We start from the raw sequence: 230,686 nt of genomic DNA, 5'->3' as shown, positions 1-230,686 counted from the left end.
GGGCTATAATAATTTGTGAATTTTGATAGTTTTGTTCTTTGGTAGCTTCATAACAAATTGCATTTGTGATAATTTGATTATCTAATTTATATTTGCTTTGTATAGGACCTTTAGAAAATTCTTCAATATTTTTAAGAAAATATTTTTTTGTTAAGTCTTTAAAAAATGGAATTTCTTCACCAAAGGGAACTAAAAAATGCTTATTTAAAATATAGACATTGCCTTTTTTAAAGATATAAGTGCTATTGTAAGTATGTTCTTTTTCAACATGAAATGCTCCTGTAATAATGGTGATTTTATAAGATAATTCTTTAAGCATGAGCTCATATTTGGTATTTTTTAAATCAAAAGCAAAAGCGGTTTCAGGCAAGATTACAAGTTCTTTTTTTTCATTTATAGCTTGAAGTATATCTTGAATTAAGATATCAGAATTTGATTTTAAATTTTCTTGTAAAAATTTTTGATTTTGAGAGATATTAGTATTGATGAGTTTGTAGTTTAAATTAAGAGTTTGAGCTTGTTTTTCATTATATTGAAATCCACTAAAGAATAAAATAAGAACAATCGCTATTTTATAATATCTTGATATATAACCCTCATAGATGAAATATGCTATTAAAAATATGCAAATAATACCACGATAACTTGGGTCAAAAAAACCATAAACTGTAAAAATCCCCCAATTAAGCCAATCAAATCCTAAAGGATGGATAAAACTTATGCAAAAAATTCCACAAAGCCTTAAAAAATCAAATTTTAATAAATAACATAATCTAAAAAGTAACCCATAAATAAAACCAATGATAATTGGTATAATTGGTACTAAATAGTTTAGATTAAAATAAATTGAAGATAAACCAATCCACCAAAACCAAAGAATCCCTACAAAAAAACCTATCCAAAAATATTGTTTAGAATTTTTACTTTTTAGAAGTAAAACTAACCCCCAAATAGCTAAAAATGGGCTAATAGTTTGTGTAAAAGTATTTTCAAAAAATGATAGATAAATAGAATTTGAAAGTAAAATTGCAATAAAAAAGACTTTTATTATTTTAAAAATGATAGAATTAGTGTTTAATTTTTTTGGAATAAAGGAAAAATATGGCAGAAAATTCAATTTTAACTTCATTGTTACCTCTTGTAGTGTTATTTGCAATTTTTTATTTCTTGGTGATCAGACCGCAACAAAAACAAGCAAAAGCACATAAACAAATGCTTGAGTCTTTGCAAAAAGGAGATAAAATCATCACTAATGGCGGACTTATTTGTGAAGTCGTAAAACCAGAGGAGGATTTTATCAAAGTTAAGCTTAATGAAGACAATGTTACTGCAAAAATTTCAAGAGAATTTATAGCAAAGAAAATTGATGCGTAATTCTAAAATCAATTATCGCTTGATTATTTTTATAGCGGTATTTATTTTTGGAGTGGCTTTTTCACTCCCTTCTTTTTTGCAGTCAGAACGTGGTGCGAAGATTAATTTAGGGCTTGATTTGCAAGGTGGGCTTTATATGCTCTTAGGTGTAGATAATGAAGAAGCTGTAAAATCTAAAATAAAATCAATTGCATCTTCATTGAGTTATTCTTTTAATAAAGAAAATATTTTAAATGATGGCTTAAATACCCATGATGATATTTTAGAATTTACTTTGCTTGATAATGCAGATATTGCAAAAGTTGAAAATTTGCTTAAAGAAATAAAAGGAATTAATATACAAAGTGAAAATATGCACTATAAAATTTCTTTTACCTCAGAAGAAGTAAAAAATATAGAAAATTTTGCACTTTTGCAAGCAGTTGAAACCATAAGAAATAGGCTTGATCAATTTGGTTTAGCAGAGCCAACAGTTGCTAAACAAGGTGATGATAAGATTTTGGTTGAACTTGCAGGGATTAAAACCAAAGAAGATGAACTAAGAGCAAAAAAACGCATCACAAAAGCAGCACATTTGCAACTTATGGAAGTTGATGATTCTAAAATGGGTCAAGCTTCTACAATGAGCGATGCTGAGGCTGCGAGTTATGGACTGATTTTAGTGCCTGATTCTAGAAATCCAAATTTAAAATATACCTTAAAAAGTATACCTATTTTAGATGGATCTATGCTTACTGATGCTAGAGTAGGGATTAGTGATAAGAATAATTATCCTGTGATTAATTTTACTTTAAATGCCGAGGGTTCTAAAAAATTTGCTGATTATACAGGAGCAAATGTTGGAAAGCGTCTTGCTATTGTACTTGATAATAAAGTATATTCTGCTCCATCTATCAATGAACGCATAGGTGGAGGTAGTGGGCAAATCAGTGGAGCTTTTACCCAAGAAGAAGCGCGTGATGTGGCGGTAGCTTTAAGAAGTGGAGCTTTGCTTGCGCCTGTAAAATTACTTGAACAAAGAAGCATAGGACCATCTTTAGGTGCTGATAGTATTAAAATGAGTATGATAGCCTTAATCGGTGCATCGGTTTTTATTGTAGTATTTATGATGATGTATTACGGTGTGGCAGGAATTTTTGCAAATATTGCAATGCTAGTTAATGTTTTGGTAGTAGTTGCCGTTATGGCTATGTTTGGAGCAACTTTAACTTTACCAGGGATGGCAGGACTTGTTTTAACTGTGGGTATGGCAGTAGATGCAAATGTGATTATCAATGAGCGTATACGAGAACTCTTGCGAGATGGAGTAAATATAAGAGTTAGTATAGAACAAGGTTATAAAAATGCTATGAGTGCGATTATAGATTCAAATATCACTTCTTTAGTTACTTCGGTAGCGCTTTATGCCTATGGAACAGGAGCAGTTAAAGGTTTTGCTGTGACTTTGGGAATTGGTATCGTTGTTTCTATGATTACAGCTATTTTAGGAACTCATGGAATGTTTGATTATTTTATGCAACGCATAGAAAAAAATAATAATACAAGATTTTGGTTTGGTTATAGGAGAAGATAATGCAGTTTTTTAGCGAAAAGAAAATTTATGATTTTATGAGAATGCGTTTTGCTGCTATTTCCCTTTCTTTTATTTTGTTTTTTGGTTCTATTTATTTACTTTGGGATAGGGGTTTGCAATATGGCATTGATTTTAGCGGAGGAACTTTAGTTCAGCTTAAATATGAAAATGCAGCTCCTATAACGCAAATTCGAGAAATTTTAGAAAATCAAGGAACTTTTCAAAATTTATCTGTAACTGAGTTTGGAAGCAATGAAGAAGTAACTATACGCTTTTTAGGAAGTAATGATAATGTAAGCAATGATATAGGTGAGCATATAAGCACTCTTTTAAAGGATACGGGAAAATTTGAAGTGCGTCGTGCTGATGTGGTAGGTCCAAAAGTAGGTGATGAACTTAGAAATAAAGGACTTATGGCTATAGCTGTATCTTTGATAGCAATTTTAATTTATATAGCGTTGCGTTTTGAGTGGCGTTTTGCTCTTGCGGCTATAATCAGTGAAATTCATGATGTTGTGATTACTTTAGGAGCAATTTCTTTATTTAAAATTGATGTCAATCTAGATACTTTGGCTGCTGTTTTAACTGTGCTTGGATACTCTTTGAATGATACAATTATTATTTTTGATAGAATCAGAGAAGGTATTAAAACAAGTAAAAAAACCGAACTTGCACCTATTATTAATGAAAGTGTTTCAGCAACTTTATCAAGAACGGTTTTAACTTCAGGGTTGACTTTAGCAACCGTTGTGATACTTTATTTCTTTGGCGGGGAAATGATACAAGGATTTTCTTTGGCTTTAATTGTAGGTATTATAGCGGGAACTTTAAGCTCTATTTTTGTTGCAAGTCCGACATTATTATGGTTTAAATTTAGTGTGCTTGAGTTTAGAAATAAAGAAATTGAAAAAGCAAAAAGAAAACAAGATAAAGAACGCAATCGTGCAATGTATGAAAAAGGAACTGTGTAAGGAGAATTTATGGCTTATGAAGCAAGTTTAATAGAAAAAAAATGGCAAAAAATTTGGGATGAAAATGAATATTTTGAGCCAAAAGATGACTTAAATTTGCCTAAAAAATATATTTTATCGATGTTTCCTTATCCTAGTGGACGCATTCATATGGGGCATGTAAGAAATTATACTATAGGTGATGCTTTGGCAAGATATTATCGCAAGATAGGTTTTAATGTTTTACATCCTATAGGTTTTGATAGTTTTGGCATGCCTGCTGAAAATGCAGCTATTAAACATAAAATTCATCCTAAGTCATGGACTTATGAAAATATAGCTTATATGAAAAAAGAACTTTTTTCTTTAGGTTTTTCTTTTTCTAAAAAAAGAATGCTTGCTACTTCAGATCCACTTTATACAAAATTTGAGCAAGAATTTTTTATTAAGATGTTTGAAAAAGGTTTGATTTACACTAAAGAAGCAAATGTAAATTGGTGTGAACAAGATCAAACGGTTTTGGCTAATGAGCAAGTTGAAGACGGAAAATGTTGGCGTTGTGGTCATGAAGTAGTGCAGAAAAAAATGCCAGGTTATTATGTAAAAATCACTGCTTATGCTGAGGAACTTTTAAAAGATTTAGAAGAATTAAAAGATAAATGGCCTAATCAAGTTTTAACTATGCAAGAAAATTGGATTGGTAAAAGCGAAGGTTTGGAATTTTCTTTAAATTTAGACGAAGAAAGCAAGCAAAAAACCAAAGAAAGTTCTTTAGAAGTTTTTACTACAAGAGCAGATACAATTTATGGAGTTTCGTATATCGCTTTAGCTCCAGAACATAAGATTGTTCAAAATTTGCTTTCGCAAAATTTATTAAATCAAGATGTATTAAATAAAATCAAAGTTATTCAAAATCAAAGCCCAAGAGAAAGACAAAGTTCTGAAAAAGAAGGTTATTTTTTAGGAATTTATGCCATTCATCCTTTAAGCGGAGAAAAAATTCCTTTATGGGTGGCTAATTTTGTCTTGGCTGATTATGGTAGCGGAGCGGTTATGGCTGTTCCAGCTCATGATGAAAGAGATTTTGAATTTGCAACAAAATATAATCTTGCCATCAAACAAGTTGTTCAAACTCAAGAAAATTTACCTTATATGCAAAAATTAGGAAAATTAATTAATAGTCAAGAATTTGATAATCTTGATTGTAATGAAGCAAGATTAAAAATCATTTCTCAGTTTGAAGCTAAAAATATAGGAAAAAGGGTTGTAAATTTTAAAATTCGTGATTGGGGTGTTTCGCGCCAAAGATATTGGGGTGCGCCTATTCCTATGATTAAATGTCAAATTTGTGGTATAGTGCCTCAAAAACTAGAAAATTTACCTATTACCCTACCTGAAGATGTGCAAATTACAGGTGAGGGTAATCCACTTGATAAACATCCAACTTGGAAAAATTGTATTTGTCCCAAATGTGGCAAAGAGGCTCAAAAAGAAAGTGATACTTTAGATACTTTTTTTGAAAGTTCTTGGTATTTTGCACGTTTTGCAAGTGATGAGAAAACTTGGCAGGAAAAAGCTTTAGATGAAAAAAGTGTAAAGTATTGGATGAGTGTGGATCAATATATAGGTGGTATTGAACATGCAATCTTGCATTTGCTTTATGCGAGATTTTTCCAAAAAGCTTTAAGAGACTTGGGTTATTTAACACAAAATGAACCTTTTGATAGACTTTTAACTCAGGGTATGGTGTTAAAAGATGGAGCTAAAATGTCAAAATCAAAAGGCAATGTTGTAGATCCTGATGAGATTATAGAAAAATACGGTGCTGATACCGCAAGACTTTTTATACTTTTTGCTGCGCCTCCGGCTAAAGAGCTTGAATGGAATGATGATGCGGTTGAAGGGGCTTATAGATTTATTTGTAAACTCTATGATAGGGCGCAAAATGTTAAAAAAGGTGAGCTTGTAGAATTAAAACAAGAAAATTTAAATAAAGAAGAAAAATATGCAAGATTAAAGGTATATGAAGCTTTGAAAAAATCTTTTGAAGTTTATCATCAAAGTTTTGCTTTTAATACTTTAATTGCAGCTTGCATGGAAGCTTTAAATGCTTTAGCGCTTTGTAAAAATGAAGCTTTGGAGCAAGAGGCTTTTTATATTATTTTAAATATTTTAGAGCCTATTATTCCTCATGTTTGTTTTGAGCTTAGCGAGGAGCTTTTTAAATGTAAAAATTTCAAAAAACTAGAACTTAAGGAAGAGGTTTTTGTAAAAGATACTTTAAATTTAGCTGTAAGTATTAATGGTAAAAAAAGGGCTGAATTTGAAATTTCAAGTAGTGCGAGTAAAGAAGAAATTTTAGCTTTTGCAAAAGAAAATACTGCTAAATGGCTTGAAGGTAAGAGTATAGTTAAAGAAATTTATGTGGAAGGAAAGCTAGTTAATCTAGTGATTAAATGAAAAAGATTTTAATTTTTTGTATAGGTTTATTTTTAGGTGCTTGTGGATATGTTCCTACATCAAAAATCGCTAATAATATTTTCGATGAGAAGGTTTATGTTAATGTTGAATTAAGTCAACAAGACCCAAAAAATAGTATCTATGTTGCCGATACTTTAAAAGAAATGGTAATTTCAAAACTAGGGCGTAAGCTTGCTTTAAAACATGAAGCTGATGATGTAATCAATGTTAAAATGAATAATTTAGAATTTATTCCTTTAGCTTATGATAAAAATGGCTATGTTATTAGTTATAAAGCTAAATTAAATTTAGATTTTAATGTTGTCTTTAAAGATGGTTCAAGTCAGGCTTTTAGTACAAGTGGAAGTTATAATTTTGAAATTTCTCCAAATAGTATTATTAGTGATTCTGCAAGGTATGAGGCTATTCGAGCAGCTTCAAGCGAGGCATTTGATGAGTTTATTTCCGTAATTGCTATTAAAGGGCAAAAACGTGATTCCAAATACTAATGAAATAGCAAAGCAAACTTTAATTACATTAAAAGAAAGAAAACTAAAACCAACTCCTGAAAATTATACGGAAATTTTTGAAGAATTATCTTTAAAATATGGTATTACAAGTTCAAATAAGGCTAAACTTGATAAATACAAAACCTTGCTTTTACCGATTTATCAACAAGAATTAAATTCTAAAACTATAAGAAGTTTAGAAGAACTAATTAGTTTTTTAATTTCTGTTTTAAATAGACAAAGCGGAAAACAATTTAGTGAATTTTTTGATTTTTTATATACCATATCTAAAACTTTGCAAATAAGTAAGGATAAAAAGATAAGAGATTTGGCTAAGGTGACTTCGATTAGAATTTCTAAAACTATGGATAGTGAAAGTATTTACTTGCTTACTAAAAAATGGAAAGAGCTTGAAAGAAATTACGATGAAAATGACTTAGAAGAACAAGCTCGCAAATATGGTATTAGTAAATATGATGATTATGATAGCGTGATTAAAAAACTCTTAGTTAAACTTGAAGAGCGTAGTTATGAGCACTTTAGTGAATTATTATGCTTGGGTTTAAATCCTTCATTGGTAGAAGATTTAAAAATTCAAGGTTTTATACAAAATTTAACACAAAAGCCTTTTGTAATAGGCGAAGAAAATTTTAAAAATGAACTAATGGAATTTATAAATCATCGTATAATGGTTGATAATATGTATGTCCAAAAAAATTTAAATTTTTTTAATGATAATCTAAAAAAAATCTATGAATTGCTTGTCTTACTTAATAAATCGAATGAAAAAAATATGGATTTTATCAATACTTTAAAACCAGATGAAAATGGGGAAGTAAAACTTAGTTTTGAGGATTTAAAACTAAAATTTAAACAACTTGGAGAAAAAATTACATCTTTAAATAATCAAATTGAATTCACGCAAAGCTTAGAAGAGAGAGAGGCTTGGAGTGTTCTTAAAGAGCTTGATAAAATGGATGAAAATTTTAATAAGTATAAAGTTAATTATTCTTTAGCTTTATTTTCTATAGTAAATTACCGTTTCATTATGGAAAAATACGGTATGGGAAGTTTGAATGAAATTTTTGTTCGATTTAAAAAAATTTTAAAAGATTCTTGTAGCGAATTTGATGAACTGTGGATGATAGATGAAAAGAGTTATTTGATTGTTTCGCCAGGAAAAAGCAAAGATGAAATTACACAGCTTGTAAATACAAATCTTAAAACTATAGAAAATTTTAGATTTATTTATAAGCAAGATATTATAACTCCTAAAATTCACGTGGCTTATCTTGATAAGCAAAGTAAGCCAAGTATTAATATTTTAGATGAGTTAATAAAGCAAATTGCAGCGGTTAATGAACAATATAATGAAAGTTGAGAATTTTTTAGCTCAAAAAAGTATAAATTACGATAAAATTGATCGTTTTTTGATGTTTAGAATGTATGAAAAATATAAGAAATATTTTAAAAATATTCCTATAATCCAACTTATAGGCACAAATGGTAAAGGTAGCACGGGTAGATATTTAACCCAACTTTTAGAAAATTTAAATTATAAAATAGGGCATTATACTAGCCCGCATATTTTTAGTTTTAATGAAAGATTTTATCTTGATGGTAAGATTGCAAATGATGAAGAATTAGAACAAGCTCATATAAGACTTGAAGAAATTTTTAAACAAGACTTGCAAAAATTAAGTTATTTCGAATATGCTACTTTTTTAGCTATGATTTTATTTCAAAAATGCGATTTCATTGTTTTAGAAGCAGGAGTGGGTGGAGAATATGATGCTACTTCTGTTTTTGAAAGAAGAATGAATATTTTTACAAGAATTGGATTTGACCATATTCAAATTTTGGGCAATTCTTTAGAAGATATTGCAAGAACCAAGCTTAAAGTTATGGCGCCTATAGCACTTATAAGCGATGAGCAAGAGCAAAATGTTTTAAATTTAGCAAAAAAAATTGCTTTTTTAAAAAAAGCTAATTTGCAAGTTTCTTCTTTAAATCCTTTTTTGAAAGAAACATTTGAGATTTATTGTAAAAAGTTTGTTTTACCTTGTTTTTTAAAGCATAATTTAAAGCTTGCATTAAAGGCTTGTGAAATTTTAACTTCACAAGAAAAAACCTTAGAAGCTTTAAAAAAGTTGCAAGAGTTAAATTTGCAAGGAAGATGCCAAGAAATTTCTCCAAATTTTTTTGTTGATGTGGGTCATAATCCTATGGCTGCTAAGGCTATGATTGATAAATTTCAAGGAGAAAAAATAAATCTTATTTATAATGCTTATTTGGATAAGGATATTTTTCAAATTTTAAATACATTAAAGCCTATTATTGATACAATACAAATATATAAATATAAAAGCGTAGAACGAAAGCTGGCTGATGATGAAATTTATAGTATTGCATCAAAGCTAGGCATACAATGCAAAGAATTTGTAAAATTAGAAGAGAATAAAAAAAATCTAGTTTTTGGTTCTTTTATGTTAGTAGAAAATTTTTTAAAGGAGTGGTGTGGTAAAAAATAAATTCACTATTACCATTACAGATATTAACGGTTCAAGACATTTTTATTTAAATCAAATAATCAAAAAAATAGTTTTTTATACTATTGCTTTTATTGTTTTATTTTTAGTTTTTAGTGGTTTTTATATCAAATATCTCGATAGCAAACTTAGTGATATTAGTGAAAAGCGTGAGGAGCTTTTGAAAAAAAGCAAAGAATTGGAATTATCTAATTCGCAAATGCAAAAAAGCATAGAAGAAAAAACTCAGCAGTATGCAGCTATAGAAGATAAAATAGCTTCTTTTGAAGAGGCTTTGGGCTTAGAAGCAGAAAATAATCTTACAATTAGTGCAAGACTTGATAATCTTCAGCTTACCAATGAGCAGCAACTTGGAATTTTGGGGCAAATTCCTAATGGATGGCCTATTGAAAATAAAGGCATTACAGGAAATTTTGGCTGGAGAGAGCATCCGCTTTTAAAAAGAAGAGAATTTCATCCTGGTATTGATTTAAGAGCGGAAATTGGTACTCCTATTTATGCACCAGCAAGTGGAGTAGTGGAATTTTCAGGTTATAGTGATAATGGCTATGGCTATAATGTAATTTTATTGCATAATTTTGGTTTTAAAACAGTATTTGCTCATATGATGCGCAAAGAAGTGGTCAAAGCAGGTCAATTTGTTAGCAAGGGGCAGTTGATAGGTTATAGTGGCAATACAGGTCTTTCTACGGGGCCGCATTTGCACTATGAGGTAAGGTTTATTAATAAAACTTTAGAACCTTTGTATTTTTTAAATTTGCAAAGAAAAAATATGAATGATTTTTTTAATCAAGAAAGGAGAGTTCCATGGCAATCTTTAATAAAGGCGGTATCAGCCCAACATCCAGCTCTAGCTCAGAAACAACAGTAATTTCTTCAGGTGCGAGAATTGAGGGTAAATTTTATTTTGCTTCTATGCTCCATGTTGATGGAGAGTTAAGTGGCATTATTCATTCTGAAAGCATTGTGGTTATCGGAAAAAATGGAAATTTAAAAGGTGAATTACAAGCAGATAAAATTGTAGTAAATGGGTATTTTGAAGGGCAACTTGAGGCTAATAGTTTAGAAATTTTAGCGGGCGGAGTTGTTAATGGTGATATTTCAACGCAAAAAATTTCTATAGAAAATGGCGGTCGCTTTAATGGAACTAGTAAAATTAAAGAAGATACTATCAAACTTATTGAAAATAACAACGAAGAATAATGCAAGCTTCATTTTATGAATACTTACAAAATCCAAAAATTTGTGAACTTTTTCTTTGTAAAGATGAAAAACAAGCAGATTTACTCGCTCAAGTTTCACGATTTAAGGGTTTAAAAACCTTTGTTTTACCTGATTTTAGAGCGCAGTTTGGAGATGATTTAAGGGCTTTTTCTAAAGAACTTTTTGATCTTTGTAAGATTTTAAATGCTTATCATAAAGAAGAAGAAAAAAAAATCCTTATTTCTCCTTTAAATACTGTTTTAAAAAAACTTCCTTCAAAAAAACATTTACAAAATTATCATATCGATAAAAAACAAAATTTTGATTTGAAATGTTTTGAAGATGAAATTTCAAGATTGGGATACGAATTTGTAGATATAGTTCAGGATAAAGGTGAAATTTCAATTCGTGCGGATATTATTGATATTTTTTGTATCAATGAAGAAAATCCTATTAGAATTTTGCTTTTTGGCGAAGAGATTGAAAGTATAAGATATTTTGATTTGCAAAGTCAAAAGTCTATTCCTAATGAACTGGAACATTTTGAAATTTGTCCTTTTTTAAAATATTTTGACAAAGAAAATTATGAAATTTTTAAGGATAAATTAGAAGATTTTCAAAGCGATACTTTAATACATGATATCAATTCTTTAGGGTTTTGGTGTATTGATGATTTTTTTGATTATTTGGAGCTTGATTTTTTAGCTTGTGAAAAGTTTGATATTAATGAATATGAAAAAGATATAAGTTTTGTGAATGCAAAAATTTTACCTCAAGCTAAAAAATTTAAAGAATTGCAAAGTTCTTACAATAAAGATTTTTTTGAATTTCATAAAAATAAAAAAATCACACTTTTAGCTAAAAACGAAGCTTTATTTAAAGCTTTAGAGCTTGAAGATACTCAAAATATCCATTTTATAAAAAGTGATTTAAGACTTAATCTTATTAGTCCTGAAGAGCTAATCATTTCTTTAAATCAAAAAGAAAAACAAAAAACAAGAAAAAAAGCTAGTTTGATTATAGATGAGCTTAAAAATGGGGATTATATAGTACACGAAGATTATGGGGTAGGTAAATTTTTAGGTCTTGAGATGATAGTGATAAGCGGAGCAAAAAAAGAGTTTGTTGCTATAGAGTATCAAAATTCTGACAAGCTTTTATTACCAGTGGAAAATCTTTATTTGATTGATAAATATTTGGGCGTGAGTGGATCTATTCCAAGCTTAGATAAACTAGGTAAAACAAGCTTTATTAAACTTAAAGAAAAATTAAAAACTAAACTTTTAGCCATAGCTTCTGAAATTGTTATTATGGCGGCTAAAAGATCTTTGGTGCAAGCAAAAAAAATTACAGTGGATTTAAATAGACAAGCTGATTTTATAGCTAGTGCGGGTTTTGTTTATACAAGTGATCAAGATAAAGCCTGTCATGAAATTTTGCAAGATTTTCAAAGTGGAAAAGTCATGGATAGGCTTTTAAGCGGTGATGTGGGTTTTGGAAAAACTGAAGTTGCTATGAATGCTATTTACTCAGTAGTTAAAAGTGGATTTTGCGCATTTTTATTTGCGCCTACGACTTTGCTTTCTCATCAGCATTATAAAACCTTAAAAAAGCGTTTTGATCCTTTTGATATAAAGGTTTTTAAACTGGATCGCTTTACAAGTAGTGCAGAAAAAAAACAAGTTTTACAAAATTTAAAAGAAAGTAAAGCTTGTGTAGTTGTAGGAACTCATGCACTTTTAAGTGTAGAATGTGAAAATTTAGCCCTTGTTATTATTGATGAAGAGCATAAATTTGGAGTGAAGCAAAAAGAAAAGCTTAAAGAAATCACTCAAAATTCACATATTTTATCCATGTCAGCAACCCCTATACCAAGAAGCTTAAATCAAGCTTTAAGTTCTATAAAATCTTATAGTGTTTTGCAAACTCCACCAGAAGATAGAATGGATGTAAGAACTTTTGTCAAAGAAAATGATGACGCACTTTTAAAAGAAGCTATAGCAAGAGAGTTAAGACGTGGTGGGCAAATTTTTTATATTCATAATCATATTGCAAGTATAGAGCAATGTAAAAAGCATTTATTAGAACTTTTTTCTACTTTGCGTATTTTGATTTTACATTCTAAAATCGATGCCAAGATGCAAGAAGAAGAAATGTTGAAATTTGAAAACAAAGAATATGATTTGCTTTTAAGTACCTCTATCGTAGAAAGTGGGATTGATTTACCAAATGCAAATACTATCATAGTAGAAAAAAGCGATCGTTTTGGCATGGCTGATTTGCATCAATTGCGTGGGCGTGTAGGAAGAAGTGATAAGCAAGGTTATTGTTATTTTTTAATTGAAGATAAAAATGCTATCACAAAAGATGCTTTAAAGCGTCTAGTTTCCTTAGAAAGTAATTCTTTTTTAGGCGCAGGTTCTATTTTGGCTTATCATGATCTTGAAATTCGTGGCGGTGGAAATTTATTAGGCGTAGATCAAAGTGGACATATTGAGCAAATTGGATATAGTTTATATCTTAAAATGTTAGAAGATGAACTTAATGCTTTAAGTAAAAATGAAGTGGATCAAAAAGAAAATAAACTTGATTTAAAACTCAATGTTAATGCCTTTTTAAACAGCGAACTTATCAGCGAAGATCGCTTAAGATTAGAACTTTATAGAAGACTTAGCAAGTGTGAGCAAGTTCATGAGGTTTATGAGATCGAAAGTGAAATTGAAGATCGCTTTGGAAAACTTGACATTTATACTAAGCAATTTTTATCTTTGATTACTATTAAAATTTTAGCTTTAAATAAATTTAAAAGCATTAGTAACTATGAGCAAAATATTCAATTTACTGCTTTAAATGATGAAAAAGAACTCATCAAGGCAAAAAGCAAAGATGATGATGATATTTTAGAGGCAATTTTAACGCATTTAAGAAAGGCTTAAAATGGATTGGAATAAAACTTATGCAGCAATTTATAGAGCAAGAAAAGATTATTTAAAGCCTATTTTTGAAATCGATCCTATTGCTTTAAAAGATTTAGTAGGTATGGAAAGTCAAAAAAAAGCACTTTATGAAAATACTTTAAATTTCATTCAAGATAAGGGAGCAAATCACGCACTTTTATGGGGATCTAAGGGCACTGGAAAATCAAGTTTAATTAAAGCTATATTTAATGAATTTAAAGAACAGGGCTTAAGACTTGTCGAATTAAATAAAGAAGATTTATTTGCCTTAGCAGATATCATCGATGAAATCAGATTAGAAAATTTTAAATTCATACTTTTTTGTGATGATTTTTCTTTTGAAAAGGGAGATGATAGTTATAAATTTTTAAAACCTTTACTTGAGGGAAGCATAGAAAAAGCCCCAAATAATGTAATTATTTATGCGAGTTCAAATCGTAGGCATTTATTAAGTGAAAGCATTACTGATAATCTTGATACGCAAATCACACATACAGAACTTCATTTAAGCGATGCTGCTGAAGAAAGATTAAGTTTGAGTGATAGATTTGGTTTGTGGTTAAGTTTTTATCAGGGAAATTTAGAAGAGTATTTAAAGATGATAGATTTTTATTTTAAAGATTATTCTTGTGATAAAGAGCTTTTGCACGCTAAAGCTAAAGAATTTGCTACTCTAAGAGCAAGTAGAAGTGGTCGTACCGCAAAGCAATTTTATTTAGCTTTTAAGGAGAATTTTAAATGACTGGAGCACAAATTTTTACCAAGCTTTTAAATTTGGATTTAAATTATCATGATTTTGATTGGCTTGAAAATCAAGGATTGAGTGAATTTGAGCTTTTAATTTCTGTCGTTTTAACTCAAAATACAAATTGGAAAAATGTCTTAAAAGCTTTAGAAAATTTAAAAAAAGAAAATATTGCAAGCTTAGAACAAATCAATACTTTATCCAATTTAGAACTTGCAACTTTAATTAAGCCTAGCGGATTTTATAATACCAAAACTAAGCGTTTAAAAGGTTTGGTAGAAAGTATCATAAACACTTATGAAAATTTAGAAAATTTTAAAACAAATGCAAGCAGAGAATGGCTTTTAAATATCAAAGGTTTGGGTTTTGAAAGTGTTGATGGTATTTTAAACTATCTTTGCAAAAGAGAGATTTTGGTTGTAGATAGTTATAGCTTGCGTTTGGCTTTTTGCTTGGGTTATGAGTTTGAAAATTATGAAGAATTAAGAGAATTTTTTCAAAGTGGTGTAGAGAGTGAGCAAGAAAATTTGTGTAAAATTTTAGAAAAAAAATGTGAACTTTACGAACTTTATCAAATTTTTCATGCTTTGATTGTAGCTTTTGCAAAACAGAGTTTTAAAGGACAAAAATTAAGCCCTAAGGGTGAAGAATGGATCAAAATTTTAAAGGAAGATTTATGAAAGCAAAAGGAAGCGAACTTATACCTGTTTTAACTATAGCAGGGAGTGATTGTAGTGGTGGAGCGGGGATACAAGCCGATCTTAAAACCTTTAGTGCGCACAATCTTTTTGGTATGAGTGTGGTTTTAAGTGTGGTAGCTGAAAATACTGCAAGGGTGATTTCTGTACACGATATACCTACTCAAAGCGTGGATGAACAAATGCTTGCCGTGTTTGAAGATATAGCGCCAAAGGCAACTAAAATCGGAATGATAGGTTCTTGTGAATTAATGAGCTGTGTAGCTAAAAATTTAAGCAAGTTTAAACCTCAAAATATAGTGATTGATCCTGTAATGTTTGCCAAAAATGGCTATGCTTTAATGCCTCAAGAAAATTGTGATTTTTTCAAACAAACCATAGTAAAATTTGCAGACATTCTTACGCCTAATATTCCTGAAGCAGAGTTTTTATGCGGTTTTAAGATTGCTAATGAAGAGCAGATGATAAAAGCAGCTAAGCATTTATGCAGCTTGGGGGCTAAGGCTGTTTTGCTTAAAGGTGGGCATAGTGAAGAAAATGCCAATGATGTGCTTTATAATGGAAAAGAAATTCATATTTTAAAAGGCGAACGCATAGAAACCAAAAATACTCACGGTACAGGTTGTACGCTTTCTTCGGCTATTGCTAGTAATTTAGCTAAGGGCAAGGATTTATTTCACGCCGTTAGTGAAGCTAAAGAATATGTAAGAAATGCGATTTATTATTCACTCAATCTTGGAAAAGGTTGTGGTCCTACAAATCATTTTTTCAAGTTTTTAGATGAAAAATAAATTAGATCTTAGTCTTTATCTAGTTGCTACTAAGGGAAATAAAAGCGAGGAGTGTTTTTTAAATACTTTAGAAAATGCTATAAAAGGCGGAGTAAGTATCATACAACTTCGTGAAAAAGAACTTAATGCAAGAGAATTTTATAAACTAGGCTTAAAGGTGCAAAAACTTTGCAAGTCTTATAAAATACCTTTTTTGATTAACGATAGGGTGGATATAGCTTTAGCCTTAGATGCTGATGGGGTGCATTTAGGACAGGAAGATTTAGAAGCAAAATTAGCTAGAAAGCTTTTAGGAGATGAAAAAATCATAGGCTTAAGTCTTAAAAAGTTAGAACAACTTGAGTTTATACAAGGAGTAAATTATCTAGGTTGTGGAGCTATTAAGGCAACGCCTACTAAAGAAAGTTCGCTTTTAAGCCTTGAGCTTTTAAGTCAAATTTGTGATAAAAGCCCTATAGGGGTTGTAGCCATAGGTGGGATTGACAAAGAAGCACTTGTTGAGTTAAAGGGTATAAATTTAAGCGGTGTGGCTGTGGTTAGGGCGATCATGGATGCTAAAGATGCTTTTTTGGCAGCTAAAGAGCTAAAGCGTAAAATCTATGAAAATTTATCTCTTAAATGAAACTCCTTTTGAAGGGGTGGAAAATCTTATTTTAAATGAGATTGTTTTTTATGATTTTAGTGTGGATTTGAGTTTGTATGATGCTTTAATCTGCACTTCAAAAAATGCTTTAAAAGCTTTACAACATGCAAAAATCACTTTAAATTTCAAACTCAATTTATACGCTGTGGGACAAAGTACAGCTCAATACGCTAAAAATTTAGGTTTTAAAAAGATTAAAATTCCATCAAAGGCTTATGGAAAAGATCTTTTTCTTGAATTTAAAGAGGAGTTAAAAATGCAAAAATGTTTGTATTTAAGGGCTAAAAATATTGTTTCAACTTTAAATTTGGATCTTAAAAATGTAGGTGTGGATTTAGATGAAATGATTGTTTATGAAAATGTTTTTAAAAAAGGCGACAAAAAGCTTATCTATCCTGCTATTTTTATATTCACCTCTCCTTTAAGTGTAGAAAATTTTTTAAAATTTTATAGCTTAAAAGAAGAAGATAAGGTTGTAGTTATAGGGCAAAGCACAGCAAAGAAGCTTTTAAATTTTAAAAATCTTTATATATGCGAAAATCAAAGTCTTTTAGACTGTGTTAAGCTCGCTAAGACTTTGGTTTAATTTTTTAAATTCCAAAAATTTTCTTTGGGATAAATAATAATGCTTTTTGTGAGTAAAATTTCATCATTGACGTTTTTATCACGATTTAAAGCAATACTAATGTGGGCTATAATAACACCATCTTTGCTTAAATTTGCATCGGGATTGAAGTTGGAAAATTTAAAATTAACACATTGTGCAATAGGATAAAAATATTTTATTTTAATCAAAGCTTTTGTGTAATTAAAATATATATTGTCTAAACATTCTTTATTTTCTTGCTTTGCTTGATATAAAAAATATTTAGAAAATTGTGTTGCATTGTGACTTAAAATTTGAGCTTGAAGGTAGTAATAACTATCTTGGATTATTTTTGGAGTATAGCTGGATATGTTTAAGGTCAAGCTCATCCATAGACTTATTAGTAGTATTAAAAAAATTGTCCAAATTAAAACATAAGCTTTTTTCACAGTAAAATTCTTTTTTCAAGGCAATGTTTTGTTTGTCTTTTTAGGCAAATTTTTAATTTATTGTTTTGCAGGTTAAATGAGCTTATGTTTTTAGAAATTAATCCTTGTTGGTTTAATTGTTCATTAAATTTTGGCTTTATTTCATATATAAGTTCTTCATTTTGCAATTTGATAACTAATTGAGCTTGCAAAGGAATAAAACTACCTGTAAAATTTGCAGATATACCATTTTCCAAGATAGATATTTTTTCAATCTTATTAATTTTATAAGCATAGCTAATATGTTCATTGTCGTTATATAAATCTTTTCTATTTTGGAGTTGTGTTTTAAAATCAGAATGAGGTGAATAAAGTGTATGATTATTTTCTAAAATAAGAGCAGAATTAATAAGATAAAGTTTATTATCTTTTAGGCTAATTAACTCATCTTTTAAAAGACATTTTAATGTATTCTGTGAAAATGTAATATTAATACAATTTTGTATTAATTTTTCTATTTTAAGCAAGTTTAAATGTGCTTGAGTGATAAGATTGTTTGTATGTAAAGCAGTAAAATTTAAATGATAAAAATCCATTAAAGGTTTTGAAAGTAAGCTAGTTATAAAAGTAAAAAGTATTAGTGATATTATAAGTTCAAAAAGTGTAAAAGCTTTGCTCATTCTTTAAAATAAACGCTATAATTTTGATCTTGAAAGTATAATTTTTGAAATTGAAATATACCATCATTAACAAACTGTTCTTGTAAAACTATAGGTTTTAAGGCTGAAGTTTGAAGTATGATGGTTTTAAAAATAGGCTTTTCATATAATTCTTCTTGAAGTTTATAGAGTCTTTCAAAAATATTTAAATTTTCATAGTTTTTGTAAAGTTGAATATAGTAATAAAAAATGCCAATGAAAATTAAAGATATGATCGTTATAGCACTAATGCTTTCTATAAGTATGAAAGCCTTTTTCATTTAGCGCTGCTAGCATTTATGGCTTCAAAAAAACTTCCGCGAATTCCTTTTTGTTCGAGTATTTTTATGCCTTTTACTGTAACTCCGCCAGGGGAGCAAATATTTTCTTTGATAATAGCTGGATGTTCATGTTCTAGTAAAGCACTAGAGCTTTTAAATAAAGAGCGCGTAAGATTGAGACTAAGTTCTTTTGACAAACCTTCATAAACTCCAGCATTAGCAATGCTTTCTGCTATAAGTGCTAAAAAAGCAGGAGCGCAGCCGCTAATCGCCATAGCTGCATTCATTTGTATTTCATTATCTAATTTATAAGCCGAGCCAAAAGTTTTTAAAATGTCTAAAATTTCATTTTCGAAATGAGAGTTTTTAAGTATATATGGTGTGGTTGAAGCCTTATATTTAGCTGCTGTATTGGGTATTATTCTAACATAATTTTGAGCTTTGATGGTTTGTAGTTTTTCAAAATCAACATTGGCTAAAACAGAGATTAAGATACGTGCTTGTCCTTTTAGCATTTGAGCAATATTTTCTAAAGCATAAGGTTTAAATGCTAAAATAACATCTTTACCTTCTATGTTAAAATCTTTGTAAAGTAAGGTTTTAAAGCCTTCTTTGGCGAGGGCTTGAAGTTTTTCTATACTTCTTCCTACTATACAAATTTCATAATCATCTTTTAACCCATAGGCTAAGGCTGTTGCCATAGATCCATTTGCAAGTATATAGAGCATTATTTTTTAATATAATTAGCAATTTGATCAGCTTGAAAAAAGTCGGGATAATTAACTGTATCTAGTATCACTTGTACCATAGTATTATTATCAAGATTAATGACTACTGGAGCTAGAAAATTCACTGTCGATTCTTCAATGCTTTTTGCTATGGCTACTATATTAAAAATTTTCATATTAGATTCAGGTGTTAAAGAAAGAAGCTCTTGATAATAAGTTGGTATATCAAATTCATAATCAGGTCTAATCAAATAAGGATTAATTAAAACAAAAGAAAAGTCTTTACCATCAAGACTTTTAAGTCTTACAAATACTTCATCGATAGTTGAAAATTCCATATTTTTGGTTTCTTCAAAACCTAAGATAGGGCATTTAACAGCTAGGGTCATGTTTTCTCCTCAAGTTATAATGTTTAATATTTTAACATAAAATAAGCAATAATCATTCCAAAATTTTAAATTATTTAATTAATTTTATTATAATTTTAGAAGAACATAATTATAAAATCGTTAAAATATATATTTTTGAGAATATAAATCAAGGTGAAGTATGAAAAAAGGTATTTTTTTATTGGTTTTTTTAAGTGTTTTTTTTAGTGCGTGTAGTACGAAAAATGATGAAGGTTTATACAATCTTAGTGCTAGTGAGTGGTATAAGCAAATTATTAAAGATTTGCAGGACAAGGATTTGGAAAAAGCTGATGATCATTATAATGGTATGGCAAGTGAGCATGTTGCCGATCCTTTATTGGAAACTACTTTAATTATTTTAGCACAAGCTCATATGGATGAAGAGGAATATAAGTTAGCTGAATTTTATTTAGATGAATATAATAAAAAATTTGGAAATTCACGCAATGCTGATTATATTCGTTATCTTAAAATTAAGGCAAAATTTGATGCATTTGCAGTGCCAAATCGTAATCAGGCTTTAATGCTTGAAAGCCAAAAAGAAATAGATACTTTTTTGAAAGATTATCCTTATACAGAATATGAACCTTTGGTTCAAACAATGCTTACAAAATTTAATTTAGCGGTTTTTTATCTTAATAGTACTATAGAAAATCTATACCAGCGCATAGGGCATGATGAAAGTGCACAAATTTATAAACAAAGACTTCAAGAAAGTGAATTTTATCAGCAAAGTATTATCAAACCTGAGCTTCCTTGGTATAGAAGTATATTTGAAAGATTTTAATAAACAAGGAAAATAAATGCAGATTGAAGAGATACAAAATTATCCAGCAAATTTACCAGTATTGGTTGAAGATGAATTATTTTTATATCCTTTTATGATAACTCCTATTTTTATTAACGATTCATCCAATATGAAAGCTTTAGATCTTGCGATTAAAAATGATAGCATGCTTTTTGTTGCACCTTCAAAGTTGGAAAATGGAAGAAATTTTGATGAAATTTATAATTGCGGAGTGATTGGGACTATCATGCGAAAAGTTCCTTTACCTGATGGAAGGGTGAAAATACTTTTTCAAGGATATGCTAAGGGTAAAATTATAGAGCAAATTTCTAATAAACCTTTAGAAGCCAAGATAGAACTTATAAAAGAAGACTTTTTAGAAGGAACTAAAAAAGAAGCGCTTCTTGAAGTTTTAAAAGAGAAGGTAAAAAATTTGGCAAATATTAGTCATTATTTTTCTCCGGATCTTTTAAGAACAATTGAAGAAGGTTTTGATGCATCTAGGATTTGCGATTTGATTTTAAATACTGTGCGTATTAAAAAACAAGTTGCTTATGAGTTTTTTGTTTTAACAGATCTTGAGCAAAAATTAGTAAAATTAATAGATTTAATTGCTCAAGAAATAGAAGCTAATAAAATTCAAAAAGAAATTAAAAATAAAGTACATTCTCGTATTGATAAGGTAAATAAAGAATATTTTTTAAAAGAACAATTAAGACAAATTCAAAAAGAGCTTGGTTCTGATACGCAAAAAGAAGATGAGGTTAGAGAGTATCAAAAGCGTCTGGAGTTAAAGAAGAAATTTATGCACGAAGACGCTTATAAAGAAATCAAAAAACAAATTGAAAAATTCGAACGCATTCATCAAGATAATTCCGAAGCATCGATGATTCAAACTTACATAGAAACAGCATTAGATGTTCCTTTTGAAAAAATTTCTAAGAAAAAACTTGATATTAAGGAAGTTTCAAAACAGCTCAACCATGATCATTATGCATTAAATAAACCAAAAGAACGCATAGAAGAATATTTTGCAGTTAGGGAACTTTTAGAAAAAAGAAAAATAGCAGAAAAAGATGGTGCTAAAGTTATACTTTGTCTTTATGGGCCTCCTGGCGTGGGTAAAACTTCACTGGCAAATTCTGTTTCAAAAGCTTTAAAAAGAGAGCTTATTCGTATAGCTTTAGGTGGACTTGAAGATGTTAATGAGCTACGTGGTCATCGTAGAACTTATATAGGCGCTATGCCTGGACGTATTACTCAAGGACTCATAGAGGCAAAACAAATTAATCCTGTAATTGTATTGGATGAAATTGATAAATTAAATCGCAGTTTTAGAGGCGATCCAAGTGCGGTGCTTTTAGAAATTTTAGATCCAGAGCAAAATTCTAAATTTAGGGATTATTATTTAAATTTTAATATTGATTTAAGTAAAGTCATTTTTATAGCAACGGCAAATGATATTAGCAATATTCCTGCACCTTTAAGAGATAGAATGGAATTTATAGAACTTAGCTCTTATACTCCAAGTGAAAAATTTCATATAATGAAAAAATATTTAATTCCAGATGAGCTTAAAAAACATGGCTTAAAATCCAATGAATTATTTATTGATGATGAAACTATAGAGCTAATCATTAGCGATTATACTCGTGAATCAGGAGTTAGAAATTTGCGTCGCAAAGTGGCAGAGTTGTGTCGTAAGAGTGCTAAAAAACTACTTTTAGAAAATATTAAAAAAGTCATTATTAATACAAAAAATTTGAATGAATTTTTAGATAAAAAAGTTTTTGAAATAGAAAAAAATAATGGAGAAAATCAAGTAGGTCAGGTCAATGGTTTGGCTTGGACAAGCGTAGGTGGAGATGTTTTAAAAGTAGAGGCTGTAAAAATTAAAGGTAAAGGAGAATTAACGCTCACAGGAAGTTTGGGTGATGTAATGAAAGAATCAGCTAGAATTGCTTTTAGCATGATAAAAGTTTTAATCGATGAAGGAAAAATAAAAATACCTAAAAAAATAATTATTGATCCTAAAGTTAATGTTTATGATAGTTATAATATTCATATACATGTGCCAGATGGAGCTACTCCAAAAGATGGCCCAAGTGCAGGTATTACGATAAGCACAGCTATTGCTTCTATTTTTAGTGATAAAAAGGTTAAAGCAGATGTTGCAATGACGGGTGAAATAGATTTAAAAGGAAAAGTTTTACCAATAGGCGGATTAAAAGAAAAATTAATTGCAGCTTATAAAGCAGATATAAAAACAGCTTTAATTCCAAGAAAAAATTACGAAAGAGATTTAAAAGATATTCCTAGTGAGGTTAGAGACAATATGGAAATCATTGCTGTTGATACTTTCAGTGATGTTTTAGAATATACTTTGGTTTAATTTTATTTTGAGAATAAATGTATAAGAAAGCAAACTTTTTACAAGTTTGCTTTAAAAGATTATAGTCCTTCAAAAGGATTATTGATTACTTCTTTTCTATCCACTATATAAGGGATAAGAGCTACATGTCTTGCACGTTTGATTGCAACTTCTACCATTTCTTGGTATTTTTTGCTTGTGCCTGTTAAACGGCGTGGCATGATTTTAAATCTTTCAGATAAAGCATGTTTTAACATTGCTGTATCTTTATAATCAATAAATTCAACTTTTGCTTCAGTGTATTTGCAATATTTGCGAGAGTATTTTCTTTTTTCTGCCATAGTTTATCCTTTAAAATGGTAAATTAGTATCATCGCTATCATAAGCATCGATATCAATTTCTTTTAATTTTTCTTCGTGTTGTGGGCTTTGGTTTCTCTGTGGAGCAGGGTTTGCTTTTGCTTTATTAAAATTTTGATTTTCACTCATATAAGGATCATAGCTTTGATTTTCATAGTTTCCACTATAATTGTTGTTTGAAAAGCTATTATTGCCAAAATTTCCGCCTTGTTGTGGAGCATTGGAATTGCCAAGCATTTCCATATTTTCAACTTGAATGCTATGTTTAGAGCGATTTTGTCCATTTTGATCACTCCATTGTTCAAATCTCAAACGTCCTTCTATGAGTACTTTTGAACCTTTTGTAAGGTATTGGTTTGCAACTTCTGCGGTGCGACCATAAAAGCTTATATCAATAAAGCAAGTTTCTTCTCTTTTTTCTCCATTTGCGGTAAATCTTCTTGTTACTGCTATAGCGGAAGCTCCAATAGCACTACCGCTTTGTGCATAACGCATTTCTATATCACGTGTAAGATTTCCAACCAAAACAACTTTGTTAAACATCTTTTTCCTTACTGAATTTCAGGAGCATCTAAAGGTTTAATTTCTTTTTTAGATTGCTTAATCCCGTGGCTTAGTTTTTCCCAAGCTGCAATTTCTTTTTTATTTTCATATTTTACGATTAAAAATCTTATTACTTCTTCAGTGATTCTTAACACCCTTTCAAGCTCAGCGATCAAGTTTGTAGGAGCTTTGAAATAAATCACAAAATAAGTTCCTCTTTCGTATTTTTTGATTTTATACGCTAATTTTCTAGTACCCATTGGAACAACAGTTTCAATTTCTGCACTATTTTTGGTTAGGACTTCTTTAACGAATTCCAACTTCGCATTCACTTCCTCTTCAGTAAGTGTTGGTTTTAAGATAAATAAAACCTCATAATGTTTCATCTTTTCTCCTTATGGATATTAAAGCCCATTTTTATGAGCAAGGATTTTGCATAAAGCAAGACTAGATTATATCAAAATATACTTAATTAGTCTTGAATACTTAAGGTTTTATCTAAATTTGTTTTGATTTCTTCAAGCATAGCAAAACGTTTTTTATACATGGAGCGTTTTTGCGAAGGGATTTCTTCTAGGTTTTTTTGAGAGTGGTGGAGTTTATAGTATTTGTGTTTATTGATTTTTATTAATTCTCCACCATTTTCTAGCCAAATTTTTTGATAATCTACAAAATAGCCTTTTTCTTTTCCTTTTTGAGAACGGATTTGATTTTTTTCATGTACACCTAAAGTAGCTTGAAGTTTTAAAATTTCACAAAGCATCTTAGAGCATTCTATAAGTAAAGCAACAGGGCGCAAACCATGACATTTTTTAGTTAAAATTTTATTAATTTCTAAAATATTAAAATCTTTGTATTTATGTCCTTGTATACAAGAAAGTAGAAGATTGTTTTCTAAAGTAAAGCAAAAATTACATTGTAAGATTGTGTATTTTTTAAATTTTAAAGAAAAAGCCCAAAAACCTTCTTCGCAAACATTATAGTTATATCCTAAAAAAAGCTCAAAATCTTCATCAAAAGAAAAAATTATTTGTTCCTCGGGAAGAAATTTAAAACAAGCGAGTCCCTTATCAACATCATAAATAAGTGTTTTAACACGTTCATTTGCTTTAAAACTTTTATCGCAAAATCTTCTTGTAGCATTGTAACAAGCATAGGGTCTTTGAGAGAAAAAGTCTTTTAAATGTTTATTTTTTTCTTTATTAAGCGTTTTTTCTAGAAGTCTTACTTGAGGAAAATATAAAATTTTTCTTGCTTGAAAACGCAAATAGCGCCAAAAGATTATACTTTTTCTTCTATCAGTAAAATTTGGAATAGGGTAGGAAAATTTTTTATTCACCTATAATCCTTGATATATCATTATAAGTTGCAAAGAGCATTAAACTTAAAAGTATTGCCATGCCTGTATAGCTTAAATATTCAAAAGTACGCTGTGGAACTTTGCGTCTAAAAATCATTTCATAAAGATTAAAAAGTATATGTCCTCCATCAAGCATAGGAATAGGTAAAAGATTTAAAATGCCTAAATTTATAGAAATTAAAGCAGTGATAAATAAAAGCAAAGTAAAGCTATTTTGTGCAGCCTTTGAGGTAATTTCAGTCATGGTGATAATACCGCCTAAATTTTTTGCTTCAACTTCACCACTTATGAGTTTTACAATACCCTTGATGATGAGTGTAGAAGCTTGAAAACTTTCTTGTGCGGCATATTTAAAACTTTCTAAACCTTGGTGTTTTACAAGAGTGCTTGTCCCATTTGGACTGACTCCAAGTTGAGGTTTTTCAACGATTTGTCCAAAGTCATTGTATCCTTGTCCTATTTTTGGAGTTAAAATAAATTCTAAATTTTTTCCTTCTCTATTGATTAATATTTTCAAAGGATCTAAACTTAAATGCTTTGAAATTTCATCAAAGGTTTGAATTCTTATACCGTTAATTTCTAAGATAGTATCATTTTTTTGAAGTCCTATTTCTTGTGCAGCAGAGTTTGGCGCTATGTTTCCTATTTGCGGAGCAAGTTTGTTTAGACCTAAATTTCCTATGATAATATAAAGAAAAAAAGCTAAAATTAGATTAAAAAATGGTCCAGCAAAAAGAATATAAATCTTTTTTAAAGGACTTAAAATGCTATAGCTATCTTTGTCTAGATTTTCAAAACCAGGACGCATATCATCTTGTCCTTTAAGTTTAACATATCCTCCAAGTGGTAAAGTGCTTAAGCGATAGTTTGTGCCTTTAAATTCACGCTCTATAAGACTTTTTCCAAATCCTATACTAAAAACTTCAACTTTTACACCCAAAGATCTTGCAGCCAAAAAATGTCCTAATTCGTGAAAGAAAATTAAAAATGAGATGACTAAAACAGTTGCTAAAAATTCAATAGAATAAAATTTAATTCCCAAAATCAAAATAACAATTAAAAATAATAAAGATCTCATTTTTCTCCTTTTTTTTGAGCTTTTATATAAGTATAGATGTATTCAAATCCAGAATAAAGAGTTAAAATCAAAGCTATGTAAAGTAGAATTTCACCGCCTATCCACTCCATGATTAAAAATCCTATCGCAGTCATTTGAAAAGCGGTTTTAAGTTTGCCTGCAAAAGAAGCATTGACATTTAAATTTTCGCTAATCATTACAACTCTAAAACCTGTGATAAAAAATTCCCTTACTAATATAATATAAATTACCCATTCATTAGCTTTTCCTGTAAGTAAAAGCCCTAAAAAAGCTGCTAAAACAAGCATTTTATCGGCTAATGGATCTAAGATTCCACCCAGTTTTGTAGTTTGTTTCCAAGTTCTTGCGATGTATCCATCAAAAAAATCACTTAAAGCTGCTAATGAAAAAGTTAAAGCAGCAAAATAGTTAATCCAACTTTGATGAATATTTTCAAAATGATGAATTAATAAAAAAAATAGCAAAGGCGCTAAAACCATTCTAAAAATCGCCAAGATATTGGGTAAATTCATAACAAGCCTTGTGAAATTAAATGTAAAATTATAATCAAAATTGTATAAAATTTAAGCAAAGACTTAGTAAAAATACAAAAAAGAATCAGTTTATTTTTATTTAAATTTTGCTTAAAAGCAAAATTTAAATAAATTTTACAACTTCATCAAAACTAAAACGATTTTTTTGAGGATTTTTTTCATCGTTGCAATATCCTAAAGCCACCACCAAACTTGATCTTTCTTTTTGAATATCAAGTGATAAATAAGAATTAAGCTTTTGTTTATCAAAACCACCTATAGTGCAGCTTGCTATATTTAAAGCATTAGCACTGTAAAGTATGCTAGCTAGAGCTATATGAGCTTGTTCTCTTGCATAAGATATTTTTTCTTCTTGATTTAGAGATTTTAAAAAAGGCATATAAGCATCTAAGCGTTTTTGCATTTCTGTTTCACTCATATCTCTTTTTCTAAGTTTTTCTTCAAAATAATCCAAAAAATCAAGTCTTGAAATGATGATAATTAACGCAGCGCAATCTTTTACATGTTTTTGCTGGTTGCAAATTTTAGAAAGTTCTTCTTTTCTTTTCTCATCTTGCACTACTATAAATTTCCAAGGTTCCAGTCCTAAGGAGCTTGGGCTTAATCTTGCTATTTCTAAAATAGAATTTAAATCCTCTTTTTTGAGTTTTTCATTTTTAAAATTTCTACAAGAATATCTTGTACTAAAAATTTCAAGTTCTTTTTTCATTATTTTTCCTTGTAAAATTCGACGACTTCATTAAAATTTAAGCGTTGAGTAGAATATTTTGGTTCATGGGCTTTATATCCTAAGGATAAAATTACAGCAGTTTCAAAAGGATAAGTTAAATTAAGAAAATCATCAACCTTAGCTTTTTCAAAGCCACCTATCATACAAGAATCAATACCTAAGCTCATTGCAGCTAGTGACATTTGCATCATAGCAAGATAGCATTGAAGTTGTGCATAATGATAGAGTTCATTATCATTCATTGCATTGGTTTTATGAGTATAAATTTCTAAAATTTTTTGAAAATTTTCTTTCGCTAGAACCTGAGAAACGACGCACTTGTTTTTGTGCAAATTCATCTTTGCTTTGAAGATCTTTTCTTGCTAGAAAAATAATATTATGACTCGCACTTGCTACATTTTGTTGATTGTAACATAGAGTTGAGAGCTTAAGATTATGTTCTTTTTGTTCTAATACTACAAATTTCCAAGGCTCAAATCCATGTGAGCTTGGGGCTAAGACTCCGCTTTCTAAGATAAAATGCAAATCCTTTTCATTGATTTTTTTATCATTAAAAAGTTTACAAGCTCTGCGTTTTGAAATTAGTTCTTTAAAATTCATTTTATTCCTTAAAATCAAAAATAATAATATTAATTATAAAATGCAAAGCTTAATCAAAAAATATTATAGTTTGATATTTTTCTTAAAAACAAAACCGGATTTTTCAAAACCCATTTTTTGGATATAAAATTCATGAGCTTGTGTTCTAAAAAAACTTGAACTTAGTTCTAATTCTTCATATCCTCGATCTTTTGCCCAAATTTGGATTTTTTTCAAAAAAGCTTGACCTATACCCTTTCCTCTTAAAGTTTCATCTACGACAAAATCACAAATATAAAGACAATGATTATGATAAAGTATATTAAAGGGCATGACTCCACAAGCTGCTTTGTAGCTTCCCTCATTTTCATAGGCAAAAAGTTTATAATGTTGAGTTTGTGTAGCAAGTTGGATTTTGTCTAAAAAATCTTTCAAAGATAGGTTATTTCTTAATTGTTTTATCAAGGGATAAATTTTTTCCAAGTCTTCTTTTAGCTTAATTTCTTTCATTTTTAAATCCCTTAAATTTCAAAAATTTCAGGTTTTAATTTTAGAAGTAAGCAAAAAGTTGCCAAAACAGCTTGTTCTTGCATAAATTCACGATCTCCATCTAAATAAAGCGTTTCTTGGATAAAAGTTCCATCTCTAAACATTGCACCTATATAAATAGTGCCTGATTTTATTTTTCCCTCATCTTTTTCGCCAACTACTCCGCTAATAGCTAAGGCAAAATCAGGATTAGCTGTTTTAAAAATACCTTTTAGCATAAAATAAACACAACGTTCACTGTATTCGCCATTATTTTCTAAGACGCTTTCGCTAATTCCAAGCCATTCGTGTTTGATGCGGTTGGAATAACTTACAATAGAACCTTCAAAAATTTCACTTACACCTGAAATTTTGGTTAAGGTACTTGTACAAAGTCCACCTGTGCAACTTTCAGCAAAAGAAATTTTTAATTTTTTTTCTAAAAGTTTAGAGCTTATAAAATGTATAGGATCTTTACCTAAAAACACCTTTTGTCCAAAAAGATTTTTTACGCTATTTAAAAAACCATCAAGTTTTCCAAAATTAGCGCAAGTGGCCTTAATAAGCACAAGATTATCTAAAAGCTTGGTTGATTTTATACTTATCTCATAAGATTTTGTTAGGGTTTGCAGTAGTAATATAGCGCTTTCATCATCCATGCCAAAAATGCAAAAATATGCAAAATTTAATTTTATATGCCCAAGAAGATTGGGTAATTTTTCGCTTGGATTTATTTTAACGACATTGATTTTTGAATTTGAAAAATTACACACAAAGCTATTTTTACTAAATTCTGCTTTATCTGGAACCAAGGTATCATCTTTTAAGATAAGATTATCATCATTTAAAGTTGCTAAAATTTTAGCAACAGTCGCATAATGCAAAGGGCTTGTAAATAAAGTGATAAAATCATACTGATTTAAGAGATTTTCAAGCAAAAAGGGTAAATCTTTATCGGTTTTATTTTGTATGCGAATTTCGTTAATTTCTTTAAATTTTTCTTCATAAGTTCTATAAATATAATTTTTGAATTTTTCGTTTATAGTAAGCTCATCTCCTATAAGATAAAGCAAATGTTTCATAAATTTTCCTTTTTTTCTTATAATTATAGCTAAAAACAAAGTAGAAATTAAAGCTAATTTGAGTAGAATTTAAGATTATTAAAAATTAGGTGGAAAAAATGGACTACAAAGAAACTCTACTTTTGCCCAGTACTAGTTTTGCTATGCGGGCGAATTTAGCGGAACTTGAACCGCAAAGATTTAAAAAATGGTTTGAGCAAAATTATGCTTATGAAAAAATGAAAGAAAATCGCAAAAATGCGAAAAAAAGTTTTACCTTACACGATGGCCCCCCTTATGCTAACGGACATATCCATATAGGACATGCTTTAAATAAAATTTTAAAAGAAACTATTATCAAAACGCATTATTTTAAAGGTGAGAGTGTGCGTTTTACTCCAGGGTGGGATTGTCATGGTTTACCTATAGAACAACAAGTAGAAGTAAAGCTTGGAGAAAAGAAAAAAAGCTTAAGCAAGAAAGAAATTCGTGAGTTTTGCAGACAACATGCGAGTGAATTTGTAGATATCCAAAGAGAAGAATTTAAAAATTTAGGCATTATTGCGGATTGGGATAAGCCTTATTTGACTATGAAATTTGAGTTTGAAGCAGCGATTTATAGAACTTTATGCGAGATTGCTAAAAAAGGCTTACTTTGTGAGCGTTCTAAACCTGTTTTTTGGAGTTGGGCGGCAAAGTCAGCTTTAGCGGAAGCTGAAGTAGAGTATCAAGATAAAGAAGATTATTCTATCTTTGTGGCTTTTGATTTAGATGTAAAAGCTTGCGAAAAATTAGGCGTTTCAAAAGCAAGCGCAGTGATATGGACAACTACGCCTTGGACTTTGGTGGCTAATCAAGCTATAGCTTTAAATCCTAATGAAAATTATGTGATCACCAAAGAGGGTTTGATTTTTGCAAGTGCTTTACTTAAAAGTATGGTAGAAAAAGGACTTACAAGTGGAGAAATTCAAAAAGAACTAAACGCAAAAGAATTTGAAAAACTTGAAGCTATCAATCCTTTAAATGGAAGAAAATCTGTTTTAATTATGGGCGAGCATGTATTGATGGATGGTGGAAGTGGACTTGTACATACTGCACCAGGACATGGCGAAGATGATTATTATGCTTGTTTGAAATATGGCATTGAGGTTTTAATGCCTGTTGATGATAGCGGATGTTATGATGAAACTTTAAGAGCTAAAAGGCTTTTGCCTTCTCATTTGCTTGAAGAGTTTATAGGTCTTCATATTTTTAAGGCCAATGAAAAAATTTTAGAACTTTTAGGCGAAAAACTTTTACATTCTTCTAAATTTATACACTCTTATCCATTTTGTTGGAGAACGCATAAGCCTGTGATTTATAGAGCTACTAAACAATGGTTTATTTTAATGGATGAACCAAAACTTCAAGGAAAAACTTTAAGAGAGTGTGCAAAAGAACAACTTTTAAAAACAACTTTTTATCCGCAAAGTGGGGTAAAAAGAATAGGTTCTATGGTGGAAAATCGCCCAGATTGGTGTATTTCAAGACAAAGGGACTGGGGAACGCCTATAGCCTTTTTTAGAGATAAAAACACTAAAGAAGTCATTTTTGATGATGAGCTTTTTGACTTTGTAGCGGCTATTTTTGAAAAACACGGCGCTGATGCGTGGTGGGAGTTTGAAATCAAAGATTTAATTCCTACAAATTCAAAATACAACGCTGAAAATTTAGAAAAAGTATATGATATTTTAGATGTTTGGTTTGATAGTGGAAGTACTTTTAATGCGGTTTTAAATAGCGGACTTTATGACGCAGGAGAAAAAAGAGCAAGTATGTATTTAGAAGGAAGCGATCAACATCGGGGTTGGTTTCAAAGCTCTTTGCTTGTAGGTACAGCGATCAATGAAAGTGCACCTTATGAAAGCATTTTAACTCATGGTTTTACCACCGATGAAAAAGGGCAAAAAATGTCTAAATCTAAAGGCAACGTGATCGCTCCTGAATATGTAGCAAAAACCTATGGAGTTGAAATTTTAAGACTTTGGATACTTTTAAGTGATTATTCAAGTGATTTAAAAATTTCAGACAATATCTTAAAACAAGTAGGCGAACAATACCGCAAAATAAGAAACACTATAAGATTTTTACTTGCCAATACCAATGATTTAAAAGATTTAAAAGTTAAAGAATTTAGTTTTATTGATAAATGGATATTAAGCCGTGCAACTAAAGTTTTTAAAGCAAGCAAAGAGGCATTTTTTGCTTATGAATTTGCTAAAGGTTTTAGTTTGCTTTTAAATTTCTTAAGTGCGGATTTAAGTGGGATTTATCTTGATATCAGTAAAGATAGACTTTATTGTGATAGCGAAAATGCCCAAAGAAGAAAATCTGCTCAAGTGGCTATGGCTTTGATAGCAAAAGAGCTTTTAAATTTACTTGCTCCAAATTTAAGCTATAGTGTAGATGAGGCTTTAGAACATGCTAATGTTTTAATCAAAGGCGATGCAAAAGATGTATTTGATCTAAGTTTAACTCAGGATTTTGATTATGATTTTGGTATAGATGATACATTTTTAATGAGTGCTAGAGAGAAATTTTTTGAACAGATTGATATACTTAAAAAAGATAAAATCATTAAATCTACTTTGGAATTAAATTTAAACATCAGTTTTAATAAATTCCCAAATGAGGAATTAGCCGATTGGTTTATGGTAAGTCAAATCAGCAATGAAAATGAAGAAATTTTGGCTGAATTTGAAGTAGAGAATGAGAAATTTAAAATCACCAAAGCTTCACTTTGTAAATGCCCAAGATGTTGGAAACTTCAAAGTAAAGATGAAGAAACACCTTGTTTAAGATGTGAAGAAGTTTTAAAAGGGATTCAATGCTAGAAAATCCTATTCCAAATAGCATTATCATCACAACTATAGCGGTGGTTTTGGCTTTTAGTGCTTTAGCAGTATTTTTGATCAAAAAAACAAAGGAAAATAAATGATAACTTTAAAAGAAGCTTTAAAATACTCCAAAGAAGAACTTGAAAATTTAAAAAAAGAACTCAATGAAAAAGCAAAAAAAGAAAAAAAAATAGGTGCTTATATCGAACAATTTTTAGATAAAGACTTAAGTGTTTCAGGTGAAGGTGTGCCTGTAGCTATAAAAGATAATATCAGCGTAAAGGGCTGGGAGCTTACTAGTGCGAGTAAGATTTTACAAGGTTATATCGCTCCTTATGATGCAAGTGTGATTGTTAATTTAAAAGCTAATGGTTTTTCTCCTTTTGGGCGTTGCAATATGGATGAATTTGCTATGGGAAGTTCAACAGCGAGTTCTTATTATGGCAAAACTTTAAATCCTTTAAATTTTGAGCGTGTGCCAGGTGGTTCAAGTGGTGGAAGTGCTGCTGTGGTAGCGGGTGGCTTGGCTTTGGCAAGTTTGGGTTCTGATACAGGAGGATCTGTACGTCAGCCTGCAGCTTTTTGTGGTTGCGTAGGATTTAAACCGAGTTATGGAAGAGTGAGTCGCTATGGCTTAGCTTCTTATTCTTCAAGTTTGGATCAAATTGGGGTTTTAACGCAAAATGTAGAAGATGCGGCAATTTTATATGATGCGATCGCAGGATATGATAAAATGGATAGCACGAGTGCAAATATCGAGTTTATCAAAACCGCTCCAAATTTAAATGCAAATAAAAAATTAAAAATTGCAGTGATTGAAAATTATGTCAATGATGCAGATAGTGAAGTAAAAAACGCACTTTTAAAAACCATAGATATGTTAAAAGCTAATGGACATGAGATTGTATATAAAAATTTGCTTGATTCTAAGTTTGATATCGCAGCGTATTATATCATCGCAACAGCTGAAGCAAGTGCAAATTTAAGTCGTTATGATGGGGTGCGTTATGGCAAGCGTTCTGAAAATATCCAAAATTTAAAAGAAATGTATGTAAATACACGCAGCGAAGGTTTTGGAGAAGAAGTAAAAAGAAGAATTTTGTTAGGAACTTTTGTTTTAAGCAGTGGATATTATGATGCGTATTATATTAAAGCACAAAAAGCTAGAGCTTTTATTAAGGCAAAATATGAAGAAATTTTGCAAGATTGTGATCTTATTTTTATGCCTGTAACGCCTACAACGGCTTTTAAATTTGATACTCAAAAAAGCCCTATGCAAACTTATTTAGAAGATGTTTATACTATCTCTGTAAATTTAGCAGGACTTGGAGGCATTAGTGTGCCTGTTGCAAAAGATAAAGAAGGGCTTAATATATCAGCACAACTGATTTGCAAAGCTTATGATGAACAAACCTTGTTAGATGGGGCTTTAAGTTTAGAACAAATGATTAAACATTAAGGATGAAAGATGAAAATTGTAAAAAGAGCTTTAACTTTTGAAGATGTATTATTGCGTCCTGGGTATTCTGAAGTTTTACCTAAGGAAGTAAAAATTCACACTAAATTAACAAAAAATATCACTTTAAATATGCCTTTAATCTCTGCGGCTATGGATACAGTTACTGAACACAGGGCTGCTATTATGATGGCAAGACTTGGAGGGCTTGGAGTGATTCATAAAAACATGGATATAGCCTCACAGGTTAGAGAAGTAAAAAGAGTGAAAAAAAGCGAAAGCGGGGTGATTATCGATCCTATTTTTGTAAGTCCTAAGGCAAGTGTTGCGGAAGCTTTAGAAATTATGGCAGAGTATAGAATTTCAGGTGTTCCTGTAGTAGATGAAGATAAGAAACTAATAGGCATACTTACCAATCGTGATTTAAGATTTGAGAGTGATTTTTCAAATTTGGTTGAAAATGTTATGACTAAAATGCCTTTAATCACTGCTCCAAAGGGTTGTACTTTAGATGATGCGGAAAAAATTTTCAGCACCAACAAAGTAGAAAAACTTCCTATAGTTGATGAACAAGGACGCTTGGAAGGACTTATCACTATAAAAGATCTTAAAAAACGCAAAGAATATCCTAATGCCAATAAAGATAATTTTGGAAGATTACGCGTGGGTGCGGCTATAGGAGTAGGGCAAATGGATCGTGTGGATGCTTTAGTTGAAGCTGGCGTTGATGTTGTTGTGCTTGATTCTGCGCATGGACATTCTAAGGGTATTATTGATACGATAAAAGCGATTAAAACTAAATATCCAAATTTAGATCTTATCGCAGGAAATATCGCCACTGCAGCTGCAGCAAAAGCACTTTGCGAAGCAGGGGTAGATGCGGTTAAAGTAGGTATTGGGCCAGGAAGTATTTGTACTACGCGTATTGTTTCAGGTGTGGGTGTGCCTCAAATTTCGGCCATTGATGAGTGCGTGGAAGAAGCAAATAAATTTGGCGTTCCTGTGATAGCTGATGGCGGGATTAAATATTCAGGTGATATCGCAAAAGCTTTAGCTGTAGGTGCGAGTTCTGTTATGATAGGATCGCTTTTAGCTGGAACAGATGAAAGTCCAGGAGAGCTTTTTACTTATCAAGGAAGACAATATAAGTCTTATCGTGGTATGGGCTCACTTGGGGCTATGCAAAAGGGAAGTTCGGATAGATATTTTCAGCAAGGTACTGCTCAAGATAAACTCGTTCCTGAAGGTATAGAAGGGCGTGTTCCTTATGTGGGAAGTATAAGAAGCGTGGTGCATCAACTTTTAGGAGGTTTGCGTTCTTCTATGGGTTATGTTGGGGCTAAAGATATAGAAGATTTTCAAAAAAGAGCCGAATTTGTTGAAATTACCACTGCAGGGCTTAAAGAAAGTCACGTGCATGATGTTACTATCACTCATGAAGCACCAAACTACAAGGTTAATCATCAATGAGTTTTGAAGAAAATTTAAAACACGCTAATGAATCTTTGGAAAAATTAAATAATCAAGAGCTTGCCTTAGATGAAAGTGTAAAAATTTATAAAGAAGGTTTAGAGAGTATCAAAAAAGCAAGACTTGAGCTTGAAAAAGCAAAATTAGAAGTGGAGCAAATCGATGAGTAAAATAGCAGCTTTACAGTTTCCAACTTTAGCTTTAAGTGAATCAAGGCTTGATTATTATCTTAAAGCTTCAAAAGACAATGGAGCAAATTTAGTAGTTTTGGGAGAATATGTGATCAACAGTTTTTTTACAGAACTTTTGCATATGCCAAAAAATATGATAAAAGAACAAAGCGAAGCTAAAAAAGAAAGCTTGATTAAACTTGCTAAAAAATACGAATTAGAAATCATCGCTCCTTATGTTAGTGTTGAAGCTAAAAGTTATAAAAAACTTTGCTTAAAAGTTACTCCAAATGGTGTTAAAAGTTATGAACAGCAAATTTTAATGCCTTATGAACATTGGAATGAAGAAAAATTTTTCAGCAACAAAACTCCATCAGAATTAAAAATTTTTACTTTTAATTATGAAAAATTAAAATGTGCTTTGCTTTTTGGTTTTGAGACACATTTTGATATTTTTTGGCAACAGATTATGGCGAAAAAAATTGATTTGGTTATCGTTCCTAGTGCTTGTACCTTTGAAAGCAAACAAAGATGGGAAGAACTTTTAAAAACAAGAGCTTTTTTAAATTCTACAAGCATTTTAAGAGTAAATCGCATAGGCAAAACAAAAGATGAGTGGAATTTTTACGGCGATACTTTGTTTATCAATGCTTTTGGTGAGATAGAAAGTAAATTAGGTTCTGAAGAAGAAATGCTTATTATAGAGCCTAAAAAAAGTGATGAAGCAAGAAAACTTTGGGGTTTTGATAAAATTCTTAAGAATTTTTAAAGAAGGTGAATATGAGAAAAATTTTACTTCAAATTTTTATTTTTAGTGTATTATTTATAGTAACTTTTACCATTAATCGTATTTTAATGCAAAATTCTTTTATCCCTACTGGTTTAATTAGTGATAAAAATGAAATCTTTTTAATGTATCTTTTAGGTGTTTTTCATGATATAAGATTTTTAAGCGCAGCGTTTTTACCATTCTTGCTTTGTGGTTTTTTAAGTTTAATTTTTTCTAATATAAAAATAAATAATAAATTAGTAATATATAGTAAAAATTTTTATTTCATTTTTTCAAGCATTTATATAATTGTTATTTCTTGTCTTTGTATAGGATTTTCTTATGCAAAATACTATTATTACGAAATTTACAAGACTAAATTTGATATTTTTATGTTTACTCTAAAAGATGATAACGCAAAAACTATTTTAAGTATTATTTATCACGATTATCCAATTTTAAAAATTTTAGCTTTAATGTTGATTTTTGGAGTTTTTGTATTTTTTTTAAATTTGAAAATATTAAATTTAAAGCTAAAACCTGTTAATTTAAGATTATTTCCCTTGATAGCTTTAAATTTAATATTAATTATTGTTTATGTTATAGCCTTAAGGGGTCCATTTAAGCATGTGGCTATAAATGTGCAAAATTATTCTTTTAGCGAATATAGTGTTGTAAATGATACAATGTTAAATCCAATTATGGCATTTTCTTGGGCTTTAAAACAATATAAAGAAGAAGCAGCTTTGAAGGCTATCACACCTTTAAAAGCACAAGAACTTAAAGAAAAACTTTTTGATTATTTGCATCAAAGTCCTATAAATCTAAAAGCTGAAAAGAATCATCCTAGTGTATTTGTTAACTTAATGGAAAGTTTTGGGCTTAATTTGGCTGATTTTGCAAATACAGAACATAATTTTTTGGGTTCGTTAGATAAACATTTTAAGCAAGATTTTTTATTCAAACGTTTTTTGAGTTCTAGTAATGGAACTATACCAAGTTTTGCAAACTTATTTTTTGTAAGTCCATTTTCTAATATTTCCACAAGTAAATTTCAGAAAACTTATTTAGATTTAACACCTATTGCTATTTATAAGAAAGCAGGATATAAGGTGATTTTTGTAAGTGCAGGTAATGGATCTTGGCAAAATATTAAAAATTATCTCAGTATTTTGGGGGTAGATGAGATTATAGATGAAAATATTTTAATGAAAGAGTATAATGGAGCAAAAGATAGCGAAAATGGTTATGGGGTAGCTGATGAGTTTTTATATAAAAAAGTTTATGACTTACTTCAAAAAAATCCACACAACACCCTTATAATTGCTCTTACTATTTCTAATCATCCACCTTATAAAATTCCACAAAATGATTTGCCAAAATTACAAAACATTCCGCAAACTTTGCTTAATATGCTTCCTTATGAAAAAGATAAACAAGATAACATTATCAAAGCTTATACTTATGCAAACAATGAATTTGGAAAATTTCTAGATAAAGTAAAACAAAGTCCATTTAAGAATAGTGTCATTATAGCAGCAACTGGAGATCATAGAGTACGCGAAATGAGTATAGATTTAAATTCCCAAAAAGCTTTTGCTTATAGTGTACCTTTTTATCTTTATATTCCTAAGGATTTGCAAGATAATATTTATTATGATAAAGATCGTGTAGGATCTCATAAAGATATTTTTCCAACTCTTTATGCTTTAAGTTTAAATAATGTCAAGTATTTAAGCGTAGGCGGAAGAAATATGTTAGCAAGACCAAGTGATGAGAAATTAGAATTTGGGATCAACGATGCTGTATGGATTGATAAAAAAGGTATTTATAGTGGCGGTAAAGGGTACTATTTTGAAAGTAATGATACTTTAAAAGATATGAATAAAGCTTTTAATCTTGATGTTTATACTAAAGACTTTGATAAATTTTATAGAGAGTTAAATTTATATCAATTAGCCGAGCGTTTAGGCATTTCAAAATAGGATTTATATTTTCTTTTTAGTAAAAAAGTGCTAAAATTTAGCCTTTAAAGTATAAAGGTTTAAATGATGCAAAATATCCATTTTATCGGCATAGGCGGTATAGGAATTTCCGCTTTAGCAAGATTTTTAAAAGAAAAAGGTTTTAAAATTAGCGGAAGTGATCTTAAAGAGAGTAAAATCACTAAAGAACTAGAAAAAGAAGGGGTTAAGGTCAGTATCCCTCATCATAAAGACAATATTTTAAACAAAGATTTAGTTATTTATTCTGCTGCTATCAAAGAAGAAAATCCTGAATTTAAACACGCTAAAGAATTAGGCATTAAATGCCTTTCACGCAAGGAGGCCTTACCTCTTATCTTAGAAGATAAGCGCGTTTTTGCAGTTGCAGGAGCACATGGAAAAAGCACAACTTCAAGTATTTTGGCTTCTTTGCTTGATGATGCTTCTGTGATCATCGGAGCGATTTTAAAAGAATTTGGTTCAAATATGATTTATAAAGAAAGCCAAAACCTTGTTTTTGAAGCTGATGAGAGCGATAGTTCTTTTTTAAATTCAAATCCTTATTTGGCTATAGTTACTAATGCAGAAGCAGAGCATTTAGATCATTATGGCAATGAAGTTTCAAAACTCCATCATGCTTATACGCAGTTTTTAGATACGGCTAAAATTCGCGTGATTAATGCTGAAGATGAGTTTTTGAAAAATTATAAAAATGAGTCAACCAAGCTTTATCCGAACAAAGATATCAAAAACTGCACCATGCGTATAGAAAATTTCAAACCTTTTACAAGCTTTGAGTTGAAAGATTTAGGTGAATTTAAGGTTTTTGGCATGGGATATCATTTAGCCCTTGATGCGTCTTTGGCGATTTTGGCGGCTTTAAATTTCTTAGATATAGAAACGATAAGAACTAGGCTTAAAAATTATCAAGGTATTAAAAAGCGTTTTGATATTTTACATGCTGATGAAAATTTGGTTTTAATCGATGATTATGGTCATCATCCCACCGAAATAAAAGCGACTTTAAGTGCAGCACAAGAATACGCAAAATTAGGTAGATATAAAAAAATTACAGCCATTTTTGAACCCCACCGCTACACGCGTTTGGCTACAAATTTAAAGGAATTTGCAAAGGCTTTTGAAGGTGTTGATGAGCTTGTAATTTTACCTGTTTATGCTGCAGGAGAAAAGCCTATAGAACTTGATTTAAAAGCGGTTTTTCCTAAGGCTTTATTTGTAGAAGATATCAAAAGAGAGGGTAAATTTTTAGTAGCTTCCAAGGGACAGGTTTTTGAAGAAGGGCTTATTATAGGTTTTGGTGCAGGAGATATCAGTAATAAATTAAGGCAAAAAAATGAGTAGGGTTTTTTTATATCTTTTAATCATCTTAATTTTAGCCTTAATCACTTTTGCTTTGCGTGAAAAATTAGGCAAAAAAACTAAACCTTTTTTTGGTATTTTGCTTGTGATTTTTATTGTTTTAGCAGTATTTTTTGAATTTGAAAACACACAAAAAAGTCATTTAAGAACAGATATTATCGTAGCTTTTAATCAAAATAAAAATATTTTATGTAAAGATATCAATGTTTCTAAGGCGTATTTTAATTATGAATTTGGTACAGGAAGTTTTATTTCAAAGGATAATAATCAAAATTTTAATTCTTTAATCATAGATATTAAAGATTGTAGGTTAAATGATGAATGATACAAAAGAAGAATTGATCTCAAAGCTTGATTTAAACAGCTATTTAGAAGAGTTTAAAGCCCTTTTTGCAAGAGATAAGGAGATTTTTTTGCAAGGAGATTCTAATCTTCATTTTAAACGCATACATGAGCTTTGCGAGGTGGAATTTCCTACTATACCAGAGCTTAGCAATCTTGATAAAGCCTTAGTTCATTTAAGCAAGCAAGGAATTTTACATTTAGATGAAATTTTTGAATTTGTAAAAATTTTTCGTTATTTTGAAAAGTTAAAAAAAATAAAACTAGGAACAAATTTAGACTCTTGGCTACAAAAGATAGAATTTGTTAGCGGGGCTTTGGAGCTTTGTTTGAATTTCGATGAAAAAGGGGAGTTGAAAGAAAGTTTAGATGAAAGACTTGTAAATCTTAATGCCGCTCTAAGATTAAAAAATGAAAGCATAATAGCTGAGTTTAAGAAATTTTGCTATACAAAAGCTTTGATGCCTTATCTTATCGATACACAAATCCATCTTATAAACAATCTTGAAGCCTTGCTTGTAAGAGGCGGGTTTAATCACGCTATTAAAGCAAAAATCATAGGTAGAAGTAGTGGCGGTGGCTTTTATATCGTGCCTTTAAGTGTTGAAAATTTGCAAAATGATATAGAAAAAATCAAAAATCAAAAAGAAGAAATTTATTATGAATACGCTAAAAATTTCTCAGCTTTTTTAGCAAAAAATCTACCTTTTTTAAAATTTATCAATACAGCCTTTGATCTTTTTGACCATTATAGTGCTAGAGTTTTGCTTGCTAAAAAAAGGGATTTTGAATTTATTTTGTGCGATCAAAGTACGGATTTAGTGCTTAAAAATTTCGCCCATCCTGCCTTAAAAAATCCAAAAAGCGTGAGTTTGGAATTTAAAAAACAAGTTTTAATCATCACAGGGGTAAATGCAGGCGGAAAATCCATGCTTTTAAAATCCATGCTAAGCGCAGCATTTTTAGCTAAACATCTTTTGCCTATGCATATAAAAGCAAGTGAAAGTAAAATCGGTACTTTTAAAGAATTTGATGCCATCATAGAAGATCCGCAAAATGTTAAAAACGACATTTCAACTTTTGCAGGAAGAATGTTGCATTTTTCTAGACTTTTTTCTAAGAAAAATTTGCTTTTGGGTATAGATGAAATAGAGCTTGGAACAGATTTTGAAGAAGCGGCTTGTTTGTATAGTGTGTTAATTTCAAAACTCATAGCTAATAATCTTAAAATCATCATCACCACACACCACAAACACCTTGCCATGCTTTTAGCAAAGAATGAGCAAGTTGAACTCATTGCTGCTTTATATGATGAAGAGCTTTCACGCCCAAAATATGAGTTTTTAAAAGGTACTATAGGAAAATCTTATGCCTTTGAAACCGCTTTGCGTTATCAGATTCCGCCGAATTTAGTTAGCGAGGCTAAAAAGCTTTATGGCGAGGATAAAGAAAATTTAGAAGAGCTTGTGGGTAAAAATATCAATCTTGAATTAGAACTAAAAGCTAAGCTTGAAAATGTCGAGAAAAAAGAGCAAAAAGTCGATGAAATTTTACTTTCCTTAAAAGAGCAAAAAGAAAAAAATGAACAAGAATTTCGTACGAGTTTGAGAAATTTAGAATTTAAATTTCACAAAGCCATAGAAGAAGCTAAAAAAACCATACAGCTTAAAGATATAAAAGACAAGCAAAGAAGTCTTAATAAAGCCAATGAACTTAAAAAAGAAATCATCTTGCCAAGTATGGAGCAAAACGAAGAATTGCGTGTGGGGGATTTTGTAAAATATGAAAAAATTAAGGGTAAAATCATAAGCATTTCTAAAAATGATGCTATGGTTGAAAGTGATGGGATCAAACTTCGTGTGCCTTTAAAACTGCTTAAAAAAAGTGGCGCAATGCCAAAAAAAGTAGCAAAAACAAGTATAAGCATAAGCAAACCAAGCAATCTAAGTGTAACTTTGGATTTGCATGGACTTAGGAGTGATGAGGCTATTTCAAGGCTTGATAAATTTATTTCAGATGCTTTGCTTGCAGGATTTGATGAGGTTTTGATCTATCATGGCATAGGCACAGGAAAGCTTGCCTTTGCGGTAAGAGAGTTTTTAAAAACTCACAAAAGTGTCAAAGGCTTTAATGACGCACCGATCAATCAAGGTGGTTTTGGTGCTAAGGTGGTGAGATTATAAGGAAATAAATGATTACAAAAGATAATTTAAAACAAGTTCTAGAAAACTTAGGCTTTAAAAATAAAAATGAAAATTATGTAAAAACAATCAATAATTACACACTTTTAATAGATTATAAAAACCAAAGTATTAATTACCCAAAAGAAATAAAAATTCACGATAAAACTACTTCTAATTTTTCACACCCTGAAAATTTTGTAGTTTTTGAATGTGTGCATAGACTTTTAGAAAAAGGTTATAAGGCTGAACATTTAGAGTTAGAGCCAAAATGGAATCTTGGTAGGGATAAAAAAGGTGGTAAGGCTGATATTTTAGTAAAGGATAATGAAAAAAATCCTTATTTGATTATAGAATGTAAAACCACAGATTCTAAAAATAGTGAATTTATAAAAGAATGGAATAGAATGCAAGAAGATGGCGGGCAGCTTTTTTCTTATTTTCAGCAAGAAAAAGGTGTAAAATATCTTTGTCTTTATACAAGTGATTTTAGCGATAAGTTAGAATATAAAAATTACATCATACAAGCTTACGATAACGAAGAATATCTAAAAGAAAAGGAATTACAAAATTCTTATAAAAAATCTAATAACAATATAGAACTTTTTAAAACTTGGAAAGAAAGTTATGAACTGCAATATTTTAAACAAGGTATTTTTGAAGCAAATGTCAATGCTTATAAAATTTTAGAAATTACTCCAACTTTTGATAATCTTAAGGAACTTAAAGAAGAAGGTAAATATCACGAATTTGCAAAAATTTTACGCAAGCATAATATATCAGGCAAGGAAAATGCCTTTGATAAACTTGTAAATATTTTTCTTTGCAAAATTTATGATGAAACTTTTAATAAAAACAATCTCAAATTTGGATATTTTGGCGTAATGGCAGATACTTATGCAAATATGCAAGATAGATTAATGTGGCTTTATAAAGAAGCTATGAAAGAATTTTTAGGAGAAAAAATTACCTTTGTATCTAATGAAGATATAGAAAAAGACTTTAAGCAATTAAAGATAAAAACTTTAAAAGAAGTAATGCAAAATTACATCAAAGAATTAAAATTTTATTCAAATAATGATTTTGCATTTTTAGAAGTGCATAATAAAGAATTATTCTTAAAAAATGCACTTGTATTAAAAGAAATAGTAGAGCTTTTTGCAAATTACAAGCTTACTCAAAACTCTACAAATCAATTTTTAGGCAATCTTTTTGAACTTTTTTTGCAAAAAGGTATGAAGCAAGATGAAGGGCAGTTTTTTACCCCTATTCAAATTTGTGAATTTATTATGTATTCTTTACCGCTTCAAGAAATGTTAAGCAAAAACTCTAAAGCTTTAAGGGTGATTGATTATGCTTGTGGTGCTGGACATTTTTTAAACACTTATGCCAATGAGCTTAAGCGTTATCTAACAGAAGATGAGCTTAAAGAGCATTATAAAAATATTTATGGTATTGAAAAAGAGTATCGCTTAAGTAAGGTTTCTAAGGTATCAAGTGCAATGTATGGGCAAAATGAAATCAATATTTTATACGCTGATGCACTTGCTTCTTTTGAATTAGCAAATACAAATAATTTAGAAGGAGAAAAAGCAAAACCACAAATAGAATCAAATAGTTTTGATTTGCTTATAGCAAATCCGCCTTATTCTGTAAAAGGATTTTTAGAAACTTTAAGTGATAAATCTAAGAATACCTATAAACTTTTTAACGATGATATAAACATAGAAACAAATAATTCTATCGAATGCTTTTTTTGCGAGCGAGCAAATCAAATTTTAAATGATAATGCTAAAGCTGCTATTATCTTACCAAGTTCTATTTTAAATAAAGATTCTATTTATAAAAATACAAGAGAAATATTATTTCAAAATTTTGATTTTATTGCCATTGTAGAGCTAGGTAATCAAACATTTGGAGCAACAGGGACAAATACGATTATTTTATTTTTACGCAAAAAAGAAACTTTTAAACAAGAAAATCATCTTATTTCTCAAGATTATAGTTTGATTAAAGAACGCATAGAAGCTGAAAATTTAAAAGACAATGAAAGCTTTTATCAAAATTATCTAAATACGTATTGTGATTTTAGAAAATTTGATAAAGAGCTTTATAGCAATTTTTTAAATGGAAACTTAGATTCTAAACTTGCAGAGTTAGAAGCCTTTAAAGATTATCGCAATGCATTTAGGCAAACAAGTGATTATAAAAAACTTAAAGAATCTAAAATTTATAAAGAAAGTAAAGATAAGCAAGATTTAGAAGATAAAGCCTTTTTAGCTTATGCTCAGGCAATAGAAAAGGATAAATTGCTTTATTTTAGTCTAAGTCTTAATCAAGAAGTTTTAATCATAAAATCCCCAAGTGATATAAAAGAACAAAAGAAATTTTTAGGTTATGAGTGGAGTAATAGAAAAGGTGATGAAGGTTTAAAAGAATTGCACGAGCCTTATTTGAGCCCACTTTTTGAAAGAGGCAATCCACAAAATGAGACTAAGCTTAATACTTTAATTTGTAAAGCATTTTTAAAAACTCTTAGCGATATACCAAAAGATTTGCAAGGCTATGCTAGTAAAGCGAGGCTTATTGATATGATGGATTTTGAAAAAGTGGAATTTAATAAAGCTATAAGTTTAAATCCTAGCAATTCAACGCAAAGTGAGATGTCTAATCCTTTTATAAATTCTAAATTTGAGTTAGTAAGACTTAAAGATTTTGTATTAGATATTCAAACCGCAAAGCGTCCTAGTGGTGGTGTCGGCAAATATGAAAACGGTGCACTGAGTCTTGGTGGAGAACATATAGACAATAAAAGTGGGTATATCAAATTAGATAATCCTAAGTATGTACCAATAGAATTTTATGAAAGTTTTGCGTTGCAAGATAAAGGAATTGTAAAACAATTTGATATTTTAATATGTAAAGATGGTGCATTAACTGGAAAAATTGCAATGGTGCGTAATGAATTTATTAGGAAATCTGCAATGATTAATGAGCATATTTTTTTATTGCGTTGTGATAATATAGCAAAACAAAAATATTTATTTTATATATTACATTCTTATAGTGGACAACAAGCTTTAAAATCTAAAATTACAGGTTCGGCTCAAGGCGGAATCAATAAAACAAATTTAGAATCTATTTTAATACCAAATGCAGACTTTGAGATTCAAAAGCAAATCGTGGCAGAATGTGAAAAGGTAGAAGAGCAGTATAACACAATAAGAATGAGTATAGAAGAGTATCAAAATTTAATCAAGGCAATACTTCAAAAATGCGGTATTATAGATGATGGGGGGGGTATGAGCTAAATTCTATTTTAGAAAATTTGCAAAAATTAGAATTTAAGCTTGATTTTAATCTTTTGCTTTCGCTAATTGAAGAACAAATCAGTCATTCTGAAGTATTAGTTGAAGAAACTCAAAGCAAGGAAAGAAAGCAAGATTTTAATGCTTTTAAAAACTTTTCTAAAACTATACAAGAGCTTTTACAAACTCTCTCAACTCCACCAAAAGATGGCTGGAAGAGAATTTCTTTAAAGAATGAACAATATATGGAACTTAATCCTAGCAAAAAAGAAATATCAAAACTTGATGAAAATATGCTTGTCTCATTTATAGAAATGGCTAGCGTTTCAGATAAGGGTTATATTCAAAGTAAGATAGATAGGTCATTAAACGAAGTAAGAAAAGGCTACACATATTTTATAGAAAATGATATTTTGATTGCAAAAATTACTCCTTGCATGGAAAATGGTAAATGTGCTATCGCAAAAAATCTAACAAATAACATAGGTTTTGGTAGCACAGAATTTCATATTTTTAGAGCAAAAACAGGGCTTGATAGTAGTTTCTTATTCTATAATCTAAATCAACAAAATATAAGAGAAAAAGCAGCTCTTGCTATGACTGGAGCAAGTGGACACAAAAGAGTTCCTATAAGTTTTTATGAAAATCTTACAATCCCACTCCCACCGTTAGAAATTCAAGAAAAAATTGTTCAAAACATTGAATTAGTAGAACAACAAATTGATTTTCTTAATCTTAAATTAGAATTTTTAGAAAAAGAAAAAGAAAAAATCTTGCAAAAATATTTATTTTCTTAAAGCATTTTTCGCTAAACTTTGTAAATTTTATAAGGTTTAGCGATGAAAAACATTATGATATTAAGCGGAGCGGGTTTGTCTGCTCCAAGTGGGCTTAAAACTTTTAGAGATAATGATGGACTTTGGGAAGAATACGATGTGATGGAGGTTTGCTCTGCAACAGGTTTTAGAAAAAATCCTAAAAAAGTACTTGATTTTTACGATGCAAGAAGGGCACAACTTCAAAATGTAAAGCCAAATCACGCCCATGAAAAAATCGCACAGTTAAAAGAAAAATGGGGTAAAAACCTTTTTGTCATCACGCAAAATGTAGATGATTTGCTAGAGCGTGCAGGGTGTAAAGATGTAGTACATTTGCATGGCTTTTTGCCCGAACTTCGTTGCCTAAAATGTGAAGGAATTTTTAATATAGGCTATGAAAAATTCACAGATAAACAATGCCCAAAATGCAAAAGTAAGGATTTAAGACACAATATAGTCATGTTTGAAGAGCAAGCCCCTGCTTATGCTACGCTTTATTCTTTGCTAAATCAAACTTCGCTTTTTATCAGCATAGGCACAAGTGGGGCGGTTTTGCCTGTAGGGCGTTATGCTTCAATGTGCGAAAAAAGTATTTTAAATATCTACGAAAAAGATGCGAATTTAGAGCGGTATTTTGATAAAATCTATATAGAAGATATTATAAACGCTATTGATAAAATCGCACTTGATATAGAAAATTTTATGAAAGATGGTAATGTTTGATTCTTTTTTAAGTGGAGTTTTTTTGGGCTTTGGAGTGAGTGTTCCTTTTGGACCTGTAAATATTTTGATTTTAACTTATGCACTAAAAGCTTTTAAAAATTCCATAGCTGTAGGACTTGGAGCATTTAGTATAGATATGCTTTATCTTTTTTTGCTTCAATTTGGGCTTTTAAATTTCTTAGACAATGTCATTTTTATGCGTTTTTTGGCGATTTTTGGTTTTTGTTTTTTAACTTATATGGCGTATTTGATGCTAAGAAAAAAGAAAGAAAGCTTAAATTTAGAGCATAAAGAATTTAAAGAAAGTCTTTTGAAAAGTTATATTAAAGGAGCTTTTTTAAATGGTTCAAATCCTTTTGTGATAGGATTTTGGCTTAGTGCTGCAAGTGTGGTTTTAAGCAGCGATCATGCTTATTTGATGACTTTAGGGCTTGTTGTGGCTATACTTTTTTGGGTAAGTGCTTTAGCCTTTGTGGTGGCAAGATATAGTCATGTTTTTAGTGCAAAAGTTGTTTTTATAATCAATATAATTTCAGCTATAATTATAGAGTATTTTGCTCTTAATTTATTATATAAAACTTTTTTAGGATGAAAAATGAATGCAAAAGAATTTTTAATCGAACTTTTAAAATTTAAATCTGTTACACCAAATGATGATGGAGCTTTAAATTTCATCGCTATGGAACTGAGTGATTTTGAAACTTTTTTTATAGAAAAAGAAGGCATTAAAAACCTTTTACTCACTAAAAAATTTAAAGATGAAGGCGAGCATTTAGCTTTTGGTGGGCATGTAGATGTGGTGCCTGCAGGCGAGGGTTGGAGTAATAATGCTTTTGCGCCTGTGGAAAAAGAAGGCTTTATCTATGCAAGGGGTGCTCAAGATATGAAAAGCGGAGTAGCAGCCTTTGTGGATGCGGCAAAGAATACGAATTTTAAAGGAGCAAGACTGAGTCTTATTTTAACAAGTGATGAAGAAGGCGAAGCTATATATGGAACTAAGGCTGTTTTAGAATGGATGCAAGAAAGAGATATGCTACCTGATTATGCTGTGGTTGCAGAGCCAACCTGTGTTAAAAAAATCGGCGATAGTATTAAAATAGGGCGTCGTGGTTCTATCAATGGAAAACTTTTAATCCGTGGAAAACAAGGGCATGTTGCTTATCCTGAAAAATGTATCAATCCTGTGCATGATTTTGCACCGGTTTTAAAGCTTTTAGCGGGTTTTGATCTTGATCCTGGAAGTGCTGAATTTAGTCCTTCAAAAATCGTTATAACTGATATTCGTGGAGGTATGGGGGTATGTAATGTAACGCCAAATGATTTAAAACTTATGTTTAATGTACGCAATTCCCCTGATACAAGCTTAGAAGATGTAAAAAGTTATGTAGAAAAAATTTGTCATGGTCTAAACTATGAGTTAGAGTTAAAACAATCAAGCGAAGCTTTTTTGACAAATATCGACAATAAAATCGTTCAAAAAATGAATGAAAGCGTTCAAAAAATCACTCATGAAGTGCCAGAGCTTAATACCAAAGGCGGTACAAGTGATGCAAGGTATTTTGCAAAATACGGTGTAAAGGTAGTAGAATTTGGGGTTTGTAATGATAGAATTCACGCTATTGATGAAAGGGTAAGTATAGAAGAATTTGAAAAACTTTGTCTTGTTTTTAAAGACTTGATAGAAAATTTTTAAAGGTTTAGAATGATTATCAATGGACAAAAGCTTGAGTTAAAAGAGCTTAAATTTATGGATTTTATCAAAGAAAAAGGCTTGAAAATAGAACTTATCGCCTTGGAATTAAATGGAGAGATTATACCTAAGAGTGAATTTGAAAATTTGATTTTAAAAGAAAACGATAAAGCTGAAATTGTAAGTTTTGTAGGAGGTGGATGATGAGAGTAAAATTTAATGGCAAAGAACTTGATACAGACTTTAAAACAAGTTTGGAATTTTTTGAAAATATCAGCAAAAATGAAAATGATGTATGGATTATCAATGGTTTTGCAACAAAAGAGAATATCGCTTTAAACGAAGATGATGAGCTTTTTTGTATAGAAAGAAATACTTTACCTCCAAAAGATGCGCTAGACGCTATGATGAGAGCAAGACACACTCCAAAACTTCATGATAAACTTAAAAATGGGCGCGTGGCAGTTTGTGGTTTAGGTGGGCTTGGATCGCACATTGCGATAAATTTAGCAAGAAGTGGAGTGGGGTATTTAAAGTTGATTGATTTTGATGTGATTGAGCCTAGCAATTTGAATCGTCAAGCTTACCGTGTAAGTGATTTGGGTAAATTTAAAACCGAAGCTTTAAAAGAGCAAATTAGCGAAATTAATCCTTATATCAGCATTGAAATTTGCACTTTGAAAATCAATGAGGATAATTTAAAATCTTTGTTTAAAGATATAGATATAGTTTGTGAAGCCTTTGATAGTGCTATCGCAAAAGCAATGATGGCACAAAATTTTCATAGATTTTACAAAGATAGTATTTTAATCTGCGCTTCAGGGCTTGCGGGTTATGGTGATAGCAACAGCATACAAACAAGAAAAATTGCTAAAAATTTCTATGTGTGTGGGGATTTGGTAAATGGTGCTAAGCTAGGAAATGGACTTATGGCGCCAAGGGTAAATATTTGCGCAGGACATCAAAGTAACCTTGTTTTAGAGCTTTTAGCAAATAAGGAGTAAAAATGCAAGAAAATTTAAAAAACGATAAATTAAAAATAGGCAAATACGAGTTTGATTCAAGATTTATTTTAGGTTCTGGAAAATATTCGCTAGAGCTTATAAAATCAGCTATAGAAGAAGCTAAAGCACAGATTATCACTCTAGCCTTACGCCGTGCAAATACAGGGGAAATTGCTAATATACTTGATTATATCCCTAAAAATATCACACTTTTACCCAACACTTCAGGCGCAAGAAACGCCGATGAAGCCTTACGCATTGCAAGGCTTTCAAGAGAGCTTGGTTGTGGAGAACTTATCAAAATAGAAGTGATAAGCGATAGTAGGTATTTGCTGCCTGATAATTATGAAACGATTAAAGCTTGTGAGCTTTTAGCTAAAGAGGGTTTTACGCCCCTACCTTACATGCATGCTGATCTTTACGCAGCTAGAGCTATGCGTGATGCTGGAGCTGCGGCTATCATGCCTTTAGCAGCGCCTATTGGGAGTAATAAAGGCTTATGTGCTAAGGAATTTATACAAATTTTGCTTAATGAAATTGATTTGCCTATTATTGTAGATGCGGGTATTGGAAGTCCTTCACAGGCTTGTGAAGCTATGCAAATGGGAGTAAGTGCGGTGATGGTAAATACAGCCATAGCTGAAGCAAAAGATGTTGCTTTAATGGCTAAAGCGTTTTCTTTGGCAGTAAATGCGGGAAGAGCGGCTTTTTTAGCAGGTTTGGCAAGTGTGAGTAAAGCTAAAGCAAGTTCTCCATTAACAGGCTTTTTAAGGGATTGATTATGCAAGATTATATGCAGTATTTACCTCATATGCAGGAAATAAAAAGCGAAATTTTAAACAAGGTTTTAACTCAAGTTCAAAGTTATGATGAGAGTCAATTTAGCGCTAAAGATGTTAAAAATGCTTTAAATCAAACACATTTAAGCATAGAGCATTTAAAAGCTTTGCTTTCAAGTGCAGCAGAAGATTTCATAGAAGAATTAGCCTTTAAATCCGCTAAAGTCAAGCAAAAATATTTTGGAAATTCTATCTCTCTTTTTACCCCACTTTATTTGTCAAATTATTGTAATTCTAAATGTGTTTATTGTGGTTTTCAAAAAGGTAATAAAATCGCAAGAGCCAAGCTAAGTGAAGCTGAAATTCACGAAGAAATGCAAGCCATTGCTAAAAGTGGTTTAGAAGAAATTTTAATGCTAACAGGCGAGGGTAGGGAGTTTGCAAGTGTAGAATATATAGCAAATGCTTGTAAAATAGCTAGAGAGTATTTTAAGGTTGTAGGCGTTGAAATTTATCCTATGAATGAAGATGAATATAAAATTTTGCATGAAAAGGGTTGTGATTATGTGACTGTTTTTCAAGAAACTTACAATGCTTTAAAATATTCTAAAATTCATTTAGCTGGTGAAAAACGCATTTTCCCTTATCGCTTTAATGCTCAAGAAAGAGCTTTAAAAGCGGGTATGCGTGGAGTGGCTTTTGGCGCACTTTTGGGTATAGATGATTTTAGAAAAGACGCCCTTGCTACGGCACTTCATGCGCATTTTTTACAACAAGCTTATCCTCATGCTGAAATTTCTATTTCGGTGCCTCGTTTAAGACCTATTATCAATAATGCTAAAATTCATCCTAAAGATGTGAGTGAAAAACGCCTTTTGCAAGTACTTTGTGCTTATAGACTTTTTTTACCTTTTGCAGGCATTATCATTTCAAGTCGTGAAAGAATAGGCTTTAGAGATGAGGTTATCAAGCTTGGTGCTACTAAAATGAGTGCAGGAGTGAGTGTGGGTATAGGTGAGCATAAGGGTGAGAAAAAGGGTGATGAGCAGTTTGAAATTTCAGATGATAGGAGCGTGGATGAAATTTTAGCTATGCTTAAAAGATCCAATTTACAAGCTGTGATGAGCGATAGTATCTATGTGGGATAAAAAAATCATCGCCATAAGCGATAGAAAATGTGTAGAGATAGACTTTTTAAAGCAGATTGAAAAACTTGCTAAGGCTAAGGTAGATGCTATAGTTTTAAGAGAAAAAGATTTAAGCGAATTTGAGTATTATGATTTAGCAAAAGAAGTTTTAAGCATTTGCGCAAAGCAAAAAGTGACTTGTTTTTTGCATTTTTTTGATAGGGAGTGTTTAAAATTGGGGCATCGTTATTTTCACGCACCGCTTTCTTTGCTAAGAAAAGAGCCTAAATTAATAAAATATTTTCATATACTTGGCACTTCAGTCCATAGTAAAGAAGAGCTTTTAGAGGCGATGAGTTATAAGGTAAATTATGCTTTTGTAGGGCATATTTTTGAAAGTTCTTGCAAGGTGGGTTTAGAGCCTAAAGGGATTGATTTTTTAAAATCCTTGCTTGAATTTAGTCAAATTCCACTTTATGCTATAGGCGGTATCAATGCTCAAAATATAGAAAATTTTAAAGATATAAATATAGCAGGCGTTTGTATGCGTGAAATTTTAATGAAAGAAAAAGATCTTAAAAAGTATCTTTTAGAATGTAGGCAAAATTTACGATGAATAAAATTCTTTCTTTGCCAGAAGATTTAAAGCAATTAAAAGGTGTCAATTATAAAAAAATTAAATCTTGCACTTTTGCTAAATATACACAAACGGATACTTCACATTCTACTTTTGTTAATGTAGGAAGTCATCTTTTAACTTTTGTTCGCAAAGGATATAAAATTTTACACACTGCATCAAAAGATTATAAGATTAACTCTTATGAAACTTTGTTTTTAAAAGCTGGGAGCTATACTTTAAGCAATGTAGGACTTAGTAAAGGAGTTTATGAAGCTTATTTATTTTTTTTTGACAATGCATTTTTAATTGAGCTTATTTATAAGTATAAAGATTTTTTTAAACTAGATCAAAAGTTTCAAAACTATGAAATTTTTTGGGTAAAAAATGATAAGATTTTGCAAGGAATTTTGGAAAGTTTTTCACCGCATTTTGAAGAAAATACGCAAATTTTAGATCCTATAGTGAGTTTGAAATTTGAAGAGATTTTTTTACATTTGCTTTTAAATAAGAATATTTATTTTATTAGTTTTTTATCAGGAATTTTAAAAGAATTTCGCCTTGATCTTTCCCAGCTTTTTGAGTATTGTGGTAGAGAATTTTTAAGCGTAAATGAAATGTCTAATTTTGCGAAATTAGATTTAGCAACTTTTTCTAAAGAATTTAAGAAATGTTTTGGACAAAGTCCTAAAAAATGGTTAGATGAAAAAAGGTTGCAAAAAGCAAAGATTTTACTTAAATTTTCTAAAAAAAATATCAATGAAATAGCTAATGAGTGCGCTTTTTCTTCGGTAGCTTGGTTTATTGAAAGATTTAAAGAGAAATATGAGCAAACTCCTAAGCAATATCAAAAAACAAAAAACTTGTATTTTTTATCAAAAAACTAGCACATTTTTTTTATCTAAATAAATATAATTCTAACGAAAATATTTTTAAATAAAGGAGAAAATATGAAAAAATATGTTTTAAGTTTAGCGCTTCTTGGAAGTTTGCTTGGTGCAAGTGAATTAAAATATCAAGAATTTGATGGTTTTAAAAGCCCTGAAAGTATTTTTGTAAATAAAAACTATGTTTATGTATCTAATGTGGGAGAAAAACTTGAACCTTTGGCGAAAGATAATGATGGATTTATTTCTAAGCTTGATAAAAATGGCAAAGTGCTAGAATATAAATTTTTAACCCATCTTAATGCACCAAAAGGCATGATGGAGATTGGAAAAACTCTTTATGTGGTAGATATCGATGTTTTACGCGGTTTTGATCTTAAAACTAAAAAAGAAATTTTTAATTTACCTGTTAAAGGTGCAATCTTTTTAAATGACATAGAAAAATTAGACGACAATACGCTTTTGGTTAGCGATACTGGCACAGGGCTTATTTTAAAGGTTGATTTAAAAACTAAGCAATATGATGAATTATTAAAACTTGATTTAGCAAAATTTGGCGGTCCAAATGGGTTATATCTAGATAGAAAAAAACATAAGCTTTTTATAGCTGGTTATCATCCTGATGGTGTAAGTGGCGGTGTTGTAATGGCTTATGATTTAAATACAAAAGAACTCAGTATAATTAAAAATGAAAAAGAATCTTATGATGGAATAGTTCCTTATAAAGATGGTTTATTGGTAAGTTCTTGGGGAAATAATCTAAATGGATATATTTATAATTTAGATAATGTTAAATCTGTAAAACTTGAACTTCCTTTGATGAAAGGTCCTGCAGATATATTTATTGAAGGTAATATTTTATGGATTCCTAAGATGGTAGAAGGTAAAATATTCAAAGTAGAACTTAACAAATAAGGCTTTTATGGCTTCTTTTAAAAAGATATTTTGGATTAATGTTATTATTGTAGCTTTTAATCTTAGAGCCCCAATTACTGCAGTGGGGCCTATTATTGATATTATTAAAGATAAGTATTATTTAAACTCAACCGTAGCGGGCATACTTACAAGTCTTCCTTTGATAGCTTTTGGAAGTATTTCTTTTATTGTGGGATATTTTTCTCCTATTCGTGCTATTGTTTTTGGAATTTTTTAATTTTTTTTAGGCGAAATTATTCGTTCTTATTTTGGTGTATATGGCTTATTTTTAGGAATGTTAGCAATGGGCTGTGGTATAGCAATTGCAAATGTTTTACTTCCTAGTTTTATTAAAGAAAAATTTCCAAAAAAATGGCAAGTATAATGGGAATTTATAGTCTTGTTTTGAGTATTTCTTCGATTATGGGTATTGCTTTAGCTATACCTTTGCTTAGTGTATTTGATTTAGCTGGAGCTATGTTTTTCTGGGCTATTTTTTCTTTTGTAGCTTTAGTAGTTTACTATCCTCAAGCTAAAAATGGTAGATTTTTTCGTATTAAGAAAAAAGCTCATAAAAAAATCAATCTTTTTATAAATTTAACAACTTGGAAAATTACTCTTTTTATGGGATTTCAAAGTTTTTAGCTTATTCTTTGTTTTTTTGGTATGTTCAAATTGTTGTAGAAAAAGGATTTGATAAAGAATTTTCTACAAGTATGGTTTTATTTGCTCAACTTGTTGCAGCTCCAGTGTCTCTTTTTGGCCCTTTACTTTTAGGAAAATTAAGACAAAATTTACATACTTTTTACATAGCAGGTTTGTGCAGTATGTATGTGATCGCTTTTGGTATGCTCTTTATTTTTGATAGTAAAATTTCTATTATTATCAGTGCTTTGATCATGGGTTTTCTTTTATTGCACAAAAAAGCTCTAATGCTCAAATAGCAGCGAGACTTTCTGCTTTAGCTCAGGGTTTTGGATATTTAATTGTAGCACAAGGACAATGGATTATAGGTTGTTTGCATGACAAATTTGAAAATTTTTCATTTGCTATTTTGATGTTAGTTTTTGTTGGAATTTTAGTAAATATCTTTGGATATTTATCTTATAAAAGTCAAATTATCAAATAAAGCTTTTTGGATTAGCATATCTGCGCCATTTTTTTGGGTTATATTTTGCAATCTTGTAGAAATATTTTCTAGATTTAGTTTTAATATTGACTTAAAAAATTCATCAAGATTAATAGAGTTTTGCATAAAAATTTGACATAAAGCTTGATCTTGTAAAAATTTAGCATTAAAGTATTGATGATTTTTAGCTGCATAAGGATAAGGTATAAAAATAGTGGGCAAAGTATTAGCACAAAGTTCAAAAAGAGTACTTGCACCTGCTCTTGATATAGCTAGATCTGCATTTTTCATTTTTTCTTCCAAATTTAAACTAAAATCAAAAATATCAGCTTGGATATTTAAGCTTTGATAATGTTTTTTGCACTTTTCAAAATCATTTTTTCCACATTGATGGATGATTTTGATATTTTGTTCTTGAAGTTTTGGTGCTAAATTTAAAGCTAGTTCGTTGATAAATTGAGCTCCTTGTGATCCTCCTAAGAAAATAATATTTTTTAATTCTTTGCGAATCCTAGCATTATCAAAAAATTTATCTGCTACAGGATAAGGGCTAATTTCTTTTTCAAAGGCGCTAAAAAATTTTGTAGCGAAAGGTTTTAAAAGCATATTTAAAGAGCCGCTTTTTGAATTTTGTTCATGTATAAAAAGAGGCAAATGTGAGAATAAAGCCGCAAAAGATGCAGGAGCTGCACTGTATCCACCTACACTAAAAACGGCTTGGATGTGGTATTTTTTAAAAATTTCTCTACAATCTTTGGAGAGTTTTAAGGTGTGGAGTAAAGAACTGATTTTGTCAAATTTGCTTTGATTAACCACTCCTTTAGAGCTTAAAAAAAATTTTTCCTTAAAGCGTACTTCATTTTCAAACCAAGCTTTATCTTGACCATTTTGACTGCCTATGTATACACATTCTATATTTTTTTTAATCGCACTTTCTAATAAGCAACGCACTATGGTCAAATGTCCTCCAGTTCCACCACCTGTTAAAGCTATTGTCATAATTTAACCTTTTTTGAAATCATTAATACATATCCTATGCCTATGCAAATTGCCCACATTGAACTTCCTCCATAGCTTAAAAGTGGAACCGCTACACCTTTTAGTGGAGTAAGAGAAATAATACCAAAAGCATTCATAAAGAAAGAAAAAAGTAAAAGTAAGGCTATGCCTGAACAAAAAATAAAATCTTGTTTAGCTTCACATCTTCCTGCAATTCTAAAAATTCTTAAAATCATCCAAAGATAAATATAGCAAATAACCCCAAGACCTAAAAGTCCTATTTCTTCAGTAATTCCTGAAAGAACAAAGTCAGTATGCACTTCACTTAAAAAGCCTAATTTAAAAGTTCCAAGTCCTAGGCCTTCGCCAAACATTCCTCCATGGGCTATAGCATTTAAAGAGTGTGAAATTTGATAAGGCTCGCTGTTGTTACTTACTCTTAAAGCATTTGCCAGCCAATCAGGAAGCATAGGTAAAAAAGCATCTTGTATATTCCCCCACCAAGAAGCGATTCTTTGAATTCTTCTTTGGTTACTAAAAATTACCATTATACCTATCATCATAATGATTAAAGTTCCAAAAGCAAAAAGTCTTTTACTAGCTCCTGCAAAAAAAGCTAAAGCTAGAATCAAAAAGAAAGAAATTACACTTTGTCCTAAATCGTTTTGAGTGATATAAATATATCCTATAACTATAGAAGCTAAGATACAATAAGGCAGAAGAATTAAAGCCTCGTGTCTGATAGCTTTTTTACTATCATCAATACGCCTTGTATAGCTCCATGCTAAAAAATAAATCAATCCTATTTTAAAAAATTCCACAGGAGAGATAGAGAGTGGGCCTAAGCGTATCCAGCGTTTAGCTCCTCCGCTAGCTGTTGCTAATGCAGAAGGTAAAAATGGCAAAATGATGATAAAGATAAAAGAAATAATCAAAATAGCTAAAATAATTTTTTTAGAAAGTGCTTTATCAGGATCCAATCGAGAAATAAAAAACATTATAAGTATGCCACTAATTCCAAAAAAAAGCTGACGAATAAAAAAATGAAACTCGCTATAGTCAAGAAAAAGAACAGTAAAAGCTGTAAGAGAGTATGAAAATACTATTCCTATGGTGATTAAAATACAACTTAAATAAAATAATCTTTTATCAGCAACCATTATAATTATAACTTTTCTTTATTGGAATTAAAATTTTAAAAAGTTTTATTATAACTAAAATAAATTAAATTTTTTGCTAAGTTTTTGTAAGGAAAATTTGCTAAAATTAACAATAAAAATATAACAAAAAAGGCAAATTATGAATCAAATCCATAAAATTCTCATAGCAAATAGAGCTGAAATAGCTGTTAGAGTAATCCGTGCTTGTAGAGATTTACATATTAAAAGTGTTGCAGTTTTTACAGAGCCTGATTGTGAATGTTTGCATGTAAAAATCGCAGATGAGGCTTATCGCATAGGAACGGATGCTATAAGAGGATATTTAGATGTTGCTCGTATTGTCGAGATTGCTAAGGCTTGTGGTGCTGATGCGATCCATCCTGGTTATGGATTTTTAAGTGAGAATTACGAATTTGCTAAGGCTTGTGAAGATGCTGGAATTATTTTTATAGGTCCAAAATCTGAAGTAATCCATAAGATGGGAAATAAAAATATCGCTCGTAAGTTAATGGCTAAAAATGGCATACCTATTGTTCCAGGGACTGAAAAATTAAATTCCTATAGCATGGAAGAAATTAAAATTTTTGCTGAGAAGATTGGTTATCCTGTTATTTTAAAAGCTTCAGGTGGTGGAGGTGGACGCGGAATTCGCGTTGTTCATAAAGAACAAGATCTTGAAAATGCCTTTGAATCTTGCAAAAGAGAAGCTTTAACATACTTTAATAATGATGAAGTATTTATGGAAAAATATGTAGTTAATCCCAGACATATAGAATTTCAAATTTTAGGAGATAACTACGGAAATATTATCCATCTTTGTGAAAGGGATTGTTCTATTCAAAGAAGACATCAAAAGGTAATTGAGATAGCACCTTGCCCTGGAATTTCAGATAATCTTAGAAAAACCATGGGTGTTACAGCTGTGGCAGCTGCTAAGGCTGTAGGTTATACAAATGCTGGAACTATAGAGTTTTTGCTTGATGATTATAATCGCTTTTATTTTATGGAAATGAATACAAGAATTCAAGTTGAGCATCCAATTACTGAAGAAATTACAGGTATTGATCTTATTGTAAGACAAATTCGTATTGCGGCAGGAGAAATTTTGGACTTAGAACAAAGCGATATTAAACCTAGGGGTTTTGCTATTGAAGCTAGAATTACTGCTGAAAATGTATGGAAAAATTTTATTCCAAGTCCTGGAAAAATAGGAGAATACTACCCAGCTCTTGGACCATCTGTTAGGGTTGATAGTCATATTTATAAAGACTATACTGTGCCGCCTTATTATGATTCCATGCTTGCAAAGCTTATTATTAAAGCAACAAGTTATGATTTAGCGGTTAATAAACTTGAGCGTGCTTTGAAGGAATTTGTGATTGATGATATTAGAACAACAATACCATTTTTAATTGCCATTACAAAAACAAGAGAATTTAGAAGGGGGTATTTAGACACCTCTTTCATAGAAACACATATGCAAGAATTATTAGAAAAAACAGAAGATCGTCATCAAGAAAATAAAGAAGAAGTTATAGCTGCAATAGCTGCTACGCTTAAAAAAATACGAGAAAGTAGGGAATAATAGATGGATTTTTTAGACAGTCTTAAAAGTATTAAAAAAGAAATGCAAGCTAACACCAATACTTCAAAATTAGCGAAGAAATCAAGCAAGAGTGGTGCAAGTGTAAAAAATTTAGAAAAACTAGCTAAAGATATTCGCGAAAAAAATCAAGAAACAAACATAGATAAGGAAATGCAAGAAATTTTCTTAAAGCAAGAAAAACTACAGGATGAATTTTCCGAATTTATCAAAAATACAGATATTAAGAAAATTTAATGCTTGAGATTGGTTTTTGTACTCTTGAAGATCAGTGTCCTTACTTAAAGGATAAACGTTCAAGAATAGAGTATAAATACATTGAAAATTGCCCTAAAGAAATCAATAATGAGCTAATAAAACGAGGTTGGCGTCGTTTTGGTAGGTATTTTTCACGCCCTATTTGTAAAGATTGTGATGAATGTTTAAGTCTTAGAATTTTAGTTAATGAATATAATTTTTCAAGAAGTGAAAGAAGGGTTGTAAATAAAAATATTAACACCAAAGTTATACTTAGAACACCCAATTTAAGCAATGAACATTTGTTTTTATATGATAAATACCATCGTTTTATGGAAGAAAAAAAGAACTGGAAGCGTTATGATTTAAGCTTTAAACAGTATTATAATCTTTATGTCGATGGTTTTATGAATTTTGGATATGAGCTTGCATTTTATATAGAAGATAAGCTCGTTTGTGTTGATTTGATTGATATTTTAGAGGATGGAATTTCAAGCATTTATTGTTTTTATGATCCTGATTTTTCGTATTTTTCTTTGGGTAAATTTTCTTTGCTCAATGAAATACAAATAGCTAAAAAAATGAACTTAGATTATATTTATCTTGGGTATTTTGTAAAAAAGTGTCAATCTTTATCTTATAAAGCCGATTATACACCCAATGAAATTTTAAAAGGCACTAAAGAGCTTTTTGAAAATGAGGTTTTATGGGAGAAATAGATGCAAATCGTGCAAACTTTAGAAACTATCAATGTTAATACAGATGATATTAGCGTATTTCAGTATTTTAAAGACTTGATTACCAAAAATTTCACAAAGGTCATAGGACGAAAAAATAAAATTTTTTCTTTTTTTGAAGAAAATGAAATTCCACAGCGCCGTTATTTCTTAAAAGTTTTAGATCAAAAATATCGTAAAAGCACAAATGAAGGTATAGAGAATTTACAAGATGCTCATTTTAAAACTTTTAGATTAATTTTTGAGCAAAATAATATGCTTAAGCCTATGTTGTTTATCAAGATTGATTTTGTTGCGGGTAGAATTTTGATGAAGTTAAGCTCTAATGAAAAATTATTTATTGCTTATATAAGAAATTATTTTCAAGATCATAATATAGAATATAATGAAATGACAAATATTCTAATTTTAGAATATAAAAACGAGAATACCTTTGAACTTTTTGAAGTTTTTGCAGATGAGAGCGAGCATTTAAAATATTGCGTGAATTTTGAAGTTGACCGCGAAGAGTATAAAAAATTTCGCCAAAATATTCACAATAAAGAAAATATGAAATGGAAATTTAATGCTTTAGCTAAGCTTTTTAGTAATTATTTTAATACTTTAGAATGCACTCCGCAAAATGATCTTAGTGAAATCAGACAAAAATATTTGATTTTGGTAAAACTTTATCATCCTGATTTTCATCAAGGAAAAAGTGCAATAGAAAAAGCTTACGCAAGAGAACAGTTTGAAAAAATACAAATCGCCTATGATAACTTAAAAGCACTTTATAAGAATAATACTTAAAAAAATTAAATTAATCATTTTGGTTAATTTAATTTTTCTCTCTCATAAATTTTTCTTAATTTGCTATCTAGTTTAAAACAAAATTTAAAAAGTGCAGGTACTACGAGTAAGGTAAGCAAAGTCGAACTTATAAGTCCAAAGATAATGGCTATTGCCATAGGAGAATTAGCTTCATAGCCCGCACCCCTTGAAAGAGCAAGTGGGAGCATAGCAAAAATCATAGCAAAAGTTGTCATCAATATAGCCCTTAAGCGCGATTTTCCAGCGATTAAAAGAGCTTTATCGGGATCTAAACCTTCATGGCATTTTTTATTAGCTACATCTACGAGTAAAATAGCATTTTTCCCCACCATACCAAAAAGTAAGATGATGGCAATAAGTACAAAAAGTGAAAAATTATGCCCTGTGATAAAAAGCCCTATAGAAGCTCCGCCAAAGGCTAAAGGCATGGTTATCATGATGATTAAAGGCAGAATAAAACTTTCATAAAGTGCGGCTAAAACAAGATAAATTAAAACAAAAGCAAGTGCTACTGCCATAGCAAAACCTTGCACGGTTTCACCTAAAAGATTGATAAAGCCTGAAAAAGCATAGCTAAGACTTGGATTGTTATTTAAAATTTTATCCATATTATCTAGTAAAAGTTTTTGCACCGCTCCTAAGGAAAGATCATTCACTCCAGCTGTGATTTTCACAGAGCGGTTTTTATTGTAACGATTGATAGTTTTTAAATCTTTACTGTATATAAAATCCACCACGCTTGAAAGTTCTAAATTTATACCTTGGTTGTTTTTAATGCTAATGCGCTTTAAAGCTTCTATGTCTTTTTTAAATTCTGGAGCAAAACTTAGGATAATATCATCTTTTGAATTGCCTCTATCCATGCTTCCTACGCTAAGTTGCGAGAAAGAATACCCTAAAACCCCAGCGATATATTGAGGATTGACATCTAAAAGTTTGGCTTTTTCTTTGTTGATGTGTAAGGCTACTTCATCTTTTGTAGCATTAGCATTATCACTTATATCTACAATGCGTGCATTAGTGCCTAAAATTTCTTTTGCCTGAGAAGCAGCTTCTTTTAGAGTGTTTAAATCATCTCCTAAGATTAAAAATTGCACGGGATCATCAATGCCTGCACCCTCTATCTTTGGAAGTTCTAAAATTTTGATTTTTAAACTTTCATCTTGAAATTTTTGACGATATAAACTTACTATGGCACTTTGTCTTAAATTTCTTTCGTCTAAATTTTTAAGTTTAACATAAATTTTAGCCTTTGTAGCATCTTTGGCATCATCATAGCCTACAAGTAAAAAAGCGTATTTGACATTGCTATCATTTTTGATTTTTTCAAGCAAATTTAAACTTTTTTCTTTCATGGCTTCTAAACTTAAATCCTTTTTGCTTTCAAGCAAAACTTGAATTTCACTATCATCTTCCATAGGTAAAAAATCAAGCCCTATGCGAGTGGCTAAAGCAAAAGAAAGCCCTATAAAAACAAGAGTGGCTAGGATAAATTTTACTTTATTTTGTAAAATTTTATAGAGTAAATTTTCATACTTTTGCTCTATTTTTTCAAAAAAAGCTTCTGTTTTTTCATAAAACTTGTTTTCTTTTGGATTTAAAAATCTTGCCCCAATACTAGGTATTAAAAATACAGAAACCAAAAAGCTTATAACTATCCCACTTGCAACGCTTATGCCTAAGGCATTGAAAAAAAGCCCTGATATAGAGTTCATATAAGAAATAGGGATAAAAACACAAAGTAAAACTATACTTATGCTTAAAACGCTAAAACCTATTTCATTGATACCCAAAAAAGCAGCTTGTAAAGGCGGATAAGTTTTTAGTTTTTTAGCAATATTTTCAATCACTACTATAGCATCATCGATAAAAATTCCTATGCTTAAGGTTAAAGCTATAAAAGTTAAGCGGTTTAAATCATAGCCTAAAAGATCGATAATAAAAAAAGTTGAAATGATAGAAGTAGGTATAGCTATGCAAGCAATGAGAGTTGCACTTAAATTTCTTAAAAATAAAAACACGATAACAAGGGTTAGAAAAATCCCCAAAACCATATCAAAAATCACTTGAGAAAGGTGCTTGTGGATATTTAAGCTTTTATCATAAAGCATATTAATGCTTATATCTTTTGGAATTTGTTTTTCTAAAATAGGCAAGGCATTTTTGACATTTTTAATCATTTCAAGGGTGTTATAATTTGTGATTTTTCCGAGTTCTAAAAGCACCCCTTCTTTACCTTCGTATAAAGCACTTTGTTTTTCATCTTCATAAAGGCTTGAAATATTAGCAATATCACTTAAAAATACTCCTGTTTTTATGCGAAGATTGCTAAGTTCTTCTAAATTTGTGGCTTCAAAATAGCCTTTGATGATATAGTTATCTTGATTGTTGTTAAGTTCGCCTAGGGCTTGTTTAAAATTTTGACTTTTGATGATATTTGCTACATCAAGGGCGTTAAGATTGTATTTTCTAAGTTCGTTTGGTTTTAATTCTATGCGAATTTGGGGTTCTAAAAACCCCTTAGCTTCGATTTTACCTACTCCTTCAACTCTTTGCAAAAAAGGTTTTATTTTGTCATTGATTTCACGCATGAGTTGTAATTTATCTTTAGAATATAGAAAAAGTGAAATAGCAGAACCAGAATCTGAACTGATTTTTTCAATTTCAGGCTTAGAAGGTAGGCTCAAAGTTCCTATTTTATCACGCACATCATTGGCAGCTACTTCAAGATTTTTACCCAGTTTAAACTCGACTACACTTACACTAAAATTATCATATGCAGCTGAGGTTATGGTCTTTACTCCATCGATTTCACTTAAAGCATTTTCTATTTCTTTAGTGACTTTTGATTCTACGAAATTTAAATCCCCATTTATCTTGCTTGTGATTTTTATAAGAGGTATGGAAACATTAGGAAATAAATTTACACTCATGCTAAAAGCAGAGATTAGCCCAAAAATCATAAGAGCTAAGAAAAACATTAGCACGGTAATAGGTCGGTTTATAGCTAGTTTAAACATTTTTAATCTTTAGTGATGATTCTACCTTCACCAAAAAGCCCTGGTGTTAGATTTGTGGTTTGCACTTCAGCATAAATTTTTCTTGTTTTTACTTCTATACTTGGATAAATAAGGCTGATTTTTCCTTTCAATTCTGTACCATTTTGATCGATTTTATAAAAGAAATCATCGCCTAATCTAACTTTATCTTTATATTTTTCATCAAAACTTAAAATCAGTTTGCTTTGTGGATAGGAAAAAATTTCTATTAAAGGTTGAGCTACTCCTCCTACTCCTTCGCCCACTTGTATAAATTTGTTTGCGATAATAGCATCATAAGGTGCGCGTAATTCTTTTTTTGCCATGATATTTTTATAATAAGCTATATTGATTTTTGCTTTGTTTAAATTTAAATTAGCAGCATCAAACTTAGCTTTCATATCTTCATAGCTTTGTTTGTCTATAACATTTTCTACAGCTTTGATTTTTTGCATCCTACTTTTGGTATTTTCGTATTCTACAAGGGCAAGTTGATAAGAATTTTGAGCATTTTGAAGAGCTATTTTTTCACTTTCTTGATCAAGAGCAAGTAAAAGTTCTCCTTTGCTGACTTTTTGTCCAATTTCTACAGGAATTTTTTGAACCAAACCTATGCTTTCAAGGGCAAGTTTGCTTTGTTTTGATGCTTCTACATTGAAACTTGCGTAAATTTCTTCGCCAAAGGCGCAATTAAAAATAAGAAGTAAAAATAGAATTTTTTTCATTCTTTAACCTTTGAATTAAGATCTATACCCGCATTAAAATAATAATTTGCTTTAGTAATTTCAAATTCATTTTTAGCAAGCTCTAAATCGCTTTGTGCTTTAAATTTAGCTTCTAAAGCTTGAAGATATTCTACATAAGAAACAAGTCCTGCTTGGTATTTTTTATCTACACTTTCAAAAGCTAAATTTGCAGCATTTAAGCTAAGATTAAGAGCTAAAATTTGTTCTTGTAAAACTTTTAAACTTTTGTCTAAATAATTTAATTCTTCTTTATTTTTTCTCTCGCTAAATCTTGCATTTGCATTGGCTATTTGAACATTTAAACGCTCTTTTTCAACTTCTTTAGCCCTTGCATTGAAATCAAAAATTTTCCATTCCATACCTAAAATAAATTGATTACCTTGAGAATATTTTTCTAAGAATTGATCCGCTAAATTTGCAAAAGGAGCTGGAACTTTTGGATTATAATTGTTTTTATAAAAGTTAAAATTATCTTGAATATAAAATTTTGGAAAATATTCAGCTTTTGCTAAATTTACACTTTCTTTAGCAAGATTGATTTGTTCTTTAGCTATCATTACTTCATAGTTTTGACTTTTTTCTTGTTGCGGATTTTCTAAAAAAGCATTCCCTTGCACTTTAAAATCTGTATCGCTTAAAATTTTAATCTCTTTTTGTATATTGGCAAGTTTTAATTCATTTTGACTGAGCTCTAATAAGCTTAAATGGTATTTAGCCTTAATGCTTTCAAGTTCATCTTTAGGGCTAAGTCCTGCGTCGTAAAATTTTTGCAATCTTTCAAAAGTTGATTTTAAAAAAGATACTTTTTGTTGATTGGCTAGTAAAATTTTTTCAAGACTTAAGGTGTTAAAATAAAGTGTGATTGCATTTAGGGCAAGGTAATTTTTACTTTGTTCTTTGTCTAAAAGGCTTAATTTTTCTCTGCTTTCTAAAGCTCTTAAATTAGCCTCTCTAGCACCTCCATCAAAAAGCAAAAAATTAAGAGAAACTTTAGCAAATAAACTTTCTTGTGGATCGATAATGAAGCGATCTTTATTGTTGGCTACATAAGCTGAGCTTAGACTAAGAGAGGGTAGGTAATTTCTAAAAGCTTGTTCTTTGTCTAAATTTGCTTGTTCGCTTTGCATTTTCTTAATGAGATAGGATTCATTATTTTGACTTAGTGTTATAAATTCGTGCAAATTAGAAGCTAACATTGCTAAGGGATAAAGAGCTAAAAATATAGCTGATTTTAAATATTTTTTAAACATTTTGATATTTTAATATACTTTATATAAATTTCAATTGAAGTTTTTTATATAAAATAAAATTTATTTGTTTTAAACATAAATTTTGTTAAAATCCTAGCTTTAAAATTTTATATTTAGGATGAAATTTTGTCGGTAAAAAATATTAGAAATTTTTCTATTATAGCTCATATAGATCATGGAAAATCTACTCTTGCAGATAGGATTATTAGCGAGTGTGGTGCTATTAGCGATAGGCAGATGAGTTCACAAGTTATGGATACTATGGATATAGAAAAAGAGCGTGGTATCACCATAAAAGCACAATCAGTGCGTTTAAATTATAAATTTAATAATGAAAATTTTGTTTTAAATCTTATTGATACTCCTGGCCATGTGGATTTTTCTTATGAAGTGAATCGTTCTTTGGCAAGTTGTGAAGGGGCTTTGCTTGTAGTAGATGCTTCTCAAGGTGTTGAAGCACAGACTATAGCTAATGTTTATATAGCGCTTGAAAATAATCTTGAAATCATTCCTGTGATTAATAAAATCGATTTACCTAATGCTGATGTTGAGAAAGTAAAGCATGAAATCGAGCATATTATAGGTATAGATTGCAAAGATGCAATTTGCGTGAGTGCAAAAACAGGAGTGGGTATAAAAGAGCTTATAGAAACAATTATTACTAAAATCCCTGCACCAAAAACAGATGATGAAGCTCCTACTAAGGCTTTAATTTATGATTCTTGGTTTGATAATTATTTGGGTGCTTTGGCTTTGGTTAGGATTTATGAAGGAAGTATTGCTAAAAACGATGAAGTTTTAGTCATGAGTACGGATAAAAAACATATAGTTCAAGATCTTTTTTATCCCCACCCTTTAAGTCCAATTAAAACTCAATCTTTACAATCAGGCGAAGTAGGTGTGGTGGTTTTAGGGCTTAAAACCGTAGGTGATGTACAAGTAGGCGATACCATCACTTTGGTAAAAAACAAAGCTAAAGAAGCCATAGGTGGTTTTGAAAAGGCTAAAGCTTTTGTGTTTGCGGGACTTTATCCTATAGAAACGGATAAATTTGAAGATTTAAGAGATGCTTTGGATAAATTAAAGCTTAATGATAGTTCTATTACTTATGAGCCTGAAACTTCTTTGGCCTTAGGCTTTGGTTTTAGGGTAGGATTTTTAGGGCTTTTACATATGGAAGTTATCAAAGAAAGGCTTGAGAGAGAATTTAATCTTGATTTGATTGCTACAGCTCCAACTGTGACTTATGAAATTTATCAAACCGATGGAGAGCTTATTAAAATTCAAAATCCTAGCGAGCTTCCTCCTGTTAATAAAATCGATCATATAAAAGAGCCTTATGTTAAAGCTACTATCATTACTCCAAGTGAATTTTTAGGGAATTTAATCACTCTTTTAAATCGCAAAAGAGGAGTACAGGTTAAAATGGACTATATCACACCTGAGCGTGTTTTGCTAGAATATGATGTGCCTTTAAATGAGATTGTGATGGATTTTTATGATAAATTAAAGTCCTTAACAAAAGGTTATGCGAGTTTTGATTATGAGCCTATAGAATTTAGAGTAGGGGATTTGGTAAAACTTGATATTAAGGTAGCGGGTGAAAATGTTGATGCGCTAAGCATTATCGTGCCTAATGAAAAAGCGCAAAGTAAAGGAAGAGAACTTGTTAGTGCTATGAAAGAAATAGTTCCTAGACAGCTTTTTGAAGTGGCCATTCAAGCAAGTATTGGAAATAAAATCATCGCAAGAGAAACTGTTAAATCCATGGGTAAAAATGTGACAGCAAAATGTTATGGTGGGGATATTACTAGAAAAAGAAAGCTTTTAGAAAAGCAAAAAGAAGGTAAAAAAAGAATGAAAGCTATAGGTAAGGTAAATTTACCTCAAGAGGCTTTTTTGAGTGTTTTAAAGATAGATTGATGATAAATTTAAAACTTGGCTTGAAATTTGCTTGTATTTTTAATACAATTTTAAAATAATTTTCTAAGGAGAAAAAATGTTTAAAAAATTTTTGATTTTTATAGTGCCTATTTTATTTTTGAGTGCTTGTGCAACTAAACAAGATACTTTTGCTCAAGTTAATCAAATTTCTAAAAATTCTCAATGCAGTTCTTGTGAAAGTCCTGGTGGTTTTGAAGCAAAGATTAAAGGGCTTTTATACATTAGCGATGTTGGAATTCAATGTTGTGCCAATAAACGCACTTTAGACACTGGTATTGCTTTGAAAAAGGTTTATTTACATAGATTTTATGATTTAAAAGAAGGGCAAAAGGTTTTAAATGCTAAAGGGAAAAAGTTATTTGTTGATGTGAATTTTAATGCGGTATTTTATACTTATTTAAAACAAGAACTTGAAGCTAGAGGAATAGTTGTGCTTGACAATAACGATCAAAATTCACCTTATGTGAGTAAGATTGATTTAGAATTTATATCTTATGGAGCAACTCAAGATGCTATAGGATTACATTCAAAACTAGTAGGAGTTTTACAAGTTAGTGATATAAATAAAAATAAGAAATTTACAATCCGCACCAAGCAAGATGTACAAGGTTTTGATGATTTAAAAGAAACAACTTTTTATACTCATTTGTTAATAAAACAAATGGCAAATAAAGCAGCTAGTTTAATCTCTGAACTTTGAGGTGTATAAATTGCGGAGCTTTTGCTCTGCTCTGCTTTTGTGAATTATGCGAGCTAGAGCTTTCTGAATTTTCCTTAAATGTAAGAAAGCTTGATAATAATTTCAAAGTCTATTCTTTTTATAAATACCATGAAATACAACACTTGCTTCACTCTAAACATTATTTTTATGGTTATTTTGTTTATAAAATGCTTGCTAAATTAAGTTTTGCAAAATTTAAAGATTTTTTTGATCCTAGAATGACAATTAATGTTATAGCTTTAGATGATAAGGTTGAAGATATGCTTTATTCGCATTCTGCTATTTTAGCTAGATATCTTAAAACAAAATTTGTAAAACCTGTTTTTAATGTTTTAAAAGCACAAAATCATATTAAATATTCTGGAAAAAGTTTAGAATTTCGTCAAAAACATAAAAGAAATTACAAACTCTTAAAAACCATTCACGAACCTGTAATTTTAGTAGATGATATTGTAACGACTGGTTCTAGCCTTTTGGAAGCTAAAAAAGTTTTAGAAGAAAATAAAATTTCTGTACTTTTTGCTCTTGTTTTAGCTGATGCAAAAGTTTAATATGCTATAATCAAAACTTTGAACTAATAGAAGGATTTTTATGGAGAATATTTTTAGCAAAGATTCTGATATTGAACTTGTAGATATAGAAAATTCTATAAAAAGTAGTTACTTAGACTATTCTATGAGTGTTATTATAGGTCGTGCTTTGCCTGACGCAAGAGATGGTTTAAAGCCTGTTCATAGAAGAATTTTATATGCTATGCAAAATGATGAGGCAAAAAGTAGAACAGATTTTGTCAAATCAGCCCGTATAGTGGGTGCTGTTATAGGTCGTTATCATCCACATGGAGATATAGCAGTTTATGATGCTTTGGTTAGAATGGCTCAAGATTTTTCTATGAGATATCCAAGTATTACAGGACAAGGCAACTTTGGATCTATAGATGGTGATAGCGCTGCTGCGATGCGTTATACTGAAGCAAAAATGAGTAAACTTTCTCATGAGCTTTTAAAAGATATAGATAAAGATACGGTCGATTTTGTTCCAAATTATGATGGTTCAGAAAGTGAACCTGATGTCTTACCTTCTAGGGTTCCAAATTTATTATTAAATGGTTCAAGTGGTATAGCTGTAGGTATGGCGACAAACATCCCACCTCATAGTTTAAATGAGTTGATAGATGGACTTTTATATTTGCTTGATAGTAAAGATACAAGCTTAGAAGAGATTATGCAGTTTATCAAAGGTCCAGATTTTCCAACAGGTGGAATAATTTATGGTAAAAAAGGTATTATAGAAGCTTATCGCACAGGGCGTGGTCGCGTGAAAGTGCGCGCTAAAACTCATATTGAAAAAAAGACAAATAAAGATGTTATTGTTATAGATGAGCTTCCTTATCAAACCAATAAAGCTAGGCTTATAGAGCAGATTGCAGAGCTTGTTAAAGAAAAGCAAATTGAAGGAATATCTGAAGTAAGAGATGAGAGCAATAAAGAAGGAATCCGCGTTGTTATAGAGCTTAAACGTGAGGCTATGAGTGAAATTGTTTTAAACAATCTATTTAAATCTACTACTATGGAAAGTACTTTTGGTGTGATTATGTTGGCAATTCACAATAAAGAACCTAAAATTTTCTCTTTGTTAGAACTTTTAAATCTTTTCTTAACCCATAGAAAAACAGTTATTATTAGAAGAACGATTTTTGAACTTCAAAAGGCAAGAGCAAGAGCTCATATTTTAGAAGGTCTTAAAATTGCACTTGATAATATAGATGAAGTGATTGCTTTAATTAAAAATAGTTCTGATAATAATACCGCAAGAGATTCTTTGGTAGCTAAATTTGGTCTTAGTGAGCTTCAAGCCAATGCTATTTTAGATATGAAACTTGGTCGTTTAACAGGACTTGAAAGAGAAAAAATCGAAAATGAACTTGCAGAATTAATGAAAGAAATTGCAAGACTTGAAGAAATTTTAAAAAGTGAAACCTTGCTTGAAAATTTAATTCGCGATGAATTAAAAGAAATTAGAAGTAAATTTGATGTGCCACGTATTACTCAAATTGAAGATGATTATGATGATATTGATATTGAAGATTTGATTCCTAATGAAAATATGGTTGTAACTATTACGCATCGTGGTTATATTAAGCGTGTGCCTAGTAAACAATATGAAAAGCAAAAACGAGGCGGAAAAGGAAAATTAGCCGTTACGACTTATGATGATGATTTTATAGAAAGTTTCTTTACGGCAAATACACATGATACACTTATGTTTGTAACAGATCGTGGACAGCTTTATTGGCTTAAAGTTTATAAAATTCCTGAAGGCTCAAGAACGGCTAAAGGAAAAGCAGTGGTAAATCTTATTAATTTACAAGCTGAAGAAAAAATCATGGCTATTATTCCAACCACGGATTTTGATGAGAGTAAATCTTTATGTTTCTTTACTAAAAATGGTATTGTAAAGCGTACAAATTTGAGTGAATATCAAAATATCAGAAGTGTAGGAGTTAGAGCGATCAACTTGGATGAAAATGATGAGTTGGTAACTGCTATTATTGTTCAAAGAGATGAAGATGAAATTTTTGCCACTGGTGGTGAAGAAAATTTAGAAAATCAAGAAATTGAAAATTTAGATGATGAAAATCTTGAAAATGAAGAAAGTGTAAGCACACAAGGTAAAATGCTCTTTGCAGTAACCAAAAAAGGTATGTGTATCAAATTCCCACTTGCTAAAGTGCGTGAAATCGGCCGTGTAAGTCGTGGGGTGACGGCTATTAAGTTTAAAGAGAAAAATGACGAATTAGTAGGTGCAGTTGTTATAGAAAATGATGAGCAAGAAATTTTAAGCATAAGTGCAAAAGGTATAGGAAAACGCACAAATGCTGGAGAATATAGATTGCAAAGCAGAGGTGGTAAGGGTGTAATTTGTATGAAACTTACAGAAAAAACCAAAGATCTTATTAGCGTAGTTATAGTAGATGAAACTATGGATTTGATGGCTCTTACAAGTTCAGGTAAGATGATACGTGTTGATATGCAAAGCATTAGAAAAGCAGGGCGTAATACGAGTGGTGTCATTGTAGTTAATGTGGAAAATGACGAGGTGGTTAGCATCGCTAAGTGTCCTAAAGAGGAAAATGATGAGGATGAGTTAAGCGATGAAAACTTTGGTTTAGATTTGTAATAAGTTTAAAGTTGGAACGCTTATTGCTTTTTATTTTTTACTAATTACAATATTTTGAAGGTGTAAAAATGAAAAAAAATTATTTTATGCTAGCAATAGCAGGAATTCTCGCTGGTTGTGTACCAAGTGCAAACAGTGCAACTAAAAATTCAAGTGCAAATAGCACTGCCCCATCTCAAGATGTTATCGTGCAAAAAGTCGATAAAGATGATGTGCGTGATATTATCAGAGAAGAAAAAATGTTGGCTCCAGATGCTAGCGAAACGGAACTTAGTTTTACAGCAGTTGGTGAAGGGATTGCTCCGATGAATACAGTTTCTACTGCTCAAGCCCTAGCTTTAGCAAAAAGAGCAGCGATTACAGATGCTTACAGACAGCTTGCAAGTAAGCTTTATGGTGTGAAAGTGAATGGTAAAGATACTGTAAAAGATGCAATGCTTAGAAGTTCAACTATTACTGCGCAAGTAAATGGTTTGATAAAAAATGCAAGTATTATTGATCAGAATTTTAATCAAGGGCTTTATAGGGTAAACTTAGAACTTAAAATCGATGCAGACAAGTGGAAAGAATTGTTTGCTTATTAATCTTTCTTAGCTTTAAGCTTTTTGCCCAAGATGAATTTATTTTTTGGGCAGAGCTTTCTAGTAAAAATTTCATTCTCTTTCATCAAAATCAAAATTTATCCTTAGCAATGACGCAAAGCGAAAATGTTGAAGAACAATGGGTATGTGAAATTTCTTATAGTGATCAAGATTTAAAAGTTTTACCTCGAACTTCTTTAGGATTGATTGATGATAATATGCCAAAAACAATTAAATTTAATTTTTTGAATTCTCATAAAGATGAGTTAAGCGATTGCTTTATAGGGGCTAGAATCAGTGTTAAGGATATTGTTAATACTGACTTATTACGTGCTCAAAGTGAAACTTATGTTAAAATTTTACCCTTGCGTTTTACCGTGGAATTTGGCGAACAAAGTGCGATAATTTATTATCTTAAAAAAAAGTAAATTCAAAATTAAGCGCAAATTGGATACTATAGTAGAAATTTTTTAAAAGGCTTAGGATGAATTTAGTCATAGTAGAAGATGATATTAATATGCGCAAATCCTTAGAAATTGCATTAGCAGAGTATGAAGAATTTAATATTAAATCTTATAAATCTGCTACTGAAGCTTTAAAAAAAATAGATGAGAATACAGATTTGATTATTACAGATATTAATATGCCAGGAATTGATGGTATAGAATTTGTTAAAGCCTGTGAAAATAAATATGATTTTATTATTATGACAGGAAATGCTACTTTAAGCCGTGCTATAGAAGCGGTTCGTTTGGGAGTAAAAGATTTTTTAACCAAGCCTTTTGATGTTGATACTTTAGTCGAGGCTATTAAGCGTGCTAAAATCATAAGAGAAAAAACAGCCGATAAAAAAAGCAAAAAAAATGAAAAAAAAGAAGAAAATAAAGATTTTTTTTCAACTTCTCCTAATTTAGAAAAAACATTAAATTTAAGTCAAAAAGCGGCTAAAACTGATGCCTCTGTAATGTTTTTTGGAGAGAGTGGAGTAGGAAAAGAGGTATTTTCTCGTTATATTCACACTCATTCTAAACGCTCTAATAAGCCTTTTGTTGCTATTAATATGGCAGCCATTCCTGCAAATTTAATTGAAAGTGAGCTTTTTGGTTTTGAAAAAGGTGCTTTTACTGATGCTAATGCAACTAAAATAGGGCTTTTTGAAATGGCTAATGAGGGCACTTTATTTTTAGATGAAATTGGCGAAATGCCTTATGAAATTCAAGCCAAACTTTTAAGAGCTTTGCAAGAAAAAGAAATTACGCGACTTGGAAGTACAAAAAGCATCAAAATAGATGTAAGAATTATCAGTGCAACTAATGCAAATTTGGATGAAAAAATAAAAAATGGCGAATTTCGTTCAGATTTATATTATCGTTTAAACACTGTTCCTATTAATATCCCGCCTTTAAGAGAGCGTAAAGAAGAAATTTTAGGTATAGCTCAAAAGGTTTTAGAAGATACTTGTAAAGAATATGATTTTAAGGAAAAACAGCTCAGCCAAGAAGCTAAAAATGCTTTACTTGAATATGATTTTCCTGGTAATATTAGAGAATTAATATCCGTTGTACAAAGAGCTTGTATTTTAAGTGAAAATGATGAAATTTCAAGTGAAGATTTGTTCTTAGAAGCTAGAAGTATAAAAAAAGATGTAAAGAATTTAGAAAAAGAATTGATTTGTGAAGTTCTTTTAAGTGTAGATTATGACAAGGATCAAGCTTCTCAAATTTTAGGTATGGATATAAAAATTTTAAATGAAAAAATTAAAAAATATCAAATAAAGGATAAGTAATGTCAAAAAAACAAAAAATAGCCATTGTGGGTGCTACTGGTGCGGTTGGGGAAGAGCTTTTAAATGTTTTAGATGAACTTGATTTCCCAGTGGAAAGTATTTTACCTTTAGCAAGTGCAAAAAGTGTAGGTAGTGAAGTAGAATTTAAAGGCAAAGCTTATAAAGTCAAAGAACTTACCGAAAATATATTTAAAGAAAATCCTATTGATATTGCTTTTTTTAGCGCAGGTGGAAGTGTGAGTGAAAAATATGCTAAATTTGCAGTAGAATCTGGTGCTGTTGTTATTGATAATACAAGTCATTTTAGAATGGAAAAAGATGTTCCTTTGGTGGTTCCTGAATGCAATCCTGAGGATATTAAAGATTGGAAAAAAACAGGGATTATTGCTAATCCAAATTGTTCTACTATACAAATGGTGCAAGTTTTAAAACCTTTAAATGATGCATTTAATTTAAAGCGTGTTGATGTAAGTACCTATCAGGCTGCAAGTGGAGCAGGAAAAGAAGGAATGCAAGAATTGGTTGAAGCTATGCAAAGTTTTTTTGCTTTTAAACTTGATGAATTTGAACCTCAAACTTTTCCTTATACTTTGGCACTTAATCTTATTCCACAAATTGATGTTTTTATGGATAATGATTACACTAAAGAAGAACTTAAAATGATTAATGAAACTCAAAAAATTTTACATAAAAATTTAGAAGTTTCGGCAACTTGTGTTAGAGTGCCTGTTTTAAGAAGTCATAGCGAAGCCATTACTATGCATTTTGAAAAAGAAATAGATGTAAAAAAAGCTAAAGAAATTTTAAAAAAAGCACCGAGTGTTATTGTCATAGATGATCCTAAAAATAAAAAATACCCTATGCCTTTAATGACTAGCGATACTAATGAAACTTATGTAGGAAGAATTCGTGCTGATGTGTATGATAAAAAAATACTCCATCTTTGGTGTGTGGCGGATCAAATTCGTGTAGGTGCTGCAACAAATGCTGTGCGTATTGCGCAAAAATGGTTAGAATTAAAAAATAAATAAGGAAAAAAATGTTAGAGAAAATATTTGAATCTTTACTTGTTAGAAGTCGTATTGTTACAATTTTACCCGTAATTTTTGGTTTAATTGGAGCTTTTGTATTGTTTTTTATTGCAAGTTATGATGTTTTAAAAGTTATATTTTATACTTATAATTATTTTTTTGATGCAGGTTCTAATGTGGATTTGCATGAGGATGTGGTGGCTTTAATTATAGGAGCTGTTGATCTTTATCTTATGGCTTTAGTTTTGTTTATTTTTTCTTTTGGAGTTTATGAGCTTTTTATCAGCGAAATAGAAGAATTTAAACAAACAAAACAAAGCAAGGTTTTAGAGGTGCATAGCTTAGATCAATTAAAAGACAAGCTTGCAAAAGTTATCATTATGGTCTTAGTAGTAAATTTCTTTCAAAGGGTTTTACAGATGAAATTTGCTACTCCTGTGGATATGGCTTTTCTTGCTGGATCGATTTTAGCTCTTTGTGTAGGACTTTATTTTTTACACAAAGGTGGTCATTAACAAGGATTATCTTTTTTTGATATAATCGTTTTTTTGTGTTTAAAGAATAAAAATGAAAAAAATATTTTTAATTGGTATGATTTTAAATCATTTTGTTTTTGCAGCTCCGTTAGATGAAGTCTTTAAAGATATAGAAGTTTCAGGGACTGTTCGTTATCGCTATGATATTAAAAAAGAAAAAAAATACAACAAAAAAACACATAGATATCAAAATAAAACACAAACAGAAATTACAATAAAATAAGGAAAATCATGATTGCACGCTGGTTGTTTATTAGTTCAATATTTGTTGTTGCGCTTTTTGGTATTAACTTGAAATCATTTTTTACTTATACCTTTGATGCAAATAAGCAATATGATATGGAAAAAGCGAAGGCTTTGTATTTTCAAAATAAATGCAATACTTGCCATGGAGATAATGCTGAAAAGAGTGTTATAGGATCTAGAATTTTAAAAGATATGTCTCCTGAGGATATTAAAGGAGCTTTGATAGGTTATACTCTTGATAGTAGCAGTTCTACAACAGCTTCTCAAATGGCTTTTTATGCTAGAAATTTAAGCCACGAGGATATAGATAATATTATTGCTTATATTAAAGGTGGAAATTTTGCGCTTGATTTGCAAGTAAAAGATCTTCTTGAAGAAGAACCTGCGCAAAAAACAAAACATAATATATTTCTAAAATAAAATGTAAAAACTATAATTAAAAGGAATACTATGAAAAAACTAACTTTAACTTTAAGTGTTTTAACTATGGTAAATTGCTTATATGCTAAGGATATTAATATAGGAGTAGTTTTACCTTTAACTGGAACTGTGGCAGCTTATGGGCAAGATGTTTTTAACGGAATTGAACTGGCTAATAAGCTACAGCCAAAACTTTCAAATGGAGATGTTATTAAACTTATCACAATAGATACAAAAGGAGATAAGCTTGAAACTTCAAATGGAGTTAATCGTTTAATAGCAACAGATAAAGTCCTTGGGATTATTGGTGAAGCTACAACTCCAAATACCATTCAAGCTATTTCTATAGCAGAAGAGAAAAAAATTCCCCTAATAGCTCCAGTGGCATCTGGAGATAAATTGCTAGATAAAAAGAAATATGCAAGTAGAGTTTGTTTTAAAGATAGTTTTCAAGGAGATAAATTTGCTACTTATGTATCTAAGGATTTAGGACTTAAAAATGCTGTTATCATCATAGATCAAAGCAATGTTTATTCTTTAGGTTTGGCAAGAGCTTTTGAAAATTCTTTTAAGAATAATGGTGGGAAAATTATAAAAAAACTTGTTATTAATTCAGGAGATAAAGATTTTAGAGCTGTGGTTTCTCAACTTAAGAGTTTAAATCCTGATTTTGTTTATATGCCTATTTATCATCCTGAAGCTGCTTTAATTGCGAGACAAGCAAGACAAATTGGTTTTGATAAACTTTTAGCAGCAGGAGATGGTGTTAACAATCAAACTTTTATAGATCTTGGCGGAAGTGCTGTTAATGGAGTAATTTTCACTGATAGTTTTGATTATAACAATCCATCTACACAATTAGGAAAAGATTTTGTTGTAGCTTATGAGAAAGTTAAAGGAACAAAAGAACTTCCAGCATTTTCGGCTATGGGGGCTGATGCGTATTTTGTAATGCTAAATGCTATGAATGCTTGCGTTGATAATCTTAGCAGCGAATGTATTAATAGCAAAATTCATCAAACTAAAGATTTTCAAGCTGTTGGTGGTGTGATTAGCATAGATGAAAGCGGTAATGCCATTCGTTCTGTTGTGATTAAAGAAATTCAAAATCAAAAACAAAATTATAAAACAATTATAAATCCATAATTACTAAAATAAAGGTAGAGAATGAAAAAAAGTTTAATTTTAGCAAGTATTCTAAGTTTAAGTTTAAGTGCTGCGGAAGTCAAAATAGGAGTTGTTTTACCGCTTAGCGGAGCTACTGCAGCATATGGACAAAGCGCACTAGAAGGGATTAAACTTGCAAATTCAATGCAATCAGCTTTAAGTAATGGAGATAAGGTTTCTCTTGCTATTATTGATACTAAAGGTGATAAATTAGAATCTTCGAGTGGAGCAAATCGTTTAGTTTCTCAAGATAAAGTTATAGGCCTTATAGGGGAAATGGTTACTGCTAATACATTGCAAGTTATGCGCGTAGCAGAAGATAATAAAATTCCATTGATCGCTCCTGCTGCAACTGGTGATAGATTGCTTGATAAAAAAATATATTCTTCTCGAGTATGTTTTATGGACAGTTTTCAAGGTTCATCTTTAGCAAAATATGTTTTTTCAAAACTTAATTACAAAAGTGCTGTTATTGTAGTAGATCAAAGCACTGACTATTCCTTAGGTTTAGCAAAAGCTTTTGAAAAACAGTACAAGTCTAATGGTGGTCAAATTCTTAGAATTTTAAGAGTTAATTCAGGTGATAAAGATTTTAGAGCTATTGTAGCTCAAGTTAAAAGTTTAAATCCAGAATTTATTTTTTTACCGCTTTATTATAGCGAAGCTTCTTTATTTGCAAGACAATCAAAACTCGCAGGTTTAAATATTCCTATGGGTTCTGCAGATGGAGTTGCTGATCAAACTTTTATTAGTTTAGCTGGAGATGCAAGCGAGGGTTATATTTTCACAGATAGTTTTGATGCTAATAATCCAACTACAAAATTAAGCAAAGAATTTATCAGTGTTTATGAAAAAGCTAAAGGAACAAAAGAAGTTCCAAATTTTTCGGCTATGGGTGCTGATGCGTATTTTGTAATGCTAAATGCTATGAATGCTTGCGTTGAAAATCTTACTAGTAAGTGTGTCAATGAAAAAATTCACCAAACTAAAAATTATCAAGGTGTTTCTGGTGTTATCAGTATTGATCAAACAGGAAATGCAACTCGTTCTGTAGTGGTTAAAGAAATTAAAAATCAGAAGCAAAATTATAAAGATATTATCAATCCTTAAAGGAAAAATAGAAAGATTATGGATTCTACTTTATTTTTACAACAACTTGTTAATGGACTTAGTTTGGGCAGTATGTATGCCCTTATTGCTGTTGGCTATACTATGGTTTATGGCGTGTTAAGACTTATTAATTTTGCTCACGGCGATATTATGATGGTTGGTGCTTATGCGGCTCTTTTTTGCATGACTAATCTAAATGTTCCTTTTCTAGGAGCTTTGTCTTTAGCAATGATTTTTGCTGCTTGTGTTGGAATAGCTACAGATAGAATCGCTTATAAACCTTTAAGACAGGCTCCTAGAATTTCATTGTTGATTACAGCAATCGGTATTAGTTTTTTCTTGCAAAATCTTTTTAATATGCTTTTTACTTCAACACCTAGAACTTTTACACCGCCAAGTTATTTTGAGGAAAGTGTTAATTTTGGTGGAGTGATAACAACTTATGGTTCTTTAATGGTTCCTGCTCTTACATTTGTTATTTTAATAGCAGTGTTATGGATTTTGTATAAAAGCAAATATGGTATAGCTATTCGTGCTTTGGCATTTGATATACAAACAGTAAATTTAATGGGTATAGATGCAAATCGTATTATTGCTATAGTTTTTGCCCTAGGTTCAGCTTTGGCAGCAGTTGGGGGTGTTTTTTGGGCTGCAAATTATTACTCTGTTGAACCTACTATGGGAACTTTAATAGGTTTAAAAGCTTTTGCTGCTGCAGTTTTAGGAGGTATAGGTTCTGTAGTAGGTGCAGTTTTGGGTGGACTTATTATAGGATTTACTGAAGTTGTTGTTGTGGCTTTTTTTCCAGATTTATCAGGCTTTAAAGATGCATTTGCTTTTATTTTTTTGGTGTTTATATTGTTATTTAGGCCTACGGGAATTTTAGGTATAAATTTTGAAAAGAGTAGGTTTTAATGATGGTTAGAATTAAGGTTTCACATTTAATCTTTTTAATTGCTTCAATTATTTTTATTTTCATTTCTCCTTATATTTTTGGGGATTATGGATTAAACATTGTTAATCAAATTGCTATTTTTATTATTTTGGCTGTGAGTTACAATCTTATTAATGGTGTAACTGGACAATTTTCACTAGAACCCAATGGATTTGTTGCGATTGGAGCTTATGCGGCTGCTTTAGTTCTTTTAAGTGCTGATGCAAAAAATGATCAGTTTTTTTTAGATGGTCCTAGTTCTTTTATTTTAGCTATCCATTCAAATTCCTTTATTCTAGCTTTAATTGTGGCTGGAATTTGTTCATCTTTACTTGCCCTGATTTTGGCTTTTGCTGTATTTCGCGTGAGAGGGGATTATTTGGCTATTGTAACTTTAGGCTTTGGAATAATTATTAAAATAGCTGCTATTAATTTTCCTTCTATTACTAATGGCTCAAGAGGGCTGGTAGATATTCCACAATTTTCCACGATCTATTGGACAGGTGGTATTGCTATTGTAGCGGTTATTTTAATTTTAAATATAGTTTATTCTAAATATGGTCGTGCAATGAAGGCTATAAGAGATGATGAAGATGCTGCAAGCGCTATGGGAATAAATACTTTTTGGATAAAAACTTTAGCTTTTAGCACTTCAGCATTTTTAGAAGGTGTAGGTGGCGGACTTTTAGCTTGTCTGTTGACTACCGTATCTCCAACTCAATTTGATTTTTTACTTACTTTTCAGCTTTTGATTATTATTGTTTTAGGTGGACTTGGTTCTACTACAGGTGCTATTATAGGTGCGATATTGGTTATTGGTGGAAGTGAGTGGCTTAGATTTTTAGATGAGTTAAATATAAAAATAGATTCTTTAAATCTTGATATCCAATCAACGCCAGGGCTTAGAATGGTTGTTTTTTCTATTGTTCTGATTTTAGTAATGCTTTTTGCAAGAAAAGGCATAATGGGTTATTATGAGTTGAGTGATGTGATTAGAGGGATTAAAAAGCGTTTTAAAAGGAGCAAAAAATGATTTTGGAATTAAAACAAATTTCAAAAAGTTTTGGTAGTGTTAAGGCTATTAATGAAACTTCTTTTAAAATCAATGAGGGTGAAATTTTTGCTTTAATTGGACCTAATGGGGCTGGCAAAACAACTCTTTTTAATATTATAACAGGTAACTATAAACCTAGTTCAGGTTCGGTTGAATTTCTAGGAGAAAGAATTGATCACTTAAAACCTCATAAGATTGTGCATTTAGGAATAGCTAGAACATTTCAAAATATTAGGCTTTTTTCAAGCATGAATGTGCTTGAAAATGTTCTTATTGGTTTTAATAAACAAATGAAATATAATATTTTTGAAGCCTTTTTGCATTTAGGGCGTTTTGGAAAAATAGAACAAGTATTTAAAGAGAAGGCTTATGCAATATTAGAAGAACTTGGTATTGCAGAATTTGCCTATGAAAAGGCTACTAGCTTGAGTTATGGACAACAAAGAAAAGTTGAGATTGCAAGAGCAATGGCTACTCAACCAAGATTATTATTGCTTGATGAGCCAGCCGCTGGGATGAATAGCTCTGAGAGTGATGAACTTGCTGAGCTCATTTTTAAATTACGAAAAGATTATAAAATTAGCGTTTTGCTTATAGAACATGATATGAAATTTGTAAATAAATTGTGTGATCGCGTATTGGTACTTGATTATGGAAAAACAATTTTTGAAGGTAAACTTTGCGATGCTGTAAATCATAAAGAAGTAATTGCTGCGTATTTAGGGGATTTTGATGCTAATAGTTAAAGATTTGCATGTTTATTATGGATTAATTGAAGCTGTTAAAGGGATTGATTTTAAAGTGGAAACAGGTCATATTGTTTCTCTTATAGGTTCAAATGGAGCAGGTAAAACTTCAACTTTAAATGCGCTTTTAAACTCAGTTAAAAGAACTGGTGAGGTTAATTTCTTAGGTTATGATACTAAAAGGCATTTAACTCATACTTTAGTTCAAAAAGGTATAGCTTTAGTTCCTGAAGGAAGGCGTGTTTTTATTAATTTAAGCGTAGAGGAAAATTTAAAAATAGGTGCTTTTAATAATGCTGAAAATTATGAGCATTTAAGAGAGCAAATGTATAAACTTTTTCCAAGACTTGCAAGTAAAAAGCATGCTTTAGCTGGAACATTGAGTGGAGGGGAAGCGCAAATGCTTGCGATTTCAAGGGCTTTAATGAGTGAACCAAAACTTTTGATGTTGGATGAGCCTTCTTTAGGACTTGCTCCAAAGATTGTGGGTGAAGTTTTTGATATTATTGTGCGTTTAAAAGAAGAGGGTATAACTATTCTTTTGGTAGAGCAAAATGCTTATTCTGCATTAAAAATAAGTGATTATGCTTATGTTTTGGAAAATGGTCGCATTGTAATGGAAAACGAGGCTAAAAATTTAATAGGTGATGATGAGATTAGAAAGAAATATTTAGGGCTTTAAAATTTAAAGGAAAAAGAATGAAAAATATAATAAAAAGCATAGGGGATTTAAGAGTTTCGGTTGTATTGTTTTTGCTTTTTGCGCTTTTTTGTGCTTTGGCAACTTTTATTGAAAGTGCTTATGGAACTCCTACGGCTTGGGCAATGGTTTATGATACTTTTTGGTTTGAATATATACAACTTTTACTTGGTATTAATTTACTATGCGGGATGTTTCGTTATAAAATGTTTGGGCTTAAAAAATTACCTTTAATGATTTTTCATATTTCTTTTTTATTTATTTTAGTGGGTTCTGCAATGACAAGATATGCTGGTTTTGAAGGTATTTTACCTATTAGAGAGCATACTCAAAATTCACTTATAGAAAGTTCTAAGACTTCTTTGCGTATTTCTGCTATAAAAGATGGAGAACGCTATAGTGCGGTTAATGATCGTTATATAGGAAATTTGCCTTTTGCTAATTCTTTTAAACTAAAACTTAATTTAGGTGATGATCAAGCTGTATTAAAATATAAAGATTTAATCTTAAATGCTCATTATACTTATAAAGAAAATAATAATTCTGATCCTTTATTGGTTTTGATGCTTTCTCAAAAAGGATCTCAAGGTGTTGATGTTAAATTTGAAAAAGGTGAAGTTAAGAATATAGAAGGGGTTAACTTTGCTTTTATGAATGATAATGTTAAAGCACCTTTTGTAAAAATTGATGAAAATTTAACTTTAAGTTCAAGTGAAAACTTACATTTTCTAAGTATGCTAGATGGACAAAATTTAGACCTTAAAATTGGAGAAAAGGCAAATGCTAAGGAAAGAAGACTTTATGAAATTAATGATATTAGTTTTGTAGTTAAAGCTGCTTCTTTCCATGCGCAAGAAGCTTTAGAAGGTTCCAATAGACCTCAAGATGAAAGTTTTTGGTTATGGTTTAAATCTGCTTGGTTAGAAGTGGGTAGAACTATGTTGATTTCTACTTTTGGCGAGCCTCAAAATTGGAAAAATTCTTTATTATTGCATTTTAAAGATTTTGCCTTAAGCAATGAGAATAAAAACTTAGAATTAACTGGCTCTAATGCTTTAAAATTAGAATTAAGCTATAAAAATGAAAGTAAAGAATTTTATATTTTTGAATATAATAAACCTATTATGATAGAACTTGCAGATCAAAAATTCTTTATTTCTTGGGCGCTTTCTTATGAACAATTGCCTTTTGATATTTATTTAAGAGATTTTGTATTAGATCGTTATCCAGGTTCTATGTCTCCAGCTTCTTATGCAAGTGAAATTACCGTAAAAAATAATAATGAAAATTTTGATTATAGAATTTTTATGAATAATGTTTTAGATTATGATGGCTATAGATTTTATCAAAGTTCTTATGATCAAGATGAAAAAGGGACTGTTTTATCTGTAAATAAAGATCCGGGCAAAATACCAACTTATATAGGTTATTTTCTGCTTTGTCTTGGAATGTTTATGAATTTTTTAAATCCACATTCTAGATTTAGAACTTTGGCAAGATTAATTAATAAAGACACTTTAAAACATACAAGTGTGATTATTTTTATTTTATTGTTATCTTTTGGTTCTGAAAAGACTTTTGCTCAAGATTTAAATTCGACCTTACCTGTGGTAAATACTAATCATGCTAAAGCTCTTGCCACTTTAATAGTTCAAAAATCAGCAGATGGAAGAATGGTGCCTTTTGATACGCTATCAAGAGAAATTTTAGAAAAAATTCATCAAAGTGATAGCTATAAGGGTCAAAATTCTAACGCTGTTATGCTTTCCATGCTCGTTGATGTAGATAAATGGCAAATGGAACCTTTTATTTTAATGCCACAAAATCAAGCAGTTCGTGATGCTATTGCAAATATTTTAGAAATTCCTAGTGCTAAATATATTTCTTATAAAGATTTCTTTGATGAGAATAACCGATATAAACTTCAAAAATATGTTGAAAATGCAAATCGTAAAAACCCAAATGCAAGAGGAGTTTTTGATAAGGAAATTATAAAACTAGATGAAAGAGCTAATGTTGTAAATTTAGTTTTTAGTGGTGAATTATTTAAATTTATTCCTGTTCAAAATAATCCAAATAATGTTTGGCTTGCACCTTTTTCTGCTGTAACTACTCTTAAGGGGGATGAAGGGCATATTGTTTTGGCTTTAATACAGAATTATTTTAGTGCCGTGGAAAATGCTTTTAAAGATGGTAATTGGACTAGAGCTGATGAAGGCTTGAAATTTATCAAAGAATATCAAGAAAAAATAGGATATAAAGTCATGCCTAGTAAAACCAAGGTTGAAATGGAAATTTTTTCTAATAAGGCTGAAATTTTCGTTAAACTCGCTCCTGTATATTTAATTGCGGGTTTTTTACTTTTGATTCTTGTTTTTTCTAAAATGGTCGTACCGAATTTAAAAATCTCTTTTATATTTAAAGTGGTATATGTTTTAAATGTTTTAGCTTTTGTAATTCATACAGTAGGTCTTGGACTTCGTGCTTATTTATCAGGTCATGCTCCGTGGAGTAATGGCTATGAAAGTATGGTGTATATAGCTTGGGCATTGTCTTTGTCGGGTATATTTTTCTCTAGAAAAAGTCCTATAGCCTTGTCATTAACTTCTATTTTATCCGGTGTTGTATTAATGGTTGCACATTTAAGCGAAATGAATCCGCAAATTACAAATCTTGTTCCTGTGCTCAATTCTTATTGGCTTAGTATTCATGTATCTGTTATTACTGCTAGTTATGGATTTTTAGGACTTTGTGCCTTACTTGGTATCTTTACACTGTTCTTAATGTGTTTTCTTAAGAAAGATGGAAAATATAATCTTAATATTTTGAGAAATATTACAGAGGCTACAAGAATTAATGAAATGGCAATGATTTTTGGACTTTGTTTACTTACTGTAGGAAATTTTTTAGGTGCAATTTGGGCAAATGAAAGTTGGGGGAGATATTGGAGTTGGGATTCTAAGGAAACTTGGGCTTTAGTTAGCATTTTGGTTTATGCAGCAATTTTGCATCTTAGAATGATTCCAAAATATTGTAATCAATTTGTGTTTGCTTTATGGAGTATGTTTGCTTATTGGGTTATTATTATGACTTATTTTGGAGTAAATTACTTTTTAACAGGACTTCATTCTTACGCCGCAGGCGAAGCGGCTCAAATTCCTAATTACGTTTATTGGGGATTTGCATTGATGGTGGTTTTAGCTTTTTTTGCAAGAAGGAAGCGAAATTTTGTGGGCAAACTTTAAATGAACCATATTTTTTTGGTTATTTTTTGTGCTGCTTTAGCGCTTTTATTGTTTTTAGGCGTGATTGCTTATCTTATTACAAGTGATGGCAAAAAAACAATTAAAAAGCAAAAAACTAGCCAAAAGCAGCATGTAGCTGAAAAGACTAAAAAATTTGATACAGACTTAGATAAAATGATAATTGCTGCTTCCGATGTTAAACTAACGGATATTGAATTAAAAGAACTTGCCAAACTTTATGTGCAGACACATAAACTTGGTTCAAAAACTTCTAAAGAATTAGATGAAGCAGCAAAAAAGAAACTAGAATTTGTTTCTGCTTTGGCTGCAAATATTAATGCAAGTGCACAAACAGTAAGTTACTTAAATAAAGAACTTAAGAAAATTTCTGGATCTTACAAAAAAGAAATTGATGCTTACGAGCATATGGGATTAGCTAAAAGAAAAATTAAAGAAGATAAATAATATGGTGCGCTCAAGAGGATTCGAACCTCTGGCCTTTTGAACCGCAATCAAATGCTCTATCCAGCTGAGCTATGAGCGCAAAAATAAGTTAAAATTATATATAAATATTCTTAAAATAAGCAAAATTTTGCTTATTTTGTTTGTTTTTTAGCTTTTTTACCTTCATCTAAATCAAATTCTTTAGTCTTTTTTGAATGATAAAATATAAAACCTACAATCAAAATACAGCAAATCAAAGAAAAAATATAAAGTGTACCATAAGGGCTATCTTTGAAAAAAAGATTATTAGTATTCATTCCAAAAAATCCTACGATCAAATTTAAAGGTAAGAAAATAGAAGAAAGTATGCTTAAAAGATAAATACTTTTATTCATTTTTTCATTTTTAATTGCACTTGTTAATGTATAAAGAGTATCAATTCTTGTTAGATGTTCTTTGGTATTTTTATTTAAGATGCTGATGGATAAATTTAGAATTTTTAAATGTTTTTTGTATTGTGCTTGTTCGCTAAGCAAAAGATTGAAAGCTTCACTTAGAAGATTAATTTGCTTTAGATTTTTGTTAATTTTTTGTCTTAAAACAAAGGATTTTTTGTAAAAATTTTTAACAAAACCACCTTTTAAGATAATACCTTCTTTGTGTTCTAAAAGGTTTTGAAAATGAGTATTTTGTACTTTAAAATCTTCTAAAATAGATTTAATAAAATTTGAAAATTCTTCTATGCTAGAAAGCTTAAATTCTTCATTTTGAAGTTTATAAATTTTTTCATCATTAAAAAGCCAAGTTTCTAAATTTAATCCCACGTAAACAAAAATTTTTTGTCCATAAATTTCGCTATAGAAAGTTTCTAAATTCTTTGCTTGCAGGATTTTTTTTAGATTTTCGTGTAGCTCTAGCATTTTATTTGCCTCTTAAGTGATAAAAATTTCTTTTAAATTGCGTAAAAGAATTGTTCAAAATTGCTTCACGCATCTTTCTTGCAAGTTCAAGATAATAATGTAGATTGTGCAGACTTGCCAAACGAAAAAAAGTAAGTTCTTTAGCTTTAAAAAGATGGTTTAAATAACCCCTTGAAAAATTACGACAAGTATAACATGAGCAAGTAGGATCTATAACTTCATGATCGTTGATAAATTCTGCTTTTTTAATATTAAATTTTCCAAAACTTGTAAAAAATGTTCCATTTCTTGCATTTCTAGTTGGCATCACGCAGTCAAACATATCTACCCCTCGCTCAACATTTTCTACTAAATCTTCAGGCGTTCCTACGCCCATTAAATATCTTGGACGATTTTCGTCTAGATAAGGGTTTAAGTTTTGGACTGTTTCGTACATCAAGGCGTTTTCTTCGCCCACGCTAAGCCCACCTATAGCTAAACCATCAAATGGCATTTCATTTAAACTTAAAGCGCAACGCTTTCTTTCTTCATAATCTGTACCACCTTGGATAATACCAAAAATATTTTGCCCTATACCTATACCTTTATTTTGCATATTTTTATGATAAGTAATAGCCTCTTTTGCCCAAAGTATAGTGCGATCAACAGAAATTTTAACCCTTTCTTTGGTTGCGGGTAGGGCTACTAAATCATCTAAAATCATCATAATATCAGAATTAAAATCATATTGAGTATCTAAAACACTTTTTGGAGTAAAAAGATGACGACTTCCATCAATGTGACTTTTAAATTCTATGCCTTCATTAAAATGTTTGGAATTTTTACTTAAAGAAAAAGCTTGAAAACCACCACTATCGGTTAAAAAACTTCTATCAAATTTCGTAAATCCATGTAAACCTCCAAAATCTTTTACTACTTTGGAAGTTGGACGCAAGTACATGTGATAGGTATTTGCTAAAATAATTTTTGCATCAAGCTCATTTTTCATATCATTAGCATCAAGACTTTTAACCGCTCCTACTGTGCCAACAGGCATAAAAACAGGGGTTAAAAAAGTGCTGTGTGCGGTAGTGATTTCACAAACCCTTGCCATTCCATCTTTATGCTTTAATTTAAATTCCATTTGTTATAATTTCCTTTTTGGAGTTTAAAATGAATAATATTTTAATTATAATAGATGGTATTTTAGCAAAGCATTTCTTAGAAAGGCTTTGTTTTGAAAAAGGCTTAGGTTACTTTTTTACAGTAGTGTGTCAAAATAGTGAAAAAAATAACTTAAATATTTCTAGTGAGTATATTGACTTGCATTATTTTGATCCTACAAGCACAGCGCGTCTTGAAAATATTATGAGTAAGGATTTTAAACAGGCTTTTATTTATATGCAAGATGAATTTGAAACTAAAAAAAGTTATGAGGCTTTGCGTTCTTTAAATCCAAATTTAGAAATAGAAATAATGGATTTTTGGGGATTAAGTGTTAATGATACTCATGCAAATTTAGCTGATGCTAGAATGACTTTAAGCCGTAGATTTATGGATTTTTTACCAGATATTGCTTTAACAGCTCAGTATATAGGACTTGGAGTTGGAGAGATTATGGAAGTAAAAATTCCAGCAGGGTCTATTTTTGCTTATAGGCACATAAGTTCAATACAACAAAAAAGGTGGCGCATAGTCCTTATTTATAGAAATTCTAAAATTTATTTTGTAAAACCATCTTTTGTTCTAGAGCCAAATGATAGCATTTTGATCGTTGGGGATCCTGTTGTTTTACAAAGTATTTTTCATAATATAAGAGGCAAAGCAGGGCAATTTCCTATGCCTTTTGGAAGTAATGTTTTTGCTTTAATTGATATGAAAAATATGAATCAAAATATGCAAGAAAGAGTGCTTGATACTACTTTAAAATTAACTCAAAAAAGCAATGCAAAAAGATTTTTTATACATGTTATCAATCCTAAATTAGGGGTAATGTATGAAAAATTAAAAAAACTTTCTGAGGATAAAGAAGGTGTGTTTTTTGATTATTTCAACACGGATTTTAAACAAATTTCCACATGGTTGCAAAATAATGATATAGGATTAGTTGTAACCGATATAAAAAATTTTGAGAAAGAAAAACAAGCTTTTTTTGATTTAAAAATTCCTATTATGAAGGTGGGTGAAGCTTCTTTTGATGAGCTTAAAGAAGCGATTATTTTAAGTGCCGATGAGAGTGAACTTGAAAACAATGCAAATGTCATTACTGATTTAAGTAAACAGCTTGATTTTGGAGTTATTTTATATTATTATAATCCAAATTCTCAAAATACTACAGATATGGAGGAGTATTTTAGAAGTTTATCTAAGCTTTATGATAAAAATATACAAATTATTAATAAAAATGATGAAAACCCTCTTTTAAATTTGCAATATCGCGAAGATTTGTTACAATTTGTGAGTTTTCAAAAAGAATTACTAAATAGAGATTTTGGCAGAAATTTAAGTACAAATTTAAATAGGCATTATTATAAAATGAGACAAAATTACCAACTTTTCATACCAGTAGAATAAATAATTAATTAAATGTGATAAAATAAATGCAAAAAGAGTAGTTCAATGCAAGTAGAAGTTAAGTTAAAAGAAAATGCTTATAAGGTTTATATTGATGAACTTGAAGAATTAGAATTTGATAGTAAGGTTTTTATACTTTCAAATCCTAAGATTTCAGGTCTTCATTTGAAAACATTACTTTCTAAAATTAAGGCAAAAGAAATTTTTATTGCCACTGTGAAAGATGGTGAAGAATATAAAAATTTAAGCACCATGGAAGAAATTTTAAACCAAATGTTTAATTCTAAATTGGATAGAAAAAGCGTACTTATAAGTTTTGGTGGTGGCGTGATTAGTGATATGGGCGGATTTGCTGCTAGTATTTATCAAAGAGGTATTGATTTTATAAATATTCCTACTACACTTTTAGCTTGTGTTGATGCAGCAGTAGGTGGAAAAACAGGTGTTAATAATAATTTTGGTAAAAATCTTATTGGCACTTTTTATCAACCTAAAGCTGTATATTGTGAGAGTTTTTTTTTAAAGACTTTGAGCTCTAGAGAACTTGCTGCAGGCATGGCTGAATTTATTAAAATGGCAGCAATGTTTGATGATAGTATACTTGATTTTATAGAAAAAATTGATGAAAAAAGTTTCTTAAATGCTACTTGTGAGAATGAAATTTTTACTCAGATTATAGCAAAAAGCATAGAGCTTAAATCAAGGGTTGTTGAACAAGATGAAAAAGAATCAAGGCTTAGAATGCTTTTAAATTATGGTCATACTTTTGCTCATGTTATAGAAAATTTTACAGATTATAAGCTTTATTTACACGGAGAAGCGGTGGCTATAGGTATGGTTATGGCAAATCAATTGGCTTTAAATTTAGGGCTTTTGGATAAAATGCAAAGTCAAAGAATAAAAGATATTTTACTTAAATTCGGTTTGCCAATATCATATAAAATCAACAATGTAGATGAATTTTATGAAGCTTTTTTCATGGATAAAAAAAGCTCTAATAAAAAAATCAATTTTGTTCTTGCTAGTCCTTTGGGTAAGGGTTTGATAAAAGGTGATATTTCTAAAGAAGATATAATTGCAACTTTAAGAGAATTCCAATGAAAAAAATTATTATTTTAACCTTTTTTGTTGTTTTTGCTTTTGGTGATGTAAATCGGACTATTATTAATAATATAAATGAGAAAATTAATACTTTAAATACTGTAATCAGTGCTAGTATTTGGAATATACGTTATGAAAATTTTATAAAATATCAAGATATAAATGATGAATTAATCATTTTAAATCTTAATTTAAAAAAGACTTCCGATATTCACCAACAAGAAGAACTTAAACGCAAGATAGCAAATTTAGAAGAGCAATTGAACTTGCTTAAAGAATATAAAGATTTAAATTTTGCACAAAGTCTTAGTGCCCCTGATAATATAGAAACTTTATCTAAGCTTACTAATCCTTTGGCTATTATAGGAGCTTTTTCTCATATTAAGAAATTAAAAGGAGAAAAGGAAGAGTATATATTTAAATTTAATGATTTTAAAAATTTAGTAGATAAAATCAGGGAAAAAAACTCAGAACTTAAGGAATTAGTTGAGCTTAAACCAAGTGTTGAGAATATAGAAGCTTTAAAAGCTTCGGATAAAAAGCTGGAAGAATTTGAGCAAGCTTTAAATTTTGCTAGTGTTTCTTATTCTGTTTATGAGAAAAAAATTGATGAAGAGCTTTCTCGAGTAAGTGCTGAGATTAAAGTTCAAAGCTTAAGGGCTGTAAATATACTTGTTGCTATTGTTATTGTTATAGCTATAGCTTTTATGTTGAAATTTATTGCTAAAAAGTACATTAAGGATAGTGAAAGATATTATACTGCTACGAAGATTATTAATTTTATTAATATAAATATTATTTTTCTTATTTTGCTCTTTGCTTATATAGAAAATATTACTTATCTTGTAACTATACTTGGTTTTGCCTCTGCAGGCTTAGCTATTGCTATGAAAGATATGTTTATGTCTATGCTTGGATGGTGTGTGATTATTTTTGGCGGAAGTTTTAGAGTAGGGGATCGTATAAAGGTTTTTCAAAATGATACTACCTATATAGGAGATATTATAGACATTTCTTTTTTACGCATTACTCTTTATGAAGAGCTTACGCTTGAAACTTATAATAAAAATCGTCGTAGTGGGCGTATTATATTTATTCCTAATAACTATGTTTTTACAAATTTGCTTGCTAATTATACTCATCATGGTATGAAAACCGTGCTTGATGGCATTGATATAAGTGTTACTTTTGATAGCAATCTTGACAAAGCTCAAGAAATTGTGGAAAATATTGTTACACGCCATGCCAAAGGTTATACTGAGCTTGCTAGAAAAAATATAGCTCGTTTACAACATGAATATAGTATTAAAAATCCTAAAGTGGAGCCAAGGTTTTTTATGTTTTTTGAACATTGGGGAATGAGAATTTCTGCATGGTATATGACTAATGCTTATGCGGCTTTGGTATTAAGAAGTACGATTAGCAAAGAGATTATAAAAGAATTTAATAAGCATAAAGATATAAAAATTGCTTATCCATCGCAAAATTTATATTTAGGAAATTTAAATCAAAATCATTTTGAACAACATTATGAAAATATGTATTTTCATGCAAGGAATAAGGATTGAAAGAAAAAGTTTTTTTTAAAACCTTTGGGTGTCGCACAAATATTTATGATACAGAGCTTTTAAAAAGTTATGTAAAAGATTATGAGATTATAAATGATGAGAATAAAGCACAAATTATCGTTGTAAATTCTTGCACGGTTACAAATGGAGCTGATAGCGGGATAAAGTCTTATGTAAATACCATGCAAAAAAAAGGCATTAAAGTTATACTTACAGGTTGTGGTGCTGTAAGCAAAGGTAAGGAGCTTTTAGATAAAAAGCAAGTTTTTGGAGTGCTTGGAGCGTCAAATAAAGATAAAATCAATGAATTTTTAGGAGCAAAGACAAGTTTTTATGAACTTGGAAATTTAAATTTTATTGATAAAGATATAGTTTGTGAGTATGAAAATCATACCAAAGCTTTTGTGAAAATTCAAGAAGGTTGTGATTTTGCTTGTTCTTATTGTATTATTCCTAGCGTGAGGGGAAAATCAAGAAGCGTGGATGAAAAAGCTCTTTTAAAACAGGTTGAAATTTTAGGAGCTAATGGTTATAGTGAAATTGTTTTAACAGGGACTAATATAGGTTCATATGGGCTTAAAAATGGCACAAGTTTAGGCAAGCTTTTGCAAAAAATGGGACAAATTTTAGGTATAAAACGCATAAGGCTAGGTAGTTTAGAACCTGCACAGCTTGATGAAAGTTTTTTAGAAATCTTAGATGAAGCTTGGCTTGAAAGGCATTTACATATTGCATTGCAACATACAAGTGAAAAAATGCTTCGTATAATGAGAAGAAGATCACATACGGATAATGATTTAAAGCTTTTTAATACTATAGCAAGCAAAGGATATGCTTTAGGGACGGATTTTATAGTAGCTCATCCAGGCGAGAGTGAAGAGCTATGGCAAGAAGCTTTAAGAAATTTTAAAGAATTTCCACTCACTCATATCCATGCTTTTATTTTTAGCCCTAGAAACAACACGCATTCTGCTACCATGAAAGATGTGATAAATGGAACTTTAGCTAAAGAAAGGCTAAACACTTTAAAATCCATAGTAGAAAAAAATAATTATGAATTTAGGAAAAAAAATCAAGTTTCACTTGAAGTTTTGGTAGAAAATCAAAAAGATGGTTTTTTTGAGGGTTATGATCAGTTTTTTAATAAGATTAAAATTAAAAGTGATAAAGATATAGCTAAAGAATGGATCGTTATATCTGAATATGAAGTACAAGAAAAGTCTAACTTTGCAAATTTAAAAGGCTAGATAATGAAAAATAAAAAGATAATTTTAGCATCTTTTATGGTTTTATGTATGCTTTTGGGAATTTTATATTTTAAAAATGAACCTAAATATATAGATGAAAATCTTTATCAAAGTCTATTAAGCCAAAATTTAATCCAAAAAGCTGTGATTGATAAAGACGAAATTTGGCTTAAGGCAGAAGGTGAAAATTACGTAATTATAAAAGATGGCATAGATATAAAAACACTTTTATCAAAAGTTCCCGTAGAGGTTAAAAAAGATAATACGCTTTGGGTGTTTTTTATTTTACTTGTTTTTATTATCGCACTTTTTATAAGTCTTGGCTATTTTGCTCGTAAAAAAGAGTTAACTAAATATCCAATATCAAATAAGAATCAAAATCACACTCAAGCTCAAAATTCAAATATAAATTTAGAAAGTTCTCATATAAAACCTGTGATTTCAAATATTACTTTTAATGATGTAGCAGGTGTTGATGAAGTTAAAATGGAGCTAAGCGAACTTGTGGATTTTTTACAAAATCCTAAAAAATATAAAGAATTTGGTGTAAAAATGCCAAAAGGTGTTTTAATGGTAGGCCCACCTGGTGTAGGAAAAACATTGATAGCAAAAGCAGTTGCAGGAGAAGCAGGGGTGCCATTTTTTTATCAAAGTGGTTCAAGTTTTGTTGAAATTTATGTAGGTATGGGTGCAAAAAGAGTTAGAGAGCTTTTTTCAAAAGCTAAAATGATGGCGCCTAGCATAGTTTTTATTGATGAAATAGATGCCGTAGGTAAGGCAAGAGGAGAAATGTCAAATGTTGAAAGAGATAGCACTTTAAATCAACTTTTAACTCAAATGGATGGTTTTGAGGACAATAGCGGGGTTATAGTTATAGCTGCGACAAATAAAATCGAACTTATGGATCCTGCTTTATTGCGTTCGGGGCGTTTTGATAGGAGAATTTTTTTATCTTTGCCTGATTTTAAGGATAGACTTAAAATTTTAGAAATTTATATGAAAGATAAAAACAATAATATCAATTTAAATAAAATCGCTAAAGCAAGCGTAGGTTTTAGTGGAGCAGGGCTTGAAACTTTGGTCAATGAAGCAGCAATTAATGCTTTAAGAAGAAATAGTGCTTTAGTTGAGGAAAGCGATTTTTATGCTGTATTAAATAAAGTTCTTTTAGGTAAGAAAAAGATTTTAAGTTTTAATAATGAAGAGAAGAAAATTCAAGCCACTTATCAAGCTGCAAAAGCTTTGAGTGCGTATTATTTTGACATAGGATTTGAAAAAATCACTCTCATTGAAGATCGTTTTAAAGAATATGAGCATAATATAAGATCAAAATCAGAGCTTATCAATCGTATAAAAGTTTATTTGGCTGGTTCTAGAGTCATGAGATTGATTTACAATGAAAGTTATACTAACTCGCAAGATGATTTTTTAAAGATTAAAGAATTGCTTGATTATATGTTGAGTTTTGATATGTTGAAAGAGTCAAATTTAAGTGAACAAAAAAAAGAAATGGATGAATTTTTAAATTCTATGAAGGATAAAATTTTAAAATTATCAGAGCTTTTGCTTGAAAAAGAAAAGATAGAATATGACGATGTTAAAGATATAATGCAGGTTTGATGATATGTTTAATCATCAAATTCTTTATATAAGATAGTTCCATTAAAATCTATAAGAATTTTTATATCGTTATCAAGTTTAATCTTATAATGGTTGATTTTTCTTTCAATTTCTCTAGCTTTTGTATTTGGAAATTCGTTTTTGATGATATTGGCTAAATTTTGAGGTAAAAAATCTAGATCAAAAGGAAAGGCTTTATTTTCAATTTCCTTCCAAGCTCCATCTATATCAAATTCAAGCTCTGTTCCATCGCTAAGATAGACTTCATAGGAATTTTTGTCTTTTTGCACGATCCCTATAGGCGCTTTGAAATTATGTTGTAAAAATTCTTTAGAAACATTTGGTAAATTATCAGCAGAAATTATTATATCAGCATTTAAAGATAAACTTAAAATAGTAATAATATTTAAAAATTTAATTTTCAATATTTTTCCTAAATTATTTTTTAGTAAAATTGTAAAGAATTTATGTGAATTTTATGTGAATTTTAAGACAATATTATAAAAAATAAAGGTTTTATATTTTGCTTACAATTTTTTTAATTTTTTTAAATATTTTATGTTATTTTTTGATTTCTTATGATTATTACAATATCCTTGGTTTGAATATTTTATTTTTTAATGGAGCTTATTGGCAGCTTTTAAGTTCAATGTTTTTACATGGAAATTTAACTCATCTTATATTAAATATGATAGTTTTGTTTCAATTTGGGCGTATGTTAGAAACTTATTTGGGTGCTTTGTGTTTTATTTTTATTTATTTTATTGGCGGATTGTTGTGCTCACTTTTAAGTGTTTTTTATGTGTATTTTGATTTTAAATATTTTGGAGAAAATATAAATGTCATAGGCGCTAGTGGTGCAATTTGTGTTTTAATAGGCTTTTATGCTGTTATTGATAAAAATAGCACAAAAGGACTTATAGTGGCAATTTTACTTATGAGTTTTGTGCCATTGCTTATGGGAGTAAATGTTGCTTGGTATGGTCATATTTTCGGGTTTATGTGTGGTTATATTTTAGCTAAAATAAAAGAGGTAAAATGAAAAAAATTTATATTATAAGACATGCAAAAGCAAGTAAGAGTGAAGACATCGATGATTTTGAAAGAAAACTTACTAAGAGTGGAAAGGAAGATTTAAAAAAACTTTTTAAAAATCTTGCTTCGCATGAAATTCATCCTGATTTGGTGCTATCGAGTCCTGCTGTTAGAACCGCTAAAACAGCGAAAAAAATAGCCAAATTTTATAATTTTGATAAAAATAGAATTTGTTTTGATGAAAGATTGTATCTTTGCAATGTTGAAAATTTGCTAAAAATTCTGCAAGATATTGATGATGAGTTTAATGAAGTATTTTTAGTGGGTCATAATCCTAGTTTAATGGAGCTTGGAGAGTTATTAAGTTCGCTATGTTTAGCTTCTTTTCCAACTTCTTCTATCTTGTGTTTAGAATTTGATATTAAGGAATTTAAAAATTTAAAAAAACATAGCGGAAAATTAGTTTTTTTTGAACATGTACGCAAGTTAAAAGAAGAAAAAGATCTGGGTTTTTAGTAAGGAGATTGACTCTTACTTCCAACCTTCTATATAATTTTTTAGTTTTCTTCCTACTTTAGGGTGTTTGAGTTTTTTTATAGCTGAGCTTTCTATTTGTCTCACTCTTTCTCGAGTGACATTAAGTTCCTTTCCAATTTCCTCTAAAGTTCTATCACTTTCATCATCCATTAAACCAAAACGCATACGAATTACCGCTTTTTCTCTATCGTTTAATTGATCTAAAACTTCATCAATTTGTTCTTTTAAATCATCCTTTAAGATATGATCCATTGGAGAAAGTGAATTTCTATCTTCAACAAAATCTCCAAATTTACCATCATCTTCATTTCCTATTGGAGCTTCAAGAGAAATTGGTTCTTTTGTGATTTTAATAACTTGTTTAACCTTATCTACGCTTAAACCTACTTCTTTAGCTATAACACTGACATCAGGTTCTTTTCCATCTTTTTGTAGATGTTCGCGGATAATTTTGTTAATTTGATTGATGGTTTCTATCATATGGATTGGAATTCTTATGGTTCTTGCTTGATCAGCTATAGCCCTTGAAATAGCTTGCCTGATCCACCAAGTTGCATAAGTGGAAAATTTATAACCCCTTTTGTATTCAAATTTATCCACAGCTTTCATCAAACCTATATTTCCTTCTTGGATAAGGTCTAAGAAAGGCAGACCACGATTTGTGTAGCGTTTAGCTATGCTTACAACAAGGCGCAAGTTTGATTTTGCCATTCTTCCTTTTGCTTCATCAGAGATTTTTTTACCGCGTTTAATTTGCTCCAAAATTTCTTTTAAGCGTGATTTTTCAAGATCAAAGCTTTTTTCACTGGCTTCTTTAGTTTGAAATAGTTTTTTAATTTCCATATAAGTGCTTACCATGGTTGTTTCTAAAGCTCGCTCTGTGATTTCTTCTTTGCTCAATTTTGTAATATCTTTTAAAATATCTGCATGGCGTTTTTTAAGTTCATCAGAAAACATAGGTAAGCGGTATTCTAAACGCTTAAGTTCTTTGTCAAATTCTTCATCACTTTTTAGTGCAGTTTCCATTGATTTTACGATTTCGCTAATAAGTTTTGAAGTAGGGCCTAGATCCATTAATTTTTCTTTTAAAATATTTTTTTTGAACGCAATGCTTAATTTATCTAAAAGTTCATCTCCGCTTTCTTTGTCTTTGGATGTTTTTAGCCAATCTTTTTTAGCTTTTTCTAGAGCTTTAAATTTTTCTATAACTTTTAAAGTTCTTTCATCTTCTTTTTTGCTGTTTTTTTTAGTATTTTCTTTATCTGATTCTAATTCTGTTTCGTTTTCTTCATCTTCATCTATATCAAGTTCATCAAGTTTATCATCACTTTTTTCTTCATCGTCAAAGCTTTTAAATAGTTCTTTTACCCTTCTTTCTCTGTTTATTAAAGGTTCTTTATAATCTAAAATAAAATCTATCAAATAAGGTACAGAACAAAAAGCATCAATGATAATATCTTCGCCAAGTTCTATTTTTTTGGAAATTTCAATTTCTTCATCTTTGTTTAATAAAGCAATTTGTCCCATTTCTCTTAAATACATACGAACAGGAGAGTCTGATCTGCTCCATTCTAATAAATCGTTTTCATTGGCTAAATCAAATTCGTTCTCAAGGCTTGTATCTTGGAGTTTTTGTTTTTCTTCTTGAAGTCTTTTTGCATCTTCTATGTTTTTCATTTGTGCAATTTCAGCTGCTGAAAAAAGTTGCACTTTGTGTTTTTTCATTAATGCTTGCACTTTTTTAGTGGTTGATGCACTTGGTTGTTTTGTAAGATATTTTACCAATTTTTCATATGTGATATAATCTTTTGCATTTTCTTGAAATAATTCTTCTAATTCAGCTTCTTGAGTTTTGGCGTTCATTGATTATCCTTGAAATTTATATAAGCTTTGGATTTTATCTAAAAATTGCTTAACTTTCTATATAAATCGGTTATTATGTTTATGATTTGAATATTTTTTCAAATTTTTCTAAAGCTCTGTTAAAATTATAATTTTTTCTTTTTAAGGTATAAAATTTACGCTTTAGGTCGATATTTTTTAATTTAATTTCATAAAGTGTTGAATTTTTTAATTCTTTTTCTATGCTTTTTTTGGAAAAAATAGAGATTGCTTTTTTTTGTAAAACAAGTTCTTTAATCGCAGCCATTCTATCAAGTTCAAGAAAAATATTAAGTTTTTTTGAGCTTGCACCAATTTCGTTTAAAAATTTATCCCTTAAGCCTGAGCCTACTTCTCTTAAAATCCACTTTTGTTCCAAAAGTTCATCGATATAAAATTCTTTTTCATTGAGTTTTTTATCACTTGTAGCTACTATAAGTTCATCATCTTGCCAAAAATTTATTTCTAAATTTTCATACTCCACTAAAGCTGGATCAAGTTCTGCTTCAATGATTGCAAATTCTATATTTCCGTTTTTTAGTAAATTTAAACATTCTTTTGAATTCTGCGTTTGAGAGCGAATTTCTATGTTTTTAAATTCTGCCTTAAAATCAAATAAAATAGGAGCTAAAAAATGTTCAGAAATGCTTTGAGTTGAGGCTATTTTTATTTCCCCTAAGAGCATACTTTCGTCGTTTAATTTTTCTAAGCTTTGGTAGTAGGCTTGTATAATTTTTAACCAATTTTTTCCTAGTTCTAAAGCTTTTGGTGTAGGTAAGAGTTTTTTTCCAAGTCTTTCAAATAAAATGCCATCAAATTTATTTTCTAAATTTTTAATTACTATTGAAACATTAGGTTGAGTTATGGAAAAATTGTTGGCTGTATGAGTTGGACTTTGAGTGTTTAAAAGATCTAAAAATATTTCCATATCTTTGATTTTCATGAGTGATTCCTTTATTTAATAAAAAAAATTTATTATAAAAATTAAAATAATATATTTCTATAATTTTAATAAAAAAAATATAATAACACAAAATTTACAAAAAGGAAAATAAATGAAAACAAGTTTTTTAGCACATAGCGTGGCTATAGTGCGATCAAATTTTAAGGGTTTGCTTTTTACTGCTTGTATAGTGATTTTTGCTATGTATCTTTCTAGTGTTCAAAGTATCAAAGATACCACTCATTTAGCAGCGACTGCTTTTGCTATTATCATAGGAGTGTTGCTTTCTCCTTGGTTTTTTAAATACCAACATCATTTTCAAGCCGGAGTGCATTTTAGTGCGAAAAAACTTTTAAGACTTGGCATTGTTTTATATGGTTTTAATATCACTTTAACTGAGCTTTTAAGCGTAGGATTGAAAGGATTTTTGCTTTCTGCTATAGTGATATTTTTTGTTTTTATTATTGCTTTATTTGTGGGAACGAAAATTTTTAAACTCGATAAAGAAACTTCTATGCTTGTTGGAGCTGGAAGTGCGATTTGCGGTGCGGCAGCGGTTTTAGCACTAGAGTCAAGTTTGAAAAGTGATCCTTTTAAGGGAATTTTAGCTGTAGGTACGGTGGTGATTTTTGGACTTGTATTTATGTTCTTATATCCCATAGCTTTTTCTTTAAATCTTTTTCCTTTTTTTGATCAAAATGCTATGGGTGTTTTTATGGGAGCTACTTTGCATGAGGTGGCAAATGTCGCAGGTGCTGCTGAAATGGCAAAGGATATGGCAGGATTTGAGCAAGGTGCTTCTAATGTTGCAGTGATTATAAAAATGATGAGAGTGATTTTACTTGTGCCTTTTTTGCTTATAGTGACTTATTTTTTCGCTAAAAATCAACATTCAAGCAGTGGAAAAACTGCAAAAAGTATCACTATACCTTATTTTGCTTTTGCATTTTTAGGCATGATAGTTTTAAATACTTATTTAGCAAGCAAAGAAAGTATTTTAGGTATTGCTACGAGTGATATCATCTCTTTAGGTAAAACACTTTGTACTTTATGTATCGTTTTTGCTATGGCAGCTTTAGGCTTGCAAATTGACTTTAAAAAATTTTTAAAAAGTGGCTCTAGGGTATTTGGCTTGGCTTTTGTTTTAGGGCTTGTTTTGATTTTTGGAGGATATTTTTTAACCTTAGCTTTTAAAGGTATACTTTGGTAATAAAAATTATTTTTTAGAAAATTTTTATTTTATTAATCAACTAAGAATATAATTTAATTCATTAATTAAATTTATTAAAAAGGAATAAAGATGAAAAAAATTCTTGTAAGTGTTTTAAGTTCTTGCTTGTTAGCTTCGGCTTTAAGTGCTGTATCTTTTAAAGAAGATAGTTTAAAGGTTTCTTTTGAAGGATATAAAACTAAAGATATGATAGGAACAAAAGGTGAATTTAAAAATGTAGAATATAAATTTTCTAAAAATATAAAGGATTTGGCAAGTTATCTTAAAGGCGCTAAAGCTACCATAAAGCCAAGCAATGCTTTTATGGGTGAAGGCAATGATATTATAACCAATAATATCACAAAAGTATTTTTCCCTGCTTTATTGGGAGATACGGATATTAAAGTTGTTTTTCAAGATGTGATTGCGGGTGAAAATAAAGGTGTTATTTCAGCAAAAATTACTATGGATAAAAAAAGTACTATTGTACCTTTAACTTATACCATCAAAGATAATAAATTTGAAGCTAAAGGACAATTTGATTTGCATACTTTTAAAAATGGTTCTAAAGCATTAAAAGCATTAAGCGATGTTGCTGCAGGACATGGTGGAATTTCTTGGCCTTTAGTGGATATCAGTTTTAATGCTGATTTAGCAGAATAAAAAGTAGCCTTAGGGCTACTTTAAAATACAATATCTTCTTAAATTATTTTCAAAAATTTCATAATCTTTTATATTTTCAAGTTCTTGATAAATTTCACTACCTTTCCATAAAATAAAAACTGTATTTTCATCTTTTAGATTTTTGCAAATTTCAAGCAAAGGCTTGACATCCATTAAGGCTCTTGAAGTGATGATATCAGCTTTAAAGGTATGCTTGTATTCTTGAACTTTTTCTTTGTAAATATGTAAATTTGGAAGTTCACATTCTATTTTTAATGTCCGCAAAAAGGCAGCTTTTTTGGGATTGGGTTCGAAAAGATGAAAATTGCTTTGCAGTAAAAAAGCTAAAAATACAGCTGGAAATCCTGCGCCACTTCCTATATCGGCAATATTTTTTGCTTTAGAAAAATCATAAAAATCTAAAATTTTAATACTATCAAAGATATTTTCATCTATATTTTTTAAATGAGTAAGATTGTGAATGCGGTTAAATTTAGATAATAATTCTTTATAAATTTTTACCTTTTCTTCAAAGTTTTTTAAATCGTAGTTTTGCAAAAAATCATAATCTTTAAAAATCATTTATTTAAGATGTCCCATTTGAGTTTGTTTTATGTTTAAATACTCTACATTAAAACGATTAGGTTCTATTAAAATCGGTATGCGTGTGATGATTTTTTCTTTGATAGAATCTAGCTTTTCAGGGTTATTTGTGAGTAAATTAACCTTAGAAATTTCATAGTGTTTGAGTATAAATTCTACAATTTCATAAGTTCTCTCATCGGCTTTAAAGCCAAGCTGATGATTGGCTTTAATCGTATCAAAACCTTTATCTTGTAAAGCATAAGCATTAACCTTGTTAAAAAGCCCTATACCCCTTCCTTCTTGCCTAAGATAAATCACCATTCCGCCATTCTTTTCTATATATTTTAGTGAAAATTCAAGCTGTTCCCCACAATCACACTTTAAACTTCCTAAAGCATCTCCTGTTAAGCACTCTGAATGAATTCTTAGATTGAGTGTGTCTTTTGGAGTATTTTTAAATATACATAAATGTTCTTTATCATTTTCTTTGAAACTTTGTATTTGGAAATTTCCCCATTTGCTAGGTAAATTCGCAATTTCTGAAATTTTTATTTTCATTTACTACTCTCTATAATCAAATTTATGTTAAGATTTTAGCAAAAAAAGGACAAAAAAATGTTTAAAAGATTTAGAAGATTAAGGCTTAATGAAAACTTAAGAGCCATGGTAAGAGAAAATTCTTTAAGTGTAAATGATTTGATTTATCCGCTTTTTGTGGTTAATGGAACGGGGATAAAAAAAGAAATTTCTTCTATGCCTGATGTGTTTCAAATGAGTTTAGATGAAATTTTAAAAGAGTGTCAAAATGTAGTTAATTTAGGCATTAAAGCCATTATACTTTTTGGCGTTTTGGAAAATGAGAAAAAAGACAGTTGTGGAAGCGATGCTTTAGATGATGAAGGGCTTGTTGCAAGAAGTATAAGAGAGATTAAGAAAAATTTTCCAGATCTTTTTATAATCAGCGATCTTTGTTTTTGTGAATACACAGATCACGGGCATTGTGGGATTATCGATCCAAAAACAAAAAGTGTGGATAATGATGTCACTTTAGAAATTTCAGCCAAACAAGCCTTAGTTCACGCAAGAGCAGAGGTAGATATGATAGCACCTAGTGGAATGATGGATGGTATTATCACTACTTTGCGCAAAGCTTTAGATAAGGAAGGTTTTGAAAATTTGCCTATAATGGCGTATTCTACTAAATTTGCATCAAGTTATTATGGGCCATTTCGAGATGTAGCAGAATCAGCTCCAAGTTATGGAGATAGAAAAAGCTATCAAATGGATTTTGCTAATGGTAAAGAAGCTTTAGAAGAAAGCTTAGAAGACGAAGCACAAGGAGCTGATATTTTGATGGTAAAACCCGCTCTTGCTTATCTTGATGTGGTTAAAGAAATATCCCTTCATTCTAACTTGCCTTTGTGTGTTTATAATGTAAGCGGAGAGTATGCTATGTTAAAGGCAGCTAAAAATGCAGGAGTGATTGATTATGAAAAAGTTTTGTATGAAACTATGATAGCTTTTAAAAGAGCAGGGGCAAAGCTTATCATCACTTATCATGCTAAAGAATTAGCTAAAATGTTAAAAGGAGAAAAATGAAACATTTTTTAACTTTAAGAGATTTTTCTAAGGAGGAAATTTTAAGCCTTGTAAATCATGCTAGCGAGCTTAAAAAAGAGCCTAAAAAACTTTTACAAGATAAAACTTTAGCAATGATTTTTGAGAAAAACTCTACAAGAACAAGAATGGCCTTTGAATTAGCCATAACAGAGCTTGGCGGAAAGGCTTTATTTTTAAGTAGCAATGATTTACAACTTAGTCGTGGCGAGCCTGTAAAGGATACAGCTAGGGTGGTAGGGGCGATGGTTGATTTTGTGATGATGAGGGTCAATAAACAAGAAACTTTACTCGAATTTGCAAGATATTCTAAAGCTCCTGTGATCAATGCTTTAAGCGAGCTTTATCATCCTACTCAGGTTTTAGGGGATTTGTTTACTATCAAAGAATGGAATAAAATGCAAAATGGTATAGCAAAAGTTGCTTTTATCGGAGATAGTAATAATATGTGCAATTCTTGGCTTATTGCGGCTGCGATTTTGGGCTTTGAAATTAGTATAGCTATGCCAAAAAACTATAAAATTAGCCCTGAAATTTGGGAATTTACTATGAAACAGGCTTTGATTTCAGGAGCTAAAATTTCCTTAAGCCATGATAAATTTGAAGCCTTAAAGGATAAAGATGTAGTCATCACCGATACTTGGGTTTCTATGGGTGAAGAGAATGAAAAAGAACGCAAGATTAAGGAATTTGAAGGATTTATGATCGATGAAAAGGCTATGAGCATTGCCAATAAAGACGCGATATTGCTTCATTGTTTGCCTGCTTATAGAGGTTATGAAGTGAGTGAAGAAATTTTTGAAAAACATGCAGATGTGATTTTTGAAGAAGCAAGAAATCGCCTTTATGTGGCAAAAGCCTTGCTTTGCTTTTTGGATAATCAGAGAGGAAGAGAATGAAAGAGCTAGAAAAGTATAGCACTTGCTTAAAGCGCATTGATGAATTTAGTCAAAATCTAGGAATAAAGAAAAAAGATAGAACGATTTTTAAAATGAAGCAAAGCGAGAGTGAAAACGAAAAATGTTTAGTTCTTGAAAATGGAAGTTTTGATTCTCCTGAGCCTTGGTTTGTGATAGATGAAAACGATGAAATTCACACTTTGCTTTCTTTACAAAGTCTTAAGAATATACTTGAAAGTTTAAAACAAAGTCAAAAAGAGAATTTTGAATTGCGTTTAGAAAAGGCGATTTATCAACAAATTCCTGTAGATTTTAACGATGTTTGGACGGTTGCCATGGATGAGATCAAGCAAAAGGCACAAAATGGTACTATGGAAGTTAGTATTGATCTTGAAAAATTAATTTCTAAAATCAAACAAGAGCATCCAAATTTATTTGTAGATATGCAAGCGATGATAGAAAGGGTAAACCAAAATGAGAGATTATAAAGCTTTTGTAAAATACTCTAAAGCAGGACCACGCTATACTTCTTATCCTACAGCAGTAGAGTTTAATACAAATTTCAAATACGAAGAATATATAGAAATTTTAAAAAAACAAGATAGATCTTTATCGCTTTATTTTCATTTACCATTTTGTAGGAGTGCTTGTTATTTTTGTGGTTGCAATGTCATCTATACTGCAAAAGAAGAGAGTAAAGAAAGGTATTTAACTTATATTTTTAAAGAGCTTGATATTTTAAGTACCATTTTAGATACTAAAAGAGAAGTGGTGCAAATGCACTTTGGTGGCGGAACTCCAACTTTTTTTAGCGCTAAACAACTTCAAAGTTTGATTTTAAAAATCAGATCTGTTTTTGGAAATTTTTCTAAAGATGCAGAGATTAGCTGTGAGATCGATCCGCGTTTTTTAAATGAGGAACAAGCCACAGTTTTAACGCAAAATGGCTTTAATCGTATCAGCTTTGGAGTGCAGGATTTTGATGAAAAAGTTCAAAAAGAAATTCATCGCATCCAGTCTTTTGAATTAACACAAAATGCTTTAAATCTTGTAAGAAATAAAGGCATAAAGTCTGTAAATATGGATTTAATTTATGGTTTGCCTTATCAAAATTTACAAAGCTTTACACAAACTTTAGAAAAAGTTATGCTTTTAAACCCTGATCGTTTGGCGATTTTTAATTACGCTCATGTGCCTTGGCTTAAGAAAAATATGAGAAAATTTGATGAAAATACCCTGCCAAGTCCTGATGTTAAACTTGAAATTTTAGAATTTTGTGAGAATTTTTTGAGTAAAAACGGCTATAAAATGATAGGAATGGATCATTTTGCAAAAGAAGATGATGAGCTTTTTAAAGCTTTAGAAAATGGAACTTTACATAGAAATTTCCAAGGTTATACCACCAAAGGCGGTGCTGATTTAGTCGGTGTTGGGCTTACAAGTATAGGTGAAGGACAAAGACATTATGCACAAAATTTCAAAGATATGTCAAGTTATGAAGCTGCATTAGATAAAGGAGTTTTGCCTTTTGAAAGAGGTGTAGTTTTAAGCGATGATGATGAGCTTAGAAAAGCAGTTATTATGGAGTTAATGGCAAATTTTAAGCTTGATATTAAGTCAATAGAAAAAGAATTTTGCATTGATTTTCAGGAGTATTTTAAAGAGGATTTAAAAGCTTTAGAAGAATACAAAGATTTTATTAATTTTGATGAAAATTTTATCAAAGTCAATGAAACAGGCGTTTTGCTTATAAGAAATATTGCCATGTGTTTTGATGCTTATATGAAAAACATTAGTGAAGATAAAAAAGTATTCTCAAAAACGGTGTAAGATGAAATTTAGTCAAATAAGTGATGCTTGTGTTAAATGTGGCAAATGTATACCTGTTTGTACTATACATGAAGAAAATCGCGATGAAATTACTAGTCCAAGAGGATTTTTAGATCTTTTAGCTGCTTATAAAGAGGGAAGTCTAGAGCTTGATAAAGAAGCTAAGAAAGTTTTTGAATCTTGTTTTTTATGCACCAATTGTGTTGAAGTATGTCCAAGCAAATTAAGAGTAGATAATGCCATAGAAGAAGTTCGTTATGATATAGCTAAAAAATTTGGTATAGCTTGGTATAAAAAACTTATTTTTTTCTTTTTAAGAAGACGCAAAATTTTAGATTTGGTAGCTAAGCTTGGTTATGTGTTTCAAAGTTGTGCGTTTAAAATTCAAAATGAGAATGAAAATACAGGTATGAAGGCAAGATTTTCCATGCCTTTTGTTAAAAAGGGAAGATTGCTTACAAGTTTTAATAAAAAAAGTTTCTTAAATTCTAATCCAAAATTTATCAATAATGATGGAGAAAAAACAATAGGTTTTTTTGTAGGTTGTTTGGCGAATTATTTTTACATAGATACGGCTAATGCAGTGCTTAAAATCACTAAGGAATTAAAAATCAATGTGGATTTGATGAAAGAACAAGTGTGTTGTGGAGCACCGCAATTTTTTACGGGTGATTTTAAAAGTGTTGAAGTTTTGGCTAAAAAAAATATTGAGTATTTTGAAAAAAAATTAGAAAAATTAGATGCTATTATAGTTCCTGAGGCCACTTGTTCGGCTATGTTAAAGATAGATTATGAACATTTTTTTATAATGCAAAATGATTTAGACTGGGCAAAACGCGCAAAATGTGTGTCATCTAAGATATATATGGCTAGCGAGTATTTTTATAAATTTACTTCTTTGGAAGAAATTTTAAAAACAAAAAATAAATTTAATTATAGCATTACTTATCACGATCCTTGCCATGCAAGAAAAATGCAAGGGGTTTTTAGAGAGCCAAGAGAACTTTTAAAAACAAATTATCATTTTGTAGAAATGAGTAATTCTAATACTTGTTGCGGTTTTGGCGGGGTGGGTATGCAAACGGATTATTATGATAGAGCCTTAAGTGTAGGGCTTAAAAAAGCACAAATGATCGATGAAAGTAAGGCTAGTGTGGTAAGTGCCGAGTGTTCAGCTTGCAGAATGCAAATTTCAAATGCATTAGAACAAAATTCAAGCAAGGTTGTTTTTGCTAGTCCTTTAGAACTTATAGCAAAAGCTTTGTGATGATGAAGATAGTATTTAAAGGCAAAAGTTCTGAATATGAAATTCAAAGATCGTGTTTTTGTGTTGATGCTTTTGTGATTAAAGATAAGATTGAAGAACGAGATGGTGTTGATTTTATCACTTCAAATGTAGATCTTTTGGAATTTGATGATGACAGTTTTACTTTTGAAGAAATTGTAAAACATTTTAATATTTGTGATAGTGAAGATATGATTATCGTTGAAGATTTTGACATGAAATCAAACAAAAATAATCAAAACCAAGAATATGATATAGAACATGACATCTTAAAATCCGAAAAAATAATACATGAAAACACAAAACAAACAAGTATGCAATTTAAAAATTTAAAATTTTTTTCAAGAATTTTTAAAAATGAAAATTTTCTTTCTGATTTTAAAGAAAGTAAACAAGAAGTTGTTGCTATCAAAAAACATGAAAAACTTGAAATTTTTAAAAATTTATCTCAAGAAGATCAAGAAATTAGCTTTGTTAAAATTGAAATTTTAAATTATGATAGTAATGAAGATAGTTTAAGTTTTAATCTTGATATATTTCCAAGCGGTATGAGCTATAAGTACGGAATTTTAAAAGGCTCTATGCATATTATTTTACAAGGTAAAACTTCTAGTACGATACTTTTTCCGTTTTTAAAAAGTATGATTTATAAAAATAAAAGCGAAAATTCAAGTGAAAAAATTTTTACTTTAATGATAAATCAGAAAAAACACTATAAGCTTATCGCAAATCTTTCTTAGTTTTATTTTATTATATTTTCTATATTAGAGCGATTTTTTTCAATTAAAGAGCGATTTTTTTGAGTTGTTTCTTTAAGATCGGCTATATCTTCTTTCATATTTTGTATGTTTTGGTTGAGTAATTTTATCTTTTTTTCATAGCGAGTAACGATGATAAAGACTACAAATAAAAATATAATAATCAAAAAAATAAATGCTAAAAATTCCATATTTTTCCTTTTTAAAACTAGATTTTGAAATATATCATTTAAATACTTCAAAAAACTTTTACGGGTTTTTTATTTTGTATTTTAGTTTTTTTATCTTTAAACTTATATATAAATTGTCAAAAAGTAACAAAAAAATATATAAAAAAATAATTAAATTAAAAAAATAATTAAAGATAATAAATATCTTATTTTTTTATGTTATATTTTAATAGATATCTAAAAAGGATTTTAATATGGAAAAATCACTTTTATTTCATTTTAGACGCATTGGAGTTGAATTTATCATTTTTAGTGTTTATGCTGTTTTTAGTATCTCTTGGGCAGCGACAGGGTCTTTGATGCCTTTGATTTCAAATGATCTTGCCCTAAATACTCAGCAAACTACTTTAATCACTACCATGATAGTCGCGAAAATTTTTGGTCCTTATCTTGGATTATTTTTTAAAAGAAAAAATATCTCTTTTAAAATAATGCTATTGTCTGGAGGAGCGTGTATTTTTATATGCGGATTTTGTATGTTATTTTTACAAAATTTAGTATTGATACAGATTTTTGCTGTGTTATCAGGCATTTTTTATTCTATGTGGTTTCCATTTTTCTTTAATCTACCTTCAGAACTAAAAAATTCCAATCCAAATCAAACTGCTTATATTATGAGTGCTTTTTGGAGTATTACCTTTGTTATACTATCATTTAACCTATGGGTAGTATCTTGGAGTGTTGATAAAACCCATAGTTTTACTTTGGGTTTTGTTTATATTTTTGCTTTGATTTTTATTTCAGCGATCTTAGCACAATTTGTTTCACCTAGAAGAGAAAATTTTATACAAGGAGAAAAATAGAATGAATTTAATTCCAGAAATACTAGACTTACAAGGCGAATTTGAAAAAATTCGTCATCAAATTCATGAAAATCCTGAGCTTGGTTTTGATGAATTATGTACTGCAAAATTAGTGGCACAAAAATTAAAAGAATTTGGTTATGAGGTTTATGAAGAAATAGGAAAAACAGGCGTTGTAGGGGTTTTAAAAAAGGGAAATAGCAATAAAAAAATAGGACTTCGTGCAGATATGGATGCTTTGCCTTTGCAAGAATGCACAAATTTGCCTTATAAAAGCAAAAAAGAAAATGCAATGCATGCTTGCGGTCATGATGGACATACTACTTCTTTATTGCTTGCTGCAAAGTATTTAGCAAGTCAGAATTTTAATGGCACTCTAAATCTTTATTTTCAACCTGCTGAAGAGGGTTTGGGTGGTGCTAAGGCAATGATAGAAGATGGATTGTTTGAAAAATTTGATAGTGATTATGTTTTTGGATGGCACAATATGCCTTTTGGTAGCGATAAGAAATTTTATCTTAAAAAAGGTGCGATGATGGCTTCTTCGGATAGTTATAGCATTGAAGTTATTGGAAGAGGTGGTCATGGAAGTGCTCCAGAAAAGGCAAAAGATCCTATTTATGCTGCTTCTTTGCTTGTTGTGGCTTTGCAAAGTATAGTATCTCGCAATGTTGATCCCCAAAATTCAGCAGTTGTAAGCATAGGAGCTTTTAATGCAGGACATGCTTTTAATATCATTCCAGATATTGCAACGATTAAAATGAGTGTTAGAGCATTAGATAATGAAACTAGAAAGCTAACTGAAGAAAAAATTTATAAAATTTGTAAAGGTCTTGCACAGGCTAATGATATAGAGATTAAAATCAATAAAAATGTTGTTGCACCAGTGACTATGAATAACGATGAAGCTGTGGATTTTGCTAGTGAGGTTGCAAAAGAATTATTTGGCGAAAAAAATTGTGAATTTAATCATCGTCCTTTAATGGCAAGTGAGGATTTTGGATTTTTTTGCGAAATGAAAAAATGTGCCTATGCTTTTTTAGAAAATGAAAACGACATTTATTTACATAATTCTAGTTATGTTTTTAATGATAAGCTTTTAGCTAGGGCTGCAAGTTATTATGCGAAGCTAGCTTTAAAATACTTAAAATAAAAACTAATCTAGAATTTCAAGTACAATTTCTTCCTTTAAACCTTTGATTTGAATTTCTTTGAGTTTTAGGTTTGAAGGAAGGTTTGCTAAAAGCTCTTTATTGTTTTTTACTTGGTTTTTTGCACTTATGGAGAGTAAAATTCCCCTATAAGCTTTAGCAAAATGACTGATGACTTTACCATTTTTTACAAATTTATAAGTATAAAATTTCTTTTTTGGGGTGTAGAATTTATCATAAAATCCTGCTCTAAGGTCAAGTATTTCTTTATTTTCTAAGTATTCATCTAAGGCTTTACTAAAATGTTCTTTATAAAATTTCTCTATGGCAAAATTTCCTATTTTAGCCCCTTGCTTGAATTTATAAAAGGGTAGGGTATCACTAGCTCTTACAACGCCAAAAAGATTAGAAAATATAAGAGTATTTTCTAAAATATAAGTTTGACTTTTTTTATCTAGGATTTTAAAATTAAGATATTCATAACTTACCCCAGTATAAAGCAATATAGCTTCTTGAGTGGGAGCTTGTTTTAAGTCGTGTTTAAATTTATCAATTTCATTTTCATTTTTAATGCCAAAAAGTTCTTGTAAATTCTGTAAACTTGCGTTTTTGATAAATTCTTCATAATGCTTTAAAGTTTCCATTCTATAAGGAAATAATTCTTTAAATATAAATGAGTTTTCATTGATAGGATTTTTTGTACAATTTTCATTTTTGCTTTCACTAGGGGAGAATAAAATTTTCATTTTAGCCTTTTTTGTTAATGTTATGAAAACATTAAGAGCAAAGAATTTAATCTTGCTTTTAATGTTTTTGAAGTTTTTATCATTTTAAAATTTAAAATGACGCTCCGCCCATTAACATAGAAAACATGATAAATGGAAGTATAATTTTTAACGCTTCTGTGGCATCTTGATTGTTGATGCTCAGTTTTTCTATACTGTCGATTCCCTGTGTGCTATAGTCACTAACAGGGATGTTTTTAAATTTTAAATCAAGATTGAGTTTATAATCATCGTTTTGAGTGATATTGTTTAAAATAGCTAAAGCTTTATCAAAGATTAATGCTTGTTCTTCATTTTGACTTTGAGTTTTTAAGGTTTGTAAATTTTCCTTAGCAGTTGTTATATAGCTGCTAAATACGCCTTCGGTTTTAAGAGTTGAATCAATTTTAAAATTGTTTAAGATGATGTATTTTTGGATTGTATTGCTAAAATCTGAAGCTTGTTCGTAGTTTGCTATATTAAGAAGTTCATTGATAGCTTGTTCATCCATAGCTAAAGTTTGAGTGTTAAATTTTATACCCTTAGAATCAAGGTAATTAAGCAAATCTTCTTTTAGATTTATATTTAAATTTGTATTGAAATTTAATTTTGCGTTATAAAATTTTATATCAAGATTATCTATATAATTGTTTTCCTGTTTGTTGATGGAGTTGTCAAATGATAAAGTATAAGAATCTGAGCTTAATTTATTGATAAAAGAGCTGATTTTTGGATCTTGTTGAAATAAGCTTGCATTGATGTCACTAACAACTTTTTCTCCAAGTTTAAAATCTTCAAAAACCAAATTTGATTGTATGCTTTTTTGGTTTTTAAAAAGATCGTTGTAATATTCTTTAATGCTAATTGATGTATTTGCTTCGCCTTTGTAAATTTCATTTGAGCGAATTTTGATATTTTTTGCTTGAAATAGTTCTTGATACTCATCGTTATTATCTTTTGCAAGAGTTTTGAAATTTGGACTTAAACACGCTATAAAATCACCATCTGCATTGCATTTAAAATCAGAAAATTCAATTTTTATTCCAGAATCCTGAGAAAGGCTTGCAATTTCTTGTTTAACTGTTTGATTTAGTTGATTTTCATATTTTTTAACTGTTTTTTCATCTATGGAATTTCCGCAAGCTGAAAACAAAACAGCTATTCCAATAGAGAGAAAAATACCTTTTTTCATAGTTTTCTCCTTAAAAATTTAAAAAAAGATTATATCTTTTTTTTACTTAAAATTTAAACAATGCTAAAAGAGAGTGTGAGATTAATTACATTTTTACACATAGGAAAATCTTTTTAGTTTGTTTCAAATGCATTATTTATAATTTTAAGTATAATTAACTTTGCAATTATTATATATTTTTGCAATAGCTTAAAGCTTATTTTTAAAGAAAGGAAATGTATGAAAAAAATACTTCTAAGTGTTTTAACGGCCTTTGTTGCAGTAGTATTGGCTGCTTGTGGAGGAAATTCTGACTCTAAAACTTTAAATTCTCTTGATAAGATCAAGCAAAATGGAGTTGTTAGGATTGGGGTATTTGGCGATAAACCACCTTTTGGTTATGTGGATGAAAAAGGCAACAATCAAGGCTATGATATAGCTTTAGCTAAACGCATAGCAAAAGAACTTTTTGGCGATGAAAATAAGGTGCAATTTGTTCTTGTTGAAGCTGCAAATAGGGTTGAGTTTTTAAAATCAAATAAAGTAGATATTATTTTGGCTAATTTTACTCAAACTCCGCAAAGGGCAGAGCAGGTTGATTTTTGCTTGCCTTATATGAAAGTAGCTTTAGGCGTAGCTGTACCAAAGGATAGTAATATAACTAGCGTAGAAGATTTAAAAGATAAAACCTTGCTTTTAAACAAAGGCACAACAGCAGATGCTTATTTTACGCAAAATTATCCTAATATTAAAACTTTAAAATATGATCAAAATACCGAAACCTTTGCCGCTTTGATGGATAAAAGAGGCGATGCTTTAAGTCATGATAATACCTTGCTTTTTGCTTGGGTGAAAGATCATCCTGATTTTAAAATGGGTATCAAAGAGTTAGGTAACAAAGATGTTATCGCACCAGCGGTTAAAAAAGGCGATAAAGAACTTAAAGAATTTATCGATAATTTGATCATTAAACTAGGCCAAGAGCAGTTTTTTCACAAGGCTTATGATGAAACTTTAAAAGCTCATTTTGGAGATGATGTTAAGGCTGATGATGTAGTGATTGAAGGTGGAAAAATTTAATAAAGGGCTTTTTGCCCTTTATATTGATTTAGGATAAAATATGCAAAAAAAATACAAAAATATTATTTATGCTTCTTTGGGTGGAATTTTAGAATTTTATGATTTTGTGCTTTTTGCCTTTTTTTTGGATATTTTTACTAAGGTATTCTTTCCGCAAAATGATGCTTTTTGGATGCAGATAAATGCTTATATAGCCTTTGGTGCTGCTTATTTAGCGCGTCCTTTTGGTTCTATTGTGATGGCACATTTTGCTGATAGATATGGAAGAAAGAATATTTTTTATATTTCTATGCTTTTGATGGTTTTGCCTAGTTTTGCTTTAGCTTTTTTGCCAAGTTATGAAAGTATAGGTATATTTGCTACTTTGATTTTATTTACTATACGCATTTTGCAAGGTTTAGCCGTTGGAACTGAGGTGAGCGGAGCTTGGATTTATGTGAGCGAATTTGTCAAAGGGCGTCAAATTCCTTTGGCTCTTGGTTTTATTTCAGCGACTTTAACCATAGGTTTATTGCTAGGAAATATTGCCACTTTAGGCATAAGATCTTATTTTACCCCAGAAGAAGTTCAAAGCTATGCTTGGAGAATTCCTTTTATCATAGGAGGATTTTTTGGAATTTTAGCTTTGTTTTTAAGAAATAAACTCAGCGAAACTCCAGAATTTATAAAAGTTCAAAATGAAAAGAAAATTTTAAGTTTTCCATTGTTCGAAGCTTTAAAAACTCATAAAATGAGTATGCTTGTTTGTTTTTTAATGACCATGGTTTTAACAAGCGGTGTGGCAACTTTGATGATTTTACCTAAGTATTTTGAAAGTCTTTTAGCTATGAGTAAAACTTCTGCTTTATGGGTGCAAAATTTTGCTATTTTAGCGGTGATTTTTGGAGCTTTATTTCAAGGTTTTTTAGCAAGCAAATGGGGAAGCTATAGGATTTGTTTTATTTTTAGTATAGCTTTTATTATTTTTGGTGTGCTTTTTAGTTTTTATGATGAGAATTTTTTATTTTATTTTTTACTGGCTTGTTTTGCACAAGGTATTATTACTTTCGCGCCTGTTTTTATGACGCAAATTTTTAAAAGTGAACTGAAATTTAGCGGGCTTAGTTTTGCTTATAATATTTCTTATGCGATTTTAGGTTTTTTAACCCCTTTTATAGTTAATGCTTTTTATAAAGAGTATTTGGGTATTTATCTTGCTATAGTGGGATCTTGTTCCTTGCTTTGCGTGTTTTTGTTAAAACGCGTTTTTGCAAGAAGCAAGATTAAAGAATTAAGCATTGTCTTTTAAAACTTCAAAAACAACCTTAGATATTTTTTCAACTGAAGCGATTTCACAATGCTCATCAGTTGAATGAGGATTATGGATATTTGGGCCTATAGAAGTGCATAAAAGCTCTTGTTTTTTCTCTATAATGCCACACTCAAGCCCTGCATGGATAGCTGAAACTTTGACATTAGGCGATACTTTTTTAAGTGCTTTAAAAACCATGTCGCTAAGTGCGTTTGGTTTACCTTCCCAAGGTGGATAGAAATTAAAACTTCTTACTTTAAAATCAAAAGCCTTGAAAAATTCTAAAGTTTCAAATTCTACTTGCTTAAGTCCATCAAGTATATTAGATCTTGCAAAAAGTGCGAATTTGATTTGTTTATCTTGCATTCTTAAAGTAGCTAGGTTAATGCTTGTTTGAACTATACCTAGATTTTCATCATAAGCTCTAACTCCATGAGTAAAAGAATTTATAAGGCTTAAAAGTTTTTTACTTTGATCGCAAATTTCAAATTCATTTTCTTCTTTAAATTCGCATTTTATCCAGTCGTTGCTCTTTACTTCATTTTTAAAATGCACTAAAGCTTTGGCGTGTTTAGGTATAGAATTGATTCTTTCTCCGCCTTCAAAAGAAATGATTTCTCCTTCATTTTCTTGTATGAATTTAGCCATTTCTTTGATGGAACTTTTTTCATTGCGTATGATATTTATGCCTGAGTGTCCACCTTTAAAATTTTGCGCACAAAGCTCATAAATTTTACCCTTTTTTCTAAGGGTATTAAAAGACAAACTTGCTTCTATATCTACTCCACCTGCACAGCCTATCATGATCTCATCATCGCTTTCATGATCTAAATTTAAAAGCATTTTAGATTCTAAAGTGTGCTCGAGTGAATTCACTCCCATGAGTCCTACTTCTTCATCGTTTGTAAAAAGACATTCTAAATTTTCAAATTCAGCCATAGCACTCATCATGATGGCTATACCTATGCCATTATCTGCACCAAGACTTGAATTTTTGGCTCTTAAAAAGCCATTTTCTTCATAAACTTCTAAGTTTGGTGCATCGCCCATACAGACCATATCATAATGGCTTTGTAGACAAATTTTTGGTTTGCCTTTTATGGCATGAATATTTCCTGCTTTATCTACACTCACTTTAAAGCCTTTATCTTTAGCATAAGAGCTTAAAAATTCTTTCATTTGTTCTGTTTCATAACTGCAATGAGGAATTTTGCATAATTGTTTAAAATTTTCTATAACATTTTGCATTTTATCTCCTTTGTTTTGATAAAATTATGGCATATTTTTTAAAATTTAAAGGCAAAATGATTAAAAAATGAGAATAAATTATAAAAAAATATTTAATCTAAGAAAATTATTAAGTGATCCAAAAAAACTTTTTTCTGTATTAATCTTCACTCTTGTAGTTGTTTTTATCCAGAACTATATTGCCCAAAATTCTAGTTTTGAAGGAAAAGTAGTTAGAATTATTGATGGAGATACTATAGAAGTTAATCATGAAAACAAACTCGCTAGAATAAGATTTTTTGGTATAGATGCACCAGAACTTAAACAAAGTTTTGGAAAGCAATCAAAAGAAGCTTTAAGTAGAATTTTAAGCGGCAAACAAGTTGAAATTATTTATAAAAATAAAGATACTTATGGTAGAATTGTTGCTATTGTAAAGCTTAATGATGTTGATATTAATCGATTTTTGGTAAGCAAAGGCTATGCTTGGGCTGATACTTACTATAGTAACGCTTATACCAAAGAACAAGAAAATGCTAAGAAAAATCATTTAGGTCTTTGGAAAGAGAGTAATCCTATAGAGCCTTATAAATGGAGAAAACACAATAAATTCTAAGGAAAAACATGAAAAAATATACTTTAATGGTGCTATTAGCTTTAGGAATTTCTGGATGTTTTGTAAATGAAAGAGGGATTTCAAATCGTTTTTATGATGATTGTAAAGAGTATTATGATGGAAGTGGAACTTATCATAAGGATTGTCCAAAAAATTGGGTAGATATTAAAATGACTCCTTGATTATTTTCCACCCACAGAGGCCATTAATGCAGCTGCTACAGCTTCTGGATTGTTGATTTTGGCACCTTGTTCTTGATTTTCTGTAGGTTTAACAGTGTTAAGTGGCGGACGCTTGAGTTTAAATATATGCTCATCGGTGCTAACAACTTGTATCGTTCCTTCAAACATTTTAACTTCTTTAACATGTCCAACCACTTTTACATCTCTTTTTTTGGAGGTTTCGTCAAAAAGTGCATGAGCTTCAAGTTCTAAAACATCGCCTAATTTAAGCGGAGCATAAAAAAAACACTTTGATCCAATAATCACTGAAAATTCTTTATTGATAGAGGCTTGTGCTACATAGTTTGCCGCAGCGAAAATAAAGGCATCAAAAATCAATCCTTGATCATCTGCTACCATTTCGCTTGTGGTTATTAAAATTGATTTGGCATAGTTTTTATCAATTTCTATAATGGTTCCAGCAAGCGAGGTGTTTAATTCAGGACAAGTGAGTAATTCTGCTCTAACGCGAGATATATCTTCTGCAGATGCGTATTCTTCAAGTTGTGCATATTCTTCAAAATTATCTTTTTTTGCCATATCTAACCTTTAAATTCTACTTATCTACTTCAAAATATCTAATTTTCAATATCGGTAAAAAATAAAAAGAATTTATATTTTAATGCGTATATAAACTCTTTTGGGTGCTTCATAGCCTTCAATGGTAAGATTTTTATCCTTTGGATCTAAGAAATTTTCCAGCGAAAAAGAGTCTATCCATTCTGTTTTTCTTTGTTCGTTTTCATCGGTTTTTTTTGTAGCCAAAACTTCAAATTCTTTAAATCCTGCTCTTTCACACCAGTTTTTTAATGCACTAATGCTTGGTACAAAATAAATATTTGGAATTTTAGAATAAGTTTTATTAGGCACAAGAGCGATTTCTCTCTCATCTTCTATATACATGGTATCTAAAAAAACAACTCCATTTTTATTAAGTCCTGCTTTTAAATCTTTTAGCATTTTTATAGGATCACTTCTATGATAAATCACCCCAAGACAGAAAATCACATCAAATTTCAAGCCATAGCTTGGAAGATCTTCTACGCCTAAAAGTTCGTATTTTATAGGAGTTTTAGCTAAAGCGTTAATGAGTTCAAATTGCAAACGGTATTTGATAGAAGGATCAAAACCTATGAGTTTTGCAGGATTAAATTCAAGCATTTTAAACATATAATAACCATTATTACAGCCTATATCAGCAACGCATTTTTGAGAAATTTCGTTCATGAAAGGCTTTAGAATGTTGAATTTAATAAAACTTTGCCATTCTGTATCGATGAAAAGATCGTCTATTTTAAAAGGACCTTTTCTCCATGGTTTAAGTTCTTTTGCTATAGCTAAGATTTCATCTTTGGCTTGAGAATTTGTAGATAAAATTACACTATCATCTAAAGAAAAATTACAAGCAAGATTGAGAGCTTTAAGTTCTTGAATTTTAGCGTATAAAGGGTGATTTAGAAATTGTTTTTCAAGTAAATTTTCTTGCATTTTTATCCTTGACATTTGCTTTTAATGCTAAATTATAACATTAAAAGCTTTTATGGCAATATAAATTATATGCATTAAATATTTGATCAAAAATAACTCAAAAATACTTTCTAAAGATTATATAAGCTTTAGAACTATAATCATCATCTAGCTTATACTTCTTTAAAGCTCTAGCTAAATCAAGCTTGACATAAAAATTCCCTGTTTTATTATAAAGCAGTTGTAAACCATAAGCATCTATATAGTTTGTATAAGAATCATTCTCATACCAAGAATAACTTATATCATAAAAAGGAGTAATATAAAAAATCTTTTAAAGGAGTAGCCATTCTAAGTCCAAAGCTGGCCACTACAGCATTATCTCATTATTATAAGCCCTTACTCCATAAGGACCTCCTAAAGATATGGTTTCACTACTATCTAATGTAGCTCCATTGATAACTTGTTGATAATTTAAACTAAAAAGATGAGTAAAGGTATCATTAAAGAAATAAGCATTGTTAAGATTGACGTTAAGTTTAGCAAATTTTCCAAATTCTACTCCACCTACTTTGCTTGTTCCTATACCTACTATAGTCATACCTTCATCTTTAACATTACCATAGCTTACATTAGCACTATAAGAAAAACTATCATTGCTAATGCCATTATAAACTCCTTCTATACCAAAGCTTATCGTATCAGAGCTTTTATCAAAGGTTAAAATATCAAATTTAGAATCACTAAGTTTTTTATGATAATAGCTTGAAGTTAAATAAAAAGAATTATAAGTCGTAATCCACAAAGGATATTTTAAATCTATACCTAGATTTTCAGAAGTTCCTATAAAGTCAAATTCTCTCCAAATTCCCCCTAAAGCATAGTTTCCTTTAGAATAACTTGGAGTGATTTTTAAATTCCCTAAGAAAAGTAGTATAGCTTATACCATAGTTAGTTTGTGCTTCATCGCTTCTTTGCAAATAAGCATTAAGACTATCTCCTTGATGAGCTATGTTATTAAAACTCATACTAGCACCACCCCTATATCTACCTGATTCTTTTATACCGTAATTATCTCCATAAAACAATACAGAAACAAAGCTATCACTAGGGGTAGTTTCTATCACTACATCTGTTTCACCTGGATTATCTCCTGCTTTTAAAGAAGCAAGGGTTTGTATGCCATACATTTCATTGACTTTATAAACTGCATCTTCTACTAATTTAGTAGTGATGATTTCACCTTTGTGATTAGGTAATTTACTTTCTATAGCATAATCTCTTACACTAGAATTGTTTTGAACCACATATTTACCTAAAACACCTAAGGTGATATTGATTTGAATTTGATCTTTTAGTTCTTGTTGTGGGATATAAGCTGTAGCAGCAGGATAACCACTAACTTGAACATAATAAGAAATGATATTGGCTATATCTTGTAAGTCTTGAACTGAAATACTTTCTTTTTTGTAATCGTTTAAGGCTTCTTGTAAAACTTGCTCATCTAAACCTAGATCTTTAAAGTTTATGTTTTTATTGGTAATATGAAAGCTAAAGCTAACTTTATGAATTGATTCTTCTTTAGAAGTATTTTTTAAAGAAGGAGTGTTTGAATTTGGGGTTTTAGTTTTTAAAGTATTATCATTAGACAAGTTAGGTTGATTTTTTTGAGTGTTGTTATTATCTTTTTGAATGTTTTTCTTTGTGTTAGTGGTTTTTGAATTATTATCATCACTAGTATTAGAATGATCTATGATAATCACTCCATCTTTTACTTTTAAAGTGTTATTGTAGTTTTTTAAGTTAGCATCTTCTTTATAAGGAGATTGTTCTAACATTTGTATGGTTTTTTTATTATCTTTAGTATCACTAGCATAAAGGCTTAAGATAGCTAAACTAGATAGTAAGATAATGCGTTTCATTTGTGTTTTTCCTTTTTAATGATTTCATAAGAGCTTGTTTTTAGATTTGGTTTTTAATCTTTTTTATTTTTTGCTTTTTCTGTTTTTATTTTTTCTTTCTTTTTATCTTTTTATTTTTTGTATTTGCTTGATTGATTATCAATCTTTTTTGATTTTTAATCTTTAAATTTTGTTTTATTAATTTTTAACAAGATCCAAAAGGCTTTTAACCTTTTGGATTTTATCATCTTGAGCAAGGATTTCCTGCTTTAAAATTATCTGATACTATACAAGTATTACCACTTAATTGAGTGCTGGCTTCATCTACTGTAGGTTCTTTATCATCTTCATCTTGTTTTAAAACACTTTTATCCATTTGAGTAAGTAAAGCTTCAGAGAAAGGAAGTGGAGCATTTGCTTCAGGATTGCTTGTATCTCCACCTTCATTATTTGGCTTATCTAAAACAGAATCTAAAGAAGCTAGTTTAGTATCAAATTCTCCTTTGATGCTAAAATGATTATTACTTTGAGATAAGGCTTGTGTTTTATAAGATTTTAAAGTATCATCAAATTTATAAGTATCAAGATATCCTTGTGCTTTAGCATAAAGATCATTTACTTTGTTTTTAAGTGAAATAAATTCTGCATCTTTAGAACTTGCTGCACCTTGATTGATTAAAGCTGCGTAAGCATTGTAAGCATCAATGGCTTTATCAAGATCTTCTTTGGTGTTTTGAAAGTCATTGTAGTTATTTACAAGATTGTTTACATTTCTTATGAGTGCTTGTATGTTTGTTTTTGCTTGAAGGATATTTTTAATTTCTGTTACACCTTTATTTTGAAGATAAGTATTTGTAAAATCACTTCCTAAAGCTTCCATGAAATCAAAGCTTTGATTTAGGGTATTGATATCATTGCTATCTATATGCACATTCATAGGATTGTCATTGACATTAATCCAAGAATCTACATTAGCATCTGCTAAAATACTATTAATGACATCTTTATCAATATCATCTTGAGAGATTTTATTGTTAGTTTCACTGGTAACCAGTTCTTGGTTAGCATTTGGGTTGATATCAGGAACTTCTACTGTAAAATCTGTAGTAAAGATAAGATTTCCATTTTTATCTTTTTTATATCTTTTAATTTGTCTAAAACTACATTTTTAAAGTTTTCATTTGCACTAGCTTGTTCGATATAACTGTGAATATTAATTTTACCATCTTGACCTGCATCATCAAAGCCAGAAACTAGATTCCAAAAACCATTATCAACATATTTATTAGAATCTGTAAAATCAGTATTATATTTGTATATATGGATGTTATCGGGTTTATTTAATTTATTTGCATTAAGAGCAACAAACAATCCAACACTACCATCTGAACCATCTGAAATAATTTCTGTATTTTTATTTAAAAATATATAGATATTGGAGAAAGTTGTATAACCTGAGATATTTCTAAGATATCCTATAAATCCCCCTACATAGGTTCCCAATTTACTATTACCACTCATATTTCCTATATTATTTAAGCTAATATTTATAAATTTATCATCATCTCCAACTTCTCCAGCAAATCCACCTATATAATCACCACCGTCAATATTACCTATATTATTCAAACTAATATTTGTAAAAGTACCATAGGTATTCCCAGTAAATCCACCTGCATTATAACCATTTGATTTTATACCGCCACCCTTATAATCTACAGTTAAATCTTTTATTACACTATTATTGCTATTATCGTCACCTATATAACCAAACAACCCTGCATTATTTATATCATTTCTTACTGTCGTATCTATATTAATATTACTTAAAGTATGACTATTGCCATTAAAATTTGCATAAAAAACATGACTATCATCTTTCCCTACTATCATATTCACACCTTGAAGCTCACTATTTCCTGCTACATTGAAATTTGCATAATTTTGTCCTGTGCAAACTCCTTCTGAGTTACAATTTGCCCCAAAGTCAATATCAGAAATCAGATCAAAGGTATCCACAGATTTCATACCTGTTTTACCTTCATTTATCCCCTTTGCGAAATAAGCCCAGTCTTCTACATTGGCTATAGTGGTTTTTTTAGTCATTTGAATTGTTTGTAAATAGTTCGTTAAACCATTGTAGTTTTGAGCTTGAACTCTGCTATCAAGATTGTTCGTATTGTTTTTATAAACATCTGTAGTTGATTGTCCTAAAGTAGCTGCAGTTTGAGCTGATACGATAATACTATTTGCATTTTTAATGCTTCCTACATTGACCTTAACCTTATCTCCTACAAATTGGACTTTACCATTATCTTGGAGATTGAAATTTCCCACTCCATCTGCACCTACATTGCCCACCTCATTCCCAATAATTAAAACATCATTAGCCTTGATATTTCCCATATTAATCACATTGCCTTTATTGGCTGTAAATTTAGGAGAGAACACAGGACTTTCAAAGGTACTTCTATCTGCAAATTCTTGCATCGCTTTGCTATCTATACTTGAAGTAGACACTCCAAATTTATTTGCATTGATAGTTCCACTTTTGCCTATAACCACACCATTAGGATTAATAAGATAAACATTATTACCTGTAGCATTAAGTAAACCATCTATTGTAGAACTTTTGGTTCCATAAGCAATGTTTAGGTAGTTTTGGTTAGTTTTTCCTTGTCCAAAATTTACAGTTTCACTCTTAGCTATATTAAAACCACCACCCCATTGGATAACAGAATTTACTTTATTACCTGTAATATTCATGGTATTACCATTTACATTTATAGTTCCACTTGTTCCATGAGTGAACTTACCCCCACTTGGTAAAGCATAGCTTTGGGAGAAAAGTAAAGAACTTACAACAATTGATAAAATGATTTTATTGTTTTTCATGGTTTATCCTTTCTTGGTTTGGTTTAGTTCTAAGAACTTATCTTTGTTTTTCTTTTTTCTTTTTTTATCTGTTTGTTTTATTTTTTCTTTTTAAAAACAAAAATAAGTTCTTAATCCTAGATTTCTCTAGGATTATTAATTGTTGATAACTTTGATTTGTTATTGTTTTTATTGTCCATCCTTATTTACTTTATCTTTGCGTAAATGCTTTTGCCATCTTGAGATATTCTTGCTTCATAAGAAAGCTTTTGTAGGTTCATATTTTCTAATCTATACTATAGAACTTAGTTTAAAATCTTCTTTGTTTTTTGCATTTTTTCAATAAAGCTTTGAAGTTCTTCTTGATTTAAAATATTAGAGTTTTCATCTATAAAACCTTGCTCACTTTGTAAGATTAAGATTTCTTTATTTTTAAGGTAGGGGTATTACTCTTTGGAGGGTATAAAGAGCCAATACTCCCTAGCTAGAAATATTAATAGGAGCATCGTATGACTTCAAAAGGGGAGTTGTGTTGATTTTATTGGATACAATAAGATAATAATGCTCAAAGTTATTAATAATTCTAGCTTCAACTTTAGTATTTAAAATCAGTCTATTGTTTTTACTTAAACTGATATCTGAAGGAGCTATAGCATTAGAAGCACTATAATTATCTTCATAATGTACTAAGGCTCCTGCTAATATATCTATGAAAGTGTTTTTAAATATATTTAAATTCCCACCTATATATAAGGTATTATTATAAGATTTAGCTTCACTTAAACCTGTAATGGCTGAAGGAGCTATAAAAATAGAATTGTTATTTTTATACTCATCAAGATTGAGATTGTTTATGATTAAGGTATTATCATGGCCATTGTTTGAAAGTCCAGCTATAATACTTAAAATCCCTTCTCTTTTATCTGAAGCTACACCAAATAAAGTATCATTGATAATGATTTTATTATAAGCAGCTTCATTATAAGCCATAATCAAATAAGCATTATCAACTGCATTAGAAGAATAGTTTTTTATATCTATGGTATTATGATTGGCTTTATCTAAAGCTCTTATGATGATTTTAGAACCTTTATCTATATTACTTGCATCAGTAATGCTTTGAACATTGTTGTAATTTATAGTATTATAAGAAGCTTCTTTGGCTTCTGTTAATACAGTTAGATTTCTAAGAAGAAGCAAAGTCTTTAATCACTACTTCATTGTTATTAGCATTACTAGGATAAAAGTCTTGATTATTAAGAAGGTTTTTCTTAGCTGTATAAATATATACAGTAGAATTATTGATATAAACTTTATTATAATCTGCACTGCCTTCTAAGGTTCTAGCAGCTACAATATTTAAAGCATCTTTATAGCTTTGAGAAAGATCGGTTGTGGTAAGATCGTTTTTAATGTTAATGGTATTATGATTAGCTCCTTTAGTTGCAAAGCCACCATAAAAAGAATGTTGGTTATAACCTAAGAAGTTATTAGCGATTTCTAAAGGATGTTTTAATTCTATGTTTAAGGTATTATAATTTACTTCTCCATTATTATAAGCTCCTGCGTAGAAGTTAAACAAAGCTTGAGCAAAAATGTTCTCATTGTTTTTATTTTTTTAGGTTTTTAATATCTTTTAATATTGATAGTATTATCTAAGGCTTGTCCTTGTTCGGTTTTTCCACCCCAAAAATCAGCAAATAAAACAGAATTATAAGCTAGGGGTTGTTTATCATGGTTCATATACATATCAAGATTAAAACCATCTATGTCTAAAAGGTTTTTACTGGCTTGAAAGTTTTTATCTGTTCCACTATCTATATAACCTGCACTAATATGAGCAGCAGCTAAACTAGCATAAGCTTTGCTTGGACCATGGATAATCATATTAGCATCTTTGAAAAGATTTTATTGTTTTTTACATTGCCTTGATAAGCTAAACCACCTACAAGGTGAGTGATTCTTTCATCAAAGGTATTATTACCATTTTTATCTTTTTTAGGTAAGGAAGTAAAAAACTCTACACTACTACCTGCTTCTATATTTAAACTATTATTTGTAGAATCTCCATAAGTGGCTATAGCTCCGATTAAATAAGGAGCACCATTTAAGGCTAAATCATAAGTGTTCTCAACTCCCATACTAATATGGGCATCTTTTTGAAGTATGGTTTGGTTATAGCTTGCATTACCATAATGAGTAAAGGTAGAACTCATTAAGAAATTCATGCGTTGATTGCTTTTAGAATTACTAGGGTTTTTTATATGAGTATCTTTAGGTTTAAGATAAAAAACTGAACTAAGTTCTCCTTGTTCTAATATAAGTTTATTATAACTTGCATCAGCATGATCGGTTTTTGCTGTGATTAAAAAAGGAAGCACTCTAACTGTTTTTATACTATGACCGGCTGTATTAACACCATGCCTTGCTTTAAAAGAAAGAACTTCATCTTCTCTCATATCAGGAGTAAGTAAATAATGTTTAAAATTTAAATCGTTTATATTTGTAATATTTGGTTTAGGATTGTTATATATTAAAGTAATATTGTTAATATCTTGTTTAGAACTCTTAGCATAATAATTTATACCTTGGAGTTTTTTATAAGCAGAATTGCTTTTATCATAAAGTTCGTTATCATTAAAATAATGCTCTGGAATATTGAAATTTCGATTGTCTGTAGTATTTGCTTGAGTGGCTGCAAAAGCGTTGATGCTTAAGAAGGTAACAATAGAAAGTTTAAAACAAAATTTCTCTATACCCCCTCCCCGTGAAGTTAAAAAGCTTTATTAAATTAAGATTGGACGGAATTTTTTAATATAAACTAAAAAGCGATATCAAAGAATTTCCGTTGTATAATCTAATGTTTTTTAAATGTAAAATATTTTTTAAGGTAAAGCGATGAAAATGCGTGTGTATTATGAAGATACTGATGCGGGTGGAGTGGTGTATCATAGTAATTATTTAAAATTTTGCGAGAGAGCAAGAAGTGAAATTTTTTTCAATAAAAAAGTAGATATTTTTGATGCGTCTAAGGGATATTTTTTGCTTGCAAAAGCAAATTGCAATTTCTTAAAACCTGCAAAACTTGGAGATATGATAGAGATTAAAACAAAAATTTTAGAAGTCAAAAATGCTTCTGTGGAAATTTTACAAGAAATTTATAAAGATGAAATTTTGCTTTTTAAAATGGAATTAACTTTAGCTTTTATTAAAAACGAAAAACCAGCTAGAATGGATATGCAGTTAAAAAAGCTCTTTGAAGAATTATTTTAATTCTTCAAAGCTTGCTTGTTTGCCTTGCATAAGACGCACTTTGTAATCAACTTGAGAATTTTTGATTTTCTCATCAAATAAACTTTCGCTTTTTTTATTTAAGAATTCGGTATAAAAGTAATCAACTCCTATACTAGTAGCATAAGCAATCCAGTTATAATCTATACTTTGATTAAAAATTTCATTAAGATAGACTAAGTTATCATCGTGGTTATTGATGGAATTAGCAATGATGAAATTTTCTCTATCTCCTTGTTGTGTTAAACTTAAAAATGTTGGATTATAGTTGATTTGAGTGGATAAAAGCACATAAGGATGAATGTTATAAATTCTTAGTTGAGAACTTGCTAGAGCTGTTTTGATCAATGGAGTGTTAAAAAATATTGAGGCATTATTAACTCCGCCTTGTGATCTTAAAAGTCTGCTAAAATCAAGCTTCTCTCCTTCTATAGTATATATTCTAGCATTATTATTTTGAGCAAGAATTCTTGAATTTAGATTGCTTGATAAGGCAGAGCCATCGCTAAATATTGCGATATTAGCATTTGATTTGCTTAAAAGTGTGGCAATTTGAGTATCATAGTCAATACTTCCAAAAATAATATTTTGATTTGAAATTTGTATGTTGTTTTTATGGATAGTCGGTATGAAAATTTTCATATTTCCTGAGTAATTTTTCAACTCATTAGCACCTTTTAGAGTAAATCCAGCTATGGCATACTGATATCCTTGAGCTTGTACTGCATCAAGCGCGGTTCGAATTTTATCACTATCTTCTGTGCCGGTTAAAAAAACTTTTACTTTGATTTCGGCTCTTTGTCTTAAAAGATAGGCTATGCTTGAATTTATTATAGTATTTGAGTAGCTTTTTATGGTTTTTTCTGGGATAATTATCGCAAGTTTAACAGAAGTAATTTTTTGAACATTTTTTTCAAAATCAGTAATGGAATTTAATAATTTTGCATAAACATTAGATAAAAATTGATCGTTTTGATCTGCAAATTCACTTAAAAAACTAAGATACAATCTTGATTCTAAAAGATCAAAAAGACAATTTGTGTTGCATTCTTGAACGCTTAATTTAGGATAAAAATTTTCAACGGGTTTTACATCGACTAATTTTTGCTCTTTTGCATTAAGCAAAAAGCAAGATAAGAAAAATATTAAAAATATTTTTTTCATAAAAATCCTTTAATTTTTTTTAAATCTTGTATAAAATTTTTTTCATAACTTGGATTTTTTTCTATAAAATCTAAATCATAACTTGGCATTATGAAAAAATTTTTATAAGCAAAAACTTCACCTTTTAAAATGTGATAATCTTTAAATCCCAAGCTTTTAAACGTATATTCTCCTAGACAAAGCAAAAAAGCAGGTTGAATCAGTTTTAGTTCGTTCCAGAAAAATGGTAAGCAAGATTGTAGCGAAAAATCATCAAATTTTCCATTACAAAAACATTTAAATAAATAAGAAAAATAAAAATCTTCATCGCAAAGCTCTAAAATTTGATAAATATAGTGTTTTAATTTTTCACCTTTTTTTGAATTAAGTAAAATTCCACTTTCATTTTCACTTTTTTGCCCAAAAACATCAAGAATTAGTAATTTGGCATTTTTTATCTTAGGTTCCATAAGACTAAATTTTCTTGTTTTGGAAAATTGGCATAAGGTGCAAGATGAAACAAGTTGTTTTAATTCTTGAAAATTTTGTACTTGTTCAAAGTGGTTTATATGTGTATCAACAAAGTTAAATCCCATAGCTTTTAAATAATAAAGACTTCTTATCATAAATCACATAATTTTTCTAAATTTTCTCCACTTAGACGATAATTTCTCCATTGTTTAAGATGTTTAGCGTTTAAACTTTCATAAAAATTAATACCTAAAATATTATCATTTAAGCAAACCCAGTCGAGTCTTTTTAAATTTTCTTTTTTGCAAATTTCTCCTAAAAATTTAAAAACAGCTTTTCCATAACCTTTTTTACGAAAATCTTCTCGTATATAAATATCTTCAAGATAAATTCCACCGCTGCCCCAAAAAGACGAAAAAGTATAAAAATAAATCATATAGCCTATAGTTTTTTCATTTTCTTTTAACAAAAAAGCACGAGCAAATTTATTTTTTAGTAAAGAATGTTCCAGTTTTTCTTTCGTGCATTGAAGAAAATCTAACATATCTTCGTATTTTGCAAATTCTATGATCATTTCTTGTAAAATATCTAAATCTTCTTGTCTTAAATCAATAATTTTAAATTCTGACATTTTTAACCTTTTAAAAATAATTTCAAAATTTATCAAAAGAATTTAAAAATTACTCTTAATCAAAAGCAATTTATAAGTAAGATTAAGATAAAATACAAGTTTATTTTATAATTTTTTAAGGAAAAATCAAATGAAAAGAACTTATCAGCCGCATGGTACTCCAAGAAAACGCACTCATGGTTTCCGTGTTCGTATGAAAACTAAAAATGGTCGCAAAGTGATCAATGCAAGACGCGCTAAAGGTAGAAAAAGACTTGCTGTGTGAAAAATTTTGATAAATTTAGCACAAACGAGGAATTTTCATCTGTATATAAAGTAGGCAAAAAATGGCATTGCGAAGGTGTGATCATTTTTTATCTGAATAGTTATGAAAAAAAAATAGCAGTTGTTGCTAGTAAAAAAGTTGGAAAAGCAGTGGTTAGAAATCGTTCAAAACGAATTTTAAGAGCTTTGTTTGCTAAGTTTGAAAGATATCTTCAAGATGGCAAATATATTTTTGTAGCTAAAAATGAAATCACTGAACTTTCTTTTTCTAGGTTAGAAAAAAATCTAAAATGGGGATTGAAAAAACTAGAATGTTTCAAATGATATGCCTAAAAATACTCCGTTTTTATCAGAAATTCTTAAGCCCTTTAAAACCCGCTGCTTGTAGGTATTATCCTAGTTGTTCTGAGTATGCGCTTTGGCAGTTTCAAAAAAAGAATTTTTTTCTAGCTTTTTTTTCTACTTTTTTTAGAATTTTAAGATGCAACCCTTTTTTTAAAGGGGGTTTTGATTATCCTAGAGTTTCTAAAAATTTTTATCCTATAAATTTATGTTTTAAGCCTATATTTTTAGCAGAAAAACAACTTTGTTTTTTATATATACCTTATAAAAATAAAAGTTTTTATCTTATAAAAATCATCTTTAAAAGGACAAATCAGTGAATAATTCAAATAATATTTTTCAGCAAAAGCGTATACTTTTAGCTGTTGTGATTTCTTTTTTATTTTTTGTTATTTATGATTATTTTTTCATTCCAAAGCAACCTTTAAAAATAGAACAAAACATTACACAAAAAAATCAACAAAACACAAGCATAAATAACACTCCTAATATACAAAATGCCACCACAAATACTCCAAGTGCGGCTTTAGTTTCGCAAGATAGTGTGATATCTAAGGTTCAAAGCAAGCATTTTGAAGCACAAATTGACTCTTTTGGTAGAATTTCTGCTTTTTATTTAAAAGATAGAAAATACCAAAATGAGAAAGGAGAATTTATAAATCTTGTTAGCAAGGAAAATAGTCCTTATCCTTTAGAAATGCGTTTTAGTGATCCAAGTATTAACTCAGAGGCTTTTAAAATTCCTTATGTTGCTAACGCTAGCAATCTTTTTGTTGATGAAAATGGAAGTCAAGTTTTAAAACTCACTCAAAATCTTTCTGGATTGAAAATCGAAAAAGATATTACTTTTTATCCAAAAGGAAATTATGAGATAGAAGTTAAACTCAGCAAGAATGCAAATTATTTTATAAGTCCAGGATATCGTCCAAATATTGCCGTAGATAGTTATACAGTTCATGGTGCTTTGGTAATGGATAATAAAGAAACCATCGAAACTTATAAAGATGGAGATGTAGAAAAGGATGAAAGTGCTAATAATGTCGTAATGACTTCGGCTTTTGATAGATACTATGCAACTTTCTTTTATAATTTTGATAAACCTTTAAATGTGGCAATCAGCAAGGATGCTAATCAAAACCCTATAGTTTTTGCTTATAGTGATAATGAATTTAAAGCAGGGGGCTATATAGGCTCTAAAGAACATGTGATTTTAAGAAGTATAGATCCACGCCTTGAAGCAGTTGTTGAATATGGTTGGTTTACTTTTATTGCTAAGCCTATGTTTGAGTTTTTGAATTTCTTGCATCAGTATATAGGAAATTGGGGTTGGGCTATCGTTGTGATGACTTTAATTGTGCGTATTATTTTATTCCCGCTAACTTATAAGTCTATGATTTCTATGAATAAACTTAAAGATCTTGCTCCTAAAATGAAAGATATTAGAGAGCGTTATAAAGGCGATCCACAAAAAATGAATATGCACATGATGGAGCTTTATAAAAAACATGGTGCAAATCCTATGAGTGGTTGTTTGCCTATACTTTTACAAATTCCTATTTTCTTTGCTATTTATCGCGTTTTGCTTAATGCTATTGAGCTAAAAGCAGCTCCTTGGGCGTTTTGGATACATGATTTATCGGTAATGGATCCTTATTTCATTTTGCCTATTTTAATGGGTGCAACGATGTTTTTACAACAACTTATTACACCTATGACTATACAAGATCCTATGCAAGCTAAGATTATGAAATTTTTACCAGTGATTTTTACTTTTTTCTTTATCACTTTCCCAGCAGGACTTACGCTTTATTGGTTTGTAAATAACCTTTGTTCTTTGGTTCAACAATGGGTTATCAATAAAATATTTGCTAAAGAACATCACAAAAAACAAGCGGAGCATGAAAAATGAAAATCGAAGCCATTGATCTTCAAAGTGCCTTAACAGAAGCTTCAAGAAGTTTAGAATGTTCTGTGATGGACTTAGAATATGAGATTATTCAGCATCCAAGAAAAGGTTTTTTTGGATTTGGAAGAAAAAAGGCAATTATAGAGGCTAAAGCAAAAAAAAGGATTTTGAAAAAAAATCCTAAAAAAGAATTTACAAGTTCAAAAAATCACAAACCAGAAACACATGAGCCAAAACAAGAAAACAAGATTGAAACAAAAAATGAAAAAAATAAAAGCCAAAAAGAAAAATATACAGTAAAAAGTGATGAAATTTTTGATAGTTTTCATCGAGAAAGCAAAGGAGTGCGTAATACTCAGGATATTTTAGATGAGATTCGCATTCAGCTTGTAAAACTTTTAGAAAGCTCCCAGTTTAAAATAGAGCTTAGTGAACTTAGAATGTATGATGAAGATTGCGTTTTGATTCGATTGGATGGGGAAGATGCTGCTTTGATGATAGGTAAAGAAGCACATCGTTACAAGGCTATTTCTTATCTTTTACATAATTGGATCAATTTAAAATATAATCTTTTAGTGCGCCTTGAGATCGCTCAATTTTTAGAAAATCAAATTCAAGGTATGCAGCTTTATTTACAAAACGTGATTGAAAAAATTAAAATTCATGGACGCGGACAAACCAAACCTTTAGATGGGGTTTTGATAAAAATCGCTTTAGAGCAGTTAAGAGCTGAATTTCCAGATAAGTATGTAGGAATTAAGCAAAATAATGATCAAAGATTTGTTGTAATAAACGACTTTTTCAAAAAAGATGAGTGATACTATAGCGGCTATTGCCACAGCTCATGGTGTGGGTTCGATTTCTATTGTAAGATTAAGCGGTGAAAGGGCTTTAGAATTTGCCTTAAAGCTTAGCCACAAAACCAAACTTACCCCACGCCATGCTACTTTTACAAAACTTTTTAATCAAAATAATGAAATTATCGATGAAGCTATAATGATATATTTTAAAGCCCCTTATAGTTTTACAGGGGAAGATATAGTAGAGTTTCAAACTCATGGAGGATTTAGTGTGAGTGAAGTTTTACTCGAAGAACTTGTGAGTTTAGGAGCAAGACTTGCTTTAGCAGGGGAATTTAGCAAAAGAGCGTGTTTAAATGGCAAAATGACTCCTTTAAAAGCTTTAAATATACAAGATCTCATACTTTCAAAATCTGCACTTGCAGCTAAAATTATAGCACGCAACATGCAAGGAAACTTAGGAGAACTTTTAGAAAAAATTCGCACAGATTTGGTTAAAACTTTAGCTTTTGTAGAAACTAGTATTGATTATGCTGATGATGATTTACCTTCTGATTTATTAGAACAAATTTCTACTATGTGTGAAGAAAATTCTAAAATTTTAAAAGAAATTTATACGCTTTCTCAAAGCAAAAAAGGACTCATAGAAGGTTTTAAAATCGCTATTGTAGGTAAGCCAAATGTAGGCAAATCTTCGCTTTTAAATGCCTTGCTTTCTTATGAAAGAGCTATTGTTTCAGATATAGCAGGCACCACTCGTGATACTATAGAAGAGAGCTTTAAATTAGGAACGCATTTATTACGCATTATAGATACAGCGGGTATTAGGGAAAGTAAAGATGTTATAGAACAAATCGGCGTAGCTTTAAGTAAAAAAAGTTTAGAAGATGCAGATATTATTTTAGCAGTCTTTGATGCTTCAAGAGTGCAAGATAAAGAAGATGGGAAAATTTTTGAATTGCTAGCAAATACTGATAAAAAAATCTTTTGGATTTTAAATAAAAGTGATTTAGAAAATGTTTTCAAAAATACTCAAAATAAAAATTTTATCAAGCTTAGTGCTCAAAAAGACATCACTTTGTTAAAAGAAGAATTGCAAAATTATCTTAATTCTTTTGATAGTGAAGGTATTATGGTAAGTTCTTTAGATCTTATTAATGCTTGTAAAATTTCAAGTGAAGCGATTTTTAGAGCTAAAGGGCTTTTAGAGGAAAGTTCTTTAGAACTTTTTGCTTTTGAGCTTAATTTAGCGATTAATGAACTTGCAAGATTTACCAAAGATTTTCAAAGAGATGAAATTTTAGACGAAATGTTTGGTAATTTTTGTTTAGGAAAATGAAAGGATAAAAATGAACAAAGAAACCATAAAAGCACATAAAATCAGTGATGAAGAATATGCACAAATTTTAGAAATTTTAGGACGCGAGCCAAATTTATTAGAACTTGGGGTTATTTCTGCGATGTGGAGCGAGCATTGCTCTTATAAATCCAGTAAAAAATATCTTAATGGTTTTCCAACTAAAGCACCTTGGGTGATTCAAGGCCCAGGAGAAAACGCAGGGGTTATTGATATTGGGCAAGGTATGGCAGCAGTTTTTAAGGTAGAAAGTCACAATCATCCTAGCTTTATCGAGCCTTTTGCAGGTGCGGCTACGGGAGTAGGGGGAATTTTGCGTGATGTTTTTACTATGGGTGCAAGAGTGGTTGCAGGGCTAAATTCTTTAAAATTTGGCAATATTCATGATGAAAAATGCGGCAAACATCAAAAATACCTTGTTAAAGGTGTGGTAAATGGAATTTCTCATTATGGAAATTGCATGGGTGTGCCAACTATAGGCGGAGAATGTGCTTTTGATGAGTGTTTTAATGGAAATATCTTAGTTAATGCCTTTGCTTTAGGGGTTTGTAAAAGTGAAGATATCTTTTATGCTAAGGCTGAAGGTGTAGGAAATCCTGTGATTTATGTGGGTTCAAAAACAGGGCGTGATGGACTTGGTGGAGCGGTTATGGCAAGTGATAGCTTCAATGAAGAAAGCAAATCTTTGCGTCCTACAGTGCAAATTGGCGATCCTTTCAGTGAAAAACTTCTTATGGAAGCTTGTTTAGAGCTTTTTAAAACTGATTATATTGTGGGTATTCAAGATATGGGTGCTGCAGGGCTTACTTCAAGTTCTTTTGAAATGGCAGGAAGAAGTGGCAGTGGCATGAAACTTTACTTAGATAAAACTCCTATACGTGAAAGCGGTATGACTCCTTATGAGTTAATGCTTAGCGAGTCTCAAGAAAGAATGCTTATTTGTGCGAAAAAAGGCTATGAAGATAAGGTTATAGAAATTTTCAAAAAATGGGATTTAGATGCTGTGGTTATAGGTGAAGTTACTAATACAGGAAAAATGGAGCTTTTTTGGCATGATGAGCTTGTAGGGCTTATTCCTATCGAGCCTCTAAGTGAAAAAGCGCCGATTTTAAGTCGTCCTATAAGTGAGCCAAAATATTTAAGTGAAATTAAAGATTATAAATTTGAGCTAAAATTAAGCATTCAAGAGCTTTTTATACAAATGCTTCAAAATGAAAATATTAACAACAAAGCTTTTATTTATGATCAATTTGATTCAAGTGTGCAAACCAATACTATAAAAGCTGATGGAAAATTAGGTGCTAGTATTATTCGTATCAAAGAAAATGGCGCAAGTGTGGCTATGGCTATAGAATGTAACTCACGCTTAAATTATGTAAATCCTAAAATAGGAGCAGCTTTAGCAGTAGCTTCTGCAGGAAGAAAAGTTGCTTGTACGGGGGCTAAACCTTTGGCAATAAGTGATTGTTTAAATTATGGAAATCCGCAAAATCCTGAAGTGATGTGGCAATTCGCACAAGGTTGCGAAGGTATTAAAGAAGCTTGTAAAGAGTTAAATACCCCAGTAGTAAGCGGCAATGTTTCACTTTATAATGAAACTGAAGGAGTAAGTATTTATCCAAGTCCTACTATAGTAAGCGTAGGGGTTTTAGAAGATGCAAATAAAACCTTAAAAGCTAGTTTTGAAAAAGAAAATTTAAGCGTTTATCTTTTGGGTGAAAGTTTAGGAGAATTTGGCGGATCTATGGTAATGAAAATCCAAGATAAAAAAGTATCAGGAAGTCTTAAAGAGCTTGATTATAAAGCTGAACTTGCACTTTGGGATTTGCTTTATAAAGCCAATCAAAATTCTTTACTTGAGTGTGCCAATAGCGTAGGAATAGGGGGTATTGCTATGACTTTGGCAAAAATGTTTGCTATTTCTAGTGTGGGTGTAAATTTAACAAGTGGTTTTGATGATGAAAAAATGATTTTTGATGAGAGTGCAAGTCGTGCTATAGTAGGGCTTAGCAAAGAAAATGAAGAAGCTTTTTTAAATTTAGCCAAAGAATTTGGAGTAAAAGCTTATAAATTAGGTGTGAGTACAAGCCAAAAACATTTTAAACTTGATAACATTGAGTTAAGCAAGGTTGAACTTGACAAGCTTTATTTTGAAAGTTTTAAAGAGCAAATCCAATGACTTTAGTTTTAATTATACTCGTTATTTTGGTGTTTTACTGGTATTATAAAACTTGGGGAAAACAGGATTTTTTAAACTCAGCTACAAGAGGAGCCAAAGGCTTTGCTAAGGGTTTTGCTCGTGGGGTTATGGAAGAAAGAATGGATGAGTTTAAAAGGCGTATGAATTACTATGTTATCGCACTTTTGGCAAAAATTGCAAAAAGTGATGGTAGGGTAAGTGAAAATGAAGCTGAAATGATCAAAGATCTTTTAGATGCAAATGCCAAAGATGAAAAAGAAAGAGCTTTTTTAAAAGCAAGTTTTAATGAACATAAAGAAAATTTAAGTGATGCTTTTTATGTGGCAAAAGATTTTTTAAAAGAAGTGCCTTTGCCTAAAAATGAGCGTTTTAATGTCTTGCGTGTGCTTGTTTTTATGGCTTTAATCGATGCAGATTTTAATGCTAAAAAGCGTGAAATTTTAGAGCAAATCGCTAAAGCCTTTGATATAGCAAAAAGCGAATTAGACGCTTTTATAGCAAGTCTTTCAAATTTAAAAAGTACTAAAAAAGAATTAAGCCTTGATGAAGCTTTTGCTATTTTAGAACTTTCAAATAATGCAGATTTAAATGCAGTAAAAAAACAATACCGCAATTTAGCAAAAAAATATCATCCTGATATTTTAAATGCAAACAATGTTAGTGAAGAAGAGCTTAAAATCGGTGTAGAGAAATTTCAAAAAATCAACGAAGCTTACGAAAAAGTTAAAAAACATTTAGAAAGGTAAAAATGAGAGCATTACTTAGTGTGAGTGATAAAGAAGGCATAGTAGAATTTGGCAAAGAGCTTGAAAATTTAGACTTTGAGATTCTTTCAACAGGCGGGACTTTTAAGCTTTTAAAAGAAAATGGAATAAAAGTTATAGAAGTGAGTGATTTTACAAAGAGTCCTGAGCTTTTTGAAGGGCGTGTGAAGACTTTGCATCCTAAGATTCACGGTGGGATTTTACACAAAAGAAGCGATGAAAATCATATCAAACAAGCAAAAGAAAATGAAATTTTAGGCATTGATCTAGTTTGTGTAAATTTATATCCTTTTAAAAAAACCACTATTATGAGTGATGATTTTGATGAAATTATAGAAAATATCGATATAGGTGGGCCTGCGATGATAAGAAGTGCAGCAAAGAACTATAAAGATGTGATGGTACTTTGCGATCCGCTTGATTATGAAAAAGTGATTGAGACTTTAAAAAAAGGTCAAAATGATGAGAATTTTCGTTTAAATTTGATGATAAAAGCTTATGAGCATACGGCAAATTATGATGCTTATATTGCAAATTATATGAATGAACGCTTTAACGGAGGTTTTGGAGCGAGTAAATTTATAGTAGGGCAAAAAGTATTTGATACAAAATATGGAGAAAATCCACATCAAAAAGGGGCTTTATATGAGTTTGATGCCTTTTTTAGTGCAAATTTCAAAGCCCTTAAAGGCGAAGCAAGTTTTAATAATCTAACCGATATTAACGCAGCTTTAAATTTAGCTAGTAGTTTCGATAAAGCTCCAGCTATTGCTATAGTAAAACATGGAAATCCTTGCGGTTTTGCTATAAAAGAAAATTTAGTACAAAGCTATATACATGCTTTAAAATGCGATAGCGTTAGTGCTTATGGAGGAGTGGTTGCAATCAATGGAACTCTTGATGAGGCTTTAGCAAATAAAATCAATGAAATTTATGTAGAAGTAATCATCGCAGCCAATGTAGATGAAAAAGCTTTAGCTATGTTTGAAGGTAAAAAACGCATTAAAATTTTCACTCAAGAAAGTCCATTTTTAATCCGCAATTTTGATAAATATGATTTTAAACATATTGATGGGGGTTTTGTATATCAAAACAGCGATGAAGTTGGCGAAGATGAGTTTAAAAATGCAAAGCTTATGAGTCAAAGAGAGGCAAGTAAGGAAGAATTAAAAGATCTTGAAATCGCCATGAAAATAGCAGCATTTACCAAATCAAACAATGTTGTTTATGTAAAAAATGGCGCTATGGTGGCTATAGGCATGGGTATGACAAGCAGAATCGATGCAGCAAAGGTAGCAATCGCTAAAGCTAAAGAAATGGGGCTTGATTTGCAAGGTTGCGTTTTAGCAAGTGAAGCCTTTTTTCCTTTTAGAGATAGCATAGATGAAGCAAGTAAAGTAGGGGTTAAAGCTATAGTAGAACCAGGCGGAAGTATAAGGGATGATGAAGTGGTAAAAGCAGCTGATGAGTATGGTATGGCGCTTTATTTCACAGGAGTAAGACATTTCTTACATTAAGTTTAATAGAATGTTATGTTTTTTACACATAATTCAATAAAAATTAAATAAATTATGTGTAAAATATTTCCGAAAAATTTTATTTTTAGGAAACTATGATGTTTAAAACTATAGGATTTAAGGTTTCTGCTGCAATTTTTGTGGTGTTGCTTATAAGTTTTATCGTAATGCAAGTGATTTTAAATTTGGACTTTAAAAATACTGCTAATAAAATGAGCAAGGCAAATTTAAATACCGTAAGTACTTCTGTTTTTCAAACAATGAGAATGGCTATGAATTTAGGAGATCCTGAAAAAATTAAAGAAGCCATTGAAGATGTAAAAAGTATAGAGGGTATTAGTGATATTAAAATTTATCCTTCAAAAGATACTATAGATCTTTTTGAGATGAAAGCCCCTCAAATTTCAAATGATAAGCGTATTATAGAACAATTTTCAAATCCTAAAATTCAAGCTTTGGAAGAAAATATAAATGGTGTTGTGTATTTAAGATTGATACGCCCTTTGATTGCAGATGAAAGTTGTGTTACTTGTCATGAAATGCTAATACAGGAAGTGTGATTGGGGTTATGGATATATTACATTCTTTAGAAGGTGTTTAAAAAGATATAAGCAAAACCGGTCAATCTTATATTATAATATTTACTATTGCTTTGATTTTTACCCTTTGTGGTGGTTCTTTTAATACTTAAAGTTGTTGTTGGAAAGCCCGTTTTAGAGCTTTTAAATCATGCTAAAGAATTAGCTCAAGGAAGCAGCAATTTTAAAAGCTCGTATTTCAGTTAAAGGTCAAGATGAAATTGCTTTAGCTTGTGGATATATCAATCAATTTATCGAAAAAACTCACAAGGCAGTTAGCAGTGCAAGTCATAATTTAAAAAATGTAGAAAAACAAAGCAATCTTTTAAATTCAAATGCTATTTTTTAAGTGATATCAGTTCACAAAGTCATAAGCAAATAGATCAAAGTTTTAAACTTGGTGCAAATGTTGGCAATGAACTTAGAGAACTTGCTAGTTTGTCAAATAAGGCAAATAGTGCCAATGAAAAATCCTTTTTATTATTAGAGCAAATGCTTAAATCTTTGTTTAATGTTGCTAATAAAGTATCAATAGTATCCCAAAATGAAAATGAATTGGCTAAAAAAGTTGAAAACATGGTCAATCAAGCAGGTAATATACAAAAAGCAACTCAAATGATGGATAAGATCGCAGATAAAACAAAATTACCATCCCTAAATGCTGACATAGAAGTAGCTAGGGCTGGTGCATTTGGACTAGGTTTTTCTGTAATTGCTGAGGATGATAGGCAGTTGGCTCAGAACAGTGAAGAATTTTTGGGAAATGTAGCTCAAATTACAAAAGAGCTTTTGCAAAGTATTAATGAGGTTAACGCAGAATTAAAGAAAAATACTCAAAGTATACAAGCTTTAAATGATGACACCGCTTTATTGGTTGATGATGCTAATGAGGTTAAATTATGTAACGAAGATGCTAGGGCTTTGGTAACTCAATGTACTGAAAAAATAAAAATTTCCCAAGAGAATATATAAAATTTACTTTTTCGTATGCAAGAAAATGTTGAAGTAAGTGAAAAGAATGAAGAAATTTCTAAAATTCTACTTCAAGTTGTAGATGAGTTAAAAATAGTGTGTCATAATCTCGAAAGCGAACTTAACCAATTTTAAATTTAAAGGAATAAAATGAAAAAAACGCTTCAAATTGCTTTAGCTGCAACTTTTTTTGCAGGTTGTGCTAGTACTTCTGTTACTTCATCTACTTCTAAAGGTAATAATGAACTTGTACAAAATCAGCTTTTCAAAATAGAAAAAATTATAGTTAATGGTAAAACTTTTGATCCAAAAAACGCAGAGGAAAGTCCAAATATTAGTTTTGAAAATAATAAATTTTATGGTTATTCAGGGTGTAATCGTTTTTTTGGTTCTTACCAAACTAAGGCGGATACTTTGCAAATCGAAGGTGATCGCGTAGCTTCAACTCAAATGCTTTGTCATCCAATGGATGTAATGGATTTTGAAAATTCTTTCCTTTCAAATTTCAAAGGAATTTTTAAAATTTCAAATGAAAATGGAAAACTTGTTTTAAGTAATGATGAAATGAAGATCTTTTTTAAATAATACCCTAAAGCCTCGAAATATCGAGGTAATCTTCTTAAATTTGACAAAAGTCTAAAAAATGATACAATTATAATTTTATTATCAAAAAAGGTAGTTAAATGATAAAATCAATTCCTGAATGGAGTGAGCAAGAATACCTCATGCTTTCTTTACCCCATGAAAAAAGCGATTGGAATCCCTATTTAGAGGAAATTTTGCAAAGTTATAAAGAATTTGTAAAAGCAGTGAGTGAATTTCAAAAAGTTTTACTTATAGCTCCTAAACAGAGTGATTTTGAAAATTTTAAAGATATAAAAAATGTAGAGTATTTTAAATGTGATACCAATGATACTTGGATACGTGATTTTGGAGCTATAGATATAATAGAAAATGGTCGTTTAAAGGCTCTTGATTTTACTTTTAATGCTTGGGGAAATAAATTTCAAAGTGAGCTTGATAATGCTGTAAATTCTAAGCTTTTTAAAGAAAAATTTAAAGAGGAACTTAAAAAGGTTGATTTTATTTTAGAAGGAGGAAGTATTGACTTTAATGGAGAGGGTGTGATGCTTACAAGCTCTCATTGTCTTTTAAATGAAAATAGAAATTCTCATCTAAACAAAACCCAAATTGATATAAAATTAAAAGAAATTTTTGGTTTAAAGCAAATTATTTGGCTAGAAAATGGTTTCATAAAAGGTGATGATACAGATCATCATATCGATACCTTAGCAAGATTTATAGATAAAAATACCATAGCACATTGTATTTGTGAAGATGAAGAGGATGAACATTATTTGCCTTTGCAAAAAATGAAAGAAGAGCTTAAAAAAACAGGCTTTGATTTAGTAGAACTTCCTATACCTAATCCTTTATACTATGAAGGAAGAAGATTGGGCGCAACTTATGCGAATTTTGTTTTTATAAATAATGCTTTAATTGTGCCTTTTTATAAGGATAAAAATGATGAAATCATAGCTAAAAGACTTTCTAAAGCTTTACCTAGTCATAAAATTATAGGAGTAGATGCAAGAGTGTTTTTACGACAAAACGGTTCTTTGCATTGTTCTTGTCAAAATCGTTTCAAAGGTTTAAGATGAGTTTGCAAAAAAAAGCAACTCTTGTAGCAAGTTTATGTGCCATTGTTTTAGCCTTGGTTAAATTTATAGTAGGCTTAACAAGTGGTTCTGTTGCAGTACTTTCAAGTGCGATTGATTCTTTAATGGATTTTGCTATTTCTGCTTTTAATTTTTTGGCTCTTAAAAAAAGCTCACAAAAGGCGAATGAAAATTATAATTTTGGTTTTTCTAAAATTGAAGCTTTAATGGGTTTGTTAGAAGGTGTTTTTATAGTTGGCGTGGGGATTTTTATTTTTTATGAGAGTATTTTAAAGATTTATTATAAAGAAGAAATTAAAGATTTAAATTCAAGCATCTATGTGATGATTTTTACTTTAATTATGACTTTTTTTCTTGTACTTTTTTTAAATTATGTAGCTAAAAAAACCAAAAGTTTGATTATAGAAAGTGATGCTTTGCATTACAAAACAGATTGCTTAACCAATGCTTGTACTTTAGGGGCTTTGGTTTTGATTTATTTTACAAATTTACATATTATTGATGCTATTTTTGGGATAGTGATCAGTCTTTATACGGCATTTTCTGCTTTTAAAATCATTAAAAAAGCTTTAGCTTTTTTAATGGATGAGGCTTTACCTAAGGAACAAGTGGATAAAATTTGTACTTTGATTTCTAATAATCCTGAAATAATTTCCTATCATGAATTAAAGACGCGTAAAACTCCAAGTTGTAATTATTTAAGCGTGCATTTGGTTTTTTGCCCTATAATTTCGCTTTTAAATGCGCATAAAATTTCAGATGAAATAGAAGAAGGTGTGCGTAAGATGTTTGAAAATGAAAAATGGGATATACAAATTCATTTAGATCCTTATGATGATGCAGAACAAGAAAGGCAAAGACAATGAAAATCGCTTTAATACAACAAAAATTTCATTTAAATAAAGAACAAACTATAAAAAAAACTTGCGAATTTATAGAAGAAGCCTCTAAACAAGGAGCTGAGCTTGTTTGCTTAGGAGAACTTCATCAAAGTGAGTATTTTTGTCAAAGTGAAAATGTGGATTTTTTTGACTATGCTAATGATTATGAAAAAGATGTGAAATTTTGGGCAAATATAGCTAGAAAAAATCAAATAGTGCTTATTGCTTCATTGTTTGAAAAACGAAGTGCCGGACTTTATCATAATACTGCAGTGGTTTTTGAAAAAGATGGTTCTATAGCAGGCAAATATCGCAAAATGCACATACCCGATGATCCTTGTTTTTATGAAAAATTTTATTTTACTCCTGGAGATTTGGGTTTTGAACCTATAAATACAAGTTTAGGTAAGCTTGGAGTGCTTATTTGTTGGGATCAGTGGTATCCTGAAGCAGCAAGAATTATGGCTTTAAAAGGAGCTGAGATTCTTATTTATCCCACGGCAATTGGTTGGTTTGATAAGGATAAAGATGAAGAAAAACAAAGACAGCTCAATGCTTGGCTTGGCGTACAAAAAGGACATGCTATAGCTAATGGTTTATATGTAGTAGCTATCAATAGAGTAGGTTTTGAAAAAGATGTAAGCGGGGTAGAAGAGGGCATTAGATTTTGGGGAAATTCTTTTGTTTTTGGCCCTCAAGGTGAAGAACTTTGTCTTTTAGATTCTCAAAACGAATGTGTAAAAATCATAGAAATAGATAAAAAAAGAAGTGAAAATGTGCGTCGTTGGTGGCCTTTTTTGCGAGATAGACGCATAGAATATTTTACAGATTTAACTAAAAGATTTATTGATTAAATCAATAAATCTTATTTGTTTTGTATATTTTCAAGATAGCTTTTTATTTGCTCTTTTTCTTGTTCGTTTAAATTTATAAAACTTATTTCTTTAAGTCTTGATAAAAGCAAATTATCTTCTAAAATTTCATTTTTTCCTATTTCTAAAGAAGTGATGACGCTAGAACTTATGAGAAGTCTTTGGGTTGCATCTTTTCTTAAGCCCCATATATTATGTATGGCAATATTATTATCTGTAATTTGCCCTGCATAAAGCATAATATGTCCAGGTAAATAAAGTAAACTAAGATAAGCTTTCCCAAAGCGGTTTAAAAAATCTTTTTTTTGAGAATTACTAAGAGTGCTTATATCAAAATGATTAAAAGAATTTTTTTGTGCAGCTGAATTTCTTGGTAGATAAAGTCCAAAAGCTGAAAAGATATCACGAGTTAGTAAAGAACAATCTCTTTCAAAATTATAACCGCCCCAGCCATAAGGCAAATTTAAAACTTGTGAAAGTTGATTTTTTAAATTTTTATCATTGAATTGTAAAGGAAATTTAGATACATCTTTTTTAGAAATTTTATATTTTTTAGAACCTATTTTTCCATAAAAATAGTTTTTATCTTCTTTGTAGTAAGGATAGATAGCACCAATTCTACTTTCAAATAAAAATTTACCATCCTCGCTATAGATAGCAAATTTTTCTTTTAGTGGTGTGATAAAGTTGAGATTTTCATAGATTTTCGCTCTATCGTTTGAGAAAAATTCCAAATTTTTACTTTCAACAAATCCAAATCCAGCTTCACCTAAAACAAAAGCATAACGCTTATCTTTACTAAAATGTGAAATTAAGACAGGGGCTCCAGTATTTAAAATGCCATCGCTTGCATAGTCAAAAGGAATTCCTTCATTTTCAAAAAAAGGATTTTTTAAGATAGCTCTTTGGGTTGGAAGATTTTTAATGATTGTATTTTGGATAATTAAAGCTTTTTGATTAAGTTTACCGAATTCTTGGATATTTGCGTTATTTATAGCGTTTTTAAACCATGAAAGTGGAATAATTTGTTTATTGAAAAAATAATAAGTATTTTTTGAATTTAAATATAAAGGAAAGGACCAAAAAATATTTTGTCCTTTGTAATTTTTAAATGAATCATGCCAAGGGTTAAAGAAATATTTTTTATATCGTTTTGCATCAAAATTAATATCGTAAGCAAATTGTGGCAAAATGTTTACATTTTGTTCGTATTCAAGTTTTGCATAATGTTGATTTTCATTTTTTTGTTCTAAATTTTCACGATGAAGTGAAGTTAAATTTTTTGTTGAACAAGCTGTTAAAAATAGCACTATAAAAGTAAAATATAAACAAGATTTCATAATCAACCTTTTAGAAAAAATAGTTATAATTAAAGCCAAGGAAATATAATGTTTGATAAACTAGAAAAAATTTTAGCTTATGATAATGTTTTTTTAAGTGGTGGTGCTGGAGTTGGTAAAAGCTTTTTGACAAATGAGCTTATCAAATCTTATAGAAAACAAAAAAAATTAGCCATAGCTCTTGGTTCTAGTGCTCTATCGGCGTTTAATATAGGCGGTGTTACTTTACACAGCTTTTTTTGTTTAGGGTATTGTGATGATATGATGAAATTAAGTGTATTGGATCGCAATCAAAAACAAAAAGAAAAATTAACAAAACTTAAAGAGCTTTTAAAAACGATTGAGCTTATTATTATCGATGAAATTTCCATGGTTAGTGCAAATGTTTTTGAAATGATAGGCTTTAGACTTAAAAATTCTCAATTTAATGGAAAAATTTTAGTTGTTGGAGATTTTTTTCAACTGCCTCCAGTAATTAAAGAAAAAAAAGAAACTTTATTTAACCATTCTTATTATGCTTTTTCTTCATTTTTTTGGCAAGATTTAAATTTTAAGAATATTAAACTTTCTCAACCTAAAAGAACGCAAAATATGGAATTTTATAACCATTTATCTTTGATTAGACAAGGTTTTTTAGATGAAAAAATTTTAAGCTTTTTTGAATCTTTGCGAATTGATTATAAAGAATTAGAAAATTTAGAAGATGATTATACTTTACTTTGTGGTATCAATAAAAAAGTAAACAATATCAATCAAGAAAAATTAAGCAAACTTGAGACCCCGCTTGTATGCTTTAAGGCTCAGGTTAAAAAAGAAGATAAGAGAATAAAAGATGAAGAGCTTGATTCTTGGATTAGAAGCTTAAATATATTGGAAGAATTAAATATTAAAATAGGCGCTCGTATTATTTTTTGCGTAAATAATTGGGATAAGAATTATTATAATGGAGAGCAAGGCATTATAGAAGATATTCTTTATGAAGAGGAGAAAATTTATATTAGCATTATTAAAAATAATGGGATGAAAATTTTACTTGAACCTTATACTTTTTTCATGGAAGAACTTGAGCAATCAGGTAAAGATTTTGTTGTTAATATTCTCGCAAGTGTTACACAGTTTCCTATTAAATTAGCTTATGCTATTACTATACACAAATCACAAGGTATGAGTATTGAAAAATTAGTGTGTGATATTGATCATATTTTTGAAAATGGACAGCTTTATGTCGCTCTTTCTCGCGCTACAAACCCAAATACTTTAAAAATTTATTCTACAAAAAAGATAAATTTTGGATTTTATTTTGCTAATATTTTAAAAATAGATTCTAATGTGATTGAATTTTATAAAAAACATAATTTTTTAGATCTCGAAATACAAGAACAAATCATTTAAAGGCATTAAATGAAAAAAATATTTTTAAGTGTTTTTTTGGTTTTGAGTTTAAATGCTCAAAATCTTGAAATAGATAAAATAAGAACAGATTTGTATTCTAAAAGTGGAGCAAATGTTCTTAAAAAAGTTGAAATTTCTTTGGAATTTGATGGGAATAATTTAAAAGAAAATGAAAATAAGTTAATTGATGCTGTAAATACAGTAATTTCAGGGTTTTTTTATGAAGATATTTTTACAGAAATTGGAAAAAATAATTTTAAAAAAACTTTAGAAAAATTTTTAGATAAGAAATATAAGATTAAACTAGATGATATATATATCATATCTTTAAGTGGAGTGGAAAAATTTGATTTAGAGGAGTTTAAACGCTTTTTAGAAAGTACTGAGGCTAAAGAGAAGGGTATGGGTAGCGAGGTAAAAAAAGCACTTGAAAACTTAGAAGTTCCTAAAACTCAAGTTCCTAGTGTTGAAAAGATCCCAACTCCTAGTGTTCCAAATTTAGAAGTCAAGCAAGTTGAACAGCTTTTCAAAGATCCAGATGAAGAAAATAAAAATGACAATGGAGAAATCAATATAGATAATTTAAATACACCTAAAATGACTCCAGATATAGAAGAAAAAATTAAAAGAGATTTAATCGCCAATCCTCCACAAATATTCAAAGAAAATAACGCAAGCAAGCCTTATCATTTGCCACAAACAGGCTATGATATAAAGCTTGATGAGAATTCAACGCAAAATTAGCGAACTATATCATAATTTTGCGGAATTTTTGCCTTAAAAACATCGGAATTAATTTTTGGATTTTTAATTTGATTGTTTAGATTGATTATAACATCATTTTCAAATTCATCTTTATAGGATATGCTTTGAATTTGCTCTTGATTGAGTTTAATTGTATAATTTATATTATCATATTTTGCTACAAGTTTATCTTTGTCTATAAGACTTGCTTTTTTGAAAATTTCATTAAGATTTGGAATGTTATCAAGATGAGAGAAAATGACTTGTTCTAGATCGTGCTCTACTATGGTTACTTGATTTTTGTTGATATAAATCTCTTTTTTACTAGGAGTATCATAACTCCAATATGCTTGATCTTTACTCAGTATAAAATGCCCAGAATAAGAAAGTGTAGAGTTTTTGGATTTCACTATTTGGGTAAAATTGCTTGAAAAGGTATTAAAATTAAGATCAAGGGCAAAAAGTTGTCCTATAAAAATAAAAAATATCAAGAATGTTTTTTTCATTTATTTTCCTTAAAAAAATATATTTTTTATGTCATTCTAGCTAATTTTAATTAAATAATCGTTATAATGATAGTTTGAAAAATTTATAAAGGTTTAGAAATGTTTTTAAATGCTTTAAAAGCCGTGTTTGGCACAAAAAATGATCGTGAAGTTAAGAAATATTTCAAGCGTGTAGCACAAATCAATGCTTTAGAAGGCAACTATCAAAATTTAAGCGATGATGAATTAAAAGCTGAATTTGCAAAATTTAAAGAGCAAATTTTAAGCGGAGAAAAAAACGAAAATGATGTTTTAAATGATGTTTTTGCTATAGTCAGAGAGACAGGTAAGAGAACTTTAAATATGCGTCATTTTGATGTGCAGTTAATCGGTGGTATGGTTTTGCACGATGGAAAAATCGCAGAAATGAAAACAGGAGAAGGTAAAACTCTTGTAGCAACCTTACCTGTTGTTTTAAATGCCATGAGTGGCAAAGGCGTACATGTCGTTACAGTAAATGATTATCTAGCCAAAAGAGATGCTGAGCAAATGAGTGCGATTTATAATTTTTTAGGTTTTAGTGTTGGCGTGGTGCTTTCTTCTCAAAATAGTGATATAGAACACAAGCAAGCTTATGATTGTGATATTACTTATGGAACCAATAATGAGTTTGGTTTTGATTATTTGCGTGATAATATGAAATTTTCAAAAGCTGAAAAAGTTCAAAGAGAGCATAATTTTGTTATCGTAGATGAAGTAGATAGTATTTTAATTGATGAGGCAAGAACTCCGCTTATTATCAGTGGTCCTACAAATCGTACTTTAGATGGTTATATTAAAGCCAATGAAGTAGCTAAACAAATGCAAAAAGGTGAAGCAGTTTTACCCCCTGCAAAACCTGAGGGTGATTTTGTAGTAGATGAGAAAAATCGTAATATTTTAATTACAGAAGCAGGTATTGCTAAGGCTGAAAAACTTTTTGGCGTAGAAAATTTATACAGTCTTGATAATGCTATCTTAGCTCATCAGCTTGATCAAGCCTTAAAAGCACATAATCTTTTTGAAAAAGATGTGCATTATGTTTTAAGAAATAATGAAGTTATCATCGTTGACGAATTTACAGGGCGTTTAAGCGAAGGACGTCGTTTTAGCGAAGGATTGCATCAAGCTTTAGAAGCTAAAGAAAATGTAAAAATTCAAGAAGAAAGCCAAACTCTAGCAGATATTACTTTTCAAAATTATTTTAGAATGTACAATAAACTTGCAGGTATGACAGGAACTGCACAAACAGAAGCGACTGAATTTTCTCAAATTTATAGTTTAGATGTTATTTCTATACCGACAAATATTCCTATTAAAAGACAAGATAAAGATGATCTTATCTATAAAACTCAAAATGAAAAATTCAAAGCTGTAATTGAAGAGATTAAAAAAGCCAATGCTAAAGGTCAGCCTGTACTTGTAGGAACCGCAAGTATAGAGCGCAGTGAAGTTTTTCACAATATGCTTGTAAAAGAGAAAATCCCTCATCATGTTTTAAATGCTAAAAATCACGAGCAAGAAGCTTTGATTATCCAAGATGCAGGTAAAAAAGGTGCTGTAACTATCGCTACAAATATGGCAGGTCGTGGTGTGGATATAAAAATCGATGATGAGATTAGGGCTTTGGGTGGGCTTTATATCATCGGTACAGAAAGACATGAAAGCCGCCGTATTGATAATCAACTTCGTGGTCGTGCAGGAAGGCAGGGTGATCCTGGAATAAGTCGTTTTTATCTAAGTTTAGAAGACAATCTTTTAAGAATTTTTGGTGGGGATCGTATTAAAAGTATTATGGATCGCTTGGGCATAGAAGAGGGCGAAAGCATAGAGTCAAGAATCGTTACAAGAGCGGTTGAAAATGCGCAAAAAAAAGTTGAAAGCTTGCATTTTGAAAGCAGAAAGCATTTGTTAGAATACGATGATGTAGCAAATGAACAAAGAAAAACTATTTATCGTTATCGTAATGAGCTTTTAGATGAAAACTATGATATTAGAGCTAAAATTTCTCAAAATATCGCTGAATATAGCGCAAATGTAATGAATGATTATATGCTTGACGAAAGCGGTTCTAATGTAAATTTTGAAAATTTGAAAGCAAAAATTTTGTATGAATGTTCAACTCAGATTAGTGAAAAAGATTTTGAGAATTTAAGCGTCATTGAAATGCAAGACAAGCTAAGTCAAATTCTTGAAAATTCTTATAATGAAAAGATGTTAAGACTTGAGATTAAAGAATTGCGTAATATAGAGCGTATTTTATATTTGCAAGTTTTGGATAATGCTTGGAGAGAGCATTTGTATCAAATGGATATTTTAAAAACAGGAATAGGACTTCGTGGATACAATCAAAAAGATCCTCTTGTGGAATATAAGAAAGAAAGTTATAATCTTTTCTTGGAGTTGGTCAATCGTATTAAATTTGATAGTATTAAACTACTTTTTAGCGTGCAATTTAATCAAGAAGAGGCGCAAAATTTAGAAAATAAAGCCAATGAAGAAAATGAAAAGCTACTTCAAAGCTCAGTAGAAATGGGCGCAAGCGAAGATAATCTTGGCGAAGCTGAATTTAAAAAAGTTCCACGCAATGCTCCTTGTCCTTGCGGAAGTGGAAAAAAATTTAAAGAATGCCATGGAAAAAGTGGTCCTAAGCAAGGAATTTTAGCTTGAATAAAAGCGTTTTAAAATATTTACTTTTTAAGTATTTAAGATTTGATAAAGAGCAACCCTTTATCAATCTTTCTATGCTTTTGGCCTTTTTAGGAGTTTGTGTAGGACTTTGCGTTTTGCTTGTAGCTATGGCAATTATGAATGGTTTTGATAAAGAATTTGAAAAACGCTTTTTTGTGATGAATTATCCTATTACTATTTTGCCTAAATTCTACGCTCCTGTAAATGATGAATTTATAGATGAGTTAAGAAAAACATTTCCAAATTTGTTATTTAGCCCTTATTTAAGCACTCAAGTTGTTGTAAAGGGAGATAATCGTTTTGAAGGTGGTGTGCTTTTTGGCGTTAATTTTAATGATGAAAAAAAAATAAACGAAGTGGTTGCTAAAGCTTTAAAGGATGAGAATTTAAGTGGTTTTGATATACTTGTAGGATCAGCACTTACTGATGAATTTGGTTTGCATAAAAATGACAAACTTTCACTTATTTTTTCAAATCTTAATCCTAGTGGTTTTTCTTTAGTACCGCAAACTAAACGTTTTGATGTTAAAGCGCGTTTTACTTCAGGGCTTGCATTTTATGATAAAGCTTATATGTACACAGATGTTGATGCATTGAAAAAAGTACTTGGAATACCTAAAAATCCAAATTATGATGGAATTCATGTATATAGCGATAATGCTTTTAAGGATGTTGAAAAAATTAAATCTTATTTAAAAGATGATTATGCTGTGGTGGGTTGGTGGGAGCAAAATAAAAATTTTTTTTCAGCCTTAGAACTTGAAAAAAGAGCGCTTTTTATAGTGTTGATGCTTATTATTTTGGTTGCAAGTTTAAATATAGTAAGTTCTTTATTGATGATAGTAATGAATCGTCGCAGTGAAATAGCACTTTTACTTGCTCTAGGTGCAAGCAAAAATGAGGTAAAAAAGAGTTTTTTTGCCTTAGGTATGCTTATTGGTGGTGGTGGTATGATAGTGGGTGTGGTACTTGCATTTTTTGCTTTATGGCTTTTGGGAAATTTTGATATTGTAACTTTACCTGTTGATGTTTATGGAACCAGTAAATTACCACTTGATTTGTCTTTAATGGATTTTTCTTTAACCATTGTGGGTGCTTTAATAATCATAGCTTTATCATCTTTTTATCCTGCAAAAAAAGCAACTCAAATTAATATTTTAGATACTTTAAGAAATGAATAAATTGTAATTTTGGAGATTTTTATTGTCTTTGTTTACTCAAAAAAATAAGAATTTTAAACCTTTAAAACCTCTATCAAAGTCAAAAATAATCACTAATTTAATTCTTTTGATTTTATTTTTAATATTGTTTTGTTATTGTAGTTTTAGTATAAGTGCTTATCATTTTGATTTTAGCGCAATTGCAACCTATAAAGAAAAATTTCTTCAAGGTTTTTTAAATACTTTAATAATCAGTTTTTTTTCTTTATTGTTGAGTATAATTTTGGGTGGAGTTTTTTGTGCTTTTTCTTTAAGTTCGATTGTTTTTTTAAGATTTTTATCTACATTTTACATAGAGCTTGTCAGAGGAACCCCTTTACTAGTGCAGGTATTATTGATATATTATATCATTGCAAATAATTTAGGACTTGATAATCGATATGTGGCTGGAGTTATTATTTTATCATGTTTTTCTGCTGCTTACTTAGCTGAAATATTTAGAGCTGGAATTTTAAGTATTTCTATATCTCAGCTTGAGAGTGCTAGGGCTTTAGGGTTAAAAGAGATGCAGGTTTTTGCGTATGTAATTTTTCCCCAAGCTTTAAAAAATATTTTAGCACCGCTGAGTGGACAATTTGCAAATTTAATTAAAGATAGTTCCTTATTAAGCGTTATTGCTGTAAATGAATTAACCCAAAGTGCGCAAGAGATAAATTCTTATACTTTTGCTACTCTTGAAGCTTATGTAATTTTGGCTATTACATATCTTGTTTTGACTTTACCTATAAGTATATTTTCTCGTTATTTGGAGAGAAAATGCCAAAAATGATTTAAAAAAGCTTGACAAATAGAGCTAATTTTGGCATAATCACATTTTTATTTCAGAAAATGTCTCGTTAGCTCAGCCGGTAGAGCATCTCCCTTTTAAGGAGGGGGCCGTTGGTTCGAATCCAACACGGGACACCATTATAAAGGTCGCTTAGCTCAGTTGGTAGAGCGCCACCCTTACAAGGTGGATGTCATAAGTTCGAGTCTTATAGTGACCACCATTTTATAAAATCATAAATAGGTTTTATAATCTCTACTTCTTTACTTTGGATGCAGCGGTAGTTCAGCTGGTTAGAATGCCGCCCTGTCACGGCGGAGGTCGCGGGTTCGAGCCCCGTCCGCTGCGCCATATTGTCTCGTTAGCTCAGCCGGTAGAGCATCTCCCTTTTAAGGAGGGGGCCGTTGGTTCGAATCCAACACGGGACACCATTTTTATTGTTAGGGTTATGACCCTTTCGTCTAGTGGCCCAGGACAACACTCTCTCTGTGTGGAAACAGAGGTTCAAATCCTCTAGGGGTCGCCAATCATAGGTCGCTTAGCTCAGTTGGTAGAGCGCCACCCTTACAAGGTGGATGTCATAAGTTCGAGTCTTATAGTGACCACCATTTTATAAAATCATAAATAGGTTTTATAATCTCTACTTCTTTACTTTGGATGCAGCGGTAGTTCAGCTGGTTAGAATGCCGCCCTGTCACGGCGGAGGTCGCGGGTTCGAGCCCCGTCCGCTGCGCCATCTTGCTTGGTAACAATTTTATAAGTATAATTTACAAAATAATAAAAAATAGAGCTAAGGAAAAAAATGCTTATTATTGGACATAAATTATTAAAAAATTTAGATTTTTCTTTTATTGAAAGTGTTGAAGAAGTTAAAGATAATAAAGTTTATTGTATTGTTTATGATGAAAAATTGATTTCTTATTTAAGTCAAAATGATTTTGAATTTGCTATTTTAGTTCAAAATAAAGATGAGATATTTTTAGCCAATGCTTTAGGAGCTAAGTTTTTGCTTTGTAATGATAAAAAACTTGCAAAATTTGCTAGTAAGGTTGCAGAATTTTATGTTTTTGATAGTAGGGTTTTAATGATTGTTGATAAATTAGAGAATTTTAAAAAATTTTATAAATTAAAAATCGATGGAATTATTTTAAAAGATAATATAGATAATTTTCCTAAAAACTGATAAATTCTTTTGTAAAATAAGTGCTAATTGACGAGGTTTAAATAATGCAAAAAAAATCTTTTTTGAAAATTTACGGATTAATTCCTTTTTTACTTATAGCATTCATCAATGCTTTTGTGGATTTGGGACATAAAATTATTATTCAAAATACTATTTATAAGGCCTATGAAGGAAGTGAGCAGTTATTTTTAAATGCTATAGTTAATGCTTTGATTTTACTTCCTTTTATTCTTATGCTTTCTCCTTCGGGTTTTTTAGCGGATAAATATCCAAAAAATATTGTAATGAAAATTTCAGCAATTTTCAATGTTATACTCACTTTAATAATTTGCATTTGTTACTATAGCGGTGCTTTTTGGATGGCTTTTATTTTTACTTTTATAATGGGAGCACAAGCAGCGATTTATTCACCAAGTAAATACGGTTTTATTAAAGAACTCGTGGGAAAAGACTTTCTTGCTATGGGTAATGGTGTAATTAATGCGGTAAGCATTGTGGCAATCTTAGCGGGAATGGCTTTATTTTCTTTAAGCTTTGAAAGTCTTTATAGTTCTATGTATAATCAAACAGATGAAATTTTAAAAGAAGTAGCGCCTTTAGGAATTGTGCTAATTTTATTTTCTTGTATCGAAGTATTTTTTGCGTGGCGTTTACCTAAGCTCAAACAAACAAATAAAGATTTAGTTTTTAATAAAAAAGACTATATTCGTGGAAAACTTCTAATAAATAATCTTAAGCTTGTTTTTAAAAATAAAACTATTTGGCTTTGTATAATTGGAATTTCATTTTTTTGGGCTATATCTCAACTTTATCTTGTCAGCTTTCCTGTCTTTGCTAAAAATGAACTTTTCATAGAAAATACTTTTTATGTGCAAATTTCACTCGCTTTTTCTGGTATAGGAGTGATTTTAGGCTCTTTAGTAGCTGGTAAATTTTCAAAAAATTATATAGAACTTGGATTTATTCCACTTGGTGCATTGGGTATGTTTTTAATGGCTTTTTTAATGCCTTATTTTATAAGTTTATTAAGTTATAGTTTTTTATTTTTCTTTTTTGGATTTTGCGGAGCCCTTTTTATCATTCCTTTAAATACTTTAATCCAATTTCATGCTAAAGAAAATGAATTAGGACAAATTCTTGCAGGAAATAATTTTTTTCAAAATATTGCCATGTTGGGATTTTTGCTCTTGACAACTTTATTTGTAAAATTTGAAATCAATGTGATTTATTTGTTTTATTTTATTGCTTTGGTAACCTTTATAGGAAGTTTTTACATACTTTTAAAACTCCCCTTTTCTTTAGTGCGTATACTTTTAAGCATAGCTTTTTTACAACGATACCGTTTACTTGTGGAAGGTTTTGAAAATATACCAGAAAAAGGTGGAGCTTTACTTTTGGGTAATCATATTTCTTTTATTGATTGGGCTGTTGTACAAATGGCAATTCCAAGAAAAATTTATTTTGTTATGGAAAGAAGTATTTATTCTAAATGGTATATTAAAATTTTTCTTGATAAATTTGGTATTATTCCTGTATCAAGTACAGGAAGTAAGACGAGTTTAGAACTGATAGCAAAGCATATTAAAGAAGGTAATTTAGTTTGCTTATTTCCTGAAGGTACACTTTCGCGACATGGGCAATTAAATGAATTTAAAGCAGGATTTGAATTAGCTTGTGAATGTTTAAGTGAAGATGATGGAAAAATTATTCCTTTTTATATAAGAGGGCTTTGGGGTAGCGCTTTTTCAAGAAGTGATGAAGAATTTTCAGCAAGAAACCGCACTTTAAATAAAAGAAAAATTGCTATAGCTTTTGGTAAAGCTATGCCTTTGCATTCTAAAAAAGATGAAGTTAAAGCTAAAGTTTTTGAACTTTCTTTTATGGCTTGGAAATCACAATGCGAAGCTATGCATACTATAGCAAGAGCTTGGATAGATACAGCTAAAAAAAATCTAAATCAAATAGCTATTATCGATACACTAGCTGGAGATATTTCTTATAGAAAAATGTTGACTCTTAGTTTATTTCTTAATTTTTTTATTAAAAGAAAATCCAAAGAGTTAAACATTAACCTTCAGCGTGGAAGTTACGCTCCTAAAGAGGAAGCTATAGGAATTTTACTACCTGCTTCTTTTGCAAGTTCTTTAACCAATCTATCTGTTTTAATCGCAGAAAAAATTGCAGTAAATCTTAATTTCACTGCTGGAGAAAAAGCTCTAAAAGCAGCTATAAAAAATGCGCAAATTTCACAAATTTATACTTCTAAAACTTTTTTAGAAAAATTAGCAAATAAAGGTATAAACCTAAATTTCGATACAAATATACATTTAATTTATTTTGAAGATATTGTAGAAGATTTTAAAATGCAAAAAACTAAAATTTTTAGCATGATGCTAGCAGTTAGTATTATACCTAGTTTTATACTCAAAAGCATCTTCACTCCTTCAAAAAACAATCTTGCCATCGCAGCTATTTTATTTAGTAGTGGAAGTGAAGGTTCTCCAAAAGGTGTTATGCTCAATAACCGTAATATTTTAAGCAATATAGCACAAATTTCTGATGTGCTTTGCACAAGAAATAATGATGTCATTCTCTCATCTTTACCACCTTTTCATGCTTTTGGACTTACCGTAACTACATTTTTGCCTTTGCTTGAAGGTATTAAAAGCATCACTTTTTCAGATCCAACCGATGCCTTAGGGGTTGCCAAAGCTGTTGCTAAAAATAATGTCACTATTATGTGTGGAACTTCAACCTTTTTAGGAATTTATGCAAGAAATAAAAAGCTTGATGCTTTAATGTTTGAAAGTTTAAGAATAGTTGTATCGGGCGCTGAAAAACTAAAAAATGAAGTAAGAACTACTTTTGAAATGAAGTTTAAAAAAAGCATTTTTGAAGGTTACGGGGCTACGGAAACCACGCCTGTGGCGAGTGTAAATTTACCAAATCATTTTGATGTGGATTATTGGCTTATACATCGTGCCAATAAAGAAGGAAGCGTAGGAATGCCTCTACCTGGAACTGCGGTACGTATTGTTGATCCAAATAATTATGAAAATTTAAAAACAAATGAAGATGGACTCATACTTATAGGCGGTCATCAAGTTATGGTAGGCTATCTTAATGACAAAGAAAAAACCGATGAAGTGGTTAAAGAAATTGATGGCATAAGATGGTACAACACGGGAGATAAGGGACATTTGGATGAAGATGGTTTTTTATATATTGTCGATCGTTATTCTCGCTTTGCAAAAATTGGCGGAGAGATGATTTCTTTGGGTGCAATAGAAGAAGAAATTGCCAAATTTATAGATACTGAAGTGGTTAAATTTTGTGCCACATCTTTAGAAGATGAGAAAAAAGGGGAACAAATTGTTTTACTCATAGAATGCAATAATGAAATTTTTGAAGGAGTATGTGAGGCTATAAAAAATTCTAATATACCTACACTTTTTAAACCTAGATATTATTTTCAAATAGAAAAAATTCCCCTCCTAGGTTCAGGAAAAGTTGATCTTAAAAAAGTTAAAGAATTAGCTAAAAATTTAGCCATATAATTTGAGCTTATAACAAAGTCCAAATTAAAATTGGCATAGAAACAAAAGCAAAAAGAACTCCAAAGGCTACAGCACTTACGGCTAAATTACTATCTAGTTTAGCTTTCATTACCATAGCTCCTGCTAAAGTCATAGTAGGAGCTGCACTTTCTATAATAGCAACGATGGTAGAATCTTTTAATTCCAAATTAAATATTTTTAAACAAAATACAAAAAATAAAGGAGCTAAAATCATTTTAGCAAAGATGACAACTATTGTAGGTTTGTAAGAGGTTTTAATCGCCATAAAGCCAAGTCCTAAACCTATAGCAAAAAGTGCAACAGGGGTTGCAGAGGCACCAAATAAACGAATAGGAGAGAAAATAAATTCAGGTAAAGTAATCAATTTACACAAAAAACCAAAAAGCAAAGCTAAAAAAGGTGGAAAACTAAGAATTTTTTTAACATTAGCAAGCAAACTGACTTTTTCTCCATTTCCCAAAGAAAGTATAAAAGGTCCAAAAAGTGATATAGGTAAAGTTGTGGCTAAAGCATCGTAAAATATAACTTCAGCGCTAAATTGTGGGTCATTAAATATACCAGCAACAATAGGCATACCCACAAATATAGTATTTCCAAAACAAGAAAGCAAAAACATACTGACTAAAGTTACTTTAGAAAAATGAAAAACTTTTCCAATAAGAATAGCAAAAAAAGCTGCTAGTATACAGCTAAACAATCCAATAAAAATAAAAATAATCAATGAAAAATCAAAATTTAAATGATATGCTTTATCGAAAATCAAACAAGGTAAAGCAAAAATAATAGCAAAATCTAAAAAAGTCCTAGCTTGTTTTTGCTTTAAAACGCCAATTCTTTTGGCAAAATATCCGCCTGCAAGTAAAATAAAAATTGTAAATAATGGTATAAAAACAAACATTGAATAATCCTTTTTAAGGGATGGTTTTTGAAAACGGATAGAATTATATTCTTTATACTTAAAAAAAATCTTAATATTTTTTAAGTTTTTTAAAAAAACCAATATTTTTTATTTTTTGTAACTTTAAGAAATTGTAAGTTGAAATTTGATTTTGAATAGTTAGTATTTTAAGTTGAATGATTATAATTTTAAATAATGGTGCGGTTAGCGAGATTTGAACTCGCACACGCGGAGCGCACCACCCCCTCAAGATGGCGTGTCTACCAATTCCACCATAACCGCATAGAAAAAAGCCCAAAAAGGGCTTTGATAAGTTTTATTGTAAAACTATAAAAGGATTTGCGTAAAGTGCTATTAGCGCGATAACAAGAGCATAGATAACTTGTGCTTCAATCATCGCTAAAGCGATAAACATAGTTGTCATTAATTTTGGCCCAAGACCAGGGTTTCTAGCTGTTCCTGCAATTGTTGCCGCTGCAGTATTACCCATACCGATAGCACCACCAAGTGCTGCAACACCAAGACCTAAGCCTGCTGCAAGAACTGAAAATGCTTTAATCCATACATTAATAGCTTCTTGCTCTACTGGAGCATTAGTTTCAGCTGCAAAAGCTACTGCTGCACATGCTAATAATAAAAAAAGAACTTTTTTCATTATCTTAACCTTTCTATAAAAAAATTTTTTTCAATTTTTAAATCAGTTCGGCTTGCGTATCCCTACTTAAGACTTAAAAATAAATTCGAATTATAACCAAAAGTATCTTTATTTTTATTGAAATTTACAAAAATTCACATTTTTGATTTAAATTTGATTGTTTTCAATAAAGCTTAAAAGTTTTTTTGCTTTAATAATATTTTAAAATAATTTTTAAGTCAAGGTTGTAACATTGAGTTCTAAATTTTCAAAAATAGGTTTCATTTTAGCGGTAGCAGGTTCAGCGGTGGGCTTGGGTAATGCTTGGAAATTTCCAACACTAGTAGGTCAAAGTGGTGGATCTGCTTTTATCTTGCTTTATATAATTCTTACTTTAGGTGTAGGTTTTGTGATATTTTTAGCTGAGCTTAGCATAGGAAAAATTAGTGAAAAAGATCCGGTTAATGCCTATGAAAAGTTAGCACCTTCAAATAAAAAAGCTTGGTCTTATGTTGGTTTTACTATGGTGGGGGCGATTTTAATAGTTTCTTTTTATACCTTGGTGATTGGCTGGATAGTTAAATATGTGTTTTTAAGTATCACTGGAAATTTGCCTATGGATCTAGAAGTAAGTAAAGCACAGTTTGGATTTTTTATAAGTGAGGATTTTTTAAGTCAGTTTATTTGTTTTACTTTGGTTTTTTTATGTGTTTTTTATATTGTTTCTAAAGGTGTTAAGAATGGGATTGAAAAGTTAAATGTTTGGATGATGCCTTCATTGTTTATTTTGCTTATTTTGATGCTTGTTTATGCTATTAGCAAAGATGGTTTTATAATGGCGGTTAAATTTCTTTTTGTACCTGATTTTTCCAAAATCAACACTTCAAATGTTCTTGAAGCCTTAGGACTTGCTTTTTTTAGTCTTTCTTTGGGCGTTGGAACGATTATTACTTATTCTGCTAGTCTGCCTGATAAAACCAATTTTATTACCAGTACTTTAAATATTATTTTTATCAATCTTTTAGTTGGTTTATTAATGGGTTTGGTTGTTTTTACTTTTATCTTTGAGTTTGGTTACAATCCTAATCAGCAAGGACCAGGACTTGTTTTTATTTCCTTAGCTACTTTATTTGAAAAAATTGGAGTGATTGGTTGTATTTTTGGAGCAGCGTTTTTTATTTCTTTAATCTTTGCTGGTATTACTTCAGCTGTTTCAATGATAGAGCCTTTCACTTTTTACCTTATTAATACTTTTGGTATGAGCCGTAAAAAAGCTTTGATTTTAATAGGAATTGTTGTTTATATTTTAGGAATGTTGTGTATTTTATCTTCTTTAAAAAGTACTCAGTTTGGATTTTTTGGAATGAGTTTTTTTGATTTGCTTGATAGTGTTTCAAGCAAGGTTATTATGCCTTTAGGTGGAATTTTGGCAGCTATTTTTGTGGGATTTGTGATGAAAAAAGAAGCTTTAAAAATTTTATTTAAACCTTATATGAGGGGTATATTTTTTGAACTTTGGTATGTGTTTTTGAGATTTATTTCCCCTTTGGCTGTTGTTATAGTTATGATAGCCGCTTTTTTAAAGTGAGTTTGAAAAATAATGAGAACATATTTTTCAAAAATCGGTTTTGTATTGACTGTTGCTGGTGGAGCCGTTGGTTTAGGTAATGCTTGGAAATTTCCAACTTTAAGCGCAGAAAATGGTGGTTTTGTTTTTGTGCTTTTATATTTGTTTTTTACTTTAACTATAGGATTTAGTATTTTTTTGGCTGAAGTGGCTATGGGACGTTTAAGTAAAAGTGATCTTGCAAATGCTTATTCAAATCTTGCCATAAAATATGGCAATAGATGGCGATATGGCGGCGTTTTTATGTTAGGTGGTATTTTTGTCCTCTCTTTTTATCTAGTTATCATGGGATGGGTTTTAAAATATACTGTAGTGAGTCTTTATTATCTTCCTAAAACTTTAGATGAAGCAGCAAGTAATTTTCAGAATTTAATTACTACAAATTTGACAAGTTCTGTTTTTTTCTTCACTTTATCTTTTTTTCTTACTTTATTGATAGTATCTAAAGGTTTAATCAAAGGGATTGAAAAATTAAACGTTGTTATAATGCCTAGCTTATTTTTAATGCTTGTTTTTATGTTGTTTTATTGCATGGGATTTAAGCAAGGTTTTGCAAATGCTTTTTCTTATTTATTTTATCCCGATTTTTTACATTTTAAATTCAGCTCTATTGCCGAAGCTTTAGGGCTTGCATTTTTTACCTTATGCTTGGGAATAGGTTGTATAGTTACATATTCATCGGCCTTGGATAAAAAAACAAATTTTATAAAAAGTTCAGTGTATATTGTTTTGATTAATTTATTGATTTCTTTTATCATGGGACTTATTGTTTTTACTTTTATCTTTGAATTTGGAGCCGATCCGCATACTCAAGGAGTAGGAATTGTTTTTATATCCTTGATGAGTTTGTTTAATCAACTTGGAGCTTTAGGCTATATTTTTGCATTTTGTTTTTTCTTAGCACTTTTTTTTGCTGGTATTACTTCAGCTGTTTCAATGATAGAGCCTTTAACTTTTTATATGATTAATAACTATCAAATTTCTCGTGTTAAAGCTCTATTTTTAATAGGTTTATTTGTTTTTGTTTTTGGAATTTGTTGTATCTTGTCATTAAATTTAAATTTTTTTTCTATGTTTAGTTTTTTTGGTAAAGATTTTTTTACTTTATTAGATAAATTAACTTCAAATTTTTTACTTCCACTTGGTGTTATAGTATGCTCTATATTTGTAGGTTTTTTTATGAATAAAAAACAAATTTATAAAATTTTTTCTAAATTTATAAGTCGAAAAATTTTCTTAATTTGGTTGTTTTTTATTCGTTTTATATCGCCTATAGCAATAATTTTGGTAATGTGTTATCAAATTTTTGTATAATAATGAAAAAATATTTTTTTAAGGAAAAATAATGGCTAAAAAATTCATCGATGTAATGGATACAAGCTTTAGGGACGGTTTTCAGTCTGTTTATGGAGCTAGGGTTTTAATGGATGATTTTTTTCCTGCAGTAGAAGCAGCAAAAGAAGCGGGTATTACTCATTTTGAATTTGGTGGTGGTGCTAGATTTCAAAGCTTGTATTTTTATCTTAATGAAGATGCTTTTACCATGATGGATAGATTTAGGGCTATTGTAGGAAAAGATGCTAATCTTCAAACTTTAGCAAGAGGGGTTAATACTGTTACTTTAGATACTGGAAGTAGTGAGCTTATTGATTTGCATGCAAAACTTTTTGCAAAACACGGTACCACAACGATAAGAAATTTTGATGCTCTTAATGATATAAATAATTTAAAATTTAGTGGTGAATGTATAGCAAAACATGGATTAAAACATGAAATCGCTATTACCTTAATGGATCTACCGCCAAATTGCAAAGGTGCTCATGATGTGCCTTTTTATGAAAAAATTTTGAAAGAAATTTTAGCAGCAGAAATTCCTTTTCACAGCATTTGTTTTAAAGATGCAAGTGGAACTTCAAATCCAAATAAAATTTATGAAACCATTAAAATGGCAAGAAAAATTTTACCTCAAGATATGCATATTAGACTTCATACGCATGAAACTGCAGGGGTGAGTATAGCCTGCTATCTTGCAGCACTTGAAGCAGGTGTTGATGGTATCGATTTGGCTGCAGCTCCTGTAAGTGGTGGAACTTCTCAGCCTGATATTTTAACCATGATGCATGCCTTAAAAGGTAAAGATTATGATTTAGGTGGACTTGAAGAAGAAAAAATTCTAAAATACGAAGAAGTTTTAAAAGATTGTTTAAAAGAGTATTTTTTACCCCCTGAAGCTACTATGGTAAATCCACTTATTCCTTTTTCTCCTATGCCAGGAGGAGCTTTAACGGCAAATACACAAATGATGAGGGATAATAATATTTTAGATAAATTTCCACAGGTCATTCATGCTATGAGAGAAGTTGTAGAAAAAGGTGGATTTGGTACTTCGGTTACTCCAGTTTCTCAATTTTATTTTCAACAAGCATTTAATAATGTTATGTTTGGGTCTTGGAAAAAAATCGCAGAAGGTTATGGAAAAATGGTGCTTGGTTATTTTGGAAAAACTCCAGTTGCACCCGATGCAAACATTATTGAGCTTGCTTCAAAACAACTTAATTTAGAACCTACTACAGAGCTTGCTATAAATATAGCTGATAAAGATGAGAGTAAAAGTATAGCTTATACCAAAACCTTGCTTGAAAAAGAGGGTATAGAAACGAGTGAAGAAAATATATTTGTTGCAGCAGCTTGCAAAGAAAAAGGTATAGCATTTTTAAAAGGAGAGGCAAAGGTAAATATACGCAAATTAGCCAGTATGCCAAAACCTATGAGTGCAGATGAAAACAAATTTACTGTAGCTGTAAATGGTAATAAATATCATGTGGAAGTGAGTTATGGTTTTGATAAAGATGTTAATGTTAAGAGTGTAAAAAAAGTAGAAGAAAATAAAAATATTATTTCTTCAAATTCAACAAGTTCTGTCGATGCTGAAAATGAAATTTTAGCAGGTATTTCAGGTAATGTCTTTAAAATTTATGTTAACGAAGGTGAGGAAGTAAAATCAGGTCAAGCTATCATGGTTTTAGAAGCAATGAAGATGGAGATTGAGGTTAATGCCCCAAAAGATGGAATTATTTTAGAGCTTTGTATTAAAATAGGTGATACTGTTAATGAAGGCGAAGTATTAGCTATTTACAAGAATTAAAGTGAGGGAAAAATGAAAAAATTTGATAAGTTAGGTTTGGATAATATAAAGGAAATTTTTCATAATTTAAGTTATGATGAATTAAATGCTCATGAAAAAGCAAATAATGAAGGTTTAAGCACGGATAATGATACTTTTTGTGTAGATACAGGGATTTTTACAGGTAGAAGTCCTAAAGATAAATATTTTGTAAAACAAGATCCATCTAGTAAATATATAGCTTGGGGAAAGGTAAATCAGCCTATTACAAAAGAATTATTTGATAAACTTTTAACTAAAGCAAAGCAAGAATTAAGCGGAAAGAAAATTTATGTTCAAGATGTTTTTTGCGGTGCTTCTTTGCAAAGTCGCAAAGCAGTAAGATTTGTTACTGAAATTGCATGGCAAGCGCATTTTGTTAAAAATATGTTTATTCGCCCAAGTCAAGAGGAACTTGAGAATTTTAAAGCAGATTTTATTGTTTATAATGCTTGCAAATGCATCAATGAAGATTACAAACAAGATGGTTTAAATTCAGAGGTTTTTGTGATCTTTAATGTTGAAGAAAATATAGCGGTTATTGGTGGAACTTGGTATGGTGGAGAAATGAAAAAAGGTATTTTTTCTATGATGAATTATTGGTTGCCACTAGAAAATAAACTTTCTATGCATTGTAGTGCAAATGTCGGAGAAAAAGACGATGTGGCACTTTTCTTTGGACTTAGCGGTACAGGAAAAACTACGCTTTCAACCGATCCAAAAAGAAGACTCATAGGTGATGATGAGCATGGCTGGGATGATGAAGGTGTGTTTAATTTTGAGGGCGGTTGCTATGCAAAAACAATCAATCTTGATCCTGAATATGAGCCTGAAATTTATGGAGCCATTAAAAGAAATGCACTTTTAGAAAATGTAGTTTTAAGAGCTGATAAGAGTGTTGATTATGCTGATGCCTCAAAAACAGAAAACACGAGAGTTTCTTATCCTATAGAGCATATTAAAAATCATGAGCCTAGTCTAAAAGCAGGGCATCCAAAAAATATTATATTTTTAAGTGCAGATGCTTTTGGAATTTTACCCCCGGTGAGCAAACTAAGCAAAGAGCAGGCTATGTATTATTTTTTAAGTGGCTATACAGCAAAAGTAGCTGGAACTGAGCGCGGTATAACAGAGCCTCAAGCAACTTTTTCAGCTTGTTTTGGAGAACCTTTTATGCCTTTACATCCAACGGTTTATGCGAGATTGCTTGGTGAAAAGATTGAAAAACATGAAGTTAATGTTTATCTTGTTAATACGGGTTGGAGTGGCGGAAGCTACGGTGTGGGTAAAAGAATGAGCATTAAGGCTACTAGGGCTTGCATTAATGCTATTCTAGATGGAAGTATTACAAAATGCGAATTTGAAAATTTTGAAGTGTTTGATTTAGCTATTCCAAAAGCTTTAGAAGGTGTAGAAAGTGTACTTTTAAATCCTATAAATACTTGGTTAGATAAAAATGCTTATATTGCAACAAGAGATAAATTAGCACATATGTTTATACAAAATTTTAAACGTTATGAAGATGTCAAAGAAGGCATTGAATTTAGCAAATTTGGACCAAAAATTTAAGGCATTTAAATGAAAAATGAAATGTGGTCAGGACGTTTTAGTGATGCAAGTGATGAGCTTTTAAAAGAATTTAATGCAAGTTTAAATGTAGATAAAACTTTGTTCAATGAAGATATACAAGGTTCTATAGCACACGCTACAATGCTTGAAAGTTGTGGTATTTTAAAAAAAGAAGAATTAGATGCTATTATAAAAGGTTTAGAGCAGGTTAGAAGTGAAATAGAGCAAGGTAAATTTATTTTTGATATTAAAGATGAAGATATTCATATGGCCGTAGAAAAGCGTTTAAGCGAGATTATAGGTAGTGAAATTGGTGGAAGACTTCATACTGCAAGAAGTAGAAATGATCAAGTGGCTACTGATTTTAAACTTTTTGTCAAAAAATCTCATATTGAACTTATAAAGCTTTTAAAAGAATTGATTCAAACCATGCTCGAATATGCTAAAGTGCATAAAAAAACTATTATGCCAAGTTTTACACATTTACAGCACGCTCAGCCTGTGAGTTTTTCTTTTTATATTTTAGCTTATGCTTTTATGTTAATGCGAGATATTAAGCGTTTGCAAAATAGCCTAGAACTCGCAGACTTTTCGCCACTTGGATCTTGTGCATGTGCAGGAACAAGCTATAGAACCAATCGTGAGTTGAGTGCTGAAATTTTAGGATTTAAAGATATTATGCTAAATGCTATGGATGGAGTGAGTGATAGGGATTTTGCTCTTGATTTGCTTTATGATATAGCAGTTATTTTTACGCACACATCAAGACTTTGCGAAGAAATGATCTTATTTTCAAGTTCGGAGTTTTCTTTTATAACTATAAGTGATAGCTTTTCAACAGGAAGTTCTATTATGCCTCAGAAAAAAAATCCTGATGTTTGTGAGCTTATACGTGGAAAAACAGGGCGTGTTTATGGAAATTTGATTTCTCTTTTAACTATAATGAAAGCTTTACCTTTAGCCTATAATAAAGATATGCAAGAAGATAAAGAAGGGATTTTTGATAGTGTAAAAACCGCTAAAGATAGCTTAATCATCTTAAATGCAATGCTAAAAGAAATACAAATTAATAAAGAAAATATGCTTAATGCTTGTAAAAAAGGTCATTTATTGGCTACCGATTTGGCAGATTATTTGGTGCGTGAAAAAAATATTCCTTTTAGAAAAGCACATTTTATAGTGGGAAATGTTGTTGCACAAGCTGAAGCACAAGGTATTGATATAAGTGAAATTAAAGATCTTTCAAAAATAGATCCTGTATTTGATGAAAAAGCTATGGAACTTTTAAATTTTGAATTTTCTTTAAATTCTAAGCAAAGTGAAGGCTCAAGTTCTATTGCAAGCGTAGAAAAGCAAATTCAAATTTTGGAAGGTTTTATTCAAAATTTATAAATATTGTTTAGGCTATTTTGCCTAAACATTGAATCTAAAGTGCATTACATCGCCGTCTAAAACGATATAGTCTTTTCCTTCAAGGCGTAGCTTTCCTGCTTCTTTGGCGCCATTTTCGCCTTTGTATTGGATATAGTCTTCATAGGAAATAACTTCAGCTTTTATAAAGCCTTTTTCAAAGTCATTATGAATCACGCTTGCTGCTTTTGGTGCTTTCCAGCCTTTTTTGATTGTCCAAGAACGCACTTCAACTACACCAGCGGTAAAATAACTGATCAGTCCAAGCTTAGCAAAAGCAGTGCGTATGATTTGATCAAGACCGCTTTCGTTAACTCCTAGAGAGCTTAAAAATTCATGACTTTCTTCATCGCTTAATCCTACTAATTCTTCTTCGATTTTTGCACAAAGCTTGATAACTTCATGATCATTTTTTTTAGCATATTCTTTTAAAGCTTTTACATAATCATTATCTTCACTAATACCATTTTCATCAACATTTGCACCATAAATCACCTCTTTAGCAGAAAGCAGTCTTAATTCCTTGATTAGGGCTTGATAAATTTCACTTTCCTTTTCAGGATAAGAACTTGCAGCTAAGCCTTTGTTTAAATGATCAAGTAAGGAATTTGCAAGTTCGAGACTTTCTTTGGCACCCTTTTGATTGGCTTTGGCTTCTTTGGTGAGTTTTTCTATTTTTTTACTCAGTTGCTCAATATCTGCTAAAATAAGCTCTGTATTGATAATTTCTACATCACGTAAAGGATCAACTCCACCTTCAACATGGGTAATATTTTCTTCATCAAAACAACGTACTATATGCAAAATAACCTCAGTTTCACGTATATTTGAAAGAAATTTATTTCCCAAGCCTTCGCCTTTACTTGCGCCTTTAACAAGTCCAGCGATATCTACAAATTCTATTAAAGAATGCATAATTCTTTCAGGTTTTACTATTTTAGCAAGTTCATTAAGTCTTAAATCAGGAACTTCAACCATGGCTTTATTAGGCTCTATGGTGCAGAAAGGATAGTTTGCACTTTGGGCATTTTGTGCTTTAGTTAAAGCATTAAAAGTTGTTGATTTGCCAACATTTGGAAGTCCTACTATACCTACGCTTAAACTCATTTAGCTTTCCTTAAAATTTGAATTAAATAATTAACACACATTCTAACTCCAGCTCCACCTGCGCCAAAACTAGAATATCCCCAAGATTTTTCTGTATAAGCAGGTCCTGCTATGTCAAGATGTAGCCATTTATCTTTATATTCTTTACGAATAAATTTATCTAAAAATAACCCTGCGGTAATTGCACCTCCGTAGCGACTAGAGGCAGTATTACTAACATCGGCAATATTTGATTTTATAAGTTCTCTTAAGTGAGGGTTGAAATGTAAGATTGTGGTATATTCTCCGCTTTTTTTAGAGCTTAGATAAAAATCATTTTGCAATTCCTCATTATTTCCCATAATAGCACTTGTAAATTCTCCAAGTCCTACAACACAAGCTCCAGTAAGAGTTGCCATATCGATAAGTAAATCAGGTTTTAAATCCTGTGCAAAAGAAAGACAATCAGCTAAAACCAAGCGTCCTTCTGCATCTGTATTTCTTACCTCTATGCTTACACCTTCACGACTGATTAACACATCATCAGGCTTATAAGCATTGCCGCCTATCATATTTTCAGTTGCGCCCAAAATGCAATGCACTTCTAAATCTAAAGCAAGTTCAGCTACGGCTTTTATGATTCCCATTACTGCTGCTGCACCGCTTTTATCAGCTTTCATTGTAAGCATAAAATCAGCTGGTTTTAAGCTTAATCCACCGCTATCGTAAGTTAAGCCTTTTCCAACAAATACAACACGTTTTTTTGCATTTTTGGCTTTATAGCTTAGATGAATGAGGCGTGGTGGGTGTATCGAGGCGCGATTTACCGCTAAAAAGGCATTCATTTTTTCTTTGGCTAAGAATTTTTCATCATAAATTTTACAAATAATGTTTTTATTTTCTTTAGCTAAATTTTGCGCATCTTCTGCCATTTTTAAAGGGGTGTAAATTTCAGGAATTTCATTGACTATATTTTTAGTAAAATTTGTAGCATTAGCTAAAATTTCTCCACGCTCTAAACCTATCTTAGCTTCATCTTTATTAAATTTCTTACCATTTAATTCTTCGCTTGAAATAATAAATTTTTCCAAAGTACTTGTTTTTTTCTCGCTTTTATATTTGTCAAATTTATAAGCTCCAAAAAGTACGCCTTCAACTAAAGATGCAAAACTTCTAACTACACAATCTCCTATTATGCTAGGAAGTTTTACGCTTTTAATATTAAGTTTCTCAAGAGTTTTATATGCTGTGCAAAGACTTAATCTTATATCCTCATAAGCAAGACTTTTAAGCTCTAAATAAAGCTTTTTATTGTTTAAGTCTAATAATGCACCTTCGCCTTTGTAATTATTAAGTTTAAAAAAATCTTTTTCTTTGTTAAAAATTTTTAAATTTTTATCCTGTATAAAAACAAGTTCAAAGTCTGCTTTTATAGCATCTAGTTTTTTATCGTTTAATTCAAATTTCATGATTTTTTCCTTTTATCTTTAAGTATAGCTTTTTCCATTTGTTTAAAACCAAATAATAAAAGGGATAAAAAAGCTATAATAATAATGGCTGCATAATACCAATGTTCTTCAGCCCAAGTCACCATCTTCCAAATTTGTTCTCCAAAATACCAAGCTAAAAGTATAGTGATTGATGCCCAAACCCAAGCACTAAAAAGATTGATAATAGCAAATTTTTTTGCACTATAACGTGTGATTCCTATACTCATAGGTATAATGGTTCTAAAACCATACATATAGCGTTGTATAAAAATAATAGGCCAACCAAAACGTTGTAAAAGTAGGTGTGCTACTGCAAATTTACGCCTTTGAGTTTTTAATTTTTTTTGTATGTAGCGTTTATTATATCTTCCTATATAGAAATAAATTTGATCACCTACAAAACCACCAAGTCCTGCTATAAATATAACAAAACCTAAATTTACATGTCCTTGATGAGCAAAAATACCTGCTAAAATTAAAGCTAACTCTCCTTCTAAAATGCACCATAAAAAAATAATAATATAAGCTAGATCTTTGTATTGGTAAAGTAAATTTTTTAAAAATTCTTCCATTTGTACCTTTCTATAGTTTTAAATTTCTAAAATACTATAAACTGAAGTAAGTTTTTCAAGTTTATTTGCTCCATTTAAATCTTTAAGATTCATTAAAAAACAAGCTTCAACACATTTAGCTCCAGCTTTTTGAATGAGTTCATATGAAGCTATAGCTGTTCCGCCAGTTGCTATTAAATCATCTACAAGTAAAACTCTTGCATTTTGAATATTTTTAAATGCATCTTTATGAAGTTCTACTTTATCGCTGCCATATTCAAGATCGTATTCGCAGCTAAAGGTTTCAAAAGGGAGTTTTCCAGGTTTTCTAATAGGCACAAAAGGAAGATTAAGTTTTGCACAAATCATAGATGCAAAGATAAATCCTCTGCTTTCTGTTCCTGCTATGAAGTCTAGATTGTAATCTTTGTAGCGTTCTTTTAAATGTCTAAGTAGAAAATTTAAAGCTTCTTTGTTATTTAGTAGAGTGGTGATATCTCTAAAAATAATTCCTTTTTTTGGAAAATCAGGAATAATCCTAATGCTATCAAGCAGATATTTTTTTTCTTCTTGTGTTAGTTTTATCATAATAATGCCTCGATTTTTGCTTCTAATTCTTTAATTCTTTGTCTTAGTTTGTCATTTTCCAAGCGATATTGAGAATTTCTGGTTCTTAAAGATGTAAGGTCTGCTTTGATTTTATTAAGCTCTTCTGTGAGTATATCTATATTTCCAAGGCTTCTTTGAAGTTGAATTTGTAGTTTTCTAATGACAATCTCAGTATCATCAAGATTGTTTTTGATAAAATCTTTTGATGTTTTTTCTTTATTAAGTAGAGTTTTATAGTAAAACAACATTACAATAAGATAGATAGTTGCACAAATCAATATAGTTAAAACAAGCCAGTTTGTAAACATTATATTTTTACCTCAATTTTTTGAATTCTTTGCATATGTCTCCCTTCTTCAAAAGGAGTTTGAATGAATTTTTCTATAATATCTATAGCTAATTCAACCCCAATTAATCTTCCGCCTAATGCCAAAACATTGGCATCATTATGCCTTCTTGCAAGTTCTGCACTTAAGCTTTCGTGGCATAATGCACAACGAATGTTTTTATGACGATTTGCTGCAATAGAAATTCCAATTCCACTTCCACAAATAAGAATGCCAAAGCTCCGTTTGTTTATTTTTTCGGCAAGTAAATGCGCATAATCAGGATAATCGCAGCTTGCGCAAGTGTTTGTTCCTAAATCGTTAAAAATTATATTTTTTTCTTTTAAAAATACGCAAATTTTTTCTTTTAATTCAAAACCAGCATGATCACTAGCAATATAAATTTTTTCCCTAAGCATTGGTTTCCTAAATTACTATATAAAATTAAGATAAAAACCTAATCTTATCATATTAAATCATAAAAACAGCTTTTCTTTGTTTTAAAAATAAGCTTTATTTTTCTTTATATATGTTAGAATCATGTGACAAGAAAAATAAAATTTCAATAAATTAAGAGGAGAAGAAAGTGAAGCTCATACTCATAGGATCTTCAACAGGTGGTCCTAATCAGCTTAAATTTCTTTTAAAGGATATTGATGTAAAAAATACTTGTGTAGTTATAGCTCAGCACATGAGTGCCAGTTTTATTCCATCTTTTGTGGGGCAATTTAATAAAGAAGCTTTTAGTGAAGTGTGCTTATTGAACGATAAAGAGATATTAAGCAATAAAATTTATATTTGCCCTAAAAATACTATTTTATCTGGAAATTTAAATATTGTAGCCGCTTGGCAAGATGTGGCTTCAAGCTTTAAACCGAGTGTGGATTTACTTTTTCATTCCGCTGTTTCTTTGGCAAAAACAAATAAAATACTTGCTATTATTTTAACGGGCATGGGAGATGATGGCGCAAAAGGTTTATTTGAGCTTTATAAAACAGGAGTTAGATGTTTATGTGAGAATGAAGCAGATAGCGTCGTTTATGGTATGCCAAAAAGAGCAAAAGATATGAATCCGCATTTAAAACCTATGAGCTTAAAAGAAATTAAAAAAGAAATTGTAAATTTTATTGATCAGGATTAATAAAAGGAAAATTGCATGGAAAAAAAAATAACTCCTAGCGAATTGGAACTTAATGAATTTATAAAAATTATCAACGAAATAAGTGGTATTGATTTAACCGATAAAAAAAATATACTAGCTTTAAAGTTGAATAAATTTCTTGAAGGAACTAATACTAAAAATTTTTCCGAATTTTTGGGAAAATTAAAAAGCAATAGACAACTTAAACAAGAAACTTTAGATTTTGTAACCATAGGTGAAACTTATTTTTTAAGAGAATTGGCTCAATTGAAAGAAATAATTTATTATACCAAAAGCTTAGAAAAGAGAGTAAATATCCTAAGCGCCCCTTGTTCAAGTGGAGAAGAAGTATATTCTTTGGCATTATTGGCTGCACAGAATTTTATTAAAGATATGTATATTTTAGGCGTTGATATTAATTCAAGTGTGATTGAAAAAGCAAAACTTGGAAAATATCAAGGAAGAACTTTACAGCGATTGAGCGAGAGTGAAAAAAGAAGGTTTTTTTTAGAAAGCGAAGATAAATTTTATACTATTAATAAAAATGAGCTTTGTACTTGTAAATTTGAACTTTGCAATGTTTTTGAAGAAAAATTTTCAAGATTGGGGAAATTTGATATTATAGCTTCTAGAAATATGATTATTTATTTTGATCATGAATCAAAACTAAAACTTATGGAGAGATTTCATAGAATTTTAAATGATAAAGGAAGGCTTTATGTTGGCAATGCTGATTTAATTCCAGAGACTATTTATTTTAAAAAGATTTTCTCTCCAAGAGGTGTTTACTATGAAAAAGTATAAATTCTAAAAATTACTAAAAGTTACACTTTGGAAATTTATTAGTAAAAATAAGTTACATTTTGAAGTAGTTTTCTTTATTTAATGATAAAATAATTTCAATTAATTTTATATTTAGCTAAAAATAAAGGAAAAAACTTGATTGAATTAAAAAATGTAAACAAATACTACGGAACTCATCATGTTCTAAAGAATATTAATCTTTCTGTTAAAGAAGGTGAGAAGCTTGTTATTATAGGTCCAAGTGGAAGTGGAAAAAGTACAACTATCCGTTGCATGAATGGGCTTGAAGAAGTTAGTTCAGGAGAGGTCGTAGTTAACAATCTTGTTTTAAATCATAAAAATAAAATTGAAATTTGCCGAAAATATTGTGCAATGGTTTTTCAGCATTTTAATTTATATCCACATATGACGGTTTTGCAAAATTTGACCTTAGCTCCAATGAAACTTCAAAAAAAATCTAAAAAAGAAGCTGAAGAAACAGCTTTTAAGTATTTAAAAGTTGTAGGGTTGCTGGATAAAGCAAATGTTTATCCAGCAACCCTTTCAGGTGGACAACAACAACGCGTTGCTATAGCAAGATCACTTTGTACTAAAAAACCCTATATTTTATTTGATGAACCTACTTCAGCCCTTGATCCAGAAACCATACAAGAGGTTTTAGATGTAATGAAAGAAATTTCACATCAAAGCAATACTACCATGGTGGTTGTTACACACGAAATGGGTTTTGCAAAAGAAGTAGCAGATAGGATTATTTTTATGGAAGATGGTGCTATTGTGGAAGAAAATATTCCTAGCGAATTTTTCTCAAATCCAAAAACTGAAAGAGCGCGACTCTTTTTAGGGAAAATTCTTAAAAATTAACCAAAATTGAAAGGAGAAAAAATGGTTTTTAGAAAATCTTTGTTAAGGTTGGCAGTTTTTGCTCTAGGTGCTTGTGTTGCATTTAGTAATGCTAATGCAGCAGAAGGTAAACTTGAGTCTATTAAATCTAAAGGACAATTAATAGTTGGTGTTAAAAATGATGTTCCACATTGTGCTTTACTTGATCAAGCAACAGGTGAAATTAAAGGTTTCGAAGTAGATGTTGCCAAATTGCTAGCTAAAAGTATATTAGGTGATGATAAAAAAATAAAACTAGTTGCAGTTAATGCTAAAACAAGAGGCCCTTTGCTTGATAATGGTAGTGTAGATGCAGTGATAGCAACTTTTACTATTACTCCAGAGAGAAAAAGAATTTATAATTTCTCAGAGCCTTATTATCAAGATGCTATAGGGCTTTTGGTTTTAAAAGAAAAAAATTATAAATCTCTAGCTGATATGAAAGGTGCAAATATTGGAGTGGCTCAAGCTGCAACTACAAAAAAAGCTATAGGTAAAGCTGCTAAAAAAATTGGCATTGATGTTAAATTTAGTGAATTTCCTGATTATCCAAGTATAAAAGCTGCTTTAGATGCTAAAAGAGTTGATGCGTTTTCTGTAGACAAATCAATATTGTTAGGTTATGTGGATGATAAAAGTGAAATTTTGCCAGATAGTTTTGAACCACAAAGTTATGGTATTGTAACCAAAAAAGATGATCCAGCTTTTGCAAAATATGTTGATGATTTTGTAAAAGAACATAAAAATGAAATTGATGCTTTAGCGAAAAAATGGGGTTTATAATATGAATGAAAGTGTAGGTTTTGTTGAACATTTAAGACAAATTCTTACTTCTTGGGGTTTATATGATGAAAATAGTATAAGCCCTTTTGCGGTATGGAAATTTTTAGATGCTTTGGATAATAAAGATGCTTTTATTAATGGTTTTATTTATACTTTAGAAGTAAGCATTCTTGCTTTGCTTATAGCTACAATTTTTGGAACTATAGGCGGAGTTATGGCTACAAGTAGATTTAAAATTATCAGAGCCTACACTAGAATTTACGTAGAGCTTTTTCAAAATGTTCCTTTGGTAATACAAATTTTCTTTTTGTTTTATGCCTTGCCTGTTTTAGGTATAAGGCTTGATATATTTACTATTGGTGTATTGGGTGTTGGGGCGTATCACGGAGCTTATGTAAGCGAGGTGGTTAGAAGTGGAATTTTGGCTGTGCCAAGAGGTCAGTTTGAAGCTTCTGCGTCTCAAGGGTTTACTTATATTCAACAAATGCGTTATATTATAGTACCTCAAACCATTAGAATTATTTTACCACCGATGACAAATCAAATGGTAAATTTAATTAAAAATACCTCTGTATTGCTTATTGTAGGTGGAGCTGAGTTAATGCATTCTGCTGATAGTTATGCAGCTGATTATGGAAATTATGCGCCAGCTTATATATTTGCAGCGGTTTTATATTTTATAATTTGCTATCCTTTGGCTTATTTTGCAAAAGCTTATGAAAATAAATTAAAAAAAGCACATTTAACGAGATAAAGGGTTGTTAATGGAAAATGTTTTTAATGCGCAAAATATTGAATTTTTAATGCAAGGTTTATTTCTGACATTAAAAATAGCCTTGGCAACTTGTATTATTTCGATTGTTTTTGGAACTTTTTTAGCTATAACTAAAAATTATGGGGATAGATTAAGTAAATTTTTAGCAGCTTGCTATATAGATATTTTTAGAAATACTCCTTTATTATTATGGATGCTTGCAGCTTGTTTTGTTCTACCTGTATTTTTTGGACAATTTCCTCAAGCTTTTTGGGGTACTATAGGATTTTCACTTTATACGAGTTCGGTTATGGCTGAAATTATTAGAGGTGGATTAAATTCTATACCAAAAGGTCAGTTTGAAGCAGCTTATTCTCAAGGTTTTGGTAAATTTTTTACTCTTTTTTATATTATTTTACCACAAACTTTTAGAAAAATAATACCTGCTTTATTATCTCAAATTGTAACCACTGTAAAGGATACAGCTTATTTAGCGGGTTTAGGTATAGCTGAACTTACTTATAATTCAAAAACTATATTGGCAAAACTAACAAGTTTTGAAGAAATTTTAGCGATGATAGGTGTTGTTGCGGGAATTTATTTTATAATATGTTTTTCACTTTCTATGTTGGTAAGATATTATGCCAAAAAGACAGCTTACATTTCTTAAAAAAGCTTATATTTTTATATAAGCTTTTTAAATTTACAGCAGTTTTTAACATTTTTTTTATTAAAATCTTTTGTATTAATTCATAATTTTATTGATTAAGGTTTTTTATGCGAGGTTATAAAATTTTTTCAGGCTCAGCTAATGTCGAATTTGCAAGACAAGTTTCTAAATATCTCTCCCTGCCTTTAAGTGATGCTGGAGTAAAGCGGTTTAGTGATGGAGAGATTAGCGTTCAAATTGATGAGAGTGTACGCGGAAAGGATGTTTTTATTATTCAAAGTACTTGCGCTCCTACAAACGATAATTTAATGGAACTTTTAATTCTTACAGATGCTTTGCGTCGCTCAAGTGCAAATTCAATTACGGCTATTATCCCATATTTTGGCTATGCGAGACAAGATAGAAAAGCAAATCCTAGAGTGCCAATTACTGCTAAACTTGTGGCTAATTTGATTCAAGCAGCTGGGATTGATCGCGTAGCTACGATAGATTTGCATGCAGGACAAATTCAGGGTTTTTTTGATATTCCAGTAGATAATCTTTATGGAAGTATAGTTTTTAATGATTACATTAAAGCCAAACATTTTAAAAATGCTATTATAGGAAGTCCAGATATAGGGGGTGTTGCAAGAGCTAGGAGTGTTGCAAAGCATTTAGGACTTGATATAGTTATAGTTGATAAGCGTCGTGAAAAAGCCAATGAAAGTGAAGTAATGAATATTATTGGAGATGTAAAAGATAAAGAAGTTATCTTAGTGGATGATATTATTGATACTGCTGGCACTATAGTTAAAGCCGCGGAAGCTTTAAAAGAAAAAGGTGCAAAATCTGTTATGGCTTGCTGTACTCATGCAGTTTTAAGTGGAAAAGCCTATGAGAGAATAGCAAGCGGAGTTTTAGATGAGCTTGTGGTAACAGATACTATACCTTTAAAAGAGCAATTACCAAATATTAAAGTATTAAGCGTTACACCTGTTTTTGCTGAAGTAATACGTCGTGTTTATCATAACGAAAGTGTAAATTCTCTCTTTATTTAGATTAAAAAAGCTTAAAGATTATTTTTAAGCTTTTCATTTTTATGCTACTTAAAGAAACAAAAAACATATATTTTTTTAAAAATGTGAAAAAACTAAACATCTTTCTATACAATTTAATCTATAAATCTGCTATTCTTTGAAAATATTTTATTTTCTTAGGAGAAATATGACTCAGTTAAGTACTAAAATTTTATGGTTGTTTGTTGCAACTTTAGGCGCTATTTGTTTTGGTTATTTAGCTTTACAAAATGGCGAAAGTGTATCAGCGATTTATTTGGTGGTTGCTGCTGTATGTATTTATATGATAGGATATAGATTTTATGGGCGTTTTGTAGCTTATAAGGTTTTAGAACTTGATAAAAATCGTGCAACACCAGCACTTGTAGAAAATGATGGGCGTGATTTTGTGCCTACAAATAAAGCTGTATTATTTGGACATCATTTTGCTGCTATTGCAGGAGCAGGTCCATTAGTAGGACCTATCTTGGCCGCTCAAATGGGATATTTGCCTTCTATGCTTTGGATTTTAGTAGGAGGAGTTTTAGCGGGTGCTGTGCATGATTTTGTTGTTCTTTTTATATCTACTCGTAGAAAAGGTAGAAGTCTTGGCGAGATGATTAAGGATGAGATGGGTAAATTTACAGGTGGAGTTGCTATGGTGGCGATTTTTGGCATTATGCTTATTATTATTGCCATTTTAGCTATGGTGGTTGTAAAAGCTTTAGCAGAATCTCCATGGGGTTTATTTACTATCGCAATGACTATTCCTATAGCAATATTTATGGGCATTTATATGCGTTTTATCCGTCCAGGTAGAGTAGGGGAGGCTTCTATAATAGGTTTTGTGCTTTTAATTTTGGCTATTCATTATGGTAGCGTTATAGCTGCTGATCCTTATTGGGCTAAAATATTTACTTTAGAAGCTCCAACTTTGGCAATTGTTATGATGGCTTATGGTTTTATTGCTTCTGTTTTACCTGTGTGGTTTTTACTTGCTCCAAGAGATTATCTTTCAACTTTTTTGAAAATCGGTGTTATTGTGGTAATGGCTGTAGCTATTGTTTTGGTTGCTCCTGATTTACAAATGCCAAAAGTAAATACTCAGTATTTTGATGGAACAGGTCCAGTATTTGCAGGTGGAGTGTTTCCATTTTTATTTATTACCATTGCTTGTGGTGCGATCAGTGGTTTTCATGCTTTGATTTCTAGTGGAACTACTCCTAAAATGCTTGAAAACGAAACTCATGCTTTGGCTGTTGGATATGGCTCTATGCTTGCTGAGAGTGCTGTGGCGATTATGGCTTTAATTTGTGCTTGTATTTTACATCCAGGTCTTTATTTTGCTATAAATTCAAGCTCTGCTTTGATAGGAACAGATGTTGTAAATGTAGCACAAACTATTTCAAGTTGGGGATTTAGTATTACTCCTGAAGAAATTACTACTTTAACCACAAATATAGGAGAGCATACTATACTTTCAAGAACAGGGGGAGCCCCGACTTTTGCTATAGGTGTAGCTTTGATCTTGCATGAACTTTTTGGCGGCGTGGATTTGATGGCTTTTTGGTATCATTTTGCTATATTGTTTGAAGCTTTATTTATTTTAACAGCGGTGGATGCTGGGACAAGGGCTTGTCGTTTTATGGTGCAAGATATATTGGGTAATGTTTATAAACCTTTAGGAGATATTCATAATTATCCAGCTGGACTTTTGGCTACGGCTTTAAGTGTTGCAGGTTGGGGATATTTTCTTTATCAAGGTGCCATTGATCCTAAGGGAGGAATTTATACGCTTTGGCCTCTTTTTGGCGTGAGCAATCAAATGCTTGCGGGTATGGCTTTGCTTCTTGCTACAACTATACTTGTAAAAATGGGCAAGGCAAGATATACTTGGGTTACTTTAGTACCTGCTACATTTGTTTTAGTGGCAACTCTGTATGGAGGAATACAAAAAATTATGCCTTATGAAGAAGGGAATAAAGTAGGAAATGCGGTAAGTCATGTAGCCGCCGTTAGCATACAAAGTCAAAAAATTCAAGATTTAGAATTTAAATTAAATAATACTAAAGATGAAAAAGAAATTTCTGCAATTAAAAAAGAAATTTCAATAGCCACTCAAAATAAAGTTGGAAATTTACTTAATGCAATTCTTTGTGTGTTCTTTATGATAGCTACCTTGCTTGTTATAATTTCTTGTATAGGAATTTGCTTAGGTAAAATTAAAATTCCTCTTAAAGAAACTAAGTATATTAAGATTGATGAATTTCAAAAAATTTAAGTATTATTATGAAAAAGCCGAAAGGTTTTTTCATCCCTTGGTGGGACTTTCTAGTTATGATAAGTATTTAGAACACATGAAACAAAAACATCCAGGAAAAATTCCAAAAACCAGAGGGGAATTTTTCAAAGAATGTCTAGATAAAAAATACAATAGTGGCGGTTTAAATAAATGCTGATAAGCTTAAAGGATAAAGTTTTATCATACAAAATAAGCTTTAAGCATTTAAAAAGCCATGAATTCTTTTAAGTTCTTCACTAATAGGCTTTTTCTTTCCATCTCTTGTAACACTTACATAAGTTACTAAAGCCGAAGTTACATTAATGCAAGAAGTACAACCTTGAGAATCCACTCTTTGAGCTGTGACTTCTACTTCAACGCTGATTGAAGTGTTGCCCACATTTACAACTTTAGAGTAACAAGAAATTATATCGCCTATAAAAACAGGTTCTTTAAAAACTACTTTATCCATAGAGATGGTTACAACGCGTTCAGGAGAAAGTTCTCTTGCTGCGATAGCTCCTGCTAAATCGATTTGTGAAAGTATCCATCCGCCAAAAATATTTCCTGCTGGATTTGTGTCACTTGGCATAGCTACAATTTTTAATTTTGGTTCTCCCATATCTCTCATTTTTACTCCTTATTTTAAAAAATGAATTATAATTAAAAAAAGTTAAAAAGGAGAATAAAAGTATGAATAATTTTAAAGAAATAGCTAAATTGGTTAGAAAATACAAAGAAAGAAATAATGCGTTATATGAGTTTTTAGACAAAGAAGATGTGGGCGAGTATTTTAGATCTTTGATTTCTTTAAGTGAGTTAAAACAAGATAAAACAACTATGCTAGCCATACTTAGGCGTTTGGTTGATTTAAAGGAAGAAAATTTAGTTCAAGAGTGGAAAAAAAACAACTTTAAGGAAGATAAGATTATAGAGTTAAAACATAAGTTCTATGAAGAGGTTAGAAAGTTTTATGAAAAAGAACATCAAAATTTAATTAATGAAATAAAAGAGAAAAAGCTTTTAAATAATTTTTATCAGTCTTTAATACAAGGAGTGCATAATATAGGTTTAATTATGAATATTTTTGAAATTTCTTGGACTAAAGAAATTATAGAAAAAAATAATAAAATTTTATCTACTCAATTTCCAAATTTAGATGATGCAATGGAATTTTTACGTAAAAATCATTTATATCAAAAAACTCCAGAAGGAGAAATTTGTGAGCGAAGCTATGGTGTTTTAGTTAGAATAGGAAATTTATGGAAATTTGTTCCTTATGCGAGATTTTTCGAGAATGAAATTTTAAAATTAGAATTTGCTTTTGAAAATATGATTGATCAGCTTAAAATATTTGCTAGCAGCGAAGAGGAAAAAGCTTATATAGAATATTTTGAAAAATTAAAATTAGCGTTTTGTGAAAAAGATGAAGATAGGGTTATAAAAGCTTGGCAAGAAGCTGAATTTGCTTGGATAAAAGTAAAATCACCTTTACAAGTGGGACATCCTTTAGAATATTATGAAGATAATTATACTCATGCGGTGGCATTAGAATGGGATATAAGAATAGAAGATGAAAATGATTTTGATGTTTTGAAATTTGGTAGTGAAATTAAGGAAAGTTTTGAACATGTTTATAAAAATATAGGACTTGAAGATTGTGAATTAGAAAAAGAAGTTTTATCTAATATAGAAAAAACTCAACTTTATATTTGCACTCCGATGATATTTTATGGTGCTGAACTTAAAGGTTTATTCTCAGCTCAAGTCGTTCCAAATGATGAGTTTGTAAGTTCTAAGGCGGGCAAAAAAATATTTGCCTTTATAAATTTTGTATATGAAAATGCTAAAACAAAGCCTTTTATGAAAATTTCTAGCGAGGTTTTTGATAAAGAATTTTTGGATTTTGGAAGAAATATTTTATTTTATCAGGAAAAAATTTGGAAAAGGGTTTATGAAGTATCAACTATAGGCCATGAATTTGGTCATATATTTTTTATTGCTAATGATACCGAAAAAACAATGAATCAGAGTGGTTTTTTTAAAAATATAGAAGAATATAAAGCTACTACAGGTGGACTTATAAATTTCTTTTATCATGAACAAGATGACTTGATAATGCCTGTTTTTCATGAACTTATAAAAAGAGCTATTGGACTTATTTCTTGGCAAAGGGTTGATGAAGTTAGACCTTATTATACAGAAGGACTTATTCATCTTAGTTTGCTTTTTGAAAGTGAAGTATTGATTTTTGAAAATAATAATTTGAAGATAAATTTTGATTTAGGGCATTATGAAAAATTTAAAGAACTAACTTTAAAAAATTATCATGAATTAGCAAAACACTATGCTTTAAGACTTGATGCAAAAGAGTTTTTAAGTAGATTTTGTGAAATTGAAGATAATATTTTTCTTCCTATTATGCCTAAGTGTAAAGAATTTGTTAAATTTTATTATGATTTATACGAGAAAATTGGCAATGAAATTGATAATAGCGGAGAATTTGAAAGATATAAGAAAAAATAATAAAGTTTTTTGAAAAAAACTTAAAAAAGCTGTTTTTTACTTGATATTGTTTTTTAAATATGCTAAAATTAGGCGTTTCAATTAAAACAAAGGAGCTTTTATGACTAAAGCAGATTTCATTTCATTAGTTGCTCAAACAGCTGGGCTAACAAAAAAAGACGCTACTACTGCTACTGATGCAGTTATTTCTACTATTACTGATGTTTTAGCTAAAGGTGATAGCATCAGTTTTATTGGTTTTGGTACTTTTTCAACTCAAGAAAGAGCTGCTAGAGAAGCTAGAGTACCAAGCACAGGAAAAACAATCAAAGTTCCTGCTACAAGAGTTGCAAAATTTAAGGTAGGTAAAAACCTTAAAGAAGCTGTTGCAAAAGCAAGCGGCAAAAAGAAAAAATAAAACTTCGGCTAGATAAATTCTAGCCTTCTTTCTTAATTAATTCAGATATTTTTTGTCTTTTATTTGCTTTATTTTTATATACTTACTTGAAACTAAATTTTTGAAAGGTTGGTTTTATGAGAGTTTATAAAAAAGTAAATGAACTTATAGGCAATACTCCTATAATACAATTAGAGAAATTTGGTGCAAATCTTTTTGCTAAATGTGAATTTTTAAATCCTAGTCATTCTATAAAAGATAGAGCAGCTTTTGAAATGATTAAAGATGCTTTAGATAGTAAAAAAATTAATCAAGATACTACAATAGTTGAAGCAACTAGTGGAAATACTGGAATTTCTTTGGCTATGATTTGTGCAGATTTGGGACTTCAATTTGTTGCCACTATGCCAGAATCTATGAGTATAGAAAGACGCAAAATGATAACTCTTTTTGGAGCACAACTTGAACTAACTCCTGCAAATTTAGGAATGAAAGGAGCGGTTGATAAAGCAAATGAAATATTATTAAATACTCCAAATTCTTTTATGGTTTCTCAATTTGAAAATATTTCAAATAAAAATGCGCATCGTAAGAATACGGCTTTAGAAATTTTAAGAGATTTGGATAATGAACTTGATATTTTTGTAGCTGGTTTTGGAACTGGCGGTACTATTAGTGGAGTTGGGGAAATACTAAAAGAAAAATTAGAAAAAGTGCATATTGTTGGAGTCGAGCCTCTAAATTCTCCATTGCTTAGCAAAGGTGAAGCGGGAAGCCATAAAATACAAGGAATAGGGGCGAATTTTATACCTGCTATTTTAAATAAAGAAGTTATAGATGAAGTGATCACAGTAAGTAATGAAGATGCTATAAATACAGCCAAAGAACTTGCCAAAAGTGGTTTAATGGTAGGTATATCAAGTGGAGCAAATGTATTTGCCGCAAGTATGCTAGCAAAGAAATTTCCAGATAAAAGAATTTTAACTATGCTAAACGATACGGCTGAAAGATACCTTTCAACTGATCTTTTTGCTTAAGTATAATTATTGAGAATTTAGAAAAATTCTAAGTTCTCTTAAAATTTCTTGTGGATTTAAATCGCTAATTTCTTTATAAAAATGACCTTTTTCATCAATAAGATAAAGCATATTGCTATGTGCTATAGAATAACCCATAAAAGAATCATTTAGATCTATTTTTTGATATTGAACATTATATTGTTTTGTTATTTTTTGAAGAGTTTTTTCATCTTTTGCAATTAAGGCATCTGCTTTTGGGTAAAAGTATCGTAACCATTCGTTTGTATTGCTTAAGTTATTATCTCTATTTGGATCTAAAGAAATAAAAAGAAGGTGAGCCTTAGGATTATTGATTTGCTTTAAGGCTTTGCCTACTAAACTAAGAGTTGCCGGACAAACATCAGGGCAATAAGTATATCCAAAATAGATAATAAGCTTATCTCCTTTAAAATCTTTTAGGGTGGTTTCCTCTTTTAAGTCTGATTTTAAGATAAAATCATAAGAATTTTGATGATTTTTAATAAAAAATATTACACCTAAAATAATGGCAACTATAACTATAAACAAAATAATATTTTTTTTCATTTTTTTAGCTCAAAATCAAAATAAAACCCTATGGGTTTATTATTATCCATAAATTCTACCCTGAAACGCATAGTATCTAAAACGCAAGCAGCAAGAACTATTTTACTTTCATAGTCTGTTGAATTTAATCGATGTATTTTAGGTTTAATTTCGCCCATATACATATTTAATCCATAAATTTTAATTCCTAAGTTGTTATAATTTCCTAGATTTACAATCTTTAGATTTGTAACATCTAAAGATTGTAAGGGTTTGGGATTTAGGGAAATTAAGACTTTTTTATTGTTAAAACTATATGTGCAGTCTTTAACATTAAGATCGCAAGTCAATGGGGTAGAAAAATCAGTTTTTGTTATTTTTTGAGAATCTTTTATTACATAAAAATCAAAAATAATATATAAAATAGCAATAACAAAAGCAAAAGCTAAGATAAAAATAATTTTTCTCATTAATTAAAATTCTTTAGAATCAATATTTTTTAACTCTATGGTTTTGTGATTATTAAATTTTAAATCTAAATTTACCTTCGTGTCTTTAATAATAGGTTTTTTTAGTTTTAAAAGCATTATATGATAACCTCCAGATTTAAGCTCTGTGCTTGAATGAGCTTTTATAATAATTTCAGGAATTTTTTGCATCATCATTTTTCCATCTTTATGTATATGTGTATGCAGTTCACTGACTTCACTGATATCGCTTTTGGCACTTATTAGAGCAATATCCTTATCAGTATTATTAAAAATAGTAAGAAAAATAGCACTATTTTGCGCATGAGGTGGAGTTTGTTTTACAAAGGCATTTTTTACCTCTATATCATTAACAGCCCAAAGATTTACAGCAAAAAGAGCACCTAAGAGAAGAATTTTTTTCATATTGTATCCTTATTTTTATAATATTAAATATTTGTTCATTATATCAAAAAATATTTTTATTTGAATATAAAATTTTGAAAATTTTTCAATGTGTGTTACCTGTTTGAAATTTTTTTGCATAGTAACATCAAAATCAAAGAAAAAACCAGTTGGAGCATTATTGTTTAAAAATTCAACCCTAAATCTAGAATCATCGGTAATGCTTCTACCTATAAAATTTATAAGAATATCACCATTAACTATATTAAATTTAGGAATGATATCGCCTATATAGGAATTTAAACTATAAATTTTAATCTTTAAATTAGAATAATGAGGAAAATTCTTAATTTTTATAGTAGTTTTATTGAAAATTTTTATAGGTTTTGGGTAGGCTGAAACTTCAATATTTTTTTTATTAAAAGAAAAAACACAATCTTGTAAATTTAAGTCACAAGTTAGAGGTTGGCATGTATTTAAGCTAAATATACTTTCTTTCTTTTTATCATATAATGTATAAAAAGCTAAAAACAAAATGCCTAAAAAAGACATTCCTATAAAAAAATTTCTTATCATTATAGACAACCTTTTAAAACAAGCCTTTATGATTTGTAAAAATTATATCATAAATAAGGCTGCATTGTTAATATAATTAATATTTTTTAAGAAAAAAAATATTATAATCACAAACATTTTTGACTTAAAAAATTTGAAATACCTAAGGAAAAACATTGTTAAAACGACTTGCTTTATTAATTGCACTTTCTTCATTGATGTTGCATGCCTCAGATCTTGTTAAAATTTATCTTAATCAAGGATTAGATGCTGTTGGTGTAGCGATTGAAAAAGAATTAACTCAAAAGGATTTTTGGTTAAGTGAAATAGGAGATAAAAATATTTCACTTGGATACTATGATGATAATGTTGCTATCGTGCTTACAAATAAAACAGATAAAATTCTCCGTGTTTATTCTTACGAGGACGGAAAAATAAGAAAAGATTTTGAACAAAAAGAAATAATAACTGGATTAATGGGTGATAAAAAAATAGAAGGAGATTTGAAAACGCCAGTAGGTTTTTATGAGTTAGGCCGTAAGTTTAATCCAGGTGATCCTTATTATGGTCCCTTTGCTTTTGCCACAACTTATCCAAATTTACTTGATAAAGTACAAGGAAAAACAGGTGGTGGTATTTGGATCCATGGCTATCCTTTAGATGGTTCTAGACTTGATGAATTTAAAACAAGAGGGTGTATTGCTTTATTTAATAATAATTTGGAGAAATTTGCAAAAGTTGTGCAAGATAAAAAAGTTTTTGTTATGACAGAAGAAAAAGAAAAAATTAGAGCTAAAAAGGATCAAATCGCTAGTTTATTGGCTGATCTTTTTACATGGAAACTAGCTTGGACAAATAGTGACACTAATGCCTATTTAAGTTTTTATGATGAGCAAGAATTTAAACGTTTTGATAAAATGAAATTTGAACAGTTTGCTTCCATGAAAAAATCTATTTTTTCTCGTAAAGAAGATAAAAAGATTAAATTTTCAGATATTAATATCAGCCCTTATCCGAATTTAGAAAATGAAACTATGTATAGAATTTCATTTTATGAGGATTATTACACTAAAAACTATCAGTTTAGAGGCGATAAAATTTTATACGTTAAGATAGATAGTAAAGGTAAAATGAAAATTTTAGCAGAGCAATAAATGTCTTTAATAAAAATTGATCAAAAAGCTTATGAATACAATTTAAGACATATTGCTAAAAAAATAGGGAGTTTTCAAAGATTAATTTGTGTTTTTAAAGATAATGCATATGGACATGGAGCTAAGCTTTTAGCTCCATTAGCCAAAAATTTAGGAGTTTCTTTTGTTGCTGTTAAGAGTGAAGAAGAAGCTCGAGAAATCGAAGAATTTTTTGAGAATATATTAATACTATCACATCGTCCTCATGGTAATGAAAATTCTCGATTTATTTATGCTTTAAATGACATTTCTCAAGTAAAAAATTACAAGCAAGATATAAAAATACATCTAAAAATAGATACAGGCATGCATCGCAATGGAATTTGTGTAGAAAATTTAGAGCATGCTATAAATCTTATTCAAGGTAGTGATTTAAAACTTACTGGAATGTTTACACATTTTGCTAGTGCAGATGAAATGGATGGAAGTTTTTTTGTTCAAAAAGAAAATTTTCAAAAAGCTAAAAAGATAGTAAAAAAATATTTTTCAAATTTATTATTTCATTCGTATAATTCTGCAGCATTATTTAGAGGGAAAATTCCTGAAGATGAATATTGTAGAGTTGGGCTTGTTCAATTTGGATATGGGGATTCAAATTTAAAAAGAGTTTTAAGTTTGTATGCTCATAGATTAAGTCAAAGGATTTTACAAAAAGGACAGAGCATAGGATATGGAGGCATTTTTACTGCTGCAAAGGATATGGAAGTAGCAACTTATGATTTGGGTTATGCTGATGGTCTTTTCCGTTACAATGGAAAAGGGGAGTTGGTGCTTGGAAATGGAAAAACAATGCTTGGAAAGATGTCAATGGATAGTTTTTCTTGTGAAAATTCTGGTGAGGAAATTTGCGTGTTTAAAGATGCTGATATTTGGGCTGATTTTTTTCATACTATTAACTATGAAATTTTAGTAAAATTAAATCCTAATATTCAAAGAGTTCTAGTATAAATATGTTTAATATAGTTTTAGTTCACCCTAGAATACCGCAAAATACAGGTAGTATAGGTAGAATGTGCTTTAATGCTGGTTTTAAACTTCATATTGTTAAACCAACTGTTTTTGATATTTCACAAAAGGCTGTTAGAAGGGCAGGACTTGATTACTGGGATAAATTAGAGCCTATTATTTGGGAGAATCTTGAAGAATTTTTGAATGAAAATATGATTTATAAAAATCGCTTTTTTTTCGCAACAACTAAGAGTCAAAAAGCTTATTTTGATGCAGAATTTCAAAAAAATGATTTCTTATTCTTTGGAAGTGAGAGTTATGGTTTGCCTATGGAATTAATGCAATTAAACTGGGAAAATGCTATAACTATACCTATGAAATCTTATGGAAGAAGTTTAAATTTAGCCACAAGTGTTGGTATAATCTCTTATGAAGCTTTAAGACAAAATTTTAGAAATTTTGCTTCTTAAAAGTTTCAAATTTACACAATAGCTTAAAACAAATAAAATCATAAAGTCCTTTTTATAAAAATTATGTTAAAGTAAAATTTAGATTATTTTTTGAGGAGTTTGGATGAAATTAGATATTATGCTAGATTTTGCCAATAAAGCGTCTGATATTATAGCTAATAAGATTGTCCCAAATACAGACATTATTATGGTAGTTTTACTTATTATTTGTGGGCTTTATTATAGTTTTTTAACTCGCTTTGTTCAGTTTCGTATGTTGAGTTCTGTATTTAAAATTCTTACAGAAAAAAACGAAGGACACTCTAAAGAACATATTTCACCTTTTCAAGCATTAATGATCTCAACTGCTTCTAGAGTTGGTATAGGAAATATTGCTGGAATTTCTTTGGCATTGGCTACAGGTGGAGCTGGTGCTTTATTTTGGATGTGGGTTATGGCATTTTTTGGTGGTGCCTCAGCATTTGCTGAAAGTACCTTAGCTCAAGTTTACAAATCAAAAGATGATACAGGCGGGTTTAAAGGTGGTCCAGCTTATTATATAAAAAAAGCCTTAGGTTCACATTTTTTTGGAGCTTTTTTTGCTTTTATTCTTATTATTACTTATGCTTATGGATTTAATGGACTTCAAAGTCAAACAATGACTTCGTCTTTTAAAGTTTATTATGATATGTTTAATCCAAATGCTGCTGTAGATTTTGCATCAAGTTCTTGGCCAATGATTATTGGTATTGTTTTAACTATTTTTGGTGCATGGATGTTTTTTTCTCACCATACTAAAATAGGTAAAATTAGTTCTTTAATTGTTCCTTTTATGGCTTTAGCTTATGTTTTACTTGCCGTGATTGCTGTTTTAATGAATTTTGATAAAATTCCTTCTGTGATTCATATGATTTTACAAAGTGCTTTTGATTTTAAAGCGATTTTTGGTGGTTTTGCTGGTTCTGCTTTGGTTATAGGGATTAAAAGAGGACTTTTTTCAAATGAAGCGGGTATGGGCTCGGCACCTAATGCAGCTGCAGCAGCTTTGACAAGTCATCCAGCTAAACAAGGTGTTATACAAGCCTTTTCAGTTTTAATTGATGTTGTTGTTTGTACAAGTTCTGGATTTTTAGTTCTTTTTTCTATGGCATATTTAGGACTTGGAGAAAGTAAAATTGATGGTGGAATGCCTTTAGTTCAAGAAGCTATGCGTGAGTATTACGGTAGCTTTGGAATCCATTTTATTACTATAGCTATTGTTCTTTTTGCAATAACTTCTTTAATAGGAAATTATTATTATGCTCAAGCTAATGTTAAATATTTAACAAATTCCAAATTTGTAATGAATTTGTTTAGAATTACAGCTGTGGCTATGATTTTTATAGGCTCGCAAATGAATTTAAAACTTGCTTGGAATTTGGCTGATTTGACTATGGCTTTCATGGCAACGACAAATATTATATCTTTATTGCTTTTAGGTGGTATAGTAAATAAAGTTTTAAAAGATTTTAATACGCAACAAAAATCTGGTATAGATCCTAAATTTAATGCTAGCAAACTTGGAATTAAAAACGCTGAATGTTGGGATTAAAATTCATAAGCCTTAGTGGCTTATGAATTAATGATTTAAAACCTTGTTTAAAAATTCTCTCAATCTTTCATTGCTAGGATTTTCAAATACTTCTTTAGGGCTTGCATCAACAGCAATTTTTCCTTTATCCATAAAAAATATACGATTGGCAACATTTCTAGCAAAGCCCATTTCATGAGTTACTACAAGCATAGTTAAACCTTCTTTTGCAACATCTTTCATAATGCTTAGAACCTCGCCTATCATTTCAGGATCTAGAGCTGAAGTAGGTTCATCAAATAAAATAACATCAGGATTCATCATCAAGCTTCTAGCAATAGCTATGCGTTGTTTTTGTCCGCCAGAGAGCTTATGGGGCATTATATTTTCTTTGTCTGCTAAACCCACCTTAGCAAGAAGTAATTTTGCTTTTTTTATGGCTTCTTCTTGACTTAAAATTCCTGTTTTAATGGGTGTTAAACATAAATTTTCCATAACATTTTTATTGGCAAAAAGATTAAAATGCTGAAATACCATGCTAACTTTTTGCCTGATCTTATTAATATCAATTTCTTTATCAAGTATGTTTTGCTTATTGATTAAAATTTCCCCACTATCAGCTAGTTCTAAGCGATTGATGCAGCGTAAAAATGTACTTTTTCCGCCTCCACTTGGACCTATGATAGCTATTACATCGCCTTTTGAGATTGTAGTGTTAATATTTTTTAAAACTTCTAATTCTCCATATTTTTTTTGTAAATTTTTAACTTCAATCATTTTTATTCATCCTAAGTTCAAGTTTTTTTGCAAAATAGCTAAAAATTTTTACACTTACATAATAAACAAGTCCAGTGAAAATAATAGGTTTTGGATTGTAAAGTACGGCTTGCAAGCTTTGACTTTGCATGGTAATATCAATAACACTAATAAATCCTACAACAGAAGTTTCCTTAAATAAAGAAATAAATTCATTAGCTAATGCAGGTAGAATGTTTTTAGTAGCCTGTGGAAGAATAATTTCTTTCATTGAAGTTTTGTAATCAAGTCCCATTGCTCTTGCAGCTTCCATTTGTCCCTTATCTACACTATTAATGCCACTTCTTACAATTTCTGCTATATAAGCCGAGCTATTAAGTCCTAGTGCAAGAATGGCTGCATAAAGGTTATCTATAAAAGTAAAAATTACAAAAGCAAAAATCATCAATTGTAAAATTACTGGTGTTCCTCGTATAATGTCTATATATTCATCTATAATAAAATTAAGCGTTTTAAATTTAGAGAAGTGTAAAATAGCTAAACTAAAACCAATAATCACTCCGATAATAACAGCGCAAGCAGTTAATAAAAGTGTAATAAGATAGCTTTTTAAATAAGCTTTTGCATTTTCTGTATAGCCATAGCTTACAACTCCACTAGGATCTTGAATTTTTAATATTTCTATTGGGAAAGAAAAATAGCCCCATAAAATAATAATAACAAAAAAAACAAAAATTCTTATATTTTTCTGATTCAATTTGTAAACCTTTTCAGAGAAATTATTTAAAAAAAGATTTTATAGAAATATCTTTGAATTTTCTCTAAAGATTTAAAAAAATGTGTTAGAATTTCCCAAAAATAAGGTTGTATTTATGGAAATTTTAGATTTCATTCTAATAGTTATTTTTGTGTTTTTAATGATTGTTTTGGTTATAGGTTTCAATCATCAAATGATGCAAAAAAACAAAGAAAGAGAAGAAAGATTTAAAAAATATAAAAAAGGAGAACAAAATGAGTAAAAAAGTATTAATTCCATTGGCTCAAGGTTTTGAAGAAGCTGAATTTATAGGAATTGCGGATGTTTTAAAACGAGCAAAAGAGTTAAATCCAGATTTGGAAGTTGTTATAGCTTCGTTAAACAGTGAGTTATTGGTAAAAGGTGCTAATAGCATTAGTATAAAAGCAGATTGTTCTATAGAGGATGTTGATATAGAAAATTTAGATGCTATTGCTTTGGCGGGTGGCTTTGAAGGTATGATGAATCTTAAGAATTCAAATGTTATTTTAAATATCATTAAACAACTTCATAGCAAAAATAAAATTGTTGCCGCAATCTGTGCTTCTCCTATAGTTTTAAATGAAGCAGGTGTTTTAGAGGGCGAGTTTGCTTGTTATCCTAGTTGTGAAGTTGGACTTAATGGAAATCGTGTTAACAAGGCTGTAGTTGTAAATAAAAATGTTATAACTTCAGCAGGTCCAGCTACGGCAATTCTTTTTGGTTTAGAACTAGCTAAAAAGTTATGCGGTGATGAAATTTATCAAAAATTATATGAGGGAATGTTGCTACCTTTGACAAAATAGTTTAAATGGTAGTTTTTCTACCATTTAAACTAAAATAAAGCTTGAGGATTTTCTTTTTTTGTTTTTTCCTTAGGCAGTTCAAAACCTCCAAGCATATGAAAATGCAAATGAAAAACTTCTTGTCCACTATTTTTTCCACAGTTTGTTACCAAGCGATATCCACTTTTATCTACACCTAAAAGAACAGCTAATTCTTGTATGAAACTTGTCATTTTGGCCATAAGTTCAGGATCAAATTCTTGAAAGTCTTTAAAATATTTTTTAGGGATTATAAGTATATGTATGGGTGCTTTGGGTGCAATATCATGAAATGCTAGAAAATCGTCACTTTCAAGCACTTTATTGCATGGAAGTTTACCTTCAACTATGAGTTCAAAAATTGTTTTTTCTTGCATTATTTATCCTTTTTTATTGTTGGTTTGATACAATTATATCTTTAAAGTTTGGTTTTTATGCTGAATTTAAAATAGTTTTTAATAGAATTAGAACTTGAAATATTTTATTTAAGGTAAGAAAATTGCAAAATTTTATAGAACAGATTCAAAAATGTGAGAATTTAAATGATTTGGAAGCCATTAGGATTTCCGTTCTTGGAAAAAAAGGTATTTTAACAGAAGGCTTTACAAAGCTTAAAGAGTTAGAAGATGAGGCGAAAAAAGAATTTGCTGCTAAATTAAATGCACAAAAAGAAATATTTAATGAGGCTTATTTAGCCAAATTTAAAGATTTGGAAAATCTTGCTTTAGAAGAAAGAATGAAACAAGATGCTTTAAATTTTAACTATTTTGATGAAAGTATTACAACAGGTGCCTTGCATCCTGTTATGAGCACCATGGATAAAATCATAGAATATTTTATAGCTTTGAATTTTAGCATAGAAAAAGGGCCTTTAATAGAAGATGACTTTCATAATTTTGAAGCGTTAAATTTACCTAAATCTCACCCCGCAAGAGATATGCAAGATACCTTTTATTTTGATGATAAAAGGCTTTTAAGAACACAAACTTCGCCAGTGCAAATACGGACAATGCTTGCACAAAAACCTCCTATTAGGATGATAGCCCCTGGTGCTGTATTTAGAAGAGATTTTGATATTACGCATACTCCTATGTTTCATCAAGTTGAAGGCCTTGTGGTGGAAGAAGGGCAAAAGGTTAGCTTTGCAAATTTAAAAAGTGTATTGGAAGATTTTTTGCGTTATATGTTTGGAGATGTGAAAGTTCGTTTTCGTCCAAGTTTTTTCCCATTTACAGAACCTTCTGCTGAAGTTGATATTTCTTGTGTATTTTGCAAAGGAAAGGGTTGTAGAGTTTGCAAACATACAGGTTGGCTTGAAGTTTTAGGATGTGGAATAGTTGATCCTAATGTTTATAATTTTGTTGGTTATGAAAATGTAAGTGGTTATGCTTTTGGATTGGGAGTAGAACGTTTTGCAATGCTTTTGCATCAAATTCCAGATTTAAGATCTTTATTTGAAGGTGATTTGAGATTATTGGAGCAGTTTAGATGATAATTACTAAAAGTTGGTTGAATGATTGGTTAGAACTTGAAGAAATAAGTTCAGATAAAATAGCTAAAACTTTAAACTCTATAGGTATAGAAGTTGATAGGGTTGGCGCTTTAAAGGCTCCAGATAAAGTTGTTGTAGGCTATGTTAAGGAAAAAATTAAACATGAAAATTCAGATAAATTAAGCATTTGTCAAGTTGATATCGGAAGTGAAACCTTGCAAATTGTCTGCGGTGCTGCGAATGTTGATGCAGGACAATTTGTAACTGTTGCAACTAAAGGTGCTATCATGCCAAACGGTATGGAAATAAAAGAAGCAAAATTGCGAGGAGTGGATTCTTGTGGTATGCTTTGTTCTAGTTTAGAACTGGGTTTTGAAAAAATCAATGAAGGAATTATGCTTTTAGATGAGAGTATAGGGAAATTAGAACTTGGGAGACCTTTAAATACTTATGAAATTTTTAATGATGAGCTAATAGAAGTGGAACTTACTCCTAATAGGGGTGATTGTTTAAGTATTTATGGTATAGCTCGTGATTTAGCCGCAGCTTTAAATTTAAATTTAAAAGAACCAAAACCATTTAAAGAAAGTGAAAATGTTTTAGGTATCGGTAGAATTTTGCGCTTAGCAGCTGAGAAAGAACTTAATGGACTTTATAATTATCGAGCCATAGAGCTAAAAGAAGAAATTCAAACAAATTTATTGCTTAGTTTAAGACTTGCTCAAATTGAAAGTTTGGGAAAAAATTCCATAGAAAATTTATTAAATTATGCAACGCATTCAACTGGTGTTCTTTTTAATGCTTATGATTTAAGTAGTTTTTCTGAAAAAGATGAAGAATTTACCATTAATTTAAGCAAGCAAGTACATGGAGAAACAAAAGTATCTTGCAAAGATAAACTTTTAAGCTTTAGCGGAATTTTCCAAAATAATGAAAGTAGATGTAAAGATGATTCTAAAATAATTATTATTGAGGCTAATTATACCGATCCATTGGTAATTGCAGATGCTAAAATATATTATAAAGATCAAGATGAAAAAATGCTTTATAGAAGTTTTAGGGGAAGTGAACCTAAATTAAATTTAGGAATGGATTTTTTGCTTGGTATTTTTGAGCAGATTCCAAATCTTGTTATTTATAGTTCTTCTCAACAAATTTTAACTGACAAAGAATTACCAATCATACCAATAAGTATTGAAGGTATTAGCGATATAATAGGACAAAATGTTGATAAAGATGAAGTATTAAAAATATTAAAGAAATTAGGTTTTGAGCTCATACTTTCAGGTGAAGGGCTTATAAATGTTAAAGCACCTTTACATCGTCCTGATATTAAAAATTTATCAGATATTTGCGAGGAAGTTGTAAGAATTATAGGTATTGATAATATTGCTTCCAAGGGTTTAGAATTTATAGAAAAAAATCGTTTAAATTCTGCATATAAAAATTATATTGAGTTTTTAAATTTAAGAAAAAGAGCAGTAGCTAGTGGTTATTTTGAAAGCTTACATTATGTTTTGGATAATGGAGAAGAACTTAAAAGATTAGGTTTTGACTCTGTTAAATTAAAACTAATCAATCCAATTACAGCAGAACTTAATACTTTAAGAACAACCCTTTTAAATCATTTGTTAAATGCAGCAAGTTTAAATGCAAAAAATTCTAAAAAAATTATTAAACTTTTTGAATTAGGGGCTGTTTTCAATGTTAATAATCAAGAATTAAATCGTATTGCATTTATCCATTCTGGCTTAAAAGAAGAAGCTAAAATTTCCAACAAGGCCAAACCTGAATCGGTGCAATTTTATGATTTTCTTTTAGATATTAAAAATATTATAGGTGATTTTAAACTAAAATCATCAAAATATAATATTTTAAGCCCTTATGAACAAGCAGATATTTATCTATCGGATATTAAAGTAGGTTTTATAGGCCGTTTGCATTTAAAAATAGAAAATGAGAGAGATTTACCAAAAACATATATTTGCGAACTTGATTTAGATTTAATCAGGCAAGATTTTAAAATAGCTAAGCCTTACTCCAAATTCCCAGCTATCACTAGAGATCTTAGCGTGTTAATACCTAAAGGTTTTGAATACAATCAGATTAAAAATTGTATCGAAGAATTGAATTTAGAAATACTTGAAAATTTTCGTTTAGTTGATATTTATAGTGATGAAAACTTTAAAGAATTTTATAGCATTACTATAAGTTTTTCTTTTAGGGATATAAATAAAACTCTAGAAGATAATCAAGTGAATGAATGTATGGATAAAATTTTAAATACTCTTAAAAATTTGGGTCTTGATTTAAGATGAAAATTTACAAATTGCAAACCCCTGTAAATGCTATACTTGAAAATATAGCAGCAGATAAAAGCATATCTCATCGTTTTGCTATATTTTCGCTTTTAACACAAGAAGAAAATAAGGCTCAAAATTATCTCTTAGCTCAAGATACTTTAAACACTCTTGAAATTATAAAAAATCTTGGAGCTAAAATTGAACAAAAAGATTCTTGCGTCAAAATTATACCCCCTAAAGAAATTTTATCTCCAAATTGTATTTTAGACTGTGGAAATTCAGGAACTGCTATGCGTTTGATGATAGGATTTTTAGCAGGAATTTCTGGTTTTTTTGTTTTAAGTGGAGATAAGTATTTAAACAATCGTCCTATGAGAAGGATAAGCAAACCACTTACTCAAATAGGCGCTAGAATTTATGGAAGAAATGAGGCAAATTTAGCTCCACTTTGTATAGAAGGTCAAAAATTAAAAGCTTTTAATTTTAAAAGCGAAATTTCTTCGGCTCAAGTTAAAACAGCTATGATTTTATCTGCTTTTAGAGCTGATAATGTATGCACTTTTAGTGAAATTTCTCTTAGTCGAAATCATAGTGAAAACATGCTAAAGGCTATGAAAGCTCCAATAAGGGTTAGTAATGATGGCTTAAGTCTTGAAATAAATCCTTTAAAAAAACCTTTAAAAGCTCAAAATATAATCATTCCTAATGATCCTTCTTCGGCTTTTTATTTTGTTTTAGCAGCTATTATTTTACCTAAATCTCAAATTATTTTAAAAAATATTTTGCTTAATCCTACTCGTATAGAGGCGTATAAAATTTTGCAAAAAATGGGTGCCAAACTTGAAATGACAATAACTCAAAATGATTTTGAAACTATTGGTGAGATCAGGGTGGAGTCTAGCAAGCTTAATGGCATAGAAGTTAAAGATAATATCGCTTGGTTAATAGATGAAGCGCCTGCTTTGGCTATAGCTTTTGCTTTGGCTAAGGGTAAATCTAGTTTAATAAATGCTAAAGAATTACGCGTTAAAGAAAGCGATAGGATTGCTGTGATGGTTGAAAATCTAAAGCTTTGTGGTGTTGAAGCTAGAGAACTTGATGATGGTTTTGAAATAGAAGGTGGATGCGAACTAAAATCTTCAAAAATTAAAAGCTATGGAGATCACCGTATTGCTATGAGTTTTGCTATTTTAGGTTTGCTTTGTGGAATCGAGATTGATGATAGTGATTGTATAAAAACTTCTTTTCCAAATTTTATAGAGATTTTATCAAATTTAGGAGCTAGGATTGATTATTGAATTAGCAAAAAACTATGGTTTTTGTTTTGGTGTTAAAAGAGCTATTAAAAAAGCAGAACAAATAAAAGATGCTGCAACTATAGGCCCTCTTATTCACAATAACGAAGAAATTTCTCGTTTGCAAAAAAATTTTAATGTCAAAACTTTGGAAAATATACAAGCTTTAAGTAATGAAAAAAAGGCTATTATAAGAACTCATGGTATTACAAAGCAAGATTTAGAAGAATTGAGAAAAAAAGATATAGAAATTTTTGATGCCACTTGTCCTTTTGTTACAAAACCACAACAAATTTGCGAGCAAATGAGTAAGGAGGGTTATGAAGTTGTTATTTTTGGAGATGAAAATCATCCCGAAGTTAAAGGAGTCAAAAGTTATGTAAGTACAAAAGCTTATGTAGTTTTGGATAAAAAAGAACTTCAAAATATAAAACTTCCTAATAAAATAGCTGTAGTAAGCCAAACAACTAAGAAGCCTGAGCATTTTATGGAGATAGTAAATTTTTTAATACTTAAAACCAAAGAAGTAAGAGTTTTTAACACTATATGTGATGCAACCTTTAAAAATCAAGATGCCATTAAAGAACTCTCGCTTAAAAGTGATGTTATGGTTGTTGTAGGGGGTAAAAACTCAGCCAATACAAAACAACTTTTTTTAATTGCAAAAACCAATTGTGAAGATAGCTATCTAATTGAAACCGAAGAAGAGTTAAAAAAAGAATGGTTTTTGGATAAAAAACATTGCGGCATTAGTGCAGGTGCTAGTACTCCTGATTGGATCATACAAAAAGTTATCGCCAAAATAAAAAATTTTAAAATTAATTAAAAAATGTTTTCAAATAGAATAAAAAAGTCAAAAATTTAAAAAAAATTAACAAAAATAAAAAAACTTAACACTAATTAAAGAAAAATAAGGTAAAATCAATCAATTTCTAAAAATTATTTTAAAGGACCATAATGAGCGAGGTGAACAAAAAAGTTCAAGGCGGCGTAGATGATTATCTTGAGGAAGAAGATTTTGGACAGCTTTTAGAAGCTTTTGATAAATCAAGAGAAGAGGCTACAACAGAGGGTGTGATTGTAGAGATCAAAAATGATGAAGTTTATGTAGATATAGGTAAAAAATCTGAAGGTATTTTAGCTCTTAGCGAAATACAAGATGACAATTCTAAGCTATTATTTAATGTAGGCGATGGTATTAAAGTTGCTGTTATGGGTTCTCGTGGTGGCAGATCTTTACTTTCTCATAAAAAAGCTTTGAGAAAAGAAAAAGTTATCGAATTTATTAAAAACTATCAAGAAAATCAAGATGATATTTTTACCGTAAAAGTAGTTGGAAAAAATAAAGGCGGATTGATAGTTGTTGATGAAAATGATGTTGAATTTTTCTTACCAAAATCTCAATATGGCTTCAAAGAAACAAATAATATTATAGGCAAAACGTTTAAAGTTAAAATTATTAAAATCGACAAAGATGAGCAAAGTATCATTGTTTCTCGTAAAAAAACTTTAGATGACGAGAGAAGAAAACGCAAAGAATTGATCAATAATGTAGCACAACAAGAAGATTTAATTGAAGGTATTGTGAAAAAAATTACTACTTATGGTATGTTTGTGGATGTAGGAGGTGTTGATGGTCTTGTTCATTACAGCGAAATTTCTTACAAAGGACCTGTAAATCCTGGAACACTTTATAAAGAGGGTGATAAGGTTCCAGTTAAAGTTATAAAGTATGATAAAGAACGCAAACATTTATCCTTGTCTATAAAAGCGGCTTTACCCGATCCATGGAGCGAGATAAAAGATACTCTTGATGTAGGTGATACCATTAAAGTAATAGTATCAAATATAGAGCCTTATGGTGCTTTTGTGGATTTAGGAAATGATATAGAAGGATTTTTACATATCAGTGAAATTTCTTGGGATAAAAATATTAAAAATCCAAAAGATTATATCAACAAAGGTCAAGAAATTGATGTTGAAGTAATTGAAATCAATCCAAATGAAAGACGCTTAAGAGTTTCTTTAAGAAATTTACTTTCTAGACCTTTTGATGAATTTATGAAATCTTACAAAATTGCAGATGTGGTTGAAGGGGAGATCACCTCGGTAACTTCTTTTGGTGCGTTTGTTAAACTTGGCGGTATTGAAGGTCTATTGCATAATGAAGATGCTTCTTGGGATAGAAACGATAAATGTAAAGACAAATTCTCTCAAGGGGATAAAATCAAGGTAAAAATTATCAAAATAGATGAAGAAAACCAAAAAATATCATTAAGCGCAAAAGAATTAAACAGTTCTCCAGTGCAAGAATATGCCAAAATTCATAAAGTCGGCGATATTGTAAAAGGCACTATCCGTGATATTAAAGATTTTGGTGTTTTTGTAGAGCTAAGTAAAAATGTTGATGCTTTAATTCATAAAGAAGATATAAGCACTTCTATGCTTGAAAATTTAAAAATTGGCGACGATATTGAAGCTGCTATAGTTTTTATTGATGAAAAGAAAAATAGAATTCGCCTAAGTGTTAAAAATCTTGTTAGAATAAAAGAAAGAGAAGTTCTTAATGAAATCAATAATGATGATAAAGTAACTTTAGGTGATATCATTAAAGATCAGCTAGCTTAATGAAAAAATACATTACAATAAGCATTTTGAGTATTTTATTACTCATTTTGCTTGCTGTTGTTTTTACATTGCTTTGGCAATTTAAAGCTAATGTAAATTTCATTCCACAATTTGCTAAAGATACAAATACGCAGCCAAGCATTCAAACCCAAAATCAAGATCTTTCATGGCAAGAAGAATTAGCAAAATGGCCTACAAGAGATTTTACCCCAGCAGCAGAAAAATTTACCTTATATTTTGATGCGGATACTAGCGAGCTTAAGGAGAAAAATAAATATTATCAACTTATAGTTGGAAAATATGATATTTATTCTATGTTTTGCTTAAGACAGACTTTAAATTCTTTTAATGTGAAGTATTTTCTTCTTAAATCTGGCGATAGTCCAGAAATCTTTTTGGATACAGGCAATGAAAAACTTATAGATGATATTATCAAAGAATTAAAAAAATATAAAATAAATACAGAAGTAAAGGAAATTTGGTTATGAAAAAAAAGATTATAGTGTGTGATGCTATTTTGGATAAAGGTGTCGATATTCTAAGAAAAGCTGAAGATATTGAGCTTATAGAAGCTGCAAAATTTCCAAAAGATGAACTTATGCAAATGCTAAGCGATATTGAAGTTGCAATTACTAGAAGTTCTACGGATGTAGATGTAAATTTTTTAAATCATGCCAAAAAATTAAAAGCGCTTGTGCGTGCTGGGGTGGGCGTAGATAATGTTGATATTCCAGAGTGTTCTAAACGAGGAGTGATTGTGATGAATGTCCCAACTGCAAATACTATTGCCGCAGTTGAACTAACAATGGCACATCTTTTAACATCAGCTAGAAGCTTTGTCAATGCTCATAATTTTTTAAAAATTGAAAGAAAATGGGAAAGAGAAAAATGGTATGGCATTGAATTGATGAATAAAACGCTAGGGGTTATAGGTTTTGGAAATATAGGTTCAAGAGTAGCTATCCGTGCTAAAGCATTTGGTATGAAAATTTTAGCCTATGATCCGTATATTTCTGCTTCTAAGATTACAGATTTAGATATGGAACAAGCAAAAAATTTGGATGAAATTTTAGAAAAAAGTGATTTTATTACCATTCACACACCAAAAACCAAAGAAACCAATGGTATGATAGGAAAGCAAGAAATTGCAAAAATGAAAGATGGAATAAGATTAATAAATTGTGCTCGCGGAGGATTATACACAGAAGAGGCTTTATATGAAGGTTTAAAAAGTGGTAAAATAGCTTGGCTTGGTATAGATGTGTTCGATAAAGAACCCGCGACTAATCATCCTCTTTTAGACTTTGAAAATATTTCAGTTACTTCTCACCTAGGAGCAAATACTTTAGAAAGTCAAGACAATATCGCAAGAGAAGCTTGTGAGCAAGCATTAAGCGCAGCACGAGGCGTGGCTTATCCTAATGCCTTAAATTTACCAATTAAAACTGAAGATTTACCACCTTTTGTAGCTCCTTATATAGAACTTGTTTCTAAAATGGCTTTTTTAGCTGTTCAAATTGATAAAAATCCTATAAAAAGTATTAAATTAGAGGCTGAAGGAATTATTGGTGAGTATGCAAATTCTATGCTAACTTTTGCAGCTGTTGGTGCTTTGGGTGGAATTTTAGGAGAGAAAATTAATTATGTTAATGCAGAATTTGTTGCCAAAGAAAAAGGAGTTGAATTATCTTGCGAAACTCTTCCAAATAGTGGTTATAATAATAAACTTAGCGTTAAAATTATCACCGAAAATTCAAATATCAGTGTTTCAGGAACAGTGTTTAATGAAAATGAACAACGCATAGTTGGATTAAATGGCTTTAAAACTGATTTTAAGCCAAAGGGAAAAATGATTATTTTTAAAAACAAAGACATACCAGGAGTTATAGCTAAAATCAGTTCCGTTTTGGCAGCTAAAAATATCAATATAGCTGATTTTAGGCTTGGTAGAGATGGTTTTGGGTATGCTTTGGCTGTTGTTTTGATTGATGAAAAAGTTCAAAAAGAAGTATTAGATGAACTAAAACAATTAGAGGCGTGTGTATTTGTCCAATATGTTGAAATTTAAAATTTTAATTATAGAAGATGATATAGATTTAAACGAACTGCTTGTTTTAAAGTTAAAATCTAGTGGTTATGAAGTTATATCTTTAGCGGATTTTTTTGGAGTTGAAGATTTGCTCGATAATGAGCAAATTGATCTTTTAATAGTCGATAGAAATTTGCCCAGTGGAGATTCTTTAGAAAAAATTCAAGATTTAAGAGAGCAAGGATATAAAGAAGCAGTTATTTTTCTTACAGCCAAGGCTTTACATCAAGATTTACTCGAAGGCTTTGAAAGTGGTTGTGATGATTATGTTTGTAAACCTTTTGATTTCAATGAGCTTTTGCTTCGCATTAAAGCAATTTTAAAACGCCATAAAAAAGAAGAAGAAAAACTATCTTTTGGTGATTTTATTTTAGATTTGGTTAGTTATGAATTCTTTTACAAAAATCAAAAATTAGAAATCTCAAATCTTGACTATGAGCTTTTAAAATGTTTTTTTGAAAATCCAAATACCTTGCTTACTAGACAATTTTTAAGCGAAAGTGTTTGGAAAGATGATACTACAAGTGATAAAACAATCAATATAGCTCTAACAAGACTTAGAAATAAATTTCCAAAACTAAAAGATCATATTATAAGTGTTAGGGGTATTGGCTATAAATTATGCTAAAAACTAAAAATATTTTTATAGTTTTTTTTGTTGTATTGGCTTTGATTTTTGGGTTTATTTTTTATACTTTTACTAATTCTTATCTTAATTTCTTGCTTATAAAACAATATGAACAAAAAATCAAAAGCCTTGATGATGTTTTAAAATTTTCTCTCTTAGAGCATTTAAATGATGCTAATATCAAGAATTTTGCTAAAGATACTAGGGCTGATTTTATTATCCTAAACAATGATATGAAAATAAGTTCTGTAAAAAATCCTGATTTTTTTTCTAATCTTAAAGAAGGAGAAATTTTAAATTTCAATTCAAAAAAAATTCTCACTAAAAGCTTTATTTACAAAGGATATAAATATATTATTATTGTTTATCCTCGTTTTTTAGATTTAGAACTTTTTTGGACAAAAATGGCAATCGGTTTTGGAGTATGCTTGCTGTTTGTTTTTATTTTAATGTTGTTGTTAGGTAGAAGAATAGAGAAAAATTTTAATAAAATTTTGGATTTTTTGGATTCTATAGGGGATCATAAAGTTGTTATATTAGAAAAAGGAATGTTTAAAGAATTTAATTTACTAAATGAGAAACTTTTAAAAACTAAGGATAAAATTCTAAAGAATACCCAAAAAAATAAAAAACAAAGCGATAAAATCACTTTAAAAAATACTCAGCTTGCTAGCGTGATTTCTGCTATTTCTCATGAGCTTAAAAATCCATTAAGCGTGATTGATCTTAGCTTAGAGATGCTAAAAGATGAGAAATTGGAAGATAAAAAATTAAAAAAGGAATTACTAGAAAAAATTTCACGTCAAAGCGTTAAACTTAATGCTTTAACGCATAAGCTTAATTTTGTTTTTAATCTTAATAGTGAAGCCTTGCAGATGCAAGAATTCGATCTTTTTTCTCTATGTGAAAAAATCACTAAAAACCCAGGCTTTGAAAGAGTTGCATTGCAAGGTAAAAGCACGAAAGTTAAGGCTGATGAATTTTTAATCGAGCAAGTGATTATAAATTTGCTTTCTAATGCTTTAAAATATAGTCAAAAAAAAGTCATTTTAACGGCAAGAGATCAAAAGATAATAGTGCAAGATTTTGGAAAAGGCATAGAAGAAGATAAAATAAAATTGATTACAAAAAAATTTTATAAAATTGATGTAAAAAGTGATAATTCTTTTGGTTTGGGACTTTTTTTAGTAAAGAAAATTTTAAATATACATAAAAGTTATCTTGAAATTTCTAGCACTTTAGGTTATGGTTCTAGTTTTAGCTTTAAACTCAGTCAAGGATAAAAAATGGCTCTTATAGATTTAATTGAAGCTTCAAAAAAATTTGGAGACAAAATAGTTTTAAATGAAGTAAATTTTAGCGCAAACGAGGGAGAAAAGATTGCTATTATAGGCAAAAATGGAGAAGGAAAATCTACTTTTTTAAAAACGCTTTTAGGCACACTTCCTTTAGATAGCGGTAGAATAATAAGACAAAATGGAAAAAGCATAGCCATGCTTTCACAAACCGTTGATTTTAATGCAAATTTAAGCGTAAAAGAAGCCATCAAGCAAGAGCTTGTAGAAATTTACAATACCTTAGAAGAATATGAAATACTGCATAAAAAATTAGAAGAAGATCCTAGTAATAAAGATTATCTTCAAAAAATAGATACGCTTATGACTTTGATTGATAGTAAAGATGCTTGGAGTATAGAATCTAAAATAATACGCGTTTTAAAAGAATTTAGTTTACTTGAGTATGAAAATCGCATTATATCTACTTTAAGTGGTGGAGAAATACGCCGCGTTGGGCTTTGCATACTTTTACTAAAAAATCCTGATATTTTATTGCTTGATGAACCAACTAATCATTTAGATGTATATATGACAAGCTTTTTGGAAGAATTGCTAAAAAATTCAAAGATGTGTGTGATTTTTATTTCCCATGATAGATATTTTATTGACGCTATAGCACACAAGTGTGTAGAAGTAGAGCAGGGTAAGCTTAGTATTTTTAAAGGCGGATATGCAAACTATTTAGAGAAAAAAACACAAATTTTGCAAAGCCTTGCTAAGAGCCATGAAACTCTTTTAAAGCAATTAAAAAGCGAAGAAGAATGGCTTAGAAGAGGGGTTAAAGCAAGACTTAAAAGAAATGAAGGACGAAAAGAACGCATTTTTAAAATGCGTGAAGAAGCGAAAAAAAATCCTGGGGCAATCAAACGCTTAAAACTTGAAATTTCAAGAGCGGCTTTAAATTTTAATGGAGAAAAAACGATCAATCGTAAAAAAATGCTTTTTGAGCTTAAAAATATAAGCAAAAATATAAACAATAAAAATCTTTTTAAAGATTTTTCAACGCGTATTTTACAAGGTGAACGCATAGCTATCGTAGGAAGAAATGGTTGTGGAAAATCAACATTGTTAAAAATTCTTCTAGGGCAAATAAAACAAGATAGCGGTGAAATAAAACGCGGAGAGCTTAAGATAGGATATTTTGATCAGGCTAGAAGCTTGGTAAATTCTGATAAAAGCTTGCTTGAAATTTTTTGTCCCAATGGTGGAGATAGGGTTGAAGTTCGTGGTAAAAATATGCATGTTTATGGATATTTGAAAAATTTTCTATTTCCTAAGGAATTTTTAGATAAAAGCGTGGCTCTTTTAAGTGGCGGAGAGAAAAATCGCGTTGCTTTAGCCTTGCTTTTTATTAAAGAATATGATGTTTTGATTTTAGATGAGCCAACTAATGATCTTGATATAGCTACGATTAATATATTAGAAGAATACTTACTTAGTTTTGAAGGGGCTATTTTGCTAGTATCACACGATAGATATTTTGTTGATAAAATCGCAACAAAACTTTATGCTTTTGAGGGAAATGGATATATAAATATTTTACACACTCTTTATACTGAATATCTTGAAAATGAAAAAGAAATTGAAGAATTGGATAATTTTGCTTTAGAGCTTCAAACCCAAGAGCAAAATAATAACCAAAAAGAAAAAAGCTCCAAAAAATTGAGCTACAAAGAAAATGAGATATTAAAAAACCATCCTGAAAAAATAGATTTTTTAGAGCAAAAGATAGCTAAATTAAATCAAAATTTATCCGATCCAAATGTATATCAAGAAATAGGTATTAACAAGCTTTATCAAGAGCTTGAAGTAATGCAAAAAGAACTTGAAATTCTAGAAAATGAGTATTTTTTAGTATTAGAGAAAAGCGAGAATTTATAATTAAAGAGATTTTATATTTTTTATTCTATGGAGCGGGAAACGAGATTCGAACCCGCGACCCCAACCTTGGCAAGGTTGTGCTCTACCCCTGAGCTATTCCCGCAAAAAATAAGTGGTGCCCGAGGTCGGACTCGAACCGACACAAGGTTGCCCTTACCAGATTTTGAGTCTGGCGCGTCTACCAGTTTCACCACTCGGGCTCATTTTATAAGATTTAAAGCTAAAATTATACTTTTTTAGGCTAAAAAATACTTTAAAAATAAAAAGTATTTTCAAAAAGACAATATAAAATTATATAATTTAAATTTTTGGAACAGTTATTGCTTTTGTTTATTAGCAATGTTTGAAAAGATTTTAACTTTAATACTTTAGAGGAAAAAAATGAGAATTACAAATAAACTTAACTTCACAAATAGTGTGAATAATTCTATGGGCGGTCAAAGTGCTTTATATCAGATATCTCAACAACTTGCTTCAGGTTTGAAAATACAAAATTCATATGAAGATGCAAGCACTTATATAGATAATACGCGTCTTGAATATGAAATTAAAACATTAGAACAAGTAAAAGAATCAACAAGTAGAGCTCAAGAAATGACTCAAAATAGTATGAAAGCTTTACAAGATATGGTTAAACTTCTTGAAGATTTTAAAGTTAAAGTAACCCAAGCTGCAAGCGATAGCAATTCTCAAACCTCAAGAGAAGCTATAGCAAAAGAACTAGAACGTATAAAAGAAAGCATAGTTCAGCTTGCAAATACCAGTGTTAATGGTCAGTATCTTTTTGCAGGTTCTCAAGTTGCAAACAAACCTTTTGATTCTAATGGAAATTATTATGGAGATAAAAATAATATTAATGTAGTAACTGGAGCTGGAACTGAAAGCCCATACAATATACCAGGTTGGGATTTATTTTTTAAAGCAGATGGAGACTATAAAAAACAAATAAGCACTAATGTTAGTTTTACAGATAATCGTTGGGATTTAAATAAAGACCCTGATAAAACTAAATATCTCACAGGAGATTCTAAATGGCAACAACTTATCGGACAAGGTTATGTAAAAGATAATAGCTTAGATGCTGACAAAGACTTTGAGTATGATGATAGCAAACTAGATTTTCCTCCAACAACTCTTTATGTTCAAGGAACCAAGCCTGATGGAACAAGTTTTAAAAGTGCTGTACTCGTCAAACCCGAAGATACTTTAGAAGATGTAATGGAAAATATTGGAGCTCTTTATGGTAATACTCCAAATAATAAAGTAGTAGAAGTAAGTATGAATGATAGTGGTCAAATTCAAATTACAGATCTAAAGCAAGGTAATAATAAACTCGATTTTCATGCTGTAGCTTTCACACCACAAGCTGATGATAAAACTGAATTAAATAATATTATCCAAGCAGCACAGAATGAAGGCATTACAATGGAAGATGTTACAAACAGGGTTATGACTGCTGCACTAGGAAATCCCAATAATGGAGATATAACAAAATTAAACAACCCTGTAACTGTAACAATCAACAATCAACAATTCACAATCGATTTAAAACAAACTGATTTTATCAAAAGTAAAATGACAGATACAGATGGAAATGCTGCTAATGGAGCTGATTACGATAATGTGTATTTTGAAAAAAATGGCAATACTGTTTATGGTAATGTTTCTCAAGTTATCAAAGGAAGCAATGCTTATGCCACTGATTCAACCAAACTTAGCGAGGTAATGGCAGGAGATAGCCTAAATGGTACTACTTTAAATTTAAAAGTCAATTCCAAAGGTGGAAATTCTTACGATGTTACTATAAATTTACAAACTTCAACTGTAAGCTATCCTGATCCTAATAATCCAGGTCAAACCATAAGCTTTCCTATTATACATACTAATCCTGCAACTGGAAATAGTGGGGTTGTTACAGGATCAAATGATATTACTTATGGTCAAATTAATGATATTATAGGTATGTTTGCTGCAGATAAAATTCCTACAACAACCATACAAGCCAATAATGGTCAAATTAATAATGCAGATTATACCCAAATACAACAACTCATGAAAGATTCACAAGCTACTGTTGATGTAAGTATGGATTATAAAGGTCGTATTAGTGTTACTGATAAACTTTCTTCAGGCACTAATATAGAAATTTCTCTTAGTGATTCTCAAAGTGGCCAATTTCCAGCACCTCCTTTTACCACAACTTCTACTGTACAAAATGGTCCAAATTTTAGTTTTAGCGCGAATAATTCTTTAACTATAGATGAGCCAAATGTGGATATTATTAAAGATTTAGATTCAATGATTGATGCTGTTTTAAAAGGCAATATGAGAGCAGACTCCGAAAGTGAAAACCCTAGAAATACAGGTATGCAAGGAGCTTTAGAAAGACTTGATCATTTAGCAGATCATGTTAGCAAGCTTAATACAACTATGGGAGCATATCATAATACTATCGAAGGTGTTAATACACGCACATCCTTTTTAAGCGTTAATGTCCAAAGTATAAAATCAAATGTGATTGATGTAGATTATGGTGAGGCAATGATGAATTTAATGCAAGTTCAACTTGCATATCAAGCTTCTCTTAAAGCTAGTACAACAATTTCTCAACTTAGCTTATTAAATTATATGTAAAATTTTTTATGGTATAATTTGGCTTTGATTTTATTTTCAAGGAAAGAATATTAAAAAAGAAGCCATTTTTACCAGCTCCACGCTTGTTATTTTTTATCTTTGTCTTTGTATGCTAGCACCTGGCATGGGAGAATGGGTTTACAAGGCTAATTTATTTTTATTTGGAGAATTTGGGTATTATTATCCATTTTCTTTGCTTATATTAAATTATCTCTACTATAAAAAAAAATATAAAATAGAAAATTTTAATCGTAGGGAGCTTTTTGGTTTTTCTTTGGCCTTTTTTTCTGCCTTGCTTTTATTTTCTGTCTTTTATAGAGAGTTTGGGTATATTTTAGAAATTGTATATGGATTTTTTTCTATAATCTTAGGGCGTACAGGGAGTGGAATTTTTGCTCTTTTACTTCTACTATTTTCTTTGGTTTTATTGTTTCCAAAATTTGCAAAAGAAATTTTAAAAATAGAATTAGATTTTACTTATTTATTAAAAATAGAGCAAGCTTTTAAATCTTTACTTATGCGTGTATTTGGTGGAGAAAACGAGAAAGAAGATGTAGGTAAATCAGAACCTATAGCTCCAAAATTAAATATTTTGCAAGATAGTATTTATGGAAATTTACAAATAAACAAAAAAGGGGAAACCAATAACTTAGAACAGATAATTAAAGATAGCAATATCAATGCAAGTAAAAATTCAATTACCACGGCCAAGGAAAATTTTGAAAAACTAAAAAATCAAATTTTAGATGAAACCATAGAGATTGATAAACAAAGTTTAAAAGAATCAAGAAGTTTTGTTCATGAGCATTCTCAACAAGTGCGAAATTTCGCACAAAAGGCTAGTAAAATGAGCATTAGTCTTGATGAAGATTTTAATTTTATTTCAGAAGAAGAGGTAGATATGATTCCTGAACGTTTTTTAAAACCTAAAAAACTTGAAGATATAAAGCAAATAGATACAAATAAAAATTTAGATGAGCCAAGTTATAAACGTAAAAATATTGAAATTCCAGTTTCTAATCAAGAAGTTAAACCAAAAATTTTTACAAAAGAGCTTGAACTTAGAGAGAATTTGATAAAAAAAGAAAAACTAGAACAAGAATACAAAGCCTATCAAAATGAAATTTTAGAAAATAAAGTAAAACAAGAAATTAAAAAATTAGAAGAATATGATGCGATAAATTCAAGCGATATTATAGAAGGGAATAAATATAGTTTTAATAGCCCAAAAACAATTAAAACAGAAACAGAAGAATCAGACAAAATAAATGAAAATAAAAATCTAGATAAAGCAGACAATATCTTTGAATTTGCTCCCATTGTAGAAGAGTTAAATCATCCTTATATAGAACCTACTCCTATAAAAAATATAAATGAAATAGTTATAGAAGAAAAAAATACACTCGATTTTATCCAAAATACAGAAACTAAAATCGATAATGAAAAAACAAATGATCAAGAAATTAAACTTCAAAAAGCAGTTTTAGCCAAAGAAATTGCTATTAACCAAGCTTTATTGCGTGAAATAGAGCAGGGCGAAGTAGAAAAACCAAAAGATTTCACCTTGCCGCCATTAGATTTTTTAGCTAATCCAAAAGAACACAAACAAGAAATCAATGAAAGTGAAATAGATAAAAAAATTTATAATCTTCTTGAAAAATTGCGTCGTTTTAAAATAGGCGGCGATGTTATAAGCACTTATGTTGGTCCTGTGGTAACTACTTTTGAATTTCGTCCTAGTGCAGATGTGAAAGTAAGTCGTATTTTAAATTTACAAGATGATTTAACTATGGCTTTAATGGCAAAATCAATCCGTATTCAAGCTCCAATACCAGGAAAAGATGTTGTAGGTATAGAAGTTCCAAATGATGAAATTCAAACCATTTATTTAAGAGAAATTTTACAAAGTGAAGTTTTTAAAAACGCTAAAAGTCCTTTAACCATAGCTTTAGGTAAAGATATAGTAGGCAATGCTTTTGTAACCGATCTTAAAAAACTTCCGCATTTACTCATCGCAGGAACGACAGGTAGTGGTAAAAGTGTGGGGATAAATTCTATGCTTTTAAGTCTTTTATATCGCAACTCTCCAAAAACCTTGCGTTTGATGATGATAGATCCTAAGATGCTTGAATTTAGCATTTATAATGACATTCCTCATCTTTTAACTCCTGTTATCACAGATCCAAAAAAAGCAGTCAATGCGCTTTCAAATATGGTAGCTGAAATGGAAAGACGCTATCGCTTAATGGCTGATGCAAAAACCAAAAATATAGAAAATTACAATGAAAAAATGAAAGAATTAGGCGGAGAAGAACTTCCTTTTATTGTAGTAATTATCGATGAACTTGCTGATTTGATGATGACTGCGGGTAAAGATGTAGAATTTTATATAGGAAGACTTGCGCAAATGGCAAGAGCAAGTGGAATCCACTTGATTGTAGCTACACAACGACCTTCTGTTGATGTTGTAACAGGACTAATTAAAGCGAATTTACCAAGTAGAATTTCTTATAAAGTAGGGCAAAAAATTGACTCTAAAGTTATTTTAGATGCTATGGGTGCTGAAAGTTTACTTGGAAGAGGGGATTGTTTATTTACTCCTCCTGGAACAAGCTCTATAGTGCGTTTGCATGCGCCTTTTGCAAGCGAATTTGAAATAGAAAAAATCGTGGATTTTCTAAAGGATCAACAAAGCGTAGAATATGATGAAAGCTTTTTAAAGGATCAACAAAGCGTAGGTGTTACAACAAATGAAAGCTTTGATGGGGAAGTAGATGAGCTTTATGAAGAAGCTAAAAGAGTAATCTTAGAAGATGGAAAAACAAGCATTTCTTATTTACAACGCCGTTTAAAAATCGGCTATAACCGCTCTGCAAATATTATTGAACAACTTACGCAAAACGGGATTTTAAGCGAACCTGATGCCAAAGGACAAAGGGAAATCTTGTAAGATTTTTCTTGTGTTTTTGATATATAAAACTGATTACAAAAGAAGAAATTTAAAAGGCAAAAGCCCCGTAAAAAGGGCTTAAAAATTATTTATCTCTAAGATTTAATTCAGTAATTAACTTACTATAAGAATTATAATCTTTTCTTTTAAGATAAGATAAAAGTCTTTTTCTTTGACCTACAAGTTTTAGAAGTCCTAATCTTGATGAAAAGTCTTTTTTGTAGATTTTTAAATGTTCTGTAAGTTCTGCAATTCTTGCAGTTAAAAGAGCTACTTGAACTTCTGTTGAACCAGTATCACCTGGTTTTTTAGCGAATTTCGCAACTATTTCTGCTTTTTTGGCCGAATCCAAAGCCATGATAGACCTCCTGATTGGTAAAATAATAAAATTAAAGAACTGTAATTTTATCTTAAAAAGCAAAAAATAAACTGAATTTATCTTTTTTAGAAGGTTTTGTCAAAATTTAAGTCTTTTTCTAAGAATTATTTATTATAATTACAGCTATTTCTGTAGTTATAACAAGGAGAATCTGTGCTATTTACCAAAGCTAGCGAATACGCTTTACTTTCTTTAATTTATATTTCTCAAAAAGAAACACCTCAAGATGTAGATTCTTTAGCTTTAGAGCTTGATATTCCTAAAAGTTTTTTAGCTAAAATTTTACAAACTTTAGCTAAAGATGGCTTGTTAAAATCCTTTAAAGGGGCAAAAGGTGGTTTTGTTTTAATTAAAGAACCAAGTCAATATACTATAAAAGAAATTGTTAATAGTGCTGAAAAAAAGGATATCAGTGTATTTGAATGCAGTGGTGGCACTTGTCCAAATAATAAAGAAGAAAATTGCACCTTAATGCCTATGTTAGTAAATTTACAAAATAAAGTAGATGAATTTTTAGATTCTATTACTTTAGAAGATATTATGAAAAATAATGGCAAAAAATAAAATAGTCGATTTAGTTTTTCCTTTCTTGGGGCCTTTAATCGCTCCTGTTTTAAAAGCTAAAAGCTTGACTATTGTTGGTTTTTTAGTTTGTATTTTAGCTATTATTATAGTTCCTTTACCAAGTCCTATTTTGGACTTTTTCTTGGCTTTAAGTATAGCTTTATCGGTATTAATTATTTTAATTTCTATTTATATACCCAAACCGACAGATTTAACAACTTTTCCAACTTTAATCTTGATTATCACTTTATTTAGGCTTTCATTAAATATAGCTACCACAAGGATGATTTTAAGCGAAGGGCAAAACGGCCCTGAAGCTGTGAGTGAGATTATAGCAGCATTTGGAGAATTTGTTGTTGGTGGAAATATGGTCATTGGCGTGATTGTATTTTGTATTTTAGTATTGATTAATTTCATGGTTGTAACAAAAGGTAGTACAAGGGTTTCTGAAGTACAAGCAAGATTTACACTTGATGCGATGCCGGGTAAACAAATGGCTATTGATGCGGATTTAAATGCAGGACTTATTGATGAACAAACCGCTAGAGCAAGACGTCAAGAAGTTATTGCTGAGGCAAACTTCTATGGTGCAATGGATGGTTCTTCTAAATTTATCAAAGGAGATGCTGTTGCAGGAATTATCATAACTATTATAAATATCATAGGTGGTTTTTTAATAGGATCTTTTCAGCACGATATGGCTTTAAGCGATGCTGCTTCTACCTATACTATTTTAACCATAGGTGATGGACTTGTATCTCAAATTCCAGGGCTTATTACTTCTACTGCAACCGCTATAATTATCACTCGTGCAAGCAAAGATGAGGAAAATTTTGCAGAAGGAACTTTAACTCAACTTTTAAGCGAATATCGCACGCTTTTAATAGTAGGTTTTGTACTTTTTATCTTTGCGTTAGTGCCTGGTTTGCCAACTTTATCCTTGGGCTTTATGGCTTTAGTATTTTTAAGCCTTGGCTATCTTACCAAGCAGGTTAAGGAAGGTAAAATTGATATAACTACAGTTAAAAAAAGCAAACCAAGTGCCGCAGCTGCATCTCAAAGTGGAGCAGGTGGGACAACGGCAGCGCCTGCTAAGAAAAGCGAAGAAGAAATTCTCAAAGAAGAAGAGCACAAGATTAACGATATACTCAAAGTTGAAATTTTAGAACTTGAACTTGGATACGGACTTATTAAGCTTGCTGAAAACGAACTTACAGAAAGAATTCGCTCAATGAGAAGAAGTATTGCTGAAAGTTTAGGATTTTTAATGCCAAAAATAAGAATAAGAGATAATTTAAGACTTAAACCAAATGAGTATAGTTTTAAACTCAAGGGCGTGTCTATAGCAAGTGCTGAAATTTATCCGGATAAATATTTAGCCATGGATAGTGGTTTTATCACAGAAGAGATAGAAGGGATTGCTACAAAAGAACCCGCTTTTAACTCTGATGCACTTTGGATTGATGCGAATTTAAAAGATGAAGCAACATTAAATGGCTATATAGTAATAGATCCTGCAAGTGTTATTTCAACACATATGAGCGAACTTATCAAAGCGCACGCAAGCGAACTTCTCACACGCCAAGAGGTACAAAATCTTCTTGATAAGGTTAAAAATGATTATCCAATCATCGTAGAAGGTGCTTTAGGTGTTGCACCTGTAAGTCTTATTCAAAAAATTCTCAAAGACTTGCTTAAGCATCACATACCAATTAAAGATATGCTTACTATTTTAGAATCTGTAAGCGATATAGCAGAAGTAAGCAAGAGTTTTGATATGATTATTGAACATGTAAGGGCGTCCTTAGCTAGGATGATTACAAATATGTATTTAGATGATAAAGGAAATTTGGATATTTTTATCTTAGACTCTGCTAGTTCTGCGGTTTTAATGGAAAATGTACAATTTAGAGATGGAAGTTATCACTTGCCTTTAAGTGTAGCTCAAACAGGTACTTTAGTAGATACTCTAAGGGCTGAAGTTGCCGCAGTAGCAAATGGTCGTATCAAGCCTTTTATACTTTGCGTTGAACCGCAGCTTAGAAAATTCATTGCTGATATTTGTTATAATTTTAGCATTAATATAGTAGTGTTAAGTTTTGCAGAAATTGCAGAAAATACAAATTTTAATACCGAGGGTATTATTAGGATAGAACTTTAAGGAATATAATGAAAATTTATCATCTTTCACATACAGATCTTGATGGCTATGCTTGTCAATTTATAGTAAATTTTTATTTTAAAAATGTGAAATTTTATAATTCTAATTATGGCAAAGAAATTAATGAAAATTTTAACTCTATTATAGGCGATATAGAAAAAGATGAAAATTTCGGAAAAGCTATTATTCTAATAACAGATTTAAATTTAAATTTAAATCAATGCGAAGAATTTGAAAAAATTTGCAAAGAGAAAAATACTAAAATTTTTCTTCTTGATCATCATCAAAGTGGCGAAGAATGTGCTCAAAAATATTCTTGGTATTTACTTGATTCTAAAAGATGTGCAACTAAAATCGTTTATGATTTTTTCTCTAAAATCTGTACTCCTGTTTTAGAACTTTCAAAATTTGTTGATGTGGTTAATGCTGTTGATATTTGGCTAAGCGAGGATGAAAATTTTGAACTTGGAAAGGTTTTTTTAGGCTTGATTGCCAATGCAAAAGAAATAAATCGTGTAATGTTTAAAGAATCTCAAATTGATTATATGTTTTTCTTGCTTGATAAGGCTTGGAAATTTATAGGAAAAGAAAATGCAAATATTTTACTCGATAATGCTACTCATTTTATAAAAAAGGATTATTTTGCCAGAAAAAATGATGATACTCTTTCTAATTTAATTTCTTATTTTGTAGTTGAAAAACTAAGTGAGCTAAAAGAAAATTTCAGCATAGAATATGAAGGCCATAAAGGCATCTTAACTTCAAATATAGGCAATACTTCTGTTATTGGAAATGATTTTTTAGTAAAAAATCCTGATTATGACTTTTTTATTGATGTTAGTTCTAGAAAAACCTTAAGTTTTCGTGCAAATGGAAAAATAGATGTAAGTTTAATGGCTAAAAATTTAGTAGGTGGTGGCGGACATAAAAATGCTAGTGGTGGACTTTTTGCGACATTTAAAGATGGAGCAAATTATAATTATATTAAGGCTCAAATTATTGATTTAATTAAAAGCAAAGAACTTAAAAAGGAAAACAATGAATCAAAACAATAATAAAACCTTAAAAAATGAATTAGAAGATTTACAATATGAGCTTAGCATAGTTTTAGAAGCTATGCTTTTATACGCTGGAGTTAAAAGAGAAAAATTAGAAAATGCAATAGAAGCTTATATTGATAATATAGATAATGTACTCGAAAATTCCAACAAAGAAGGGGTTGATGAAATTTTAGAAGTGGTGGAATTTCTAAAAAATAAATACAAAGATTTTTTTCAATGAAAAAGTGTATTTTAATTTTTTTTAGTTTATATTCTTTAAGTTTTGCTAATATTTATGAAAAATTAAATGATTTTGCTTATGAAAAAAAACCGAATAAAGATTTTAAGATTCAAGAAGTTAAATTAGTGCAATTTTCACAAGAGAATAAAGATTGCCTTGAACTTTTAATAGAAGCCAGTCAAGTTAGAATTTTAAATAGCTATAATTCTTGTCAAAAATTATCTAAAGATGAAAGTTTTCAAAAATTTCTTAATGAAGATTTTTTAAAACTTTATAAAAATAATGGATATTTGATTAATGAAAATTTACAAAATTTGAAAAATACCATGCAGGATATTATGATATATTATAAACTCCGATATTCTTTTAGTAAAGATGTAAAAGATATGAGTAAAAATAAGAATTTGGATATTTTAAATATAGATGAAAAAGATGGTGGCACTTTACTTTACAAAATCAACAATCAAGCTTGCGTTGGAATAGAACTTACAAGACATGACTCAAGAATGGCTATGAAAATATACGGGATAGAAAATTTGGATAAAGAGTGCAAACTATTTATCCAATCACCTTCTTTTAAAGATCTTTCCTACACAAAAAAGGATTTTAAGTGGTATTATTTAGAATAAATAAATGCTTTAATTTTTAAATAAAAATTTTTAAAAACCACACTTAAAGTAAAAGTATCTTGCCTTCCAAGATTTTGAAAAACGCAGTTGTCTAAGTCTTTTTTTTCTTGAATGCTTAAATTTTTCATTAACCTAACCTTTAAAAATATTGCAAGATTTTATTATAGTGAAAAAACTTTATTTTTGCTTTAAATATATAAGTTCTATTTTAAATATAAACGAATATTATTTTAAGGTTTAAAGCTTTTTTCTTAAAATGTAATTAGGTTTTATTGACTTTTTCTAAATAAAGTCTTATACTGAATTTAAATTACGCAAAATAAGGAGGGAAATTGATGAATAAATTTTCTATAGTTTTAACTTTGTTGTTATGTGGAAGTTGTGCTTTAGCCTTAGATCCAAATTTGGAAAAAAACTAAGAGTGCAACAGGTATTGATCTGCCTACTGCCAAATGGAATTTACCTAAGGAATTAAATGAAGATGGCACTATAGATGAAACTAAAATGCCAAAAAATTCAGAATATAGCAAAATGGTTATTTTGGGAAATAAAATTCTTAATGAAACAAGCAAATATGTGGGTCCACAAGCCAAAGATCCTAAAAAAAAGATTTGCGGGAAATAATCTTTCTTGTTCAAGCTGTCATGCTAATGGTGGAAGTGTGCAAAATCAATCGGGTTTTGTAGGAATTTGGGCAAGATTTCCACAATATAATGCAAGAGGAGATAAAGTAATTACCTTAGCAGATAGGATCAATGGCTGTTTTGAACGCTCTATGAATGGCAAAAGAATGCCTAGTGATACACCTGAAATGAAAGCCATGCTAACTTATATGCAATGGTTATCTCAAGGAGTTCCAGTAGGAGCTAAGATAGAAGGATAGGGACTTAAGAAGATAGATTTCATCTTAAGAGCAGCTGATCCTAAAAAAAGGTAAGGCAATTTATATGGATAAATGTGCTGTTTGTCATCAAGAAAATGGCTTAGGGCTTAAAAATGAGGATAGCACAGGGGCGTATTATCTTTATCCACCACTTTGGGGTGATGATAGTTATAATACAGGAGCTGGAATGTATCGTCTTATCAAAGCTGCTTCTTATATTAAAGAAAATATGCCTCAAGGTGCGCCTGACTTAAGTCTTGAAGATGCTTATGATGTAGCAGCTTACATGAATTCACAAGCTCGTCCTATTAAAGCAAATAGAAATAAAGACTTTCCAGATAGAAAGGTTAAGCCTTTAGATATGGATGTAGGACCTTATGATGATAGCTTTTCTACAACCCAACATCGCTATGGACCTTATACAAATATGATCAAAAAATAATTTTTAAGGCAATTTTTATTGCCTTAAAAATTTATTATTTCATATTACTTAATTTTTTAACTAGATCTTCTAAATCTTGCATCGAATTGATTGCACTTGGGTTAATTTGATATTTTCCATTAACAACAAAAGCAGGGGTGCCATAGGTTTTAGCTATATCATTAGCTCTTTGAAACTCGCTTAAAATTTCTTTAGCTTTTGGGGTATTTAAAAAATTTAATACTTCATTTTTATTTACATTCATAGCCTTTAAACCTATGTCGTAAAATTCATTTAAATTTGAAAAATTTCTTTGCTTGTTTAAAAAATAAGAAACAAAATAAACATCAGCAAGTTTATAAGATAAACTATCAGAATAACTCGCGTCTTTACCATTTTGCTCATCTTTGTATTGAGCAAAGGCAAAAAGCTCATTCATTTCTTTGGAAAATTCCCCATTCATTAAACTTACAGGATAGAGTTTAAAATGTAAATTTGGAAAAGCTTCTCTCAGTTTTTCAAGGGTTCCAAATTTATGATGATTGTAACAATGTATACATTTATAAGAAAATGCTTCTATTACACTATTTTCAGAGCTAGGTAAACTTGGATTAAGAGTAATAAAACTATTATTTGCTAATGCAAAACTTGAACAAAATACAAGCGTTAAAACAAATTTGCAAAAAAATTTACGCATATTATATCCTTTAGTTAAATAAAATTTTCAAAGATAATTTTATTTAAAAAAAATAAATAAGCCGCCAAAATTTATTTTTTGGTAATTTTTATTGATCAACACTAAAAGGCATTGCTTGATAACCCGTTCCTGAACCGCTAAATTGAATTTGAACCGAAGGCTCCTTGGCACCCCAGTTAAATTCATCAATTTCAGGTTTTGGCTCTCCAAAACTTACACCTTTACTAAGATCAAAAGCCATTCAGGCTGTTGCACTATAAACCATAATAGAATTTTTATCTGGTTCATATTGAGTTAAAGAAGTTACAGGAGAAAACCATTCATTTCCACGATTTTGCCATATTCCCAAATTTGTTCCACAGTTTTATTTTGCTGATCGATTTTATAAATTACAGAACGAGAATATTTTTGACTTGCAAATACAGGTTGTTCAGCTCCTCTTGCATCACCATTATCAAAAACACTTATATAAATATAACGCTTGTTTGATTTACTATCAATTCTCCAGCCTGTATGCTGCGTCCAAGTAAAATCAAATCCACCATTGTCATTTTCATAACCTGGGCATTTGCTATAATCATCGCAAACAATTTTTTTGCCATTTTTATCTACAGGTTGCAATAAATATTTTTGAAATTCTTTATTCCACCCTTTATGTACCCCTAAAATCCATTTTATTTTTTATCACGACCAATTTTAACAACAGCACTTTGATGGCGACTAGAAATAATAATACTATCATCACTTGGATCATAATCAACGCTATTTACATGAGCCCAAATTCCTGCCTATACCTGCTATATCTCCAAATTTGTCGCTTTCATCCATTTTGGCAAGTTCTTCATCGCTTAAAGTTTTACCCGCTTTGCTTGCATCTATATTTAAACACACTACACCTTGATCTAAAGCTTTGATAATAGTACTTCTATAAGGATCTAAAATCTCATACAATCTCTAATCATCAACAACATTACCATTCTCATCTACCTCTACAATAGTATCACGCACAGCGCGTACATGCTTACCATCTGGACTCAAAGTATTTGTTGAAGCTACTCTTAAATAAATAATGCCCATTTTGCATATTGTCCATAGCATGAGAAAAAATCTATATAGACAGCAGGTAATTTGCGATTGAAAATTTCTCTTCCCAGACATCGTATTTTACATATCTTTGACCAAATCCCCAAGTTAAAGCTCCATCTTTGTTTTGACGAAAACTCATCATAATTCCACGATTGTAAATATTACCCCAGTTTATTAGTTTATCGTTATCAAAATACCATCTGATTTCACCCTTGATATCTATGATAAAGACATTTGAATTTTCATCCCATTCCATAGCACCACCTACAGGATTATTCCATACAGATTGTGAGCCTTTGCCAGATTGTTTTCCAGGAGCATTATTTACTAAATATAACCTATCTGAAAATTTTGGATCCATTTTTAATACTTTCACATTTTCAAAAGGAGTTCCTCTTTGATCAGTACTTCCACTTGGTTCTATGCTAACCCCTGGAGTTGTAATTTTATAAATCTCATCAATGACTTTTTGACTTTTACCATTTGCAGTTTTAGTATAACTTACCTTTACTGTATTTAAATAAGAAGGATAAAGTCCAAAAATAGGAATTCCACCATAAGTCTTAGCCATTTTAGAATTCACATTATAAGAGATAGTTTGGCCATTTGGTTTAGGAACAATGGTTACTTTTATATCACTTAAAACATAGGCATTATCCATGATAATAGCGGTCAAAGGAGACAATCCATAAGGATTCATTTTAATCGCACCTATTTGCCCTTGAATTTGCCAATCTATTTTCGCTCCACTAGGACCACCCATGGCCATAAAGCATTAGGTGCAAGTAGGGTAGAACCCACCAAAAGTGCCATGCAAAGAGTTTTGCTAAGTCTCATGATAAATCCTTTAAAATTATTTAAGCCATCCTAAAATAGCTTAATAAAATTTTAATAATACGCAACAAAAATAATTTGTTGCGTATTTTAAGAGCATCTTAAAACGACTTGATTCAAATGAATTAAACTAGCTATATTTTGATTTGGATTTTTTGGTTCGCCTATAAATTTAAACACCAAAACCAAAATAACAATCACCAATGCAAAAATTTTAGCATTAGGTTTATTTTTATCTAAAACATAGGCTATAAACATTGCAAAAAGCACGACAAAACAACATAAAAATGCTATAAGACAGCAAATTGCCATATTCATAAACTTTAAACTAGGAATCAAATACCAACCATTGCTATAAAGCCCATTTTCAAAATCAGGTAGAGTTCCTATAAAAAATTTTTGAAAAGCATTGAGATGATTATAAGCATTTTTTGGAACTACAGGGGTATCCATCCCACATTCTCCTGTTGGCAAAAACCAACTAGGAGCCCACTCATGCAAAGGTAAATTAAATGGATAAATAGGAATTTCACGACATCCATCTACACCTGCAAAAGGATTTTCAGAATGAACCACTTCATGAATATGATTTAAAGTTAGACAATGCTCCAAGCCAAGCCAAATTCCATAAAAAGCTAAGCTATAAGAAAAAATTTTTATAATATTATTTGTAGGGTTGATTAATGCAATCATACCGCTTATAGCCATAACAAGCATATCAAATCTTATATACACACATTGTTCGCAAGGTTCCATAAAAAGATATTCTTGAAATAAAAAATGTGCTATACAAGTAAGTCCTATAGTAACTATAATCAAAATTAACCAAGGTTCACGCGTATCTTGCCATTTAGAAAGTGAAAAATTTCTGCATTTATCTTTCATTTTTATACAACTCATTTTTGCTTGCTAAGTTCTTTAGTAATTTCAATCAAAGCCTCTGGAGAGTTGATTGCACTTGGAACGATTTGATATTTTCCATTAACAACAAAAGCAGGGGTGCCATAATTTTGCGAAATAGGATTGGCAATTTCATAACTTTTTAAAAGCTCTGCAGCCTCTGGAGTTTTTAAGAAATTTTCAAAATCAGCTTTACTTACATTCATTGCTTTTAAACCGACACTATAATTATCAGCGTTAGCAATAGGATTTTTAAGAATTACATATTCTTTACCTTCACTCAATACACTAGCACTTATACCTGCTAAAAAAGCACATACAACAATAGATCTTGCTAATTTTACTGGAAATTTCATTACCCTCTCCTTGAAATTTGGATTTGATAAAACTTTTTATTAAGTTTTTATGTAATAACTATTTATAACACTATTAAAATAAAAATATTCTTAAAAAATTTTATAACTAAGAATATTTACTTTAACTAAAAATCAAGAATAGGGGGTTAAAAAATTTAATGCATAAGTTATCATTTTTATGTATATTTTGATAATAATATAAAATAATTTAATTTTTAAATATTCTTTATAGTTTTCAAGAAAAGTAAAATATAATTTTAATTTACGAAATAAAATTATCAATTTTTTACATTATATTTTATGGATAAGTTTATTTCACTCAAAAGGTAAAATCATAAAAGTATGTAAAAATAGTAGCTTAATCTATATCAAAGTAGAATAATCTAGGTGTATATAAAAAAGTTTGAAAATTAAAGTTTTCAATACAAAATTATAAATTTTACATATTTTTACCTTTTGTCATATCTTTTTATGATTGATATAAGATTTATTTAATAAAAATATTTCAATCTTTTTTCCTTGTATATAAAAACAAACTTTTTCCTAAAAAAGCTTTTTTTTACTAAGTTAATACTAAAATACCTTTTATAGTTAAAAAGCTAAAAATTTTAGATTTTAGGAAAAGTTTTTATGAAATACCCTTTAGATTGTGAAGAAAATTTTGAAAAATCATTCTTATTTTGGCTAGCAAAATATGTAAAATTTAAACTCAATTCGCTATCTAACAAAGAGTTAAAAAATCCACAAGCTTTAGCAGAAGTTAATTTTGCTCTTACAAAAGGTGTAAAAAACATTGATGAACTTGATGCTCTAGCAAAAAAAGCAAGAAATGCTGGTTTAAGTGGAGTTAATACTTATTTTAATCCTTTAAAAAAAGTGTTTGAATATTTAAATTTTTACAAGCTTTACTCTTTAAAACAGATTGATGAAGAACTTATTGTAGAAGTTTTAGCAAGTATAACAGGTGCTTTATCAGATGCAAGTAAAAAAAATTACCGTATTGCTGTGATTAATTTTTTTGATTTTTTAGACAAGCAAAACGAAGAAGATGAAAAAGCGCATATTTTCGATATCAATCTTAAAAACTGGGCAGGTATAGCGGGTTCTAAAGGGGTGAAATTACCTGAATTTATGAGTGAAGAAGAGCTTAAAAAATTTCTTGATGCTATTGAAAATGCAGATTTTAAAAACAATACCATACGCAATAAACTTATTATTAAAATCATCATTTTTACAGGCATACGGGTAAGCGAAGCTATCAATATCAAAATGGGTAATATTAGCGAAGAAAACGATCTTTATATCATAAGAATAAGAGCTAAAGGCAATAAATATCGTGTTGTAATGATAAAAAAAGAACTTATTTACGATTTGCTTAAAAATGTAAGTATTAATTATATGAGTAAAGACGCCCTACTTTTTGTCAATAAAAAAGGCACTCCACTGACTCAATCTTATGTCAGTCGCATAGTAGAACAGCTTTTATTTCGTGCAGGAATTCGCAAACAAAAAAATGGTGCTCATATGTTGCGTCATACTTTTGCCACCCTGCTTTATAAAAAGCAAAAAGATTTAGTTTTAGTTCAAGAAGCTTTAGGGCATGCGAGTTTAAATACCTCAAGAATTTACACTCATTTTGATAATGATAAATTAAAACTTGCCGCACAGGTTGCAAAGGAATTAAGTGACTCTTGAAAACTATGCTGTTTTTGGTAAATATTTTTACCATGATTTAAAACACACTTTAAAAGCCTTTAATCACAAAGAAAGTAAAAAGTGCTTTAAATTTATAGAAAAATATAAAAATGATTTTTATATTTTAATGCTTGCTGATTATGAGCTATATAGATATTTTCAAGATAAAAATTTCACAAGCAAAAAGGCTTATTTGTCTGTATTTGCTTTTAAAAAAAGAAAAAAATTTCAAAAAGAAGATATCGATGAAGAAAAATTTATTCCTGAATTTATAAATTTTTTAGATCAAGATAATTACAAAGAAAATTTCATCAAAGTTAAAGAGGCAATCTCCAAAGGAAGAGTTTATCAAATCAACCTCACTCAAAATTTTAAATTTCATAGCAAAATGGATTCTTTTGAACTTTTTAAACTTTTGCTTTCTAGACAAGATACTGAATTTAAAGCTTTTATAAAAGATGAAATAAGAGAAATTTTATCCTTTTCTCCTGAACTTTTTTTCAAAACCAAAAAAAGAAAAATATTTACAAAACCTATGAAAGGTACAATTAAGCGCGATAAAGATCCTATAAAAGATGAAGAAAATAAAATCTTCTTACAAAATGATACAAAAAATCTGAGTGAAAATGTTATGATTTGTGATCTTTTGCGTAACGATCTTTCAAAAATCATCACAAAAAAAAGCTTAAAAACAAAACTTTTTGAAATTCAAAGTTACCCTACTTTACATCAAATGACTTCAAGCGTACAAGGAAAACTTAAAAAAAATATTTCTTTACATCAAATTTTTAAAGCCCTCTTTCCTTGCGGTTCTATTACAGGTGCTCCAAAGCTTGAAAGTATTAAATTTATTGAAGAATTAGAACAAAGAGATCGTGGTATTTACTGCGGAACTATAGGTTTAATACGCAAAAATAAAAATAAATTTAGCGTAGCCATACGCACCTTAGAAAAACAAGATGAAATTTATACTTATAGCACGGGTAGCGGCTTGGTTTGGGACTCAAAATTTAAAGATGAATTTGAAGAATTAAAACTTAAAAGTGCAATCTTAAATCCTTGTGATTTTCATCTTTTTGAAACCATGTATTTTAAAAATTCTCAAATTTTATTTTTAAAAGAACATTTATTAAGGCTTATAAATTCAGCTCTTAAATTTAATTTTAACACTCACAAGCTCTTTAAAGATTTTTATAATGTTTTAAATCAAAAAAGTTCTTATAAAAAATATCAAAATTTTACACTTTTTAAACTCGATGAAAAAATTTTCCACAAAAAACACTCTTTATTTTATAATTTTCCCCTACCCTTTAAAAATCCACATAAAGAAGGAATTTTAAAGCTTATTTTATACAAAGACGGAAGATACGAATTTCAACAAAGTGCCTTAAAGCAAAATTCAAACGATATTTTGCTTTTAAGTGATGATAAAATTAACTCAAAAAGTGACAATCTCTATCACAAAAGCTCTTTGCGTACTTTTTATAATCAACACTCATACAAATGGCAGCAAAACTTGTGTTATGACATAGCTTTTTTTAACGAAAAAGATGAACTTTGCGAAGGCTCAAGAACCAATCTCATCTTAGAAAAAAACTCTCAATTTTATACTCCACAAATTCAAAGCGGTATGTTAAATGGAGTATATAGAAATTTCTTAATCAATCTTGGTTTGATAAAAGAAAAAGCATTATTTAAACAAGATTTATTTGAAGCAGAAAATATTTATTGTATTAATTCCGTGCGTGGTTTAAAAAAGGTAAAATTACAATGAAGAAAATTTTATTTATAGATAATTATGATTCTTTTAGTTATACCATCATCTATTATCTTAAAGAACTTGGTTTTGAATGTAAAGTGATAAAAAATGATGCCTTTAAGAAAGCTAAAGAATTAGAAAAATTTGATTTCACTCATCTTATCATCTCTCCTGGCCCTCATTCTCCTAAGGAATCTAAATTAAGCTTAAAAGCAATCAAATATTTTAAAAAAAATAAAAAAATTTTAGGTATATGTTTAGGACATCAGTGTATAGCTGAAATTTTTGGCGGTAGGGTTTCTAAAATGCAAAATCCCATGCATGGTAAAATTTCTAAACTTTATTTTAAAAAAGATCCTATTTTTAAGGGTATTAAAAAAGAAATTGAAATTTGCTTATATCATTCTTTACACATTAGTTCCATGCCTGAAAAATGCAAAATTTTAGCTCATAATTCAGAAAATATTATTATGGCAATTAAACATAAAAAATATCCTATTTATGGATTGCAATTTCACCCTGAAGCGGTTTTAACTCAAAAAGGCAAAAAAATACTTAAAAACTTTATGAAACTTTAGTCTTTTTTGCATTTAAAATATAAATATGAAAATCTAAAATAAAATATCCTTAAAATAATTATCATTAATATAAATTTATAAATAAAAAAACCGATAACAATATAAATTAATTTAAAAAGATTTAAGATGAAAATAGATACTTTGACAAAAAATTTTAGCAATTATCAAACACAAATAAACAAAAACAATGATTTGGCAAGTAATGTTCATAGTGACAATGTGGTTAAAATTCAAATTTCAGATGAAGCAAGAAGTTTAAGTCAAGCAAATTCAAAAAATGAAAAAGAATATGAAATCAAAGTAAGTCAAGAAAAAATAGAAAACCACAAAGACCAAAATTCCATTCAAAGTAGCAAAGGTGGCGGAAATCCCGCATTAGAGGCTTTAATAGCAAAATTAGCTGAAATTTTAGCTAAAATTGCAGAACTTACTCAAAAAATGACAAACGCTAACGAACAAATGAAAACGACATTTCAAAAACAAATTGATGTGCTAATATCTCAAGCAGATGTAATTCAAGCTCAAATTCAAGAACTCCAAAGCCAACAAGCTTGATTATATTTTTTCAAAAGTTTAAGAATGCTATAATGGTGCATTTTTAAACTTTTTCAAGGAAAAATATGACTTATCTAGAAATCGAAGGCACAAATCATCTAAGCGGAAATGTTGCAATAAGCGGGGCAAAAAATGCCGCCCTACCCTTGATCGTTTCAAGCATACTTGCTAAAAACGAAGTAAAAATCAACAATGTTCCTAATGTTGCTGATATAAAAACTCTTATATCTTTGCTAGAAAATTTAGGAGCTAAAGTCAATTTTCAAAACAATAGTGCTTTATTAAACACAAACACTCTTAATCAAACCATAGCTAAATATGACATTGTGCGTAAAATGCGTGCTTCTATACTTACTCTAGGGCCTTTGCTTGCTCGTTTTGGGCATTGTGAAGTATCTTTGCCTGGTGGATGTGCCATAGGACAAAGACCTATTGATTTACATCTTTTAGCCTTAGAAAAAATGGGGGCAAATATACAAATCAAACAAGGCTATGTCGTAGCTAGTGGAAATTTAAAAGGCAATGAAATTCTTTTTGATAAAATCACGGTTACAGGTAGTGAAAACATCATCATGGCAGCAGCTCTAGCTAAAGGTAAAACCAAACTCTTAAATGTTGCAAAAGAACCCGAAGTAGTTCAACTTTGCGAAGTTTTAAAAGACGCAGGACTTGAAATCAAAGGCATAGGTACAGATGAACTTGAAATTTATGGTAGTGATGGAGAACTTTTAGAATTTAAAGAATTTAGCGTTATACCTGATAGAATTGAGGCAGGAACTTATCTTTGTGCAGGGGCTATTACAAATTCTAAAATTACTTTAGATAACGTTAACGCCACTCATCTTAGTGCAGTTTTAGCAAAACTTCATCAAATGGGTTTTGAAACTTTGATTGCAGAAGATAGTATCGCCCTACTTCCTGCTAAAGAAATTAAACCTGTAGAAATCATGACAAGTGAATATCCAGGCTTTCCAACCGATATGCAAGCGCAGTTTATGGCACTAGCTTTAAAAGCTAATGGAACTAGTATTATTGATGAAAGACTATTTGAAAATCGTTTCATGCATGTAAGTGAACTTTTAAGAATGGGTGCGGATATTAAACTCAATGGTCATATTGCTACCATAGTAGGCGGAAAAGAACTTAACGCTGCTGATGTCATGGCTACAGATTTGCGCGCTTCTTCAGCCCTTATCTTAGCAGCTCTTGCAGCTAAAGGTACAAGCAAAGTCCATAGAATTTACCATCTTGATAGGGGTTATGAAAATTTAGAAGAAAAATTTAAAGATTTGGGTGTGAAAATCACAAGGCTTGAAGAATGAAAAATATCTTTGAAACCTTAAAAGACTTAGAAAATCAAATTTCATGTTTAGATGAAAGTGAGCTTATTAGCCTTGAAAAAGCAAAGGATAGAATTTTAGCTAAAGATTTATACGCTAGAAAAAATCTACCTAGTTTTGACAATGCTGCTCTTGATGGCTATGCTTTTAATTATACTGATATCAATGAGGCTTTGGAGATTAAAGGGACTATTTTTGCAGGAGATAAAAATTTTTATACAGTTGCTAAGAATGAATGCTATAAAATCATGACAGGGGCTAAAATGCCCAAAAATGCTGATACTATCTTAATGTTAGAAGATGAGTATATAGAAGAAAATAAACTCATCATTAAAAAAACCCCTAAACAATACAATGCCTATCGCTACAAAGGCGAAGAATTAAAAAAAGGCGAACTTTTGCTTCAAAAAGGCACTAAACTTAATGATAAACATATCGCCCTACTTGCTTCTCAAGGGCTTTATAAAATAGAAGTCATAAGAAAAATTCGCATAGGCATTTTTTCAAGCGGAAATGAACTTAAAGAACCTTGGCAAGAATGCGATGAAGAAAGTATTTATAATGCCAATGCTTTACCTTTGCTAACCATGTTTCAAAATGCTTCTTATTTAGGTATTATCAAAGATAATTTTAAAAGCACTAAAGAGGCTTTAGAAAATACAAATTTTGATCTTTTAATCACTTCAGGAGGTGCAAGCGTTGGCGAGGCTGATTTTATGGAAAAAGCTTTAGATGAATTAGGCTTTACTCCACTTTTTAAAGGTTTAAAAGCACGCCCTGCAAGACCTACTAAGCTTTATAGAAAAGGTGAAAATTTCGTATTAATTTTACCAGGAAATCCTATGGCAGCTTATCTTTCTTGTTTTATTTTTGCTAAAAAAATCATTAATTTATTAAGTGGAAACCTAGACAATCCTTTAACATTTTATGGCAAAATGGGTATGGATTTAAAGCTTAAAAGCGGAAGAAATAATCTCATCTTAGGAAATTTAGAAAAAGATATTTTTACACCATTTAATGAAAATAAATTTGGATCTGGTATGATACTTCCACTTATTAAAAGTGAATTTTTACTTATAAGTGAAGAAAATATAAGCGAATTAAAAAAAGGTGATAAAATCACGCTTTTAAAAATATAATGTTTGTGTTTTTCACAAACATTAGCTTAATTTATCCTCATCATCATGATCATGGATATATTGTTCATCATTTTCCAAGGTATCAACAAAACGCCCTATCCTTTCCCAGCGAACATTTTTATCTTTATCCCAAGAGAAATATACAAACCAAGGTTTACCTACTATCAACCTATAAGGAACAGAACCCCAAAAACGACTATCATAAGAATAATCGCGATTATCACCCATCATGAAATACTCATTTTCAGGCACATCAAAAACATAAGCATTTCCGCCGCTAAAACCTATATGATTTCCAAGTTCTTTAATATAAGTTGGAGACATAGCAAAATCACCTATGCTAAGAAAGCGTAAAATATCGCTTTCTATATCTTTTTTTGGATCATAATGAATACCTTTTTGTTTATAAGGTTCTTTTACATAAATTTGCCCTCCAAGAGTAACAAGATCATTCGGATAATGTTCTTTCATAAATTCATCACCCTCATGCATTCTTACATAAAGTGTTTTATTTGCATAAACTATCCTATCTCCTCCTGTGCCTACACAACGCTTTACAAAGTGTTCTTTTTCATTTCTAGGATTTCTAAAAACAACTATATCTCCTCTTTGTGACCCTTGTGCTTTTATCAAATGCCCATCTTTATTGAAATCTGGCAAAACAGGAATTTCCAACCAAGGAATATGAGGAGTTGGGATACCATAGCTAAATTTTTTAACAAATAAAAAATCCCCTACCAATAAGGTGTTTTTCATAGAACCAGAAGGAATAACAAAAGCTTGTATAAAGAAAAAAATCACCAAAAGAACAATAACTACAGTTCCAGTCCAAGACTGTGAAAATTTATATAATTTCTTTAAAATTTCCATAGATTTTCCCTAATTAAGTCTATTTTTAGCAGATTTAACTGTGTTTTCTAAAAGCATGGCTATAGTCATAGGACCTACTCCACCTGGAACAGGAGTTATATAACTAGATTTTTTAGATACCTCTTCAAAATCCACGTCTCCAACTATCTTTCCACTTTCAAGACGATTGATTCCAACATCAATAACAATCACTCCTTCTTTTACCATATCCGATCGAAGTAAATTCACACAACCTGCTGCTACTATAATCAAATCAGCTTGCCTAGTATAAAGGCTCAAATCTTTGGTTTTAATATGACAAACGCTTACTGTAGCTCCAGCGTTTAAAAGCATAGTAGCCATAGGACGACCTACTATATTTGAAGCACCTATAATAACAGCGTCTTTTCCTTCTAAATCAATTTCATAAGCCTTCAAAAGCTTCATAACTCCAAGTGGAGTACAAGGCAAAAACCCACTTTCTAAGCCTAAATTTAAATATCCTACATTAATAGGATGAAAGCCATCAACATCTTTACTACTTATAATACTTTCAAGTATTAAATCTTTACAAATATGATCAGGTAAGGGAAGCTGAACCAAAATTCCATGAACACTATCATCGTGATTTAAGGTATTAATCAATGCCAAAAGTTCATTTTGTGTAGTATTTTCATTAAGATGATAAACTAAAGATTTAATTCCACATTCTTCACAGGCTTTAGCCTTAGATTTTACATAAGTTTGACTTGCAGGATTATCTCCAACCAAGATAACAGCTAAACAGCTTTCAATCCCTTTGCTTTTCAAAAATTGATTTTTTTCTTTTAATTCTTCTTTGATTTTTGCGCTTAAAGCTTTACCATCAAGCAAAGTCATTATTTTCCTTCTATAAATTTAATCACTTTTTTAAAGTAAAAATTGTATCATATTAAAACTTCATTAACAAGGTGAAACTTTGAAAATTGTTTTAATGTTTTTTTTATTTAGTATCAGTCTTTTTGGTGCTGATTTTATCACTCTTAAAGAATACTCTAAAATGCTTTATGAAAATCCAAGGGGCATTAGTTGTAAAGAATGTCATGGAACAGATGGAAGCGAACAAATTTTAGGATATTATATGAAAAATGGTATTAAAACAGCTTATAAAGTTCCAAGTATACAAAATCTTAGTTTTGAGAATTTTAAAAATTCTCTTAATCAGAGTAAAGACGCAAAATCAATCATGCCAAATTACTCTTTAACAAATGATGAAATTGTAACTTTATATAATTACATCAAGCAATTTAGCAAGGAAGAAAAATGACAAACAAAAAAGCTTTTAAAGAAGCGTGTAAATTCATCGCAGGTGGTGTAAATTCTCCAGTTCGTGCTTTTGCAAATGTTCAAAGTGAGCCAAAATTTATTTCTCATGGAAAAGGTGCTTATATTTTCGATATAGATGGAAATTCTTATATAGACTATGTTCAAAGCTGGGGGCCTTTACTTTTTGGACATTGCGATAAAGATATACAAAAAGCTTGTCAAAAAGCACTTCATAAAGGTTCAAGTTTTGGAGCTCCAACTTTATTAGAAACTGAACTTGCCAAGCTTGTTTTATCTGATTTTCCTCATTTAGAAAAGATCCGCTTTGTAAGCAGTGGAACAGAAGCAACCATGAGTGCTATTCGTCTTGCCCGTGGTTTTACTAAAAAAGATAAAATTTTAAAATTTGAAGGATGTTATCACGGGCATTCTGATTCATTATTAGTGAGTGCAGGAAGTGGTGCTGCTACTTTTAACTCTCCTAGTTCTTTGGGTGTTTTAGAAGATGTAGCTAAACACACTTTAGTAGCTAAATATAATGATATAAATAGCGTTAAAGAGCTTTTTGAAAAAAATAAAGATATTGCATGTGTTATCATTGAGCCTATTGCTGGAAATATGGGGTTAGTTCCAGCTAAACAAGATTTTTTAGAAGAACTCGCTAAGATCTGTAAAAACAATCAAACTCTGCTGATTTTTGATGAAGTAATGAGTGGATATAGAGCATCTTACCTTGGTTCCTATGGAATCAATCATATCCAAGCAGATATAATTACTTTTGGTAAGGTAATAGGAGGCGGTCTACCTGCAGCAGCATTTGCTTCTAGAGCTGAAATTATGGATATTTTAAGTCCTTTGGGTGGAGTTTATCAAGCAGGAACTTTAAGTGGAAATCCTTTAGCAATGGCTGCAGGTATAGCAAGTCTTACAAAAGCCAAAAAGAAAACCAAGCTTTATGACAAACTTGGAAAATTAGCAAAAAAACTTACCCAAGGAATGAAAAAATTAGCAGATGAAAAAGGACTTCCACTGCAAGTTTGTCATGTAGGTTCTATGTTTGGATACTTTTTCACCAAAGATCCTGTATCAAACTACCAAGATGCATTAAAATCCGATCTAGCATTATTTTCAAAATTTCACAAAAATATGCTTGAAAATGGAATTTATTTAGCACCTTCTCAATTTGAAACAGGCTTTATATGTTCAAAAATGGATGATAAAATTATAGATACAACACTAGAGGCTGTTAGGGAAAGCTTTAAAAGAATATGAGCAATATTTTAAAAGAAGAAAAAAATCACTTAGAAAATTCCAACAGCAAAAGACAAAAAATCATTCGCAAAACTCTTGAAGCTGCGGATGGTTTAAGTCTTGGTATCTCTATGGTTGTTGCTGTATTTATAGGTGTGGGAATAGGATATTTACTTAAAAAATTTACTCCTTATCCTTGGCTTTTTTGGCTTGGAGTTTTTTGGGGGATCAGTGCTGCTATACTTAATGTTTACAAAGCTTATAAAATTCAAGTAAAAAGCTATGAAGAATTTAAAGAAAGAGATGAGTTGATCAAAGAAAAAATTCAAAAAGAAAAGAACAAATAATGGAACATAAAAAAGCTCTATTTTGTATTTTTGCCATTATTCATTTATTTTTTTGGATCATATTTTCATCGTTAAATCATTTTAAATTAGATACATTTTTAAGCTATGAAATAGCTTTTTTTAGTGTTTTATTGATTATTTTTGCTTCTTATTTAAATTATAAAAAAGTCATTATAAAAAAATCAAAAAATTATGAAAAAGATTTTAATTTCATTTCATCACTTTTTATCAAAAAAAAACAAAATTTATCAAAAATTATTCATTTTAAAGTTCTAAAAGACGATTTAAAGCCAAATGTTAAAGAGAAAATCCATTTTTTTGCTATGTTTTTTACTCTCTTTAAATTGATGGCTTATGTAGTATTGGTTGCTGGATTTTTATTTTTACATCGCCAAGATAAATTAGATATCTTTGCTTATATTTGTGGAATTTCATCCTTGCTAGTTTGTGTGTTTATTTTTATTTTATATATAAAAAAGTATGAGTCCAAAAAAAATTATTAAATCAATGACAGCACTTTTTGCTGGTATGGCATTTTTATTTGCAGGTAATGCTTTGATAGTA

Annotated in this window: 219 protein-coding genes, 11 tRNA genes and 8 pseudogenes (2 of these 238 only partly in view); 167 read left to right on the top strand and 71 right to left on the bottom strand. The window is 30.0% G+C overall.

Going from position 1 to position 230,686, the window contains the following annotated elements:
* Positions 1 to 1,129: the 5' portion of an apolipoprotein N-acyltransferase gene (locus FBF11_RS05355; protein ID WP_057042270.1), read on the bottom strand. It extends 197 nt beyond the left edge of the window; the window shows 1,129 of its 1,326 coding nt (coding positions 1-1,129); the start codon lies at positions 1,127 to 1,129; the stop codon falls past the left edge of the window.
* Here FBF11_RS05355 and yajC point away from each other — a divergent pair.
* Genes yajC through FBF11_RS05280 form a run of 15 tightly spaced genes read left to right on the top strand, consistent with a single transcriptional unit; the run spans position 1,102 to position 17,038 of the window.
* Positions 1,102 to 1,374, top strand: a complete 273-nt coding sequence (gene yajC / locus FBF11_RS05350) for a preprotein translocase subunit YajC (protein ID WP_002786346.1) — start codon at positions 1,102 to 1,104, stop codon at positions 1,372 to 1,374. The two genes, FBF11_RS05355 and yajC, sit on opposite strands and share 28 nt — an antisense overlap.
* A complete protein-coding gene (gene secD, locus FBF11_RS05345; RefSeq protein ID WP_057042269.1) occupies positions 1,367 to 2,947 on the top strand; it encodes a protein translocase subunit SecD in 1,581 nt (526 codons plus the stop codon). Before yajC ends, secD begins: the two co-directional genes overlap by 8 nt.
* A complete protein-coding gene (gene secF / locus FBF11_RS05340) occupies positions 2,947 to 3,918 on the top strand; it encodes a protein translocase subunit SecF (RefSeq protein ID WP_002858025.1) in 972 nt (323 codons plus the stop codon). The genes secD and secF overlap by 1 nt, the downstream gene beginning before the upstream one ends.
* Positions 3,919 to 3,927: 9 nt before the next feature.
* Positions 3,928 to 6,357, top strand: coding sequence for a leucine--tRNA ligase (gene leuS, locus FBF11_RS05335; protein WP_002868627.1), 2,430 nt, complete (start codon positions 3,928 to 3,930; stop codon positions 6,355 to 6,357).
* A complete protein-coding gene (gene lptE / locus FBF11_RS05330; protein WP_002860199.1) occupies positions 6,354 to 6,866 on the top strand; it encodes an LPS assembly lipoprotein LptE in 513 nt (170 codons plus the stop codon). Before leuS ends, lptE begins: the two co-directional genes overlap by 4 nt.
* Positions 6,850 to 8,247: a hypothetical protein gene (locus FBF11_RS05325; RefSeq protein WP_002868628.1), complete on the top strand. Its 1,398-nt coding sequence runs from the start codon at positions 6,850 to 6,852 to the stop codon at positions 8,245 to 8,247. The genes lptE and FBF11_RS05325 overlap by 17 nt, the downstream gene beginning before the upstream one ends.
* Entirely contained in the window at positions 8,213 to 9,397 is a 1,185-nt protein-coding gene (locus tag FBF11_RS05320; RefSeq protein WP_072223329.1) for a folylpolyglutamate synthase/dihydrofolate synthase family protein, read from the top strand. The genes FBF11_RS05325 and FBF11_RS05320 overlap by 35 nt, the downstream gene beginning before the upstream one ends.
* Positions 9,384 to 10,286 carry a M23 family metallopeptidase gene (locus FBF11_RS05315; RefSeq protein WP_002866112.1) on the top strand — a complete coding sequence of 301 codons (903 nt, stop codon included), beginning with the start codon at positions 9,384 to 9,386 and terminating at the stop codon, positions 10,284 to 10,286. Before FBF11_RS05320 ends, FBF11_RS05315 begins: the two co-directional genes overlap by 14 nt.
* On the top strand, positions 10,223 to 10,618 hold the full coding sequence (locus FBF11_RS05310; protein WP_002868630.1) for a polymer-forming cytoskeletal protein: 396 nt from the start codon (positions 10,223 to 10,225) through the stop codon (positions 10,616 to 10,618). Before FBF11_RS05315 ends, FBF11_RS05310 begins: the two co-directional genes overlap by 64 nt.
* On the top strand, positions 10,618 to 13,554 hold the full coding sequence (locus FBF11_RS05305; protein ID WP_057042268.1) for a DEAD/DEAH box helicase: 2,937 nt from the start codon (positions 10,618 to 10,620) through the stop codon (positions 13,552 to 13,554). The genes FBF11_RS05310 and FBF11_RS05305 overlap by 1 nt, the downstream gene beginning before the upstream one ends.
* 1 nt (position 13,555) lies before the next feature.
* Complete coding sequence (locus FBF11_RS05300; RefSeq protein ID WP_002852748.1) at positions 13,556 to 14,317, top strand: ATP-binding protein; 762 nt, start codon at positions 13,556 to 13,558, stop codon at positions 14,315 to 14,317.
* Positions 14,314 to 15,000 carry an endonuclease III domain-containing protein gene (locus tag FBF11_RS05295; protein ID WP_002868632.1) on the top strand — a complete coding sequence of 229 codons (687 nt, stop codon included), beginning with the start codon at positions 14,314 to 14,316 and terminating at the stop codon, positions 14,998 to 15,000. Before FBF11_RS05300 ends, FBF11_RS05295 begins: the two co-directional genes overlap by 4 nt.
* Positions 14,997 to 15,809, top strand: coding sequence for a bifunctional hydroxymethylpyrimidine kinase/phosphomethylpyrimidine kinase (gene thiD, locus FBF11_RS05290; RefSeq protein ID WP_057096921.1), 813 nt, complete (start codon positions 14,997 to 14,999; stop codon positions 15,807 to 15,809). Before FBF11_RS05295 ends, thiD begins: the two co-directional genes overlap by 4 nt.
* A complete protein-coding gene (gene thiE / locus FBF11_RS05285) occupies positions 15,799 to 16,431 on the top strand; it encodes a thiamine phosphate synthase (RefSeq protein ID WP_002852670.1) in 633 nt (210 codons plus the stop codon). The genes thiD and thiE overlap by 11 nt, the downstream gene beginning before the upstream one ends.
* Positions 16,409 to 17,038, top strand: coding sequence for a uroporphyrinogen-III synthase (locus FBF11_RS05280; RefSeq protein WP_002859147.1), 630 nt, complete (start codon positions 16,409 to 16,411; stop codon positions 17,036 to 17,038). Before thiE ends, FBF11_RS05280 begins: the two co-directional genes overlap by 23 nt.
* Here the strand turns inward: FBF11_RS05280 and FBF11_RS05275 are convergent.
* The 5 genes from FBF11_RS05275 to fliW are packed head-to-tail and all read right to left on the bottom strand — an operon-like array spanning position 17,035 to position 19,562.
* Entirely contained in the window at positions 17,035 to 17,487 is a 453-nt protein-coding gene (locus FBF11_RS05275; protein WP_002859148.1) for a hypothetical protein, read from the bottom strand. The genes FBF11_RS05280 and FBF11_RS05275 overlap by 4 nt on opposite strands.
* The gene (locus FBF11_RS05270; protein ID WP_002858296.1) at positions 17,484 to 18,146 is read right to left on the bottom strand and encodes a hypothetical protein; all 663 of its coding nucleotides are present in this window, start codon (positions 18,144 to 18,146) and stop codon (positions 17,484 to 17,486) included. The genes FBF11_RS05275 and FBF11_RS05270 overlap by 4 nt, the downstream gene beginning before the upstream one ends.
* The gene (locus tag FBF11_RS05265; protein ID WP_002853046.1) at positions 18,143 to 18,445 is read right to left on the bottom strand and encodes a type II secretion system protein; all 303 of its coding nucleotides are present in this window, start codon (positions 18,443 to 18,445) and stop codon (positions 18,143 to 18,145) included. The genes FBF11_RS05270 and FBF11_RS05265 overlap by 4 nt, the downstream gene beginning before the upstream one ends.
* The gene (locus FBF11_RS05260; RefSeq protein ID WP_002868635.1) at positions 18,442 to 19,173 is read right to left on the bottom strand and encodes a pyrroline-5-carboxylate reductase; all 732 of its coding nucleotides are present in this window, start codon (positions 19,171 to 19,173) and stop codon (positions 18,442 to 18,444) included. Before FBF11_RS05260 ends, FBF11_RS05265 begins: the two co-directional genes overlap by 4 nt.
* Positions 19,173 to 19,562: a flagellar assembly protein FliW gene (fliW, locus tag FBF11_RS05255; protein ID WP_002852982.1), complete on the bottom strand. Its 390-nt coding sequence runs from the start codon at positions 19,560 to 19,562 to the stop codon at positions 19,173 to 19,175. Before fliW ends, FBF11_RS05260 begins: the two co-directional genes overlap by 1 nt.
* Before the next feature lie 160 nt (positions 19,563 to 19,722).
* Between fliW and FBF11_RS05250 the strand changes: the two genes are divergently transcribed.
* A complete protein-coding gene (locus FBF11_RS05250) occupies positions 19,723 to 20,370 on the top strand; it encodes an outer membrane protein assembly factor BamD (protein ID WP_002852961.1) in 648 nt (215 codons plus the stop codon).
* Positions 20,371 to 20,386: 16 nt separating this feature from the next.
* A complete protein-coding gene (gene lon / locus FBF11_RS05245) occupies positions 20,387 to 22,762 on the top strand; it encodes an endopeptidase La (RefSeq protein ID WP_002853487.1) in 2,376 nt (791 codons plus the stop codon).
* 59 nt (positions 22,763 to 22,821) lie between these two features.
* Here the strand turns inward: lon and rpsR are convergent, their stop codons facing one another.
* The 10 genes and pseudogenes from rpsR to FBF11_RS05195 form a co-directional block, all read right to left on the bottom strand.
* The gene (rpsR, locus tag FBF11_RS05240; protein ID WP_002853032.1) at positions 22,822 to 23,082 is read right to left on the bottom strand and encodes a 30S ribosomal protein S18; all 261 of its coding nucleotides are present in this window, start codon (positions 23,080 to 23,082) and stop codon (positions 22,822 to 22,824) included.
* A 10-nt stretch (positions 23,083 to 23,092) separates the two neighbouring features.
* The gene (locus FBF11_RS05235) at positions 23,093 to 23,644 is read right to left on the bottom strand and encodes a single-stranded DNA-binding protein (protein ID WP_002865738.1); all 552 of its coding nucleotides are present in this window, start codon (positions 23,642 to 23,644) and stop codon (positions 23,093 to 23,095) included.
* 8 nt (positions 23,645 to 23,652) lie between these two features.
* Positions 23,653 to 24,030, bottom strand: a complete 378-nt coding sequence (gene rpsF, locus FBF11_RS05230; protein WP_002853062.1) for a 30S ribosomal protein S6 — start codon at positions 24,028 to 24,030, stop codon at positions 23,653 to 23,655.
* A gap of 86 nt (positions 24,031 to 24,116) precedes the next feature.
* Positions 24,117 to 24,983 carry a VirK family antimicrobial peptide resistance protein gene (locus tag FBF11_RS05225; protein WP_002868637.1) on the bottom strand — a complete coding sequence of 289 codons (867 nt, stop codon included), beginning with the start codon at positions 24,981 to 24,983 and terminating at the stop codon, positions 24,117 to 24,119.
* Positions 24,976 to 26,082, bottom strand: a complete 1,107-nt coding sequence (gene rseP / locus FBF11_RS05220) for an RIP metalloprotease RseP (protein WP_002852927.1) — start codon at positions 26,080 to 26,082, stop codon at positions 24,976 to 24,978. Before rseP ends, FBF11_RS05225 begins: the two co-directional genes overlap by 8 nt.
* Positions 26,079 to 26,615, bottom strand: a complete 537-nt coding sequence (gene pgsA, locus FBF11_RS05215) for a CDP-diacylglycerol--glycerol-3-phosphate 3-phosphatidyltransferase (protein WP_002853053.1) — start codon at positions 26,613 to 26,615, stop codon at positions 26,079 to 26,081. Before pgsA ends, rseP begins: the two co-directional genes overlap by 4 nt.
* 124 nt (positions 26,616 to 26,739) lie before the next feature.
* Positions 26,740 to 27,345, bottom strand: a complete 606-nt coding sequence (locus FBF11_RS05210; RefSeq protein WP_057096892.1) for an NAD(P)H-dependent oxidoreductase — start codon at positions 27,343 to 27,345, stop codon at positions 26,740 to 26,742.
* Positions 27,345 to 27,966 (bottom strand): annotated as a pseudogene (locus tag FBF11_RS05205) (NAD(P)H-dependent oxidoreductase). The gene FBF11_RS05210 and the pseudogene FBF11_RS05205 overlap by 1 nt, the downstream one beginning before the upstream one ends.
* A 63-nt stretch (positions 27,967 to 28,029) precedes the next feature.
* Positions 28,030 to 28,455: a GNAT family N-acetyltransferase gene (locus tag FBF11_RS05200; RefSeq protein ID WP_057096894.1), complete on the bottom strand. Its 426-nt coding sequence runs from the start codon at positions 28,453 to 28,455 to the stop codon at positions 28,030 to 28,032.
* A gap of 11 nt (positions 28,456 to 28,466) precedes the next feature.
* A complete protein-coding gene (locus FBF11_RS05195) occupies positions 28,467 to 29,555 on the bottom strand; it encodes a CinA family protein (RefSeq protein ID WP_057096895.1) in 1,089 nt (362 codons plus the stop codon).
* 98 nt (positions 29,556 to 29,653) lie between these two features.
* On the opposite strand from FBF11_RS05195, the gene ileS reads away from it, so the two are divergent.
* The 22 genes and pseudogenes from ileS (at position 29,654) to FBF11_RS05085 (ending at position 55,158) form a co-directional block, all read left to right on the top strand.
* Entirely contained in the window at positions 29,654 to 32,407 is a 2,754-nt protein-coding gene (gene ileS / locus FBF11_RS05190) for an isoleucine--tRNA ligase (RefSeq protein ID WP_057096896.1), read from the top strand.
* Positions 32,401 to 32,511, top strand: a complete 111-nt coding sequence (locus FBF11_RS05185) for a membrane protein (protein WP_002869114.1) — start codon at positions 32,401 to 32,403, stop codon at positions 32,509 to 32,511. Before ileS ends, FBF11_RS05185 begins: the two co-directional genes overlap by 7 nt.
* A complete protein-coding gene (gene gatA / locus FBF11_RS05180; protein ID WP_052790002.1) occupies positions 32,508 to 33,869 on the top strand; it encodes an Asp-tRNA(Asn)/Glu-tRNA(Gln) amidotransferase subunit GatA in 1,362 nt (453 codons plus the stop codon). The genes FBF11_RS05185 and gatA overlap by 4 nt, the downstream gene beginning before the upstream one ends.
* A gap of 9 nt (positions 33,870 to 33,878) precedes the next feature.
* Positions 33,879 to 35,336 (top strand): IMP dehydrogenase, encoded by a 1,458-nt coding sequence (guaB, locus tag FBF11_RS05175; protein ID WP_002871783.1) that lies wholly within the window; start codon positions 33,879 to 33,881, stop codon positions 35,334 to 35,336.
* On the top strand, positions 35,333 to 35,506 hold the full coding sequence (gene xseB, locus FBF11_RS05170) for an exodeoxyribonuclease VII small subunit (protein ID WP_002853034.1): 174 nt from the start codon (positions 35,333 to 35,335) through the stop codon (positions 35,504 to 35,506). The genes guaB and xseB overlap by 4 nt, the downstream gene beginning before the upstream one ends.
* Positions 35,499 to 36,275 (top strand): carbon-nitrogen hydrolase family protein, encoded by a 777-nt coding sequence (locus tag FBF11_RS05165; protein WP_002853489.1) that lies wholly within the window; start codon positions 35,499 to 35,501, stop codon positions 36,273 to 36,275. The genes xseB and FBF11_RS05165 overlap by 8 nt, the downstream gene beginning before the upstream one ends.
* Before the next feature lie 11 nt (positions 36,276 to 36,286).
* Positions 36,287 to 38,260 carry an LTA synthase family protein gene (locus tag FBF11_RS05160; RefSeq protein ID WP_057096897.1) on the top strand — a complete coding sequence of 658 codons (1,974 nt, stop codon included), beginning with the start codon at positions 36,287 to 36,289 and terminating at the stop codon, positions 38,258 to 38,260.
* A gap of 63 nt (positions 38,261 to 38,323) precedes the next feature.
* The gene (gene murC, locus FBF11_RS05155) at positions 38,324 to 39,622 is read left to right on the top strand and encodes a UDP-N-acetylmuramate--L-alanine ligase (RefSeq protein WP_079744473.1); all 1,299 of its coding nucleotides are present in this window, start codon (positions 38,324 to 38,326) and stop codon (positions 39,620 to 39,622) included.
* The gene (locus FBF11_RS05150; protein WP_002874053.1) at positions 39,615 to 39,965 is read left to right on the top strand and encodes a hypothetical protein; all 351 of its coding nucleotides are present in this window, start codon (positions 39,615 to 39,617) and stop codon (positions 39,963 to 39,965) included. Before murC ends, FBF11_RS05150 begins: the two co-directional genes overlap by 8 nt.
* Entirely contained in the window at positions 39,955 to 42,165 is a 2,211-nt protein-coding gene (locus FBF11_RS05145; RefSeq protein WP_079744474.1) for an endonuclease MutS2, read from the top strand. Before FBF11_RS05150 ends, FBF11_RS05145 begins: the two co-directional genes overlap by 11 nt.
* 8 nt (positions 42,166 to 42,173) lie before the next feature.
* Positions 42,174 to 46,267 (top strand): annotated as a pseudogene (locus FBF11_RS05140) (N-6 DNA methylase).
* Between the two features lie 42 nt (positions 46,268 to 46,309).
* Positions 46,310 to 47,011 carry an NAD-dependent deacetylase gene (locus FBF11_RS05135; protein WP_032586334.1) on the top strand — a complete coding sequence of 234 codons (702 nt, stop codon included), beginning with the start codon at positions 46,310 to 46,312 and terminating at the stop codon, positions 47,009 to 47,011.
* Entirely contained in the window at positions 47,004 to 47,603 is a 600-nt protein-coding gene (locus FBF11_RS05130) for a LysE family translocator (RefSeq protein ID WP_002779102.1), read from the top strand. The genes FBF11_RS05135 and FBF11_RS05130 overlap by 8 nt, the downstream gene beginning before the upstream one ends.
* Before the next feature lie 3 nt (positions 47,604 to 47,606).
* Positions 47,607 to 48,704 carry a succinyl-diaminopimelate desuccinylase gene (dapE, locus tag FBF11_RS05125; protein WP_002868650.1) on the top strand — a complete coding sequence of 366 codons (1,098 nt, stop codon included), beginning with the start codon at positions 47,607 to 47,609 and terminating at the stop codon, positions 48,702 to 48,704.
* Positions 48,705 to 48,713: 9 nt separating this feature from the next.
* Positions 48,714 to 48,905 (top strand): sulfur carrier protein ThiS, encoded by a 192-nt coding sequence (gene thiS / locus FBF11_RS05120; protein WP_002853007.1) that lies wholly within the window; start codon positions 48,714 to 48,716, stop codon positions 48,903 to 48,905.
* Positions 48,902 to 49,705 (top strand): thiamine biosynthesis protein ThiF, encoded by an 804-nt coding sequence (gene thiF / locus FBF11_RS05115; protein WP_002859169.1) that lies wholly within the window; start codon positions 48,902 to 48,904, stop codon positions 49,703 to 49,705. The genes thiS and thiF overlap by 4 nt, the downstream gene beginning before the upstream one ends.
* A 2-nt stretch (positions 49,706 to 49,707) precedes the next feature.
* Complete coding sequence (locus tag FBF11_RS05110; protein ID WP_002868652.1) at positions 49,708 to 50,484, top strand: thiazole synthase; 777 nt, start codon at positions 49,708 to 49,710, stop codon at positions 50,482 to 50,484.
* 2 nt (positions 50,485 to 50,486) lie between these two features.
* Complete coding sequence (gene thiH / locus FBF11_RS05105; protein WP_002868653.1) at positions 50,487 to 51,632, top strand: 2-iminoacetate synthase ThiH; 1,146 nt, start codon at positions 50,487 to 50,489, stop codon at positions 51,630 to 51,632.
* On the top strand, positions 51,622 to 52,227 hold the full coding sequence (locus FBF11_RS05100; RefSeq protein ID WP_002868654.1) for a thiamine phosphate synthase: 606 nt from the start codon (positions 51,622 to 51,624) through the stop codon (positions 52,225 to 52,227). Before thiH ends, FBF11_RS05100 begins: the two co-directional genes overlap by 11 nt.
* Positions 52,224 to 53,114, top strand: coding sequence for an AraC family transcriptional regulator (locus FBF11_RS05095; protein WP_002852985.1), 891 nt, complete (start codon positions 52,224 to 52,226; stop codon positions 53,112 to 53,114). Before FBF11_RS05100 ends, FBF11_RS05095 begins: the two co-directional genes overlap by 4 nt.
* Before the next feature lie 63 nt (positions 53,115 to 53,177).
* Positions 53,178 to 54,029: an ATP-binding protein gene (locus FBF11_RS05090; RefSeq protein WP_002868655.1), complete on the top strand. Its 852-nt coding sequence runs from the start codon at positions 53,178 to 53,180 to the stop codon at positions 54,027 to 54,029.
* Between the two features lie 7 nt (positions 54,030 to 54,036).
* Positions 54,037 to 55,158 (top strand): annotated as a pseudogene (locus FBF11_RS05085) (CynX/NimT family MFS transporter).
* Here FBF11_RS05085 and murG read toward each other — a convergent pair.
* Together murG and ftsW are read right to left on the bottom strand one after the other, a co-directional pair.
* The gene (gene murG, locus FBF11_RS05080) at positions 55,129 to 56,157 is read right to left on the bottom strand and encodes an undecaprenyldiphospho-muramoylpentapeptide beta-N-acetylglucosaminyltransferase (protein WP_002868657.1); all 1,029 of its coding nucleotides are present in this window, start codon (positions 56,155 to 56,157) and stop codon (positions 55,129 to 55,131) included. The pseudogene FBF11_RS05085 and the gene murG overlap by 30 nt on opposite strands.
* A complete protein-coding gene (ftsW, locus tag FBF11_RS05075) occupies positions 56,154 to 57,317 on the bottom strand; it encodes a putative lipid II flippase FtsW (protein WP_002868658.1) in 1,164 nt (387 codons plus the stop codon). The genes murG and ftsW overlap by 4 nt, the downstream gene beginning before the upstream one ends.
* A gap of 139 nt (positions 57,318 to 57,456) precedes the next feature.
* Between ftsW and FBF11_RS05070 the strand changes: the two genes are divergently transcribed.
* From FBF11_RS05070 to FBF11_RS05055, 4 genes are read left to right on the top strand one after another with little or no spacing between them, the layout of a single operon-like run.
* Positions 57,457 to 58,902, top strand: a complete 1,446-nt coding sequence (locus FBF11_RS05070; RefSeq protein ID WP_041160126.1) for an acetyl-CoA carboxylase subunit A — start codon at positions 57,457 to 57,459, stop codon at positions 58,900 to 58,902.
* A 3-nt stretch (positions 58,903 to 58,905) separates the two neighbouring features.
* Positions 58,906 to 59,157 carry a hypothetical protein gene (locus tag FBF11_RS05065; RefSeq protein WP_002853000.1) on the top strand — a complete coding sequence of 84 codons (252 nt, stop codon included), beginning with the start codon at positions 58,906 to 58,908 and terminating at the stop codon, positions 59,155 to 59,157.
* Positions 59,157 to 59,876, top strand: a complete 720-nt coding sequence (locus FBF11_RS05060) for an arginyltransferase (RefSeq protein WP_002853863.1) — start codon at positions 59,157 to 59,159, stop codon at positions 59,874 to 59,876. The genes FBF11_RS05065 and FBF11_RS05060 overlap by 1 nt, the downstream gene beginning before the upstream one ends.
* The gene (locus FBF11_RS05055; RefSeq protein WP_057042424.1) at positions 59,877 to 60,683 is read left to right on the top strand and encodes an adenylosuccinate lyase; all 807 of its coding nucleotides are present in this window, start codon (positions 59,877 to 59,879) and stop codon (positions 60,681 to 60,683) included.
* A 23-nt stretch (positions 60,684 to 60,706) separates the two neighbouring features.
* On the opposite strand, the gene cmeF is transcribed toward FBF11_RS05055, so the two are convergent.
* Genes cmeF through cmeD form a run of 3 tightly spaced genes read right to left on the bottom strand, consistent with a single transcriptional unit; the run spans position 60,707 to position 65,738 of the window.
* Positions 60,707 to 63,724 (bottom strand): multidrug efflux RND transporter permease subunit CmeF, encoded by a 3,018-nt coding sequence (gene cmeF, locus FBF11_RS05050; RefSeq protein ID WP_002868659.1) that lies wholly within the window; start codon positions 63,722 to 63,724, stop codon positions 60,707 to 60,709.
* Between the two features lie 2 nt (positions 63,725 to 63,726).
* Positions 63,727 to 64,467, bottom strand: a complete 741-nt coding sequence (cmeE, locus tag FBF11_RS05045) for a multidrug efflux RND transporter periplasmic adaptor subunit CmeE (RefSeq protein WP_032591481.1) — start codon at positions 64,465 to 64,467, stop codon at positions 63,727 to 63,729.
* Positions 64,464 to 65,738, bottom strand: coding sequence for a multidrug efflux RND transporter outer membrane subunit CmeD (cmeD, locus tag FBF11_RS05040; protein WP_057096901.1), 1,275 nt, complete (start codon positions 65,736 to 65,738; stop codon positions 64,464 to 64,466). The genes cmeE and cmeD overlap by 4 nt, the downstream gene beginning before the upstream one ends.
* 126 nt (positions 65,739 to 65,864) lie before the next feature.
* Between cmeD and lepA the strand changes: the two genes are divergently transcribed.
* From lepA to FBF11_RS04945, 19 genes are all read left to right on the top strand, one after another.
* On the top strand, positions 65,865 to 67,661 hold the full coding sequence (gene lepA, locus FBF11_RS05035; protein WP_052800808.1) for a translation elongation factor 4: 1,797 nt from the start codon (positions 65,865 to 65,867) through the stop codon (positions 67,659 to 67,661).
* Between the two features lie 76 nt (positions 67,662 to 67,737).
* Positions 67,738 to 68,382, top strand: a complete 645-nt coding sequence (gene mapA / locus FBF11_RS05030) for an outer membrane lipoprotein MapA (RefSeq protein ID WP_002852941.1) — start codon at positions 67,738 to 67,740, stop codon at positions 68,380 to 68,382.
* A complete protein-coding gene (locus FBF11_RS05025) occupies positions 68,379 to 68,954 on the top strand; it encodes a ComF family protein (protein ID WP_002853564.1) in 576 nt (191 codons plus the stop codon). Before mapA ends, FBF11_RS05025 begins: the two co-directional genes overlap by 4 nt.
* Before the next feature lie 40 nt (positions 68,955 to 68,994).
* The gene (gene gyrA, locus FBF11_RS05020; protein ID WP_002895978.1) at positions 68,995 to 71,583 is read left to right on the top strand and encodes a DNA topoisomerase (ATP-hydrolyzing) subunit A; all 2,589 of its coding nucleotides are present in this window, start codon (positions 68,995 to 68,997) and stop codon (positions 71,581 to 71,583) included.
* Positions 71,584 to 71,651: 68 nt separating this feature from the next.
* Positions 71,652 to 72,167 (top strand): flagellar assembly lipoprotein FlgP, encoded by a 516-nt coding sequence (gene flgP / locus FBF11_RS05015; RefSeq protein ID WP_002871769.1) that lies wholly within the window; start codon positions 71,652 to 71,654, stop codon positions 72,165 to 72,167.
* Positions 72,143 to 72,592 (top strand): flagellar assembly protein FlgQ, encoded by a 450-nt coding sequence (gene flgQ, locus FBF11_RS05010; RefSeq protein ID WP_002871768.1) that lies wholly within the window; start codon positions 72,143 to 72,145, stop codon positions 72,590 to 72,592. Before flgP ends, flgQ begins: the two co-directional genes overlap by 25 nt.
* A 56-nt stretch (positions 72,593 to 72,648) precedes the next feature.
* Positions 72,649 to 73,950 (top strand): fla regulon two-component system response regulator, encoded by a 1,302-nt coding sequence (gene flgR, locus FBF11_RS05005; RefSeq protein WP_002867162.1) that lies wholly within the window; start codon positions 72,649 to 72,651, stop codon positions 73,948 to 73,950.
* On the top strand, positions 73,950 to 74,981 hold the full coding sequence (locus FBF11_RS05000; protein WP_057042422.1) for an aspartate-semialdehyde dehydrogenase: 1,032 nt from the start codon (positions 73,950 to 73,952) through the stop codon (positions 74,979 to 74,981). Before flgR ends, FBF11_RS05000 begins: the two co-directional genes overlap by 1 nt.
* A gap of 8 nt (positions 74,982 to 74,989) precedes the next feature.
* Positions 74,990 to 75,496: a YqhA family protein gene (locus FBF11_RS04995; RefSeq protein ID WP_002852919.1), complete on the top strand. Its 507-nt coding sequence runs from the start codon at positions 74,990 to 74,992 to the stop codon at positions 75,494 to 75,496.
* A gap of 52 nt (positions 75,497 to 75,548) precedes the next feature.
* The gene (locus tag FBF11_RS04990; protein WP_002853004.1) at positions 75,549 to 75,740 is read left to right on the top strand and encodes a mini-MOMP protein; all 192 of its coding nucleotides are present in this window, start codon (positions 75,549 to 75,551) and stop codon (positions 75,738 to 75,740) included.
* Positions 75,741 to 75,748: 8 nt separating this feature from the next.
* Complete coding sequence (locus FBF11_RS04985) at positions 75,749 to 76,183, top strand: c-type cytochrome (RefSeq protein ID WP_002853050.1); 435 nt, start codon at positions 75,749 to 75,751, stop codon at positions 76,181 to 76,183.
* Positions 76,184 to 76,213: 30 nt separating this feature from the next.
* Positions 76,214 to 77,329, top strand: a complete 1,116-nt coding sequence (locus FBF11_RS04980) for an ABC transporter substrate-binding protein (RefSeq protein ID WP_002871766.1) — start codon at positions 76,214 to 76,216, stop codon at positions 77,327 to 77,329.
* A gap of 21 nt (positions 77,330 to 77,350) precedes the next feature.
* Positions 77,351 to 78,460, top strand: a complete 1,110-nt coding sequence (locus FBF11_RS04975) for an ABC transporter substrate-binding protein (RefSeq protein ID WP_002852953.1) — start codon at positions 77,351 to 77,353, stop codon at positions 78,458 to 78,460.
* A gap of 18 nt (positions 78,461 to 78,478) precedes the next feature.
* Positions 78,479 to 79,375 (top strand): branched-chain amino acid ABC transporter permease, encoded by an 897-nt coding sequence (locus tag FBF11_RS04970; protein WP_002852952.1) that lies wholly within the window; start codon positions 78,479 to 78,481, stop codon positions 79,373 to 79,375.
* Complete coding sequence (locus FBF11_RS04965; protein WP_002853049.1) at positions 79,375 to 80,427, top strand: branched-chain amino acid ABC transporter permease; 1,053 nt, start codon at positions 79,375 to 79,377, stop codon at positions 80,425 to 80,427. Before FBF11_RS04970 ends, FBF11_RS04965 begins: the two co-directional genes overlap by 1 nt.
* Positions 80,424 to 81,194, top strand: a complete 771-nt coding sequence (locus tag FBF11_RS04960) for an ABC transporter ATP-binding protein (protein ID WP_002853599.1) — start codon at positions 80,424 to 80,426, stop codon at positions 81,192 to 81,194. The genes FBF11_RS04965 and FBF11_RS04960 overlap by 4 nt, the downstream gene beginning before the upstream one ends.
* Positions 81,181 to 81,876 (top strand): ABC transporter ATP-binding protein, encoded by a 696-nt coding sequence (locus FBF11_RS04955; protein WP_002852965.1) that lies wholly within the window; start codon positions 81,181 to 81,183, stop codon positions 81,874 to 81,876. Before FBF11_RS04960 ends, FBF11_RS04955 begins: the two co-directional genes overlap by 14 nt.
* A 17-nt stretch (positions 81,877 to 81,893) precedes the next feature.
* Complete coding sequence (ccsA, locus tag FBF11_RS04950) at positions 81,894 to 85,139, top strand: cytochrome c biogenesis protein CcsA (RefSeq protein WP_052777269.1); 3,246 nt, start codon at positions 81,894 to 81,896, stop codon at positions 85,137 to 85,139.
* 15 nt (positions 85,140 to 85,154) lie between these two features.
* Positions 85,155 to 85,604 carry a hypothetical protein gene (locus tag FBF11_RS04945; protein ID WP_014517258.1) on the top strand — a complete coding sequence of 150 codons (450 nt, stop codon included), beginning with the start codon at positions 85,155 to 85,157 and terminating at the stop codon, positions 85,602 to 85,604.
* 2 nt (positions 85,605 to 85,606) lie between these two features.
* Here the strand turns inward: FBF11_RS04945 and FBF11_RS04940 are convergent.
* From FBF11_RS04940 to tgt, 3 genes are all read right to left on the bottom strand, one after another.
* Positions 85,607 to 85,683, bottom strand: a tRNA-Arg gene (locus FBF11_RS04940).
* Positions 85,684 to 85,735: 52 nt separating this feature from the next.
* A complete protein-coding gene (locus FBF11_RS04935) occupies positions 85,736 to 86,503 on the bottom strand; it encodes a magnesium transporter CorA family protein (protein WP_002860739.1) in 768 nt (255 codons plus the stop codon).
* A gap of 1 nt (position 86,504) precedes the next feature.
* Positions 86,505 to 87,626, bottom strand: a complete 1,122-nt coding sequence (gene tgt, locus FBF11_RS04930; protein WP_002868669.1) for a tRNA guanosine(34) transglycosylase Tgt — start codon at positions 87,624 to 87,626, stop codon at positions 86,505 to 86,507.
* Positions 87,627 to 87,655: 29 nt separating this feature from the next.
* On the opposite strand from tgt, the gene FBF11_RS04925 reads away from it, so the two are divergent.
* From FBF11_RS04925 to FBF11_RS04905, 5 genes are read left to right on the top strand one after another with little or no spacing between them, the layout of a single operon-like run.
* Positions 87,656 to 89,056, top strand: a complete 1,401-nt coding sequence (locus FBF11_RS04925) for a COG3400 family protein (protein WP_002856550.1) — start codon at positions 87,656 to 87,658, stop codon at positions 89,054 to 89,056.
* Between the two features lie 45 nt (positions 89,057 to 89,101).
* Positions 89,102 to 90,157, top strand: a complete 1,056-nt coding sequence (gene aroB / locus FBF11_RS04920; RefSeq protein WP_002868670.1) for a 3-dehydroquinate synthase — start codon at positions 89,102 to 89,104, stop codon at positions 90,155 to 90,157.
* On the top strand, positions 90,154 to 91,725 hold the full coding sequence (locus FBF11_RS04915; RefSeq protein ID WP_057042418.1) for a mechanosensitive ion channel domain-containing protein: 1,572 nt from the start codon (positions 90,154 to 90,156) through the stop codon (positions 91,723 to 91,725). Before aroB ends, FBF11_RS04915 begins: the two co-directional genes overlap by 4 nt.
* On the top strand, positions 91,722 to 92,972 hold the full coding sequence (gene mtaB, locus FBF11_RS04910) for a tRNA (N(6)-L-threonylcarbamoyladenosine(37)-C(2))-methylthiotransferase MtaB (protein ID WP_002868672.1): 1,251 nt from the start codon (positions 91,722 to 91,724) through the stop codon (positions 92,970 to 92,972). Before FBF11_RS04915 ends, mtaB begins: the two co-directional genes overlap by 4 nt.
* Positions 92,973 to 92,975: 3 nt before the next feature.
* Complete coding sequence (locus FBF11_RS04905) at positions 92,976 to 94,592, top strand: ATP-dependent metallopeptidase FtsH/Yme1/Tma family protein (protein WP_057042417.1); 1,617 nt, start codon at positions 92,976 to 92,978, stop codon at positions 94,590 to 94,592.
* 8 nt (positions 94,593 to 94,600) lie between these two features.
* On the opposite strand, the gene FBF11_RS04900 is transcribed toward FBF11_RS04905, so the two are convergent.
* On the bottom strand, positions 94,601 to 95,017 hold the full coding sequence (locus FBF11_RS04900; RefSeq protein ID WP_002853001.1) for a PepSY-like domain-containing protein: 417 nt from the start codon (positions 95,015 to 95,017) through the stop codon (positions 94,601 to 94,603).
* Between the two features lie 98 nt (positions 95,018 to 95,115).
* Here FBF11_RS04900 and FBF11_RS04895 point away from each other — a divergent pair, with 98 nt between their 5' ends.
* Entirely contained in the window at positions 95,116 to 95,634 is a 519-nt protein-coding gene (locus tag FBF11_RS04895; RefSeq protein ID WP_002868674.1) for a rhomboid family intramembrane serine protease, read from the top strand.
* Positions 95,631 to 96,143 (top strand): histidine phosphatase family protein, encoded by a 513-nt coding sequence (locus FBF11_RS04890; protein ID WP_002852934.1) that lies wholly within the window; start codon positions 95,631 to 95,633, stop codon positions 96,141 to 96,143. Before FBF11_RS04895 ends, FBF11_RS04890 begins: the two co-directional genes overlap by 4 nt.
* Positions 96,144 to 96,158: 15 nt before the next feature.
* On the opposite strand, the gene rpoD is transcribed toward FBF11_RS04890, so the two are convergent.
* Together rpoD and FBF11_RS04880 are read right to left on the bottom strand one after the other, a co-directional pair.
* Positions 96,159 to 98,027: an RNA polymerase sigma factor RpoD gene (gene rpoD / locus FBF11_RS04885; protein ID WP_168977463.1), complete on the bottom strand. Its 1,869-nt coding sequence runs from the start codon at positions 98,025 to 98,027 to the stop codon at positions 96,159 to 96,161.
* 79 nt (positions 98,028 to 98,106) lie between these two features.
* On the bottom strand, positions 98,107 to 98,988 hold the full coding sequence (locus FBF11_RS04880; RefSeq protein ID WP_002855820.1) for a LysR family transcriptional regulator: 882 nt from the start codon (positions 98,986 to 98,988) through the stop codon (positions 98,107 to 98,109).
* A 112-nt stretch (positions 98,989 to 99,100) separates the two neighbouring features.
* Between FBF11_RS04880 and FBF11_RS04875 the strand changes: the two genes are divergently transcribed.
* Both FBF11_RS04875 and FBF11_RS04870 read left to right on the top strand, forming a co-directional pair.
* Positions 99,101 to 100,198 carry a YeiH family protein gene (locus FBF11_RS04875; protein ID WP_002853043.1) on the top strand — a complete coding sequence of 366 codons (1,098 nt, stop codon included), beginning with the start codon at positions 99,101 to 99,103 and terminating at the stop codon, positions 100,196 to 100,198.
* Positions 100,199 to 100,288: 90 nt separating this feature from the next.
* A complete protein-coding gene (locus FBF11_RS04870; protein WP_002927286.1) occupies positions 100,289 to 100,861 on the top strand; it encodes a hypothetical protein in 573 nt (190 codons plus the stop codon).
* A 15-nt stretch (positions 100,862 to 100,876) separates the two neighbouring features.
* Here the strand turns inward: FBF11_RS04870 and rsmG are convergent, their stop codons facing one another.
* Entirely contained in the window at positions 100,877 to 101,443 is a 567-nt protein-coding gene (rsmG, locus tag FBF11_RS04865) for a 16S rRNA (guanine(527)-N(7))-methyltransferase RsmG (RefSeq protein ID WP_052798842.1), read from the bottom strand.
* Positions 101,444 to 102,004 (bottom strand): GTP cyclohydrolase II, encoded by a 561-nt coding sequence (ribA, locus tag FBF11_RS04860; RefSeq protein ID WP_002855920.1) that lies wholly within the window; start codon positions 102,002 to 102,004, stop codon positions 101,444 to 101,446.
* 57 nt (positions 102,005 to 102,061) lie between these two features.
* On the opposite strand from ribA, the gene hemB reads away from it, so the two are divergent.
* Genes hemB through FBF11_RS04830 form a run of 6 tightly spaced genes read left to right on the top strand, consistent with a single transcriptional unit; the run spans position 102,062 to position 107,817 of the window.
* Positions 102,062 to 103,045, top strand: a complete 984-nt coding sequence (gene hemB / locus FBF11_RS04855; protein ID WP_002868447.1) for a porphobilinogen synthase — start codon at positions 102,062 to 102,064, stop codon at positions 103,043 to 103,045.
* Positions 103,042 to 103,962, top strand: a complete 921-nt coding sequence (gene argF / locus FBF11_RS04850) for an ornithine carbamoyltransferase (protein ID WP_057042416.1) — start codon at positions 103,042 to 103,044, stop codon at positions 103,960 to 103,962. The genes hemB and argF overlap by 4 nt, the downstream gene beginning before the upstream one ends.
* A complete protein-coding gene (locus tag FBF11_RS04845) occupies positions 103,959 to 104,450 on the top strand; it encodes a DUF2603 domain-containing protein (protein WP_002873198.1) in 492 nt (163 codons plus the stop codon). Before argF ends, FBF11_RS04845 begins: the two co-directional genes overlap by 4 nt.
* The gene (hemN, locus tag FBF11_RS04840) at positions 104,437 to 105,792 is read left to right on the top strand and encodes an oxygen-independent coproporphyrinogen III oxidase (protein ID WP_052822732.1); all 1,356 of its coding nucleotides are present in this window, start codon (positions 104,437 to 104,439) and stop codon (positions 105,790 to 105,792) included. The genes FBF11_RS04845 and hemN overlap by 14 nt, the downstream gene beginning before the upstream one ends.
* Position 105,793: 1 nt before the next feature.
* Positions 105,794 to 107,059 (top strand): (Fe-S)-binding protein, encoded by a 1,266-nt coding sequence (locus FBF11_RS04835; RefSeq protein ID WP_002868450.1) that lies wholly within the window; start codon positions 105,794 to 105,796, stop codon positions 107,057 to 107,059.
* Positions 107,056 to 107,817: a DUF5416 family protein gene (locus tag FBF11_RS04830; RefSeq protein ID WP_079742852.1), complete on the top strand. Its 762-nt coding sequence runs from the start codon at positions 107,056 to 107,058 to the stop codon at positions 107,815 to 107,817. Before FBF11_RS04835 ends, FBF11_RS04830 begins: the two co-directional genes overlap by 4 nt.
* Before the next feature lie 2 nt (positions 107,818 to 107,819).
* Here the strand turns inward: FBF11_RS04830 and FBF11_RS04825 are convergent, their stop codons facing one another.
* Complete coding sequence (locus FBF11_RS04825; protein ID WP_002853356.1) at positions 107,820 to 108,026, bottom strand: membrane protein; 207 nt, start codon at positions 108,024 to 108,026, stop codon at positions 107,820 to 107,822.
* A gap of 233 nt (positions 108,027 to 108,259) precedes the next feature.
* Between FBF11_RS04825 and FBF11_RS04820 the strand changes: the two genes are divergently transcribed.
* Complete coding sequence (locus tag FBF11_RS04820; protein ID WP_002872801.1) at positions 108,260 to 108,868, top strand: hypothetical protein; 609 nt, start codon at positions 108,260 to 108,262, stop codon at positions 108,866 to 108,868.
* A gap of 1 nt (position 108,869) precedes the next feature.
* Positions 108,870 to 110,021, top strand: coding sequence for a M20 aminoacylase family protein (locus tag FBF11_RS04815; RefSeq protein ID WP_052822734.1), 1,152 nt, complete (start codon positions 108,870 to 108,872; stop codon positions 110,019 to 110,021).
* A 3-nt stretch (positions 110,022 to 110,024) separates the two neighbouring features.
* Here FBF11_RS04815 and yaaA read toward each other — a convergent pair whose 3' ends face one another.
* On the bottom strand, positions 110,025 to 110,765 hold the full coding sequence (yaaA, locus tag FBF11_RS04810; RefSeq protein WP_168977462.1) for a peroxide stress protein YaaA: 741 nt from the start codon (positions 110,763 to 110,765) through the stop codon (positions 110,025 to 110,027).
* Between the two features lie 91 nt (positions 110,766 to 110,856).
* The gene (gene jlpA, locus FBF11_RS04805) at positions 110,857 to 111,975 is read right to left on the bottom strand and encodes a lipoprotein adhesin JlpA (protein ID WP_025006531.1); all 1,119 of its coding nucleotides are present in this window, start codon (positions 111,973 to 111,975) and stop codon (positions 110,857 to 110,859) included.
* Between the two features lie 219 nt (positions 111,976 to 112,194).
* Here jlpA and FBF11_RS04800 point away from each other — a divergent pair, with 219 nt between their 5' ends.
* Together FBF11_RS04800 and FBF11_RS04795 are read left to right on the top strand one after the other, a co-directional pair.
* Positions 112,195 to 113,034 (top strand): cysteine ABC transporter substrate-binding protein, encoded by an 840-nt coding sequence (locus tag FBF11_RS04800; protein WP_002853956.1) that lies wholly within the window; start codon positions 112,195 to 112,197, stop codon positions 113,032 to 113,034.
* 40 nt (positions 113,035 to 113,074) lie between these two features.
* The gene (locus tag FBF11_RS04795) at positions 113,075 to 114,322 is read left to right on the top strand and encodes an MFS transporter (protein ID WP_014516776.1); all 1,248 of its coding nucleotides are present in this window, start codon (positions 113,075 to 113,077) and stop codon (positions 114,320 to 114,322) included.
* Here FBF11_RS04795 and FBF11_RS04790 read toward each other — a convergent pair.
* Positions 114,305 to 115,573 (bottom strand): M20/M25/M40 family metallo-hydrolase, encoded by a 1,269-nt coding sequence (locus FBF11_RS04790; protein WP_002899955.1) that lies wholly within the window; start codon positions 115,571 to 115,573, stop codon positions 114,305 to 114,307. The genes FBF11_RS04795 and FBF11_RS04790 overlap by 18 nt on opposite strands.
* Before the next feature lie 67 nt (positions 115,574 to 115,640).
* On the opposite strand from FBF11_RS04790, the gene FBF11_RS04785 reads away from it, so the two are divergent.
* On the top strand, positions 115,641 to 116,168 hold the full coding sequence (locus FBF11_RS04785) for a thermonuclease family protein (protein WP_002853387.1): 528 nt from the start codon (positions 115,641 to 115,643) through the stop codon (positions 116,166 to 116,168).
* An 8-nt stretch (positions 116,169 to 116,176) separates the two neighbouring features.
* Positions 116,177 to 116,350: a hypothetical protein gene (locus FBF11_RS04780; RefSeq protein WP_002853638.1), complete on the top strand. Its 174-nt coding sequence runs from the start codon at positions 116,177 to 116,179 to the stop codon at positions 116,348 to 116,350.
* Here FBF11_RS04780 and FBF11_RS04775 read toward each other — a convergent pair whose 3' ends face one another.
* From FBF11_RS04775 to FBF11_RS04750, 6 genes and pseudogenes are all read right to left on the bottom strand, one after another.
* Positions 116,351 to 116,929 carry a hypothetical protein gene (locus FBF11_RS04775; RefSeq protein WP_002853367.1) on the bottom strand — a complete coding sequence of 193 codons (579 nt, stop codon included), beginning with the start codon at positions 116,927 to 116,929 and terminating at the stop codon, positions 116,351 to 116,353.
* Positions 116,930 to 117,001: 72 nt separating this feature from the next.
* A complete protein-coding gene (cmoB, locus tag FBF11_RS04770) occupies positions 117,002 to 117,892 on the bottom strand; it encodes a tRNA 5-methoxyuridine(34)/uridine 5-oxyacetic acid(34) synthase CmoB (protein ID WP_079264593.1) in 891 nt (296 codons plus the stop codon).
* An 82-nt stretch (positions 117,893 to 117,974) separates the two neighbouring features.
* Positions 117,975 to 119,694, bottom strand: a pseudogene (locus FBF11_RS04765) (ShlB/FhaC/HecB family hemolysin secretion/activation protein).
* Positions 119,695 to 120,001: 307 nt separating this feature from the next.
* Entirely contained in the window at positions 120,002 to 120,694 is a 693-nt protein-coding gene (locus FBF11_RS08535) for a hypothetical protein (RefSeq protein ID WP_052798117.1), read from the bottom strand.
* 152 nt (positions 120,695 to 120,846) lie between these two features.
* Entirely contained in the window at positions 120,847 to 122,652 is a 1,806-nt protein-coding gene (locus tag FBF11_RS08530; protein ID WP_237916066.1) for a filamentous hemagglutinin N-terminal domain-containing protein, read from the bottom strand.
* A 459-nt stretch (positions 122,653 to 123,111) separates the two neighbouring features.
* Positions 123,112 to 125,387, bottom strand: a pseudogene (locus FBF11_RS04750) (hypothetical protein).
* A 142-nt stretch (positions 125,388 to 125,529) separates the two neighbouring features.
* Between FBF11_RS04750 and FBF11_RS04745 the strand changes: the two are divergent.
* Positions 125,530 to 125,904, top strand: a complete 375-nt coding sequence (locus tag FBF11_RS04745; RefSeq protein WP_002871746.1) for a thioesterase family protein — start codon at positions 125,530 to 125,532, stop codon at positions 125,902 to 125,904.
* On the opposite strand, the gene FBF11_RS04740 is transcribed toward FBF11_RS04745, so the two are convergent.
* Genes FBF11_RS04740 through FBF11_RS04730 form a run of 3 tightly spaced genes read right to left on the bottom strand, consistent with a single transcriptional unit; the run spans position 125,896 to position 128,167 of the window.
* Positions 125,896 to 127,086, bottom strand: a complete 1,191-nt coding sequence (locus tag FBF11_RS04740; protein WP_002871745.1) for a hypothetical protein — start codon at positions 127,084 to 127,086, stop codon at positions 125,896 to 125,898. The two genes, FBF11_RS04745 and FBF11_RS04740, sit on opposite strands and share 9 nt — an antisense overlap.
* Complete coding sequence (locus FBF11_RS04735; protein WP_002871744.1) at positions 127,083 to 127,691, bottom strand: uracil-DNA glycosylase family protein; 609 nt, start codon at positions 127,689 to 127,691, stop codon at positions 127,083 to 127,085. Before FBF11_RS04735 ends, FBF11_RS04740 begins: the two co-directional genes overlap by 4 nt.
* Positions 127,688 to 128,167: a GNAT family N-acetyltransferase gene (locus tag FBF11_RS04730; protein ID WP_002853404.1), complete on the bottom strand. Its 480-nt coding sequence runs from the start codon at positions 128,165 to 128,167 to the stop codon at positions 127,688 to 127,690. Before FBF11_RS04730 ends, FBF11_RS04735 begins: the two co-directional genes overlap by 4 nt.
* A gap of 130 nt (positions 128,168 to 128,297) precedes the next feature.
* On the opposite strand from FBF11_RS04730, the gene rpmH reads away from it, so the two are divergent.
* From rpmH to FBF11_RS04650, 16 genes are all read left to right on the top strand, one after another.
* A complete protein-coding gene (rpmH, locus tag FBF11_RS04725) occupies positions 128,298 to 128,432 on the top strand; it encodes a 50S ribosomal protein L34 (protein WP_002776864.1) in 135 nt (44 codons plus the stop codon).
* The gene (gene rnpA / locus FBF11_RS04720) at positions 128,429 to 128,755 is read left to right on the top strand and encodes a ribonuclease P protein component (RefSeq protein WP_002853349.1); all 327 of its coding nucleotides are present in this window, start codon (positions 128,429 to 128,431) and stop codon (positions 128,753 to 128,755) included. Before rpmH ends, rnpA begins: the two co-directional genes overlap by 4 nt.
* Entirely contained in the window at positions 128,752 to 129,093 is a 342-nt protein-coding gene (gene yidD, locus FBF11_RS04715) for a membrane protein insertion efficiency factor YidD (protein ID WP_002853395.1), read from the top strand. The genes rnpA and yidD overlap by 4 nt, the downstream gene beginning before the upstream one ends.
* Positions 129,090 to 130,682: a membrane protein insertase YidC gene (yidC, locus tag FBF11_RS04710; protein ID WP_002871743.1), complete on the top strand. Its 1,593-nt coding sequence runs from the start codon at positions 129,090 to 129,092 to the stop codon at positions 130,680 to 130,682. The genes yidD and yidC overlap by 4 nt, the downstream gene beginning before the upstream one ends.
* Positions 130,679 to 131,497, top strand: coding sequence for a Jag N-terminal domain-containing protein (locus tag FBF11_RS04705; protein ID WP_002859220.1), 819 nt, complete (start codon positions 130,679 to 130,681; stop codon positions 131,495 to 131,497). The genes yidC and FBF11_RS04705 overlap by 4 nt, the downstream gene beginning before the upstream one ends.
* Complete coding sequence (gene mnmE / locus FBF11_RS04700; RefSeq protein ID WP_002868328.1) at positions 131,490 to 132,818, top strand: tRNA uridine-5-carboxymethylaminomethyl(34) synthesis GTPase MnmE; 1,329 nt, start codon at positions 131,490 to 131,492, stop codon at positions 132,816 to 132,818. Before FBF11_RS04705 ends, mnmE begins: the two co-directional genes overlap by 8 nt.
* A gap of 10 nt (positions 132,819 to 132,828) precedes the next feature.
* A complete protein-coding gene (purL, locus tag FBF11_RS04695; RefSeq protein ID WP_057096903.1) occupies positions 132,829 to 135,015 on the top strand; it encodes a phosphoribosylformylglycinamidine synthase subunit PurL in 2,187 nt (728 codons plus the stop codon).
* On the top strand, positions 135,012 to 135,782 hold the full coding sequence (locus tag FBF11_RS04690) for a DnaJ family molecular chaperone (RefSeq protein ID WP_002860711.1): 771 nt from the start codon (positions 135,012 to 135,014) through the stop codon (positions 135,780 to 135,782). The genes purL and FBF11_RS04690 overlap by 4 nt, the downstream gene beginning before the upstream one ends.
* Positions 135,783 to 135,784: 2 nt before the next feature.
* A complete protein-coding gene (gene purH, locus FBF11_RS04685) occupies positions 135,785 to 137,317 on the top strand; it encodes a bifunctional phosphoribosylaminoimidazolecarboxamide formyltransferase/IMP cyclohydrolase (protein ID WP_002867431.1) in 1,533 nt (510 codons plus the stop codon).
* Positions 137,318 to 137,415: 98 nt separating this feature from the next.
* Entirely contained in the window at positions 137,416 to 137,877 is a 462-nt protein-coding gene (locus tag FBF11_RS08655; protein ID WP_002867432.1) for a membrane protein, read from the top strand.
* A 456-nt stretch (positions 137,878 to 138,333) separates the two neighbouring features.
* Positions 138,334 to 138,867, top strand: coding sequence for a methyl-accepting chemotaxis protein (locus tag FBF11_RS08650; RefSeq protein ID WP_002867433.1), 534 nt, complete (start codon positions 138,334 to 138,336; stop codon positions 138,865 to 138,867).
* Positions 138,868 to 138,882: 15 nt separating this feature from the next.
* Positions 138,883 to 139,002 carry a hypothetical protein gene (locus tag FBF11_RS08645; protein ID WP_002886201.1) on the top strand — a complete coding sequence of 40 codons (120 nt, stop codon included), beginning with the start codon at positions 138,883 to 138,885 and terminating at the stop codon, positions 139,000 to 139,002.
* A gap of 15 nt (positions 139,003 to 139,017) precedes the next feature.
* Positions 139,018 to 139,452 carry an META domain-containing protein gene (locus FBF11_RS04665; protein ID WP_002860707.1) on the top strand — a complete coding sequence of 145 codons (435 nt, stop codon included), beginning with the start codon at positions 139,018 to 139,020 and terminating at the stop codon, positions 139,450 to 139,452.
* 98 nt (positions 139,453 to 139,550) lie between these two features.
* Entirely contained in the window at positions 139,551 to 140,528 is a 978-nt protein-coding gene (locus tag FBF11_RS04660) for an agmatine deiminase family protein (protein ID WP_002859225.1), read from the top strand.
* Positions 140,525 to 141,412 (top strand): cation diffusion facilitator family transporter, encoded by an 888-nt coding sequence (locus FBF11_RS04655; RefSeq protein ID WP_002871737.1) that lies wholly within the window; start codon positions 140,525 to 140,527, stop codon positions 141,410 to 141,412. The genes FBF11_RS04660 and FBF11_RS04655 overlap by 4 nt, the downstream gene beginning before the upstream one ends.
* Complete coding sequence (locus FBF11_RS04650) at positions 141,409 to 142,281, top strand: N-carbamoylputrescine amidohydrolase (RefSeq protein WP_002853261.1); 873 nt, start codon at positions 141,409 to 141,411, stop codon at positions 142,279 to 142,281. The genes FBF11_RS04655 and FBF11_RS04650 overlap by 4 nt, the downstream gene beginning before the upstream one ends.
* 11 nt (positions 142,282 to 142,292) lie before the next feature.
* Here FBF11_RS04650 and FBF11_RS04645 read toward each other — a convergent pair whose 3' ends face one another.
* Positions 142,293 to 143,639: an SH3 domain-containing C40 family peptidase gene (locus FBF11_RS04645; protein ID WP_002868323.1), complete on the bottom strand. Its 1,347-nt coding sequence runs from the start codon at positions 143,637 to 143,639 to the stop codon at positions 142,293 to 142,295.
* A 48-nt stretch (positions 143,640 to 143,687) separates the two neighbouring features.
* On the opposite strand from FBF11_RS04645, the gene pif1 reads away from it, so the two are divergent.
* Both pif1 and FBF11_RS04635 read left to right on the top strand, forming a co-directional pair.
* Complete coding sequence (gene pif1, locus FBF11_RS04640) at positions 143,688 to 145,031, top strand: ATP-dependent DNA helicase Pif1 (RefSeq protein WP_002853306.1); 1,344 nt, start codon at positions 143,688 to 143,690, stop codon at positions 145,029 to 145,031.
* Between the two features lie 9 nt (positions 145,032 to 145,040).
* Positions 145,041 to 145,775: a hypothetical protein gene (locus tag FBF11_RS04635; protein WP_002853278.1), complete on the top strand. Its 735-nt coding sequence runs from the start codon at positions 145,041 to 145,043 to the stop codon at positions 145,773 to 145,775.
* Here FBF11_RS04635 and lolA read toward each other — a convergent pair.
* Positions 145,772 to 146,281 (bottom strand): LolA-like outer membrane lipoprotein chaperone, encoded by a 510-nt coding sequence (lolA, locus tag FBF11_RS04630; protein ID WP_002853302.1) that lies wholly within the window; start codon positions 146,279 to 146,281, stop codon positions 145,772 to 145,774. The two genes, FBF11_RS04635 and lolA, sit on opposite strands and share 4 nt — an antisense overlap.
* 99 nt (positions 146,282 to 146,380) lie before the next feature.
* Here lolA and secA point away from each other — a divergent pair, with 99 nt between their 5' ends.
* From secA to FBF11_RS04570, 12 genes are all read left to right on the top strand, one after another.
* Positions 146,381 to 148,969: a preprotein translocase subunit SecA gene (secA, locus tag FBF11_RS04625; protein ID WP_002858134.1), complete on the top strand. Its 2,589-nt coding sequence runs from the start codon at positions 146,381 to 146,383 to the stop codon at positions 148,967 to 148,969.
* Entirely contained in the window at positions 148,966 to 150,171 is a 1,206-nt protein-coding gene (locus FBF11_RS04620) for an ABC transporter permease (protein WP_002853329.1), read from the top strand. Before secA ends, FBF11_RS04620 begins: the two co-directional genes overlap by 4 nt.
* A 22-nt stretch (positions 150,172 to 150,193) precedes the next feature.
* Complete coding sequence (locus FBF11_RS04615) at positions 150,194 to 150,979, top strand: amino acid ABC transporter permease (RefSeq protein ID WP_002853310.1); 786 nt, start codon at positions 150,194 to 150,196, stop codon at positions 150,977 to 150,979.
* Positions 150,980 to 151,040: 61 nt separating this feature from the next.
* Positions 151,041 to 151,116, top strand: a tRNA-Lys gene (locus FBF11_RS04610).
* A gap of 7 nt (positions 151,117 to 151,123) precedes the next feature.
* Positions 151,124 to 151,199: transfer RNA gene (locus FBF11_RS04605), tRNA-Val, on the top strand.
* A 51-nt stretch (positions 151,200 to 151,250) separates the two neighbouring features.
* Positions 151,251 to 151,327 (top strand) — tRNA-Asp (locus tag FBF11_RS04600).
* A gap of 4 nt (positions 151,328 to 151,331) precedes the next feature.
* A tRNA-Lys gene (locus tag FBF11_RS04595) sits at positions 151,332 to 151,407 on the top strand.
* A 19-nt stretch (positions 151,408 to 151,426) separates the two neighbouring features.
* Positions 151,427 to 151,502, top strand: a tRNA-Arg gene (locus FBF11_RS04590).
* Between the two features lie 6 nt (positions 151,503 to 151,508).
* Positions 151,509 to 151,584 (top strand) — tRNA-Val (locus FBF11_RS04585).
* A 51-nt stretch (positions 151,585 to 151,635) separates the two neighbouring features.
* Positions 151,636 to 151,712 (top strand) — tRNA-Asp (locus tag FBF11_RS04580).
* A 66-nt stretch (positions 151,713 to 151,778) separates the two neighbouring features.
* Entirely contained in the window at positions 151,779 to 152,159 is a 381-nt protein-coding gene (locus FBF11_RS04575) for a hypothetical protein (RefSeq protein WP_002853267.1), read from the top strand.
* A gap of 44 nt (positions 152,160 to 152,203) precedes the next feature.
* Positions 152,204 to 155,716: an acyl-[ACP]--phospholipid O-acyltransferase gene (locus FBF11_RS04570; protein WP_057096904.1), complete on the top strand. Its 3,513-nt coding sequence runs from the start codon at positions 152,204 to 152,206 to the stop codon at positions 155,714 to 155,716.
* Positions 155,717 to 155,723: 7 nt separating this feature from the next.
* Here the strand turns inward: FBF11_RS04570 and FBF11_RS04565 are convergent, their stop codons facing one another.
* From FBF11_RS04565 to FBF11_RS04555, 3 genes are all read right to left on the bottom strand, one after another.
* Entirely contained in the window at positions 155,724 to 156,635 is a 912-nt protein-coding gene (locus FBF11_RS04565) for an AEC family transporter (protein WP_002853271.1), read from the bottom strand.
* Positions 156,636 to 156,831: 196 nt separating this feature from the next.
* Positions 156,832 to 156,917, bottom strand: a tRNA-Leu gene (locus tag FBF11_RS04560).
* Between the two features lie 34 nt (positions 156,918 to 156,951).
* Positions 156,952 to 157,290, bottom strand: a complete 339-nt coding sequence (locus FBF11_RS04555) for a F0F1 ATP synthase subunit C (RefSeq protein WP_002853683.1) — start codon at positions 157,288 to 157,290, stop codon at positions 156,952 to 156,954.
* Positions 157,291 to 157,522: 232 nt separating this feature from the next.
* On the opposite strand from FBF11_RS04555, the gene FBF11_RS04550 reads away from it, so the two are divergent.
* The 5 genes from FBF11_RS04550 to argH are packed head-to-tail and all read left to right on the top strand — an operon-like array spanning position 157,523 to position 165,020.
* On the top strand, positions 157,523 to 158,857 hold the full coding sequence (locus tag FBF11_RS04550) for a sodium-dependent transporter (RefSeq protein ID WP_002858451.1): 1,335 nt from the start codon (positions 157,523 to 157,525) through the stop codon (positions 158,855 to 158,857).
* Between the two features lie 12 nt (positions 158,858 to 158,869).
* Positions 158,870 to 160,210, top strand: coding sequence for a sodium-dependent transporter (locus FBF11_RS04545; protein WP_057096905.1), 1,341 nt, complete (start codon positions 158,870 to 158,872; stop codon positions 160,208 to 160,210).
* Positions 160,211 to 160,241: 31 nt separating this feature from the next.
* Positions 160,242 to 162,041 (top strand): biotin/lipoyl-containing protein, encoded by a 1,800-nt coding sequence (locus FBF11_RS04540; protein ID WP_057042340.1) that lies wholly within the window; start codon positions 160,242 to 160,244, stop codon positions 162,039 to 162,041.
* A gap of 12 nt (positions 162,042 to 162,053) precedes the next feature.
* Positions 162,054 to 163,628, top strand: a complete 1,575-nt coding sequence (gene pckA, locus FBF11_RS04535; RefSeq protein ID WP_002868118.1) for a phosphoenolpyruvate carboxykinase (ATP) — start codon at positions 162,054 to 162,056, stop codon at positions 163,626 to 163,628.
* A gap of 9 nt (positions 163,629 to 163,637) precedes the next feature.
* Positions 163,638 to 165,020, top strand: a complete 1,383-nt coding sequence (argH, locus tag FBF11_RS04530) for an argininosuccinate lyase (RefSeq protein WP_057096906.1) — start codon at positions 163,638 to 163,640, stop codon at positions 165,018 to 165,020.
* Between the two features lie 21 nt (positions 165,021 to 165,041).
* Here the strand turns inward: argH and ychF are convergent, their stop codons facing one another.
* The 6 genes from ychF to rpiB are packed head-to-tail and all read right to left on the bottom strand — an operon-like array spanning position 165,042 to position 169,519.
* Positions 165,042 to 166,145, bottom strand: a complete 1,104-nt coding sequence (gene ychF, locus FBF11_RS04525; protein WP_002853275.1) for a redox-regulated ATPase YchF — start codon at positions 166,143 to 166,145, stop codon at positions 165,042 to 165,044.
* Complete coding sequence (locus FBF11_RS04520) at positions 166,142 to 167,593, bottom strand: leucyl aminopeptidase (protein ID WP_002873205.1); 1,452 nt, start codon at positions 167,591 to 167,593, stop codon at positions 166,142 to 166,144. Before FBF11_RS04520 ends, ychF begins: the two co-directional genes overlap by 4 nt.
* Positions 167,590 to 168,186 carry a DedA family protein gene (locus FBF11_RS04515; protein ID WP_002854047.1) on the bottom strand — a complete coding sequence of 199 codons (597 nt, stop codon included), beginning with the start codon at positions 168,184 to 168,186 and terminating at the stop codon, positions 167,590 to 167,592. Before FBF11_RS04515 ends, FBF11_RS04520 begins: the two co-directional genes overlap by 4 nt.
* A gap of 18 nt (positions 168,187 to 168,204) precedes the next feature.
* Positions 168,205 to 168,753 (bottom strand): adenine phosphoribosyltransferase, encoded by a 549-nt coding sequence (gene apt, locus FBF11_RS04510; protein ID WP_052846097.1) that lies wholly within the window; start codon positions 168,751 to 168,753, stop codon positions 168,205 to 168,207.
* The gene (locus FBF11_RS04505) at positions 168,750 to 169,082 is read right to left on the bottom strand and encodes a membrane protein (protein WP_002853247.1); all 333 of its coding nucleotides are present in this window, start codon (positions 169,080 to 169,082) and stop codon (positions 168,750 to 168,752) included. Before FBF11_RS04505 ends, apt begins: the two co-directional genes overlap by 4 nt.
* Positions 169,082 to 169,519, bottom strand: coding sequence for a ribose 5-phosphate isomerase B (gene rpiB, locus FBF11_RS04500; RefSeq protein WP_002853308.1), 438 nt, complete (start codon positions 169,517 to 169,519; stop codon positions 169,082 to 169,084). The genes FBF11_RS04505 and rpiB overlap by 1 nt, the downstream gene beginning before the upstream one ends.
* A 167-nt stretch (positions 169,520 to 169,686) precedes the next feature.
* Between rpiB and FBF11_RS04495 the strand changes: the two genes are divergently transcribed.
* The 9 genes from FBF11_RS04495 to kcuS all read left to right on the top strand — a co-directional run bounded on the left by FBF11_RS04495 (position 169,687) and on the right by kcuS (position 177,627).
* On the top strand, positions 169,687 to 170,241 hold the full coding sequence (locus FBF11_RS04495) for a chemotaxis protein CheB (RefSeq protein ID WP_002853263.1): 555 nt from the start codon (positions 169,687 to 169,689) through the stop codon (positions 170,239 to 170,241).
* Between the two features lie 15 nt (positions 170,242 to 170,256).
* Positions 170,257 to 171,045 carry a CheR family methyltransferase gene (locus FBF11_RS04490; RefSeq protein ID WP_057096907.1) on the top strand — a complete coding sequence of 263 codons (789 nt, stop codon included), beginning with the start codon at positions 170,257 to 170,259 and terminating at the stop codon, positions 171,043 to 171,045.
* A gap of 135 nt (positions 171,046 to 171,180) precedes the next feature.
* Positions 171,181 to 171,909 carry an amino acid ABC transporter ATP-binding protein gene (locus tag FBF11_RS04485; protein ID WP_002853259.1) on the top strand — a complete coding sequence of 243 codons (729 nt, stop codon included), beginning with the start codon at positions 171,181 to 171,183 and terminating at the stop codon, positions 171,907 to 171,909.
* A gap of 21 nt (positions 171,910 to 171,930) precedes the next feature.
* Positions 171,931 to 172,710 carry a bifunctional adhesin/ABC transporter aspartate/glutamate-binding protein PEB1a gene (gene peb1A, locus FBF11_RS04480; protein WP_168977461.1) on the top strand — a complete coding sequence of 260 codons (780 nt, stop codon included), beginning with the start codon at positions 171,931 to 171,933 and terminating at the stop codon, positions 172,708 to 172,710.
* A gap of 1 nt (position 172,711) precedes the next feature.
* Entirely contained in the window at positions 172,712 to 173,464 is a 753-nt protein-coding gene (locus FBF11_RS04475) for an amino acid ABC transporter permease (protein WP_002853332.1), read from the top strand.
* Between the two features lie 10 nt (positions 173,465 to 173,474).
* A complete protein-coding gene (locus FBF11_RS04470; RefSeq protein ID WP_002853290.1) occupies positions 173,475 to 174,134 on the top strand; it encodes an amino acid ABC transporter permease in 660 nt (219 codons plus the stop codon).
* Between the two features lie 107 nt (positions 174,135 to 174,241).
* Positions 174,242 to 175,171, top strand: coding sequence for a ribose-phosphate pyrophosphokinase (locus tag FBF11_RS04465; RefSeq protein WP_002853293.1), 930 nt, complete (start codon positions 174,242 to 174,244; stop codon positions 175,169 to 175,171).
* A 166-nt stretch (positions 175,172 to 175,337) separates the two neighbouring features.
* Entirely contained in the window at positions 175,338 to 177,449 is a 2,112-nt protein-coding gene (locus FBF11_RS04460) for a carbon starvation CstA family protein (RefSeq protein ID WP_057096908.1), read from the top strand.
* Positions 177,430 to 177,627 carry a KCU-star family selenoprotein gene (kcuS, locus tag FBF11_RS04455; protein ID WP_002867452.1) on the top strand — a complete coding sequence of 66 codons (198 nt, stop codon included), beginning with the start codon at positions 177,430 to 177,432 and terminating at the stop codon, positions 177,625 to 177,627. Before FBF11_RS04460 ends, kcuS begins: the two co-directional genes overlap by 20 nt.
* A 39-nt stretch (positions 177,628 to 177,666) precedes the next feature.
* Here kcuS and FBF11_RS04450 read toward each other — a convergent pair whose 3' ends face one another.
* The gene (locus FBF11_RS04450) at positions 177,667 to 178,080 is read right to left on the bottom strand and encodes an acyl-CoA thioesterase (RefSeq protein WP_002853544.1); all 414 of its coding nucleotides are present in this window, start codon (positions 178,078 to 178,080) and stop codon (positions 177,667 to 177,669) included.
* Between the two features lie 62 nt (positions 178,081 to 178,142).
* On the opposite strand from FBF11_RS04450, the gene ciaB reads away from it, so the two are divergent.
* The 3 genes from ciaB (at position 178,143) to cysM (ending at position 181,388) form a co-directional block, all read left to right on the top strand.
* On the top strand, positions 178,143 to 179,975 hold the full coding sequence (gene ciaB / locus FBF11_RS04445; RefSeq protein ID WP_052846099.1) for an invasion protein CiaB: 1,833 nt from the start codon (positions 178,143 to 178,145) through the stop codon (positions 179,973 to 179,975).
* A gap of 100 nt (positions 179,976 to 180,075) precedes the next feature.
* Positions 180,076 to 180,372 carry an HU family DNA-binding protein gene (locus FBF11_RS04440; RefSeq protein WP_002859562.1) on the top strand — a complete coding sequence of 99 codons (297 nt, stop codon included), beginning with the start codon at positions 180,076 to 180,078 and terminating at the stop codon, positions 180,370 to 180,372.
* Positions 180,373 to 180,488: 116 nt separating this feature from the next.
* Positions 180,489 to 181,388 (top strand): cysteine synthase B, encoded by a 900-nt coding sequence (gene cysM, locus FBF11_RS04435; RefSeq protein WP_052822745.1) that lies wholly within the window; start codon positions 180,489 to 180,491, stop codon positions 181,386 to 181,388.
* Between the two features lie 6 nt (positions 181,389 to 181,394).
* Here the strand turns inward: cysM and FBF11_RS04430 are convergent, their stop codons facing one another.
* The 4 genes and pseudogenes from FBF11_RS04430 to FBF11_RS04415 all read right to left on the bottom strand — a co-directional run bounded on the left by FBF11_RS04430 (position 181,395) and on the right by FBF11_RS04415 (position 183,382).
* Entirely contained in the window at positions 181,395 to 181,955 is a 561-nt protein-coding gene (locus FBF11_RS04430; RefSeq protein WP_002859560.1) for an SCO family protein, read from the bottom strand.
* Positions 181,952 to 182,404: a hypothetical protein gene (locus tag FBF11_RS04425; protein WP_002852445.1), complete on the bottom strand. Its 453-nt coding sequence runs from the start codon at positions 182,402 to 182,404 to the stop codon at positions 181,952 to 181,954. The genes FBF11_RS04430 and FBF11_RS04425 overlap by 4 nt, the downstream gene beginning before the upstream one ends.
* A gap of 3 nt (positions 182,405 to 182,407) precedes the next feature.
* Positions 182,408 to 182,827, bottom strand: a complete 420-nt coding sequence (locus FBF11_RS04420; RefSeq protein WP_002935814.1) for a copper chaperone PCu(A)C — start codon at positions 182,825 to 182,827, stop codon at positions 182,408 to 182,410.
* A gap of 85 nt (positions 182,828 to 182,912) precedes the next feature.
* Positions 182,913 to 183,382: pseudogene (locus tag FBF11_RS04415) on the bottom strand (hypothetical protein).
* 155 nt (positions 183,383 to 183,537) lie between these two features.
* On the opposite strand from FBF11_RS04415, the gene FBF11_RS04410 reads away from it, so the two are divergent.
* The 4 genes from FBF11_RS04410 to FBF11_RS04395 all read left to right on the top strand — a co-directional run bounded on the left by FBF11_RS04410 (position 183,538) and on the right by FBF11_RS04395 (position 187,542).
* Positions 183,538 to 184,515: a murein L,D-transpeptidase family protein gene (locus FBF11_RS04410; RefSeq protein ID WP_002870168.1), complete on the top strand. Its 978-nt coding sequence runs from the start codon at positions 183,538 to 183,540 to the stop codon at positions 184,513 to 184,515.
* Complete coding sequence (locus tag FBF11_RS04405; protein WP_002859557.1) at positions 184,516 to 185,502, top strand: alanine racemase; 987 nt, start codon at positions 184,516 to 184,518, stop codon at positions 185,500 to 185,502.
* A 2-nt stretch (positions 185,503 to 185,504) separates the two neighbouring features.
* The gene (locus FBF11_RS04400; RefSeq protein ID WP_002859556.1) at positions 185,505 to 185,972 is read left to right on the top strand and encodes a tRNA (cytidine(34)-2'-O)-methyltransferase; all 468 of its coding nucleotides are present in this window, start codon (positions 185,505 to 185,507) and stop codon (positions 185,970 to 185,972) included.
* A 103-nt stretch (positions 185,973 to 186,075) separates the two neighbouring features.
* Positions 186,076 to 187,542 (top strand): sodium:alanine symporter family protein, encoded by a 1,467-nt coding sequence (locus FBF11_RS04395; protein WP_057096909.1) that lies wholly within the window; start codon positions 186,076 to 186,078, stop codon positions 187,540 to 187,542.
* 27 nt (positions 187,543 to 187,569) lie between these two features.
* Here FBF11_RS04395 and FBF11_RS04390 read toward each other — a convergent pair whose 3' ends face one another.
* Positions 187,570 to 188,298: an amino acid ABC transporter ATP-binding protein gene (locus FBF11_RS04390; protein WP_002858785.1), complete on the bottom strand. Its 729-nt coding sequence runs from the start codon at positions 188,296 to 188,298 to the stop codon at positions 187,570 to 187,572.
* Entirely contained in the window at positions 188,291 to 189,034 is a 744-nt protein-coding gene (locus FBF11_RS04385; RefSeq protein WP_002852595.1) for an amino acid ABC transporter permease, read from the bottom strand. Before FBF11_RS04385 ends, FBF11_RS04390 begins: the two co-directional genes overlap by 8 nt.
* 82 nt (positions 189,035 to 189,116) lie before the next feature.
* Here FBF11_RS04385 and FBF11_RS04380 point away from each other — a divergent pair, with 82 nt between their 5' ends.
* Together FBF11_RS04380 and FBF11_RS04375 are read left to right on the top strand one after the other, a co-directional pair.
* Positions 189,117 to 189,296: a hypothetical protein gene (locus tag FBF11_RS04380; protein WP_010891894.1), complete on the top strand. Its 180-nt coding sequence runs from the start codon at positions 189,117 to 189,119 to the stop codon at positions 189,294 to 189,296.
* Entirely contained in the window at positions 189,289 to 189,858 is a 570-nt protein-coding gene (locus FBF11_RS04375) for a DJ-1 family glyoxalase III (protein ID WP_002852508.1), read from the top strand. The genes FBF11_RS04380 and FBF11_RS04375 overlap by 8 nt, the downstream gene beginning before the upstream one ends.
* A 29-nt stretch (positions 189,859 to 189,887) precedes the next feature.
* Here the strand turns inward: FBF11_RS04375 and FBF11_RS04370 are convergent, their stop codons facing one another.
* Positions 189,888 to 190,253, bottom strand: a complete 366-nt coding sequence (locus FBF11_RS04370) for a histidine triad nucleotide-binding protein (protein ID WP_002852408.1) — start codon at positions 190,251 to 190,253, stop codon at positions 189,888 to 189,890.
* A gap of 122 nt (positions 190,254 to 190,375) precedes the next feature.
* Between FBF11_RS04370 and pheS the strand changes: the two genes are divergently transcribed.
* The 10 genes from pheS (at position 190,376) to abc-f (ending at position 203,529) form a co-directional block, all read left to right on the top strand.
* The gene (gene pheS, locus FBF11_RS04365; protein ID WP_002852567.1) at positions 190,376 to 191,368 is read left to right on the top strand and encodes a phenylalanine--tRNA ligase subunit alpha; all 993 of its coding nucleotides are present in this window, start codon (positions 190,376 to 190,378) and stop codon (positions 191,366 to 191,368) included.
* The gene (pheT, locus tag FBF11_RS04360) at positions 191,365 to 193,686 is read left to right on the top strand and encodes a phenylalanine--tRNA ligase subunit beta (protein WP_052822748.1); all 2,322 of its coding nucleotides are present in this window, start codon (positions 191,365 to 191,367) and stop codon (positions 193,684 to 193,686) included. The genes pheS and pheT overlap by 4 nt, the downstream gene beginning before the upstream one ends.
* On the top strand, positions 193,683 to 194,969 hold the full coding sequence (aroA, locus tag FBF11_RS04355) for a 3-phosphoshikimate 1-carboxyvinyltransferase (protein WP_002852577.1): 1,287 nt from the start codon (positions 193,683 to 193,685) through the stop codon (positions 194,967 to 194,969). The genes pheT and aroA overlap by 4 nt, the downstream gene beginning before the upstream one ends.
* Positions 194,959 to 195,792: a 4-hydroxy-3-methylbut-2-enyl diphosphate reductase gene (locus FBF11_RS04350; protein ID WP_002867459.1), complete on the top strand. Its 834-nt coding sequence runs from the start codon at positions 194,959 to 194,961 to the stop codon at positions 195,790 to 195,792. Before aroA ends, FBF11_RS04350 begins: the two co-directional genes overlap by 11 nt.
* Positions 195,793 to 195,923: 131 nt before the next feature.
* Positions 195,924 to 197,594 (top strand): 30S ribosomal protein S1, encoded by a 1,671-nt coding sequence (locus FBF11_RS04345; protein WP_002934819.1) that lies wholly within the window; start codon positions 195,924 to 195,926, stop codon positions 197,592 to 197,594.
* A complete protein-coding gene (locus FBF11_RS04340) occupies positions 197,594 to 198,082 on the top strand; it encodes a hypothetical protein (RefSeq protein WP_002856886.1) in 489 nt (162 codons plus the stop codon). The genes FBF11_RS04345 and FBF11_RS04340 overlap by 1 nt, the downstream gene beginning before the upstream one ends.
* Positions 198,079 to 199,662, top strand: coding sequence for a phosphoglycerate dehydrogenase (serA, locus tag FBF11_RS04335; RefSeq protein ID WP_002852643.1), 1,584 nt, complete (start codon positions 198,079 to 198,081; stop codon positions 199,660 to 199,662). Before FBF11_RS04340 ends, serA begins: the two co-directional genes overlap by 4 nt.
* On the top strand, positions 199,649 to 200,311 hold the full coding sequence (locus FBF11_RS04330) for a response regulator transcription factor (protein WP_002860529.1): 663 nt from the start codon (positions 199,649 to 199,651) through the stop codon (positions 200,309 to 200,311). The genes serA and FBF11_RS04330 overlap by 14 nt, the downstream gene beginning before the upstream one ends.
* Entirely contained in the window at positions 200,305 to 201,594 is a 1,290-nt protein-coding gene (locus tag FBF11_RS04325) for a HAMP domain-containing sensor histidine kinase (protein WP_002860528.1), read from the top strand. The genes FBF11_RS04330 and FBF11_RS04325 overlap by 7 nt, the downstream gene beginning before the upstream one ends.
* 3 nt (positions 201,595 to 201,597) lie before the next feature.
* Complete coding sequence (gene abc-f / locus FBF11_RS04320; protein WP_038401306.1) at positions 201,598 to 203,529, top strand: ribosomal protection-like ABC-F family protein; 1,932 nt, start codon at positions 201,598 to 201,600, stop codon at positions 203,527 to 203,529.
* Between the two features lie 28 nt (positions 203,530 to 203,557).
* Here abc-f and FBF11_RS04315 read toward each other — a convergent pair.
* A tRNA-Gly gene (locus tag FBF11_RS04315) sits at positions 203,558 to 203,632 on the bottom strand.
* Positions 203,633 to 203,642: 10 nt separating this feature from the next.
* Positions 203,643 to 203,729, bottom strand: a tRNA-Leu gene (locus FBF11_RS04310).
* A gap of 181 nt (positions 203,730 to 203,910) precedes the next feature.
* Between FBF11_RS04310 and flgL the strand changes: the two genes are divergently transcribed.
* Both flgL and FBF11_RS04300 read left to right on the top strand, forming a co-directional pair.
* Entirely contained in the window at positions 203,911 to 206,163 is a 2,253-nt protein-coding gene (flgL, locus tag FBF11_RS04305) for a flagellar hook-associated protein FlgL (RefSeq protein ID WP_057033750.1), read from the top strand.
* Positions 206,164 to 206,272: 109 nt separating this feature from the next.
* Entirely contained in the window at positions 206,273 to 209,113 is a 2,841-nt protein-coding gene (locus FBF11_RS04300) for a DNA translocase FtsK (protein WP_057033751.1), read from the top strand.
* Between the two features lie 85 nt (positions 209,114 to 209,198).
* On the opposite strand, the gene rpsO is transcribed toward FBF11_RS04300, so the two are convergent.
* Positions 209,199 to 209,471: a 30S ribosomal protein S15 gene (gene rpsO, locus FBF11_RS04295; RefSeq protein ID WP_002852579.1), complete on the bottom strand. Its 273-nt coding sequence runs from the start codon at positions 209,469 to 209,471 to the stop codon at positions 209,199 to 209,201.
* A 174-nt stretch (positions 209,472 to 209,645) separates the two neighbouring features.
* Here rpsO and FBF11_RS04290 point away from each other — a divergent pair, with 174 nt between their 5' ends.
* From FBF11_RS04290 to FBF11_RS04270, 5 genes are read left to right on the top strand one after another with little or no spacing between them, the layout of a single operon-like run.
* Entirely contained in the window at positions 209,646 to 210,056 is a 411-nt protein-coding gene (locus tag FBF11_RS04290; protein WP_002852609.1) for an RrF2 family transcriptional regulator, read from the top strand.
* Complete coding sequence (flhA, locus tag FBF11_RS04285) at positions 210,043 to 212,217, top strand: flagellar biosynthesis protein FlhA (RefSeq protein ID WP_002852599.1); 2,175 nt, start codon at positions 210,043 to 210,045, stop codon at positions 212,215 to 212,217. Before FBF11_RS04290 ends, flhA begins: the two co-directional genes overlap by 14 nt.
* Before the next feature lie 8 nt (positions 212,218 to 212,225).
* Positions 212,226 to 213,272: a DHH family phosphoesterase gene (locus FBF11_RS04280; protein WP_002859543.1), complete on the top strand. Its 1,047-nt coding sequence runs from the start codon at positions 212,226 to 212,228 to the stop codon at positions 213,270 to 213,272.
* Positions 213,256 to 213,498, top strand: coding sequence for a hypothetical protein (locus tag FBF11_RS04275; RefSeq protein WP_002852415.1), 243 nt, complete (start codon positions 213,256 to 213,258; stop codon positions 213,496 to 213,498). The genes FBF11_RS04280 and FBF11_RS04275 overlap by 17 nt, the downstream gene beginning before the upstream one ends.
* Entirely contained in the window at positions 213,495 to 214,127 is a 633-nt protein-coding gene (locus FBF11_RS04270) for a hypothetical protein (RefSeq protein WP_002852437.1), read from the top strand. The genes FBF11_RS04275 and FBF11_RS04270 overlap by 4 nt, the downstream gene beginning before the upstream one ends.
* Here the strand turns inward: FBF11_RS04270 and FBF11_RS04265 are convergent.
* Positions 214,105 to 214,255: pseudogene (locus tag FBF11_RS04265) on the bottom strand (hypothetical protein). The gene FBF11_RS04270 and the pseudogene FBF11_RS04265 overlap by 23 nt on opposite strands.
* A gap of 365 nt (positions 214,256 to 214,620) precedes the next feature.
* Between FBF11_RS04265 and FBF11_RS08520 the strand changes: the two are divergent.
* Both FBF11_RS08520 and FBF11_RS08515 read left to right on the top strand, forming a co-directional pair.
* Positions 214,621 to 215,010 carry a cytochrome C gene (locus FBF11_RS08520; RefSeq protein WP_153892780.1) on the top strand — a complete coding sequence of 130 codons (390 nt, stop codon included), beginning with the start codon at positions 214,621 to 214,623 and terminating at the stop codon, positions 215,008 to 215,010.
* A 64-nt stretch (positions 215,011 to 215,074) separates the two neighbouring features.
* Complete coding sequence (locus FBF11_RS08515) at positions 215,075 to 215,452, top strand: c-type cytochrome (RefSeq protein WP_002868140.1); 378 nt, start codon at positions 215,075 to 215,077, stop codon at positions 215,450 to 215,452.
* Between the two features lie 34 nt (positions 215,453 to 215,486).
* Here the strand turns inward: FBF11_RS08515 and FBF11_RS04255 are convergent, their stop codons facing one another.
* The 4 genes and pseudogenes from FBF11_RS04255 to FBF11_RS04240 all read right to left on the bottom strand — a co-directional run bounded on the left by FBF11_RS04255 (position 215,487) and on the right by FBF11_RS04240 (position 219,304).
* A complete protein-coding gene (locus tag FBF11_RS04255; RefSeq protein WP_002867467.1) occupies positions 215,487 to 216,128 on the bottom strand; it encodes a thiol:disulfide interchange protein DsbA/DsbL in 642 nt (213 codons plus the stop codon).
* An 88-nt stretch (positions 216,129 to 216,216) separates the two neighbouring features.
* Positions 216,217 to 218,051 (bottom strand): annotated as a pseudogene (locus tag FBF11_RS08585) (aryl-sulfate sulfotransferase).
* Between the two features lie 87 nt (positions 218,052 to 218,138).
* On the bottom strand, positions 218,139 to 218,948 hold the full coding sequence (gene dsbI, locus FBF11_RS04245) for a protein-disulfide oxidoreductase DsbI (protein WP_002873836.1): 810 nt from the start codon (positions 218,946 to 218,948) through the stop codon (positions 218,139 to 218,141).
* Complete coding sequence (locus FBF11_RS04240) at positions 218,945 to 219,304, bottom strand: hypothetical protein (protein WP_002868144.1); 360 nt, start codon at positions 219,302 to 219,304, stop codon at positions 218,945 to 218,947. Before FBF11_RS04240 ends, dsbI begins: the two co-directional genes overlap by 4 nt.
* A 630-nt stretch (positions 219,305 to 219,934) precedes the next feature.
* On the opposite strand from FBF11_RS04240, the gene FBF11_RS04235 reads away from it, so the two are divergent.
* From FBF11_RS04235 to FBF11_RS04210, 6 genes are all read left to right on the top strand, one after another.
* Positions 219,935 to 220,999, top strand: a complete 1,065-nt coding sequence (locus tag FBF11_RS04235) for a tyrosine-type recombinase/integrase (RefSeq protein ID WP_057096912.1) — start codon at positions 219,935 to 219,937, stop codon at positions 220,997 to 220,999.
* Entirely contained in the window at positions 220,989 to 222,773 is a 1,785-nt protein-coding gene (locus FBF11_RS04230; RefSeq protein WP_002868145.1) for a bifunctional anthranilate synthase component I family protein/aminotransferase class IV, read from the top strand. Before FBF11_RS04235 ends, FBF11_RS04230 begins: the two co-directional genes overlap by 11 nt.
* Positions 222,770 to 223,336, top strand: a complete 567-nt coding sequence (locus FBF11_RS04225; RefSeq protein ID WP_002852589.1) for an aminodeoxychorismate/anthranilate synthase component II — start codon at positions 222,770 to 222,772, stop codon at positions 223,334 to 223,336. Before FBF11_RS04230 ends, FBF11_RS04225 begins: the two co-directional genes overlap by 4 nt.
* Positions 223,337 to 223,462: 126 nt before the next feature.
* The gene (gene fspA2 / locus FBF11_RS04220; protein WP_002858761.1) at positions 223,463 to 223,891 is read left to right on the top strand and encodes a flagellum-secreted nonflagellar protein FspA2; all 429 of its coding nucleotides are present in this window, start codon (positions 223,463 to 223,465) and stop codon (positions 223,889 to 223,891) included.
* A gap of 65 nt (positions 223,892 to 223,956) precedes the next feature.
* Positions 223,957 to 225,213, top strand: a complete 1,257-nt coding sequence (gene murA / locus FBF11_RS04215) for a UDP-N-acetylglucosamine 1-carboxyvinyltransferase (protein ID WP_002852514.1) — start codon at positions 223,957 to 223,959, stop codon at positions 225,211 to 225,213.
* The gene (locus FBF11_RS04210; RefSeq protein WP_057096913.1) at positions 225,210 to 226,370 is read left to right on the top strand and encodes a molybdopterin molybdotransferase MoeA; all 1,161 of its coding nucleotides are present in this window, start codon (positions 225,210 to 225,212) and stop codon (positions 226,368 to 226,370) included. The genes murA and FBF11_RS04210 overlap by 4 nt, the downstream gene beginning before the upstream one ends.
* Before the next feature lie 21 nt (positions 226,371 to 226,391).
* Here the strand turns inward: FBF11_RS04210 and lepB are convergent, their stop codons facing one another.
* Together lepB and folD are read right to left on the bottom strand one after the other, a co-directional pair.
* Positions 226,392 to 227,240 carry a signal peptidase I gene (gene lepB, locus FBF11_RS04205; protein ID WP_002867474.1) on the bottom strand — a complete coding sequence of 283 codons (849 nt, stop codon included), beginning with the start codon at positions 227,238 to 227,240 and terminating at the stop codon, positions 226,392 to 226,394.
* Positions 227,241 to 227,249: 9 nt separating this feature from the next.
* Positions 227,250 to 228,098 (bottom strand): bifunctional methylenetetrahydrofolate dehydrogenase/methenyltetrahydrofolate cyclohydrolase FolD, encoded by an 849-nt coding sequence (folD, locus tag FBF11_RS04200; RefSeq protein ID WP_002859530.1) that lies wholly within the window; start codon positions 228,096 to 228,098, stop codon positions 227,250 to 227,252.
* Positions 228,099 to 228,177: 79 nt separating this feature from the next.
* On the opposite strand from folD, the gene FBF11_RS04195 reads away from it, so the two are divergent.
* The 5 genes in view from FBF11_RS04195 to FBF11_RS04175 are tightly spaced (each overlapping or abutting the next) and all read left to right on the top strand, a layout consistent with a single transcriptional unit that may run on beyond the window.
* Entirely contained in the window at positions 228,178 to 228,525 is a 348-nt protein-coding gene (locus tag FBF11_RS04195) for a hypothetical protein (protein WP_002859529.1), read from the top strand.
* On the top strand, positions 228,522 to 229,796 hold the full coding sequence (gene hemL / locus FBF11_RS04190) for a glutamate-1-semialdehyde 2,1-aminomutase (protein WP_002860511.1): 1,275 nt from the start codon (positions 228,522 to 228,524) through the stop codon (positions 229,794 to 229,796). Before FBF11_RS04195 ends, hemL begins: the two co-directional genes overlap by 4 nt.
* On the top strand, positions 229,793 to 230,122 hold the full coding sequence (locus FBF11_RS04185; protein ID WP_044258843.1) for an AtpZ/AtpI family protein: 330 nt from the start codon (positions 229,793 to 229,795) through the stop codon (positions 230,120 to 230,122). The genes hemL and FBF11_RS04185 overlap by 4 nt, the downstream gene beginning before the upstream one ends.
* Positions 230,122 to 230,625 carry a membrane protein gene (locus FBF11_RS04180; protein ID WP_002868148.1) on the top strand — a complete coding sequence of 168 codons (504 nt, stop codon included), beginning with the start codon at positions 230,122 to 230,124 and terminating at the stop codon, positions 230,623 to 230,625. The genes FBF11_RS04185 and FBF11_RS04180 overlap by 1 nt, the downstream gene beginning before the upstream one ends.
* Positions 230,603 to 230,686, top strand: the start of a protein-coding gene (locus FBF11_RS04175) for an MFS transporter (RefSeq protein ID WP_002859526.1). Its footprint extends 1,104 nt past the window's final position; the window shows 84 of its 1,188 coding nt (coding positions 1-84); its start codon is at positions 230,603 to 230,605; the stop codon falls past the right edge of the window. Before FBF11_RS04180 ends, FBF11_RS04175 begins: the two co-directional genes overlap by 23 nt.

Origin of the sequence: Campylobacter sp. CFSAN093224 (assembly GCF_012897395.1) — a bacterium.
Taxonomy (GTDB): Bacteria; Campylobacterota; Campylobacteria; order Campylobacterales; family Campylobacteraceae; genus Campylobacter_D; species Campylobacter_D jejuni.
This window is presented reverse-complemented; position numbering and strand designations above follow the sequence as displayed.

Excerpts from the sequence above, each read along its gene's own strand:
- murC (WP_079744473.1), top strand. The coding sequence starts at position 38,324 with ATGATGCAAAATATCCATTTTATCGGCATAGGCGGTATAGGAATTTCC.
- FBF11_RS04820 (WP_002872801.1), top strand. The coding sequence starts at position 108,260 with ATGGAAAAATCACTTTTATTTCATTTTAGACGCATTGGAGTTGAATTT.
- gyrA (WP_002895978.1), top strand. The coding sequence starts at position 68,995 with ATGGAGAATATTTTTAGCAAAGATTCTGATATTGAACTTGTAGATATA.
- FBF11_RS04450 (WP_002853544.1), bottom strand. The coding sequence starts at position 178,080 with ATGAGAGATATGGGAGAACCAAAATTAAAAATTGTAGCTATGCCAAGT.
- FBF11_RS05135 (WP_032586334.1), top strand. The coding sequence starts at position 46,310 with ATGAAAAACATTATGATATTAAGCGGAGCGGGTTTGTCTGCTCCAAGT.
- FBF11_RS08645 (WP_002886201.1), top strand. The coding sequence starts at position 138,883 with ATGCAAGAAAATGTTGAAGTAAGTGAAAAGAATGAAGAAATTTCTAAA.
- xseB (WP_002853034.1), top strand. The coding sequence starts at position 35,333 with ATGAGTTTTGAAGAAAATTTAAAACACGCTAATGAATCTTTGGAAAAA.
- purL (WP_057096903.1), top strand. The coding sequence starts at position 132,829 with ATGAACAAAGAAACCATAAAAGCACATAAAATCAGTGATGAAGAATAT.
- FBF11_RS05145 (WP_079744474.1), top strand. The coding sequence starts at position 39,955 with ATGATGAATGATACAAAAGAAGAATTGATCTCAAAGCTTGATTTAAAC.
- rpoD (WP_168977463.1), bottom strand. The coding sequence starts at position 98,027 with ATGAACGCCAAAACTCAAGAAGCTGAATTAGAAGAATTATTTCAAGAA.
- FBF11_RS05090 (WP_002868655.1), top strand. The coding sequence starts at position 53,178 with ATGAAAAAATATGTTTTAAGTTTAGCGCTTCTTGGAAGTTTGCTTGGT.
- FBF11_RS04345 (WP_002934819.1), top strand. The coding sequence starts at position 195,924 with ATGAGCGAGGTGAACAAAAAAGTTCAAGGCGGCGTAGATGATTATCTT.
- FBF11_RS05070 (WP_041160126.1), top strand. The coding sequence starts at position 57,457 with ATGAATCAAATCCATAAAATTCTCATAGCAAATAGAGCTGAAATAGCT.
- secF (WP_002858025.1), top strand. The coding sequence starts at position 2,947 with ATGCAGTTTTTTAGCGAAAAGAAAATTTATGATTTTATGAGAATGCGT.
- FBF11_RS04330 (WP_002860529.1), top strand. The coding sequence starts at position 199,649 with ATGTTGAAATTTAAAATTTTAATTATAGAAGATGATATAGATTTAAAC.
- cmoB (WP_079264593.1), bottom strand. The coding sequence starts at position 117,892 with ATGTCAAGGATAAAAATGCAAGAAAATTTACTTGAAAAACAATTTCTA.
- murG (WP_002868657.1), bottom strand. The coding sequence starts at position 56,157 with ATGACAATAGCTTTAACAGGTGGTGGAACTGGAGGACATTTGACCATA.
- FBF11_RS05195 (WP_057096895.1), bottom strand. The coding sequence starts at position 29,555 with ATGAAACATTTGCTTTATCTTATAGGAGATGAGCTTACTATAAACGAA.
- FBF11_RS04505 (WP_002853247.1), bottom strand. The coding sequence starts at position 169,082 with ATGTTTACAAACTGGCTTGTTTTAACTATATTGATTTGTGCAACTATC.
- FBF11_RS05295 (WP_002868632.1), top strand. The coding sequence starts at position 14,314 with ATGACTGGAGCACAAATTTTTACCAAGCTTTTAAATTTGGATTTAAAT.
- rpmH (WP_002776864.1), top strand. The coding sequence starts at position 128,298 with ATGAAAAGAACTTATCAGCCGCATGGTACTCCAAGAAAACGCACTCAT.
- FBF11_RS04905 (WP_057042417.1), top strand. The coding sequence starts at position 92,976 with ATGAAAAATAAAAAGATAATTTTAGCATCTTTTATGGTTTTATGTATG.
- FBF11_RS04800 (WP_002853956.1), top strand. The coding sequence starts at position 112,195 with ATGAAAAAAATACTTCTAAGTGTTTTAACGGCCTTTGTTGCAGTAGTA.
- flgR (WP_002867162.1), top strand. The coding sequence starts at position 72,649 with ATGAATTTAGTCATAGTAGAAGATGATATTAATATGCGCAAATCCTTA.
- FBF11_RS04420 (WP_002935814.1), bottom strand. The coding sequence starts at position 182,827 with ATGAAAAAAATTCTTCTCTTAGGTGCTCTTTTTGCTGTAAATCTTTGG.
- lon (WP_002853487.1), top strand. The coding sequence starts at position 20,387 with ATGCAGATTGAAGAGATACAAAATTATCCAGCAAATTTACCAGTATTG.
- FBF11_RS04440 (WP_002859562.1), top strand. The coding sequence starts at position 180,076 with ATGACTAAAGCAGATTTCATTTCATTAGTTGCTCAAACAGCTGGGCTA.
- thiE (WP_002852670.1), top strand. The coding sequence starts at position 15,799 with ATGAAAAATAAATTAGATCTTAGTCTTTATCTAGTTGCTACTAAGGGA.
- FBF11_RS04870 (WP_002927286.1), top strand. The coding sequence starts at position 100,289 with ATGAAAAAAATTCTTGTAAGTGTTTTAAGTTCTTGCTTGTTAGCTTCG.
- serA (WP_002852643.1), top strand. The coding sequence starts at position 198,079 with ATGAAAAAAAAGATTATAGTGTGTGATGCTATTTTGGATAAAGGTGTC.
- yaaA (WP_168977462.1), bottom strand. The coding sequence starts at position 110,765 with ATGAAAATTTTATTCTCCCCTAGTGAAAGCAAAAATGAAAATTGTACA.
- FBF11_RS04460 (WP_057096908.1), top strand. The coding sequence starts at position 175,338 with ATGACTCAGTTAAGTACTAAAATTTTATGGTTGTTTGTTGCAACTTTA.
- secA (WP_002858134.1), top strand. The coding sequence starts at position 146,381 with ATGTTTTTAAATGCTTTAAAAGCCGTGTTTGGCACAAAAAATGATCGT.
- kcuS (WP_002867452.1), top strand. The coding sequence starts at position 177,430 with ATGAATTTCAAAAAATTTAAGTATTATTATGAAAAAGCCGAAAGGTTT.
- pckA (WP_002868118.1), top strand. The coding sequence starts at position 162,054 with ATGAAAAAATTTGATAAGTTAGGTTTGGATAATATAAAGGAAATTTTT.
- FBF11_RS04490 (WP_057096907.1), top strand. The coding sequence starts at position 170,257 with ATGGAAAAAAAAATAACTCCTAGCGAATTGGAACTTAATGAATTTATA.
- FBF11_RS05000 (WP_057042422.1), top strand. The coding sequence starts at position 73,950 with ATGTCAAAAAAACAAAAAATAGCCATTGTGGGTGCTACTGGTGCGGTT.
- FBF11_RS04270 (WP_002852437.1), top strand. The coding sequence starts at position 213,495 with ATGAAAAAGTGTATTTTAATTTTTTTTAGTTTATATTCTTTAAGTTTT.
- murA (WP_002852514.1), top strand. The coding sequence starts at position 223,957 with ATGACTTATCTAGAAATCGAAGGCACAAATCATCTAAGCGGAAATGTT.
- FBF11_RS04515 (WP_002854047.1), bottom strand. The coding sequence starts at position 168,186 with ATGGAAGAATTTTTAAAAAATTTACTTTACCAATACAAAGATCTAGCT.
- FBF11_RS04555 (WP_002853683.1), bottom strand. The coding sequence starts at position 157,290 with ATGAAAAAAGTTCTTTTTTTATTATTAGCATGTGCAGCAGTAGCTTTT.
- argH (WP_057096906.1), top strand. The coding sequence starts at position 163,638 with ATGAAAAATGAAATGTGGTCAGGACGTTTTAGTGATGCAAGTGATGAG.
- FBF11_RS04340 (WP_002856886.1), top strand. The coding sequence starts at position 197,594 with ATGAAAAAATACATTACAATAAGCATTTTGAGTATTTTATTACTCATT.
- hemL (WP_002860511.1), top strand. The coding sequence starts at position 228,522 with ATGACAAACAAAAAAGCTTTTAAAGAAGCGTGTAAATTCATCGCAGGT.
- FBF11_RS04975 (WP_002852953.1), top strand. The coding sequence starts at position 77,351 with ATGAAAAAAAGTTTAATTTTAGCAAGTATTCTAAGTTTAAGTTTAAGT.
- FBF11_RS05100 (WP_002868654.1), top strand. The coding sequence starts at position 51,622 with ATGTGGGATAAAAAAATCATCGCCATAAGCGATAGAAAATGTGTAGAG.
- lepB (WP_002867474.1), bottom strand. The coding sequence starts at position 227,240 with ATGGAAATTTTAAAGAAATTATATAAATTTTCACAGTCTTGGACTGGA.
- flgL (WP_057033750.1), top strand. The coding sequence starts at position 203,911 with ATGAGAATTACAAATAAACTTAACTTCACAAATAGTGTGAATAATTCT.
- dapE (WP_002868650.1), top strand. The coding sequence starts at position 47,607 with ATGAATGCAAAAGAATTTTTAATCGAACTTTTAAAATTTAAATCTGTT.
- FBF11_RS08655 (WP_002867432.1), top strand. The coding sequence starts at position 137,416 with ATGTTTAAAACTATAGGATTTAAGGTTTCTGCTGCAATTTTTGTGGTG.
- rpsR (WP_002853032.1), bottom strand. The coding sequence starts at position 23,082 with ATGGCAGAAAAAAGAAAATACTCTCGCAAATATTGCAAATACACTGAA.
- FBF11_RS05160 (WP_057096897.1), top strand. The coding sequence starts at position 36,287 with ATGAGAAAAATTTTACTTCAAATTTTTATTTTTAGTGTATTATTTATA.
- aroB (WP_002868670.1), top strand. The coding sequence starts at position 89,102 with ATGCAAGTAGAAGTTAAGTTAAAAGAAAATGCTTATAAGGTTTATATT.
- pheT (WP_052822748.1), top strand. The coding sequence starts at position 191,365 with ATGATAATTACTAAAAGTTGGTTGAATGATTGGTTAGAACTTGAAGAA.
- FBF11_RS04390 (WP_002858785.1), bottom strand. The coding sequence starts at position 188,298 with ATGATTGAAGTTAAAAATTTACAAAAAAAATATGGAGAATTAGAAGTT.
- FBF11_RS04575 (WP_002853267.1), top strand. The coding sequence starts at position 151,779 with ATGCTTATTATTGGACATAAATTATTAAAAAATTTAGATTTTTCTTTT.
- FBF11_RS04660 (WP_002859225.1), top strand. The coding sequence starts at position 139,551 with ATGATAAAATCAATTCCTGAATGGAGTGAGCAAGAATACCTCATGCTT.
- FBF11_RS04430 (WP_002859560.1), bottom strand. The coding sequence starts at position 181,955 with ATGAAAAAAAATATTATTTTGTTTATAGTTATAGTTGCCATTATTTTA.
- ftsW (WP_002868658.1), bottom strand. The coding sequence starts at position 57,317 with ATGGTTGCTGATAAAAGATTATTTTATTTAAGTTGTATTTTAATCACC.
- FBF11_RS04425 (WP_002852445.1), bottom strand. The coding sequence starts at position 182,404 with ATGAGAAAAATTATTTTTATCTTAGCTTTTGCTTTTGTTATTGCTATT.
- FBF11_RS04180 (WP_002868148.1), top strand. The coding sequence starts at position 230,122 with ATGGAACATAAAAAAGCTCTATTTTGTATTTTTGCCATTATTCATTTA.
- FBF11_RS05305 (WP_057042268.1), top strand. The coding sequence starts at position 10,618 with ATGCAAGCTTCATTTTATGAATACTTACAAAATCCAAAAATTTGTGAA.
- FBF11_RS05200 (WP_057096894.1), bottom strand. The coding sequence starts at position 28,455 with ATGAAAGAAATTAAGCTAAAAGAAGACTTGGAAAAAATTTATCCCTTG.
- FBF11_RS05165 (WP_002853489.1), top strand. The coding sequence starts at position 35,499 with ATGAGTAAAATAGCAGCTTTACAGTTTCCAACTTTAGCTTTAAGTGAA.
- FBF11_RS04780 (WP_002853638.1), top strand. The coding sequence starts at position 116,177 with ATGAAAAAATATACTTTAATGGTGCTATTAGCTTTAGGAATTTCTGGA.
- FBF11_RS04775 (WP_002853367.1), bottom strand. The coding sequence starts at position 116,929 with ATGGCAAAAAAAGATAATTTTGAAGAATATGCACAACTTGAAGAATAC.
- aroA (WP_002852577.1), top strand. The coding sequence starts at position 193,683 with ATGAAAATTTACAAATTGCAAACCCCTGTAAATGCTATACTTGAAAAT.
- FBF11_RS05210 (WP_057096892.1), bottom strand. The coding sequence starts at position 27,345 with ATGAAAAAAGAACTTGAAATTTTTAGTACAAGATATTCTTGTAGAAAT.
- FBF11_RS04965 (WP_002853049.1), top strand. The coding sequence starts at position 79,375 with ATGATGGTTAGAATTAAGGTTTCACATTTAATCTTTTTAATTGCTTCA.
- FBF11_RS05250 (WP_002852961.1), top strand. The coding sequence starts at position 19,723 with ATGAAAAAAGGTATTTTTTTATTGGTTTTTTTAAGTGTTTTTTTTAGT.
- FBF11_RS04570 (WP_057096904.1), top strand. The coding sequence starts at position 152,204 with ATGCAAAAAAAATCTTTTTTGAAAATTTACGGATTAATTCCTTTTTTA.
- rpsF (WP_002853062.1), bottom strand. The coding sequence starts at position 24,030 with ATGAAACATTATGAGGTTTTATTTATCTTAAAACCAACACTTACTGAA.
- ciaB (WP_052846099.1), top strand. The coding sequence starts at position 178,143 with ATGAATAATTTTAAAGAAATAGCTAAATTGGTTAGAAAATACAAAGAA.
- FBF11_RS05060 (WP_002853863.1), top strand. The coding sequence starts at position 59,157 with ATGCTTGAGATTGGTTTTTGTACTCTTGAAGATCAGTGTCCTTACTTA.
- FBF11_RS04740 (WP_002871745.1), bottom strand. The coding sequence starts at position 127,086 with ATGAAAAAAATATTTTTAATATTTTTCTTATCTTGCTTTTTGCTTAAT.
- ribA (WP_002855920.1), bottom strand. The coding sequence starts at position 102,004 with ATGAAAATAAAAATTTCAGAAATTGCGAATTTACCTAGCAAATGGGGA.
- rseP (WP_002852927.1), bottom strand. The coding sequence starts at position 26,082 with ATGAGATCTTTATTATTTTTAATTGTTATTTTGATTTTGGGAATTAAA.
- fspA2 (WP_002858761.1), top strand. The coding sequence starts at position 223,463 with ATGAAAATAGATACTTTGACAAAAAATTTTAGCAATTATCAAACACAA.
- abc-f (WP_038401306.1), top strand. The coding sequence starts at position 201,598 with ATGGCTCTTATAGATTTAATTGAAGCTTCAAAAAAATTTGGAGACAAA.
- ileS (WP_057096896.1), top strand. The coding sequence starts at position 29,654 with ATGGACTACAAAGAAACTCTACTTTTGCCCAGTACTAGTTTTGCTATG.
- FBF11_RS04980 (WP_002871766.1), top strand. The coding sequence starts at position 76,214 with ATGAAAAAACTAACTTTAACTTTAAGTGTTTTAACTATGGTAAATTGC.
- rsmG (WP_052798842.1), bottom strand. The coding sequence starts at position 101,443 with ATGATTTTTAAAGATTATGATTTTTTGCAAAACTACGATTTAAAAAAC.
- FBF11_RS04890 (WP_002852934.1), top strand. The coding sequence starts at position 95,631 with ATGAAAAAAATTTATATTATAAGACATGCAAAAGCAAGTAAGAGTGAA.
- tgt (WP_002868669.1), bottom strand. The coding sequence starts at position 87,626 with ATGGAATTTAAATTAAAGCATAAAGATGGAATGGCAAGGGTTTGTGAA.
- FBF11_RS04960 (WP_002853599.1), top strand. The coding sequence starts at position 80,424 with ATGATTTTGGAATTAAAACAAATTTCAAAAAGTTTTGGTAGTGTTAAG.
- pgsA (WP_002853053.1), bottom strand. The coding sequence starts at position 26,615 with ATGAATTTACCCAATATCTTGGCGATTTTTAGAATGGTTTTAGCGCCT.
- FBF11_RS04300 (WP_057033751.1), top strand. The coding sequence starts at position 206,273 with ATGCTAGCACCTGGCATGGGAGAATGGGTTTACAAGGCTAATTTATTT.
- cmeD (WP_057096901.1), bottom strand. The coding sequence starts at position 65,738 with ATGTTTAAAAAATATTTAAAATCAGCTATATTTTTAGCTCTTTATCCC.
- dsbI (WP_002873836.1), bottom strand. The coding sequence starts at position 218,948 with ATGAGTTGTATAAAAATGAAAGATAAATGCAGAAATTTTTCACTTTCT.
- FBF11_RS05055 (WP_057042424.1), top strand. The coding sequence starts at position 59,877 with ATGCAAATCGTGCAAACTTTAGAAACTATCAATGTTAATACAGATGAT.
- thiS (WP_002853007.1), top strand. The coding sequence starts at position 48,714 with ATGATTATCAATGGACAAAAGCTTGAGTTAAAAGAGCTTAAATTTATG.
- gatA (WP_052790002.1), top strand. The coding sequence starts at position 32,508 with ATGATAACTTTAAAAGAAGCTTTAAAATACTCCAAAGAAGAACTTGAA.
- FBF11_RS04325 (WP_002860528.1), top strand. The coding sequence starts at position 200,305 with ATGCTAAAAACTAAAAATATTTTTATAGTTTTTTTTGTTGTATTGGCT.
- FBF11_RS08535 (WP_052798117.1), bottom strand. The coding sequence starts at position 120,694 with ATGAATGTGCATATAGATAGCAATGATATCAATACCCTAAATCAAAGC.
- FBF11_RS05235 (WP_002865738.1), bottom strand. The coding sequence starts at position 23,644 with ATGTTTAACAAAGTTGTTTTGGTTGGAAATCTTACACGTGATATAGAA.
- cmeF (WP_002868659.1), bottom strand. The coding sequence starts at position 63,724 with ATGTTTAAACTAGCTATAAACCGACCTATTACCGTGCTAATGTTTTTC.
- guaB (WP_002871783.1), top strand. The coding sequence starts at position 33,879 with ATGAAAATTGTAAAAAGAGCTTTAACTTTTGAAGATGTATTATTGCGT.
- FBF11_RS04225 (WP_002852589.1), top strand. The coding sequence starts at position 222,770 with ATGAAGAAAATTTTATTTATAGATAATTATGATTCTTTTAGTTATACC.
- FBF11_RS04635 (WP_002853278.1), top strand. The coding sequence starts at position 145,041 with ATGAAAAAAATATTTTTAAGTGTTTTTTTGGTTTTGAGTTTAAATGCT.
- FBF11_RS04735 (WP_002871744.1), bottom strand. The coding sequence starts at position 127,691 with ATGATAAGAAGTCTTTATTATTTAAAAGCTATGGGATTTAACTTTGTT.
- pif1 (WP_002853306.1), top strand. The coding sequence starts at position 143,688 with ATGTTTGATAAACTAGAAAAAATTTTAGCTTATGATAATGTTTTTTTA.
- FBF11_RS04845 (WP_002873198.1), top strand. The coding sequence starts at position 103,959 with ATGAAAGAGCTAGAAAAGTATAGCACTTGCTTAAAGCGCATTGATGAA.
- FBF11_RS04925 (WP_002856550.1), top strand. The coding sequence starts at position 87,656 with ATGAATAATATTTTAATTATAATAGATGGTATTTTAGCAAAGCATTTC.
- FBF11_RS04240 (WP_002868144.1), bottom strand. The coding sequence starts at position 219,304 with ATGAAATTTCCAGTAAAATTAGCAAGATCTATTGTTGTATGTGCTTTT.
- lolA (WP_002853302.1), bottom strand. The coding sequence starts at position 146,281 with ATGAAAAAAACATTCTTGATATTTTTTATTTTTATAGGACAACTTTTT.
- FBF11_RS05110 (WP_002868652.1), top strand. The coding sequence starts at position 49,708 with ATGCAAGAAAATTTAAAAAACGATAAATTAAAAATAGGCAAATACGAG.
- FBF11_RS04645 (WP_002868323.1), bottom strand. The coding sequence starts at position 143,639 with ATGAAATCTTGTTTATATTTTACTTTTATAGTGCTATTTTTAACAGCT.
- ccsA (WP_052777269.1), top strand. The coding sequence starts at position 81,894 with ATGAAAAATATAATAAAAAGCATAGGGGATTTAAGAGTTTCGGTTGTA.
- FBF11_RS05280 (WP_002859147.1), top strand. The coding sequence starts at position 16,409 with ATGAAAATTTATCTCTTAAATGAAACTCCTTTTGAAGGGGTGGAAAAT.
- FBF11_RS04405 (WP_002859557.1), top strand. The coding sequence starts at position 184,516 with ATGTCTTTAATAAAAATTGATCAAAAAGCTTATGAATACAATTTAAGA.
- FBF11_RS04545 (WP_057096905.1), top strand. The coding sequence starts at position 158,870 with ATGAGAACATATTTTTCAAAAATCGGTTTTGTATTGACTGTTGCTGGT.
- rpiB (WP_002853308.1), bottom strand. The coding sequence starts at position 169,519 with ATGCTTAGGGAAAAAATTTATATTGCTAGTGATCATGCTGGTTTTGAA.
- FBF11_RS04690 (WP_002860711.1), top strand. The coding sequence starts at position 135,012 with ATGACTTTAGTTTTAATTATACTCGTTATTTTGGTGTTTTACTGGTAT.
- hemN (WP_052822732.1), top strand. The coding sequence starts at position 104,437 with ATGAGAGATTATAAAGCTTTTGTAAAATACTCTAAAGCAGGACCACGC.
- FBF11_RS04825 (WP_002853356.1), bottom strand. The coding sequence starts at position 108,026 with ATGGAATTTTTAGCATTTATTTTTTTGATTATTATATTTTTATTTGTA.
- FBF11_RS04665 (WP_002860707.1), top strand. The coding sequence starts at position 139,018 with ATGAAAAAAACGCTTCAAATTGCTTTAGCTGCAACTTTTTTTGCAGGT.
- lptE (WP_002860199.1), top strand. The coding sequence starts at position 6,354 with ATGAAAAAGATTTTAATTTTTTGTATAGGTTTATTTTTAGGTGCTTGT.
- FBF11_RS04995 (WP_002852919.1), top strand. The coding sequence starts at position 74,990 with ATGTTAGAGAAAATATTTGAATCTTTACTTGTTAGAAGTCGTATTGTT.
- hemB (WP_002868447.1), top strand. The coding sequence starts at position 102,062 with ATGTTTAAAAGATTTAGAAGATTAAGGCTTAATGAAAACTTAAGAGCC.
- FBF11_RS05095 (WP_002852985.1), top strand. The coding sequence starts at position 52,224 with ATGAATAAAATTCTTTCTTTGCCAGAAGATTTAAAGCAATTAAAAGGT.
- FBF11_RS04465 (WP_002853293.1), top strand. The coding sequence starts at position 174,242 with ATGCGAGGTTATAAAATTTTTTCAGGCTCAGCTAATGTCGAATTTGCA.
- FBF11_RS04705 (WP_002859220.1), top strand. The coding sequence starts at position 130,679 with ATGAAAATCGAAGCCATTGATCTTCAAAGTGCCTTAACAGAAGCTTCA.
- FBF11_RS04875 (WP_002853043.1), top strand. The coding sequence starts at position 99,101 with ATGAAAACAAGTTTTTTAGCACATAGCGTGGCTATAGTGCGATCAAAT.
- FBF11_RS05265 (WP_002853046.1), bottom strand. The coding sequence starts at position 18,445 with ATGAAAAAGGCTTTCATACTTATAGAAAGCATTAGTGCTATAACGATC.
- FBF11_RS05300 (WP_002852748.1), top strand. The coding sequence starts at position 13,556 with ATGGATTGGAATAAAACTTATGCAGCAATTTATAGAGCAAGAAAAGAT.
- FBF11_RS05130 (WP_002779102.1), top strand. The coding sequence starts at position 47,004 with ATGTTTGATTCTTTTTTAAGTGGAGTTTTTTTGGGCTTTGGAGTGAGT.
- FBF11_RS04815 (WP_052822734.1), top strand. The coding sequence starts at position 108,870 with ATGAATTTAATTCCAGAAATACTAGACTTACAAGGCGAATTTGAAAAA.
- FBF11_RS04730 (WP_002853404.1), bottom strand. The coding sequence starts at position 128,167 with ATGTCAGAATTTAAAATTATTGATTTAAGACAAGAAGATTTAGATATT.
- FBF11_RS05150 (WP_002874053.1), top strand. The coding sequence starts at position 39,615 with ATGAGTAGGGTTTTTTTATATCTTTTAATCATCTTAATTTTAGCCTTA.
- FBF11_RS04255 (WP_002867467.1), bottom strand. The coding sequence starts at position 216,128 with ATGCGTAAATTTTTTTGCAAATTTGTTTTAACGCTTGTATTTTGTTCA.
- FBF11_RS04650 (WP_002853261.1), top strand. The coding sequence starts at position 141,409 with ATGAAAATCGCTTTAATACAACAAAAATTTCATTTAAATAAAGAACAA.
- FBF11_RS05270 (WP_002858296.1), bottom strand. The coding sequence starts at position 18,146 with ATGAGCAAAGCTTTTACACTTTTTGAACTTATAATATCACTAATACTT.
- FBF11_RS05260 (WP_002868635.1), bottom strand. The coding sequence starts at position 19,173 with ATGCTCTATATACTTGCAAATGGATCTATGGCAACAGCCTTAGCCTAT.
- rpsO (WP_002852579.1), bottom strand. The coding sequence starts at position 209,471 with ATGGCTTTGGATTCGGCCAAAAAAGCAGAAATAGTTGCGAAATTCGCT.
- cmeE (WP_032591481.1), bottom strand. The coding sequence starts at position 64,467 with ATGAAAAAAATTCTATTTTTACTTCTTATTTTTAATTGCGCCTTTGGC.
- FBF11_RS04795 (WP_014516776.1), top strand. The coding sequence starts at position 113,075 with ATGCAAAAAAAATACAAAAATATTATTTATGCTTCTTTGGGTGGAATT.
- FBF11_RS04915 (WP_057042418.1), top strand. The coding sequence starts at position 90,154 with ATGAAAAAAATTATTATTTTAACCTTTTTTGTTGTTTTTGCTTTTGGT.
- yajC (WP_002786346.1), top strand. The coding sequence starts at position 1,102 with ATGGCAGAAAATTCAATTTTAACTTCATTGTTACCTCTTGTAGTGTTA.
- FBF11_RS04520 (WP_002873205.1), bottom strand. The coding sequence starts at position 167,593 with ATGAAATTTGAATTAAACGATAAAAAACTAGATGCTATAAAAGCAGAC.
- FBF11_RS04935 (WP_002860739.1), bottom strand. The coding sequence starts at position 86,503 with ATGCTAGAGCTACACGAAAATCTAAAAAAAATCCTGCAAGCAAAGAAT.
- FBF11_RS08530 (WP_237916066.1), bottom strand. The coding sequence starts at position 122,652 with ATGAAAAACAATAAAATCATTTTATCAATTGTTGTAAGTTCTTTACTT.
- FBF11_RS04395 (WP_057096909.1), top strand. The coding sequence starts at position 186,076 with ATGAAATTAGATATTATGCTAGATTTTGCCAATAAAGCGTCTGATATT.
- thiF (WP_002859169.1), top strand. The coding sequence starts at position 48,902 with ATGATGAGAGTAAAATTTAATGGCAAAGAACTTGATACAGACTTTAAA.
- flhA (WP_002852599.1), top strand. The coding sequence starts at position 210,043 with ATGGCAAAAAATAAAATAGTCGATTTAGTTTTTCCTTTCTTGGGGCCT.
- fliW (WP_002852982.1), bottom strand. The coding sequence starts at position 19,562 with ATGACCCTAGCTGTTAAATGCCCTATCTTAGGTTTTGAAGAAACCAAA.
- FBF11_RS04275 (WP_002852415.1), top strand. The coding sequence starts at position 213,256 with ATGAATCAAAACAATAATAAAACCTTAAAAAATGAATTAGAAGATTTA.
- FBF11_RS08515 (WP_002868140.1), top strand. The coding sequence starts at position 215,075 with ATGGATAAATGTGCTGTTTGTCATCAAGAAAATGGCTTAGGGCTTAAA.
- FBF11_RS04540 (WP_057042340.1), top strand. The coding sequence starts at position 160,242 with ATGGCTAAAAAATTCATCGATGTAATGGATACAAGCTTTAGGGACGGT.
- ychF (WP_002853275.1), bottom strand. The coding sequence starts at position 166,145 with ATGAGTTTAAGCGTAGGTATAGTAGGACTTCCAAATGTTGGCAAATCA.
- FBF11_RS04210 (WP_057096913.1), top strand. The coding sequence starts at position 225,210 with ATGAAAAATATCTTTGAAACCTTAAAAGACTTAGAAAATCAAATTTCA.
- folD (WP_002859530.1), bottom strand. The coding sequence starts at position 228,098 with ATGACTTTGCTTGATGGTAAAGCTTTAAGCGCAAAAATCAAAGAAGAA.
- FBF11_RS04835 (WP_002868450.1), top strand. The coding sequence starts at position 105,794 with ATGAAATTTAGTCAAATAAGTGATGCTTGTGTTAAATGTGGCAAATGT.
- FBF11_RS05185 (WP_002869114.1), top strand. The coding sequence starts at position 32,401 with ATGCTAGAAAATCCTATTCCAAATAGCATTATCATCACAACTATAGCG.
- FBF11_RS04785 (WP_002853387.1), top strand. The coding sequence starts at position 115,641 with ATGAGAATAAATTATAAAAAAATATTTAATCTAAGAAAATTATTAAGT.
- thiH (WP_002868653.1), top strand. The coding sequence starts at position 50,487 with ATGCAAGATTATATGCAGTATTTACCTCATATGCAGGAAATAAAAAGC.
- flgP (WP_002871769.1), top strand. The coding sequence starts at position 71,652 with ATGAAAAAAAATTATTTTATGCTAGCAATAGCAGGAATTCTCGCTGGT.
- mapA (WP_002852941.1), top strand. The coding sequence starts at position 67,738 with ATGTTTAAAAAATTTTTGATTTTTATAGTGCCTATTTTATTTTTGAGT.
- FBF11_RS04880 (WP_002855820.1), bottom strand. The coding sequence starts at position 98,988 with ATGAAAATCAAAGATATGGAAATATTTTTAGATCTTTTAAACACTCAA.
- FBF11_RS04985 (WP_002853050.1), top strand. The coding sequence starts at position 75,749 with ATGATTGCACGCTGGTTGTTTATTAGTTCAATATTTGTTGTTGCGCTT.
- purH (WP_002867431.1), top strand. The coding sequence starts at position 135,785 with ATGAGAGCATTACTTAGTGTGAGTGATAAAGAAGGCATAGTAGAATTT.
- thiD (WP_057096921.1), top strand. The coding sequence starts at position 14,997 with ATGAAAGCAAAAGGAAGCGAACTTATACCTGTTTTAACTATAGCAGGG.
- peb1A (WP_168977461.1), top strand. The coding sequence starts at position 171,931 with ATGGTTTTTAGAAAATCTTTGTTAAGGTTGGCAGTTTTTGCTCTAGGT.
- FBF11_RS05310 (WP_002868630.1), top strand. The coding sequence starts at position 10,223 with ATGGCAATCTTTAATAAAGGCGGTATCAGCCCAACATCCAGCTCTAGC.
- FBF11_RS04745 (WP_002871746.1), top strand. The coding sequence starts at position 125,530 with ATGAAAATGCGTGTGTATTATGAAGATACTGATGCGGGTGGAGTGGTG.
- FBF11_RS04470 (WP_002853290.1), top strand. The coding sequence starts at position 173,475 with ATGGAAAATGTTTTTAATGCGCAAAATATTGAATTTTTAATGCAAGGT.
- leuS (WP_002868627.1), top strand. The coding sequence starts at position 3,928 with ATGGCTTATGAAGCAAGTTTAATAGAAAAAAAATGGCAAAAAATTTGG.
- FBF11_RS04655 (WP_002871737.1), top strand. The coding sequence starts at position 140,525 with ATGAGTTTGCAAAAAAAAGCAACTCTTGTAGCAAGTTTATGTGCCATT.
- FBF11_RS04370 (WP_002852408.1), bottom strand. The coding sequence starts at position 190,253 with ATGCAAGAAAAAACAATTTTTGAACTCATAGTTGAAGGTAAACTTCCA.
- FBF11_RS04400 (WP_002859556.1), top strand. The coding sequence starts at position 185,505 with ATGTTTAATATAGTTTTAGTTCACCCTAGAATACCGCAAAATACAGGT.
- secD (WP_057042269.1), top strand. The coding sequence starts at position 1,367 with ATGCGTAATTCTAAAATCAATTATCGCTTGATTATTTTTATAGCGGTA.
- FBF11_RS04375 (WP_002852508.1), top strand. The coding sequence starts at position 189,289 with ATGAGTAAAAAAGTATTAATTCCATTGGCTCAAGGTTTTGAAGAAGCT.
- FBF11_RS04955 (WP_002852965.1), top strand. The coding sequence starts at position 81,181 with ATGCTAATAGTTAAAGATTTGCATGTTTATTATGGATTAATTGAAGCT.
- cysM (WP_052822745.1), top strand. The coding sequence starts at position 180,489 with ATGAGAGTTTATAAAAAAGTAAATGAACTTATAGGCAATACTCCTATA.
- FBF11_RS04280 (WP_002859543.1), top strand. The coding sequence starts at position 212,226 with ATGAAAATTTATCATCTTTCACATACAGATCTTGATGGCTATGCTTGT.
- argF (WP_057042416.1), top strand. The coding sequence starts at position 103,042 with ATGAAACATTTTTTAACTTTAAGAGATTTTTCTAAGGAGGAAATTTTA.
- FBF11_RS04790 (WP_002899955.1), bottom strand. The coding sequence starts at position 115,573 with ATGCAAAATGTTATAGAAAATTTTAAACAATTATGCAAAATTCCTCAT.
- FBF11_RS04235 (WP_057096912.1), top strand. The coding sequence starts at position 219,935 with ATGAAATACCCTTTAGATTGTGAAGAAAATTTTGAAAAATCATTCTTA.
- FBF11_RS04990 (WP_002853004.1), top strand. The coding sequence starts at position 75,549 with ATGAAAAAAATATTTTTAATTGGTATGATTTTAAATCATTTTGTTTTT.
- FBF11_RS08520 (WP_153892780.1), top strand. The coding sequence starts at position 214,621 with ATGAAACTAAAATGCCAAAAAATTCAGAATATAGCAAAATGGTTATTT.
- yidD (WP_002853395.1), top strand. The coding sequence starts at position 128,752 with ATGATATGCCTAAAAATACTCCGTTTTTATCAGAAATTCTTAAGCCCT.
- FBF11_RS05065 (WP_002853000.1), top strand. The coding sequence starts at position 58,906 with ATGGATTTTTTAGACAGTCTTAAAAGTATTAAAAAAGAAATGCAAGCT.
- FBF11_RS04185 (WP_044258843.1), top strand. The coding sequence starts at position 229,793 with ATGAGCAATATTTTAAAAGAAGAAAAAAATCACTTAGAAAATTCCAAC.
- jlpA (WP_025006531.1), bottom strand. The coding sequence starts at position 111,975 with ATGAAAAAAGGTATTTTTCTCTCTATTGGAATAGCTGTTTTGTTTTCA.
- FBF11_RS04565 (WP_002853271.1), bottom strand. The coding sequence starts at position 156,635 with ATGTTTGTTTTTATACCATTATTTACAATTTTTATTTTACTTGCAGGC.
- FBF11_RS04475 (WP_002853332.1), top strand. The coding sequence starts at position 172,712 with ATGAATGAAAGTGTAGGTTTTGTTGAACATTTAAGACAAATTCTTACT.
- FBF11_RS04970 (WP_002852952.1), top strand. The coding sequence starts at position 78,479 with ATGGATTCTACTTTATTTTTACAACAACTTGTTAATGGACTTAGTTTG.
- mnmE (WP_002868328.1), top strand. The coding sequence starts at position 131,490 with ATGAGTGATACTATAGCGGCTATTGCCACAGCTCATGGTGTGGGTTCG.
- apt (WP_052846097.1), bottom strand. The coding sequence starts at position 168,753 with ATGATAAAACTAACACAAGAAGAAAAAAAATATCTGCTTGATAGCATT.